Here is a 227,266-nt window from a genome sequence, read left to right as displayed (position 1 = left end):
CATGCGCCTGGAGGACCACCTGGGCAGCGAGGACCACGGCCTGGAACTGGTGGACCAGCGCGAGAGCCTCAAGCCGGCCCTCGCCCGCCTTCCCGAGCGCGACCGCCGGCTCCTGGGCCTGCGCTTCTTCTGCGACCACACCCAGACCGAGATCGCCGACCGGATGGGCTGCTCCCAGATGCACGTCTCCCGGCTCCTGTCCGGGGTGCTGGACCGGCTCCGAGCCGAGATGGGCGAGACGACGTCGCAGGCCCGCGCCTGAGGTCCGTACCGCGGGCAGGTACCGGGGGCGCGCGGGGGCCGTGCCCGGCCCCTGCCCGCGGTTCGGGGCCCGAGGGGCCGCCCCCGCTCGGGGCGGTCCCTCCCGTGCACACGCGGGTCCGGAGGGCCGCCATGGGCACAGTCTCCCCAGGCGTCTCCTCCTCGCGCGCACGCGCGCGCGAGGAGGAGCAAGGGGGGAAGGGGAGCCGCGGGCCTTCGGCCCCGTCCTCCCGGAGAGCCCCGCGGGGCCTACGCCCGGGGGCGGGACAGCACGAAGAAGTACAGCACCGCGGTCGCGGCGACCGTCGTCACGCACATCGGCACGAACGCGATCTGGTAGGACTCCGGCTCGTCCGGAAGCGCCTGGAGGATCGCACCGGCGGCGACCGTGCACAGCACCGCGGTCGTGAAGCCGCTCATGTTGACCAGGCCGGAGGCGACACCGGTGCGGCTGGCGGGAATGCCGTCGCGGGCGAAGTCGAAGGAGATCGTCGGCGCGAGGGTCTGGCCCACCGCGCTCACCGCCATCACTGTCAGCCCGGCCGCGACGGGCGCTCCCCCGGGCCACACGACCAGCAGCACCCAGCCCGCGCTCAGCACCGCCCCCAGGGTCAGGGCCAGCCACCGGCGCGCCCGGGGGTGCCGGCCGACCAGGAGGCCGACGAACGGGGCCACCCACAGGCCTCCCGCCGCCAGACCGGTCAGGGTCAGCGCCGCGGTGCCCTCGGCCAGACCCAGCCCGTTCACGAGATACGGGTAGCCCCACAGCACCATCATCATCGTGAAGGGCGCCATCACGGCCGCGTGGTGCGCCATGCCGATGAGCGGGCCGCGCGCGCGAAGGGCCTCCTTGAGCGCCTCCCACACGGAGATCGGGTCGGCCACGGTGGACCGCCCGGCCGCGTCGGCGGGGCGGTCGCGCACGACCAGCAGCACGAGGAGCGCCATCAGCGCGGTCAGGGCCGTGGTGGAGAGGAAGGCGGCCACCCAGCCGACCTGCCCGAGGGCCCACGCGAGGGGCGCCGCGCTCGCCACCTGGCCGATGCCGCCGACCACGCCGGTGAGGCCGCTGACGAGGGCGTAGCGCGCACGCGGGAACCACAGGGCGGCCAGCCGGATGACGTTGAGGAAGACGAGGGCGTCGCCGAGGCCGATGAGGAACCGTCCGGCGACCGCGGTCTCGATCCCGGGCGCGAGCGCGAACAGGCAGGAACCGACCACCATCGCCACCATGCCCATGGCGAGCGTGTAGCGGGGGCCGAGCCGGTCGGCGAGGAGGCCCGCCGGAACCTGGAGGAGGACGTACACCAGGAGTTGGAGCATCGGCAGCAGGGACAGCAGCGCCGGGCCGACGTCGAACCGGGCCTGGGCCTCCAGGGCCGCGACACCGAGGCCGTTGCGGTGCAGCATCGCCAGGAAGTACCCGGCGACGGCGACCGCCCACACGATCCACGCGCGGGCGCCGCCCGCGGGTTCGGCGGGCACGGTGCTCCCGTCCGGGGTAGTCCGGTCACCGGATGTCTGGGTCTGTGTCACTGGACGACTTCTCTCCGTTTTGTACGACCTCTCCAGTGTCCTCCAGAGACCGGACCATCCCTTACACCGGGGTGACAGGGTGCGCAAAACCGGCCGACGCCCGTGTGCGCCGCCGGACCCGGCATCGGCAAGACCCGCGCTTGACAGAGTCAAGAACGCGTAACCAGCAAGAAGTCACCACGAGTCACCAGAAGCACGCCAGGAGTTGCCAAAACGGGTGAGACTCACGACAGCCAGGACGGGACTCAGAGGCCCTTATTCGACCCGCGCCAATCGAACACAGGTACGGGAAAACCCCTCTGACCAGCAGGTTCTCGGTTTTGCCCAGTCGATACGGTTTCGTTAATTGTGACATTGGTCACTCGCAGAAGCCTCGACTGCAAGGGGTGAGTTGCTGCTAGCATCCGGAGCGCAAAGAATAACTACGAGGTAACGACACCGTTCACACCTCACCAACTTTGTGGAGGGAACCCGCCAAGGTCCCAGGACGGGCGGAAACCCTCGAACCGCGGCGACTGTGGCCGCACCGAGCACACGGTCAGCACCGCGGCAACCGAGACCCACTGGAGACGACCTTGAGTCACTGGCGCCTGAACAACCCCCGGGCCTCCCGGGCGAAGTCGGCTCTCGCCAGACGAATCAAGCACAAGCCCCGCCACGCCTTCTGCGCCGAGCGCGCGATCACGGCGCTCCTGGGCGAACTCGTCTCAGCCACCCAGCGCCAGTTCTACTGGTCGGGCACCACCGACATGGCCGTCATGTCGGTCCAGCGCGACGTCAACGTCTGGTGTCGCGACGGGCGCTTCTTCTGGAACGACCTGTTCCACGGGGGCACGGTCTCCCATCCCGCGAGCGACCCGGTCGGCGCCGCCGAGCTCCTCAACCCCTTCGCCCGGGGCCCCGAGCCCGTCTACAGCCACGGTTTCGGCGCCGCACGCCAGCCGGTCGCCGCCTGACACCGCGCCTCCTCTCCCCGCTCCACCGCCGCCCGGCCCCGGTCAGCCGTGCGCTCCGCACCCGCGGTGCTCTGGAAGACTGGGACGGGGGGACACGACGTGTCCCCCCGCGCAGTGAACCGAGCACAGTGAGGAGACCGGGAACCATGATCCTGATCGTCGTCAAGTACAGGGTCAGGCCGGAGGCCGTCGACCGCTTCCTCGACGAGGTCGCCGACTTCACCGCCGCCACCCGGGCCGAGCCCGGGAACCTGTGGTTCGAGTGGTCCCGCAGCGTCGAGCGCGACGACGAGTTCGTCCTGGTCGAGGCGTTCCGGGACGGCACGGGCGAGGCCCACGTCAACAGCGACCACTTCCGCGAGGGCCTGGCCCGCATGAAGCCGCTGCTCGCCGAGACCCCGCTCATCGTCAGCCGCTCCGTGGAGGGCGAGGGCTGGGACCGCATGGGCGAGCTCACCGTCGACGCCTAGGCGTGTCGGCCCCCCGCCCCCTCGGGCGGACCGCCGGGCGGGTTAGTCTGCCGGTCGGTCATCCGACGAGGGGAAGGCGGTCCGTGGGCACCTACGTGGCGAGCGAGGATCGGTACGAGACGACGGAGTACCGCAGGAGCGGTGACAGCGGGCTGCACCTGCCCCGCCTGTCGCTGGGCCTGTGGCAGAACTTCGGCGCGGACCGCGACCAGGAGAACCAGCGCCGCATCCTGCGCAGGGCGTTCGATCTCGGCGTGTTCCACTTCGACCTCGCGAACAACTACGGACCGCCGCCCGGGGCCGCCGAGGAGAACCTCGGCCGCGCCCTGGCCGAGGACTTCGCCCCCTACCGGGACGAACTGGTCATCACCACGAAGGCCGGGTGGGTCATGGGCCCCGGCCCCCACCAGCGGGGCGGGTCGCGCAAGTACCTGCTCTCGTCGCTGGACCGGTCCCTGGCCAGGATGGGCCTCGACCACGTGGACGTCTTCTACAGCCACCGGCCCGACCCGGACACGCCGCTGGAGGAGACCATGGGTGCCCTCCACCACGCCGTGGTGTCCGGCCGGGCGCTGTACGCCGGCATCTCGTCGTACGGCCCCGCCGCGACCAGGGAGGCCGCCCGCATCATGCGGGAGCTGGGCACCCCGCTGACCGTGCACCAGCCGTCGTACTCGATGCTCAACCGGTGGGTGGAGGGCGGCCTGCTGGAGGCGGCGGCCGACGAGGGCATGGGCGTGGTGGCGTTCTCGCCGCTGGCCCAGGGCGTGCTGACCCCGCGCTACCTCGGCGGCGAGGTGCCACCGGACTCCCGCGCGGGCGTGGGCCGCCCGAGCTGGCGCGACAACATGCTGTCCGAGGAGGTCCTGGAGCGGGCGCGCGCCCTGGACGCCATCGCCTCGGAGCGCGGCCAGACGCTCGCCCAGATGGCGATCTCCTGGGTGCTGCGGGACCAGGGGCCGCGCACGGTGACGACCGCGCTCATCGGGGCGTCGAGCGTGGAGCAGCTCGAACAGAACCTCGCCGCGCTGGACTCCCCCGGGTTCAGCGACGAGGAGCTGCGGCGCATCGACGAGTGGGCCGTGGACTCCGACGTCAACATCTGGTCCGGGGCCACCGCCTCCCGCCCGTAGGGCGTGTGCCGGGGGCCGCGCGGCGCACGCGGCTCCCCGGGGCCGCCCTTTGGGGCCCGTCTGCGGCGGGGTCCCGGGCGGTCCCTTTTCCGGGCGTCGGGGGCGGGCGCGCGCGTTCACCGGGTTTCGCGGCGAAGTCGGGCACAACAGATCTTCGGATCCGAACCACCAAAGGGTGACATAAGGGCACACACCCTCCGTGAACCGGTCGGAAGCGTGCTCTATCAGCGATCTTCTCGGGTTACGGTGACTCCTGAGAAACCTCCGGCAGACGCACCGGGCCGTCCTGGCGGGCCCCGAGGCGTCCTCCGCCCCTGGCCCCCCAGAGGACCCATGCGCCCCCTCAACCCCGACGAGCCCACCCAGCTCGGGGAGTTCCGCCTCATCGCCCACCTCGGCTCCTGCGGCATGGGCCGCGTGTACCTGGGCGCGGACCCGCACGGGCGCCCCGCCGCCGTCACGGTCGTCCGCGCCGCGTACGCCGTCGACCTGGACTTCCGTGCCCGCTTCGCCCGCGAGGCCGCCCTCGCCCCCCGGACCGTCGGCCGCTTCGCCCCGCCCCTCCTCGGCCACGACCTGTCCGCCCCCGTCCCCTGGACCGCCACCGCGTACGTCCCCGGCCCCACACTGCGCGAGCTGGTGGAACGCACCGGGCCCCTCCCCCCGGCGGCGGCGGCCGTCCTCGCCCGGGGGATCGCCGAGGCCCTGGACACGGCCCACGGCGCGGGCGCCGTGCACCGGGGCCTCACACCCTCGACCGTCCTGGTGGACGCGCACGGCCCCCGGCTCATCGACTTCGGCGTCGCCAGGGCCGTGGACGAGGCCCGGCTCACCCGCCCCGGCGAGGGCGTCGGCTCCGCCGCCTACACGGCGCCCGAACTCCTCTCCGGCGGCGGGGCCGCCGCCGCCGGCGACCTGTTCTCCCTCGGCGGAGCCCTGCTGTTCGCGACCACGGGGGCCGACCCCTTCGGGGAGGGGCATCCCTCGACCCTGCTGTACCGGGTCCTGCGCGAGCCGCCCTCCCTGGACGGGGTCCCGGGCCCCCTGCGCCCGCTCGTGGCCGCGTGCCTGGACAAGCTCCCCGAGAACCGGCCGACCGCGCAGGAGGTCCTCGACCACCTCGGCGGGCCGCTCCCCGAGGAGCCCCCGACCGCCCCGTGGCTGCCGCCGCGGGCCCGCGCCGCGGTCGCCGCGGCCGAGGAGTCCTACCGCTCCGCGGTCGGCCCCCGGGCCGGCGGCCCCCCGGCCCCCGATCCCTGGGCCGCGCTCGCTCCGGGCGCCCGGCCGGCGCCCCCCGCACGCACCCCTCCCCGGCGGCGGGGCAGGGCCGTGCTGCGCGTCGCGGCCCTCCTGGGCGTGGCGGTCCTCCTCGCGGGCGCGGGCCTGTTCGCCGTCGCGGCCCCGGCGTGGGAGGCGGCCGGGGGGACCGGCGCCGCCCGCGACTGCTCCGCGTCCGGAAGCCTGGCCGGGAACCTCGCCCTCACCGGCCCGCCGCAGGTCATGTTCCCCCCGGACGTGCCCCTCGAACTCTCGTTCTCCCCCGACGGCACCGTCCTGGCCGTCTCCCAGGTCGACCGCGTGACCCTGTGGGACTGGGAGGGGTCGCGGCCCCTGGCCCGGATCGACAACGAGGAGGCCACGGTGCCCCCCACCCCGGCCGCTTTCAGCCCGGACGGCTGCCTGCTCGCCTACGGCACCCTCCACGGGACCGCCGTCACCGACCTGTCCACGGGCAGGGCGTGGAACGTCGGACCGGAGCAGGCCGTCCGGTCCGTCGCCTTCAGCCCCGACGGCTCCTCGCTGGCCGTGGGCGTGCGGAGCGACCCCGGGGCGCGGTTCCTGCACCTCTACGAGACGGAGCGCTGGAAGCTGACGGCCGCCCTGCCCGGCTCCGGGAGTCTCGGCGCGATCCAGTACTCGCCCGACGGCACCACCGTGGCGGGCGGCGAGGTGGGCGGCGGCGTCGCGGTGTGGCGCACGGGGGCCGGGGGGCTCGACCGGCTGGGCCTGGTCGACGAGCGCGCGCGGGTGGGCGCGGACGCCTTCGACATCCTCCCGGACGGCTCGGGCGTCCTGCTCATCCGCTCGGACCGCGTCCTGCTGGTCGAGCCGCAGAACGAACGGGTCCTGCGCGAGTTCGTGCCCGACGACGAGGACCACTTCCTGGTCGACGTCGCCTACAGCGAGGCGAGCGGCCGGGTCTTCGCCGCCATGCTGGCCCCGGGCGCCGGGTCGGGCAGCACGATGGCGTGGGACTACGGCGACGCGGCCAGCGCCCGGCTCGGCCCGGACCTGCCCCGGCTGTTCCCGCTCGTCCTGTCCCCGGACGGGTCGCGGCTCGCCGGGCTGCGAGCGGACACCGGCGACCTGGCCGTCTACGACACCGACCTGTCGCTGCTCGGGGTGATCGGCGACTGACCCGGGCGGGCCGCAACCGGTCACTCGTCCGGGCGGTCCGCCCACGAACCGCTACATTGGCGGAGGAACCCTCCCGAGCACCGCCCCGACCCCGCGCGACCGCCCCCGCGCCGGTGCCCTGACGCAGTGAGGAACGCGTACCCGCCGTGCAGCCCCTCGCCTCCGACGACCCCCGGCACATCGGCCGCCACAGGCTCCTCTCCCGCATCGGCGCGGGCGGCATGGGCAGGGTGTACCTGGCGCGCACCCCGGACGGCCACCTGCGCGCGCTCAAGGTGGTCAAGGAGGACCTGGCCCACGACACCGGGTTCCGGGACCGGTTCGCGCGGGAGGTCCGCGCCGCCCGGCGGGTGCGCGGCCCCTTCACCCCGGCCGTGACCGACGCCGACACGGACGCCGACGTCCCGTGGATGGCCACCGAGTACGTGCCCGGCCCCACGCTGAAGGAGGCCGTGAGCGCGAACGGCCCCTTCCCCGGCCCCTCGCTGCTGGTTCTGGCCCTCGGGCTCGCCCGGGCCCTGGAGACGGTCCACGAGGCGGGGCTGATGCACCGCGACCTGAAGCCGGGCAACATCCTGCTGTCCCCGCGCGGCCCGCAGGTCATCGACTTCGGCATCGCCCGCGCCGTCGAGGGCACGGTGCTCACCCGCACCGGGCAGACCTTCGGCACACCCGCCTACACCTCGCCCGAGCAGATCACGGGGCACGGCGTCTCCCAGCTCAGCGACCTCTTCTCCCTGGCGGGCGCGGTGGTCTTCGCCGCCTCGGCGGAGCCCCCGTTCGGCTCCGGGCGCCCGGTCGACTCCCTGCGCCGGATCATGGCCGACGAGCCCGCCCTGGGTGCGGTCCCCGAGGGCCCCCTGCGCGACGTGCTGGCCCGCTGCTTCGCCAAGGACCCCGCCGGACGGCCCGACGCCGCGGAGGTCCGGGGAGAACTGTCCGCGCTGCCCCTTCCGTCGGCCGAGCACGGCTGGCTTCCCGCCCCCGTGACGGAGCAGATCGACGCCCGGGAGGGCGAGGTCCGGAGGGCGGAGGAGGCCGGGCGCACCACCGTGGACCTGGGGGGCGGGGCCCCGGCGCCGCCGCGCGGCGGCGCCGGGGCCGACGGCACGGGGCACCCGCCCCCCGGGCGTGAACCACAGGAGGGGGCGCCGCGGGGGGAGCCGCGGTTCCGCCGCCGCGCCGCGGTCCTCGCGGCGGCGTCCGCGCTGGTCGTCGCGGGAGGGGCGGCCCTCGCTCTCACCGCGCTGCCGGGCGGCGGGGTCCCGCGGGATGCGGCCGGGGGCGGTCCCCCGGCCCCGCCCGGCCCCTCCGCCTCCCCCTCGGCGCAGGGCGCGCCGGAGGTCGACCTGGAGGGGTGGATCTACGAGGTCGACTTCTCCGTGGACGGCGAGTCCCTGTACGTGTTCGGCACGTCCCTGTCCAGGTGGGACTGGCAGGCCGGGGAACCCGTCGACGTGTTCGAGCCCGCCCCGTCCGCGGCGGACATCGGGCCCGACGACCACGTCGCCGGCGCCTACGGCGACCAGATCCGCGTGTGGGACGGCGGCAGCGGCGACGAGGTCAACCGGTTCGGCCGGGACAACGGCGGCCGCGGGTTCTACGACATGCCCGCCCTCTCCTCCGACGGGTCCCGGGTGGCGGTGCTCGCCGCCGAGAACGGCGACCCCCGCGAGGAGCGGGTCGTCCAGATCTGGGACGTGGCGGAGGGGACGCCCGGCGTGGAGTTCCCCGCCGGAGGGGTCCTCACCGACCTGAGCTACACCGCCGACGACTCCCTGCTCGTCGGCACGGTCATGGAGGAGGGGTTCGACGCCTACGTCGGGGTGGCCGTGTGGGACCCCGCGACCGGCGAGCGGCTCCACCTGTTCGAGGGCGGGGACCACTACGCGTTCGCCCTCGCGCCCGACGGGCGGACCATGGCCCTCCAGAGCGGCGCGAGGCGGGTCGACATCGTCGACCTCGGCACCGGCGGGGTCGTCCGCCCCCTCGCGGAACCGGACGCGAGCCACGAGTCCGTCACCGGCATCGGCTACTCCTCGGACGGCGAGCGGGTCCTCGCGGGCTCCTTCGGCTGGGACGACGACCGGGGAAGCGTGTGGGACGCCTCGACGGGCCAGCTCCTCCGCGACGCCGACGTGATGGTGTACGCGCCCATGGGGTCGCACCCGGAGGACGAGTACCTGGCCACGGTCGCCGACGGCGGCGGACGCGTCCTCGTCCTCGACGCCGACTACACCGTCGTCAACGAGCTGAGCTGACCGGAGGGCCGCCATGCAGCACCTCGCACCCCGCGATCCGCGCCGGGTCGGACCGTACCGGACCGTCGCCCTGCTGGGCGCCGGCGGCATGGGCCGCGTCTACCTGGGGATCGACCGGGAGGGCCGCACCGCCGCCGTCAAGGTGGTGCGGGCGGAGTACGCGTACGACCCCGACTTCCGGGAGCGGTTCGCGCGCGAACTCGACCTCGCCCGCCGGGTGCACGGCACCCACACGCCCCGGGTGCTGGACGCGGACACGTCCGGCCGGACCCCCTGGATGGCCACCGAGTACGTGCGGGGCCCCTCCCTGCACGACCTGGTCCGGTCCGTGGGGCCGCTGCCCGAGGACAGCGTGCGGTTCGCCGCCCGGGGCGTCGCCCAGGCCCTGGAACGGGTGCACTCCCACGGGCTGGTGCACCGCGACCTCAAACCCGGCAACGTGATGGTCTCGGCCGCGGGACCGCAGGTCATCGACTTCGGCATCGCCGCCGCGCTGGAGGACGCCGGGCCGGACGGGGACGGGCGGCTCGTCGGCACCCCGGGGTACATGGCCCCCGAGAACATCCGCCGGGAGCCGGGCGGCGCCGCCGCCGACGTCTTCGCCCTGGGCGGGATGATCGTGTACGCGCTGACCGGCACCGGGCCGTTCGGCGAGGGCCACCCCTCCGCCGTGATGTACCGCATCACGAACCAGGACCCCGTGCTGACGGGCATCCCCGAGCGGCTGCACGGCCTCGTCTCGGCGTGCCTGGACAAGGACCCCCGGGAACGTCCCTCCGCGTCGCGGGTGCTGCACGCCCTGGGCGGTCCGGCGGCGCCTCCGACGACGGCGTCCGCCTGGCTGCCCCCACCCGCCGTCCACACGCTCGAACGGATCGACGGCGAGTACCGGGACGCCGTCGCCGCCGCAGGCCCCGGGGCCGCGGGCGGCGCCCCCGCCTCCCGGGCCCGGCGGCGACCACTGCTCGTCGGCGCCGCGGGGGCCGCGCTGCTCCTCACCGCCGGGGCGGGGACGTGGGCCCTGGCCGGCCCGTTCGGCGGCGGGACCGCGGAGGAGGACCCCGGCCGCCGCGTCCGGTGCGACCTCACCGAGCACATCGCCCCGGAGCTCGCCGAGGCGGCACGGCCCGTGCCGAGCATCCCGTCGTCGTCCGTCCCTCCCGGCACCGTGTTCTCCGCCGACGGCCGGGTCCTCGTCGTCGCCGGGAGCCAGGGGCTGGCCCTGTGGGACTGGGAGGAGGGGACCGAGATCGCCCGGATCGAGGACGAGGTCCCCGGCCTGTCGCCCACCCCGCTCGTCAGCCCGGACGGCTGCCGCGTCGGCTACAACGGGACGGGCGTGCACGTGTACGTCGCCGGGACGGGCGAGCACACCGTGTACCGGGGGGACGTGGAGGTCGTCGCCTCGGCCTTCGACCCCGACGGCGAGGGCCTGTACCTGGTCGAGGGCACGGGGGAGCCGGAGTCGGCCGTGCTGCGCGTCGACCTGGAGACCGCCGAGGTCACCGACACCTACAGCGGGACCGACGGCGCCCACACGATCGCGGTCTCCCCCGGCGGCGGGTATCTGGCGGCCGTCGACTACACGGGGCAGGTGCGGGTCTGGGACACGGAGAGCGGCGGGACCCTCTTCGAGGCCGGGGGCGCCGAGCCCGGGTACGGGTCCAACCTCGAACTCCCCGACGAGGACGGCGGCCTCCTGTACATGACCGGGGACGGGGTCGTGCACGAGGACTTCCTCGACGGGGGCCCGCCCCGCACGTTCGCCCCGGCCGCGATGCCGGAGAACGGGCTCAGCGAGTTCGTCCTGAGCCCCGGTGCGGACCGGCTGTACGCCCCGTACACGTCCGGCGAGCTGATCGTCGACGAGGACTCGGAGGGGTTCGGGATGAAGGTCTGGGAGTTCTCCACCGGCGAGGAGCTGACCGGGGAGGAGGACGAGGGGTACGTCAGCCGGCTCGGCATGCACCCCGACGGCCACGTGTTCACGGGGGTCCCGCTCCTCGACTCGGACGTCTGGATCGTGGACGCGGAGCGCCTGCGCCTCCACAGCCGTATCGGCTGACCAGCCGCGGCCCCCTCCGAACGGGTCCCGGGACCCGGCTCCGGCGGCCCGGCCGCCCCCGCACGGCGCGGTCCCGCACCGGACACGGGTCCGCTCCACCCGCACCGCACCACACGCCCCGCCCGCACCGCACGCCCCGCCACGACACCGGTAAGGCCCATGCTCCCTCTCCACCCCCACGATCCCCCGGCCGTCGGCCCCTACCGGCTCCACGCCCGCCTGGGCGAGGACGCCTGCGCGCGCGTCTACCTGGGCTCGGTGCCGGGGGAGCGCCCCGTGGCCGTGAGGGTCGTGCGCTCCGGGTACGCCGCCGACCCCGGGTTCCGGTCGGCGTTCACCCGCCTGGTGGAGAGCGCGTACGGACCGGACGGCCGCCACGTGTGCGGCGTGCGCTCCGCCGACCTGGGCGGAGCCGTGCCGTGGGCGGCGGTCGACCGGCCCCCCGGCCCGGCCCTGGCCGACCACGTCCGCGAGCACGGCCCGGTCCCCGCGGACGCCCTCCACGCGCTCGCCCTCGCCCTGGCGCAGGGGCTCGCCGAGCTGCACGCCCGGGGCCGCTCCCACGGTGCGCTGCGGCCCGACGGGGTGGTGCTCACCCGGGAGACCGCGCTCCTCGCCGACGCCGGGCTGGAACGGGCCGCGTCGGACGCCGGTCAGCGCGCTCCCCACCCCTCCTTCTCGGCGCCCGAGGGCGGCGCGGCCCCCGCCGCGGACGTGTTCTCGTGGGCGGCGACCCTGTCCTTCGCCGCGAGCGGGGCCGAGGGGGCTCCCGGCCTGCCGCGCGTCCCGCTCCAGCTCCGGGGGCTGGTCGACGCGTGCCTGCGCCGGGGCCCGGACCTGCGCCCCAGCGCCGCCGACCTGGTGCGGATGCTCGGCGGCCCCGCCGACCCGGGCCCGTGGCCGCCGGGGTTCCTCGCCCGGCTGGAGGAAGCCGCGGCACGGCAGGAGGCGGCGGTGGCCGCCGACGGGCCGGGGCGGGCGGAGCGGCCCTCCGGGACCGGACCGGGGGAGGCGGGCGTGCCGGACGGGAGCACCGGGGCGGACGCCCGGGGGCGCCGGAACGGCCGGAGGGCGGTCGCCGCAGCCGCGGCGGTCCTCGCCCTGGCCGCCGTGGCCGGGGCGGCCGTGTGGGGGCACCGCCTGTCGACCGGGGACGGTGGCGCGGCGGGGGAACCGGACGGGGCGGACACCGCCGGGCTGGTCACCGGGGGCGGCTGCCCGGACGGCGGAGGGTTCCCGCCGCCCGGTGAGGACGTCGACGGCGCGCGGACCACGGTGTGGGAGACCGCCTTCAGCCCGGACGGCGACCGCCTGGCCGTCACCACCGCCGAACACGGGCTGACGGTGTGGGACTGGCGGGTCGGGGAGGAGGTCGCCAGGCCGGCCGGGTCGGTGGGGCTCGCGGTGGGCCCGGTGTTCGCCCCGACCGGGTGCACCCTCGCCGTGACCGTGCCCACGTCCTACGAGGGCCGGGGCGACGAGCAGGTGCGGGTCGCCCGCACCTTCGACCTCGCGGCCGGCACGTCCGCCGAGCACCTGGGGCCGCAGGAGGGGCCCGTCGGGACCGGGGGGACGTGGACGGCCAGGCCGCGCCACGCGGAGGGCCTCGCGTTCAGCCCCGACGGGTCGCGGCTGGCCGTCTCGCTGGAGCGGGCCGACGACAGGCCGAGCGTCGCCGTCATCGACACGGGGACCGGCGCCCGGGTGTCCGAGATCGCGGAGGCCCCGGTCCACGGGACGGCCTTCGCGGACGCCGGGCGCGTCCTCACCAACGACGGGGGGACGATCACCGTGTGGGACGCGGAGAGCGGCGAGGAGCTGCACACCGTCCGGGGGACGTCGCACCGCCTGTTCGCCGCGGTGCCCGGCGCCGACGAGGTGGTCCACCTCGTCGGCGACCGGATCGTGTGGTGGGACTACGCGGCGCGCTCGGAGGTGCGGTCCTTCGAGCTCACGGGCTTCGCCGACGCCGAAGGGCCGATCCTCGTGGACCTGGCGCTCTCCGCGGCGCTCGACCGCGTGTACGTGAGCTGGCTGGCCCCCGGGGACGGCCCCCTGGAGGACGGCGCGTACACGACCCACGCGTTCGACACGGAGACCGGCGAGGACCTCGCGGCCGGCGGCCGTGGAGCTGACGGGCTCCAGGAGGTCTCCGTGCACCCCGGGGGCGAGGTCCTGGCGGGCGTCTCCGCCGAGGGGCGCGTCGTCCTGGTCGACCCCGACACCCTGGAGCCCGCCGAGACGCTGTTCTGACGGGGCTGACGGGGACACCGGGACGGTCGGCACTGCCGGGGGCAGGGGGCGTCGGGGTGCCGGGACCGCGTTCGGCCCGCGCCGTCCGGGGCGCGCCGGAAGGACCCGGCTCCTCACGGCGCCGCCCGGGCGCTATAGCGTGAAAGCCCGTGCCCGTACCCCGAGAGGACCAGAGGCCATGCCGGAAAACGTCAGCAGCCGCATCCGCGAGGCGGCCTCCGGCCGCCGCACCAGCCCCGCGCTGTCCGTCCTGTCCGACCTGGTCCGGAGCACCGGGGCCGCGGCCAGGTCCGCGACAGTCTTCGGCGACCCGGTGGTGTCGGGGGGTTCCACGGTCGTCCCGGTCGCGAGGATCACGTCCCTCACCAGCTTGGGCGGCGGTTCCAGCCGCCTGTTCGCCGCGGGAGGGGACGGCGCGGGCGGCGGCGGGTTCGTGCGCGCACGGCCCGCGGGGTTCATCGTCCTCGACGAGGCCGGGGCGCGCTTCCACGGCATCCGCCAGCCGGTGACCATGCTCGTCCTCCCGCTCGCCGTGGTCGCCGGCCTCACCGCCGCGCGCATCGTCGGGGTCTCGCTGCGCGAGGCGCGCCGGCGCCGCAGCCTCCGCGCGCGCTGCGAGCCCGCCGCCGCGCCCCCGGCCGAGGTCTCCGTCTCCGAGGGCTCCGCGGCCGGGGAGGAGCGGAACGCCTGACCGGTTCCGGCCATCTCCCCGTCCCTCACGGCCGACCCCGCGACCGCCGGGGCCGGGGAAACCGGCCCCCGGCGGACGCCGGCCCGCACCCGGGGGCGCCGGGCACGGGCCCTCGGACGGCGCACCCGGGGCGGCGGCGCCGGTCCGCCGTCCGTATCCCCCGCCCTGCCCCTCGTCAGGAGCCGTTCACCGCGGCGAGCAGTTCCTCCGCCGCCAGGAGCGCGCCGTCGAGCATCGCGTCCGCGTCGCCCGATCCCATGCGCGAGTAGTGCACGTCCACGAAGACCTGCCCCTCGACCGCCGTGACCTGCGCACTCCCCGCGTCGTTCTCGGAACCGGCCACGGCGAGGTCGCCGACTCCGAGGTCCGGGTCCGCCTCCTCCGCCGTGAGGTCCGGCGCGGCGCTGTCGGTGTAGGGCCCCTCGTGGATCTCCATGTCGTACCGGAGGGTGAAGCCGCTCAGCGAGAGCAGCATGCAGTTCATCCTCAGGCGCTGGTCGCTCTCGAGCGTCCCGGGGTCGGGCCGCCCGGTCGTGCTCGGTGAGTCGTCGCGCATGTCCTCCGCGCCGAGGAGCTCCTCCAGGACCTCCTCCGGGAGCACCGTGCACAGGTCGTCGGGGGCCATCTCCATCGGGTCGCGCAGCTCGATCTCCGCCTCGGCGGGCTCTTCCATCACGTCAGCGGGCTCGTCCTGGGCTCCGGCGGCGTCCGGGGCCTGCGGCTCCTCCTCGGCGGCGCTTCCGCAGGCGCCCAACATGAGCGTGAGGACGAGACCTGCTGCGGCGGCCGGGACGCACTTCTTCGGTTCGGGCACGGGAGATCCTCTCGGGACTGTCGGGTCGGCGGACACCCTAGCGTCCGGCGCACACGAACCGTCACGCACCGTCCCCGAGCTCCGGTCCCGGCCGTTGGCCCGCCCCGGGGCGGGGTCCCGCGGACGCCCTCCCCGCCGGGCGGCGGGCGGCGGTCGGCGGTCGGCGTCCGCGGAACGCCGCCTAGCCGGTCATGCGGGCGACGAAGGCGAACAGCCCCATCGCCCACGCGAACACCGCGGACATGCCGATGATGACCAGGACCTCGGTCCAGTTCAGGAGGCGGCGCAGCGAGGCACGGGGCACGTCGGTCAGCCGCACCCAGCTCAGCACCCCGAGCACGATCCCGGCCAGGAGCACGATCAGCGGCAGCCAGGGGCCCATGAACGGGTACTCGCCCACGACCGCGACACCCGTGGCCCCCACGCCCAGCACCCCGGCCAGACGCAGCGGCAGCACGTGGCGGATCCGGTCGAACAGCCGCGAGCGCAGGACCAGCAGGACCGAGAGCAGCCCGCCCAGCAGCAGGTCGGGCAGCCCCTGGGCCAGGACGGCGAGGAGCACGGTGACGGCGCCGCCGCTCACCGCCGCGCCCAGCACGATCCCCAGCAGCAGGCGGTCGGTGTTGCCGTACGTGTCCTCGAACCGCTCCGTGGGCACCTGGCCCGAGCGCCCCACCTCGTAGTCGAGGCCGGACAGGCCGCCCATCACCATGGCGACGCGCGGCAGGGCCCCCACGCACAGCGCCAGGGCGATGCCCATCGAACGCACGCCCTGGACCGGCTCGGTGAAGATCCCCACCACGACGAGGACGGCCGCGGCCACCGCGACGACCCCGAGCCCGGCGATGTACGCCAGACCCGTCTCGTGCATGGCCCAGCCGATCACCGCGACCAGGAGCGCCCCGGAGAGCGCGAAGGCCGCCGTCACCAGCGGGTTCGTGCTCGTCACCAGGGCGGCGGCGAGCACCGCGGTGACCGCGCCCCACACGCAGGCCGCCGCGAACAGCACGTGCGCGACGGCGGGCAGGGGCCTGCGTGCGGCGAGCAGCATGACGGCGACCGTGAACAGGGTCCCCACCGCGGCGACGCCCAGGTGTCCCGCCGAGGGGAGGAGCCGCATCATCAGCCCCAGGAGGACCAGGGGGCCGATACTGGCCACGAGAAGGCCGAAGGACAGCGTCGTCGCGGGGTTCCAGATGCGCGCGGTGTCGTCGACCCTGTCCTCGACGGCGCCGCGGACGTCGTCCACGTGGGAGGGGCGGCTCGGGGCGGTGCGGCGGTCCAGCAGCAGGACGTCGCCGTCGTAGACCCCGGCGCTCTCCAGGGGTTCGTCCGGGTGCACGGGCGACCCGTCCACCGTGGTCAGAGACCAGGCGGCGGGCTCCGTCCGCTCCTCGTCGGGCGCGCAGACCTCGATGATGCGCGGCATCAGGGTCGCCACGGGAACGGTGCCGGGAAGTGCCAGATCGGCCCAGCGCTCCGGTCCGGTGACGGTGACCCGGCAGTATCCACTCACACCAATGGTTCCTTCTGTCGTCGTCGTGGGCGGCATTCGCCGCGAAGGGGGAGGACGGACGCGAATTAGGTGATTCGCGGGGTTCGCGAGATCATTCCTAGCGTAGTCACCCAGACACCAACCCCCGTAGGTGGACGGAAAGAGATCGCTGTGGCGACGAGACCTGTGCCCCGCCCTGCCCGCAGTGTCCCTCCTGCTCCCGGGAACACTCCCCTGGTCATCGCTGCCCCGCCGCAGCTGCCCGAGAACGCGCCGGCGTCCAGCTCGGGGGCGATGATCATCATGCCGATCATCACCGGTTCGGGTTCGCTCCTGATGTCCATCACCATGGGTCACCGCCCCCTGATGGCCGTCGCCGGCGTCATGATCATGATGGCCAGCGTGGTCGTCGGCATCATCATGTTCGTGGCCCAGCACAACGGCCCCCGCAAGCGCATGCGGGAGCAGCGCGAGCGCTACGTCGACTACCTCGACCAGCTCCGCGAGATCGTGCGGGACGTCGCCTCCACCCAGCGCGCGGACAACGCGTTCCGCCACCCCGACCCCTCACTCCTCACCGAGCCCGCCCGCTCGCGGACGAGGAGGTGGGAGCGGCGTCCCGCCGACCCCGACTTCCTCGACGTGCGCGCGGGCACGGGCACGCGTCCCCTCTCCCGGCGGCTCAGGCTCAAGGTCGACACCTCCTCCCCGCTCATCGAGTACGACCCCGTCTGCCAGGGCGCCGCCGACCAGCTCATCGAGCTGTACGCGGACGTCCCCGAGATGCCGCTCGTCGTCCCGCTGCGGGAGCACGGAGTGGTGTCGGTCGTCGGGGACCGCGAGGCGGGACGCGGGCTGGTCCGCAGCATGATCGCCCAGATGGCCGCCTTCCACTCCCCGCACGACCTGCGGATCGGCGTGGTCCGGGACACCAAGCTCCGCGACCGGTGGGAATGGCTCAAGTGGCTGCCCCACAACACGTTCGACGACGCCCAGGACGGGCCGATGCCCGCCAGGTTCGTGTCCGCCAACACCGTGCAGGCCGGCGAACTGCTCGCCGACGAGATCGAGCGGCGCACCGTCGACCTCCAGCGGCGGCGCGGCAAGCCCCCGGGGCCCGGGACGCAGCGGCTCGTCGTGGTCCTCGACGGCGAGCACCAGTCGACCCTGTCCGGCCTGCACGCCGAACCCCCCGTCGCCTCCCTCTCCGACCTGGGCATCCACATCATCGCGCTGGTGGCGGACCGGCGCGAGGAACCGGAGTCGGTGGACCTGCGCCTGAACGTCGACGCCGACGGCACCCTCACCGAGGACACCGAGCTCCCGGGCGCCGGCGACAACCCCGACCGCACGCCGCTCCGGGGGACCGCCGACCGGTCGGACGTCGCCCACCTGACGAGCCTGGCCCGCATCCTGGCCCCGTACGGCATCGCCGCCTCCGACGGCGACGACGCCATGCACGCCACCGTGGGCCTCCCCGAGATCCTGGGCGTGTCCGACGTCGCCCAGCTGGACACCCGCCGCACCTGGCGCAAGCGCAGCACCGGCGACTACCTGCGCGTCCCCATCGGTGTGGGCCCCAACGGCAACGCGGTGCTGCTGGACCTGAAGGAGTCGGCGTTCGGCGGCATGGGGCCGCACGGCCTGGTGGTCGGCGCGACCGGCTCCGGCAAGTCGGAGATGCTGCGGACCATGGTGGCGTCGCTGGTCATCAACCACTCCCCCGAGTCGCTGGCGCTGCTGCTGGTCGACTTCAAGGGCGGCGCGACCTTCGCCGACACCGACCGGCTGCCGCACAGCACGGGGCTGATCACCAACCTGGCCGACGACGACTCCCTGGTGATGCGGTTCCGGGAGGCCACCTTCGGCGAGCTGACACGGCGCCAGCAGATCCTCAAGGACGCGGGCAACCTGCCCAACCTGCACGCCTACGAGGCGGCCCGGGAGGAGGACCCGGGCATGGAGCCGCTGCCGCACCTGCTGATCATCATCGACGAGTTCTCCGAGCTGCTCACCGCCCACCCGGACTTCGCCGAGCTGTTCGTGGCCATCGGCCGGATCGGCCGGTCCATCGGCGTGCACCTGCTCCTGGCCACGCAGCGGCTGGAGTCGGGCAAGCTCAAGGGCCTGGAGTCGCACCTGTCCTACCGGGTGGGCCTGCGCACGTTCTCCGAGGCGGAGAGCCGCGAGGCCATCGGCGTCGGCGACGCCTACCACCTGCCGCCCGAGCCCGGATCGGGCTACCTCAAGGTGGACACCTCCGTCTTCGAGCGGTTCAAGGCCGCCATGGTCTCCCAGCCCTACGAGCCCCCGGCCGAGGAGGAGAAGGAGGAGCACGAGCCCGTCCTCCCCCTGCTGTCCTACAACGGCCTCAGCAAGGTGACCGGCGAGGGCTCGCTGGTGGAGTCGCTCATGGCGTCGGTCCGCGCCAAGGGCGAGGAGTCCAGGCCCAGGAAGGACAAGCGCACCACCCTTCAGGTGACCGTGGACCGGCTGGTGGCGTCGGGAGCGGAGAAGGTGCGGCCGATCTGGCTGGAGCCGCTGCCCGAACTGCTCACCCTGGACACCGTGCTCGCCGACCTGGGCGAGGGCGACGACCTGGAGGGCCCCGGGACCGAGCCCCCCGCCGCGGAGATGCGCGCGGTCCTCGGCCTGACCGACATCCCCCGCGAGCAGCGGGTCGTCCCCGCCGAGATGGACTTCACCGGGGCCGAGGGCAACGTCATCGTCCTGGGCGGCCCCCAGTCCGGCAAGTCCACGATGCTCCGCACCCTCATCGCGAGCCTGGCGTGGCGGTACCCGCCGGGCCGGGTGGGCGTGTACGCCATCGACTTCGGCGGCGGCGCGCTCCAGGCCATGGAGGACCTGCCCCACGTGGCGGGTGTGGCCGGGCGGGCCGACCCCGAGAAGGTGCAGCGGGTCCTGGTGGACGTGCGCGCCCAGCTCGACCGGCGCCAGCGGGTGTTCCGCAAGTACAAGCTGGACTCCCCCGCCGCGCTGCGCCAGGCGCGCGCGGACGGGAAGGTGGCCGGGAACGTGGTCGGCGACCTGTTCCTGATGATCGACGGCTGGTCCTCGGTGCGCGACACCTTCGACGAGGCCGACGAGGTCCTGATGGACATCGCGACCCGGGGCCCCTCCCTCGGCGTGCACACGGTGCTGACCGGCGCGGCGACCTCGCAGGTCCGCTCCCGGCTCCAGGCCCTGTTCGGCGGCCGGTTCGAGCTGCGGCTGAGCGACCCGATGGACTCGGGGATCGGCCGCAAGGTCGCCGACGAGATCCCCAAGGACACCCCCGGGCGCGGCCTGACCTCGGCGGAGCACCACACGCACGTGGCGCTGCCCCGGGTGGACGGGGTCGCCTCGGACGAGGACGTCACCGACGGCATCCGGGACCTGGTCAAGCGGGTCGGCGAGCGGTGGCCGCAGAAGGCCGTCCAGGGCGTCAAGACCCTGCCCGCCAAGGTCGAGCTGGACGACCTGCTCAAGGGGCGCCGCACCCCGCGGGGCCGCCGCGACACCGAACTGGTGCTGGGCATGGCCGAGAGCACGCTCGCCCCCGTGGCCACGAACCTGGACCGGGACCCCCACCTGGTCGTGTACGGGGACCCGCAGACCGGCAAGACCGCCCTGCTGCGCGGACTGGTCAAGCAGATCGTGCGCCGGCCGGCCGACCAGGTCGGCGTGGTCATGGTGGACTTCCGCCGCAGCCACCTGGAGCTGGTCCCCGAGGAGCACCTGCTGGCGTACTGCACGAGCGCGGAGCAGACCAAGGCGGTCGCGGCGAACCTGGCCGGGTCCCTCAAGGAGCGGATGCCGGGACCGGACGTCACCCCGAAGCAGCTGCGAGAGCGCAGCTGGTGGAAGGGCCTGGACCTGTTCATCGTGGTGGACGACATGGACATGCTGGGAGCGCGGTCGAACCCGCTCGCACCGCTGGCCCCGTTCATCCCGCAGGGCGCGGACCTGGGCCTGCACGTCATCGCGGCCCGGCGCACGGGCGGTTCGGCGCGGGCGATGTTCGAGCCGGTGCTCCAGGCGCTGACCGACATGGCCACGCCCGGCATGCTGTTCTCCGGCGACCGGATGGAGGGGCGCCTGGCCAACGGCACGGCGTCCAAGCAGCTCCCGGTCGGCCGCGCCCAGCTGGCGCGTCGGGGGCAGCGCCCCGACCTGGTGCAGGTCGGCTGGAGCGACTCCCCGGCGTAGACCCGGGGGCCCGTGCACCCCCTGAGGTCCCGGGGATGCACGGGCCCGGGGTCCGCCGTGTGCGGCCCGGGCGTGCGTGGCCGGATGCGGCCACCGTCACAGACCCGCCGCCCACCTGCGGGTTCGCCACCCCGGCGTGCCCGGCCGCGCACCTGTCGTGACATTCGTCCGGTTCAATGTCCCTCGTCCCCGGAACCGTGCCGGTACGGGCTCCACCGCTCCGACACGGCGGCGGAAGACCCGAAGGCCGGGCGGGGAGTGTCCCGGCCTGCGATCGTGGCCGCATCCCCCAGGACGGCGAGAAGACACCTGAGAGCGACCTGGTTGACCATGAACAGAAGAACCGGCTGGTCCGCCGCGGCGGCGACCGCCGTGCTCCTCCTCGGGACGCCCGGATGCGGGATCCTCTCCGGCTCCGGACAGCAGGTCCGGGAGCTGGCCGGACACGAGGTCGTCCACGAGATGTCCGGGGACGACCTCGAGGAGCTCGCGGTGCCGACCACGGTCTCCGAGGCGTCGTGGGTCTGGGAGGGCCCTCGGGACGGGGAACTCGTGGGGGTCCACCCCGTGCCCACCGGCGCGGTTCTGCACCTGAACGACGGTGTGGTGGGCCTGGACACCAGGACGGGGAAAGAGGTGTGGAGCTACCGCCTCCTGGGCTCCGAGGCCGAGGCCGCGGTCTCCCCCGACGGGACGTTCGTGGCCGTGAGCGCAAGCGGCTCCCTCGTGCTCCTGGACTCCGGCACCGGGGTGGAGACGCTCGTGCTCGAACACGGCGGCGCCGGGACGGACCGGCTGTCGGTCCAGCACGCCGGCCTCGTGACCGACGACGGCCTGGTGACGGCCGGGCCCGGCGACGGGGGCGGAGTCGCCGTCTCCTTCTCCCCGTGGGACGACGAACCGGGGTGGCGCGGCGAGCGCCTGCGGTGCCCCGGCGGCGCAGGGGACCCGCGGGTCGAGGACGGCTTCCTCACCCCCAGCGGCGTCGTGGTGGTCTACGCGTGCGACGGCTCCGACCTGCGCCTGACGAGCCTCGACACCGCCACCGGGGAGGAGCAGTGGAGCCTGGTGCGGGGGCAGGACTTCGAGGACGCGGCCGAGCACCCCGAACAGCTCGACGAGGAGACGTTCGCCGCCGCGGGCGACGTGGCCGTGCTCCAGAACATGGCGCTCATGCGCGGCACCGTCGTGATCGACACGGTGCGGGGGGAGGTCCTGTCCGAGGCGCTCCCCTCCGAGCCGGAGGACACAGTGCTGCGCGTCCTGCCCCACGGCTACCTGGCGGTCCGCTCGGAGCGCCTGGAGAACGGGCAGTGGGAGGACCGCTTCGAGGTCAGGGACTTCTCGGGCACCGTGAAGGACACCGTCGTCACGGACGAGAACAGCGTGGGAAGCACCGTCTCCGGCCAGCTCCCCCTCAAGGACTCCCTGCTCAAGCCGAGGTGGTCCGAGGAGGAGGACAACATGGAGGTCGCCGTCTTCGGCTGGGACGCGGAAGGCCCCGAGGAGACGATCGCGCTTCCCGTGGAGGTCGACCTCGGCGGGATCGACAGCGTCTGGGAGGTCGAGGAGGCCCTGGGCCCGGGGACCTTCCAGGAGGTCCCCGGCGCCGTGCTCGTGCGCGAGCACGCGCGCGGGGAGCCGGTCCCCCGTGTGGCGGGGCTGACGTGACCGCGCCGGAAGCGCGCGACCGGGCACGTCCGGCGGTCCGCTGCGCGCTGCGCCGCTCCCGGGAGGAGAACGGCATGGACCGCGCCCCCGTGACACCGACCGCAGGGACGGCCGCCTCCCTGACGGGCGCTGCCGCCCCGGTGCCCGTGTCCCGGGCGAACCCGGTCCTGGGTGCGCTGTCGGGGAACGAACCATGACACCCTCGGAGTGATCCCACCCTTCTGTCCCCGCCCCCGTGCACCCTCCCCGGCTCCCGCCACCGACCTTCCCCGAAAGGCAGCTCCATGCGGCGTTCCCCCGCCCTGACCCCGGCCGTGTGCCTGCTCGCCCTCGCCGCCCTCACCGCCTGCACGGACACGTCCGGCGGCTCCGACGGACCCGCCGAGACGGTCGAGGACCTGGCCGAGGAGGGGCTGACCGGGCTGGCCCTGCTGCACCGGGGGTTCGAGGGCGGCGACCCGGAGACCGACCAGGTCCTCGTGTTCCACGACCCCGCGACGGGGCAGCCGACGCACCGGATCGAGCTCCCCGACGGGGCGGTCGACCCCATGGCCCCGTCGGTCCCCGTGCACGCGCAGTTCTCGGAGGACTGGGCGTTCTTCGCGTACGCGACCACGGAGCCCAACGCCGTGAACGTCGCCGTGCTCACCGACCCGGAGGACGCCGGGCAGGCCGACGTGGAGGAGATCTCCTACCAGCCGGTCGAGACCGTCACCCCGGCCGCCGGCGAGGTCCTGTCACAGCCGGTCATCCACGGCGACCGGCTCTGGTTCGTGTCCGACAACGAGCAGGACGGGGCTCCGCCCCAGGTGCTGTCGGTGCCGCTGGACGCCCCCACCGGCACCCCCAACCAGGAGGGGAGCCTCGCCCTGGGCGAGGCCCAGCGGCCCAGCGACTGGACCCTCACCCCCGAGGGGGCGCTGCACATCCGCAACAGCGTGCAGACCCAGCAGATGAACGCCTCCGACGGGGGCAGCCTCGTGGTGCGGCAGACCGACGGCAGCGTGGTGAACGCGACGCTCAACGTCGACGGCGGCCAGTGGCAGACCTTCGACGGGGCCCCGGTGTGGGGCGAGGGCACCGCCCTCCTGCGCCCGGACGCCGTGGGCGGCGCCGACACGCCGCCGGGCGCGTACCTGGTGACGGTCGAGGGCCAGGGCCACCGGGCGACCCGGCTGCTGGAGGACGCCGACGGTCCGGTCGAGCAGTACGCGCCCGCCCCCGGGCGGGAGGCCGTCCTGCTCCAGACCGGGGAGGCCTGGTTCCGGGTGGACCTCGCGGACGGCTCCGTGGAGGAGACAGCCGAGGCCTTCCCGCGCTTCCACGACGCGTCCATGGACGGGTGGCCCCTCGCGGTCCGCTGGGCGACGGAGCCGGCGACCGACGGTCCCAGCGCCGATCCCTCCGGGTCCCCCTCCTCCTGAGGCCCCCGGTGCGGCCGCCCGCACATGGCCGGAAGCGGCCAGCCGCATCCGCCCCCGCTCACGGGCGGACCGGAACGGGACTGCGGGAAACCCCCGTCCGGGGTGGCTCGATGCGGATCCGGGCCGCCGGGCCCCGCGAGAACCCGGTCTTCCTGCACGGCGTCCGAGGTCACGAGACGCGCACCTCCGTTGACCGAGAGGTGGGATCCTTACTATCGTCCGTATCCTCCCCTTCCTCCTGTGGCCACACGCATCCCCGTGCGAACAGGGGCCGGAGGGCGAGCCCCCACCCGACTTTCCGGAAAGGTCCAGATGTCGCACGTCGGTCTTGAAAACGTCAACAGCCTCTCCACCGGCGGTGAGCAGCTCGGGCAGGAGTCCGACGGCCTCCGCACCCAGATGAACCAGCTCATCCAGGACATGGTCAACGACGCCGACTCCCTCCAGGGCCAGGCGCTCACCGACTTCCGCATGGCCCGCGAACAGCTGACCGAGCGCTTCGACGAGCTCATGACCTGGTGCAGCCAGAACGGCATCAAGCTCAACGAGGGCCAGCAGGAGTTCAACGTCACCGACACGGACTCCAGCGCCGAGTACTCGCAGGCCGGGAACGACCTCGGCGGCCTCAGCCGCCCGGTCAACGTCTGAGCCCCCGCACCTCTCCCCGCTCCTCCCTCCAGAAAGGCTTTCCCCCATGGGTTCCCAGTTCGACGTGTACGGCGACGTCGCCGGCCTCCAGGGCCTGGCCGAGGACCAGCAGGCCCACCTGGGCCGCTTCTCCGCGATCATGAGCCAGATCAACGAGCAGTCGGAGTCGACGGTCAGCCAGTGGGAGGGCTCCGGCAGCGCCCAGTTCCAGGCCAAGGCGTCGGAGTTCGACACCCAGTTCTCCGAGGTCAACTCGGCCTTCGCGAAGGTGATCGCGGCCACCAGCAACACCGCGGACAACTACGGTCGGCTGACCAAGTACCTCGACGGTCTGTTCTAGTAGGCTGAGCGGCGATGTCCTCCCCGACCCCGACGTCCCCGCCTGCCTCCTCCGATCCGGACCCGCAGCTCCCCGAGGCGTTCCACTACACGCCCAACGAGGAGAAGTACGTCCTCCAGGCGGACGCCCTGCGGCACCGGCAGCTGCGGTCGGCGCTGCTGTACGGGTCGAGCCGCTACTGGCGCCGCAGGCAGCAGGTGTGGCCCGCGGTGATCGGCGGGCTGATCCTGGTCGCGCTGATCTGCGGGGTCATCGCCCTCATCGGGGCCTTCGGCCGGCAGCAGGAGGTCAACGAGGAACGCGGGTGGGGCAACACCACCCGTCAGCAGATGATCCAGAGCCCCCTCACCGACGTGTCCCCGTTCCCGTAGCACCCGTGACACCGGTGCCTCCGGGGCCCACTCCCCCACCGCCCGAGAGGCGGCGGGGATCCTCCACCACGAACGCCACAAGGGGGTCGCTCTCCCGTGTCCGGCTCCGAGCACGCCCCCTGGGCGCCCGGGTACGACACGTCCGCACTGCTCCACCAGGGGCGGCGCGCCCGGATCATCCGGGCGACGCGCTCCACCAGCGGTGCCGACGTCGTCCTCAAGGTCCTCCCCGAGGCCCTGGGCCGCGCCGAGCTGAACCAGCTCCGCGACCTCGCCGGGGTGCCCGGCGTGGTGCCGCTGCTGGACGCGGGGACCACCGCCGACGGTGACGTGTTCGTGGTCCTGCCGTTCTACGCGGACGGCTCCTTCGGCGACATGCTCGTCCGCAGGGGGCCCGCGCCGGTGCAGGAGGCCGCGGCCGTCGCCCGTGGCGCGGCGGCGGCGCTGGGGTCGATGCACGGGCGGGGCCTGCTGCACAACGACGTCTGCCCGGGGAACGTCCTCCGGGCGGGACGGACGCCGGTCCTGACCGGTTTCGGCTCGGTCCGGAGGTCCGGTGAGGCCCTGCCCCCGCCCGCCCCCGGCACGGAGGCCTTCCTGCACGCGGCGCCGGAAGTGCTGCGCGGCGAGGCCCGCACGCCCGCGACCGACGTCTACCAGCTGGCCTCCACCGTCTGGACGATGCTCGCCGGGCACGCGCCGTTCTCGCCGACGGACGGCGGCCCGTTCGACGCCCGGACGTACGCGGAGCGGGTCCTCTCGGAGGAGCCGAGCCCGGTCCCCCGGCCGGACGTCTCCCGCAAGCTGCGCGGTGTGCTCACCCGGGCCCTGGCCAAGCTCCCCGAGGAGCGCTTCCCGAACGCGTCGGCGTTCGCCGCGGCGTTCGAGCAGGCGCGCACGGCCCGGTCCGCCGCGCCGTCGGCCGGTTCCACCGGCGGCCAGGCCCCCTTCTCGGGTACGCGGGAACCGGTGGGCGGGGCACCCGCTCCGGCGACCGGACCCCAGGCGCCCCTGTCGGGACCGCAGTCCCCGGCCGCGCAGTGGTTCCCCAGCGGTCCCCAGGCCTCGCACGCTCCGGTGGCCCCGTGGGCCACGGGGCCGAACACCCCTCCGCACGCCCCCGCCGACCCGTACACCGGTCCGCAGGGTTCCCACGGCGCGCGGCAGGCGCCCCCCGTCTCCCCCGGGGCGGACCCGGCCCCGCCCACGGGAGCCGAGGCGCCGCCGTCCGGCCCCCCGGCTCCCACCACGGGACCGCGTGCCCCCCTCTCCGCGCCCGGCGGAGCGCAGAACCCCTATTCCGTGCCCTCGGGGCCGTGGACGCCCCCGGCGGCGCCGTCCGGCCCGCAGGTCCCCCACGGTGCGCCCTCCGGACCCCAGGCCACTCCCGGGGCCCCGTGGCCCTCCGGCGAACCGTCGGCCCACCGCGCACCCTCCGGACCCCACGCCCCACCGAACGCCGCGCCCACCGGTCCCCGGGCGCCGCAGGCCGACCCCGGGCGGCCCCCGTACCCCGCGTACGCGCCGTCCGGCCCGCAGGACCCCCACGGTGCGCCCTCCGGGCCCCAGGCCACTCCCGGGGCCCCCTGGTCCCCCGGCGACCCGCCGACCCACCACGCGCCCTCCGGACCCCAGGACCCACCGGCCGCCCAGCACGGACCGGCGGCGCTCCCCGTCGCCCCCTCGCCTGCCGCGGGCCGGCCCGGCACGCCTCCGGGCGGCGCCCACCCCCCGGCCGGTCCCCAAACCCCGCGGGAACGGCGGGCGCCGCTGCGCCGCCCCACCGGCCTGGAGGGCAGCAGGCTTCCGGCCCTCGACGCCGGCGGCACGGCCGAGATCATGATGGCCAAGATGCGCGGCGAGGAGATCTCCCCGCTGCGCGCCTGGTCCCGGCTGGAGGGGTGGACCGGCACCGCCGAGTCCTCCTTCCTCCCCGTGGACCGGACCCCGGACGAGAAGGACGACGTCCCCGTGTGGTCCCCCGCGCAGGACGGGGACCGGGGCCAGGCGCGCTGGCGCCGCCACCTCCACATCGGCGTCACCGTCTGCGGCATCCTGCTCGCCACCAGCGTCTCCGGCGTGTTCGCCGCGACCGGCCCCGAGGAGCCCGTGGTGACGGCCGCGGCCGAGGAGCCCGAGCCGGAGGCCCCGGCCGGGGACCCCGCAGCGGACGAGGTCGTCGCGCCCGAGGCCCCGCCGGAGGTCTCCGCGCCGTCACAGGTGCTGTTGTCCGACAACTACGGCTCCGTCGAGCTGGCCTGGACGGACAACAGCGGGGGCACCGCCTCGTTCTTCGTGTTGGGCGGCCCGCAGGACCACCCCCGGGCCACCCTGGCCAGGACCGGCCCCGGCGTGGTGTCCGCCCAGGTCGTCACGGCCGTCACCGCCGTCGAGTACTGCTTCACCGTGGTCGCCGTGGACGGCGCGTCCGCCCCCTCCGACGAGGTGTGCACGACCCGCGCCGCGGACCGGGCGGAGGCCGAACGCCTGGAGGAGGAAGAGGAGGAGCGGCAGCGCGAGGAGGAGGAGCGGGAGGCGGAGGAGGAGGCCGAACCGTCGCCCTCGCCCAGCCCCGGGGCCGCCGACTGACCCCTCCGTCCCGGCCGGGGCGGCGGGTCCGGCGGCGCCGTGCCGCCCTGTCCGACCGTCCGCCTGTGACGGGGGGCATACCGGGCGAGAACGTCCTCGGATAGCGTTTGCTGACTTCAGCCGCGCGTCTACTCTGGGAGCCGTCCCTTGTCCGGGGTCATCATCGGGTTCGGCGTCATCGCCAGCATCGTCGTCATCGGCTACATGTTGGGACGTCTGCCCATCCTGGGTCCTGGGGCCAAGGAGGTCCTCAGCAAGCTGGCCTTCTTCGTGGCCGGCCCCGCGCTGATGTTCACCATCCTGGCCGACACCGACCTCTCCCTCCTCGCCTCCGGTCCGGTCCTGGTCAGCGCGCTCAGCGTCGCCCTGGTCTCCGTCCTCTTCATCGCCGTGGGCGCGGTGCGGCGCTGGGGCGTCGGTCTGACCACCGTCGGCACCCTGTCCGCCGTCTACGTGAACGCGGGGAACCTGGGCATCCCCATCGCCGCGTACGTCCTCGACGACGCCTCGCTGGTCGCGCCCATCCTGCTCATGCAGCTCCTCTTCCTGGCCCCGGTGGCGCTCACCGTCATGGACCTGAGCCGGGGCGAGGTCCGCGGGTTCGGCCCGGTGCTCCGCCGCGCGCTGGGCACCCCCTTCCGGAACCCGGTGGTGATCGCCTCCCTCGCGGGCGTGCTGCTGTCCCTGTCCGGCTGGGAGCCGCCCGCGCCCCTGCTGGAGCCCTTCGAGCTCCTCGGCGGCATGGCGGTCCCGGCGATGCTGCTGGCGTTCGGCATCTCCCTGCACGGCGGGGGCGTGCCGGGCCGGGGACCCGACAGGGCGAAGGTCCTGTTCGGGGTCGTCCTGAAGTCGGTGGTCCTGCCCCTGACCGCGTGGGCCCTGGGCGCCCTGGCGTTCGGGCTGACCGGGCCGTCGCTCTTCGCCGTGGTGGTGCTGGCGTCCCTGCCCACCGCCCAGAACGTGTTCACGTACTCGGTCCAGTACGGGGTCGGCGAGAACATGGTGCGCGAAGTGGTGCTGCTGTCCACCTTCCTCACCGTCCCCGTCCTGGTCACGGTCGCGTTCCTGCTCGGTTGAGCCTCCTCGGTGGTGCTGGCTGTAGTACGGGGACGCCCGGACGCACCAGTGTTTCCGGGAGCCCGGAAACCTAGGTTCGAGGGGTAGGAAGACCACCTCCCGGGAGCACACATGCAACGAGTCCCCCGCGCCCTCCCCCTTCTGGCCGCGCCCCTGATGATCGCCGCCGCGCTCCTGCCCGGCGCGGCCCCCGCCGCCGCCGCGGTCGGAGCCGTCCCCGCGGCCGAGCCCGTCCCGCTGACCGCCGAGAGCGCCCGGGAGTTCGTCGACACCCGTGTCGCCGAACTCCTGGAGGAGCACGGCGCCCCCGGGGTGGCCGTCACCGTCGTCGGCGGCGGGGAGCAGCTGGCCTCCGCCTCCCACGGCTACTCCGACCTGGCCGAGCGGACCCCGCTCGACCACACCGCCCAGGTCTTCCCCCTCGCCTCGGTCTCCAAGTCCCTGACGGCCGCGGCGGTCCTCACCCTGGTGGACAGCGGGGAGATCGACCTCCACGAGGACGTCAACGCCTACCTGCCCGAGGACGCCCGGCTCGCCACCGACGGCATCACCATGCACCACCTGCTCACCCACACCGCCGGCTTCGCCGAGCTGGTCGACATCCCGTTCGCGAGCGACACCGCCGCGCACCTCACCCTGGACGGGGTCGCCCGCACCAGGGAGCCTGAACAGCTCAACGAGCCCGGCCGGTTCCCCGCGTACTCCAACCACGGGTCGGGGCTGGCCGGGTTCATCGCCCAGGAGGTGAGCGGGATCCCCTTCGACGAGTTCGTGGAGCAGACCGTCTTCGGACCTCTCGGCATGGCGGACAGCGGGTTCGTCCAGGTCCACGAGGCCCGGGGGACCCTCGACCTGCCCGCGTTCCACCTGGCGGACGGCTCGGTCCCCGAGGACCTGCACGTGTCCGCTTCCCCCGCCGGCGCCGCCCTCGCCACGACCGACGACATGGCCCGGTTCATGCTGGCCCTGCTCGGCGGGGGTGAGCTCGACGGCGAACAGGTCCTGCCGGAGAGCGTCCCCGCACTGATGACGGACCGGCAGTTCGAGGTCCACCCCGAGCTGGCATCGATCGGCTACGGCACGTACCAGTGGCGCGGCGGGGACTCCCCCGTCCTCGGCCACGGCGGGGACCTGGTGGGCATGCACACCGGTTACACGCTGGTCCCCGCCATCGGCGCGGGCCTGTTCGTCGCCGTCAACGGCGACGACACCTCGCCGGAGACACAGGCCAACCCGCTGCTGGACCTGCGCATGGCCGTGGCCGCCGCGTTCTCCGAGACGTTCGCCCCGCAGGCCCCTCCGTCCGGCGAGGCCGACCCGGGGGCCGACCTCGGCCCGTACACCGGCAGCTACATCACCAGTCGGCGCGCCGGGAGCGGGCCCGCCCAGCTCACCGTCCTCCTCGACAACATGGTCGTGCGGGACGGCGGGGACGGGACGCTCTCGGTCGGCGGCGGGATGGCCCTCGACGACCGCTGGCTCCCCGCGGGGGAGGGCCGCTTCGTCGCGGAGAACGGCGAGGACGAGCTGGTCTTCCTGGAGGAGGACGGCGAGGTCGTCGCCCTCGCCACCGGCTCCAACCCCACGCAGGTCTACGAGCGGACCTCGTTCCTGGCCAGCCCCCTCACGCACGGCGTCGCCGCGGCGGCCTCCCTGCTGGTCCTGTTCACCGCGTTCGTCCAGTTCCGCCGGGCCCGCGACCGGTTCACCGTCGTCGCCCGGGTGCTGGGGGCGCTGACCGCCCTGGCCTGCTACGCCGGCGTCGGGATCCTCGCGTACGGGCTGTTCGTCGCCCCCCACAAGGTGGAGGAGTGGGTCTTCGGGGGGTCCCTCATGCTGACCGCGCCCCTGGCCGCCGCCGTCCCGCTGGCCCTGGCCACCGCCGCCGTGGCCGCGACCGCATGGGCGCGGGGACGGCTGAGCGCGGCCGGGCGGGTCCACCTCTCCCTGGTCGCGGTGGCCGCCGCCGTGTTCGTCGCGGTGGGCGCCCAGTACGGCTTCGTGTGGGGGCTGTCCTGACCCGTCCGGGGTCTCGGGGCCCCGGGGCCGGGTTCCGGACAACGGAATCCCGCGTGTCGGCGGGGCTCCCGGGGGAATACTGACGGTGCGGGCCCGCCCCCTCCCCCTTGGGGGGCGGGCCCTCCTCGCGGGAAGGGGCCGGTGCGCTCGCGCACCGGCCCCTCACCCCTGCTGTGTGCCCGCGGTCCCTCCCGTCCGTGGCCGGGCGCCCGGCCACGGCTCCCCGGACCCCGGAGGAGCGGCCCTGCCCGCCCGGTCCCGCGGGCGCCCGAGCCGGCCGGGGCCGGGTCGGGCGCCGACCGGGACGGGGCCTACCCCCAGGCCAGAGCGGTCAGCTCGGGGTCCTCCAGCGCGGTGCCGATGTCGCGCAGCACCTTGGAGCCCAGCTCGCCGTCGACCAGGCGGTGGTCGAAGGACAGCGACAGCGTCGTCACCTTGCGGACCTTGAGCTCACCCTTGTGCACCCACGGCATGTCCCGGATCTGGCCGAAGGCGAGGATCGCGGCCTCGCCCGGGTTGAGGATCGGGGTGCCCGCGTCCACGCCGAACACGCCGACGTTGGTGATGGTGATGGTGCCGCCGGACATGTCGGCCGGACTGGTCTTGCCCGCCCGCGCCGTGTCCGTCAGCCGTTTGAGCCCCGCCGCCAACTCGGACAGCGTCATGGCGTCGGCGTCCTTGACGTTGGGCACCACCAGTCCGCGCTCGGTGGCGGCCGCGATCCCCAGGTTGACGTAGTCCTTGACCACGATCTCCTGGTTGTCGCCGTCCCACGTGGCGTTGATCTCCGGGTGGCGGCGGACCGCCATGAGGAGCGCCTTGGCGACCAGCAGCAGCGGCGACACGCGCACGTCGGCGAAGTCGGGCCGCGCCCGCAGGCGCGCGACCGCCTTCATCGTCTTCGTGACGTCCACCTGGAGGAACTCGGTGACGTGCGGCGCCGTGAACGCGCTGCCGACCATCGCCGCGGCCGTGTGCTTGCGCACCCCCTTGACGGGGATGCGCCGCTCGCGGGCCGACCGGTCCGCGGGGGCCGCCGGCGCGGACTCCGGCTGCGGCTCGGCCTGTACCGGGGCCCGGACGGCCTCGGCCGCGGCGCGGACGTCGTCACGGGTGACGATCCCGCCGTCGCCGGTGGGCGCGACCGACCCGAGGTCCACTCCGAGGTCCTTGGCGAGCTTGCGCACCGGGGGCTTGGCCAGCGGACGGCCCGCGGGGCCGGACGCCGGAGCCGGGGCCGCGGGTACCGCGACCACGGCGGGGGCGGGCGCCGGAGGCGCCGCCGACGGCGGGACGGGCGGTGACGACGGTGCGGACGGGGCCGGGCGGCGGCGGGCGCGGCGTTGCGTGGAGGCCGCCTTCTCGCCGTAGCCGACCAGCGGCTTCTCCCGCACCTCCGTGTCCCCGCCGTCCTCCGCACCGGGGTCGGCGCCGGACGCGGAGCCGCCGGTGCCGTCGTCCACGGTGATGATCACCGCGCCGACGTCCACCGTCTGGCCCTCCTCGGCCAGCAGCTCCCGGACCGTGCCCGCGAACGGGCTCGGCAGCTCGACGACCGCCTTGGCCGTCTCGATCTCGCAGATCATCTGGTTGACCTTGATCTCGTCACCCGGCTTGACGTACCAGCTGAGGAGTTCGGCCTCGATCAGGCCCTCGCCGACGTCGGGCAGCCTGAACGACTGCACGCCGTCGACGGCGGGCGCACTCTTCTGAATCGCCATGTGCTTCGGTTTCCCCGATCCCTAGTACGCGAACGCCCGGTCGACCCCGTCCAGAACCCGGTCGAGGTCCGGGAGGTAGTACTCCTCCAGACGCGACTGCGGGTAGGGGGTGTCGAAGGCGGCGACGCGGATGACCGGCGATTCCAGGTGGTAGAAGCACTCCTCGGTGACGCGGGCCGCGATCTCCGCGCCGGGGCCGCCGGTGAGGACCGCCTCGTGGGCGACGACCAGGCGCCCGGTCCGGCGCACCGACTCGACCACGGTCGGGTAGTCCACCGGGGAGAGGGAGCGCAGGTCGACGACCTCGATGGAGTGCTCGGTGTCGGCCTCGGCCGCCTGGAGCGCGGTCTTGACCATCGGGCCGTAGGCGAGCAGGGTCACGTCGGTGCCGGGCCGGGCCACGCGCGCGGCGCCCATGGGGGTGGCCTCGGCGATGGACGCCCCGGTGTCGACCTCGGACTTCTCGTAGTAGCGCCGCTTGGGCTCCAGGAAGATGACCGGGTCGTCGGAGCGGACGGCCTGCTGGATCATCCAGTAGGCGTCCTCGGGGTTGGCCACCGTGACCACGCGCAGGCCGGAGGTGTGCGTGAAGTACGCCTCCGGGGACTCGCTGTGGTGCTCGACGGCGCCGATGCCGCCGCCGTAGGGGATCCGCATGACCACGGGCATGCTGAGCTTGCCCGCCGAGCGCCTGCGCATCTTGGCCAGCTGGGTGAAGGTCTGGTTCGCCGCCGGGAAGAAGAACCCGTCGAACTGGATCTCGACCACGGGGCGGTAGCCGCGCATGGCCATGCCGATCGCGGTGCCGACGATGCCGGACTCGGCGAGCGGGGTGTCGATGACCCGGTCGGCGCCGAAGTCCTTGTACAGGCCGTCGGTGACCCTGAAGACGCCGCCGAGCCTGCCGACGTCCTCGCCCATGACGAGGACCTTGGGGTCGTGCTCCATGGACGCGCGCAGGCCCGCGTTGATGGCCTTGCCGATCGTGAGGCTGGTTCCCATGGCCTAGCGGCCCCCTTCCGCGCCGGCGCTCTCGAAGGAGGCCAGGTAGTCGGCGAACTCGGACCGCTGCCGGTCGATGTGGACGTTGGGCTCGGCGTACACCTCGTGGAAGATGTCGAGCGGTTCCGGGTCGGGAAGCGCACGGCACTCGGTGCGCACCTGCTCGCCGATGGTCTCGGCCTCGGCGTCGACGGAGGCGAAGAACTCCTCGTCCGCGAGGCCGTTGAGCTCGAGGTGGCGGCGGACGCGCAGGATCGGGTCCTTGGCCTTCCACTCGTCGAGTTCGGCGGAGGCCCGGTACCGGCTGGGGTCGTCGTTGGTGGTGTGCGCGCCCATCCGGTAGGTGAACGCCTCGACCAGGGTGGGGCCGTTGCCCTCGCGGGCGTTGTCCAGGGCCGCGCGTGTGACGGCGAGGACCGCGAGGACGTCGTTGCCGTCCACGCGTACGCCCGGGAAGCCGAACCCGGCGGCGCGTCGGTAGATCGGCACGCGGGACTGGCGCTCCAGGGGCTCGGAGATCGCCCACTGGTTGTTCTGGCAGAAGAACACGACCGGGGCGTTGTTCACGGAGGCGAAGTTGAACGCCTCGTTGGTGTCGCCCTGGCTGGTGGCCCCGTCGCCGAAGTAGGAGATGACGGCGGTGCCGTCCTCGCCGAGGGCGCCGTCGCGCTGGACGCCCATGGCGTAGCCGGTGGCGTGCAGCGCCTGGCTGCCGATGACGATCGTGTACAGGTGGAAGCCGTGCTCGTGGGGGTCCCAGCCGCCGTTGGTGACGCCGCGGAACATACCGAGCAGTTCCTTGGGCTCGATGCCGCGGCACCAGGCGACGCCGTGCTCGCGGTAGGAGGGGAACGCCATGTCGTGTTCGCGCAGCGCCCGGCCGGAGCCGATCTGCGCGGCCTCCTGGCCGAGCAGTGAGGCCCACAGGCCCAGTTCTCCCTGGCGCTGGAGGGAGACGGCCTCGCTGTCGACCCTGCGTACGAGGACGAGGTCTCGGTAGAGCGCGCGGATCTCCTCCGCGCCGATGTCCAGGGGGTAGTCGGGGTGCCCCGTGAGCTCCCCTTCCGGTGTCAGGAGCTGGATGAGCTCCGGTTCCTCGTGCGCGGTGGTGTCCGACACGTCGCTCCTCGGGTTCTCGGGGCCGGGTTCGCGTGGGTGAACGCTGATCGGCCGTTTCACGGTCCGCCTCACCCGGGGGTGGTGGGTGAGGGCGGACAGCCCTCCCCATATCGTGACAGACCTCACTATGGAGAGCGCAAGCCCTCGGCGTCACCTTTTACGCTGTGGCCCCCATGATCCACGACGGCCGGCCGACCCGATTACCAGGGCTTCCTAGCATGTACAAGGTCTTCCAACAACTTTGTGGACGCTTGTCGGAGCCGAGCGCACGACGCCCGGACGGTCCCTCGGCCGGGGCCCGTCCGGGCGTGTCGGAAGAGGCGGTACGGACCGGCCGGGACGTGCCGGGCGCGAGCGGCGCCGGGGGCCCGCCGACGGGCGGCCGGCGCGGGCGTCGCCCCCGGTACGCGGGCCGCAGGCGCGTCGGGAGCGGACCGCCGGAGCGCGAGAAGGCGCGCGGGCGGGACGGGCGCGCGGGTCCGCAGGAGCGGTGGTCCAGGGGTCGCCCCGGGAGCCGGGGCCGGTCGGGGCCCGGCTCGCCGGCCGACGGGGAGGACTCGTCGGCGGTCGGGCGGCGGGTCGGCCCGCCGGGCGATGACGGCGCTCCCGGCAGGCGTGTGCGCCGACGGGGCTCGGACCGGGCGGCTCACGGCCGGGACCGGCCACGGGGGACGGGTACGGGGGACCGAAAAGGCCTCGGGGCGGGTTTCCGGCCCGCCCTCGACCGGGCTCGCCGGTGTCGCGCGCGGCCTAGTCGGCGGCCTGCGCCGGAACGCGCATGCCGCGGTCGCGGGCGTAGTCGGAGAGCATCTCGCGGAGCTGGCGGCGGGCCCGGTGCAGACGCGACATCACCGTCCCCAGCGGGGTCCCCATGCGCGCGGCCACCTCCTTGTAGGCGTAGCCCTCGATGTCGACGAGGTAGATGACCTCCTGGAACTCCTCCGGCAGACGGGCGAGCGCCTGCTTGATGGCGGAGTCCGGCAGGTGGTCCAGGACCTCGTTCTCGGCGGACCGCATGCCCGAGGACGTGTGCGCCTCGGCGGCGGCCAGCTGCCAGTCCTTGATCTCGTCGGTCGTGTCCTGGCGCGGTTCGCGCTGCTTCTTGCGGTAGCTGTTGATAAAGGTGTTGGTCAAGATCCGGTACAGCCAGGCACGCAGATTCGTACCCGCACGGAACTGGTGGAAATTGGCGAACGCCTTGGCGAAGGTCTCCTGTACGAGATCCTCGGCGTCCGCCGGGTTGCGGGTCATCCGCAGGGCCGTGGGATAGAGCTGGTCGGCGAACGGTGTGACCTCGGTGGCGAAGTCCAGCGTCTGGTCCTCGCTCCCGGGTCCACCGGTCGTGGAGGCCTGGTCCATTTCGATAGTCGTCAAGATTCCCCCTCCGTGACGACCGGACGATCACTTCCACACTGTTAGACGCCACCACGTGCTCTCAATGATGACATCAATGCACGTGATACGAGTCACGAACGTACCGAAAACGTCCCCGGCACTGTTAAGCGTGCGGTAAAAGCCCGGCGTGCCGCCTGGTCAGAACCTGGTCCCGAGCCATACCCGTTCCCGCGTGCCGTACGCTTGCGTCGCCCCCTCCGGCCGGTCCGGGGAGTGTGGCCCGCCAGCCGCAGGCACATGCGGCACAACCGTTTCCTTGTGGAGGACCCTGTGGCCCGCGTCGTTGTGGACGTCATGCTCAAGCCCGAGATCCTGGACCCCCAGGGCCAGGCCATCGCCGGGGCCTGCCCCCGTCTCGGCTTCGAGGGGATCGGCCAGGTCCGCCAGGGCAAGCGCTTCGAGGTGGAGGTCGAGGGCGAGGTGGACGACGCCAGGCTCGCGGACGTCCGCCGCCTGGCCGAGACCCTCCTCGCGAACACCGTCATCGAGGACTTCGAGGTCCGCGTCGAGGCCTGAGCCCCCGGTCGGCCTCCCGTGAGATCCGGCACACCGGACACCGGTGTCACGCCGGCGACCGGCCCGGACCTCGGAAAACGGGTGGCACCGAGCAGGCCCCGAGTGCCCCGGGTGTCGGAAGTGTCCAGAAACCACCAGTCGCGTCCCCAGGGGGCGCGGCTGTTCGTTTTACTCCGGCCGCCCTCGGGAAGGTTCTTTACCGTGCCGGGCTGCATACGACAACGGAGTACGAGAGGTTTACGGATGGACACCGTTTTCTCGATCTCCCTGCCAAGGCAGGCGTACACGGTCTCCGTGGTACGCGACGTCCTCGGCACCTTGCTCCACAGGGCCGGTCTCTGCCGGAGCTGCGCCGACGACGTCCTGCTGGCCGTCTCCGAGGCCAGCGCCAACGCCATCGACCACGGCGGCCCCGCCCGCGACTACGTGGTCGAGGCGGAGCTGGGGGGACGCTGGTGCGAACTGCGGATATCCCATACCGGTAGGGCGCCGGACCCCGAGGCCGTCGCCGAGCGGTTCACCACGGACAGCATGCCCCTCCCGGGTCTGGACTCAGAATCCGGAAGGGGCATCCTACTGATGCGGTTCCTGATGGACGAGGTCGCCTTCGAGGGGGAGCCCCGCACGACGGTCCTGCTGCGCAAGCGGGTCGCCCTGTGCGACGAGGCGTCGGAGGCGTCGGCCGCGGGCCGCGTCCCGGAGGCGAGATTCGCCCTGCTCTGAACCAGCCGAACCCCGCGCACCGTCCGCGCGGGGTCCGGTGCGTCCGGAGCCGCCTCCCCGATCCGCGACATGTGTCGCACACCACGCGGAGGCCCCGTCCCCCGCGCCCCGCGTCGCGGCCGGGACCGGACGCCCCTGACCGTCCCCGCGCGGGGCCCGGTTCCTGTGGGGTCGCACACGCGGACCCCCGTCCCCGGGGCCCCCACTGGGAGGATCACACAGGAGCGGGCCGCCCGGAGGGGGTGACCGTCGTACCCGAGCACAGGTGAGCGGGTACGCTGCGGAGTGCGGAAGTCCCCGCCCCCGGTTGGCGGGGCCAGGCACCGGCATCTCCTCGCCGAACGCTCCCCGTGCACGCGGGGGGCGGATCCCAACCTCTCGGAGTGTGCTCATGACAGCCCGTGTGGGCGTCGTCACCTTCCCCGGCTCCCTCGACGACAAGGACGCCGCGCGCGCCGTCGCGCTGGCGGGCGCCGAACCCGTGTCGCTCTGGCACGCGGACGCCGACCTCAAGGGCGTGGACGCGGTCGTCCTGCCCGGCGGCTTCTCCTACGGCGACTACCTGCGCTGCGGCGCCATCGCCCGGTTCGCGCCGCTGATGTCCGAACTGGTCCCGGCCGCCCGCTCGGGCGCGCTGCCGGTCCTGGGCATCTGCAACGGCTTCCAGATCCTCTGCGAGAGCCACCTCCTCCCCGGCGCCCTCACCCGCAACGCCTCGCTGCGGTTCGTCAACCGCGACCAGGTGCTCCGGGTCGAGAACGCCGGCACCGCGTGGACCGGCGACTACACCGAGGGCCGCGAGATCCTGGTCGTCCTGAAGAGCGGCGAGGGGAGCTACGTCGCCGACGAGGCCACCCTGGACGAGCTGGAGGCCACCGGCCGCGTCGTGGTCCGCTACGTCGGCGGCAACCCGAACGGGTCCCGCCGGGACATCGCCGGGATCACCAACGAGCACGGGAACGTCGTCGGCCTGATGCCGCACCCCGAGCACGCCGTCGAGGCCCTCACCGGCCCCTCCACCGAGGGACTCGGCTTCTTCACCTCGATCCTCAGCCACATGGCCGCCGGTTCGCCGGTGAACGCCTGACCCGCACACCGAACAGGGGACGGTCCTCGCGATGATGGCGCTGCTGCGCTCCCGAAACACGATGTTCGTCCTCGCCGCCGTGGTCATCGTCGGCCTGGTGGTCTCGGCGGGGCTCGGCCTCTTCAACGCGATCGGCTCGGCCCCCACCGCTCCCGCCGCCCCTCCGCAGGGGCAGGGACAGGAGGGGCAGGGCGGCCAGGGCACCGGCCCCGCCCCCGACGCCCCGCCGGACGTGGACGTGCTCGGACAGGCCCCGGCGGGCCTGTCCTACGTCTCCGACCCCGAGGCCGACGTGTACTGCGAGCAGAACGAGTGCGTCCGCCTCGTGATGGTCCTGACCGAGGGCGGCGAACTGCCCGAGGACTCCCGCGAGTCCGTCGAGACGGTCCTCGCCCACCTCGCCGAACACGGGTGGGAGGAGCAGAGCCCGCAGGGGGCGCCCGAGGGCCGGGCTTTCCTCACCGACGGTGACCACCTGCTGGCCGACACCTCCTCCCACGACACGGCCGACGCCTCCGCGATGCTCATGCTCGGCAACGCCGAACAGGCTCCGGCCACCCCCTGAACACGACCTTCCGCGCCGGTCGGCGGACGCCGCGGCCCGGGCCACATCCGCACATCCCGAACGGAACCACGCATGTCTGAAGTACCTGGTCTCGACACCGTCGCCGTGGCGCACGAGAACCCGGACACCCCGCAGCCGTACGCCGAGCTGGGCATGGCCAAGGACGAGTACGAGCGGGTCAGGGAGATCCTGGGGCGCAGGCCGACCTCCGCCGAGCTGGCCATCTACTCGGTCATGTGGAGCGAGCACTGCTCGTACAAGTCGTCCAAGGTGCACCTGCGCCAGTTCGGCGAGAAGGCCCCCGAGAACGACGCCCTCCTCGTCGGCATGGGCGAGAACGCGGGCGTGGTGGACGTCGGCGACGGCCGCGCGGTCACGTTCAAGATCGAGTCGCACAACCACCCGTCGTACGTGGAGCCCCACCAGGGCGCGGCCACCGGCGTGGGCGGCATCGTCCGCGACATCCTCACCATGGGCGCCCGCCCCGTCGCGGTGATGGACGCGCTGCGGTTCGGTCCCGCCGACGCCGACGACACCAAGCGGGTCCTGCCCGGCGTGGTCTCCGGCATCTCCTTCTACGGCAACTGCCTGGGCCTGCCCAACATCGGCGGGGAGATCGGCTTCGGGGCGGGCTACATCGGCAACCCGCTGGTCAACGCCCTGTGCGTGGGCGTGATGAAGCACGAGGACATCAAGCTGGCGCAGGCGCCGGGCCCGGGCAACAAGGTCGTGCTGTTCGGCTCCACGACCGGTCCCGACGGGATCGGCGGCGCCTCGGTGCTGGCCAGCGCCACGTTCGACGACGAGTCCCACGCCAAGCGGCCCAGCGTCCAGGTCGGCGACCCGTTCATGGAGAAGCTCCTCATCGAGTGCAGCCTGGAGCTGTTCGAGAAGGACATGGTCGTCGGCATCCAGGACCTGGGCGCGGCCGGCGTCTCCTGCGCCACCACCGAGCTCGCCGCGGGCGGCACCGGCGGCATGAACATCCAGTTGGACCGCGTGCCGCTGCGCGACCACCGGCTCACTCCCGAGGAGATCCTCATGAGTGAGTCGCAGGAGCGCATGATGGCGATCGTCGAGCCCTCCAAGATGGAGGAGTTCCTGGCGGTCTGCGACAAGTGGCAGATCCTGGCGACCGAGATCGGCGAGGTCACCGACGTCACGGCCGAGGAGGCCGCGCGCGGCGGCCGCCTCGTGATGACCTGGCACGGCGAGACCGTGGTGGACATGCCGCCCCGGACCGCCTCCGACGAGGGCCCCGTCTACGAGCGCCCGTACGCGCGCCCCGCCTCGCAGGACGCGCTCCAGGCCGACGACGCCGCCGGCCTGGCCCGGCCCGGCACCGACGCCGAGCTGCGCGATCAGCTGCTGCGCGTCCTGGGCGCCCCCGGCGTGGGCGACCCGACATGGGTCACCCAGCAGTACGACAGCTACGTGCGCGGCGACACGGTGGTCTCCACGCCCCACGACGCCGGGATGATCCGCATCGCCGACGACTCGCACCGGGGCGTGGCCCTGTCCACCGACGGCAACGGCCGCTTCACCCGCCTCGACCCGTACGCGGGCACGCAGCTGGCGTACGCGGAGGCGTACCGCAACGTCGCGGCGACGGGTGCCCGTCCGCTGGCCGTGACCAACTGCCTCAACTTCGGCTCGCCGGAGGACCCCGGGGTGATGTGGCAGTTCGCCGAGTCCACCCGGGGCCTGGCCGACGCCTGCCTCCAGCTGGGCACCCCGGTCACCGGCGGCAACGTGAGCTTCTACAACCAGACGGGCGACGTGGCGATCAACCCGACGCCGGTCATCGGCGTGCTCGGCGTGATCGACGACGTGCGCTCCCGGCTGCGGACCGCCTTCGGCTCCGAGGGCGCCAGGGTGTTCCTGCTGGGCGAGACCAGGCCCGAGTTCGGCGGCTCCGCGTGGGCCGACACGATCCACTCCCACCTGGGCGGGCTGCCGCCCCGGGTGGACCTGGCCGCCGAGGCCGCGCTGGGCGAGGTGCTGGCCGCCGCCGCCGAGCGCGGGCTGGCCGACGCCGCGCACGACCTGTCGGACGGCGGCCTCGGGGTCGCCCTCGCCGAGTCGGCGATGCGCGGTGGCCGCGGCGTGCGGGTGACCGTGGACGGCGACGTCTTCACGGCCCTGTTCAGCGAGTCCGGCGCCCGCGCGGTCGTCGCGGTCCGGCCGGGCGAGGAGGAGGCGTTCGTGGCGCTCGCCGGCTCGCACGGCGTCCCGGTCGAGCAGATCGGCGTGGTGGGCGGCGACTCCCTGTCGGTCACCCACCCGGGCGGCGCCGTGGAGGTCCCGCTGGCCGAGCTCCGCGAGGCCTACGAGGCGGCGCTGCCCGCCCTGATGAGCGGCGTGTAGCCACGGTTCCGCGGAGGCGGGGGCGCCTGTCGGGCGCCCCCGCCTCCGCGCCTCAGCCGACCTTCATCTGCTCGTCCCCGAAGTCCGCGATGATGAGCAGCGTCCCGCCGAGCGCGGTCACGTAGCGGTCTAGTACGTCACGGGTGGAGAGGTCCCCGGATTCGATCTGCGACACTCTCGCAACGGACACCCCCATCCTCTGGGCCACCTGCGACTGACTCAGCTCCCGGTGCTTGCGCATCTCGACCAGGCGCCAGGCCCTCGCCCGATCGCGAAGGCGTGTGACCTCCTCCTCGAACTGCTCCTGCCCCCCCGAGGACTCCACGGCCTTCTCCAGATGGCCGCTGTCCCGCCAACGCCGGTATCCGCTCATCGCCCCACCTCTTCCCGCCGCTCCGTCAAGTAGGACTCGTAGAGACACTCCGCCCGAGGTATCGCCTCTCGGTACCAGGTCTTCCATCGCCCCGATTCGTCCCCCGCGACCAGCAGGATCGCGGAGCGCCACGGATCGAAGGCGAACAGGATCCGGACCTCTGTTCCCGAGGAGGAGCCGGGCCGAAGCTCCTTCAGATTGGCGACAACCGACCCCGCCACCGTGTCGACCAGAGGTCTTCCTTAAGCAGGACCACTCTGTTCCAACACGAGAATGGCCTGGTTGACCAACCTGTGGGTCTTCTGATCCGTGGTGTGGAGAACATCCAGGAACTCCTCCACTTCCCCGGTCATGAGAATCTCCCACGAACCCAACGACACTCACCGACCTTCAGATTACCGGCTCTTAAGGAAATCCTAAAGAGATCTGCTCGTGCGTATACGGGCTTCTCGAAAGTCGGCGGCGCGTCCGGAGGGGCCGGGGCGGGTGAGGGGCCGGGCGGTCCTGGGGTAGGACTGGTGGAGGGAGGTGGTGCGGTATGCGACGAGGCAGGTTGAGGGGACCGCTCGGCAGTCCCGAGCGCCCCGCGAGCGCACTGGGGTTCCGACTGGTCCTGGCCGTGTTCGGCGCCCTGGTGATGCTGGTCGGCCTGGTCCTGGCCCTGGCCTGGGACGCCGACGCGTGGCTGGTCGTCCTGCTGGTCGCGGGGTTCGTCGGCACCTGCGTGAACGTGTACTGGGTGGACCGGCGCCTGAGGTACGAGCGGCCGCGCTCCTGACGGTCGGCCCGGGGCGCGCGGCGCCGCCGTGCGGGGCTGCGGGCCGGGAACCGTCCCGGTGACGGCGGACCGCCGGGGCGGGGCCTCCCCCGTCCCGGCGGCGGACCGTGCGGCCGGCAGCCCGCGGTCAGCGGTCCGCGCGGCCCTCCGGGAGCCAGGGCTCCCACACGTCGCGGTTCCCGTCCACCCAGATCTCGGCGGCCTCGGTGGGGTCGAGCCCCTCCTCGGCGATCATCCGGGCGACCTCGTTCTGCTGCTCGTTGGTCCACGTCCAGTTGTCGAGGAACTGGTACGAGGGCTCGTCCGCCTCCACGAACCCGGTCCGGAAGATCTTGTTCATGTCGTAGACCGGGTAGTCGCAGGGCACCCACTCCAGGTCCTCGTCGCACCCGGGCTCCCACGCGGGGAAGTCGACGCGGACCAGTTCCAGCTCCTCCTGGAGCCACTGCGGGTCGTAGAAGTAGAAGAGCACGGGCTCCTCCTCGGCGTAGCGCCGCCGGACCTCGGTGATCTGCGAGGCCTCCGACCCCGCGAAGACGATCTCCAGGTCCAGGTCGAAGGCGTTGACCATCCCCTGGTCCTGGGTGACGAAGCCGGGGGCCCCGCCCAGGAACTCCCCCCGGTCCCCGGTCTCGGCGGTCCGGAAGAGGTCCGTGTGCTCCTTCAGCCCGTCGACGGCGGCGATCTCCGGGTACTCGTCCACCACGTAGCCGGGGACGTACCAGCCGATGCCGCCGACGTTGCCGTTGGGGCCGCCGTCGACCACGGTGCCGTTGCCCTCGGGCCCGTAGAGGTCCATGAGGTCCTCGTGGCCCCAGTTCTCGACGATCACGTCCAGCACGCCCTGGTCCAGGGCCTGCCACGACGGCTGCTCGTCCGTCCGGACCAGCTGGACGTCGTAGCCCATCTCCTCCCGGAGGATGTACGCCAGCACCTCGGCGCTGGCCTCGTAGCCCACCCAGCCGTTGAGGGCCATGCGGACGACGCCCGGGTCCCGGGCGATCTGGTCGGTGCGCACCGCGCACGCACTCACCGCGGCCAGGGCCAGGCCGACCGCGATCCCCCTCACCAGGAGGGAGGCGCGGCGGGGCGCGGGCGCGCCCGGCCCCCGCCGCGCGGACCGGGGCGCGGTGCGGGCCCCCGTCCCGAACAGCGCGCGGACACGGTCGGGGAACGGGCCCCGGGGGTCCTGTCTAGGCACGGGGTGCCCTCCTTCCCTGCGTCAGGCGGTCCAGGAACAAGCCCAGGCAGACGATCGCCAGCCCGGACGCCAGGCCGAGGCCGAGCTGGTTCTGCGCCAGGCCGAACACCACGTCGAAGCCGAGCGAGCCGGCCCCGACGAGGGCGCCCATGACCACCATGGACAGCACCAGGATGATCCCCTGGTTGACGGCGAGCAGCATCGAGCCGCGCGCCATGGGCAGCTCCACCTTCGTGAGGAGCTGCCACTTGGTGGACCCCTGGGAGCGGGCCGCCTCCAGGGTCGGGGCGGGTACGCCCCGGATGCCGTCGTCGACCAGCCGGATCACCGGCGGCAGGGCGAAGACGACCGCCGCCACCAGGGCCGGGACGCGGCCGATCGAGAACAGCGCCACCGCCGGGATCAGGTAGACGAACGGCGGCAGGGTCTGCATGGCGTCGAGGACCGGCTTGAGGATCGCGGCGAGCACGTCGTTGCGGGACATCAGCACGCCGATCACCACGCCGAGCGCGATGGTCAGGGCGGACGCCACCAGCACCTGCGAGAGCGTGTCCATGGCGTTGTCCCACACGCCCAGCAGGCCCGCCCCCACGAACGCCAGCCCGGACACGGCGCCCGCCCCGAAGCCGGAGAAGATCCACGCCAGGGCCGCCGCGGCGAGCGTCACCAGCCACCAGGGCGACCCCGTCAGGAGCGAGCCCAGCGGCCCCAGGACCCAGTCGAGGGTCCATGCGCCCAGCGCGGCCGTGGTCGGACCGATCGCCGCCTGGACGGCCTCGTAGACGGCGTTGACCGGGGCCGCGAGGTCGACCGCGACCTCGCGCGGCCACCCGCGCACGCCCATGAGCCGCGCGACGGCGACCACGGCGACCGTCAGCACGAGCCCGCCGCCGAGGAGCGGCAGCCGGAGCCGCTCGGGGACGTCCGGGGTGCGCGCGCCGTGGCCGACCGCGCCCGTCACACGGTCCAGGGCGATGGCGAGCATGACGATCGCCAGGCCCGCCTGGAACGCCTGGCCGACGTTCACCTTGGAGAGCGCCTGGTAGATCGCGTCGCCCAGCCCGCCGGCGCCGATGACCGACGCGATGACGACCATGGACACGGCGAGCATGATGGTCTGGTTGACGCCGAGCAGGATGGTGCGCCTGGCCAGGGGCAGCTGCACCTTGGTGAGGACCTGCCACGGCGTGGACCCCAGCGACGTGGCCGCCTCGACCGCACCCCCGGGCACCTCGCGGATCGCCAGCGCCGTGATCCGGACCACGGGCGGGAACGCGTACACGGCGGTCACCACGGCCGCGGCCGGGTTGCCGATGCCGAACAGCAGCACGAACGGCAGCAGGTACGCGAACGCGGGCATGATCTGCATGAAGTCCAGCACCGGGCGCACGCCCCGGTGGAACCGGTCGCTGCGGCCCGCGAGGACGCCGAGCGGGATGCCGAACAGCAGGGCGATGAACACCGACGCGATGATCAGCGCCAGGGTGGTCATCGACTCGTTCCACAGCCCGGTCAGCGCGAACACCCCGAAGGCGGCGAGCACCAGGAGCGCCACGCGCCACCCGGCGACCCGCCAGGCGGTGAGCACCCCGAGGACGGTCACGCCCGGCCAGGTGAGGAAGCCGAGGAACTGGTCGATCAGCACGACGGCCGACCCCAGTCCCACGGACACGTAGTTGAAGAAGTACAGGAACAGCGGGCTGTCGTTGCGGTTGACGACGATCCACCCGTACACGCCGTCGAGCCACGCCATGAAGGCGTCCCCGACGGCGGTCGGGAAGGGGCCCGCCCACGCGGGGCCGCCCAGCGCGCGGGTCGCCCAGTACCCGGCCACGAGGACGGCGACGACCGCGGCGGCCTGCACCCACGTGTTCCGCAGGAGGGAGGGGCCTCCTCCCCCGGCGCCGCCCGGGGCGGCCTTCCCGGAGCCGGCGGCGGGTCGGGTCACAGCGGCCATGTCACCCACCGCTCCCGGCCGTGGCGGACCCGCCGGGCCCACCGTCGTCGCCGAGGTCCGCGACGTGGCTCGCCGACGCCGGGTCGGTGGCCCCGTCGGACAGCTCCTCCGACGTCTCCCCCTCGATGGCGGCGGCCGCCGCGGCGTTCTCCAGCTGGTCCTCCGCGATGGCGCGCAGCACGTCGTCCCGGCCCACGTAGCCCAGGAGGGTGCCGCCCTCCACGACCCGGACCGGCGCGGTGCTCGCGGCGAGCATCGGCAGGACCTCCGCCAGGACCGTGCCGGGTTCGGTGGTCGGTCCGTCCGTGCGCTCCCCCGGGAAGGGCTCGCGCACCAGCCACCGGGCGGTCAGCACGGTGGTGCGGGCGACGTCGGAGGTGAAGTCGGCGACGTAGGCGTCGGCGGGGCGCCCCACCACCTCCTCCGGGGTGCCGACCTGGACGAGCTCGCCGTCGCGCATGATGGCGATGCGGTCGCCCAGCTTGAGCGCCTCCTGGAGGTCGTGGGTGATGAACACGGAGGTCTTGTGCAGCTCCCGCTGGAGCCGCACGACCTCGTTCTGCATGTCCCGGCGGATCAGCGGGTCCAGCGCGCTGAAGGGCTCGTCGAACAGCAGGACCTGCGGGTCGACGGCGAGCGCGCGGGCCAGGCCGACCCGCTGCTGCATACCGCCGGAGAGTTCGCCGGGCCGGGAGTTCTCGTAGCCTCCCAGGCCGACCATGTCGATCATCTCGCGGGCCCGCGCGTAGCGGTCGGGGCGCGGCATGCCCCGCACCTCCAGGCCGTAGGCCACGTTGTCGATGATCCTGCGGTTGGGCAGCAGCCCGAAGTGCTGGAAGACCATCGCCATCCTGTGGCGGCGCAGCTCGCGCAGCCTCTGCGGCCCCGCCTCCCCGATGTCCTCGCCGTCGAGGAGCACCTGCCCGGAGGTGGGCTCGATCAGCCGGGTCAGGCACCGGATCAGCGTGGACTTGCCGGAGCCGGACAGGCCCATGACCACGAAGGTCTCCCCGGTCCGCACGTCGAAGGAGACGTCGCGCACCGCCACGGTGCAGCCGGTCTCGTCCTTGATGCGGTCGCGGTCCGCGTGCTCCAGGTCCGTGCCGATGACGCTGTCGGCGTTCCTGCCGAAGATCTTCCACAGGTGGCGCACCGAGAAGGTGGTGTCGGAGGCGCCCTCCTGCGGGACGGCCTCCCCCTCCGCGCGCGTGCTCATCGGCTCTCCCCGTCCACGGCCCGCCCGTCCTGCCGGATCAGGTCGGCGGCCCGCTCCCCGAGCGCCAGGACCATGACCATGGGGTTGGGGGTGGGGAGGGTCGGGAACACCGAGGCGTCGGCGACGCGCAGTCCGCGCAGCCCCCGGACGCGCAGGCGCGGGTCGACCACGGCGGTGTCGTCGGAGGCCGCTCCCATGCGGCACGTTCCCGCGGGGTGGTAGACGGTGTGGGCCGCGCGGCGGCCGTACTCGGACAGCTCCTCGTCGGTCGTGACCGCGGGGCCGGGGGCGACCTCGCGTCTGATCCAGGAGCGGAACGGCTCTGCGGCGGCCACCTCGCGGGCGATCCTCAGGCCGTCCACGACGGTCTTCTCGTCGTACCCCTCGGGGTCGGTGAAGTACCGGAAGTCCAGGGCGGGCGGGACCGAGGGGTCGGCGCTGGTGAGGGAGAGCTTGCCGCGCGAGCGGGAGCGGGGGATGTTCGGCGTCATGCACACCGCCCAGCCGTCGGGCGGCGACTCGTAGCCCAGCCGCTTCGTGTTGTCGTCGAAGGGGATCTGGTAGATGTGGAACATCAGGTCCGGACGCGGGTCGCTGTCGTCGCGCCGCACGAACAGGGCCGCGTCCGAGTGCATCACCGTGTTCTGCGGGACCGGCCGGTCGGTCTCCCACATGATGATCGACTCGGGGTGGTCGAGGAGGTTCTCGCCCACGCCCGGCAGGTCGTGGACGGGTTCGACCCCCACGGCGCGCAGCTCCTCGGCGTTGCCGATCCCGGAGAGCATGAGCAGGCGGGGGGTGTCGACCGCCCCGGCGCACAGGACGACCTCGCGGCGGGCGTTCACGGTGAGGCGCGTGCCGTCCGCGGCGGTGGCGCGGACCCCGGTGGCGCGGTCGCCGTCGAGGAGCAGCCGGTCGACCCAGGTCTCCAGCATGACGGTGAGGTTCTCCCGCACGTCCATGATCGGGTGCAGGTAGGCCACCGACGCCGACGAGCGGTGGCCGGTGTAGGGGTCGTAGGCGATGGACAGGAACCCCGCGCCCTCGGCGAAGCCGCCGCCGTGGGAGGTGAGCGCGTTGAAGTCCTCGACGACCGGGACGTCCGCGGCCTCGGCGGCCGAGGCGACCCAGTCCCGGACCATGGCGTTGCGGTCCTTCTCGGCGATCGGGACGATGTTGCACCTGATGCGGTCGGCGTAGGACTGCACGGTGGCGTTGTCCCAGCCCTCGGCGCCCGCCGCGACCCAGTCGTCCAGGTCCTCGGCGAAGGGCCGGAAGCTGATGAGCGTGTTGTGCGAGGAGCACCCGCCGAGCACGCGGGCCCGGGAGTGCAGGATGTCGGAGTTGCCGCGCGGCTGCTCGACGGTCGTGTACCGCATGTCGAGGTCGCCGCCGAGGACGCTCAGCCAGTCGCGGAGCCGGAGCACGTGCTCCAGGTCGCGGTCGTCGGGGCCGCCCTCGATGAGGCACACGGTGGTGCCGGGATCCTCGGTGAGGCGGTTGGCGATCACCGAGCCCGCTGTGCCTCCGCCGACGATCACGTAGTCGTAGGTGGTCTCTGTGGCCACGGTCCGATTCCTCTCGTTGTCTCTGGCCCGGGGGATGCCGGGGAAACCGACCTGCGCGGGTTCTGCTGTCGTGCGGATGCGGGGCGGGGGTGCTCCGCGGTCGTGGGGGCGGGGCCCGCCGGCGCGGAGGACGGAACGGCGCCGGCGGGCGTCGGACGCCCCGAGGGGCGGGGCAGGGGCCTCAGCCGAACCAGCGCTGCGGTTCGGGCGCCAGGTTGCGGTAGATGTGCTTGGCCTCGCGGTACTCGTCCAGGCCGGCCGGCCCCAGCTCCCGGCCGACGCCGCTGCGGCCGAAACCGCCCCACTCCGCTCCGGGGAAGTAGGGGCCGTAGTCGTTGATCCAGACGGTGCCGTGGCGCAGGGCCGCGGCGACGCGCTCGCCGCGGGCGGTGTCACCGGTCCACACACCCCCGGAGAGCCCGTAGTCGGTGTCGTTGCCGAGCTCGACCGCCTGGGCCTCCGTCTCGAACCGCTCCACGGTGACGACCGGGCCGAACACCTCGTTCTGGACGATGTCCATGGACCGGTCGCAGTCCACGAACACGGTGGGCCGGTAGAAGTAGCCGTCGGCGAGCCCGGGGTCCTCGGGCCGCCTGCCCCCGGCGATGATGCGGGCGCCCTCCTCGACACCGCGCGCGACGGCGGCCTCGACCTTGGCGCGGTGCTCGGCCGACACCAGCGGTCCGCAGCGCACCCCCTCGTCCTGCCCCCGGCCGATGCGGATGGCCTCGGCCCGGCGGGCGAGCTCGGTGGTGAAGGCGTCGTGGATCGCGTTGTGCACGATGAGCCGCGCGCCGGCGGAGCACACCTGCCCGGAGTGGAAGAACGCGGCGCTGAGCGCGTAGTCCACGGCGGTGTCGAGGTCGACGTCCGGGAAGACGATGTTGGGGTTCTTGCCGCCCAGTTCCAGGGCGATCTTCTTGACGGTCCGGGAGGCCGCCGCCATGATCCGCCTGCCGGTGGCCAGACCGCCGGTGAAGGAGACCAGGTCCACGTCGGGGTGCTCGGAGAGCGGTGCGCCCGCGTCGGGGCCGCTCCCCGTGACCAGGTTGACCACACCCGCGGGGATGCCCGCCTCGGTCGTGAGCTCGACCAGCTTGGCGGTGGTGACGGGGGTGATCTCGCTGGGCTTGACCACCATGGTGTTGCCCGCGGCGATGGCGGGGGCCATCTTCCAGGCGAGCTGGAGCAGCGGGTAGTTCCAGGGGGTGATCATGCCGCAGACGCCGACGGGCTCGTGGACGACCTTGCTGTGCACCCCCTCGGGCGCGGAGACGAGGCGGCCCGCGTCCTTGTCCGCGAGTCCGGCGTAGTAGCGGAAGACGTCGGTGACGTCGTCGACGTCGATCCCGCCCTCCTCGATGGTCTTGCCGGTGTCGAGCGACTCCATGACCGCGATCTCCGCGCGGTCGCGCTGGAGGAGGTCGGCGATGCGGTCGAGGACGCGCCCCCGCTCCCCGGCCGTGGTGCGGCGCCACTCCCCCGTGTCGAAGGCGCGCCGCGCGGCGGCGATGGCGTCCTCGGCGTCGGCGCGGCCCGCCTCGCTGACGATGGTCAGGACGGAGGCGTCCGCCGGGTCCAGGATCTCCCGGACACGGCCGTTCCGCGCCGCGCGCCACTCGCCGTCGATGTACAGGCTGGTGGCCGTCGCGGAGCCCGGTTCGGACAGGTACGGCACGGACGGCAAGGTTACGTAGGGTTCGTTCACGGGTCCGGTTTGCCCAAGATGCGTACTCACAAACTGCCTCGTCTCTAAGACGCACACGTCACAGCGCCCCCACAACCCCGACTGGGCTGGAGGAACTCCCCGGCCTTCGGGGACAGCCGTCGGCACGCCTCGCGCCGCACACAGGCAAGTAACTACGCCGAGTGACGGCAGCCCCCGGGACGAACACCCGCACCTGGGGAATACCGGCCACAGTCTTTGACGTACATTGAGGTGTACCTAAGTGGGTTCGTCCGCACTTCGGCGCTCTCACGACACGGCCCGCACCGGAGCCGCGCCCGACCGCGCAACCCGTGAGGAAGCATGCTGCTCGAACAGGAACGCCGCGACGTCTGCCTGACCGCCCGCGCCCTCGCGGACGGTCCCGGCACCGCCCCCGGGGAGGCGGGAACCGTCAGCGTCCGCAGCGGCGACCTCGTCGTGGTCACCCCCCACGGAGTCCCCCTCGACCGGCTCCAGCCCGCCGACTGCCCGGTGATGTCGCTCGACGACCGGGTCCTGGAGGGGCGCCGCGACCCCGCGGCCGAGGCCACCCTGCACATCGCCGTCCACCGCCGCGCCGCCGAGGGCGGGCGCGACGTGACGGCCGTCGTGAACGCGTTCACCGCCGACACCGTCGCCGTGTCCTCCGTGCTCGCCGAACTGCCGCCGATCCACCACCGCGCCGCCGCCCTGGGCGGGGCGGTCACCGTGACCCCCTACACGACCTACGGCAGCGGCGAGATCGGCGACCTCGCGGCCAAGGCCCTCAAGGGCCGCGACGCCGCCCTCCTGGCCGACCACGGCGGGCTCGCCCTGGGCCGCGACCTGGCGCACGCCCTGGAGAACCTCCGCCTCCTCGACTGGCTGTGCGCCGCCTACGTCAGGGCCCGCCGGATCGGTGAGCCCCGCGTGCTCTCCGAGGACGAGCTGGCCCAGGTGCGCCGGCGCGACGCCTACGGGTGGGCCGGCCCCGACGTCTGGTAGCCGCCGCGCCCCTCGGAGTTCCGTGTCGCCGCCGCTCCGGGGCCGGGGTCCCGTGGGCGACGGACCGGATGCGCGCACCGGCCGTCGGAGCGGAGCCGTTCGCCGCCCCGGCGGGGCCGCGCCGTGACCGGGCCCACGCGAACCCGGCGCGGATACCCGGTGACATGCCGCCCGGAAACGCCACAATGGTGGGGACGACCAACCCCGGCCGGTGGGAGGCTCCATGCGCTGCAGCTACATCAGGCTCCTCGTCAACGACTACGAGGCCTGTTTCCACTTCTACTCCGAGGTCCTCAGGCTCCCCGTCCTCCGAGGGGACGAGACGAGCCGCTACGCCGAGTTCGACGTGGAATCGGGGACCCGGCTCGCCATCAACCAGCGTGAGGTGATGGCCGAGGCCCTGGAGACCGACACCGCCGACCCCGCACTCCCCCACCAGGACCGGATCGCGGTGATCTTCGAGGTGGACGACGTCGACGTGACCGCCGCCAAGCTGGTCGCGGACGGCGCCCGCCAGGCGATGGAGCCGCGGGACTGGACGGCCTGGGGCGTCCGCGCGGCGCACTTCCGCGACCCCGACGGCTACCTGCTGGAGATCAACCAGCCGCTCCTGCCCGACCTGGCGCTCTGACCCCGGGCGCCCTGCGCCGGGCGCCGGTCCTCCGGGGACGACGGCCGCCGGAACCGGCGTGCGGCTCCGGGCCGGGAGCCCCGGGGCTCCCGGTTCGCCCCTCAGCGGACGATGTGCTCCAGCAGCAGCTCGTTGACCCGGTCCGCGCGCTCCACCCCCAGCAGGTGCGCGGCCCCGGGGACCACCTCGAACCGGGCGTCGGGGAGCCCGTCGGCGAGCCTGCGCCCGTGGCCCGGGGGCAGCAGCGGGTCGTGGGCGGCCGACGCGACCAGGGTGGGCACCCGCACCTCGGCGGCCAGGTGGCGCTGGTCCAGCTTCGCGACCGCGTCGCACACCGAGGCGAACCCGCCCGGGTCGAGCCGGCCGAAGTCCTCGGTGAACCTGGCCACGACCTCGGGGCGGTCCTCGGCCATGTCGGGCGTGAACCACGGCCGCACGACGTCGGCGGCCACCGACTCCAGGCCGACCTCCCGCACCCGCGAGGCGATCCGGTCCCACCTGTGCACGGCGGGCGTGCGCGGGGCCGCGGCGAGCAGCGCCAGGCGGTCCAGGCTCCGGGGCGAGTTCGCCGCGATCCACACCAGCAGTGCGGACCCCAGCCCCGCGCCGACGGCCGACACCCGTGAGAAGCCCCGGTCCTCGAGGACGCCGAGCAGGTCCAGGGCGAGGTCCGCCACCGTGCAGGGCCCCGCGGGGGCCGGTGAGGAGCCGTGGCCGCGGTGGTTGACCCGCAGGACCTGGAGGTCGCGGGTGAGCTCCGGCATCTGCGGCTCCCAGACCGACATCGTCGTGCCGAAGGGTGGCACGAGCAGGACGACGGGCGCGTGCCTGGGGCCGTCGATTCGGTACTGGAGCGGGATCAGGGCCATGGAACCTCCGGGTCGCCAGAACGCCAGGTTATCCGGTGTCCTCTCGGGGGTTCCAGGAAAGCCCCTGCCTACCGCGCCAAGTGGAGGACAGTACTTGACCTCCATGGTTCCTAGGGTGGTGACCACGAGCTTCGGTGCGACGGAAAGCGGTGGTCATGATGGCGACGACGACGGAGAAGGTCCTGGACGCAGAGCGCGCGTCCCTCCTGCGCGCCCTGGGGGAGCAGCGCGACTTCCTGCGCTTCACCCTCCGGGGGCTGGACGACGAGCAGGCGGCGCGGCGCACCACGGTGAGCGAGCTGACCCTCGGGGGCCTGCTCAAGCACGTGGTGTCGACGGAGCGCAGCTGGGCCGACTTCATCCGGAACGGCCCCGCGCCGACGGAGGTGGACTACGACGACCCGTCCACCTGGCAGGAGCACGCGGACAGCTTCCGGCTGCTGGACGGTGAGACCCTCGCCGGCGTCCTGGAGGACTACGAGCTGGCGGCCGGGGAGACGGAGCGGCTGGTGGCCGAACTGCCCGACCTGGAGGTCTCGCACCCGCTCCCGAGCGCGCCGTGGTTCCCCGAAGGGGGGGCCTGGACGGCCCGCGACGTGCTGCTGCACATCCTCCGCGAGACCGCGCAGCACTGCGGCCACGCCGACATCGTCCGCGAGGGCCTGGACGGCCAGAAGACCATGGGCTGACCCCGGTCCCGGACCGGCCGCGGACACGCGGCAAGCCGTTTCATGGTGATGTCCATGGCATATGCTCAACATGTACATCACCATGAAACGGAGTCCGACATGAGCCTGACCCAGGTCGACATCGACGACGAGGCCCTTCGTGAGGCCATGAGACTCTCCGGCGCCTCGACCAAGAAGGAGACGGTCAACCTCGCCCTCAGGGAATACGCGGCCAGACACCGTCGCATAGCCGCCCTGGAACACTTCTCCGCACTCGCACGGGACTGGGATTACGAGAGCTGGCAGAAGAGGCGCTCCGCCGAGAAGGGGGATGGGGAGTGATCAGGTACCTGATCGACTCGTCCGCGCTGTGGCGGGTTCTGAGGGACCCGAAACACAGGGATGCCTGGCGCGACGTCGTCGTCGAGGGGGCGGTGGGGTCCTGTGCCGTCCAACGTACGGAATTCCGCCGTTCCGCACGCAATCTCGACGAGTACGAGCAGTTCAACGAGATGTTCGAGACCCTGCACCCCGATGTGCCCACGCCGAAGAGCGCCTGGCAGTGGGTGGAGTCCGCGCAGTACCGGCTCCTCCGGGGCGGCGCGCACCGGGCGATGTCCTCGGTGGACCTGCTCATCGCCGCGACGGCGGCACACCACGGTCTTGTCGTCCTGCACGACGACAACGACTTCGCGACGGCGGCACACCACCTCACCGACCTGCGCGAGCGATCCGTCCGGAACACACCCTGAGACCGGCCGCGGGCACGCGACGGGGCGGGCCCACCGACCGGTGGGCCCGCCCCAGAAGAAAGGTGGCGAGGGTCGCTCCCGCATCCCCCCTCAAAGTACGGAAGCAACCCTCGCCTGGGAAGCGGCCGGCGACTCCTCCCCCCGGGAGTCGCGGCCTGTAAGGTCTGCCGCGGATCGACCCTGTCGTTCCGCGTTGATGACGACACTACCCACCCCAACCTCGAAGAACAACCCTCAGTCACGAGAAACTACTTAAAGTGATCGTCATTGCTGGGCAGGCCGCAGCCCAAGGGCTTCGGGACATCGTCAACCAGGGGTCATGACGGCCCGCCCGGAGGCCGCGCATAGCCTGGACCGGTGAGATCTCCGCTCCTCAGCCCCCGCTGGCTCGGCATCCACCTGGTCGCCCTGCTGGTCGTCCTGGTGTGCGCCACCGGCACCTCGTGGCAGTTCGTCCGCGCCTTCGAGCCCGACCGGGAGGTGATCACCAACCCGGTCGAGGACCTGGCCTCCGCCCGCCCCGTCGAGGACCTGCTGGAACCCGGCGCGTACATGCACCCCGACTCCTTCGCGAACCAGGCGGTCGAGGCCACGGGACGCTACGACACCGCCGAGCAGCTCCTGGTGCCCCGGGTCGTGGACGGGGTCCTGGGGCACGACGTCATCCTGCCGCTGGTCACCGCGGACGGCAGCGCCGTCACCGTCAACCGGGGCTGGGCCGAGGAGGGGCAGGACGTCCCCGAGGCCCCCGGCGGCGAGGTCACCGTCACGGGCTGGCTGCTGCCGCCCGTCGGGGCCGAGGGGGTCGTCCCCGTCGAGGTGACCGAGGGACAGGTCGAGCGCATCGCGGCCTCCGTCCTGGTCCAGGAGTGGGACCACCCCCTCTACGAGGGCTACGTCACGCTGCCCGGGCAGGACCCGGCCACGGACTCCCTCGTCCCGGTGCCGCCGCCCGAGCCGCCCACCGAGGTCGAGGTCAACTGGCGCAGCCTCAGCTACACGGTGCAGTGGGCGATGTTCGGCGTCTCCGCGGTGGTCTTCTGGATCATCCTCATGCGCCGGGAACTGGCGGAGGCCCGCTCCCGGCGGGAGCGGGCCTCCGACGGGGAGGAGCAGGAGGGTCAGCCCGCGGTCGCGGGCTCCTGAGCCCGCTCGCCCGCGGCAGCCTCCTTGGCCTGCTCGGACCTGACGATCCGGTGCTCGACGACGAACCCGACCACGGGGACGGTGCCGGCCAGGGCCACGCCGAGGGTGCGGGCGGCGCTCCAGCGCCGGTCCAGCGCGACCCACAGCACCGCGAAGACGTACACCATGTAGATGTAGCCGTGCGGCATGGCGATGAAGAGCATCAGCGGCGACTCGGGGCCGAACCAGTGCTCCAGCCCCTGCGGCGCCGGCATCAGGGAGAAGCGGGCCGTCTCACCGACCAGGTACTTGGCGGGCATGGCCACGAAGGTCAGCCCGATCAGGAAAACGCCGGTCACGTACGCGAGCACCCTGTACAGCCCGAACGACACACGCCTCTTGTCCACCGCTACCTCACACGCTTCGTCAGACTTCCGCCCCGAGGAGGGTCGGGGTCCCTCCTCGAGGCTAAACGCTGCCCGCGGCCACGGCCCCCCGGGGTGGACGAGGCCGGACAATCTCACATCGTCGCAGTTCAGCTCTTGTTGGACGTGCGGTCCGGGCTGCTCCACCGACCGTCGGAGTCGGTGGTCCACGCCTTGGGGACCATACGCAGCGACAGGTAGGCGTCCACCAGCCTGATCGGGAAGAAGAACAGGCCGTACAGCAGGTAGGACGGCCGCCGCCGGACCACGGTCAGCAGGCAGGTGAGCATGTAGTCCGGGATGAACAGGCCGATCGCGATGGCCGTCAGCGGCAGGAGCGCCGACACCGCCGTGAAGGCCCCTCCGAAGAACGGCAGCGTCCCGAAGGGCTCGCCGCCGAGCGTTCCCACGAGCACGAACACCCCGAGCAGCGCGGTGAGCAGCAGGACCAGGGAGACCAGCACGACCTCGACGACGTAGAGCGCGAGGAACGCCCAGAAGACGCTCGGCCAGATCCCGTGCCTGCGGATGGTCTGCCAGAAGCCGAGCGTCCACCGGCCGACCTGCTTGTAGTAGTCCCCGAACGTGAAGGGGTCCTGGCTGTAGGCCTTGGTGTCGGGGTTCATCGAGATGCGCCCGAGGCGCTTGTGGTGCACCTCGAAGGTCATGTTGAAGTCCTCGATCACCAGCCCCGGGGGGTTGACGTCGATCTCCCGCAGGGCCTCGCTGCGGTAGACGCTGGCGAAGCCCGGCACGATGAACGCCGTGTTGGCGTGCCGCCAGGTCTGCCCGAACCGCATGAGGTACTGGAGCATGAAGTACAGGCGGTCCCGGTAGGCGGAGATGGTCCTGCCGACGAGGGTCCGCTCCTGCGGCTTCCACTCCGAGACGACGAAGCCCGCGACGGCGGCGACCGAGGGGTCCTCCAGCTGGCGCCTGGCCCCCTCCACGTACCCCGGGTCGAGTTCGGTGTCGGCGTCCAGGATGAGGACACCGCCGTAGTTCTCGGTCAGGGAGAACTCCTCGATGACCGCCTCGATGGCGCCGGCCTTGCCGCGGTTGGTGAGCAGTTCGAGCACGTTGACGCCGGTCCTGGCGGCGATCTCCGCCGTGGCGTCCTTGGAGGAGTCCGAGACCACGTAGACGTCCCAGCGGTCGAACAGGCTCAGCGCCGATCCGATGGCCGCGTGGATGACGGGCTCCTCGTTGTGCGCGGGGATGACGACCGCCAGGGAGATACCGGGGTCGTCGCCCCGCGCGCCCCCGGGCCGCCCGGAGGCGTGACGCCCCGCCGGTCGGACGGGGCCGCCCGACCCCGGGGGGCCTGCATCGGACGCGCCCACCTCGGAGGCGCCCGCGGCGACCAGGACCCGCTCCGGCGGGGCGGCCCCGACCGCCCGGCCCCGGCGGGCGCGCGGCCGCACCACCGCGCGGATCGAGTCCTCGCCCAGGCGCAGGAGGCCGGCGGCGGTCCACAGGAGGAGGTTGGCGCCGAACGCCAGCCACAGGAACACGTAGCCGAACGCGCCCAGTCCCGCGGCGGCCGCCATGTCCGCGGCGAAGGCGAACCAGTAGACGAAGAGTGCGACAGCAAGGACCAGGGCGATCAACCCGGTCAACAGGCCACCGATGAAACGAGCGATACGCACAGCCCTGGGACCCCTCCGAAAGATATCGGTTTTCGGACCGACATGAACCCGCACATCCAGCGTTAGGTTGACGCCCTACGGCACTGAGTGGTTGCCCCTGGTTCGCGTCCTATGTAGGCCACGCAAATCGTATACACGGGCTTGCGTCAGGTGGTACCCATTAGAAGATATTTGTGAGGAGGACCGGGGTGGCGCGGTACGCACTTCGGTTTATACCGGACTGCCCGAAAACTCGGACAATCCTCACCAAAGGTGCCCCACGGAGAGAAGGAGAACGCTCGGCGTGATCGGCGGCTTACCCTCCCCCTCGCCTGATCCGACCCGCGGCAAGCAGGACAGCAGGCCCATGAGCAACACTGCCACCAGCAATGACATCGGGGAACTCGACTCGGTCATGCGGGTGGCACTCCACCAGCCGCACTACCTGCCCTGGCTGGGCCTCATCGACAAGATCGACCGGGCCGACCTTTTCGTCGTATTGGACACGGTGCAGTTTGAACGGCGTGGTTGGCAGAACCGGAACTACGTCGCGGGGCGTGACAAGCCCGTCCTGCTCACCGTGCCGGTCAACCAGGGCAACCGCGATGATCGCATACTGGACAAGCGCATTGACAACGGGCGCCAATGGCGGATCAAGCACTACAAGGCACTCTCGGAACACTGTTACCGCAGAGCGCCGTACTGGCGCGAATACCGCGATGAGATCGCCCATCTGTACGAAACGGAGTGGGACGGCCTCGCGGAGCTCGCCACGGAGACGACCCGCATGCTGATGCGCTGCTTCGGGATCGACACCCCGGTGCTGCTCGCCAGCGAGATCGGGGACTTCCCGGGGCGCAAGAGCGAACTGCTCGCCCAGATCTGCGCCAAGACCGGCGCGGACATCATGCTCTCGGGGGACGGTGCCAGGGACTACCTGGACACCGGGGCCCTGCGCCGCTACGGGATCGGCGTCGAATGGCAGGACTTCCGGCATCCGGTCTACCCGCAGCACCTGCCCGCCGGAGCCGGCTTCGTGCCGCGCCTGTCGGCGATCGACCTCCTTCTCAACGCCGGGCCGGACGCGCTCCAGGTGCTCCGGCAGGCACAGACCCGGAGCTGACCGCGTGTCGGCACGCGGGTCGGCACCCCGCCCGCGACCGCGGGCACGGGACCGCTCCACGGGTTCGGGACAACCACGATCGCCCCCACCTCGGCAAAGGACGGCACACCGGCATGACGACGGACTGGTCCCAGGAACGGATCCTGGTCTACGCCCCCCACCCGGACGACGAGACGCTCGGCTGCGGCGGCCTCATGAGCAAGGCCAAGAGCGCCGGAGCCGAGGTGTTCGTCCAGTTCCTCACCGTCGGGGACACCGCCGACCAGTCGCCGAAGGGCTTCTCCACCGCAGAGGAGCGCTACGCGGAGATCAAGAAGGTCTCCGACCACTTCCGCTGGGACGACTGGCACATGGCCCTCCCCGGTGACGCCCACCACCTGCGGCTCGACACCGTCGCCCGGGTGGACCTGACCCGGCTGATCGAGCGGGAGAGCCCCCTGTCGGTCGAACGGCTCCGGCCGACCGTGGTGCTCGCGCCGCACCGCACCAGCTACAACCAGGACCACCAGGCCACCGCCGAGGCCGTGCACACCGCCCTGCGCCCCTCCGACACCGCCCTGCGCCACCACCCGCGGCTGGTGCTGGCCTACGAGGAGGCCGCCGACCAGTGGCGGTCGGAGCCGGTGGCGCCGCCGAACCTCGTCGTCGAACTCGACGAGTCCCAACTGGCGGACAAGCTCCACGCCATGGAGCTGTACGGCTCGCAGAGCCACAGGCACCCGCACACGCGCTCCGAACCGACCCTGCGCAGCCTCGCCGTGCTCCGCGGCATGCAGGCCGGGGTCGCGCTCGGGGAGGGGTTCCACGTGCTCCGCTGCCTGGCCTGAACGACCGGGCCCCGCCCCGGTCCACGCACTTCTCCGACACGCGCCCCGCTCGCGCAACGCTGGAAGCACCTCAACGCACACCGCTCGTAGTGGAGGGGAAACCATGAAGGCTGTAGTGACCGGAGGAGCCGGGTTCATCGGCTCTCACCTGTGCGACCACCTGGTCGCGCGGGGACACCGGGTGACGGTCCTGGACGACCTGTCGACCGGTTCCGCCGCGAACCTCTCCCGGGTGGAGGGCTCACCCGGATTCCGCTTCGTGCGCGGGGACGTCCTGGACAGGGAGCTGGTCGACGCGCTGGTCGCGGAGGCGGACACCGTGTTCCACCTCGCCGCGGCCGTCGGCGTCTACAACATCGTCGACAACCCGCTGCGCTCCCTGCGGATCAACCTGCACGGGACGGAGAACGTGGTGGAGGCGGCCGTCGCGCACCGCGTGCCGTACATGATCGCGTCCACCAGCGAGGTCTACGGCAAGAACGACGCCGACGGGCTCAAGGAGGGCGACGACCGGATCTACGGGTCCGCGACCAGGAGCCGGTGGTCCTACGCCGCGGCCAAGGGGCTGGACGAGCTGATCGCCTACGTGCACGGGACCGAGTCCGGCGTCCCGTGCGTCATCGCCCGCTTCTTCAACGTGGTCGGCCCCCGGCAGACCGGCCGCTACGGCATGGTCGTCCCCCGGTTCGTCGACCAGGCGATGGCCGGGGAGCCGATCACCGTGTACGGCACCGGGACGCAGCGCCGCTGCTTCGGCTCGGTGTTCGACGTGGTGCCCGGCCTCCTCAGACTGATGGAGACCCCCGAGGCCTACAACCAGGCCGTCAACCTGGGGGGCCACGAGGAGATCTCGATCAAGGGCCTGGCCGACCGGGTCGTCGAGCTCACCGGTTCCGCGAGCCCGATCACCTACATCGACTACGAGGAGGCGTACGGGGAGGGCTACGAGGACATGCAGCGCCGCTACCCCGACACCTCCCTGGCCGGGCGCCTGGTCGGCTACCGGCCCGAGCGCGACCTCAACGACATCATCCGGTCGATCGTGGAGCACCGGAGCACGGCACCGCCCGTGCCCGCCCCCGCGTAGGAACCCGGCCGGTCCGGCACGGGGCGCCTCCCCGCCCCAGCCGGCTCCGACTCAGGGACCCCGGACACCGCGCCCGGGAGGGGTGGCCGCCCGCTCCGGCGGACCCCCGGCGCGCACCGCGCCCGCGGAGGGACAGGAGTGACGGCGCCGGACCCCCGCCGACCAGCCCGGCCAGGGCATAGGGGCAGGACGCCAGAGGACGCCGGAACCGGCCCCTCAGGAGCCCGCCAGCACCGTCAGCACCAGGACCACGCTCAGCGCGAGCACCGACGAGCACAGGAACGCCATGGCCCACGGCCTGGCGACGGCCGACGGGGGCCCGCCCGTCCCCGGGTCCCGGGTGCCGTAGCCGATCCGGCGCCAGCGCCACCACAGGTGGAAGGCGAGCACGGCGCACACGGCCAGCAGCGCGGCCGCCGTGGCCACGCGCACCGGCGGGGACGCCTGGAGGACGCTGTCGACGTCGTTCGTGAGCGAGCCGCGCATGAACAGCAGGCCCACCACGGCGAGGAGGATGAGCGTCCGCTGCCACGACATCAGGGTGCGTTCGGGCTGCAGCCCGGGGTCGTCGCGGTCGACGGGCGCGTTCACAGGAGGTTGCCCAGCAGGACGAGGGCGCACACCAGCCCCACCGCGAACGTGGTGACCAGGGGGAGCAGGCTCAGCCGCAGGGTCCCGCCCCGGCTCATGATCCTCTGCACGCGGTACCAGCGCAGCGGCGCGTAGACCGTGATGACCCCGGCGAGCGCCGCGAGCAGCAGACCGACCGCGGTGCGGGGCCACTCCGCCCATCCCAGGGGGAGCAGGTGCAGCACCGCGACGGCTCCGGCGAGGAGGGCCAGGGACGTCCTGACCCAGGCGAGGAAGGTGCGCTCGTTCGCGAGGGTGAACCGGTAGTCGACGTCCCGCTCCCGGGCGCCGTCCCCGGGCGCCGCATCGTCCTTCACGGCCACCCCCGTCCACCTGGCGCTCCGCGCGCTCCGTCCCCGTCCGGCCACGGTTCCCCACGAGGGATCCGCGCCCCTCCGACCGACCCTAGCCGCCAAGCTCCTTTCCTCCCAAACAGGTATGCAACACGTGTTGTGTCGGAAACCTCTTGTCCTGGACACGGGTCCGTGGCCCCGGGAACGCATGCGGAACAAACGAGTGGGCACGACCGCTGTAGGACTGAGAGATGGCGGTTGGCCGACGGTCGACACCAACCAACGAAGAGATCAGGAGACCACGTGCCCACGGTCGAGCTCACCAAGGACAACTTCGCGGAGACGCTGAAGGACAACGACTTCGTCCTCATCGACTTCTGGGCGGACTGGTGCGGTCCCTGCCGGCAGTTCGCCCCGGTCTTCGAGAAGTCCGCGGACACCCACACCGACATCGTGCACGCCAAGGTGGACACCGAGGCGCAGCGCGAGCTGGCTTTCGAGTTCAAGATCCAGTCCATCCCGACGCTGATGATCGTGCGCGAGCGCACCGTCATCTACAACGAGCCCGGCGCTCTGCCCTCCGAGGCGTTGGAGAGCCTGATCACCCAGGCCAAAGAGCTGGACATGGACGAGGTGCGCCAGAAGATCACCGAGCAGGGCGGCGACGCCCCGGAGTAACCGGGCGGCGCCGGGAAGACCCCGCGCCCGGCCCTCCCGCGACGACGGGAGGGCCGGGCGTTCGCATGTCCGGGCACGGGACCGCCACGTCCGCCCCCTCCTTCGGTGACGGAAGCGCAACGTTCCGCGTTCGGAACGCCTCCGAGTTCACCGCCCACGTTCACCTTCGCCACGAGGATCGTTCACTCGGCCTTCATGTGGACGGATTTGCATGGTATTCGACCGCGCTCCGCCGGTTCTGCCCCCCATGACCGCGCAAGCACCGTCCGACCCGGAAGTGGACCCATGTCTGTCAGCAACACCGCGTCCCCTCGCGGCACCGAGTCCGGTCGCGGCGTCGCACCCGACACCGTCCGGTACAACCGCGAGGTCCCCGACCTCGGAGACCCCGTCTTCGACGTCTCCGGCCTCTCGATCTACTACGGGTCCAACAAGGCCGTGCGCGACGTGAACCTCAAGGTCGGGCCGCGCCAGATCACCGCGATGATCGGCCCGTCCGGCTGCGGCAAGAGCACCGTCCTGCGGACCCTCAACCGGATGAACGACCTCATCCCCGGCGCCCGCATCGAGGGGCGGGTGACCTACCACGGCGAGGACCTGTACGCCTCGGAGGTCGACCCGATCGAGGTGCGCCGCCGGATCGGCATGGTCTTCCAGAAGCCCAACCCGTTCCCGAAGTCGATCTACGACAACGTGGCCTACGGCCCGCGCATCAACGGCGCCCGCGGCAACATGGACGACCTGGTCGAGGAGACGCTGACCAAGGCCGCCCTGTGGGACGAGGTCAAGGACAAGCTCAAGGAGAGCGCGTTCGCCCTCTCCGGCGGCCAGCAGCAGCGCCTGTGCATCGCGCGCACGATCGCGGTGAACCCCGAGGTGATCCTGATGGACGAGCCGTGCTCCGCGCTCGACCCCATCGCGACCCTCAAGATCGAGGACCTGATGTACCAGCTGGCCAGCGAGTACACCATCGTCATCGTGACCCACAACATGCAGCAGGCCGCGCGCGTGTCCGACCGGACCGCGTTCTTCACCGCCGGGGTGGACGACGCGGGCGACCGCTACGGCAGCCTCGTCGAGTACGACGAGACCACCACGATCTTCAGCAAGCCGTCCGACCAGAGGACCGAGGACTATATCGCTGGTCGCTTCGGCTGATCAGCCCCAACCGTCCCCACCCGGGCGACCAGCGATGGTGGGTCGCTTCGGCTGATCAGCCCTAGCTCTGCGGCCCCACCGGGGCGACCAGCGATGGCGGGCCGCTTCGGCTGATCAGCCCTAGCCCTGCGGCCCCACCGGGGCGACCAGCGATGGCGGGTCGCTTCGGCTGATCAGCCCTAGCTCTGCGGCCCCACCGGGGCGACCAGCGATGGCGGGCCGCCTCGGCCGATCGGCTCTGCGGTCCTGACAGCCCCACCGGGGCGACCGGCGATGGCGGGCCGCCTCGGCCGGTCGGCCCGGGCGGCCGGCGACGGGACGGTCGGCCGGATCGGCCGCGACGGGGCCGCCCCTCTCCCGCACCTTCGACGAAGTGGACCCCCATGCCCGCGCTCACGCCCTCCGCGTCCGTCCCCTCTCCCACCCCGGGCGCCCTGGGCGACGCGGACCCGGTCGAGCGCCCGGAGCGGTGGGAGGGCCCGCTTCGGGTCCTGCTGGTCGAACCGGAGTCGGAGCAGTCCCACCAGCTGGTGCTGTCGCTGAGCGGCCACGACGTGGACATCACGGTGTGCGTGGACGGCGCGGAGGCGCTGCTGCGGGTGGGAATGATGCGTCCGGACACGCTGGTGACCAGCGCGAACCCGCCCGAGGTGGACCTGGAGACGCTGGTGCGGGTCACCCGCCGGGCGACCGAGATCCCGATACTCATCGGGGTGGGGCCGGGCGACTCCCAGCGGGCGATGAGGGCGCTGGCGGCCGGCGCGACGGCGTGCGTGAGCCGCCCCTACCGGATCCCGGAACTGGCGGCCCTGCTGCGCGGTTCGCTCCCCGGCGCGGACGGGGGCGGACCGGACAGCGGGGCGTCGCCGTCCGCGCTCCGTTCGGGGGCGCTGGAGCTCGACGCCCTGGGACACCGGCTGTTCGTGGACGGCAACCCGGTCAACCTGGCTCTGCGTGAGTTCGGGATCATGGACTTCCTGCTGCGCAACAACGGGCGGGTGGTCAGCCGCGAGGAGCTGTGGACCGAGGTGTGGCACAAGCCCCTGCCTCCGGTGAACAACACGATCGCCGTGCACATCCGCCGCCTGAGACACAAGCTGGGCGACTCCGAGGCCCAGCCCCGGTTCATCCACACGGTGCGCGGAATCGGCTACCGTCTCGATACCGCGAATGGTGGCTGACCACATACAAAAAGCTACCGACGAACATCCAGGGTCCTCCAGCAGGCGCCGGAGCGACCCATTGTTCATGTAGGCGTCACTTCGCCGATCGACACACGTGAAGGTGAACCGAAGGGCAACCGGACACGTCACCTTCCTTGCCGGTCGGTCACGGCGAAACCCGCACAGGAGTCGGCATACCCGCAGGTCATCACCGTGAGTCCCGGGCGCATGACAGAAGTCGACAACCACGGAAACGCCCCGCCGTTATTAAACGGTTACCCCCATTCACTTCGCATTCACCCGCCTTCTACCAACCGGCCTCCATTTCGATGTCAGCGCGACTTTCTGCACGCTTACTGTCGTTTTACGTCAGCCCCGACAGCGGTGATTCAACGAGGAGAACTACGACATGCGCAACGGGCGTTCCAAGCTCGCCGTCCTGGCAGCCATCCCCCTGCTCGCCACGGCGTGCGGTGGCGGCGGCGACGCGGCAGGCGACGGTGCAGACGGTGGTGGCGGCGGCGATCTCAGCGCGCAGCTGACCGGCGCCGGTGCCAGCTTCCCCGACCCCCTGTTCCAGGACTGGATCTACGAGTACTCCAACGGCGTGCAGCCCGGGGTCAGCGTCAACTACCAGAGCGTCGGCTCCGGTGCGGGCGTCGAGCAGTTCCTGGAGCAGACCGTCGACTTCGGCTCCTCCGAGGAGTTCCTGGGCGAGGAGGACCTCGCGGCCGCCGCCGAGGCCCGCGGCTGTGAGGCCGTGCAGTTCCCCGTCGTGTTCGGCGCGGTCGTCATCGCCCTGAGCAACCCCGACCTGGACGGCCTCGTCCTGGACGCGGAGACCCTCGCGGGGATCTACTCCACCGAGATCACCACGTTCGACGACCCGGCGATCGCCGAGCTCAACCCGGACATGGACCTGCCGAGCGACGAGATCATCCCGGTCCACCGCTCCGACAGCTCCGGCACCACCTACGTGTTCTCGCACTACCTGACCACCGAGGTCGAGTCGTGGGCGGACGAGTACGGCGAGGGCAAGGAGCTGGACTGGGCCGACGGCCTGGTCGGCGGCCAGCAGAACGACGGCGTCGCGCAGGGCATCACCCAGAACCCGGGCGGCCTGGGCTACGTGAACCAGTCCTTCGCCCAGGAGGCCGACCTGGCCGTCGCCCACATCGTCAACGAGGACGGCACCCCGATCGAGCCGACCCTGGAGTCGACGATCGCCGCCACCGGCGAGGCCGAGATCCCGGACAACTTCCAGTTCTCGATCGACAACATCGGCGGCGAGGGCTACCCGATCGCCGGATCCAACTGGATCTTCACCTACACCTGCGGCTACGACCAGGCCAACGCCGACGCGATCATCGACTTCTGGACCTGGGCCCTGACCGACCAGGGCGCCCAGGACCTGGCCGGCGAGCTGGGCTACGCCCCGCTCAACGAGGAGCTGACCGAGCGCGTCATCACCGAGCTGGAGAAGACCAACTCCGAGAACGGCGGCGGCGACGCCGACGCCGACACCGGCGCCGAAGAGGACGCCGAAGCGACGGAGTAACCCTCCAGCGGGGCCGGGGTACCCGTTACCCCGGCCCCGCCCCCATCCCCTCCGTCCCGAGGCGCCGGGGCGGGCCGCTCTCCACTCCCACGAAAGCCACAGAGGAGAAGCACATGTCCACCGAGGCCCCCGAGGCCCCGCAGGCCCCCGAGGCCCCCCGGCGGGGGACGCTCACGTCCGGCAAGGGGCGCCTGGCAGACCCGATCTTCAAGTGGGTCGTCGCGGCCTGCGGCACCATCGTGCTGGTCATCCTGGCGCTGATGGTCATCCGGACCACGACCGAGGCCTGGCCCGTCTTCGCGAAGGAGGGGTTCTTCGGCTTCCTCATCGGGGAGGAGTGGACGGCCGGCGGCTCCCGCACGGAGATCACCGGCACCTACGGCGCCTGGCCGTTCATCTACGGCACCCTGATCACGTCGGTGATCGCGATCGCCATCGCGCTGCCGCTGTCGATCATGGTCGCCGTCTACCTCACCCACCTGGCGCCGCGCCGCATCGCCAAGCCGCTCTCCTACACGGTCGAGCTGCTCGCCGCGGTGCCCAGCGTCATCTTCGGCCTGTGGGGCCTGCACTGGTTCCTGCCCAACGTCATGCGGCCGTTCTTCGAATGGCTCGAAGGCGCGATGGGCTGGTTCTTCCTCTTCGAGGGCCCGGTGCGCGGCGTCGGCTACCTGCCCGCCGGCATCGTCCTCGCCATCATGATCCTGCCGATCATGACCGCCATCATCCGCGAGGTCGTCGCCGTCCAGCCGCTGGAGCAGCAGATGGCGGCCTACGCGCTGGGGTCGACCCGGTGGGAGGTCATCACCAAGGTGGTCCTGCCCGCCAGCTTCTCGGGCATCGTGGCCGCCGCGATGCTGGGCCTGGGCCGAGCCCTGGGCGAGACCATCGCCGTGCTGATGCTGATCGGCGGGTCCCAGGGATGGGGCGCGAGCCTGTTCGGCACCGGCAGCAGCATGGCGTCGCACATCGCCGCGACCTTCGGCGAGTCCTCGCCGGAGACCAGGACCGGGCTGATGGCGATCGGTGTCGCCCTGTTCCTCGTCACGATGATCGTCAACATCCTGGCCCGCGTCATCGTGTGGCGCCTGGGACAGTTCACGGGAGACGCCGCCGTATGAGCACCACGACCACCACCCCTCCGGCCGCACGGCCCGCCCCGCTGAGCCAGCGTCCCCCCGGCTCCGGGTTCCGCAGGTTCAAGAACCGCTCCGCGACGGTGGTCCTGACCGCCGCGATGGTCCTCGCCATGATCCCGCTGGTCCTCATCATCTTCGAGGTCACCCGGCGCGGCATCGGCGTGGTCAACCTGGACTTCTTCACCCAGACCGAGCCCCCGCCCCGCCGCGAGGGCGGCGGCTACGCGGCCGGTTTCGTCGGCACGCTGTACATCATGGCGCTGGCGGTCCTGATGTCGATCCCGTTCGGCATCGCGACGGCGGTGTACATCGTGGAGTACGGCCCGAACAGGCTGACCTCCTCGATCCGCTTCTTCACCGACGTGATGACGGGCATCCCCTCGATCTTCGTCGGCCTCTTCGTGTACGGCCTTCTGGTGATCGGCTGGGGCGGGATGGGCTTCGGCACGTTCGTGGGCGCCGTGGCGATCGCGGTGATGATGCTGCCGATCGTGACGCGCTCGGCGGAGGAGATGCTCCGCCTGGTGCCCAACGAGCTCCGCAACGCCAGCTACGGCCTCGGCGCGCGCAAGTGGCAGACCATCGTGCACACGGTGCTGCCCGCCGCCGCGCCCGGCCTGACCACCGGCTCGATGCTGGCGATAGCCCGCGGCATCGGCGAGACGGCTCCGCTGCTGCTGACGGCCTTCGGCTCGGGCCTGATCGTCACGGCCATGCAGGGCGCGCCGCAGGGCGCCGTGCCGATGCAGCTGTACCGGGGCGCCGGCCAGCCGTTCGAGGCCGGCATCGACCGCGCCTGGGGCGCGGCGCTGTGCCTGTTCGTCCTGGTCGTGCTGTTCACCATCGTCGCGCGGTGGATCGGCTCGCGGGCGTCCGTGGGCTCCCGGTAGGAAGACGCCGGGGAGCAGGGATCCAGGGGCCGCGCCGGTGTGCGCGGCCCCTTCCCGTGTCCGGGGCGTCCGGCGCTTCCCCGGAGCGCCGGGCCCCCGGTAGCCTTTCGCCGAACACACCCCGACCCCTGGAGCCACAGATGCCCACCACCGAGTACGCGGCCACGTTCGCCCTCGTCGACACCGACGGCGACGGGCGCATCTCCGCCCAGGAACTGGCGTCGCTCATGCACAACCTCGGCGACGAGTGCACCGAGGAGCAGGCCGCCGAGGTGGTCCGCTCCATGGACGGCGACGGCGACTCCCGCATCTCCCTGGAGGAGTTCGCCCGCTACATGGCGCGGAACAGGGCCTGAACCCGCCCACCGCCGGGGGCCGGCGCGGCCGGGCCGGCCCCCGGCGGACCGGTCACGGGGCCTTGGGCCCGCTGACCAGGTAGACCACGTCCGGCACGCTGTGCGAGACCGTCACCTCCATGACCTCGACCTCCGCGAAGTGCCCGCGCAGCAGGACCTCGAAGCTCTCCACCTCGTTGGCGCTCCAGAAGGCCAGGACCCCGCCGGGCGCCATCAGGCGGGCGAGCTGCTCCAGTCCCGCCGCCTCGTAGAGGCGGTTGTTGTTCTCGACCACTGTCCAGTCGGGTCCGTTGTCGGTGTCCAGGCAGATCACGTCGTAGCGGGGAGGCTTCTCCTTCGCCGACGCCGCCCCCAGCCACGCCACGATGTCGGCGTTGTGCACACGGCACCGCGGGTCCCGGTGGACGTACTCGGCGGCCTCCCCCAGTTCGCCGTCGTGCCAGGCGATCACCTGGGGTTCGAGTTCGACGACGTCCACGAGAGACACCTTGGGGTTCTCCAGGGCCTCCCTCGCCGAGAAGCCCACGCCCAGCCCCCCGATGAGGACGCGGGCACGGGAGCGGCCGTCCGGGAGGGCCGCCAGGCCGGCGCGCACCATCTCCCTCTCGGAGGTGCCGTCGCGGGTGTCCATGAGGAACACCCCGTTGCTGTAGATCTCGTAGTGGGCCCCCACGCGGCGGAGCACGAGGTCGCCCCCGGTCTCGCCGGTCACCCTCGCGAGGGTGACGGCACCGTCTTCCAGTGCGGAGAAGTCCGTGGAGGGGGCGGTGTCCGGGATTCGCTGGTTCATCTCCACATTGTGCCCGTGCCGCCCCGCACCGCCGTACTCCTCCGCACCGGCGAAGGCCCCGGACACCCGGAAACACGTGTTACGGGAAAGTTCCCCGGGTGTTGAATCCGTGATCCAATCGGTGTCTTTGTGACGCCGGCTACAACGCCTCTCCTGGGCACGATGGTCGCTACCAGACCACCGGATCCTCCCTGGTGGTTGCCAGCGAGAAGAGGAGAATGATCGGATGTCCTCTGTTCCGATCAGTAGGCAGGCGGCGCAGCCGCCCAAGCCGAAATGGACACCCCGGAGCATCGCCCTCTGGATCGCCGTCGCCCTGGTGGGAGCACTCGCGTGGGGCGTCATCGCGATCAACCGCGGCGAGGAGATCTCGGCCGCCTGGCTGATCTTCGCCGCGCTCTCGTCCTACGCGATCGGGTACCGGTTCTACGCGCGGTTCATCCAGTACAAGGTGCTGCTGACCGACGACACCCGGGCCACCCCCGCGGAGCGCCTCAACAACGGGGCGGACTTCCACCCGACCGACCGCCGGGTCCTGTTCGGCCACCACTTCGCGGCCATCGCGGGCGCCGGTCCCCTGGTCGGACCCGTCCTGGCCGCCCAGATGGGCTACCTGCCGGGCACGATCTGGATCATCCTCGGCGTCATCTTCGCCGGCGCCGTGCAGGACATGGTGGTGCTGTTCTTCTCCACCCGGCGCAACGGCCGCTCGCTCGGCCAGATGGCCCGCGAGGAGATCGGCCCGGTCGGCGGCATCGCCGCGCTGGTCGCCGTCATGGCGATCATGGTCATCCTGCTCGCCGTGCTCGCCATGGTCGTGGTCAACGCGCTCGCGGACTCCCCGTGGGGCTCGTTCTCCTTGATCATGACGATCCCGATCGCCCTGTTCATGGGGGTGTACCTCCGCTATCTGCGGCCGGGCAAGGTCATGGAGACCTCCGCCATCGGCGTGGTGCTGCTCCTGCTCGCCATCGTCGGCGGCGGCTGGGTGGCCGAGCACGCGGTGCTGCGCGAGGTCTTCCTGTTCACGCCGAACGAGCTGACCTTCGGCCTGATCGTCTACGGCTTCGTCGCCTCGGTCCTGCCGGTGTGGCTGCTGCTGGCCCCGCGCGACTACCTGTCGACCTTCATGAAGGTCGGCGTGGTCGTGCTGCTCGCGGTGTCGATCCTCGTGGCGATGCCGAAGCTCCAGCTCCCGCAGTTCACCGAGTTCGCGTTCAACGGCCAGGGCCCGGTGTTCGCCGGTTCGCTGTTCCCGTTCGTGTTCATCACCATCGCCTGCGGCGCCCTGTCCGGCTTCCACGCCCTCATCTCGTCGGGGACCACCCCGAAGCTCATCGAGAAGGAGGGCCAGGTCAGGATGATCGGCTACGGCTCGATGCTGACCGAGTCGTTCGTGGCGATCATGGCCCTGATCGCGGCCTGCATCATCGACCCGGGCGTGTACTTCTCGATGAACATGCCCGCGACCGCCCTGGGCGACAGCGTGGAGAGCGCCGCGCAGGCGGTGAGCCAGCTCGGCTTCTCCATCGACGCCGCGACGCTCCAGCACACGGCCGACCTGATCGAGGAGGACTCGATCCTCGCGCGCACCGGCGGTGCGCCGACGTTCGCCCTCGGCGCCGCCTACATCTTCTCGGAGGTGTTCGGCGGGGACGCCATGATGGCGTTCTGGTACCACTTCGCGGTCATGTTCGAGGCGCTGTTCATCCTCACCACCGTGGACGCCGGCACCCGGGTGGGCCGCTTCATGCTCCAGGACACCCTGGGCAACGTGTACAAGCCCATGCGCGACCCGAGCTGGAAGCCCGGGGCGTGGTTCTGCAGCGCGGTGATCGTGGCCGCGTGGGGCTACTTCCTGTGGGCGGGCGTCAACGACCCGCTCGGCGGCATCAACCAGCTGTTCCCGCTGTTCGGCATCGCCAACCAGCTGCTGGCGGCGGTCGCCCTGGCGGTGTGCACGACGCTGCTGATCAAGTCGGGCCGCGCCAAGTACGCGTGGGTGACGCTGGTGCCGCTGGCGTGGGACGCGGTGGTCACGCTGACCGCCAGCTACCAGAAGGTGTTCTCGGCCGACCCGAAGATCGGCTTCTTCGCCCAGCGCCAGCAGTTCTCCGACGCCCTCGCCAACGGGGAGACGAGCGTCGGCGCCATCCAGGGGGAGGAGGCGATGCGCCAGGTCGTGGTGAACACGACCGTGGACGGCGTCCTGTCGGCCCTGTTCGCGCTGCTGATCGTCATCATCCTGGTCGACTCGGTCCGGGTGTGGATCAAGGCGCTGCGGGCCCCCGACGGTACGCTGCCCCTCACCGAGGCCCCCTACGAGGAGTCGAAGATCTGGGCGCCGTCCGGTCTCGTCCCCACCAGGGCGGAGAAGGAGTTCTCCGAGCGGCTCGCCGCCGTGGGCGCCGAGGGCGCGCGGGGGACGGACGGGGAAGCCGGGGGCGGGTCCCCGGAAGCGAAGAAGGAGTAGGGCATGCGGGCACGCCCGGAGTTCGGGGCGAACCTGGCGCGCGGTCTCCGGGAGGCGTGGCAGATCGCCCGGGGCGTCGTGGGCGCGAGGGCCTACGAGATCTACCTGGAGCACCACGCCCGGGAGCACCCGGGCGAGGAGCCGATGACCGAGCGCGTCTTCTGGCGCCACCACACGGACAAGGGCGACACCGACCCCGGTGCGCGCTGCTGCTGAGGCGCCGGTCCGTGAGGGCCCCGGAACCCCCTTCGGGTTCCGGGGCCCTCGGCGTCGGGGGAGGTCCCGCACCGGCGCGGCCGGGATCCGGGCGGTGGGGCGGAGCGGACCCCGCCGGTCGCACGCGGACCCGGGGCGGAGCGGGCCCCGGAGGCTACCAGCGAGTAGTTTGAGGCTGACCGGCGCGGACCCCCAGCCCAGAAGGAGAGACCATGACCCCCTCGAAGCGGACCGGCGGCCTGCTGTCCAAGGTGCGCGGAGTCGCCCCGTACGCGCTCGGCGGCCTGTTCGTGGCGTCGGGCGTACTGCACTTCGCCGCGCCCGGGCCCTTCCGGGCGATCATGCCCCGCAGCCTGCCGAAGCCGGAGGCGTGGGTGTACGGCAGCGGCACCGCCGAGCTGGTCTGCGGGGCGGGCCTGCTCACGCGCAGGCGGTGGGCCGGTCCGGCGAGCGCCGCGCTGCTGCTCGCCGTGTGGCCCGCCAACGTGCGCATGGCCCTGGACTCGGGGTCGGGCAGGCTGCCCGGTCCCGCCGACGGCAAGCTGGTCGCCTGGGGGCGGGTGCCGCTCCAGATCCCGTTGATCTGGGCCGCGCTCCAGTCACGGCCGGCCCCTCACCGGGCCGACGGCCCGCGGGACTGAGGGCCCGCGGGCGCCGGGGATGCTCCTATGGATGTCAAGCAGCTTGAGCGAGGCCGCTGTCGATGGGACTTCGGTTGGTGGCCGTGTCACGCACCGACCGCGTCAGCACGCGGTAGACCTCCCGGGCCACATGGCGTTTGAGACAGCGCATGATGTCCTTCTTCGACAGGCCCTGCCCGGTGCGCCGCTCGACGTAGGCGCGGGTGCGCCCGTCCCAGCGCATCCGTACCAGCACGATGGTGTGCAGGGCGTGGTTGGCGGCCCGGTCACCGCCCCGGTTGAGCCGGTGCCGGTCCCGCCGCCCGGACGAGGCCGGCACCGGCGCGACCCCGCACAGGTGCGCGAACGCCGCTTCCGAGGCCAACCGGCCGGGGTTGTCCCCGGCCGTGGCCAACAGCTGCCCGGCCACGTCCGGCCCCACCCCCTTCAACTCCAGCAGCTCCGGGGCCGCCCGACGGGTCAGGGCCCCGAGCTCGGCGTCCAGACCGGCGAGCTCCTCCTCCAGAGCGATGATCCGCCTGCCCAGACGGCGCAGCGCGAACTTGACCGCCTGGGCGGGGTCGGCCAGATCCGCACCGGGCCGCAGTCGCGCGCACGTGGTGGCCAGCACCTTGGCCGAGAGCCCGCGCAGCCCCGCGCGCACCTGTTCAGGGGAGGTGATGACCAGTTGGCGGGCCTGGTTGATCGCCTGGGTGCGGGCCTTGACCGCCGAGCGGCGCACCACCCGCAGGGAGCGGACGGCCTCGACGACGCCGTCACGGGTCTTGGGGGTGCCGCAGGCCCGACCGGAGGCCACCGCGGTGGCGGCGGCGTAGGCGTCGATGGGGTCGGACTTGCCCTTCATCCGCCGCGTTTTGCGGTCGGGGCGGTCCACCTCCACCACTCTCAGGCCCTGGCGGGCCAGGTGACGGGAGAGCTCGGCGCCGTAGGCGCCGGTGCCCTCGACCCCGACCGCGGCCACGGTGCCGTGGGAGGACAGCCAGGACGACAGGTGGCGGTAGCCGGTGCCGGTGGCGGGGAACTCACGGTCGGCCAGGTGGCGGCCCAAGGGGTCGATCACGGCGGCGTGGTGGGTGTGGCCGTGGGTGTCCACGCCCGCTGTGACAACGAGGGGCTGATCGGTCATGCTGGTACCTGCCGTCCTGTCGCTGATCCCGGTGGGTGGCACGCGCCGGCCGGGCGGGCGGACAAGACTGTGGCGGGGCTTTTCGACCAAGCTCCTATGAGGTCACGGTCGCCCGTCCGGTCGCGTGCGGTGGCTTCCCCGGGCAGGCCGACGAATCCCCTGAAGGACAACCTGTCGGTGTCGGTCAGTCCGTGAGTCAGACCTACCGGAGAAGCCACCACACATCTTCACAGTCAGTCCTTCCAGGAGGGACCCCAGCCGGAGCTGTCCGAGACGCCCTCGGGGAGCGGGTCCATGTGGACGGCGCCCGGGGGCGTGGTCGCCGCGTGCGCGGGGACCGGACGGGCGCTCCGGTCCCCGGGTCCCGCGCCCGGCGGAGGCGGCGGAACGGACTCCGGGGGTTCCCCCGCGAAGTCCTCACCGGGCCCCCGGGGGTCCCCCCAGGACCCGTGCGGGGCGGGAACCGTGCGCTCGTCCGCCGGCGCGTCCCAGGTCTCCGACGGCACAGGCGCGTCCCACGGCTCCGGCGCCCCCGCCCGGTGACCGGACGCGGCGCCGGGGGCCCCGTGCCCCGGGGCGCCCCCGCTGTCGGTCGGCGGCTCCCCCCAGGACCCGTGCGGGGCGGGGACCGTGCGCTCGTCCGCCGGCGCGGCCTCCCCCCGCCCGTCGTCCCGCGAGTGCCGCGCGACGCGGGCCGGGGCAGCCGTGTCCGGGGACCCGGTCCCCGGTGCGCGGTCGGACCCCCCGTGGTCCGGGAGGGGCGGGGGCACGAAGTCGTGCCGGTACGCCTGGGGCACGCCCCACGGCTCCGCCGGGGCCGGCGGGGCCCCCGGACCCGGTTCGGGCGCGGGCGGCGGGGCGGGGAGCATCGGGTGCACCACGCCGCCGGGCGGGTGGGCCCGTTTCCACCACTGCGCCCCCTCCTCCGGGGACAGCTCCTCCTCGACCCGCAGCCAGCCGTCGATGTGCGGGTGGCGGCGACCGGTCCGCCAGCTGTGCGGGAGCGAGATCGGCTCCAGCACCACGGCGCGCTCGCCGTCCACGACGGGGACCGCGCCCGGGGCCGCCTCGCGGTCGACCCAGGTGCCGCCGACACCGACCAGGTCCCACTGGCCCTCGACGATCGACGTGCGCGGGTCGTCACGGAGGTCGGTGGCGGAGGCCACCCACTCCGGGAGCGGGCGGCGTCCGGGGACGGCGAGCCCCTGGTCCCCGATCAGCGCGTCCTCGAGCAGGGTGTGCAGCTGGAAGTTGTCCGAGACCCCGTCGAACCGGACCCGGAAGACGCGGGCGGACTGCCGGTGGAGGACCACCATGCGGTCGGCCTCGGCCATGCGCAGCAGTTCGGCGATCTCGCCGTACTCCTCGACGTGCGGACCCAGCTGCCCGGCGATGACGACCAGTTCCCCCAGCGTCCGGGGGTCCTCGCGCAGGGCGGCGCGCACGCCGGGGTCGCACAGCATCGTCTTGGCGGCCAGGCCGTAGCGGTGCGACACCCACCAGCCGGTGGTGGCGAGGGGCGCCAGCTGTTCGAGCTCGGGCGTGACGCGCTCCTCCGAGGCCTCGCCGACCTCGCTGGGATGGGGCGGGGCGTCGTCCCCGGTCTTCTGCCACACGTGCAGGAAGACCCCTGCCAGCTTGCCGTACTCGGCGAGCTGGCGCATGACCTCGACCCCGGCGGGCCCGGCGGGGACGCCGCTCTCCACCAGCGCCCCGCAGAGCAGGGCGATGTCGGCGGCGACGCCCGCCGACCACTGGTGGGCGCGCAGGGTCTCGGTCAGCACGGCTAGGCCCTCGACCCGGGCGTCGGCGGGAACCCGGTCGGCCAGTCGGAAGACCGCGCTGACGGCGGCGCGCAGCTGGGAGGGCTGGTTCTCGGCGGCTTCGGCCACGGCGCTGACGGCACCGCGGAAGTCTTCGATCATTCGGGCATCCTGACACAGACCACCGTCAAGCAGACTCGGCGGCCTCCACCGTCGCGCCCGCGCGGCGCCCCGCCCACGCTCAGGGGTCCGGCCCGCGCAACGGGCCCCGCGACGGTCGTCGCGGGGCCCGTGTCAGGCGTGTGCCGCCGAAGGGGTCAGAGCCGGCAGGCGTATATGTCGGTGACCAGGATGGCGCGGGCCCCGAGCGTCCACAGGTCGTCCATGATCTGCTGGGCGCCCTTGCGCGGCACCATCGACCGGACGGCGACCCAGCCCTCCCGGTGCAGCGGGGAGACCGTCGGCCCCTCCATGCCCGGGGTGAGCGCGACCGCGGCCTCCAGGTGCTCGGCGTGCACGTCGTAGTCCATCATCACGTAGTCGCGGGCGACCAGGACGCCCTTCAGCCGGCGGATCAGCGTCTCGATCTTGGGGTCGTCCCCGGCGCCGGTCGGCCGGATGACGACCGCCTCGGACACCAGGATCGGCTCGCCGAAGGTCTCCATGCCGGCCTGGCGCAGGGTGGTCCCGGTGGAGACCACGTCCGCGACGGCGTCCGCCACGCCCAGCTGGACGGAGCTCTCGACCGCGCCGTCCAGGTGGATGACGCGGGCGTCGACGCCCTTCTTCGCGAGGTGGGCGCGCAGCAGCTCGTCGAAGGAGGTCGCGATGCGCTTGCCGTTGAGGTCGGCCAGCGTCATGCCCGCGCCGTTGGGGGCGGCGAACCGGAACGTGGAGCCGCCGAAGCCCAGCGCCAGGACCTCGTCCACGGGCGCGCCGGAGTCCAGCAGCATGTCGCGGCCGGTGATCCCGGCCTGGAGGATGCCCTCGCCGACGTAGACGGCGATGTCCTTGGGGCGCAGGAAGAAGAACTCGGTGTCGTTCTCCGGGTCGACCATGACCAGGTCGCGGCTGCTCTTGCGCTGCCGGTACCCGGCCTCGCGGAGCATCTCGACGGCGGGTTCGGAGAGCTGGCCCTTGTTGGGCACGGCGATTCTCAACATGTCGGGCATGTTCATGGCTTTCTGTGGGCTGTGCGTACGGGTGCGGAGACGTCCGGGCCGGTACGCGCCGCGGCGGGCGCGAGGACCGACCTACAGATGCTTGTAGACGTCCTCGAGCCGCAGGCCACGGGCCAGCATCAGAACCTGGAGGTGGTAGAGGAGCTGGGAGATCTCTTCGGCGGCCTGCTCGTCCGATTCGTACTCGGCGGCCATCCAGACCTCTGCGGCCTCCTCGACGACCTTCTTGCCGATGGCATGGACGCCGGCGTCGAGCTGGGCGACGGTCCCGGACCCCTCGGGGCGGGAGCGCGCCTTCTCGGACAGCTCGGCGAACAGCTCTTCGAAGGTCTTCATGGTGTCTTTCCTCGACCGACAGATGCGGTACCAGGGTAGGCGCTCCGGAGGCCCGGCGCCGCACCGGCCCGGGGATGTCTCAGCATGTGGGCGGCGGTTTTCGCCACACCGCCCTCCGCCCGCCCCGCCGCCCCCTCACCAGACGCGGCGGGCGGTGGCGCGTACGAGCGTTCTGGGCAGGAGCCGGAGGATGCCGCTCGCGGCCTTGTACTGCCCGCCGGGGACCACGCTGGGACGGCCCGCCGCCCAGGCGACGAGCGACTCGCGGACGACCTGGTCCTTGGGGACGAACGCGAACGCGGGCAGACCGCTCTTCTGGACGCCCAGGGTCATGTCGGTGCGGACGAAGCCCGGCAGGACGACGGTGACGTGCACGTCGTGCCGTGAGACCTCGGCCGCGACGCTCTCGCTCCACAGGGTGACGAACTTCTTGCCCGCGCCGTAGACGGAGCCGCCGGGGTTCGCGGCGATCTCGCCCGCGAGGGAGGACACGTTGATGACGCCGAGCCTGGTCCGGGTGTCGCCGGCCTCGCGGCGGGCGATCTGCACCGGCAGGACCGCGCGGGCCAGGTGGAGGACGGCGCGCACGTTGAGGTCGAGCATGGAGTCGATCTCGTCGGGCTCCTGCTCGGCGAAGGTCCCGCCGTCCCCGCGCCCGGCGTTGTTGACCAGCAGGTCGACGGGGGGCTCGGCCCCGCTGCCGTCGGCCCGGAGCCGCTCGACGACGGGGGCGAGCCCCTCGTCGGTGCCGAGGTCGGCGGCGAGCGGCCGGACGTCCACGCCGTAGCGGTCGGCGATCTCCCCGGCGAGCGCGTCGAGGACGTCCCCGCGCCTGGCCACCAGGACGAGGGAGTAGCCGCGTTCGGCCAGCCTGCGGGCGTACTCCTCCCCGATACCGGTGGAGGCTCCGGTCACCAGGGCGGTCCGGGTGCGGGCGGGGGGCTCGGGGGACTTCGCCGGTTCGCTCATATCCCCAGGGTAGGGCGTTGCCGCGCGGGGGGCCGGGGCGCGGTCCGGGTCGCGCGCGCACGTGCGGGACGAGAGGCCGGGGGTTCCCGATTTCCCGGTGTGGTTCTGCACACCCTGCCCTGACCTGGTATTCCGCCGGAAGGCGGTCGCGTCGCCTCCCCCTCCGGGGGCCGGAGGCGTTAGCGTTCGGGTATGTCCGAGATCCAGAGCCCCGCCGGACCACTTTCCTCTCTCAGGCTGGAGGAGCGCCTGCGCGACACCAGGCTGTTCTTCAGCCAAGCGCTACGCACGTTCCACGCGACCGGTTCCATCCTTCCCAGCAGTGCCGCGCTGGCGCACTCGATGGCGGAGTACGTCCGCAGCCGCCCCGTCCCCGACAAGCCCGTGCGCATCCTGGAGGCGGGCGCCGGGACCGGCGCGATCAGCCGGGGCATCGCGGCCGCGATGATCCCCGGCGACACCCTGGACCTGGTCGAGTCCAACCCCGAGTTCGCCGCCCATGTCGAGGAGCTGCTGAGGAGCGACCCGGCCATGTCGCCGGTCGCCGACTCCGCGACGGTGCACGCCAAGCTCGTCAACGACATGGGGAGGGACCGCAGGTACGACGTGATCGTGTCGGGCCTGCCCTTCGCCAACTTCACGGCGGACGCGGTCCGGGACATCCTCGACTACTACTTCGAGGTCCTCGAACCGGGCGGCACCCTCTCCTTCTACGGCTACCTGTACACGAAGGAGGTCAAGGCGGTCATCGCCCGGCGCGAGGACTACCTCCGCCAGGCCCGCACGAGCTGGCTGGTCCAGGACTGGATCGACCGGTACGGCATCCGTTCCGACAAGGTGTTCGCGAACGTCCCGCCCGCGTGGGTGCACCACCTGCGCAAGCCCGGGAAGACCGGCTGACCCCTCCCCGACCGCTCCGTCCACCGGGCCCGCCGCAGCCGCGGCGGGCCCGCTCACGTGTCCGGGTCCACCGCGCGCCCCCGGCGGGGCCGCACGGGGATCCGGGGGTGCGGCGGGGCGGTCCCGCCGCGTCCCCGCGCCGGTCACCCGGCCCCGATCCGCCCGATCGCCTCCCGCACGTCGTCCACGAGCCGCCGGTCCCTCAGGGCGTCGCGCCAGCCCGCGTCGGTCCAGCTCGGCAGCGCACTGCGCCCGGAGTCCCGGAGCGCGCGCAGCGGTGGCAGGGCCTCGGCCGCGTCCGGCCCGATCCGGCCCAGCAGCCGCACCGCCGGAGGGCCGACGCGGGTGGCCGCCCACGTGGTCAGGACACGGTTGCGCGGGGAGAGCAGGCACCGGAGGACGAGCGGGGTGTCCCCGGTGGTGCTCCACAGTGCGCTCAGGGCGCGCGTCTCCCTCAGGCAGCCCGATGCCAGGTGGTCCTCCAGGTGTTCGCGCAGGTGGGGGGCGAAGCGGTCCGCCGGAGGGCCGATCCCGTCCAGGAGCACCTGGACCCGCTCGTCCCGCACGAGCTGCCGGCTCGGGGGCCCGAGAAGGTCGAGGGCGGTTCCCGCGTCGCCCGTGATCCGGTGGTGGGCGTGCGCCGCCTCCACCCCGCCCGAGGCCCGGACCCGGTCGGCGTGGGCGGCGGCGGCCGGACCGATCCCGGCCAGCACCCGCAGGGCCGCGCCGGCGAGCGCGCGGTCGTCGAGGAGGGCGGCCACGTCGTCGGCCAGCGGCGCCGCGGCCGGCCCCCACCCCGCCAGGGAGCGGAGCAGGACCTCCGTGTCCGCGTCCCCGCCGCGGAGCCGCTCGCGCAGGTGCGGCAGCAGGACGTCCGCGTGCGCCGGGAGCCGGCCGAGGACGTCCTCCGGGCCGGGCCCGGAGGTGTGGTGGGGTCCGCCCCGGCCGAACCCGAAGCGGGGCCGGTCGGCGCGCGCCAGGAGCAGCGTGGCGGCGCGGGCGTCGCCGACGAGCGCGAGGGTGAGCAGCGCCGTGTCGGAGCCCTCCCCGTCCGCCTCGGCGATCGCGGCCAGGCGGTCCGCGCAGGGTCCGGCCGCACCACCGGCCACGGCCAGGAGCTGGAGGCTCCAGGTGCGGACGCCGGGGTCGGGATCGTCGAGCAGCGCGCCCGCCGGCCCCGCCCACCGCTCCCCGGCCGAGCGGTACTCGGCGACGAGGTCGCGTGCGAGCCGCACGGCGCCGAGTCGCACCGGGGCGCGCGGGTGGTCGATCAGGGCGTCGACGATCCGCTCCCTGCCCTCCCGGTCCCCGGCGAGGGCCCGTGCGACGAGGCGGAGCCCGTGCCTGACCCGGAGGGCGTCGCCCGCCGGGGCGAGGGCGGCGACCTCCAGCCACAGCGGCCTCCCGGCGGCGGGGCCGGCACCCTCCCCGGCGATCCCCTCCAGGACCAGGGGCAGTGGGTCCTCCGGGACGAGGGCCGGGGACGCGAACGCCACCACCATGCGCTCGTCCAGGTCCCCGCGCTTTCCGCGGTCGAGGAGCCAGGACCTGACGTCCGGCGGGGTCGGCCCGGGGACGGAGTCCAGCAGCCGGACGGCGCGGGTCAGCAGCCGGAGGCGGGTCCGCCGGTCGGCCGCCTCCCCCGCCCCGGTACCCGCGCGGTCGCGCCGCGGGGGCGCTCCGGCGCCCCCGGAGGCGTCCTGTGCGCCGTCCCCGCCGTCCCCGCCGTCCCCGCCGTCCCCGCCGTCCCCGACAGCCTCCCAGCGGTCGCGCAGCACCCGGAGCAGGCGGGGCGCCGTCCGGGGCTCGCGGGCGAGCGCGTCCACGGCGAGCAGGAGCACGGACGGGTGGGGGTCGCCGAGGAGGGCTTCGACACGCGGCCCCTGGTCGGCCCACGCCCCCGGCCACGCGGCGTCCAGGTGCTCCGGCCGGACCCTGTGGGCGAGGTCGGCCAGGTCGGCCACCAGGTTCAGCGCGGCCACACGGGCCTCGTCCGGGCGGTCGCGGTCGGAGGCGATCCGGACGAGGAAGGGCAGCAGCGCGGGGACGGACGAGGTGAGCACGTCGGGTTCGGGGACGGGGACCCACAGCCGCACCGTGGTGTCGACGCGGTCCGCGATCTCCTCGACCGCGTCGACGGCCTCCTGCGGGGAGGGGTCGAACGCCTGGACCAGCAGGCCCGGGATCCCGGTCGCGGGCCCGTCCAGGTCCTCCAACGTGTCCCATGGCACGTCGTGCACGTCGGCGGCCCAGGTGAGGGGGTCGGTCATGGCGGATTCCTCCGTGGCGGCGGCTGATCGGGGGAGCGCGCGACCCGGTCGCGCGGTGTCCCGCACGACAGAGTGACACATTTGTGACCTGCCCCACTTAATCGTCATGCGCGCAGACCCTTGGGGCGCAGGTAGTCTCGCGTTGACTTCCCAAGGGGCGGATCTTTGCGACTGGCATGACCAGATTGCCCGCACACAGGCTGAAAGTTCCTGAAATCCGGCTGAAGACCCTTGAAGTTCATCCCGCGCCACAAGCCCCGGATCTACCTTCATCACACCAGTCACGTGTGAACCGGAAGCATGCTCGCGGAACACTACATTTCACCCATTTCCCCAGGTCATCGTGGACCGACGGAGGAGGCAGCGTGACGCTCACCCAGGCGGTGGAGACGGCCCAGGAGACGCCGGAGGGCGGCATCGTCCCCGAAGGCATGTCCGTGGACGTCCGGCAACGCGTCTCAGCCCTGGCCAGAACCTCACGCCTCCTGGTCGCCTGCGACTACGACGGCGCCCTGGCCCCGTTCGACCCCTCCGACGGCGCGGGCGCCGCCAGGCGCCGCCCCGTCCCCGAGGCCGTCCGCGCGCTGCGCGACCTCGCCGACCTGCCCGGCACGGTGTGCGCGGTCATCTCCGCCCGCCCCCTGCGCGACCTCGCCGCCCTGTCCCGGCTGCCCGCCGAGATCCGCCTGGTGGGCGCCTACGGCACCGAGTTCGACACCGACCTCACCATCGAGCCCGACAGCCTGGAGACCGGCCCCGGCGCCCCTCCGGCCGACAAGGCCGCCGCCCTCGGCCTGCTCCGCGAGCAGGTCGAGGCCACCGCCACCCTGTACATCGGGGGCGGCGAGGGCGAGGAGCCCGTGTTCATGCAGCTGACCGGCGCCGACGCGGGCGTGCGGGTCGGCGCGGAGCCCACCGTGGCCTCCCACCGGGTGGCCGACACCCCGGCCGCAGCGTCCCTGCTGTCCGCGCTCGCGGCCGAGCGCCGCTCCTGGGTGTTCGGCGAGCGGCCCACGCCCATCGAGCGCATGTCGATGCTGTCCAACCAGGCCTCCGTCGCCCTGGTCGGCCCGGACGCGCGCCTGCTGTGGTTCTGCCACCCCGAGCCCGACTCCAACGCCCTGTTCGCCGAGGTCCTGGGCGGACGGTCCGCGGGTGTGTTCGCCATCGCGCCCGCCCACGGCGGACGCCCGCTCGGCCAGCGCTACCTGCCCGGAACCATGACGGTGCGCACCCGCTGGTCGCGGATGGACGTCACCGACTACCTCGCGCACGGCACCCCCCGGGGCCGCACCGACCTGGTCCGGGTGATCAGCGGCGTCACCCCGGCCACCGTGGAGTTCGCGCCCCGCCCCGACTTCGGCAGGGCGCCGGTGAGCATGTCCGTCCAGGAGAACGGCCTCCTCGTGGAGGGCGCCGACTTCCCGATGGCGCTGTACTCCCCCGGCGTCGAGTGGGAGATCGACCAGGACGACGCGGGCGACATCGCCCGGGCGGTCGTGCACCCCCGCTCGGAGAGCCCCGTGGTGCTGGAACTGCGCTGCGGCACCGACTCGCTCGTGCCGGGCACGCTGCCCGAGTCCGAGCTCCAGCGCACGTCCGGCGAGCACTGGTCCGCGTGGCTCGACGGCCTCAGCCTCCCCGAGACCGCCCGGCAGCTGTCGGCGCGCTCCGCCCTGACGCTGCGCGGCCTGTGCACGCCCTCCGGCGGCGTGATGGCCGCGGCGACCACGTCGCTGCCGGAGGAGATCGGCGGCGTCCGCAACTGGGACTACCGGTACTGCTGGCTGCGCGACGGCGCGCTGACCGTGCAGGCGCTGGTGTCCCTGGGCTCGACCGCCGAGGCGGAGGGCTTCCTGGACTGGGTGCACGGGGTCGTGGACTCGCTGCCCAGCCCCGAACTGCTCGCGCCCCTGTACTCGCTGCGCGGCACCTCGCTGGGGCCGGAAGAGGTCATCGAGTCGCTGTCCGGCTACGCGGGATCGCGGCCGGTCCGGATCGGCAACCTCGCCGACCGGCAGGTGCAGCTGGACGTGTTCGGCCCCGTCGTGGAGCTCATCACGCGGCTGTCGGCGGTGCGCGGCACCCTCGCGGACCGGGACTGGAACCTGGTGCGGGCGATGGCCGAGGCGGTGGCCCGGCGCTGGTTCGAGCCCGACCACGGCATCTGGGAGGAGCGGGACGAGCCCCGCCAGCGCGTGTACTCCAAGGTGATGTGCTGGGTGACGCTGGACCGCGCCGTCTCCCTGGCCGGTTCGTACGGCCGCGAGGCGGACCCCTCCTGGCGCGGGCTGCGCGACGAGATCGCGGCCGAGGTGCTGGAGAAGGGCTGGAACGAGGAGGCGGAGTCCTTCACGACCGCCTACGACGGCACCGACCTCGACGCGGCGTCGCTGCACATCGGCCTGTCGGGGCTGATCGACCCGGCCGACGAGCGGTTCCAGGCGACCGTGACGGCGATCGAGGCGGAGCTGCGCAGCGGCCCGACCGTGTACCGGTACCACCGCGAGGACGGCCTGCCCGGCGGCGAGGGCGGCTTCCACCTGTGCACCACGTGGCTCATCGAGGCCTACCTGCTGACCGGGCGGCGCGCCGAGGCCGAGGAGCTGTTCAAGCACCTCGTGGACGCCGCCGGTCCGACCGGGCTGATCCCGGAGGAGTTCGACCCGGTCACCGAGAGGGCCCTGGGGAACCACCCTCAGGCGTACTCGCACCTGGGCCTGATCCGCTGTGCCCAGCTGCTCGACCGCCTGTAGGCGGACGACGCGCGTACGAGGGGGCCCGACGTCCGACTGTCGGGCCCCCTCGCTATGTTCCGGCCATGGCGGAATTCGTGTTGGCGGCAGGGGCGTGGCCGGGCTCGCGGGCATGGGACGGGCTCTTCCCGGAGTTGCGCCCGGCCGGGCACGGTGTGCCCCCGACGGCCCCGGCCGGACCCCCTGGGAGCCGCGGCGGGAGGGCCGGACGGAGCGTCCGCGCCCAGGACGTCGTGGGCGGGGTCGAACGCCCGGACCTGCGCCACGCGGTCCCGGTCGGCGCGGCTCCCGGCGCCTGAGAGGCGTCCGCTCCCGCCCGCCCCGGGGCCGAGCGCCGTACGGGTCGCACCCGCGCACCCGCCCCCGGGGAACGCGGTGGAGCGGCGGGGCCCGCCCGGCATGAGCGCCCCCGGCCCCGCGCGCCGCATGCGCGGACGCGCCCGTGGGAGCCGCCCGGTCCGCACGCGGACCCCGCCGCGCCCCGCCCCGATCCCACCCCGGCTCCGCGCGCACCCGTCGCGCGGACGGAGAACCTGGAGGACGACGATGTACGCGATTTCCCTGGACGACAAGGGCTCGGAACTGCGCCCGCTGGAGCCGTGGCGGGCCGAGGAGTTCCTGGAGCACATGGACCGGGGCCGGAAGTTCATCGGCCGCTTCGTCGGGCTGGCGGACGCCGTCACGGACCTGGATTCGAGCCGGAGGTTCCTCCAGGGATACGCCCACAAGGCCGCCAACGACACCGGGCGCCTCTACGGCATCTGGACCGGCGGCGAGCTGGTCGGCGGGGTGCTCTTCCGGACGTTCGACACGAGATCCGGCGTGGCCGAGGCCGGCTGCTGGCTGGAGCCGTCGGCGGCGGGCCGTGGGCTGGTGACCCGCGCCTGCCGCGTGATCATCGACTGGGCGATCGAGGAGCGCGGCATCCACCGCGTGGAGTGGCACGCCGCCTCGGGGAACGCGGCAAGCATCGCCGTGGCCCGCCGGCTCGGGATGTCGAGGGACGGCGTACTCCGGGAGAGCTACCCGTACAGGGGCGAGCGGCACGACATGGAGGTGTGGTCCGTGCTCGCCCCGGAGTGGCGGGCGGCCGACCGGACCCCCTGAGCGGCGCACGGCGTGGTCCGGGCCGCGGCGGAGCCTCCGTCGGGAGGCGCGACGCGGCCGGGGGCCGGCCGGCTCCCCACCGGCGCCGGGACCGGGGCGGGCGCGGTCAGACGAGGAGCACCGCGAGCAGGGCCACGGCCAGGAGCACGACGTAGGCCACCGCGTGGACGCGGTCGGGGATGCGGCCCACGACCCGCCGCGCGAGGGCGATGGTCGGCAGCGACCCGGCCAGGAGCGCTGCGACGGCCACCGCGTCCACGTAGCCGACCTGCCCGGACGCGCCCCCCGCCGCGTCCGCGCCGCCCGCCAGGGCGTACACGGCCGTGCCGACGACGGCGACCGGGAGGCTGAGCGGGTTGGCCATCGCGGTGGCGTGGGCCATGGGCAGCCCCCGGCGGCGCAGGAGCGGGACCGTCAGCACGCTGCCGCCCACGCCCAGACAGCCGGCCGCGGCGCCGATGCCGACCCCGCCGACCGTGGTGGTGACCGGCCCCAAGCCGCGCGGCTCGGTGCCCGGTCCCGTGAGGAAGCCCTTCCGGACCACGCTGTCCACGATCGTCACGGCGAGGTAGGCGGCGAAGAGGAACCGCTGCACGGTGTCGCCGACGGCGAGGGCCCCGGCCGCGCCGAGGAGCGCCCCGAGGCCCACGTAGAGCACCAGCGGCCACAGGTACTCGCGTCTGAGGCGGCCCGCCCGGTACTGGGCCACGGTCGCGCCGAGGGAGTTCACGACCATGACCGCGGTCGAGGTGGCGACGGCGACGTGCATGGGGTCGCCGCCCGGCCCGCTCTGCGCCTGGGCGAACGCGTACACGACCGGCACGGTGACGAAGCCGCCGCCGAACCCGAAGAGCACGGTGGTCAGGCCGGTCAGGACGCCGAACGCGAGGAGGGGGAGGACGTGGTCGATCACCCGCTCCACGCTAGGGGCGCGGGCGCTGTCCGGCATTCGACGGAACGACGTGTTCCTTCGCGGAACGGACAGCGCGGGTAGACTCGCCCGCGTGCGGAACACCCCTGTGGACGAGGTGGACGGGATCGACCGCCCCGTCCTGGCCCTGGGCACCGACTACCCCACCGGCCACGTGCTGGAGTTCCACCGGCACCGCCGTGTCCAGTTCCTGTACGGGGCGACGGGGGTGATGCGGGTGGAGACGGCGGACGGTTCCTGGACGGTTCCGCCCCACCGCGCCGTCCTCATCCCCGCGGGGACCGGGCACCGGGTCTCCATGACGGGGGTCAGCACCCGGAGCCTGTACGTGGAGCCGGAGGCCGTGCCGTGGTTCCCCCGGACGTGCCAGGTCGTGGACGTCTCGCCACTGCTCCGGGCACTGCTCCTGTCGGCGGTGGACATGCCGCCGAGGTACGACCCGCACGGCCGCGACGGCGCCCTGGCGGCGCTGCTGCTGCACGAGATCAGGGGTCTCGTGCCGCTTCCGCTGGACCTGCCGCTCCCGGAGCACGCGGGGCTCAGGTCGCTCTGCGAGCGGTTCGCGGCGGCTCCGGTGGTCCACGAGCCGCCCGCCCGCTGGGCGGAACTGCTGCACGTGAGCGAGCGCACCCTGCACCGGATGTTCCTCGCCGGGACGGGGATGGGGTTCGCGCGGTGGCGGCAGCGCGCCTGCGTGCTGCACGCCCTGCCGCTCCTGGCACGGGGCGTGCCGGTCGCCAGGGTCGCCTCCGACCTGGGATACGCGAGCCCGGCGGCGTTCGCGACGATGTTCTCGCGCGTTCTCGGTGCGCCTCCGCGGGACTTCCGCCCCGCCCCCGGGTGAGCGGGACGCTCCACACCTCCCGGACCGGCGCGCGGCGGGCCCCGCCCCGGCGAGGGCCCGCCGCCCGGCTCCGAAGCCCTGCTCCGGTGCCGCCCTTCGGTACCGGAAGGCTCGGGCCCGCTCGCCGGCCCCGCGGGGCCGGCGCTCCCGCAGGGAAGAAACCTGGTCGGCCAGGTGCGGAAATGCGGAGGCACGAGGGTTCCGGGGCGTCCGGAGAGGAAACATCCTAGGCGGCCACGTCGAGTGATGACCGTGGCACTCACGGTCCCCCACTCCTCGGAAGGAAGCCCCCCATGCCCCCTCCGCTCCGCGGCACGTGGCGTCGGCGGTCGCCGCCGTCCTCTCGGGCACGCTGCTCGCCCCCGCAACGGCGTCCGACGCGGCGCCCGGCTGCGACACGTACACACACGCGAACGCCCCGGACCTGGGGATGGCCGCCTGTGGCGACCCCATCGGCCAGGGGCAGACCTTCCGCGCCGCCGTCACCTGCGGCCGGGCCCCGGACGTGAAGGGCGCGTGGGCCACGGTGGGCCGGGGCGGCCACGAGGTGTCCCGGGGCAGGTGCGCCCGGTTCGGCAGCGGCGTCGGCGCGAACGGTGTGGACGAGCGCCCGGTATGAGAGACAGGGCCGCGCCACCCGACGGGGCAGCCTGGCCGACCACCTGACCAGTGAGGTGCCGGCCGCCCGGAGGACGTTCGGAGTGCGGTCCGGCGGGTCGGCCCCTACTGGGGCGGGGGCCGACCCGCCACCCCGGTGCCGCCCGTGCCCGACCGTCCCCGGTCGCGCGCCGGTGGGGCACGGGTAACCGCCCGGCCGTGGCCGGGAGGGCCCCGCGCAGGCGGTGCGCGGCAGGGTGTGGGGGCGGTGCGGGGTCGGCACGGAGCCGACGCGAGGCCGATGGAACATCACCGGACAAGGCCGCATATAGGGTGCGGCCATGCATCAATGGTCCCCTCATCACCAGTACCAACACGGCTACCACCAGGGGCCGCCGCCCCCGGCCGGACTCGCCGGGACCCCGGTCTGGTTCGACACCCGCCCGTTCCAGCAGGTCAAGGAGAACGTGTGGGTCGACGCCGCAGGTGACGCCGTCGTCCTCGACCGCTTCGACATGGCGCCGAACCTCCCCGCGCCCCTGGAGGACGTGGCGGCCCTGCGCGCCCGGACGAGCGCCAACACGGCGCAGGCGGGGATGGGCCTGGTGGACCTCGACGTGATCGGGCTGGACGGGATGGCCGCCATCCGGCAGATGGTCAAGGGCGACCACCCCCACCAGGAGCGGGGCACGGCCTACCTCGGGACGTACACGATCCCGAGGGTGGGCTCCAGTGTCGTCGTGAAGGTCCAGTGCCTGGAGGGGCAGCCCACGGGCGTGCGGGAGGCGTCCGTGCTGCCGGGGTTCCTCCAGCAGTACAGGGGCGGCCAGGCCTCGCCGGAGGAGGCGATGGCGGCCTGGGCCCAGCACCCCTACGCCTACGGGATCACGGGCGGAGTCCCGCGCAACCACGCCGACGACCCCGCGTGGGACCCCCACTTCCCGGACCACCCGCTCTCGCGCGCCCGGAGGCTCCTGGGGTCGCTGGCGTACTCGATCAGGATCGACGCGGCCTTCAAGGCCCAGCCCGCGTTCTGGCCCCGGTACTGACGGACGTCCGACCGGCGCGGGGCACGGGGACGGCCCGTCGCACGACGGCACGAAGGCACGAAGACACCGACAGATGATCACCCAACGGAATCCCATGGACACACCGGGTGGTCTACAGTGCTGTGTGCCCCCTGCCGCGGTGGCGCGTCCGGTGGCCTGCCCCCGCACGCCCCCGGCGTCGCGCCCGGCACACGGGCGGCCCGTCCCCCGTGCCGGACCGGCGCGCCCGCGGGAGCCCGGCGCGCGGAACGCGCCCGGCCCGCGGGATGGCCGGGACCTCCCCGTCCGGCCGCCGGGGCCGCGGAACGAACGAGGAGGACGAGGATGCACGTGATCGGGGCGGGTCTCCCGCGCACCGGGACGACGTCGATGAAGGCCGCACTGGAGCAGCTCGGCCTCGGCCCCTGCCACCACATGTTCGAGGTACTGGCCTCACCGGACCTGGCCCGGCGCTGGGCCGGCACCGTGCCGCCGGTTCCGGGGGGCATCGACTGGGGGCACGTGCTGGAGGGGTGGCCGTCCGGGGTGGACTGGCCGCTGTCGTTCTTCTGGCGCGAACTGGCGGAGGCCTACCCCGACGCGAAGTTCGTGCTCACGGTCCGCGACCCGCACCGGTGGTACACGAGCATGCTCACCACCATCTTCGAGCTGACGCGCAAGGCCTGCGCGGAGGACGCCGACGCCCGAGTCCCCGTGGAGTTCCGGCGGATCCGGCCCCTGCTGGACCACATGTGGCAGGCGTCCTTCGGCGTTCCCTGCGGTGCGGTGCCCTCGGAGGAGGTCGCCGTCGCGGCCTTCGAGCGGCACGCGGAACAGGTGAGGGCCGAACTCCCGGCCGACCGGCTCCTGGTGCACCGGGCCGGGGAGGGGTGGGAGCGGTTGTGCGCATTCCTCGGGACAGAGGTCCCGGACGGGCCGTTCCCCCACCTCAACGACACCGAGGCGATGCTCAGGCAGCATGAGACGTGGTTCGGCGGCACCACCGCCCTCTGAGCCCGGACGGGCAGGGGCGGGGCGGCGACCCCCGGCGGAAGCCGCCCCGCGTTCGGGGCCGGGCTACGCGGAAGGCTCGGCGATGGCCGCGACGAGTCCGCCGTCGATGATGAGGTCCTGGCCGTTGACGTAGGCCGCGTCCTCGGAGGCGAGGAACGCGACCGTCTTCGCGACGTCCTCCGAGGTGCCCAGGCGGCCCGCCGACACGGCGGCCACGACGTCGTCCTGCTCCTCCTCGGGGATGGCCTCGTGGAACATCGGGGTGTCGATGTAGCCGGGGCTCACGGAGTTGACCCGGATGCCCTTCGGGCCCAGCTCCGCGGCGAGGGTGTGCGAGAGGTTGTGCACCGCCGCCTTGGTCGCCGCGTACAGGGAGGCCCCGGCCATGCCCCGGTGCAGCGTCCACGACGCGTTGATGACGATCGCCCCTCCCTCCGCGAGCAGGGGCAGGGTCTTCTGGACGGTGAAGAACACGCCCTTGAAGTTGATGTCCGCGACCCGGTCGAACTCGGCCTCGGTGATGTCGCCGATCGGCAGGAACGAGCCGACGCCCGCGTTGGCGAAGACCACGTCCAGGCGCCCGAACCGGACCTTGACGGCGGCGGTCAGCGTGTCGAGGTCGTCGAGGTTCGCCGCGTCGCCGCGCACCGCGAGCACGCGGTCGCCGCCGTCGAGGTCCTTCACCGCGGCGTCGAGGCGGCCCTGGTCGCGCCCGGTGATGACCACCCGCGCCCCCTCGTCCAGGAACCTGCGCGCCGCCGCCTGGCCCATGCCGCTCGTGCCGCCGGTGATGAGTACGGTCTTGCCGTCGAATCGTGCAGTGTGGTTCGTCATGGGTACGAGCGTTCCAGCACCCGTGCGAAGCGAACAGGGCTCGTTTATCAGGGGTGTGCGACCACCAGGCTCGGGCCCCGGCCCGGCCCCGCGTCCCGGGGCGGGGTGGCGCGTATGGGCGCCCCCGTGCTGTCACCCTTGCGGCCTTCTGTTTCCATCGACAGAAAGGCTACGTTGCATACACATATAGAGAAACACCATCGTCGCGACACACGGGCGTTTGCACAGTCTAATTCCACGGGTCCGTTGCATTTGACCAACGGTCAGCGCAACACCGCCATCACGCACGTTGCAACGAATGAGCGCTGGACGCTAGGGTGGGCACCCCCACGGACCACGGAGGAGCCCGCGATGCCGGGAGGCAGACTCACCCAGCAGGAACGCCGGCAGATCGCCCTGGGGCTGGCCGAGAACCTGGCCTACGCGGAGATCGCCAGGGGCCTGGACCGCCCGACCTCGACCGTCACGCGCGAGGTGATGCGCAACGGCGGCCCCACCGCCTACCGCGCCGACCTGGCCCAGCGCGCCACCGAGCAACGCACCCACCGGCGCAGGAGGACCGCGTCCCCGGGGACGCAGGCGCCCCCGCAGCCCCACGGGCGCGACGCCGAGGCGGTGCGCGAGTACGAGGAGGCGTTCGCCACCGTCTTCATGGAGGCGGGCCTGCCCAAGATGACGGCCCGGGTGCTGGTCAGCCTCCACACCGCCGACTCGGGCAGCCTCACCGCCGCCGAACTCGTCCAGCGCCTCCAGATCAGCCCGGCCTCGGTCTCCAAGGCGGTCACGTACCTGGAGGGCCAGGGCCTGCTCCGCCGTGAACGCGAAGAGCGCCGCGAGCGCTACGTCGTCGACGCCGACGTCTGGTACCAGTCGATGATCGCCACAGCCCAGGCGCACACACACCTCATCGAGGTCGCGCGCCAGGGCGTCGGCCTCCTGGGTCCCGGAACTCCGGCCGCCGCACGCCTGGAGAACATCGCCCGCTTCGTCGACTTCGTCCGCGAGAACATCATCCGCGCCGCGGAGCAGGCCCGCGAGGTCCTGCACACGAAACCCGGAACGGACACGCCCGACGGCACCGCCGAACCGGGCCCGGACCGCAGCTAGGGCGTGTTCCCGGCGGGCGGCGGTGCCGAAGGTCAGGCCGAGGTGGCGGCGGGAGCGTGCGCCAGCAGGGCGAGGCGGTCCTCCGTCCCGGTGCCCGGACGCGGGTTGTACAGCTCAAGGGTCCAGTCCGGGCGGTCGGCCACCGTCAGGGTCGTCTTGTCGAAGACCAGGTCGCCGGCCTCGGGGTGCAGCACCGCCTTCACCGTCTGGACGTGGTCGCCGACGTCGTGGCGCGCCCACAGTTCGGCGAAGTCGGGGCTCACGGTGCTGAGGTCGTCCACGAGCCGGCCGAACTCCGTGTCGTCGGGGAACCGGGCCGCGTCGGCGCGGAAGGCGGCGACGACGTCCGGTGCGACCGACGCCCAGTGGACGCGCATGGCGCGGTACCGGGCGTTGGTGAAGAACGTGACGAGGCAGTTGTGGTCGGTGTCGCCGTAGCCGAACACCGTCCGGGCCGTGCCGTTGAGGACGAGCAGGTTCCAGTAGCGGTCCCGCAGCATCGCCGGGCGCGGCATCCACGCCTCGATGAGGTTGCGCAACTCGGGGGTGACGGAGGTGGCCCGGGGCCCGCCGTCGCGCGGCGGGTTGACCCCGGCGAGCGTGTACAGGTGGATGCGCTCGGGGCCGTTCAGGCGCAGCGCCCCGCTGATCGCGTCGAGCACCTCGACGGAGACGTTGATGTCGCGGCCCTGTTCGAGCCACGTGTACCAGGAGACCCCGACCCCGGCGAGGACGGCGACCTCCTCGCGCCGCAGGCCGGGTGTCCGGCGTCGACCCCCGGCCGCCATGCCGACGTCCTCGGGGGTGAGCCTGGCCCTGCGGGTACGCAGAAAGTCGCGGAGCTGGTCGCGGCGGGTCCGGGCCGCTGCGGGGGTTTCGCTGGCCATGCGTCATGGTAACCGGGCGGTGCCGGGCAGCCGGTGACCGGGAAGCGGCGCGGGGCGGCCGTGGGCACGGACCCACGGCCGGTGCGGGTGACCCGACCGTCAGTCGAAGAGCTGCCCGGGGCTCTGGACGCTGACGGCCTTGGTCACCCAACTCTCCAGGACGTCCAGATCGGAGCAGGACTCGATCCGCTCCCGGACTTCGTCGGAAACCGTGAAACCGCGCGCGACCAGGACCGCGATCACGCTGCGAACCACACCCTCCTCGCGACCTTCCTCACGGCCCTCCTCACGGCCTTCCTCGCGGCCGAGACCGACGTACTTACGGGCGAAGTCGCTCTGCCATTCGTAGGTGTCCACGGACATCAAGCCCTCCAGGTCCTGACGGGCGGCCTCGTTGAGACCGGCCAGTACGTAGTCATAGTAGAACGCGCGGTGTTCGGGAGCGGTGGATTCCAGCGCCTCCACCACGGCTTTCAGGGTTCCCGGCTGGGTGTTGCCGTGCGCGTAGGCGGAGAGCACGGCGAGCTCGGGCAGTGCGCGGGCCTGTTCCAGGTCGGTGACCACGGGGGTGGTGCCGGGGCCGATGACCAGAGGGGTCAGCACGAACCCGGGGTGCCCGACCTCGATGGGTGTGGCGCACCAGCGCACCATGGCCTCGTCGGGGCACAGGACCACGAGTACGGCCGGGCACTTGAGGCGAAGGTTGAGGGTGGTCAGGTAGGCGGGCCAGCTCGCCCGCTTGCCGGAGTCGCGCCCGTGCTGGCGCTCCACCACCACGGCGAGGACGTGTCGGGTGCCGTCACGGAGCAGGGTGGCGCCGTCGCTGTTGAGTTCCTTGGGGTCGCAGTTGGTCAGGACCGAACTGGTGGAGACGGCCTCCGTGTGGTGGGGGACGTCGATGCCCAGGGACTCCCTGAGGAGCACGGGGACCATCGCGGGCTGGTTCTGGATGATCCGCAGGGGGATCTCGTGGGCTCGGCTCGGCATGTGGTTCCTTCGCCATCGGAGGAGCTTGGAGGGGTGGAGGGCCGGGGAGGGTCTCCCCGGCCCGGCGGGCGGGTCAGGCGGTGAAGGTGGCTTGGACGAGGGTTCCGAGACCCGACCGGGGCGGCCAGGAGTAGTGGCCCCAGGTGGCGGCCAGACGGGTGATGAGGAGGAGGCCGCGCTGGCCCTCGGCCCCGGTCCCACTCGGTGGTGGTGCGCTCCACGGGCACCCTGGGCACGGGCGGGGCGGCGCCGGGGGCGTGCCTGTTGTGGACGGTCAGGGTCAGCGTCCCGTCGTGGGCGCGGAACAGGTGGCGGACGACGGGCGCGTGCGGGTGGCCGTACTTGCAGGCGTTGGCGTGGAGTTCGTGCAGGCACAGGCGCAGGGTGTCGACCAGGTCGGGGTCCAGGCCGGGGGCCAGGGCGTCGAGGTCGAGGGTCAGGTCGCGGCGGGCGGTGGACAGGTCGGCGAGCGCGCGGGTGTAGGTGCGGGTGAGCATGCGGGTGGTCAGGGAGATCACGCGGCCACCCCCGTGCTCCGGTGCGGCGCCTCGCCCCGGGGCCGGGCCCGGCGGTGGTGTTCCCGCTGGGCGAGCCAGGTGCGGGTCAGACGGGTGAAGGTGCGCCAGTCGTCGGGGTCCTCACAGTCGGGGTGCGGCGCCCGCGGGGCGGGGACCGCCACGGGTGTCGGGTCGGGGGCCAGGAGGTCGCCGCAGGGCGGGACCTCGCGGTGGGCCCAGTCGCAGAGACGGGCGGTGGCGGCGGCCCGGACGCGGTCGAGTTCGCGTTCGCGGGCACGCTCACGTGCGGTGGCGCCCCGGTGCTCCCACGCGGAGTAGTAGGGCCTGACCAGGACGGGGTCGTCGGCCGGAGGCGGTGCGGGAGCGGGAGCCAGGCGGGGCGCCGGGACCCGGACGGGGTCGGGCGCGGGGGGAGGGGACGCGTTCTCGCGCGTCACGGCCTGGGGGAGCGGGGCGTAGCGGCGCACCCGGGTCGAGCGGTGGCGGCGGGCGTGGCGACCACGGGGTGCGAGGAAGAGGGCCTTCACGACGCCCAGGGCAGGGCCGAGGAAGGCAGCGCTATACTGGCGCATGCTGGCAATTCCTTTGGTTAAAGGTGTGAAGTTGCTGGCCACGGCCCCGAACGGATCTAACCGTTGCGGGGCCATCGTGTGGATTGAGTTGTGTGAGTGGGATAAATGCTAGGGCATGGGTGGGGTGGGTGTGTGCATTACCGGGAGGTAATGTGTTCGGATTTTCGAGTTGCCGCGTTCCACCAGGTCGAACATGCGGAGTCCACCCTTTTCACTTCGGTGGAATTAGTGACTTTCGCCCGAATTAACAGCTTTTTCCGGACTCACTGAACGGCGGTAAACGGCCGCTCTGTTTCCGCACTCCACTCCGGCCCAGAACCCCCGCCCGGGGCGGAAACCCGGCCGCCCGTCCACCGGGACGGCGGACCGGCCGATGGACCTTGCGCGCCGCCGCCGGACCTGCCTAGCCTGGGAGGCCGCGCGCGGGCGGTCCCCGTGCGTGCCCCGCCCCCGGGCCTCGGGGACGGCCCGGAGCCGGACCGACCCCGGCGCGACGCCCCCGCCGGAGACCGGCGGACGACCTGAGGAGAGTGACGTGATGGGCCTGCCAACCTAGCCGCCCGCCCGGAGAGACCGGGAGCACGGGCGGCGGTTCGGGTGAGGAAACCATGTCCCGTACGGACAAGACGAAGCCGGTGTGGGTCCGCTGTGCCGAGCACGACCCCAGGCCCGTCCACGATCACCGCCACGGCGGCTGCGACCTGCCTCCCGCTCCGGCCCGGGAGGACGCCGGCACGCGCTGCCGGTGGGAGCACAGCGCCGGCATCACCTGCTGCCTGGGCCCCAACGGCCGTGCAGCCAAGAGGGAGATGGGCGAGATGAACCGGGCCGAGAACCGCAGGAACCGCCAGGCGGCCCGTCGCGAGGCCCGCCGCCGCGCCGCGGACGAGAACGGCGGCTGATCCTCCGGCCGCGTTCCGGAAGGCGGCGTCCCGCGACCCCGCCGGGACCGCGGGCCGCCGCCTCCGGGCGGCGGCCCCGCCCGTCCGTGCGAAGGGCCCCGGGAAGGTCCGCGCAGGCCCGCGGCCCGGCGCGCGAAAGACGCCCGCGATCCGCGAACCCCCGGCCGGTAGCCTGGCCCCATGCCGGAACCACCTCCCTTCAGCCCCACCGTCGCCCTGCTCACGGTCGGCCGCGTGTGGGAGGCCTCCTTCAACCAGGCCCTGAAGCCCCTCGGACTGACCACCCGCAAGTACGGGCTCCTGGGACACGTCCGCGGGACCCCGGGCATCTCCTTCAGCGAGCTGGCCCGGCGCTCGCGGATCACCGTGCAGAGCGCCCACTCCGCCGTCGCCGCGTTCGTCCGAGCCGGTCTCGTCGACGACGGGACCGCGCACGCCGGCTCCGCGTCGAGCCTGCGGGTCACGGCCGAGGGGGAGGCCCTGCTCGCCCGCGCCGCCGAGGTGGTGTCACGGCTCGACGCGGAGTTCGCCGAGCGGCACCCCGAACTGACCGAGGCGCTGCGCGTCCAGATGGCACGGGTGGTGTCGGGCCCCGACTGACCTTCAGGTAGCCTGAAGGTTATGGAAGCCTTCTTGCTGTCCGTCCATGTCGTGGCGGGCATTCTCTTCGTCGGCCCCGTGGCCGTGACCACCAGCCTGTTCCCCCGGTACGCGCCTGTGACCGCCGCACCCGCGGGAGCGGACCGGGCGGAGCGGAGCACCGACACCGCCCGGCTGCTGCACCGCATCACCCGCGTCTACGGCGTCCTGGCGCTCACGGTCCCGGTCGTCGGCCTCGTCCTCGCCTTCGTCCAGGGCCGCACGACCGAGATCTGGATCGTCGTCGCGATGGTGCTCACCGCCGTCGCCGGCGCGCTGCTCGCCCTACGGATCGCGCCGCTCCAGCGGGAGGCGCTCGGCTCCCCCGACGACGGCGCCCGCCTGCGACGCCTGGGCATGCTGACCGGCCTGTTCAACCTGTTGTGGGTGGTCGTCGTGGTGCTCATGATCGTGCGCCCCGGATCGAGCTACTCGTGACCCCGCTGCTGCGCACGCTCTCCGTGCTCTCGGCACTCGAACTCGTCAGCGTCCTCGGGCTCCTGCTGAACCTCGCCACCGTGCACCACGACGCGGTCGCGAGCGTCCTCGGCCCGACCCACGGCGCGCTCTACCTGGCCACCGCCGTCACGGCGCTCCTCGGCGGCGGCCTGGCGACGCGGACCCGCCTCGGCGCGCTCGTGCCGGTGCTGAGCGGCCCGCTCACCATGGTCAACGTGCGACGGGAGGCCCGGAACCCGTGAGCCTGCGACACTACCTGCGCCGTCCCCCGGCCGTCACCGCCGCCGAAGCGGTCCGCCTCGTCGCGGAGGGCGCGCTCGTCGTGGACGTGCGCCGCGAGTTCGAGTGGAGGCGGACGCACATCCCGGGGGCCGTGCACATGCCGCTGGAGCAGCTGCCCGAACGCTCCGTGGAACTCCCCGAGGACCGCCTGCTCATCACCTTCTGCACCGGAGGCATCCGGTCGGCCGGAGCGGCGAACCTGCTGGTGGAGTACGGTTTCGACGCTGTCAACATGAGCCGCGGCCTCGTGGACTGGCGCGCTGCCGGCGGACCGCTCACCGACCGGTGAGCGATCGTGTCCCCGGGGTCGACCCCTCCCCCGCGAGGACACAGAAGAATACCGAAGCGCTTCGCGACGGAACCGGCGCCGCTTTCACCCGGTCTGTTCCCCCGTCAGGTCCCACAACCTTCAGGAGGCCGCGATGCGGCAGACCAGACGTCAGCGAGTCGTCACCGGAGCGGTTCTGGGCGCCCTGCCCCTGCTCATGGCCACCGGCTGCTCCTTCAGCTTCGGCGGCCCCGGCGCCGTCGACGCCGAAGAGGTCGCCCAGAGGTCCGGCGAGATGCTGGCCGAAGAGGTCGGCCAGACCCCCGACGACCTCACCTGCTCCGACGACCTCCCCGCCGAGGTGGGGGCCGAGATCCGCTGCGAGCTGACCAACGGCGGCGAGACCATCGGCGTGACCGTCACGACGACGGCGGTGGACGGCTCCGACGTCCAGTGGGAGGTCCAGGTCGACGAGCAGACGGCCGACGACGCCTCCGTCGAGGACGAGGCCGCGGAGGAGACCCCGGCCGCCGGGGCGAGCGGTGGCGCCGTCGACGCCGCCCAGGTCGCCCAGAGGTCCAGCGAGATGCTGGCCGAGCAGGTCGGCCACGCCCCCGAGGACTTCAGCTGCTCCCAGGACCTCCCCGCCGAGGTGGGCGCCGAGATCCGCTGCAACCTCGTGGACGGGGGCACGAACTACGGGGTGACCGTCACGACGACCGCGGTCGAGGGCACCGACGTCCAGTGGGACATCCAGGTGGACGACGCGCCCCTGTAGGGAGGCGGGAGGCCGGTCCCCGGGCGGCTCCGCCCGGGGACCGGCCTCCCGACGACCACCGCGGTTGACCGCCTCGCCGGTCGGCCGCGGTGATCCAGGCCTAGGAGGCCCCGCTCTTCACACCTCGGAGGAAGTCGGACCAGGCGCCGGCGGTGTACTCGACGTGGCCGAGAGGGCGGTTCCGGGTGTCACGCACCAGCACCCGCTCCCCCTCCGCCACCTCCACACAGCTTCCCTGTCCCGAGCTGTGGCTGCTCTTGTGCCACACGTGCCTGTCGAGGCCATGCTCAATCATCAATGCCCTTCCTGACCTTCCTGACCAGTTCGACGGAGGCCGCCATCGGCAGCGCCTCGGCTTGCAGGAAACCGAAGATGGTCATGCACTTCTGCACGGTATCCAGGTCATCGATCAACACCTCGCCGGCCGTGTACTCGGCTGAGGCCAGGGCCGGCCTGTCGGGGAAGGTGTAGATCCGGAACGGGCCGGCCGTCCCGTAGTGGTTCCGAACATCCGTCGGCACGACCTGGAAGCGGATCTTTCCCCTCTCCGCAAGCTCGAGCACGCGATCCAGCTGGGCAGCCTGAATACTTTCGTCCCCTATCGCACGACTCAGGACGAACTCCTCGACCACGATGGTCACCAGTGGGGAGCCGTCCTTCGCCAGGAGGGACCGGCGGCCCGTGCGGGATGTGACCATCTGCTTGACCTCGGTGTCGGAGGCCCACGGCAGAGCGTCCCTGATGGCCGCCCGGGCATAGGCGTCCGTCTGGATCAGCCCCGGGACGAGCTGGCACTGGTACTCCCTCAGCTCAGAAACCCGCTGTTCGATTTCAGGAACCTGCTCGTACCACTTTGGGAGATTTTCAGGCGTTTCCGTATTCTCGTACACCCGGACGAGGCGGCCGTTCGCATTGAGCGCGCGATCGAGGGCGAGCGCCTGCGCCGCGCTCATCCCCCGAATGCCGTTCTCCCACGCCGACACCTGGGCGGGAACGACCCCGGCGTGGGGCGCCACGTCCTTCTGCCGCAGGTTCGCACCCGTGCGCAGGGCCCGCAGCTCACCGCCCACCTTGCGCCATTTGGCCTTGCCGCGCTTCTTCTCCATGTCCGCCCGATCGCCCGAGGGGAAAACCAGTGGGACCACACTGCCGTAGACCTGCAACCGGCAACAACCGATTCCCTGATCGCGCACCAACCTGGTTGTTTCCCTTTCCCTCCCGGCCGGGACGGTCCATTGTGTTTCCTATGGGCCGGACCCCATCCGCACCGCCGACGTCAGGGCAGCTCACAACCGGCCCTCCACCAGTCGGGAACTCTCGGGCCCCGCATTTCGGAGGCCCCGAAACGGGGATTCAAGTGGGATCAGTGATCCGTATGGAGCAACGGCGGGACAACCAGGTGGAGAGCGGCGCCCCTCCGCGCCTCCCCCGGAGGACCACCGATCCCCGCGACCGCGCGGCCATCCTGGTGGAACCGGATCCCGTGGGCATCGGCCACTCCCTCACCCTCGCGGGGGTCCCGGAGACGGCCTCGATCCTGCGCCGGCGGCTCGCCTCGCTCGCCTCGCTGCCGCCCCGGTCCACCGAACTGCTCCAGTGCCTCGCCTCGGAGCTGTTCAACAACGCGATCACCCACTCGCTGAGCGGCGCCGAGGGCGGCGAGGTCGTCGTCACCCTGCACCGGCTCCGGGGCCGGGTCCAGGTCAGGGTCACCGACCAGGGACCGCGCACCGAGGGCGCCGCCTCCCCGCACGTGCGCCCCCTGGCCCCGGACCGGGTCGGCGGCCGGGGCCTGCGCCTGGTCGCGTTGCAGTCCGATCGGTGGGGCACGCTGCACGAGGACGGACGGACCACCGTGTGGTTCGAGCTGGACCGCCCCGGAGCCCCCACAGCGCGCCACCCCTCCGCCCCCGGGGCCGCGGAGGCACGCGGGACCATCAGGGGCGCCGGGACCTCCGAGGCCACGAGGACCGCCGGGCCCGTGGGAGCCGCGCCTCCCGGGCCGGCGTCCCCCGCCTCCGACAGCGGTGGCGGCCGGTGAGGGCGGGCAACGGCCGCACCCCCGGAACGGACGCCCAGGGAGGCAGGACGACGGGAGGCGGGGAGGCGGGCTGGGGCTGACGCGGGCGCCGCCCCGGCGAGGCCCCGCCCCGACCGGGACGCCGCCGCGCCCCCGGGCCACACCCGCGACCGGTGGGCGCCGACCGGGGCGAACAAAAAAACCACTGTGTCCAAAACGACCAAAAGTCATCCTTCCAGGCAATCCGTAGGACATGCTCACGCAACCGAAGCGAAATGCGACCGGCGACACGTAGACGTGTAACGGCCGCCACTGCCCGCCTCGGGAGGTCCGCCGGCCCGCGAGCGCCCGCACGCGCCGCGGACCGGTAGCAACGGAGAGAGCCAACCCATGAGCATGCAGCGCATCCTGCGCGTCGGCGGCGCGGTCGCGGCGGCCGTCGTCATCGGCGCCGCGGCGGTCAACGCCTCGTCGACCGGCGGCGACGGCGGCGAGGCCGTGCGCAGCCGCCTCACCACCATCGTGCCCGCCGCTCCCGGCGGCGGCTGGGACCTGGTCGGACGCGAGGGGCAGAACGCCCTCCGCGAGGGCGGCATCGTCGCCAACAACCAGGTCGTCAACGTCCCCGGCGCGGGCGGCACCATCGGGCTCGCGCAGGCGGTCCGCCAGGAGGGCCGCGCCAACACGCTGATGGTGACCGGCACGGTCATGATCGGCAGCATCATCGTCAACAACTCCTCGCACGACCTCCGGGACGTCACCCCCATCGCCCGGCTGGCCGACGACTACGAGGTGATCGTGGTCCCCGCCGACTCCCCCTACCAGGACATGGGCGACCTGGCCGAGGCCTGGCGCGAGGACCCGGGCGGCATGGCGGTCGGCGGCGGCTCCCTGGGCGGCACCGACCACCTGCTGGCCGGACTCGTCGCCTCCGAGGTCGACGTCGATCCCCGCGACGTCAACTACATCGCCTTCTCCGGCGGCGGCGAGGCGCTGACCTCGCTGCTGTCGGGCAGCGTCGACGTCGGCATCAGCGGCTTCAACGAGTTCAGCGACCAGATCGAGGCGGGCAACGTGCGCGCCCTGGGCGTCTCCGCGCACGAGCGCGTCGAGGGCATCGACGTCCCGACGCTGGCCGAGCAGGACATCGACGCGGTCCTGCCCAACTGGCGCGGCCTCGTGGCCCCTCCCGGCATCACCGAGGCCGAGCGGGCCGAGCTGACCGAGATCGTCACCGAGATGCACGACACCCCGGAGTGGGCGCAGACCCTGGAGCGCAACCGCTGGGACGACACCTTCCAGACCGGCGCGGAGTTCGAGGAGTTCCTCGCCCTGGAGACCGAGCGCATCAACACCATCACCGAAGAACTGGGCCTGTCTTGAGTACCGACGCCACCACCCCCGCACGGGCCACGGAGCCCGACGCCCCGCCCCGGCCGCCCTGGTGGCAGGGCAGGTCCGAACTGCTGGTCGCCGCCCTGGTGCTGGGCATCGCCGGGTTCATCGCCGTGCAGACCGCCGCCATCCCCGTGCCGACCGGCACCGAGCCTCCCGGCCCGCGCTTCTTCCCGACCCTGGTCGCGGTCTTCATGGGCGCCGTCGGCCTCGCCCTGGCCGTGCAGGTCGTCCTGCGGCCGGCCCGCCCCGCGCAGGCCGCCGAGCAGGCCCCGGGCGCCGACGCCGCCGAGGACGCGCCCGTGCGCATCGACTGGCGCTGCCTGGGCATCGTCGTCGCCACGATGACGGTGTTCATCGCCATCCTCCAGCCGGTGGGCTGGCTCCTGTCCGCGGCGCTGCTGTTCTTCGGGATCGCCTACGCCCTGGGCAGCCGCCGCCTCCTGTTCGACGCGGTGCTGTCCCTGACGTTCTCCTCCCTCATCCAGCTCGCCTTCGTCGCCGGCCTCGGCCTGAACCTGCCGGCCGGAATCCTCGGAGGCATCTTCTAGATGGACGTCGTCGACAACCTCATGGCGGGGTTCGCCAACGCGCTGAGCCCCGAGTACCTCTTCCTGGCCCTGGTGGGCGTCGTCCTCGGCACCGCCGTGGGCGTGGTGCCCGGCCTGGGCTCCTCCATGGCCGTCGCGCTGCTGCTCCCGGTCACCTTCCACCTCGACCCCACCGGCGCGTTCATCATGTTCGCCGGCGTCTACTACGGCGGGCTGTTCGGCGACTCGACCGCCGCCATCCTCATGAACACGCCCGGGCAGGCCTCGGCCATCGCCACCGCCATCGAGGGGCACAAGATGGCGAGGCGCGGGCGGGCGCCGCAGGCGCTGGCCACGGCGGCGATCGGAGCCTTCATCGGCGCGATCGTGTCCACGGCGCTGGTGGCGTTCTTCTCCCCGGTCATCGTGGAGCTGGCGCTCCGATTCGGTCCGGCCGAGTACTTCGCGCTCACGGTCTTCGCGTTCGTCGCCACGTCCGCCGTGGTCTCGAACTCGGCCGTACGCGGCCTGATCGCCCTGGGCATCGGCCTGGCCATCTCGATGGTGGGCATCGACAGCCTCAGCGGGGCCGAGCGCTTCACCCTGGGCGTCCCCCAGCTCTTCGAGGGCTTCAGCATCATCACCGTGACCGTGGCGCTGCTGGCCGTCGGCGAGGTGTTCCACGTGGCCGCCACCGCCCACGCGGGCGGCGGGGTCGGCGGCTCGCTCCGACGGGCCGGCACTCCGTGGCTGGGCCGCGCCGACCTGCGGCGCACCTTCCCGGCCTGGATGCGCGGCACCCTGTTCGGCCTGCCGTTCGGGTCGATCCCGGCGGGCGGCTCGGAGATCCCGACCTTCCTGGCCTTCGGCGCCGAGCGCAAGCTCGCCGCGCGGCGCGCCCGGCGCGGCACCGGCGAGGACGAGTTCGGCAACGGGGCGATCGAGGGCGTGGCCGCCCCGGAGGCCGCCGCGAGCGCGACCGCCGGAACCGCCATGGGCACCCTGCTGGGGCTGGGGCTGCCCACCTCGGCCACGGCGGCGATCATGCTCGCCGCCTTCCAGCAGTACGGCATGCAGCCCGGGCCGCTGCTCTTCGAGCGCAACGCCGACCTGGTGTGGGCGCTCCTGGCCAGCCTGTTCATCGGCAGCGTCATGCTGCTCATCCTGAACCTGCCCTTCGCACCGCTGTGGGCGAAGCTGCTGCTGGTCCCCAAGCCGTACATGTACGCCGGTATCGCCGTGTTCTCGTCCCTGGGCGTGTACGCGGCCGCCTCCTCCATGGTGGATCTGTGGCTGATGCTGATCCTGGGTCTGGTGGCGCTGATGATGCGCCGCTTCGACATCCCGCTGGCCCCGGTGCTGATCGCGGTCGTCCTGGGACCGGTGGCCGAGACCGAGCTGCGCCGCGCACTGGCCGTGGGCCAGGGTGACGTGTCGGTGCTCGTGGACGGCGGAATCACCCTGGGGATCTACGGGCTGCTCCTGGCGATCGGCCTGGTCGTGGCCGTCGGCCGGCTCCGCGCCCGGCGGGCCGCGGGCAGGGCCGCCCCACCGGTGGAGGCCGGCCGCGGCTGACCCCTCCCCGACCCCTCGCAAGGCGGCGGCGCGGACCCCGGTCCGCGCCGCCGCCGCGTGCGCGGGGTCGGCGGGAGCCGCGGGCCGCAGGGCCTACCGGGTGCGCGGTCCCCCCTCCAGGCGGGCCCGCACGTCCGGCCACTCGGCGCGCAGCACCGAGTAGTACACGGCGTCGCGGCGCCGCCCGCCCGGCATGACGTTGTACGAGCGCAGCACGCCCTCCTCCGTCGCGCCGACCGCGCGCAGGCCCCGGCGGGCCCGCTCGTTGAGCACGTCGGTCTTGAACTCCACCCGCTCCGCGCCCATCCCCTCGAACGCGTGCCGCATGAGCAGGAACTTCGCCCAGTGGTTCACGCCCCGGCCGCGGAAGTCGCGGCCCAGCCACGAACTGCCGACCTCCAGGCGCAGGTCCTTCTCCGCGAGGTTGCCGTAGCTCATGCTGCCCGCCACGCGTCCGCTCGCCAGGTCGGTGACCGTGAACGTCGTACGCCTGCCGGCGTCGCTCGCGGCCAGGTAGGAGTCGAAGAACTCCTCGAAGCCCGCCTCGTCGTCCACCCTGGTCACGAAGTACGTCCAGATGTCGGGGTCGAGCGCCTGCGCGCGCCACCCCGCCCTGTCGGCCTCCACGACCGGCGTGAGCGACACGTGCCCGTTCTCCAGCCGCACCCTCGACCTCTCGGTCCACGACATGCGCCCTCCCCTGCTCCGACCGGTGTGTCCGTGCCGGATTGTAGTGTTCGACCACCAACCGGATCCCGGAGGAGCCGAGCGATGGCCACCACCCGCACCGTCATCTCCCGGCGGGCGCTCAACCGCGCCACCCTGGACCGCCAGCTCCTCCTGCGGCGGGTGGACCTGCCGGTCACCGACGTGGTCACCCGCCTCGCCGGGCTCCAGGCGCAGACCACCCACACCTGGTACGCCGGGCTGGAGAACCGGATCGAGGGCCTGGCCCCCGAGACGGTCGGCCGCCTCCTCACCGACGGCGCGCTCGTCCGCGTCACGCTCATGCGCGGCACCCTCCACCTGGTCACCCCCGAGGACTGCCGGTTCCTCCGCCCGACCGTCCAACCCGGCGTCGACCGGGTGCTCGCGCACAGCACGCACGGCCGGGCCGCACGGGGGCTGGACCCCGACGAGGTCGCGGCGGCCGGGTACGAGATCCTCACCCGCGCCCCGCTCGACCTGCGCGCGCTCGGCGCCCGGCTCAACGAGCGGTGGCCGGATGTGGAGGGCGCCCACCTGGCACAGGTCGTCAAGGCCCGCCTGCCCGTGCTCCAGATCCCGCCGCGCGGCGTGTGGGGCGCCTCCGGCCCGGCCGTGCTCGCACCCGCCGACACCTGGACGGGGCTGCCCATGGACGCCGCGCCGGACCCGGAGGGGATGGTGCTGCGCTACCTGGCCGCGTTCGGACCCGCCGGGGTGATGGACGCGCAGGCGTGGTCCGGGCTGACCCGGCTGGGCGAGGTGTTCGACCGCCTGCGCGACAGGCTCGTGGTCCTGCGGGGGGAGGACGGCAAGGAGCTGTTCGACCTCCCCGACGCCCCGCGCCCCGACGGGGACACCTCCGCGCCGGTCCGCCTGCTGTACGACTTCGACAACCTGCTGCGCGGGCACGCCGACCGCAGCCGGGTCGTCTCCGACGAGGACCTCGGGCGGCTCACCTCCCGCAACGGGATGCCGCCCGCGACCGTGCTGGTCGACGGGGAGGTGCGCGCCTCCTGGAAGGTCGTGCGGACCGGTCGGAACGCCGCCGTCGAGGTGGTCCCGTTCGCCCCGATCAGCGGGGCCGACCGCGACGAGGTGGAGGCGGAGGGGCTGCGGATGCTGCGGTTCCTCGCCGCGGACCGGGGCGGGCACGAGGTGCGGTTCGCCCCGACGGCCTGAGTGCCTCCGAACACCCTCCGCGCGACCCCCCTGCGGCCTCCGAACGGACCCGGCCGGGGAGCCCCGCCTCCGATCCGGGCGGACACCGCGCGACCGCCGCACGAACCAGCGGGGACGGGCCGGGAAGTCCGCTATCAACGCACGTGGGCGACCACGGACACAACGTGCGGGTATGGAAGGATTCACGGGTGACTGATGAGTTCCGCGCCGCGTTCCAACGGGTGCTCGACACCGCCGCCAGCCAGGCACCCGGGTTCCCGGCAGCCGTGCACGACGTGTTCCGGCTGTCCTCGCAGGTGTCCAAGGAAGAACTCGCGATCGCACTGGAGGCGCTCGCCCCCGTGCTCGGCGACTCCGAACGGGTCGCGGGCATCGCCGCCGACCTCTCCGTCCTGGCGGGGGCCCTGGTCGAGTCCGGCGCCCCCGCGGGAGAGGTGGGACTGGAGGTACTCCGACAGCTCGGAAGTTACGGTCAGGCCGCGGTGGCGTTCATGCACGCCTGGGACAAGACCGGCGGCGGCCCCCTCCCCGCCCCCGCCGACGTGTCCGAACCCGAGGAGCAGCGCGTCGAGGAGGTCCTCGGCGACAACGCGCCCCTGGCCACCGTCGGCTGGTGGACCTCCCTCCGCTACGGCCTGGCGGCCAAGGCCATGCTCGGCGACCCCGGGGTGCGCGCCGCCGTGCGCGCCGACACCAGCGCCCTGGACGGGCTCAGCCAGATCACCCGGGCCCTCTCCACCCAGCTCACCGAGTTCGCCGAGGTGAGCGAACTCCTGCGGATGGCCGAGGCCGACACCGTGCTCGTGCTCGACCGCGCCTCGTGGCGCGGCTTCCGGGTGCGCTTCGACGGCATCGGCGACAACTTCCAGCTGCACACCCTCCTCGCGGACGCGCTCATCGGCAAGGAGGGCCGCCTCGTCCCCGGCACCCGGCCCGACCCGCGGTGGACCTCCGCGTGCCTGGACACCCCCGCCGACCCCCTCGCGGACGTCGTGCGCGGCGAGTGGGACCTGGTCGGCGGCAACGGCGAGTGGGTCGGCAACGAGGCCCTGCCCGGCGACATCCCGGTGGTCGACGGCGAACGCGTGCTGGTCCTGGAGCCCCAGACGCTCACGCACTCGTGGAGGGCGGGGCGCAGGCACCCGCACATCCCCGGCTCGCTGGAGGTCGTGGCGGAGCTGCGCCACGACGAGGCGGCGGCCTGGTGGGCGCGGATGCACCCCGCGGGGTCGGTGCGCCACCCGCTGGCGCCGCCGATCGAGAACGAGGACACCGGCACGCACCGCAGGCCCCCGCGCCATTTCGGGGTGGCCGCTCACTACGCCGAGGTGGACTCCGGACCGATGTCGGCGGCGTTCGCCGCCCTGGACCCGGAGAGCCTGCGGGAGGACCCCTTCGCCACGGGCGCCGCCGACCCCGCCGGAACCGCGGGCGGGGACGCCGACGACCGCCCGGCGCGGGCGGACGTCCCTGCCGGGGACGCGGCCCCCTTCGGAGGCGGGGAGCCGCTCCGGCCCGGGGACCCGTCGTCCGCGTCCGCTCCCCCTTCGGAGGACCGGTGGGAGCTGCCGCCGGAGTTCCGCGACGACTACGGCCGCGCGTCCTCCCCGGAACCCGACCACGGGGGGGACGACGACCCGCTGTTCGGTTCGCCGCCGAGCACGCCGACCTCGTCCGACCCGTGGGAGGCGCCGCAGGGGCGCACGGGCGGTTTCGGCGGCGGCGTGCCCGTAGACCCGCCCGGGGCCCGTGACGAACTGGGGCTGCGCGACGAGTCCGCCGACCGGTTCGAGCCGGGCGAGGGCGACCGCTTCGGGTTCCGCAACGGCTCCTCGTACGACGGCGCCCCCGACGGCCCGGAACCGGCCGGGGCCCGCGACGGATCCGAGCCGTTCGGGTGGGCCGCCGACCCGCCGCCGCCCGCCCCGGACCCTGTCGGGGACGGGGACGGGGCCCCGTCCGAGCAGGACGGCTCCCGCCGCCCGCCGGGCGCGCACCTGCTGCCGCCGATGCCCCCGGGCGTCTCGGACAGCTGGTCGTGGGCTCCCGGCTGGAAGTGGCCCACGCCGCCCGAGCGCTGAGGGCGACCGCCACGGGCCCGAGGGCCGCGACCCGTGGCCGGCCCGGGTCCCCGGCGCTCGCCGGCGCCGATCCCGTCGGCCGGGGCGTCGAAGTTCTGGACCCTCAGCAACTGCGGCATGTGCTCCTCCTGCTGTCGTCGACACCGCTGGTACGGACCCGCCGGACGGGCGAAACTCATCGCGGTGTCCGCGACCGCCGGCGGGACCCGGTACCGCACATGACACTTGTCATCGGCGACCGGTTGCAGCTCTCACACGGACGCCGTGACTCCTACGACTTCCGGGCCGACCGTCCGGCAGGGGATCCTTGGTCCATGGCGACCACGCAGAAGCACACCTCCGGGAACCCGGACCGCCCCGCCCCCGGCACGGCGGCGGGAGCCCCTGACGCGACCCCCGGCGCGGGTTCCGACGAGGCCGACGGCAGAACCGCCGAGCAGATCGAGAAGGAGCGCAAGCAGGAGGAGGCGATGGAGGTCCTGCGGGCCATGAAGCCCTGGAAGGGCAAGGCGACCCGCCAGGACAAGGCCCTGCTGTTCACGGTCGTCGCGATCCCCCTGTTCTTCATGGCGCTGACCCCGCTGAAGCCCTTCCTGATCGCCGAACACCCCGTCGGCCTCGCGTTCGTGACCGGCAGCAACGCGGCGATCGGCGCGGCCTCGGCCTTCGCCCGCATCGGGGAGATCCCCCTGTGGCTCGTGGTGCTCGCGGGCGTCGTCGGCAAGGTCAAGGTCGACTGGCTCTTCTGGTGGGTGGGCAGGCGCTGGGGCCGGGGCTTCGTCGACCTCATCGCCCAGGGCGACAAGGCGCAGCGGTTCGCGGACCGCGCCGAGGACATGAACCCCTGGATCATCCGGGCCGCGATGCCGCTCTCCTACCTCCCGGGCGTGCCCGCCCTCTTCGTCTACGTCGTCGCGGGCTGGACCGGCATGCGCCTGCGGACCTTCCTGCTGCTGGACGCCCTCGGCGCGCTGCTCCTGACGGCCACGGTCGCCGGCGTCGGCTACGCGGCGGGGCAGACCGGGGTGGACATCGTCCTGGCGGTGGACAGGTACGCCCTGTGGGTCACGCTCGCGATCGTCTTCGTGATGGCGTTCGTCCCGGTCGTCAAGCAGATGCGCCTGGCCAGGGCCGAGGAGGCCGCGAGGGCGGCCGAGGCCGCCGGGACCGCCGGGGAGCGGTCCGGGAAATCCGCCGCCACCGGCGCCGAGGACGGCTCCGCCGCGACCCCCGCGGGCGGGGAGCTCGCCGGCGCCGAAGGCCCCGCACCCCGCGCCTGACGGGCGGAAACCCCCGGGGCACCCCTGTGACCAGCCGCGACGCCCGAACGCCCGACCGGTCCCGACCTGGTCACACACCCGGTGGCCTCACGCGACTAGGCTGGCGTTCGGCAATCGGACACCCCGGGCAAGCCGTCTGCGCTGGGTGCGTCACAAACACACTCAAGGAGATCCCGTCATGGGACAACGACACTTCGATCTGGTGGTCCTCGGCGCGGGGCCGGGTGGTTACGTGGCGGCCATCCGCGCCGCCCAGCTCGGCCTCAAGACCGCCGTCATCGAGGAGAAGTACTGGGGCGGCGTCTGCCTCAACGTGGGCTGCATCCCCTCCAAGGCGCTCCTGCGCAACGCCGAACTGGCCCACCTCTTCAACAACGAGGCCGACTTCTTCGGCATCAAGGTCGACGGCAAGGTCGAGTTCGACTACGGCAAGGCGCACAGCCGCAGCCGTGAGGTGGCCGACGGGCGCGTCAAGGGCGTCCACTTCCTCATGAAGAAGAACAAGATCACCGAGATCGACGGCCGCGGCACCTTCACCGACGACCACACGGTCGAGGTGCGCGGCGAAGACGGCTCCACCGAGACCGTCACCTTCGACCACGCCGTGATCGCGTCGGGCTCCTCCACCAAGCTGCTGCCCGGCACGGAGCTGTCCGAGCGGGTCGTCACCTACGAGCAGCAGATCCTCGACGAGAACCTGCCCGGGAGCATCGTCATCGCGGGCGCGGGCGCCATCGGCGTCGAGTTCGCGTACGTCCTGGCCAACTACGGCGTGGACGTCACGATCGTGGAGTTCCTGGACCGCCTCGTCCCCCTGGAGGACGAGGAGGTCTCCAAGGAGCTCGCCCGCGCGTACAAGAAGCTCGGCGTGAAGGTCATGACCTCCACCCGCGTGGAGTCGGTCGAGGACACCGGCGAGGGAGTCCGCGTCCACGTCACCGGCACCGACGACAAGAAGCAGACCCTGGAGGCCGACAAGCTCCTCCAGGCCATCGGCTTCGCCCCCAACGTCGAGGGATTCGGCCTCGACAAGACCGGCGTGGAGCTCACCGAGCGCGGCGCCGTCGCCATCGACGGCCGGGGCCGCACCAGCGTCCCGCACATCTTCGCGATCGGCGACGTCACCGCCAAGCTCATGCTGGCCCACACCGCCGAGGCCATGGGCATCGTCGCCGTCGAGACCATCGCGGGCGCGGAGACGCAGGAGATCGACTACAAGTTCATCCCCCGCGCCACCTACTGCCAGCCGCAGATCGCCAGCTTCGGCTACACCGAGAACGAGGCGCGCGAGGCCGGGTACGACGTCCAGGTCGCCAAGTTCCCGTTCATGGCCAACGGCAAGTCGCACGGGCTCGGCGACACCCGCGGCTTCGTCAAGGTGCTCTCCGACGCCAAGTACGGGGAGATCATCGGCGCCCACATGGTGGGTCCGGACGTCACCGAGCTGCTGCCCGAGCTGACCCTGGCCCAGCAGTGGGACCTGACCGTCCACGAGGTGTCGCGCAACATCCACGCGCACCCGACGCTCGGCGAGGCCGTCAAGGAGGCCGTGCACGGCCTCTCCGGGCACATGATCAACCTGTAGCCCCGCCCGCGGAGGTCCCCCGCCGCGCCCCCGGGCGGCGGCGGGGGGCCCTGCCGCGCGGTCAGCGGATCAGGTCGTCGACGACGTTGCCCAGTCCCACGCTCTCGTAGTGCGCGCGGGCCATCTCGATCTTGGTGAACACGTCCTCGTAGCCGGTCTGGACGCCGTCGTCGTCCACGTAGACCATGGCCCCGCTGATGTTGAAGAACGTGACCATGTGGTCGCAGTCCTCGGGGACCGCGAGCGTGTGGATCTCGCCCGGCGGCTCGTACACGAAGTGCCCGGCCTCGGCCACCCAGGGGTGCTCGTGGTAGTGCCACTTGCCCTCGATGACGTAGCCGAACACGGCCCCGGGGTGCCGGTGCCGGGACACGATCCCGGACGCGGTGACCTTGAGCAGGTTGCACCACTGGCCCGTGACGGTGTTGAGCATCAGCGGACGGAACCAGACGTTCGGCGCCTGCGGGACCCACATGCGCGGGTCCTCGGGGACCGCGGGGATCGCGATCTCGGCGGGGATGCCCGGCGACGGTGCGATGCGCACGGGCTCGTTGGCGGATGCGGCGTTCGGTGACACGGTGTCCTCCCTGCTGTGCCGTCCGGCCCTGGGGCCGGCGCGGCTCGGTGTGGCCGGTCCTGCTCTGCTGCGCCTGGTCGCGGCGCCTGCCGTTCTTCCTTCGTGGAAGGCACCTGAGGAGCTGTCCGCCCCGCCCCACCGGGTGACCGGTGACGGTGGGAGCTCCCCAGGGCGTCTGTGGGGCGCGGTCGCGGGGCCGCGCCGCCCCGTGGGGCGCGGGCGCGTGCGCCCGCGATCCGGTGGGTGGTCTTGTGGGGCCTGTGTGACCTGTGCGGCCGGTAGGGGCGGTGGGCCGTGGCCCGGTGGGCGCCCGTTCCCGGTCAGGCCGCCAGGTACCCCCCGTCCACGGGCACGACCGCGCCCGTCACGAACCCGGCGTCGGGTCCGCACAGGAAGTCCACGGCGCCCGCGACCTCGCTCGGACGCCCCCAGCGGCCCATCGGCGTCCGGTCGAGGATGCGCGCCTGGGCCTCGTCGTTCTCGCGGATCCCGGCGGTCAGGTCGGTGCTGATCCACCCCGGCGCGACCGCGTTGACGCGGATGCCCTCCGGCGCCCACGCGACGGCGAGCGACCGCGTGAGCTGCGAGATGCCGCCCTTGCTCGCGCTGTAGCCGGGCACCAGCGGTCCGCCGAAGTAGCTCAGCATCGACGCGATGTTGACCACGCACCCGCCCGAGGCGGCCAGCGCCGGGCGGGCCGCCACGCACGAGCGCATCACGGACGTCAGGTTGACCTCCACGACGCGCGCGAACACGGCCGGGTCGAACTCGTCGCCGCGCCGGATGATCCCGACCGCGTTGACCAGCGCGTCGATCTCCGGGAACCCGCCCAGGTAGTCCTCCAGGGCGTCGCCGCCGGTCACGTCGACCTCGGTGACCGCGGCACCCCCCCGGAGCGCCGGCGGGGCGTCGCCGGCCCGCAGTCCGCCGACGGCGACCCGGTCGCCGCGCTCGACGAACCGCTCCGCTATCGCCGCGCCGATACCGCTCGTGCCGCCGACGACGACGACCGTGCGGGGGCGGTGCGCGTCGCCCCGGCTCCCTGCGGGGCCCGGCTGCTGGCCTTCCATGGCTCCTCCGACTCTGCGGCCGGCGGGTGGCCGCCGGCGTGGGGTGTGGACTCGGTCTCTGGTTCTGGACGGGTGGTCCCCGGGGCACCGCCGAGGGGGGAGCCCCCGCGACAGCGGTCCACTGGGAGCCCGGTACCGCCGCGGGTGCCGGGTGTCTCTCGACGTCGATGTGGTTGTGGTCGGGGCGGGCCGGGGCCGCCGGTCCCCGCCCGCCGGAGCCGCCGGCGTGGACGGCGCCGGCGGTTCGCGGGGGCCTACTCGGGCTCGGGGGCGACCAGGGCTTCGATCCAGTACTCGCGCGCCAGGGCGTCCACCCCCGCGGGCGAGACGCCGCGCAGGTGGACGACGGTGTCGTCGGTGCCCGCGATGCGCCCGTGGTTCTGGAGCTGGAGGATGTGGTACCGCTCGGGCACGAACCCGAGGACCACGTCCACGTCGAACCTGCCGCGCTCGTCGGGGGCGTCCCCCAGCCCCGGCTCGGCCTTGCCGATCGCCTGGAACCCGAGCCACCCCTGGTAGAGGAGCACCGCCAGGACCACCACGGCGATCCTGCGCAGGGTCGCGCTCCTGAGGGCCCTAGACCACGTCGACGGGGCTGTCCGAGTCGACACGGGCCCCACCCCCCGTCCCGGCCCCGCCGGAGAGCAGGTCGTTGATCCGGGCGACCTTGTCCCGGAACTCCGGGAGGTCCACCGCCTCGCGCCAGGTGCGCGGACGGGGGAGGTCCACCGTGACGATCTCCTGGACCGTGCTCGGCCTTCCGGAGAGGACCACCACCCGGTCGGAGAGGAACACCGCCTCGTCGATGTCGTGTGTCACGAAGAACACCGTCGGCCTCCGCTCCTCGAAGATCCGGGTCAGGTCCTCCTGGAGCCTGCGCCGGGTCTGCGCGTCGATGCTCGCGAACGGCTCGTCCATGAGCATCACCGCGGGCTCGTTCGCGAGGACCCGGGCGACGCCGAGCCGCTGCTGCATGCCGCCGGACAGCTCGTGCGGGTACTTGCGCTCGAACCCGCCCAGCCCGACCAGCTCCAGGTACTCCCGGCCCCGGCGCTCGCGCTCGGCGCGCGGCACGCCCTTCATGCGCAGGCCGAACACGGCGTTGCCGAGCACGGTCTTCCACGGGAAGAGGGCGTGGCTCTGGAACACCACCCCCCGGTCGGGCCCCGGGGCGGAGACCGGGCTCCCGTCCACCTCGACCACGCCGCCGGTGGGCTCGACGAAGCCCGCGACGGTGTTCAGGACCGTGGTCTTGCCACAGCCGCTGGGGCCGAGGACGGAGACGAACTCACCGCGCTCCACGGTGAAGGACACGTCGCCGATCGCGGTGACCTCCTCCCCCGAGTAGGCGTCGGTGTAGACCTTGTTCAGGTTCTCGATCACCAGTGCGGTCATCCGTCACCCTCCATGCTTCGCACCATCCCCCACCGTTCGACGGTGGCCTTCTCGAACGGCGCCAGGATGAGCGCGTCGAGCATGTACCAGAGGACCCCGAGCACGATCATGCCGAGGAAGACCTGGCTGACGTCGCCGACCCTGCGGGCGTCGAACATCATGAATCCGATACCGCTGGTGCCCACGATGATCTCCGCGGCCACGAGCGCGCGCCATCCGTAGCCGAGCCCGGTGCGGACACCGCTCGCGACCGCGGGCAGCGCCCCGGGGAGGATGACCTCCACGAACACCCGGACACGGCCGGCGCCCAGGCTGCGGGCCGCGCGGACCAGCTCGCCCGGCACCTGCTCGACCCCCGCCACCACGCTGAGCATGAGCGGGAAGACGATCGTGTACACGATGACGAAGGTGACGGAGGTCAGGCTGAAGCCGAACCACACGATCACGATCGGCAGCCAGGCGATGTCCGCGATGGCCTGGAAGAACAGCAGGATCGGCCAGACGGCCTTGCGGACCCTCAGGGACATCGCGGTCAGGAACCCCATCGGCAGGCCGATGAGGAGGCCGAACCCGACGCCGTAGCCGAGCCGGGTCAGGGAGTCGGACAGGTAGCCGGGCAGGATGCCCTTGCGGAGCAGGTCGCCGACCTCGGCGACGACCCTGTCGGGGCCGACGAAGAAGGCGTCCGGGAAGACGCCGGCCTCGGCGACCAGCCACCACAGGGCCACGACGGGCACGAACGGCCCGAGGGTGCGGAACGCGCTGTTGCGGGACAGCCTGGCCCAGAACCGCCTGGCCAGGGGTGCGCGGCGGGGCCGCGGCCGGGCGCCCGGGGACGCGTTCCTCTCGCGGGTCGCGGTCATCGCGCACCTCCCGTCATGCCCCAGCGCTCGATGGTGCGCCTCTCCAGCGGTGCCAGGAGGAGCCGGTCCATGATCAGCCACAGGACGCCGATGACGACCATCGAGGCGATGATGACGTCCGTGGAGAAGGTCTTCTGGGCCAGGAAGAGCGCGTAACCGAGACCGGCGCTGCTCGCGATGATCTCGGCGGCCACCAGGCCGCGCCATCCGTAGCCGAGCCCGATCCTCAGGCCGCTGACGACGCTGGGCAGCGCCCCGGGCAGGAGCACCTCCCAGAACATCCGCCACCGGCTCGCGCCCATGGACCGGGCGGAGCGCAGCAGGGTCGCGGGGATGCGCCGGACCCCCAGCATCGTGTTGTAGGCCAGCGCGAAGAACATGGCGTTCCACACGATGAAGATGACGGCGCCGTCGCCGTAGCCCAGCCACAGGGTGGCGATGGGGATCCACGCGATCCCCGCCAGCGCCACGGAGAACCGCAGCAGCGGGGAGAAGAACGCGGACAGGGCCGGGCTGGCGCCGAGGGCGATGCCGAACGGGAGCCCGGTCGCCACGGCGATGGCGCTTCCCATGAGCACCCGGTACAGGCTCGCGCCGAGGTGCCTGGCGAGCTCACCGCTCGCCGCCATGTCGGCCAGGGCCGCGGCGACGTCGTCCACCTGCGGGAAGATCCGCCTGGGGACGCCGGTGAGCTCGACGGTCACGGCCCAGACGGCGACCAGGACCACGAACGGGAGTGTGAACCAGAGCGTCGCTCCGACGAACCCGGGCCCGGAGCCGCGTCGGGCCCTCCGGGCCGCCCGGCCGCCGGGCGCGGTGCGCCCGGCGGCCGGCACAGGGTCGGGGGTCATACCGCGCACGACTCCTGGGCGATCTCACGCACGAAGTTGTAGTCGGCGTCGATGGCCGCGGCGTCGGGGATGTCCTGGAGGTCCTCGAACAGCTCGGGGTTCTCCTCCATGACCGACACGATCGGGCCGGGCTCGAAGTAGTCGTTGATGTCGAAGTCGAAGTCGATCTCGCCCTGGTTGGCGAGCAGCTGCCCGACCGTGTCCAGCGCCAGGTAGTTGCAGGCGGAGAAGCGGGGGTCGAGCTGCGCCACGTTGTACTGCATGGCCTCCTGGGCGACCTCGGGGTCGGTGCCGGTGAGCCACTGGACGGCCGAGGAGGCGGCCTCCTCGGGGTTCTCGCGGATCCACTGGTCGGAGGCGGCCCGTGCGGCGAGGAACTCCTCGACGGCCTCGGGGTTCTCCTCCAGGAAGGTCGGCGTGGTGACGATGTAGCCGATGAAGGGGATGTAGCCGCCGCCCCTCAGGACGATCTCCGAGCCCTCGACCTGCTCGGTGATGGTGATCGGCCACGGGTCCCAGATGACGGCCGCGTCGATGCCGCCGGTCTCCAGGGCCACCGCCATGTCCGGCGGGGCGGTGTTGACGAGCTCCACGTCGTCCGTGTCGATGCGGAGGTCCTCCAGCAGCCCGAGCAGGTAGAGGTGGTTGATGGAGCCGATCGAGACGCCGATCGACTTGCCCTCCAGCGTGGACAGGTCCTCGCCGTCGATCTCGGAGCCCTCGGCCGCGACGATGGCCGCGGTCTCGTCGATGCTGCGCTGGGTGGCCGAGCCGGTGTAGTTGCCGACCAGGCTCAGCTCGGCGCCCTCCTGCGCGGCCGCGATGGCCGGGGTGCCGACCTGGATGATGTCGACGTCGCCCGCCTCCAGGGCGTTGATCGCGTCGACGCCCGTGGGGAAGGGCTCGGCGAGGGTGACGTCGAGGTCGCGCTCCTCGAAGAGGCCCCGCTCGGTGCCGATCGGCAGGCCGATCTGGTCGATCGCGGAGACGTAGCCGGCGTTGATGCTCGTCAGCGAGCCCGAGCCCGCGTCGGCGCCCTCGACGTCGTCGTCGACGGTCGAGCCCCCGGTACAGGCGGTGAGCAGAAGCACCGACGAACATGTCGCGGCGAGGGACAGCTGGGAAAGTCGAGGCATGGACTTCTTCCGATCACACAGGGTGGCACCCCCGCGAACCCCGGCTCACCCCGACCCACCAGGGGAGATCGGGGAATGGCTGTCGCCTGTCACGAACGGGGGTAGCGGAGAGTGAAAAAGGGGGAGCTCGGAAGGGGATGACGGTTCGCGCCGGTCTGAATCCCCTCCGCCGTTTCGCGTGGTTGACGCTACTATCCGCGCCACCCTGGCGTTAAGTCCTATTCCCTGATGACGGTATTCGAGAAGTGAATACTGTGTCGGATGAACGCTTCCGTGGCGAGATGACTCTGACGGTGCCTGTGGGACTCGGCTGTTCGGTGATGGTCCGCAGGACGCTGCGGGCGGCCGGGGTGAGGGGGCGCGTCGAGTCCCAGCACACGGCGACCCGCCGCTCGGGGGGCCCTTCGAGCCGCCTGATCCGGACCCCGCTGGTGTCCGCGATCGACGCCGCCAGCCAGTTCGTGACGCCGACGCCGATGCCCTCGGCGACCATCGACACGAGCGTCTGCGGCTGGTTGGTGGCCTGGATCGGGTCGATCTGCAGCCCCCGCTCCTGGAACACCCGGTAGGACTCGAACTCCGAGGTCTCCGGGGCGTCGAGACGTCCGATGGACACGATGGGGTGTTCCGCGACGGCGTCGACGGGCACGGGGTCGGGCACGTCCCCGAGGGGGTGGCCCTCCGCGTGCAGGACCACGAGCGGCTCGGACCACAGGGGCAGGCTGGTGACCGAGGGGGACGTGGGCCGGGGCGACATCGGCCGCAGGTAGAGGTCGATCCCCCCGGACGCGAGGGCCTCGTCGAGTTCGAGGGTGGAGCGCTCCACGAGGACGACCTTGACGTCGGGGTCCTCGGCGATGAGGTTCTTGAGGAGGCCGGGGACGAACGCTGCGCTGGCGCTCGGGTAGGAGCCGAGGGAGACGATGCCGCGCGTGCCTCCGCGCCAGGGGGCCATGGCGGACTCGGCCGCCTCCAGCGCGCGGAGCACGTTGCGGGCCTGGACGGCGAGGGCGTCACCCGCCTCCGTGAGGCGGACCGGGCGCTTCTTGCGGTCGAAGAGGGGCTGGCCGATCTCGCGTTCGAGCGCGGCCACGTGCTGGCTCACGCGCGGCTGGGACCTGCGGGTGGACTCGGCCGCGGCGACGAAGCTCCCGGTGTCGATGACGGCCAGGAAGGAGACGAACCACTCCAGGCGGATGTCCGCGTCGAGCATGGACGGGTCTCACTCTCGAAGATGTTCGGACGGGCGGGGGAACCCGCCCCGGACCGGGTCGGCGGGCGTCGCGTCCGGGAGGTCCGGACCGGGGAAAGGAACGGCGGGAAAACGGATACGTCGAGATCAGGGGCTTGGAAAAGGGGGGTGGGGGAGTTCTGGAAGGGGGGTCGGGGTGCGGGGGAAAACCGGCTCGGGGAGTTCGGGGGCCAGGGCCTCCGAGAGGTTTCGCATGGAACGGGCGTGACACACGTTATAACCACCGGAACCAGAAAGAGTTCACCGTTTCGCCACATAAGTACATAAAACGGACCCAACGGTGCCGACTATCCAGGATCCTGATCCCGGTATGCCGAAAACACACGCGGAATCCGCCGCCGGGGACCCGCGCCGGACCGTCCGCCGCCCCCGCTCCGGGGACCGGGCGGGGCGGGGCGCCAGGGGTCCCGGGGACGGGCCGCCGCCGTGTGCGGCCGGCGCCCGGGAAGGACGGGGCGCGGGCGGGACGGGGGCCGGGCGGGACGGGGGCCGGGACGGGGCGCGGCGGTGTCCGATCGATGGGGGGACGCGGAACTTGCTAGGTTTCCGTGTGTCCCCCGTCGGCGCCACTCCCGTCCGCCCGGCGCTCCCCGAACCGAAAGCCACCCATGCGACTGATCCCGTCCTCCCCCCTGTCGTGCCTGGGCACGGCCGCCGTCGCCGTCGTCGTCGGCGGATTCGTCCTCGTCGGCTGTGACGTGGTCGACACCGACGAGTTCGACATGGACTTCAGCTTCTTCTCCGCAGACGGCGAGGAGTCACCGGACGAGGACCCGAGCGCCGAGCCCGGCGCCGAGGAGGGGGAGGAAGAGGAGACGGAGCAGGAGGCCTCGTCCTACGGGCTCCCCGATTCCTGCGCCGCGGCCGGGGCCGCCGAGGTCGTCGGCGACCTGGCCCCGGGACCCGTCCTCGCCGAGGACGCCGGCCCGGTGGAGGGGATCGACGGCGCCGAGCAGGTGGTGTGCTCCTTCAGCGACGGGAGCGGCACCGCGGGCGCCCCCTCCCTCACCCTGGTCTTCACGTCCGGCGCCGACCCCAGCGCCAACCCGGACGTCGTCCAGGTGCCCGGCGCCGAGGAGGAGATGAACTGGGAGGTGGACATCGACGTGGACGTGGACACCTACCACACCGACGAGTCCGACTCCCTGGGCGGCGACCTGGAGTACGTGGGGACCGTGGACGGTTCGAGCCGCAACCTGTACCTGTCCCTGCCGGGCGACCTGTACGTGACCGTGATCGCCTACGGCGAGGAGGTCCCCCGCGAGGACCTGGAGCGGATCGTCATGCAGGCCGCCGAGCGCGTCCGCGGCTGACCGCGCGCGGGGCCGGGCTCCGGACGCCGCACACACGACGAGGGGCCGTCAGCGTCGCGCTGACGGCCCCTCGCGGCTTCTGCGACCCCGGCCCAGCCCCCGCGGCCGTCCCGGACCCTCCGGGGCTCCAGGGGCTCCAGGGGCCCCGGAGGCCCCGCGCCGGGGGCCCCGGAGGCCCCGCGCCGGGGGCGGGGTCCGGCGGGTCCGGGTCTCCGCCGCGGCCCGCCGGGCCCCACCGCACCTACCGGAGCACCGGGGGGCGGGGCCTCCGGCCGGCTAGTACTCGACCGGGACCTCCTCGAACTCACCGAACGGCCCGGCCCGCAGGGTCAGCTCCTCCACGTCCACCGGAGGCGCCGGGAACACGGCGACCAGGTTGTAGGTGTTGCCGGGCTGGAGCATGTGGACCTCCTCGGCGAAGCTGCTGTAGCGGCCCTCGCCGAAGTCCATCTGCGCCACGTAGCGCACCAGCCCGCTCTCCGGCTCCAGCAGCTGGAAGCCGCCGAGCGTGCCCTTGTTGAACTGCTCCGGGCCGCCGGCCTGCACGGCCTCCTGGCCGCCCAGATCGGGGATGGTCGGCTCGCCGGTGGTGTTGGTCAGCGCGACCGTGCCGATCACGTACGCGCCGTCGCGGCGCAGGGGGTAGACCTCCAGGCGCACCCCGTCCAGCTCGCCCTCGGCCACCACGGACCCCGGGTCCGCGTCGTAGGGCGCCGGCCAGGTGACGTTGCGCTGCGCGACGCCCAGCCCGTCGTCGTCGTACTCCTCTTCCTCCGTCGCCTCGACCGTCGTGTTGAACACGTAGGAGAACTCGACGCGGCGGTTGCGGGCGCGGGCCTCGTCGTCGTCGGGCCCGCCCTCGCGGGCGACCGGCTCGCGCTTGCCCCGGCCCTCGACCTCCAGGGTGAAGTCGGTGCCCAGCTCCTCGGCGAGCAGGTCGCGGACGCTCTCCGCCCGCTCGACCGAGAGGTTGTCGTTGTAGGAGTCGTCGCCGATGCCGTCGGTGTGCCCGATGACGGTGATGGCCGGCTCGTCCGGATCGACGTTCGCGGCCAGCGTGGTGGCGGCCCGGCGCACCACGTCCTCGGCGTCCGCCGTCAGGTCGGAGCGGTCGAACTCGAACATGACGTCGGAGTGCAGGGAGATGATCTCGCGGTCGCCGTCCCGCGTGGTGGAGGCGATCTCGGAGTCCACGAAGCTCTGCACCCAACCCTCGTCCGCCACCGCGTCCTCGTCGGGGCGGCGGTTCACGAAGGTGAGGTTCTCGCCGCGGGGCGGCGGAGCGTCCAGGGTGAGGTGGTCGGGACCGTTGGGGCTCTCCGGGTCCGGCCGCTCCTCCTCCACGTCCTGGACGGGGATGCCCGTCATCGCTCCGAGGCCGCTTCCGACGAAGGTCACCTGCCGCACCTCGTCGGGGATGCGGGGGAAGTAGCGCACGTACTCGTTGGTGACGCCGTCGTGGACCGGGTACAGGCCGTCCTGGTTCGGGCTCTCCGACCCGTACTTGAGCCCCTCCCCGTCCAGGAACTGGCGGTAGACCCGGCCGCTGAGCGGGTCCACGAGGGTGTGGGCCATGCTCAGGTTGCGGTTGGGCCCGGAGAACTCGTCGGGGTAGGTCACCTCGTAGTACATGACGGTGTAGTCGTCGGTGCGCTCCAGGCCGGTGACGGCGAAGTGCATCTCCGTGTCCTGCCCGGTGTCCTGGAAGATGCGCCCCTCGCGGACGTAGGGGAACTCCTCCCTGACCGTCGGCGGCCCCGACGCGTCTCCGAACGTCTCGGACCACCAGTCGGATATGTCCGCGGTGACCGTGCAGCCGCTGAGCAGGAGACTGCCCGAGACCATCAGCGCGACCACGGTGATGGGCGTCTTCCGCGCCATGTGGGGGAACTCCGATCGTTGAGGGAGGCGTACCGGCAACATCCTCCAGCACTCGGAGGGCCGAACCGACCGCCACGTCCCCGGTTGGCGGGATACCGGCCGCTCGGAGGGGGGATGTCCGGGAATCGGGAGGGCGGGACCGGCACAGGAGCCGACAGGCGCCGTCGGGCCGCCCGGCCCCGCTCTCCGCGGCCCCGCCGCCGGAGGCCGGGACGGCCGACGGCCGGAGGTCCCCCCGCGCCTCCTGGAAACCTTCTCCCGGAAAGCTCAGAAAACTACAGTGGCTGGAGTAGACATGCCCCTTCAGTGCTGCTAGATTTCCTGTCGTAGCCACAGAGATACACGGCTGGACCACCGGATACGCCGGTGGAACGCAGGACGGCCCGACGGTGTGCACGTGCTTCAAGACACCGGGAGCCGGTAGGACAGCAGCACCGCAGTACGCAGGACCGGCATCCCGCTCATCCAGGGGACGCCGCAGCAGGACGAAGAACGCGGTAGGGCTCGACCGGCGCGCTCAGCGGCACGGCGCCGGGAGCCGGTAGCACCGCAGTACCGGTGTCCCGCCCGTACCGGGGAACACCGCGCAGGAGGTAACGCAGGACGGCTCGACGGTGTGCACGTGCTTCAAGACACCGGGAGCCGGTAGGACAGCAGCACCGCTGTACAAGCAGTACGAGCAGCACCGCAGTACGCAGGACCGGCATCCCGCCCGTCCAGGGGACGCCGCAGCAGGACGAAGAACGCGGTAGGGCTCGACCGGCGCGCTCAGCGGCACGGCGCCGGGAGCCGGTAGCACCGCAGTGGAAGACAGTGCACGCAGTGAGATCGAGAGGAGTAGGTGCCATCAGGACCGCCCGGCGCGGAACGTTCGCCCGGGCACCGCAAGGCCCGGTTCGGAAGAAGGTGGTCCACGGTCACACAACCGCGATCCCCGCGATCCCGTCCCAGCTCGACTTCGGGCAGCGGAAGACCGGCAGCGGCCGGTAGGTGGTATTGAACTCTCGGGCCCCAGCGCCGTTCGGCGCTGGGGCCCTCGACGTGCGTCCAGGAGGCGCCCGGCCCCGCCGTGGACGGCGACGGCTCTGGCGGTGAACCCCCGGGTGGGGGATTCTTGGTGGCATGTCCGCGAAGAGGTCCCCCCGGTCCGCCGATCCCGCCTCCGGCCCGAGCACCGCCGGAACGGGAGAGGGCACAGCGCGCGCGAGGCCGTTCCCCGGCCGGTGGACGGGACCGGTCGTCGGCCTGCTCGTCGTCGGCGCGGCACTGGGCGCCGCACAGCTGGCCGCCGCCGCGGTCCGGTCCTCCCCGCCGGTGGTGGCGGTGGGCGACGCCGTCGTGGAACTGAGCCCCACGTGGCTGGTGGAGACGGCGATCACGCTGTTCGGGACCGCCGACAAGGCCGTACTCCTCGCGGGGATCGTGGCCGTCCTGGCGGTGTCCGGGGGCACGCTCGGGGCGGTGGCGCTGCGCCGCCCCTCCGTCGGCTTCGCCGGGTTGGCCGCGTTCGCCGCCGCGGGGCTGGCCGCGACGTGGCTGCGCGGGGCCGACGACCCCGGTGCGGCGCTGTCCGTGGTGTGCGCCGCCCTCGCCGGGGCCGCCGCGCTCGCGGTGCTGCTGAGGAGCGCGGGCGGGACAGGGGGAGCCGCCCCGCCGGCCGGGGCGGACGGGCGCGACGCCTCCGGGAGGGGGCCCGGCGGAACCGGGGACGCGGCTCCCGGCACGGCCCCGGGCCCGGTCACCGACGCGGACACGAGAACCCCCGGGGCCGATGAGGGCCGAGGCGCCCGCCGGCCCGCAGGGGACGACGGGTCCGGCGGCCCGTCCGCGCCCGCCGGGGGAGACGGGTCGGCGCCGACCGGCGCGGGGCGGCGGTTCGTCCTCACCGCCGCCGGGGTCCTCGCCGCCTCGGGCGCGGCGGGCACGCTCGGCCTCCGGCTCCCGGCCCTCCTCGGCGGTCCCCCCGGGCGACCCGCCCCGGCCCTGCCGGCCGCCGCCGTCCCGCTGCCCGCGCTGCCCGCCGGAACCGACCTCGGCATCCCCGGCCTGACCCCGTTCAGCACCCCCGCCGACGAGTTCTACCGCATCGACACCGCCCTCACCGTCCCCCGGCTCGACGCCTCCCGGTGGGTGCTGAGGGTCCACGGGAGGGTGGAGCGGCCGTTCGAGATCGACATGGAAGAACTCCTCGGCCTGCCCCTCGTCGAGGCCGACATCACCCTGTCCTGCGTGTCCAACCCGGTCGGCGGCGACCTCGTCGGCAACACCCGCTGGCTCGGGTACCCCCTCGCGGACCTCCTGCGCCGCGCCGGAGTCCGCGCCGGTGCCGACCAGATCCTCAGCACCTCCCACGACGGGTGGACCTGCGGCACCCCCACCGAGACCGTCATGGACGGGCGCGACGCCCTCCTCGCCGTCGGCATGGGCGGCCGTCCGCTCACTCACGAGCACGGGTTCCCGGCGCGCATGGTCGTGCCCGGCCTCTTCGGCTACGTGAGCGCCACCAAGTGGGTCACCGACATCGAGCTCACCCGGTTCGCCGACAGGCAGGCCTACTGGTCCGACCGCGGGTGGGCGGAGCGGGGACCGGTCAAGACCATGTCGCGGGTGGACGTGCCCGGCGACTTCACGCGGACCGCCGCCGGGGACGTCGTCCTGGCCGGTGTGGCCTGGTCGCAGCACACCGGGATCGACGCGGTCGAGGTCCGCGTGGACGACGGCGAGTGGTGGCCGGCCGAACTGGCCCGGACGCCGGGCGCCGACACCTGGGTCCAGTGGGTCGCGGAGACGCGGGTCGGCCCGGGGATGCACGCGGTGGAGGTGCGCGCCACCGACTCCTCCGGGTACACCCAGTCCTCCGACGAGGTGGAGACGATCCCGGACGGGGCCGAGGGGCGGCACCGCATCCGCTTCACCGCGGAGTAGTCCCAGCTCAGGACCCTCCTCGAAAAACCTCGGAAAAAGTTCCCGGCCGACCCATCCGCCCGGCCTCCGGGTCCGAATACCCCATGTGACCACCGAGACACGCGGGACGAGAAACCCGCCACGCGACAGGCGACGGACCGTCGTCGGGACGGTCGTGGGGCTCCTCTCGGTCGGCGCCTCACTGGGCTCCGCCGAGCTGGCCTCCGCGCTGGCCCGGACCGCGCCACCGGTGATCGCTGTCGGCGACGCCGTCGTCGACAACACACCGCCGGCCCTGATGGAGCTGGCGATCTCGCTGTTCGGAACAGCCGACAAAGTCGTACTGCTCTCCGGAATCGCGGTCGTCCTCCTCGGTGTCGGGGCCGTGCTCGGCGTCGTGGCGCTCCGGCGCCCGGCAGTCGGGTACGCAGGGCTGGCGGTGTTCGCGGCGGCGGGGATCGCCGCCGTGCTCCTGCGCCGCGCCGACGAGCCGGGGGCCGCGATCCCCGTACTCGTCGGCGCGGCGGCAGGGGCCTCGGCCCTCGCCCTTCTCCTCCGGAGCGCGCGCGGGTACCTCCGCCCGGCGGCGGAGGCCGCAGCCGGGGCGGACGGGCCGACAGGCGCAGGCCCGCAGGCGCCGGCGGACGCGCAGGACGTCCCGGACGCGCAGGGCTCGCAGGACGCCCCGGACGCACACGGCACCGGGGGCGCGCAGACGGCGCACGCTCCCGAGCCGGGACCCGCCCAGGGGCCCGGGAGGCGCGGCTTCGTCCTGACCGCGGCGGGGGTCCTGGCCGCCTCCGGGACGGCCGGCGCCCTGGGCCGCCTGCTGCCGTCCGCCCTCGGCGGCACGGGCGGGCGGTCCGCGATCGCCCTCCCCGCCGCCGCCGAACCCCTCGCCCCGCTGCCCTCCGGCACCGACCTCGGTGTGCCGGGCCTGTCCCCCTTCAGCACCCCCGCGGAGGACTTCTACCGGATCGACACAGCCCTCACCGTCCCGCGGGTGGACGCCTCCCGGTGGACCCTGCGTGTGCACGGCATGGTCGACCGGCCGTTCGAGATCGACATGGAAGAACTCCTCGGCCTGCCCCTCGTCGAGGCCGACATCACCCTGGCCTGCGTGTCCAACCAGGTCGGCGGGGACCTCGCGGGCAACACCCGCTGGCTCGGCCACCCCCTCGCGGACCTCCTGCGCCGCGCCGGAGTCCACGCGGACGCCGACCAGATCCTCAGCACCTCCCACGACGGATGGACCTGCGGCACCCCCACGGAGGTCGTCATGGACGGACGCGACGCCCTCCTCGCCGTCGGCATGGGCGGCGAGGCCCTGACCCCCGTCCACGGGCACCCGGCCCGCATGGTCGTCCCCGGCCTGTACGGGTTCGTCAGCGCCACCAAGTGGGTCACCGACATCGAGCTCACCCGGTTCGCCGACGAGCAGGCCTACTGGGCACAGCGCGGCTGGGCCGTGCGGGCGCCGATCAAGACCATGTCGCGGGTGGACGTGCCCGCCCCCCTGGGGCGCGTCGGCTCCGGGGAGGTCGTCCTCGCCGGGGTGGCCTGGGCCCAGCACCGGGGGGTCGACGCCGTCGAGGTCCGCGTGGACGACGGCGCGTGGCAGACCGCCGAGCTGGCCCGGGTTCCGGGCATCGACACCTGGGTCCAGTGGGTCGCGGAGACCGTCGTCGACCCCGGGCGGCACACCGTCGAGGTCCGCGCCACCGACTCCGCCGGCCGCACCCAGCCCCCGGAGCGGGTCGACCCGGTCCCGAACGGCGCCACCGGGTGGCACCGCGTCCGTTTCACCGCCGAGTGACCACGCTTCCGCTGCCCCCGGGCAGCGGTTCGAGACAACCGAAGTTCACCCAGTTGAAGGAGAGAACCATGATCCGCAAGAACGCTCTCACTGCCACCGCAGCCGCCGCCGTCCTCGCCTTCGGCCTGTCGGCCTGTGGCGGGATGGAAGGGGACACGGAGGCCGAGACCCCGGCCGCGGGCGGCGCCGAGGAGAGCCCCGCCACGGAGGAGAACGAGGGCTCCGGCGGGATGCAGGAGGCCGGGGAGAACTTCGGCCCCGGCTGTGCCGACGTGCCGGCGGACGGCGACGGCAGCTTCGAGGGCATGGCCCAGGACCCGGTCGCGACGGCCGCGTCCAACAACCCGCTGCTGTCCACCCTCGTGACAGCCGTGAGCGAGGCCGACCTCGTCGACACCCTGAACTCGGCCGAGGACATCACCGTCTTCGCGCCCAGCAACGACGCCTTCGAGAAGATCCCGCAGGAGGACCTGGACGCCCTCCTGGCCGACCAGGAGCAGCTCACCGAGGTCCTGACCTACCACGTGGTCGAGGGACGCCACGCGCCCGCCGACCTGGAGGAGGGCACGTTCACGTCGCTCCAGGGCGGGGACGTCACGACCGCCGGGTCCGGCGAGGACTACACGGTCGACGACGACTCCGCCGTGGTCTGCGGCAACGTCCAGACCTCGAACGCGACCGTCTACATCGTCGACACCGTGCTCATGCCCTCCTAGGGGGTGCTCTCCGGATGCCTTCGCCGGTGTCGGCGAATCCGACACCGGCGCGGGCGGCCGACCGGGCGGTCTCCCGCAGGACGATCTGCGAGGTCCAGACTGGTCGTGCTCCACGGGCGCGGAGGCGCCGCGTGAGGAGGCCCGGTGGACGCGAGCGCGGAATGATCCGGAAAACACGACCCAGGCTCCGAGCACGACGCACCCGGGCGGCCCGCGCGATGGCGCCGGGCCGCCCGGGCCCGTGCGTCACACGGCCACCGGGCAGGAGCCGTAGGAGCACGACCGCGTACCGACCAGGAACGAGGAGCGGATGAACGAGGAAGCCACGGCGCCCCGTGGTCCCCGCCGCGTGGAGGGGGCGGCGGCCCCCGCCCCGTCCGACCAGGGGCTCACGCGGCTGCTCCGCGAGGTGGCCCGTGGCGACGAGGGCGCGTTCGGCGAGGTGTACGACCTGGTCAGTCCGGCCGTCTACGGTCTGGTGCGACGGGTCCTGAGGGACCCGGCCCAGTCCGAGGAGGTCGCGCAGGAGGTCATGGTGGAGGTGTGGCGCACCGCGTGCCGCTACGACGAGCGTCGGGGGAGCCCTCGCGCGTGGGTGATGACGCTCGCCCACCGGAGGGCCGTGGACCGGGTGCGGTCCGAGCAGGCGGCCACGGACCGGGAGGCACGCGCGGTGGCGGCCGACACGCACCGCCCCTACGACGAGGTGGCCGAGGAGGCCACCGACCGCCTCGAACGGGAGCGGGTGCGCCGGTGCCTGGACACCCTGACCGAGCTCCAGAGCCAGTCCGTGCGCCTGGCCTACTACGGCGGGTACACCTATCGTGAGGTCGCCCGTCTGCTGTCCACGCCGTTGGGCACCGTGAAGACGCGGATGCGCGACGGGCTGATCCGGCTGCGCGACTGCCTGGGGGTGGAGTGGTGAGCAGGAGACTGGGCCAGGACCTGCACACGCTCTCGGGCGCCTACGCACTCGGCGCGCTGTCGCCGGGTGAGAGCGTCCGGTTCGAGGACCACCTGGCCGACTGCGACTCGTGCGTGCAGGAGGTGCGGGGCTTCGCCGAGACGACGGCCCTGCTGGGTTCCGCCGCGGCACTCACGCCCCCGGCGGAGCTGCGCCGGCTCGTGCTGGAGGAGGTGGCGAGGACCCGCCAGCTCGCGCCGCCGCCCGAGCCACTGCCCGAGCCCCGCCGCAAGCGGTGGAACTGGGGCACGGGGCTGGTACTCGCGGCGTGCCTGGTGCTCGTGGTCGCCCTGGGAGCGGTGGCCGTCGACCAGATCCGCGAGGTGGAGCGCCTGCGCCAGAACGAGCGGCAGATCGCCGCCGTGCTGTCGGACCCGGGCGCCGACCACACCACGGCCGAGCCCATGGAGGGCGTGTCCGTGACCGTCGTGCACTCGGAGGCCAGCGGGCAGCTGGTGTTCAGCGCGCACGGGCTGGAGCGGCTGGAGGACGAGGACTACCAGCTCTGGCTGACCCGCCCCGACGGCACCGTCTCGTCGGCGGGGGTCCTGTCGGTGGACGAGGCCGGGTTCGTGCTGCCGGTGCTGGCGACCCCGGAGGACGAGGACACCGACGGCGTGGCGGTCACGGTCGAGCCGGAGGGCGGCTCCGAACAGCCGACCTCGGACCCGCTGATGGCGATGCCCTTCGAGGGCTGACCCGGGGCCGGACGAGTCCAGGGGACTGTTCCGGTGGGCGGCGGGCGCGCGAAGGGATCGGACGGGGCTCCCGCGGGGGCGGGGCCCCGCCGTCCTCCGCTCGAACCCGGGCCCCGGCCCCCGTGCACGACGTGCCCGGGGGCCGGGGCCGTCTCACGGGACGTGGACGCTGAAGGTGGAGAGGCTGTTGTCGAACCGTTCGGTCGCCTGCGGCCCGACCTGCCCGACCACCTCCCCCGAGCAGTCGCGTTCGTAGTGGACGGTGACCGTCTCGTCCGTCAGGTTGGTGACGGTCTTGGCCTCGAACGGCCGGAAGTTGTAGCACCCGCTCGGGTTCTCGAAACTCCTCGGGCCCAGTTCGAGCGTGCCCTGGGCTGCGTGGGCCGGGGCGGCGGCGGTCAGTGCGAGTCCGGCGGCGGCGAGGACGGCGGCGATACGTTTCACAGTTACCCCATCACGGAGAGTCACGAATACCTGAGGGTGTAGTACCCCCCGTCCTCGGAGCACATAACACCCTGAACTCCATATATGGGAAAAACGTGGCCTCGTGCCGACATCCGGCCCGGTCGGTCGGCGGCCTCCGACCCCGGGGCGGGTGGGGTCCGGCCTCCGCTCTCAGGTCCCGGCCAGCTCCTCCGGGCGCGGCAGGTCCCGCATCACCGGCGAGAGGGTGAACAGCGCTGCGAGCGCCGACAGGCCCGCCATCGCCAGGAACACCCAGGTCGGCCCCGCACGGTCGAAGACGATCCCGATCCCGAGGATGCCGACCGGCTGGGAGACCAGCGCCATGAACATGACCGCCCCCAGCACCCTGCCCTGGTAGCCGTCGCCGACCGACGCGGCCACGTAGCCGTAGAACAGGGCGTTCACGCACGGAACGACGGCGAACACGAGACCCAGCAACACACCGAGCGACACCGCGTTCGGCGCGACCGCCAGTCCGAGGGCGCACAGCGGAGCCGACCAGGCCGCGGCGAGGAACGCGGAGGAGGGACGTACCCACCTGAGGACCGCGCCGGCGGCGAGGGCGCCGACCAGTCCGCCCGATCCCGCCAGGGACACGGTCAGGCCGATCTGCACATGGCCCGCGCCCTGCGCCTCCGCTGTCGCGATGAGCGCGAGGAACGCCCCCGACTGCGAGAAGGCCAGGTTGAACCCGACGATCCACAGGATCATCGGTCGCAGGATCGGGTCCGCCGCCAGCAGGGAGAACCCGCCGACCGTGCCGCGCAGGGTCCAGCGCTCGCGCGCCGGAGCGCGGCAGGCCTGCATCGGGCGGCGGATGAACAGCACCAGTGCCGCCGACACCAGGTAGGCGAGGGCCTCCGTCACGAAGGGCAGGGCGCGGCCCAGGCTGAACAGCGACCCGGCGATGGGCGCGCCCAGGGCCGTGGTGGTGGAGAAGCGGATCTGGTTCTGGGCGGCGGCCCCGGACACCTGCGAGGCCGGGACCAGCTGCTTGACGGAGGCCATGGCGACCGGGTTGGAGACGCCCATCATCGCCGACGAGCCGACCGCGACCGCCACGATGACGGGGAACGTCACCTTCCCCGTGAACAGCAGGAGCGCGAAAAGGGCGAGCAGCGCCAGGCGTCCGAGGTCGCAGAACAGCAGGACGGTCCTGCGGTCGGCCCGGTCTGCGAGCACTCCCCCGGCCACGGCGGCGACCATGGCGGTGGCCGCCTGGGCCGACCCGATGGCGCCCGCCTGCGTGGCCGAGCCGGCGAGGAAGAGGACGAGGAGCGGGTAGGCGACCTCTCCGCTCTCCTTGCCGAGCCCGGCGAAGAACCGGCTGACCCAGAGCGTCTGGAAGTCGTGGTTGCGGATGAGCGGTCGGACCTCCTCCGCGCCGTTCACCGGGGGGACCGGGCCGGGGGGCGGGGGTCGGCGATCCCGATCCGCTGTCATCGCGGTCGGGGGACCCGATCACGGGCCGCTGGGGACGGCCTGTCGAGGGGTGGGCTTGTCATGACGTCATTATGCGCGTCTTGCCCGTATTAGTGAGGTTTGGTGTTTCTGCCCCGCACACCGGCGGACCGACCGGAAACCCCCTCCGCCGACGGCGCACTCGCGGCTCTCCGGGCCTGCGCAAAGGCCTGGCGGGGACCACCCCGGACCGCCTCCCACGCCTCTGACCAGGACCGATCATCTGGGCCACCCGGTTGCGCCCCTCCGGGGACGCGGCCCGGCCGGGATCGGCGGGCGGCCGGGGCCCCGGCCGCGCTCGGGGGAGACAGCGACCGGACCCGGCCACCCGGTGCACGTGCACCGGGTGGCCGGGTCCGGCCACCCGGGCCTTCCCCGGCCCGGGGCCGCCCACCGGCACGCCGCCCGCGGGGGCGCCGGTCAGCCGGGACGGCCCCCGGCCGCGGCCGCGGCCGCCTCGATGGTCCACGGCGTGCGCTCGACGTGGGCGACGACGAACGCCACCGCCAGCGACCCGCCGGCGACCAGTGCGTACGAGGCGGTCCAGCCCCCGGTCAGCTCACGCAGCAGCCCGAACAGCAGAGGGCCTCCCAGGGCGATCCCGCTGCCCGCGCCCTGCACGAACCCGGACAGGGCCGCCGAGCCCCGCGCGGTGGTGCTGCGCGCGTTGATCATCGTCATGGTCACCACGAACAGGCTGGTGCCCAGGCCCAGGCAGACCACCCACAGCGGCGCCAGCTGCGGTGCCGCCGCCACCCCCAGGTAGCCGACCGCGTAGCCGGTGAGGCCGAGTGCCACGATCGGGAAGGTGTTCACGGCACGCAGGGTCAGGGTCGGCGCGACCAGCCCGAACAGCAGGCTGGAGCCCACCATCAGGGACACCATGGCACCGGCAGCGGCCGGGGAGTGGCCCGCGCCGGTCAGCAGCGCGGGCAGCCAGGTGAACAGGGTGAAGACGTTCCAGGTGACCATGCCGAACAGCAGGGCCATCCGCCAGGCCGTGCCGACCCGCCAGATCGGGCGGGCCGGTCCGGCGCCGGCGGCGTCCTCCGGCCCCGCGCCGTCGGCCGGGACGGCGCCCGACCGGCGCCCGGAGGCGGCGACGGCCGGGGCGTCCCGGCGCACCCGGCGCCCCTGGAGCGCCCACAGCAGGGCGGCCGCCAGGGCGAGCACCGACCAGGCGCCCAGGGCGAAGCGCCAGCCCATCGTCTCGGCCAGGGGGACGGCGACCAGCGGGGGGAACAGGGCTCCCGCGTGGATGGCGACCATCTGGACCGTGCTCAGGGCCGCCAGGCGGTCGGGGAAGTACTGCTTGATCAGCGGCGGGAGCACGACGTTGCCCAGCGCCGCGCCGGTGAGGGCGATGCCGGTGAGGACCAGCAGGGTCCCGGTGTCGGGGGCGAAGGAGCGCACGACCTGTCCCGCCCCGGTCAGGAGCATGCTCAGAGCGGCGGTGGCCTCCGGCCCCAGCCGGCGCATGATCGCGGGCGTGACCAGACCGAACACCGCGAAGGCGATCAGGGGCAGGGTGCCGAACACGCCGACGACGACGGCGGTGAACCCGAACTCCTCCCCCACCGTGGCGAGCAGGGGGGACAGCGAGGTGACCACCAGGCGCAGGTTGAGCGCCGCGCAGACGATCGCGATGAGGGCCAGGGTGCGGCCACGGGTCCGCGGGCGGGCCGACGGTCGGTCGGCGGCTGCCGGGACAGAGGAAGGTCTCACGGTACGGACGTCCCTTGTGTTCTGCGGTGGCGCGTCCTCGCGCCAGAGCTGGGCCGAACGGCGGGGCGACGGTGCCTGCTCCGGAAGGATTACTTCCTCGGCGAGCCAAATACGACCTTTTCTCTTAAATGTTAATCATAGAGCGGGTGTATACACAACATTCCGTATTTAATACGGCTACAATGCACCCATGCCTGATCTTGACGAACTTGATACGGCGATTCTGGCCGAACTCCAGTCAGACGCACGAAAAACCAACCGGGACGTGGCCGCCGCGGTCGGCGCATCGCCCACGACGACCCTCGACCGGACCCGCGCGCTGCGGGAGAAGGGTGTGATTCGCGGCTCGATCCTGGACGTGGACCTGGAGAAGATCGGCCGCCCGGTGCAGGCGCTCATCACCGTGAGCGTCGTGAAGCCCTCACGCCACAACATCGAGGCCTTCCGGGACTGGGTCCGCTCCCTGCCGGACACCCTGTCCGTGTTCGTCACCTCGGGCAGCGAGGACTTCCTGGTCCACGTGGCCCTGCCGGACAACAACAGCCTGTACGCGTTCGTCGTCGACAAGCTGACGGAGAGACCCGAGGTCGCGGACGTGCGCGCCTCGATCGTCTACGAGCACCTGCGCAACGACCGCATCGCGCCGACCACGGCGCGCACCCGGCGGCGCTGACCCGGACGCACCGGCCGGGCCCTCCGCCTTCCCGGGAGGGCTCCGCCGGAACGGCGCGCCGAGGGTTCACGGCCCGGGGCGGCTCCGCGGCGACCGAGGTCCCGGCATCCCCCGACCCCGCCCCCTCGGCCCCCGTCTTCCGCGAGCGGCCCGGAGTTCCCCGCAGGGCCAGCACGAACAGCGGGGGAACGCCCACGTATCGTGTCAGGTGTGACACGAGTCTCATCCGACCCCGCGTCCGGGTCCGCCGACGTCCACACGGTCTGGCGGGACCTGGGCCTCCCGGGGCTCATCGACGTCCACACGCACTTCATGCCGCACAACGTGCTGCGCAAGGTGCGGAACCACTTCGACGCCCTCGGAGACCAGTGGCCCCTCGCCTACCGGGGGGACGAGCACGAGTGCCTCGACCTGCTCAGGGGGTTCGGCGTCCGCCACTTCACGGCGCTCTCGTACCCGCACCGGCCGGACATGGCCGTGTGGCTCAACGACTGGGCGGGCGGCTTCGCCGACGACAACCCCGACTGCCTGCGCAGCGCCACCTTCTACCCCGAGCCCGGCGCCGGCGACTACGTGGCCGCCGCCGTCGAGGCCGGCGTCCTCGTGTTCAAGGCCCACCTCCAGGTCGGCGGCTACGACCCGCGCGACCCCCTGCTCTCCGACGTCTGGGGGAACCTCGCCGACGCCGGGACGCCCGTGGTGGTCCACTGCGGTTCCGGCCCCGAGCCGGGCCGCTTCACCGGTCCGGGCCCCTTCTCCGAGGTCCTGAGCGCACACCCCCGGCTGACCGCCGTCATCGCGCACGCCGGGGCGCCGGAGTACGTCGAGTTCCTGGGCCTCGCCGAGAAGTACGGCCGCGTCCACCTCGACACCACGATGGTGTTCACCGACTTCGCCGAGGCCCGGGCGCCGTTCCCCGCCGACGCCCTCCCCCGCCTGGCGGACCTGGGCGAGCGCGTCCTGCTGGGCACCGACTTCCCGAACATCCCCTACCCCTACGCCGAGCAGCTCCACGCCCTGACCCGCCTCGGCCTGGGCCCGGACTGGCTGCGGGCCGTCCTCCACGGCAACGCGGCACGGCTGTTCGGACTGTGACCGCCCCCAGCCGGGAACCGCCGCGGACACGGGCCCGCCGCGGACACGGACCGGCCCAGCACAGAAGGAAGGCACCATGGAACTCGCACTGACCCCCCTGGAGTTCGCGCGCCGGACGCGCAGACTGCACCCGGACCGCGAGGCGGTCGTCGACCGGGGCCTCCGGCTGACCTACGAGGAGTTCTTCGACCGGTGCGACCGGTGGTCCTCGGTCCTCCAGGGCATGGGGGTGGCCAAGGGCGACCGGGTCGCGTACATCTCCCCCAACACCCACGCGCAGCTGGAGTCCTTCTACGCGGTGCCGCAGCTCGGCGCGGTCCTGGTACCGGTGAACTTCCGCCTGTCCGCCGACGACTTCGCCTACATCGTCAACCACTCCGGGGCGAAGGTCCTGTGCGTGCACGCCGACCAGCTCGACACCGTCGACGCCGTCCGCGACCGGCTTCCGGACGTGGAGCGGTTCGTGGCGCTGGAGGGGGCCCGGTCCGGCTGGGAGGACTACGAGGCCCTGGTCGCGGAGGCCTCCCCCGAGTTCGTGCGCCCGGTCGTCGAGGAGACCGACCTCCTGACCGTCAACTACACGAGCGGGACCACCGCGCGCCCCAAGGGCGTGATGATCACCCACCGCAACGCGTACATGAACTCGGTGGGCACCCTGCTCCACCTGCGGATGGACGTCGGCGACCGGTACCTGTGGACCCTGCCGATGTTCCACGCGAACGGCTGGACCTACACGTGGACGGTGACGGCCGCGTCCGCCGCCCACGTGTGCCTGCCCGCGATGGACCCGGCCACCGTGTACGACCTGATCCGCGACGAGGGCGTCACCTGGCTGTGCGCGGCGCCCACCGTGCTGATCATGCTGGCCAACACCCCGGAGGGGGTGCGCGGCGAGGTCCCGCCCGGCGTGCGCGTGGTCACCGCCGGGGCCTCCCCGGCCGCCGACACGATCGAGCGCCTGGAAGACGGTTTCGACTGGACCGTCACCCACGTCTACGGGCTGACGGAGACCGCTCCGTTCATCACCGTGTGCGAGCCCCGGCCGGAGCACGGAGGGCTGTCCGGCCGCGACCGCGCCGCCGTCAAGGCCCGGCAGGGGGTCGAGCTGCTCACCTCCGGCGAGCTGCGCGTGGTGGACACCGCCGGCCGGGAGGTCCCCTGGGACGGTACGACCGTCGGGGAGATCACCGTGCGCGGGAACGTGGTCATGAAGGGCTACTACGACGACCCCGAGGCCACCGAGGCGGCCATGGGCGACGGCTGGTTCCACACCGGGGACGCCGCGGTGACCCACCCGGACGGGTACGTGGAGATCCAGGACCGGATCAAGGACGTCATCATCTCCGGCGGCGAGAACATCTCGTCCGTCGAGGTGGAAGGGGTCCTCCTGCGGCACCCGGCGGTGCTGGAGGCCGCGGTGGTCGGGGTGCCGCACGAGCGCTGGGGCGAGACGCCGAGGGCGTCCGTGGTGCTGCGCGAGGGTGCCGAGGCCACGGAGAAGGAGCTGATCGGCTTCGCCCGCGACAACCTGGCCCACTTCAAGGCGCCCACGCAGGTGGAGTTCCTCGACCAGCTCCCCAAGACCGCCACCGGCAAGATCCGGAAGTTCGTCCTGCGCGGCGGAGCGTCCGCCGTGTCACGGCAGTAGGCGGCGGAGCGGGCCCGGCGTCCCCCGACCGGGCCCGCGCGGGGCCGGTCGGCGGGCCGGTCCGGCCCGCGGGGGCGGCTCACACCGACGGGCCGAGGACCATGAACCCGGCGCCGAAGGGGTCCGCGCAGTTCGCGACCCGCCCCACGCCCGGCGTGTCCTCCGGCTCCGTGTACACCTGTCCGCCCGCGTCGGCCGCCCGTTCCGCGGCGGCGTCGCAGTCGTCCACACGGAACACGGGGATCCAGAGCGCGGTGCCCGCGTCGTCGGACAGCCGGGACCTGTCGACGGGCAGGATCCCGCCGTGGGCGGCCTCCTCCCCCGTCCCCTCCGGTCCGACGAGCGTGTACTCATGGGCCCCGGCCAGGGCGAAGGAGTGGAAGGACCATCCGAAGAGCCCGCCGTAGAAGGAGCGCGCCCCCGCCCCGTCCGGCGACCACAGTTCGAGCCAGCACAGGGTGCCCGGGCGGTCCGCGACGTCGAACCCGGCGAACCTCCCCTCCTGCCAAACGGCGAAGTGCCCGCCCCGTGGATCCAGGAAGTGGGCCATCCACCCGAGTCCCATGACGTCCAGCGGCTCGACGAGTACGGTGCCGCCCAGTCCGCGCACCGCCTTGGCGGCGGCCCCCGCGTCCGGGACGGAGAAGTAGGCGGTCCACGCGGGCTGCTCGCCCTCCTCCATCAGCGGGCCGAGCCCGCCGACGTCCTTCCCGTCCAGGCGGGCGAACCGGTAACCGCCCGTGTGCGGTCCCGCCGAGGTGTCGGTCCACCCGAACATCCGCCGGTAGAAGGCGGCGGCCGCGTCGACGTCCGGTGTGCCCAGCTCCAGCCAACAGGGGGCGCCCGGTGTGAAGTCGGTGGTGATCATGGCAGTGGCCTCCGTGTTCCTTGCGGCCGCGGTCCCCGCCGGGGCCCGGCCCCGAACGGGCGCGGTTTCACATCGGCGAGGGCGCGAGCAGGACGAACCCCGCGCCGAACACGTCGGCGCACAGGGCGAGCCGCCCCACCCCCGGTGTGCTCTCCGGACCCGTGTACACCCGGCCGCCCGCCGATCGGACCCTCTCCACGGCCGCGTCGCAGTTCTCGACCGCGAACACCGGGTGCCAGTCCGCCGCGCCCCCGGTGGCGGCCAGCTGAGCGGGATCGACCGGCATGATCCCGCCGTGCGCCCGGTCCCGCCCCTGCCCGGCGGGGGTGACGATCGTGTACGTCCCGGCCTCCCCCGGCAGGGAGAAGCCGGTGTAGGACCACTTGAAGAGCTCGGCGTAGAAATCCCGCGCACCGTCGCCGTCGGGGGTCCACAGCTCGACCCAGCACAGCGTCCCGGGGCGGTCGGCGGCCTCCATCCCCCGGAAGGCCCTCGCCTGCCAGAGCCCGGCGTAGCCGCCCTGAGGGTCGGTGAACTCCGCCATGCGCCCGCGGTGGAGGACGTCGAACGGCTCCACCACGAGGGTTCCGCCGAGGTGCTCCACCGTGAGGACCGTGTCGTCCACGTCGGGGTCGGAGAAGTAGACCGTCCAGGCGGGCCTCTCACTCTCGCCCATGAACGGCACGAGCCCGGCCACGGCGGCGCCGTCCAGGAGCAGGTACCGGTACCCGGCGCTGTCGGGGCCTCCCTCGACCGCCTGCCAGCCGAACAGCTCCCGGTAGAACGCGGCCGAGGCCTCGACGTCGGGCGACGACAGATCGGTCCAACAGGGTGAACCGGGCAGGAAGTCGGTGGTGATCATCAGAACCCCTTCTCCATCGGACGCACACCACTTCCGAGTGTGACCCGGCCGACCGGCCCGTCGGGGATCGGGGCGGCAAAGACTCTCACAACTCACCTTGGCCGGCCCGGCCGCTCCGGAACGCGGTCGGGGAGGCGCTCAGCGCCGCACCTCCAGCGGGAGCTCCGCCAGGACACGCGTCCCTCCGCTCAGACGTCTGGTCACCGTCAGACGCCCTCCGACGGATTCGACCCGTTCGCGCATCCCGGCGATCCCCGAGCCCGCGCTCCCGCCGGCCCGGATCCCGACGCCGTCGTCGTCGACCCGGACGACGAGCTCGCCCCCGACCGGCGCCAGCATGAGCTCGCACCGTTCGGCCGCCGCGTGCCGAACGATGTTGCTCAGCGCCTCCTGGACGACACGGGTGGCGACGAAGGCGGCTTCCCCTCCGTGTTCCGGGAGGTCGATGTGGGCATCCACCTCCAGGCCGCTCACCGTCGCCGCCGCGACCAGCTCACGAAGCGCGGCGGCGTGGTTCCCGCCGCCGCCGAGCGGAGCACGGTCACGTCGGCGCAGCGCCCGCACCAGGTCCTGCACCTGGACCAGGGCCGAACGCGACCGGTGCTCGATGTCCTCCAGCGCCTCGAGGAGCTCCTCCCGCTCCGAGGACGACACGGCCCGCGCGACGGCGGCTTCGGCGCTGATGGTGCTCAGCGCGTGGCCCACGACGTCGTGGACCTCGCGGGCCATGGCGGCCTCCCTCCGGACGTGCTCGAACTCGGCCTGCTGGCGTTCGGCACGACGCACCGCACCGAGCCGCTCCGCCTCGGCTCGTCCGAGGAGCCAGGCCACACCGATCGCGCCGAGGCCGAACACGACCCCCTGCATCGCGTCCTGTGCCGATGAGCTGACCCCCAGCACGAGGGACACCAGGACGAGGACCCCCAGGACGACGGAGCCGGCGTCGCGTTCCCGGGACCCGCCCCGCAGCGCCAGGGGGTACAGGCACCAGGCCGCCCCCACCATGGGATCGGTGGTGGCGGAGAGCAGCCATCCCACCGCCGTGGAGGCCAGCGCCACGGACACCGCGGCAGCCGGGAACCTCCACCGGAGCAGCACGGCGCCGCCCACGAGCAGCGCGAGGCAGGAGCCGAGCAGCCGGTCCCCTCCCGGGGCTAGGCCGAGCACCGGGGGGATCCAGAAGACCAGCACGACGGCCGCGGACACGGCGGCGTCCACCAGCCGTGAGGCGGCGGAGCGCCGACCCGACGCCTCCCGAGCATCTCTCAACATGCGTCGATCCCACCACAGCGGCCCGCACCGCCGGCCACGGCGCCCCACCCTCCGCACCCGTCCTCGGCGAGCGCCTTTCCAACCGCCACCGTACGGAGGCCCGTATCAGGGTGGTGCGGGCCCACCCGGGCTCTGATGGAGGAGTACCCGTCCACGAAATCCCTCCTTCACCCCCCTGCTCGGAAAACTTTGGTTCACAAATTTCTCAATTTCACCTTGAACAACATGCGTCCATTCACGCATGCATAGACATGCGATTCAGCAGCAGGCGGCCCGACGACGAGGCGAATAGGATTGATGACGCAACGGAAACGATTCATTGCAGAACGTACCCGCCTCCAATACAAGATCATTTGTTCATGATTATCGAACCTGTTTCCTCATGTCTGTTCCAGTAACCCCAGTTCAATAAGGGTAGAACGATTACCGCAGAGCGCCCACGAAGCCCCGGAGGGCGCCTCATCCCTGATTCCTTCGAAGATTTCTGCAAGAACACTCCCCCACCAGGGGTTTCTTTCCCCGAGTGAAGCCCGGGGCGAACGTTCACAACGCCGTGACCTGCACTTCCAGAAGGAAAGACATCCACCGTGGCGGCGGAGGTTCATTGACTTGGGCGGGAGAACTCACTTAGATTCCCTACGGACGGACAAACGTTCGTCCGCATACCGGGGCCGGCGGATCAGCAGGCCTGCCTACAGCCCTTTCCGACCAAACAGCCACGGTCATTGGGGAAGCCATTGCCCCTTCGGGGGCATCCTACGACCTGTATTGGCGCCCGTGGAAGACTGAAGGAAGCTGCCCCGCCGGATCCGCCAGTTCTCCAAGAAAGGAAAGACCATGAAGAAGTACACCTCCCCCTCTCTTACCCACATCGGTTCGTTCAAGAAGCTTACGAAGTCGCTGGGTCGCCTGAGCTGCAATGACATCCTCGGCTTCCGCGCCCTGTGGACGACCAGCCCCGCCTGCTGAACGACCTGAACAAGTACGGGGCAGCACTCCTGGAGTGCTGCCCCGTACTCCCATGCGAGATCGGAGAATACCGCTCTACAGAAATTCAGGACGAGCCCCGAGACGCAAAATGAAACCACCGGCACGAGAGGAGTGATCGTGGCGCTATTCATCCTCCCCGACACCGATATTCATGAGCGCACCCTGTCGCTGTTCCAGGACACAGTGGGTCCTGTGCTCTGTCATCATCGCTCCGGACGCCCCTGGATACTGGGCAGTCCAGCCAGCGGCGTGTTCTTGACATCGCACAACAGGAATTTAAACTTCGTCGTCACCGGCCACGCCTGCCTAAAAGGCGGGGATCTCACACAGAAAACGGACAGGATCTCCTCCCTTTCACAGACGAAGGACCTCGCCGACGAGCTCGTGGACTTCGATGTCCTCCTCTTCGCCCACAACGGCGAGGAACTCCACGCCTATGCTCCAGTCTTTCAGTCGAGGTCTCTTTTCTGGACGCGGTTCGACGGGCTTGTGGTAGTGAGCGACGAACAGTATCCACTCGCCGCTCTCAACGGTTTCGAGTTAGATCACAGCGTACTCGCCACGCGCCTCGCCAACGCCGAGGTGTCCCACCCCTTCATGCGGCGGCCGATATGGCTCAACGTCGACGCCTTGGGGACTGCAGAATACCTACACATCGCCAAAGATTCCGAACCCCGAAGAAGTCTGTGGTGGCGCCCACCGAAGGCTGACCAGCCGCTGGATGAACTGAAACACAAGCTCTCCACAGGGATCGAGACAGCACTGAGGTCACGCACAGAAGGCCGTCCTGCAGTCAGCGCCGACCTTTCAGGGGGCTTGGACTCCACAACGCTGGGCTTTTTCTTGTCCAGCATCGGACTGAATCTCCACACCTTCTTCATGGAGTCGAGGGATAAATCAAACAACGACTGGTCGTGGTCGGACCGCGCAGCGCGTGAGATTTCCTCCCATCATTTAAAGGTGCCCTACCAGTCGGTTCTGGACCACATCACGGGGGAGATCCCGGCCTCACCCTCTATCTTTCCGGAGGGGCCTGGAGCACTGTCGACAGCCATAGCATCGGCTTCCACCATTGAGAAGCATATCGGGGGTACCGGAAGCACCCTACATCTGAACGGACACGCAGGGGACGCCCTTTTCGGGCAGGTATCAAGCATGATCTGGTCCTACTTCAGGTCGGGTGGGCGGGGCAGGTACGCCTGGATCTGGCGGTACCGGACGATGAACCGCATCCCTGTACCAGCGTTGATCAGAATGCTCTTGGATCGGAGGACCTTCTCCTATGAGCTCGGCCGGATCGCCTCGGGGAACTTCTCGTATCCAGCTCACGATGCATCTGATTACTCGAGCTGGATCCAGGTGCCACGGTTCCCCAGCTTCTTCACCGAAGCAACCAGGGAGCAGGTGAGCAACCTCGCCCTGTCCGAGCTCCGGAAAGGAGTCGCCGAACTGTCCCCGGACCGGACAGCCCATCAAATACTCTCCTATCTCACCGTCCATGGGGCAGTGAACAGGAGGATGAACTACGTGTCGGACAAGGTCCAGTTCGACAGCCCGTATCTCGACAGAAGAGTCGTCGAAGCAGCACTTTCCCTCAATCACAGGGATCGAACGCGACAGTATCCGGCCAAGCCATTGCTTGCAGCAGCGAGACCGAAAGAGATGGGCCTCGACTACTTTCTGCGCCGCGACAAGGGGGACTACACACCTGAGGTGTTCGACCACCACCGGACGATACTCGACCGCGCACACGACACCTTCTCCGGCGGGTCGCTACTCGGTGACATGGGGCTCGTGAAGAACGAAGAGGTGGTGAGAGCATCTGATTCCTACTCGGCAGACGGGATCGCATATTCGGAAGTCGTTGACCTCGAATTCGCCGAGAGATGGCTTCGGAACGTCCGCGAAGAAAAGATCAGAATCGCCGCGGGAGGAACACAGGCATGGTAAAGCTCAAATCCACGGTCAAGATCAGCGCAAACGAGGAAGGCGCTCTGCTGCTGGACACGAAGAGAGGAACCTACTGGCATCTGAACGCGGTTGGCATACGACTTGCCGAGGCCCTCGACGTAGAACGGTCGGTCGATGAACTCGTCCTGACCGTCACCACTGATTTCGACGTGCCCCCGGACGTCGCGCGACGCGACGTCCGCAAGCTTCTCCGGGACATGAAAAAGGCGCGTCTCGTCGAGGGGAGGATAGCGTGAGCAGCCCCGTCCTACCGGAACCGGCAGCGGAGTCCGCCTCCCGCGGAGCGCTGCTCCGTTCTCGCGCCTGTGTGGGGTTGGCGCTCGTCGTCAGCCAGCTCAAGCCGCATCGGATCAAGCAGCTCATGAGCCTGGTCGTGCGCAACGGCGGGAGACCAGCGGTGGAGGACGTGGAACACCACCGGGGACTGGTCGTCTCCGTCAGCACGCTGTGCGCCGGTGAGGGCTGTCTGCCGCGGTCGATAGCCACCGCGCTCCTGGCGAGGTGGCACGGCTACGGCGTCACCTGGTGCACCGGCGTCCAGGACAGGCCCTTCGCCGCACATGCCTGGGTCGAGATCGACGGTCGCCCCGTGGGTGAGTCCGCCGATCTGGGCGGGTTCCGCAAGATGCTCGTGTGCACCCCGGAGTACGCCTCCTCAGGCGGTGAGAAGAATTGACCGTCTCGGACACGGACACAGACCCCCGAGACCCGCTCCGTTCCGGGGACGGGGGCGCGCCTGGCCCCTCGAACGGCCCGGTCGCCGGTTTTCGTGACGTCCTGCCGCTCCTGAGGCCGTACCGCGTTCCGCTCGGCATCGCCTTCTTCCTCGGCACCCTCGGCACCGCCGCCGGCGCGGTCCAGCCTCTCGTGGTGTCCAGGATGGTCGACACCTTCCAGAGCGGCCTCCCTCTGGGTGAGGCGGCTCTGCTGGTCGTGCTCCTGCTCGTCAGCGCAGTGCTGACCGGGGTTCGCGAACTCGTGATCGAACGAACGGGGGAGAGGTTCGCCTATGATTCCCGCGAACGGCTGGTGAAGCACCTCTACTCGCTGCCGATGGCCAGGCTTGACTTCCGGGACCGGGCAGACCTGGTCACGCGGGTGACGACAGACGTCTCCGAGACACGGACCTTCCTGACATCTGGCCTGATCGACCTTGCCATCAGCACGATCACCGTATTGATATCGCTTGTCATGATGGCGTTGATCGACCCCGTACTGCTCGGCCTTTCCTTCGTGGCGGTTCTGGTCGTGTTCGTCGTCGTCCTGGCTCTCGGCAGGAAGACCCGGCCGGTCGGGCTCCAGATGCAGAACGCGCTGGGTGCTCTCGCGGAGAGCGTCTCGCGCTCGCTGGGGTCCATGAAGACTGTGCGAGCCGCCCGGGCGGTCGGCCGGGAATCCGACAAGGCCATGGCGATGGCCTCGGAGGTCCGCCGAGCCGGCCTCAGGGCAGCAGGTCTGCGCGCGCTGCTGCAGACGGTGTCCGGTGTGGCCGTGCAGGTTCTCCTGATCGTGATCGTCGGCTTCGGCGCCCTGAGGGTCGCGTCGGGGGAGCTCACCACCGGTGAACTGAGCGCATTCATCATGTACTTGATGCTCATGGTGACCCCGATCGCGATGGTGGGGAATGTCGTGGCCTCCCTCGGTGAAGCTTTCGGCGCCTTGGCGCGCATATTAGAGATAAAGTCCGAGCCCACAGAACCGGACATCCAGACTGCAAACAGCAGTATCCTCGCCGGGCATGCGGACGAAGTCTTCCGATTCGAAGGCGTATCGTTCCGGTATGACCGACCGACGTCGAGCGTCCCCGACACCACAGAATTGACGCTCTCCAGCGTCTCGTTCTCCGTCGCACGGGGGGAAACCGTTGCCCTCGTAGGGCCGTCCGGCGCTGGCAAATCAACCCTGTTCTCACTTCTTGAGCGATTCTACGAACCGACCGATGGTCGGATACTCTTCCATGGACAAGACGTCATGGAATTATCACGCGATAAACTCCGGAAGCAGCTAGCATATGTCGATCAAGACGCCGTTGTACTTTCCGGGAACGTGAGAGAGAACCTGATGCTGGCTGACACAGAAGCGACGGACACCGAGTGCATCGACGCTCTGAGACAAGTCGGGCTCGTGCAGGACCGCGAGGAAGGACGCCGTTATCTCGAAAAGCAGATCGGCGAAATGGGCATGCGCCTCAGTGGTGGACAGCGCCAGCGTCTGGCAATCGCCAGGGCTCTGCTCTCCGGGAACCCCGTGCTGCTGCTGGACGAGGCGACATCAAATTTGGACAGCCGCAACGAGGCCCTGATCCGGGATGCCCTGGACCTCTCGGCAATCGACCGGACAACGCTGGTGATCGCCCATCGTTTCTCAACCGTGGTCTCGGCGGACAAGATCATTGTCCTCGACATGGGACGCGTCATCGCCCAGGGAACCCACCACGAACTGATCCAGAGCTGCGAGTTGTACAATGAGCTCGCAAAGCACCAGTTCCTCTCGGGGCACGCGGAGAAGACATGAGCTCGCAGGTGTATGAACCCTCTCCTCCCGCCAGGGAGGACATCGCCGTCGTCGACGCGGCCGGGGCCGGAGGACCGACGCACCCCGGGTCCTCCATCAGGGTCTTCATGGCGGACGACGACGACGGATTCCTGCGCGCCTACAAGAAATTCTTCGCGAAGGTTCCCGATATCGACCTGGTCGGCACAGCCGACACGGGAGAGGGAATGGTGAAGCGGCTGGCCGCCTCGGAGCCGGACGTCCTGCTGCTCGACATCGAGATGCCGGGGCCGAGCGGCATCGACGTCGTCCGCGATTTGCGACGGAATTCGCTTTCGACGAGAACCGTGATGCTCACTTCGTTCGACCACGACGAATACGTTCACGAGGCCCTGCGATTCGGCGCTTCCGGCTTCCTCCTGAAGAGCGCTTCGCCCGTCCGGATACTGAGCGCGATCAGAGCCGTCCACGCGGGACACGCGTCCTTGGCGCTGGACGTGACGTCGCGGTTGTTCGGTCGCCTCTCCGCCAGGGGCGGCGCCGCCCCGGCCGGACCGCCTGACGGCGGACACCCGTCCTTCACCGAGCAGCAGATCAAGATCTGCCGTCTCCTGGCAGCCGGCCACAGGAGCCAGGACATCGCAGCAGAACTCCATCTGAGCAACGAGACCGTGCGTACCTACCTTCGGCGCATGTTCGAGAAGTTCGGCGCCAAGAACCGGACCCACCTCGTCGTCCTGGCCTACGAGGCGGGCGTCCTCGGCTGAGGCCGGCCCCGCCCGGACGGACCGGGGCCGCCAGGTGTCCACTTTCGGGTGTCAGCGCGGCGGGGCCCGGCGTGTGAAGCTCGATGCGCACGGAGGAGGCGGTCGACACAAGGGGTCTGGTGCCGGTGATCGAAGTCAAGGACGTTTCGAAGAAGTACGGTCCCAAGGTGGCCGTCGACCGGGTGAGCTTCAGCGCCGCCCCCGGACGGGTCACCGGTTTCCTCGGCCCGAACGGGGCCGGGAAGTCGAGTACGCTCCGCGTTCTCCTCGGGATCGACCGGGCCACCTCCGGTACGGCGCTCATCGAGGGCCGGCCGTACACATCGCTACGGCAGCCCCTGAGGACAGTCGGTGCGATGCTCGACGGCGCCTCGGCCGTGCCGGAACGCCGGGGAGTCGACCACCTTCGCTGGATCGCCCAGTCCAACCGCATACCGTCCCGGCGGATCTCCGAGGTCCTGGAGACGGTCGGCCTCTCCGAAGCGGCGAAGGTGCGGGTGGGCAAGTACTCCCTGGGCATGAAACAGAGGCTGGGGCTGGCCGCGGCCCTGCTCGGAGAGCCGCGGATCCTCGTCCTCGACGAGCCGGTCAACGGCCTCGACCCCGAAGGCATCCGGACCATCCGTACCTTCCTGCGACGGTATGCCGACCAGGGCAACACCGTGTTGCTGTCCAGCCACCTCATGGGCGAGACCGCGGAGACGGTCGACGACATCGTGATCATCGACAAGGGCCGCATCATCGCGAACGGCTCCCTGAGCGAGATCACCGAGGGGCACGCCTCCCTCGAAGACGCGTTCTTCTCGTTGACGGGCAGCCAGCCCGGGCAGAGTTGGTGATCGGCGTGCTGAGCATCGTCCGATCCGAGTTGACGAAGGTCCTGACCCTCCCGAGCGTCTGGGTGATCACGGGCGTCATCCTCGCCCTCAACGTCTTCTTCCAGTACCAGACTCTCGGATTCAACATCGACACCGTCGCGAACGTGCGGCCCGACGGTATGTCCGAGGTCGATGGAAGGGCCGTTCACGCCGAGACGGAACTCCGGCAGACGCTCGGTGTCAGCGTCTTCAATCCGGGCCTCCTCTTCCCGATCCTCGGCGCGGTGCTCGCGGGTACGGAGTTCCGGGCGGGGCAGCTCGGCCTGAGCTTGGTCGCCGTTCCCCACCGCCTCCGCCTGGTCCTGGGCAAGCTCTCGGCCATGACGGCCTACGCGCTCGTGCTCGGGCTCGTGTGCATCGCCATGGCCAACGCCTTCATGTACATCGCTGTCCGGAACTGGAACCCCGGCATGCTGTGGAGCACGGACATGCTGGCGGCCGAGGCCGCCCTGCTCCTCTTCACCGTGACGTTCACCCTGATCGGCGCCGGGATCACCCTCATCACCCGGCGCACTCTGACCGGGATCATCGCGACGGTGATCCTGATCATGCTGACCATGGCCCAGGTGGTCGCGATGGTTTCGCCCGCCGTGGACGCGTTCCTGCCCCTGAGCGCGGCGCGCAACCTTCTGCTGCAGGGACGGGACGCGGGCGCGCCGCTGACCGGCAGCGCCGGGCACGGCGCGGCAGTCCTGGCCGGCTGGGCGCTCGTCACCTCTGTCGTCGCGACGCTCGCCGTCAAGCGGAGGGACGCAAGGTGAACACGAGGACCGAGCCGCCCGTGATCCGTCGACGCGACGTCACCGCCGCAGAGATCACCAAGATCATCACGAACCCGGTCGGCATCACCATGCTCGCCGTCACCCTGGCCGCGAACACGCTCCTGGCGGTGATCGAGGCGTCGGGGGTCACCTTCTACACCGGAGGCTCCCAAGGGCCCTCGACGCTGTCCTCCTTCGGCACTCTCATGCTCGCCCCGGTGTACGCGTTCCTGGTCCTGCCCGTGCACGCCGCGGCGAGCGAATACCGCGGAGGCCAGCTTCGCATGAGCCTCACCGCGACCCCGGACCGCCGCGCCCTGGTGCTCGGGAAGCTGGGAGCGATGGTCACCACCGTGCTCACCGCGGCGGTCGTCGTGCTCGCCCCCGCGCGACTGCTCATCGGGGTCTCGGCCGGGTCGGGGGCGGGAGAGCTTCTCCTCGACCTCGGACGGTGGATCGCGGTGTACGCGTTCATGTCGGTGATCGCCTTCGGCCTCGCCGGCCTCCTCCGCAGCACGATCACGCCCCTGGGGATCCTGATCACCCTCCCCCTGGTCGTCGCCACCGGCGTCCTGCAGTGGCCGGAAGCGCTCAGGCTCCTGCCCGACCAGGCCGGCCTGAGCCTGATCGGAGCCCCCGCCTACGACGTGCATGAGCTTCCACCCGGAATCGCCGCGCTGACCCTCGCGGTCTGGGCTCTCGTGGCCCTCGCCGTGTACGCGGTCTTCCTGGTGCGCCGCGACGCCTGAACCGTTCGGACGAGAACTCCCCGGCACCCCCGCGCCGGGAGGCACCTTAACAAACACGAGGAGAGGTATACCGAATGAAGCAGGGAACGAAGACCGTTGTCTGGTCGATTGCGGGCGTCATCGCCCTGGCCCTGATCATCACGTTTCTCACCCTTGGCGGTTGATCGCCGGGAAAGCACCCCGGTGAAAACCCGTCGGACCGACCGGGCGTCCCGCCAGGAGTAATCGGTACCGACCCCGGGGCCCTCGGAACCGCCCGGCCCCGAACGGGGCAGGGCCGCCCCGCCGAACGGACGACTCGGTGGAAACGGGCGCCTTGCCGGGAGCACCGGCAGAACCGCCCCGCTCCGAAGTGAGGCTGCACGGCGGACCGGACTCCGGGAGCCCCTGGCACACGGGGCACCACTGCCCCGCCACCCTGTATCGGACAGTCAAGGCCGCACGGAACACCAGGAAGGGATTTTTCTGTTGGCAAACTATTTATTGTTCGACAGCAGCTGTGCAAGGTGCGGAAACCTGGCTCGAACTGTCGAGAAGATCGGAGGCGGATGGCTGGAGAGCCGAAGCCTCGAAGATCCGCATATACAGGAGATGCTCTCCCAGGCCAGACCCGGCTGGGACTGGAAGCCGATGTTGGTGACGGTCCGCCGAGAACGGGTCCGCGTCTACTCCGGGATATGGATGGTGCTGCGCCTGGGTGTCGGTCTCGGTCCGCGGAAGTCGTTCCGGATTCTGACCAGCGCCGCCTGAGCCCGGAGCGCCTTTCGACGTGGCGCCCCTGGTCGAACGACGGCCACGCCCCCGGGAAACCGGCATGCAGACCCCCACCCTCCGGGACACTCCGCCCTGCCGGGGAACGGCGGGGCAACCCACTGTGTCCTCCCTCGTCACGGGCCCTCAAGACTCCCGGTGGCCCGTAGCAGCCCGCTCACGGCACGGGGCATCGCACGGAGCGGCCGTGCTCGGACCGCCCCGGGTCAGCGCTTGAAGTGGATGAAGAGACGGCCGAAGTTCTTGGAGTCCTTCTCGACCCGGTGGTAGCGGGCCTTGACGTCCTTGCGGTCGAGGTAGCGCAGCACCCGCTTCTTCAGCTGCCCCGACCCCTTGCCGGGGATGATCTCCACGGTCCTGGCCCCGGTGCGCTCGGCCTCGTCCATGATGTCGGCGAGGGCCCTGTCGATATCGCGGCCCTTGTTGAAGATGTCGTGCAGGTCGAGTTTGAGCCGCACCGTGCCTCCTCCGCGTCCGGTCACACGGATGATACGGGCCGACCGGCCGCGGAGGCCGCTCAGGCCCGCCCGGTCGCCCGGTTCCGTTCGCGGCCGCTCCCGCCCCCGCGTCTGCGCAGCGCCCACCACAGGCCCGCCGCGGTCGCCGCGGCCAGCAGTGCTGCGGCCAGGAGGGTGACGGCGTCCGGGCGCACGACCGACTGGCCCCGCAGCGCCTGCCAGGCGGTCAGGACCAGGAGCGCCGCGTGGGCCGATCCGACCACGGCGACCACGCGCAGCCGCACGGCGTCCGGCTCCAGCCGCGGGTGGCGGCGGCCCAGCGCCACCAGGAGCAGGGCGAGCAGGACGAGCGCCTGGAGCCCGTGGATGCCGACGAAGTGGGCGACCCGCAGGTCCCCGGCGACCGTGCTCCAGCCCACGACCGGCAGCCCCGGCCCGCCGTCCGCCACGCCGACGGTGTGCGCCCCGATCACGTCCCCCGGTCCGCCGTTCTCCAGGGCGACCATCTGCTGGTCGGACGGGACGGTCATGAAGAAGGCCGCGGCCATTCCGGCGAGGGCGATCCCCGTGCCGATCCGCACCGCCCAGGTGGTGGAGCGCTCGCCGACGCGCTGCACGAGCAGCAGGACGCCGATCCCGAGGTTGGCGGTCCACGCGGTGACGATCATGGCGGCCATGGCGTTGTAGACGGCCGCGTCGAACGGGGTCGCGTAGTTGTAGTGGCTGAGCTCGCCCCGCCAGGCCTGGAGCCCGATCGCGGCCAGCTCGCCGAGGACCATGGCGGAGAAGAGCGTCCCGAGCCACCACCCGGTGCGCCGCCACCGCACGAGCAGCGAGAGCAGCCACGCCAGGGTGACGTTGTAGACCGCGATCGACAGGGCGAACTTGGCCGGCTTGAGCCAGATCGGGCGGCCGACGAGGGTGCGGTCGTCCACCGCGAGGCCGACGAGGGCCGCCGCCAGGACGACCGCGCACAGGGCGGCGGTCGCCATGAGGGGGCGGTGCCAGTCCGGCGCGGTCCGCAGGAACGCGCCGGGGGCGGGGCGGGGGGTGGTCGGGACGTTCACGCTTCTCCTTTTTGGATACTTCCACTATCCATTACGGATACCTTTACTATCCATGAAGCACCGGGACGTGGCAAGGGAAAGAAGCGAGGATGGGCCCATGCGTATCGGCGAGCTGAGTGAGCGGTCCGGGACCCCGGTGCCGACGATCAAGTACTACCTCCGCGAAGGGCTCCTGCCCCGGGGCGAGCGCACCGGCCCCAACCAGGCGAGCTACGGGGAGGGGCACCTCCACCGGCTGCGCCTGGTCCGCGCCCTGACCGACGTGGGCGGCCTGCCCATCGCCACCACCCGCGAGATCCTCGCCCGCGTCGACTCCCCCGACCCTCCGATCACCCACGAACTCCTCGGCCACGCCATGCACGTGCTCCCGCCCGCCACGAAGGGCGTCGCCACCGCCGAAGAGGAGGACCACGGCCGGGTGCGGGCCCTGTTCGAGCGGCGCGGCTGGCACGTCCACCCCCAGAGCCGCGCCGCCGCCGACCTGGCCGAGGTGGTCGCCACCTACCGCCGCGCAGGGCGCCCCCTCGACGACGAGGCCCTCGACGGCTACGCCGCCACCATGGAGCAGGCGGCCCGGGTGGACCTCGACGTCATCGGCCGGGTCACCGGCACCGACGAGATCCTGGAGAGCGCCGTCGTGTACTCGGTGCTCGGCGACACCCTCATGGCGGTCCTGCGCAGGCTCGCACAGGCCGACGAGTCCGCCCGGCGGGCCGGCGTGGTGCCCGGGGACTGACGCGGACCCGCGCCGGGCGCGGGGTCACAGCGCCCCCGCGAAGGCCTCGCGCACCGTGTCGTCGCGGTCCAGGATCGCGAACACCACGTGCTCGAACATCCCGGCGAACCCGCCGCCCGGCCTCAGGTGCCCCGCGAAGGCCGCCGCCACCTCCGACGGGTGGTTGCCGAACACGCCGCACCCCCACGCCCCGAGCACCAGCCGGTCGACCCCCTGCTCGGCCGCGACGGCGAGCACGCCGCGCGCCCGCGCGGCCAGGACGCCGGGGACGGGGTCGGCGGGTTCGACCCGGTTGCGCTCGATCATCCGCCGGTTCGGCGCCGCGCAGGTGAGGAAGGAGACCAGCAGGGGCTCCGGCAGCCACCCGCCCCCGTCGTCGCGGTACACCGGCACGCCGGGCGACCAGATCACCCTGTCCGTGTAGAGCAGGCTCCCGTGCTCCCGGTGGTGGTCGTAGTACTCCGGGCACAGCACCAGGGAGGCGTACAGGGCGCTCGACCTGGCCAGGCTCTCCTCCTGCGCACGCGCGCCGTTGGCGACGCCGCCGCCGGGCCTGCGGGCGGACGCGAAGTTCAGCGCCGCCACATGGGTCCGCCCCGGCCCGGACGCCAGTCGCCCGGCCGCGGCGAGCGTGCTCTCCCGGGTGACCTCGAAACGGGTCGTGCGCCGCATCCCCGGCCCGGAGGGGGCCGCCGGCTCACCCGGCAGGTAGAGCCGCGTGCCCGCCCGCATCGCGGCCAGGTCCCCCGACAGGTCCACCAGCCGCTCCCCGACCCGGTAGTGCCCCTGCTCGAAGGCGTCGCGGGTCTCCCGCCACACGGCACGCAACCTCTGGGACACGGGGCCCTCCTCCTGTGGTCCACGGCGCGGGCCCGGCCCGCGGTCCCTGGAGGCGGACGGTCGTCGGCCGAATACCGGTCGAACTACGCAAACTACTCCCCCGGACCCGAGCCTCCAAGAAGATTTCCGCATCCGGACAGCCCGAAAACCCCTGGCACGCGACGGCGGGCGCACGGGATCATCCCTATGTGGAAAGACCGGCGAACACACGCATGAACACCAAGGAGAGGGTCCGCGCCTCCAAGTTCCTGGCGCGCGTCCTGCGCCACGACCCCGGCCTCGCGGGGCTGCGTCTGGATGCCCAGGGGTGGGCCGGGGTGGAGGACCTCCTCACGGGCTGCCGCGACGCCGGGATCCGCCTCTCCCGGGAAACCCTCGCCGAGGTGGTCGGGAACAACGACAAGAAGCGGTTCGCCCTCAGCCCGGACGGCACCCGCATCCGCGCACAGCAGGGCCACTCCGTCGATGTCGACCTCGGTTGGGAGCCGAGCGTCCCCCCGGAACTGCTCCACCACGGAACCGTGGGCCGGTTCCTGCCCGCCATCGCCGCCGAGGGCCTGCGTCCGATGAACCGCCACGACGTCCACCTGTCCCCCGACACGGAGACCGCCCGCCGGGTGGGGGCCCGCCGGGGCACTCCCGTGGTGCTCTCCGTCGCCGCCGGGCGCATGCACGCCGACGGCCACGTCTTCCGTGTGACCGGGAACGGGGTCTGGCTCGTCGCCGCCGTGCCCCCGGAATACCTGGGCGGGTCCGCCGCGCCCGGCCTCTGAGGCGGGGCGTCCCGGCCGGCCCTCAGCCCTTCGGCCTGACCGCGGAGAAGATCGCGGTGCCGGGGATCATCCGGCCCCGCACCGGCCCCCAGCCTCCCCACACGCGGTCGAGCCCCTCCGGCCACTCCGGTTCGACCAGGTCCTTCAGCGTCAGCCCCGCGCGGGCGATCCCCCGGACCCAGTCGCCCACCGTGTGGTGGTGCTCCACGTAGACCGCGTTGCCCTCGTCGTCCTCCTCCACGTAGGCGCGGCGGTCGAAGTAGGACTGGTGGACGGTGAACCCCTCCTCGCCGGGGTCGTCCGGGAAGCTCCACCGGACCGGGTGCGTCACCGAGAAGACCAGGCGCCCGCCGGGGCGCAGGACCCGTGCCGCCTCACCGAGGGCGTCGTCGGCCGAGGGCACGAACGGGAACGCGCCGAACGACGAGAACACCGCGTCGAAGGAGGCGTCGGCGAAAGGCAGCCTCTGGGCGTCGGCCTGCACGGTCGGCAGGCTGTGTCCCGTCTCGGTGTCGATCCGCCGCGAGTGCTGCAGCTGCCGGAACGACAGGTCGAACGCGACCACCTCCCGCACACCCCTCGCGCGCAGCCACCGGCCGCACTGGCCCGCACCGCAGCCGACCTCCAGGACCCGTGCCCCCCGCAGCTCCGCGGGCTCGCCGAGCAGCCTCGCCCGCTCCTCGGTCAGCCCCTCCGGGCACCACACGAAATCGGCGTCGCCCAGGAAGCCGCCGTGTTCGGCCTGGTAGGCGTCGGCGGCGCCGTCCCACCACAGGCGTCCGGCGCGGGCGCTCTCCCCCGCGTCGACGTCGCGGCGCTCCACGTGTCCGGGCGCCGGGTAGTCGGTCTCGTCGTGCATGGGGCTGGCTCCTCGTGCCGTGGACGGGGACTCAACGGTCGGTACCGCCACCGGTCCCGGCGGCGGCCTCCGACGGCTCCTGCCCGGGCGGCCCCGCGGGGGCCGCCTCCCCCGGACGCCCGTCCTCGCGGGCCTCTCGGGCCTCGCGCAGTTCGCGGCGGACGAGGAAGATCCAGCCCGCGACGGCGACGACGGCGAACACCCACCACTGCACGGCGTAGGAGGCGCTCATGCCGGAGTCCACCTCGCGCAGCTCGACCGGCTCGGGGGCCGGATCGGGCGCCGGGTCCTGCCGGGTGAGCTCGACGAATCCACCGTAGACCGGGTAGGGCAGTCCGTCCGCGATCATGTCGACGTCGACCATCATGAGCTGCCCCTCGGGCAGGTCGTCGCGATTGCGCAGGCCGCTGTTCTCCTCCGTCTCGGAGAAGTGCAGCCGACCGGTCACGTCCACGGTCCCGCCGGGGGCCGCCGGGGGCTCGGGGGCGTCCAGCGCGGTCTCACCGCGCTGGATCCATCCGCGGTTGACCAGGACGGCCGTACCGTCCTCCCCGACCAGGGGGGTCAGGACGTGGTACCCGACGCCGCCGGATCCGTCGCGGTTGCGCAGGAGGATCTCGTGGGAGGTGTCCCAGGTGCCGGAGGCCTCGACGGTGCGCCACCGGTCGCCGGGGGCGACGTCCTCCCCGACGGCGGCCAGCTCCGAGACGGGAACGGGTTCGGCGGCGAGGTTGTCCTGCTGGAGGTTGACGGACGCGCTGCGCAGCTCCCAGCGGTCCAGCTGCCAGAAGCCCAGCCAGACGAAGCTGGGCACGATCACCAGGACGAGCGCGTGGAACGCCAGCATGCGTTGCGACAACAGGACCTTGAGCACGTCTTCGAGGTTATGAGACGCTCCGGGCCGCGCCGCACCGCCCCTCGCGAACGGCCGCGGGGCCGCCGGCTCCGGCGGCCCCGCGTGGGCGCCCGGGGCGCGGGGAGCCTCCCCTCCCCGCGCCCCGACCCCGGTCCGGACCTGCCGGACCCGGGCCTCCTACTCCTCGTGGCCGGCGGCCGCGGACGCCTTGCGCTTGCGGGCGAAGTACAGGCCCGCGCCGCCCGCGCCGATCGCGGCGACCGCGGCGGCGACGAGGCCGCCCAGAGCGGTACCGGTCACGGCGAGCTGCTCGTCGGCCTGCGGCTCGGGGGTGGCGGGCCGGTCGCCGCTGACGCTGGAGTCGTCCTCGCCCCTGTCCTCCTCACGGGGCGCCTCCGGAACGGTGGGCTCCTCCTCGGGGGCCTCGGGCTCCTCGGGGGTCTCGCCACCCGGCTCCTCGGGCTCCTCGGGGGTCTCGGGGTCGGGGTCCCCGCCCTCGGAGATGGTCTCCATGCAGGCGGACTGGGCGAGGCCGAGCACGGAGACGGCGTTGCCGCAGATGTCGACGGCGGCGTCGACGGGGACGAGCACCTGGTTGCCGCTGGCCACACCGCCCGCGCCGCTGGTGGAGGGTCCGCCCTCGTTCTCGGGGGAGGCCTGGATGATGTTGATGATGGTGGTGCACTTGGCACTGGAGCCGCCCAGGACGGCCACCGAGTTGCCGCAGACGTTGATGGCCGCGTCGACGGGGACGATGATCTGGTTTCCGCTGGCCACCCCGCCGGAGCCGTCCGTGAGGGCACGGGGCGCGTCGGCGCTCTCCTGCTCCAGGACCTCGACGACCTCCAGGCACTCGGCCTCGGAGATGCCGCCGACGGCGACGGAGTTCCCGCACGCGTCGACGGCGGCGTCGACGGGGACGATGATCTGGTTGCCGCTGGCGATGCCGCCGGCGCCGCTGGTGGCGGCCCCGCCCTGGCCGCTGACCTCGTAGAGGACCTCCGAGACCCGGGTGCACTTGGCCGAGGAGATGCCGAGCACCGCGAGCGAGTTGCCGCACAGATCGGCCTCGATGTCCACGGGGACGACGATCTGGTTGCCGCTGCCGATGCCGCCGGAGCCGTCGGTGGTGGTGTCGGCGAAGGCCGCCGTGACGGGGGCGATGACCAGCCCGGCGGTCATCACGGTGGCGAAGGAGTAACGGAGTGTGTTGCGCATGTGCGGCTAGGACCTTTCACGGAGACAGCCTGGGTTGCGCCGGTCGTGGCGCTGGTGGTCGTGGGCGGACCGGGTGTCCGCGTCGCGGCGGAGCACTCGTGCGGTCCCGCTGCCACGACCGTGCGGGTCCGTCACCGGCGAGCGGTGGAACGGCGGGGTGACCCGCGCACGTGGGAGTCGTGGTCCGGCGTTCTCCGAAGTGGTTTTCCGGGGACGAACCGCCGACGGACCGAAACGTTAGCAAGCCACTGCGGGCTCGCACGCGTTTTCAGGCAATGTCCGCCATCGCCATAAATACCCTCCGCTCACAGTATGTCACTCTGAGAGATATCAGCTGCTCGCAGGCGTGGGGACGACTACTCAGGGTACACACAAAACAACAGAGAGCCATGAAAGATGATGAATTTTTTTCAGGTAAACCCCCGTACGTAATCCACTAAGCACCTTCGTTGATTAGTTTGACCGGTCTTCGAGTACGCCTTATACCCCAAGGCACCCCCTTGCGCCCCATGAGAACAATGCGGCGTTGGAGAGAAAAGAGCGGATAGACGTGCGCGACGCACGGAACTCCCGGAGACGGAAGGACCCTTCGCACGACACCCCCACCCCCTCCGATGCCGGCGCCAAGGAAAGAGAAAAAGGAACTCACAGCAGCCGAAATGATGCTTTCGCTGTCCCAATACGACCTCTACCGCAACTCAGGAAACTCTCACCCCACTCACGGCGGCCTCGACCGAACCCGCTGGCCATGAGCGTGCGATCGACGGCGGGCGGCCGAAAACCGACCGGAATACAGCCGATGTCGTACCGACGAAAAAGGGACCGCCGGCCCTACTCTGAGCACTGCCGGTGATCACCGGTGACGGGTCGGCACGCCCATGTCCGCCAATCCGTTCATGAAGGCCAACTGGAAACGCATGATGTGCGTCCTCTTTTCAGGACATGCCCTCCGTTTCCCCCGCCCCCACTGGAGCATGCAATGCAGTCCGTACCCCCGTGCCCCCGCACGCGCACGCGCACGCGCACGCGCACGACACTGTCGGCCGGCGCCGCGACACTCGCCCTCCTCCTGGCCGCGACCGCCTGCTCCTCGGGGGGTGACGGGCAGACGCAAGAGGTGGAGGGCGCGGTCGCCCCCGGGGCGGAGGCCTCCGCCCCGCCCTCCCCCGACACGGAGTCCGAGTCCTCCCACGAGCCGTTCACCATCGCCTTCGGCGGCGACGTCATGTTCGAGGGGATGCTCGAACCCCGCCTGGCCGACCCCGCCACCGCGCTCGGCCCCGTCTCCGCGCAGCTCTCCGCCGCCGACCTGGCCATGGTCAACCTGGAGACCGCCGTCACCGAGGGCGGCACCCCCGCCCCCGACAAGGAGTTCCTGTTCCGCTCGCCCCCGAGCGCCCTGGAGGCCCTGGCCGCCGGAGGCGTGGACGTGGCCACCGTCGCCAACAACCACGGCATGGACTACGGCACGGACGGACTGATCGACACGCTGGAGAACGGCGAGGCCTCCGGTGTCACGCTGGTCGGCGCGGGCCGCGACGCCGACGAGGCGTACACACCCCATGTGGCCGAGGTCAACGGCCAGAGCGTGGCCCTGTTCGGCGCCACCGACGTCATGGACGACCACCTCGTGGCGGAGTGGACCGCGGGTGAGGGCAAGCCCGGCATGGCCTCCACCAAGAACGAGATGCGGGAGCGGATGCTCGACGCGGTCTCCGGGGCCGCGGCCGAGCACGACAACGTCGTGGTCTTCCTCCACTGGGGCCTGGAGGGCGCGCACTGCCCGCTGCCGCACGCGCCCTCCCTCGCCGAGGAGCTGGTCTCGGCCGGGGCGACCGCCGTGGTCGGCGGCCACGCGCACGTCCTGTCCCCGGGCGGGTTCACCGGCGACTCCTACGTGCACTACGGGCTGGGCAACTTCGTGTTCTACAACGTCGAGGGGCCCACCGCCGAGACGGGGGTGCTCACCCTCACCTTCGACCGGGGCAGTGTGACCGGGGCGGACTGGGCGCCGGCGCGGATCCAGGGCGGCGTGCCCGTCCCCTACGAGGACGAGGCCGCGGGTCAGGCCGCCCAGACGTGGCTCGACATGCGCGCCGGGTGCGGGCTGCCCCTGACCGACTCCCCCGCCTAGGGCGTGTTCCGCGGACACTCGCCCTGCTGCGCGTCGCCCCGGCACGCCCCTCGCGGCGTTCTCATCTGTCGACAGGACCCCACCCTGACTCCTTCTTCGGCCTTGCGATGAACGCACCGGATGTGCCGCTCGCGACGGACAGCATCCACGGAACACGCCCTAGCGGACCGGACGGGCGTCCGCCCCCCTCCGGCGGGGCGGGCGCCCGTCGGCGGGCCCCGGTCCGGACGTTCGGCCGGCCGGGGCCGCCGCCCGGGAGGAGTGACCCGCGCGCGGACCGGGGACGGGGGCCGACCGCAGCCCCGCACCTCAGCTGACGTGGACGACCGGGCGCCGTTTGGGGTCCTCCTCGGCCTCGCGGAGGATCTCCCGGGTGAACGACGCGGTCTCCCCCTCCCCCAGCACGCCGAACCTGAACAGCAGCCGGATCGGCGACCCCTCCGACCAGGCGAAGTAGCAGTGCGGAACGGCCCCGGTCCGGTCACGGAGGCACAGGAGGACCGCCGCGAGCGCGTTGGGGGCCGCCGGGCTGCGCACCCGCAGGACCCGGTGGCCGTCCACCTCCACCCCGCGCACCCGCAGGACGCTCGCGAACTCCGACGGGTGGTGCACCTCGACCTCCACGAACAGCGGCGGCGTCCGGAGCGGGATCGGGTGCAGGAGCATCTGCTCGCGCTCGATCTCCCCGTACCCGGCCGCCCCGCCGGACCCCGGCCGGTTGGCGAACAGGTGCAGCCGGCCCCGGAGCACCGCCTCCAGGGCGAACCTGACCGCCGTCTCGTCCAGGTGGACGCTGCTGGTCCGGAGTTCCGTGCTCCTCAGCGCCCGTGAGACCAGCGACACCAGGACGGTGCCGGCCACGAACGCCAGCGCTATGAGCAGCCCGTCCGGCCTGGCCGCGACGTTGTCGGCGAGCGCGTAGCCGAACACCGCCGTCAGGAACCCGAACCCGGCCACCGCCCGCCGCCGCCCCGAGCGGTGGGCGAGGATCGTCACCGCCAGGGCCGAGGTGACGAGCATGGCGAGGATCCCGGTGGCGTACGCACCCGACTGGGCGGTGACCCCCGCGTCGAAGGCCACGGTGATGGCCATCGCGACGGCCGTGTACACCAGCACCACGGGCCGCACGGCCAGTCCCCACGCGGGCGCCATCCCGTAGCGCGGCAGGTAGCGCGGCACGATGTTGATCAGGCCCGCCATGGCCGAGGCCCCGGCGAACCACAGGATGAGGACCGTGCTCACGTCGTAGAACACGCCGAACCCGTTGCCGAGCAGGTCGTACGCGAGGTAGGCGAGCACGCGGTCGGCGGCGGGCCCGCCGGGCTCCACCGCCTCCCGGGGGACCAGGACCCCGGAGACGAACGTCGTGGACAGCAGGTAGACGCTCATGACCACGGCGGCCGTGGTCAGCATGGTCCGTGTGTCGGCGATCCGCGACCGCAGGCGCTCCTGCCCGGTCCCTCCCCCCGTCCGGATCAGGGGCATCATGCTGACGCCCGTCTCGAACCCCGACAGGCCGAGGACCAGGAGGGGGAAGGCCACCAGGACGGTGGCCGCCATCGACGGGAGCCCCCGGCCGCTCCCGAGGAGCGCGCCCTCCCAGTCGGCGAGGGTCGACGGGTCCACCGCGATGCGCACCAGCGCGGCGACCACCACCACCGCGTTGAGCAGCAGGAACACCAGCACCAGGGGGACGGCGATCCGGACCGCCTCGCGGAACCCGGCCAGGAACACCGCGCCCAGGAGGGCGAGGAGGACGAGGGTGACCGGCACCGGGTGGTCGGCCACGGCGGCGGGGGTGTACGGGTTGGCGGCCAGGTGCGCGGTGGCGTCGGCGGTGGACAGGGTGATGGTGACGATCCACGACGTCGCCACGAAGCCCAGCAGGCACAGGACGAGGAACTTGCCCCTCCACTCGGGGAGCAGGTGTTCCAGCATCGCCACCGACCCCTGGCCGTGCGGGCTGCGCTCGGCCACCCTCCGGTACACGGGCAGCATCCCGCCCAGGGTGAGGACGACGATCAGCAGCGTCGCCACGGGTGAGAGGGCGCCCGCGGTGAGGATCGCGATCGCCGGGAGGTAGCTGAGGGTGGAGAAGTAGTCGACGCCGGTCAGGCACATGACCCGCCACCAGGAGTGCTGGCGCTCGGCGTGCGGCGCCGACCCCGGGCCGCCCACCTCGTCCACCCGCCTGGCCAGGAGCCACCGCGCCAGGGCGCCGCGCGCGCGGGAGCCGTCCGAGGGAGGGACCTCCCACACGTAGGGGCCGGTGTCCCCGCCGCCGGCGCGGGCGGCGCCCGTGTCCGCACCGGCGCCGCCCGCGGCCGCCCGGCCGGGCTCCCCGGCGCCCCCGCCGTGGCCGGAGCCCCCCTCGGCGTTCCCGCCGGAGTCCCGTCGCATCGCGTCTCCCCCCGGGGCCGGGCACGGGCACTGCCGTGCCCGGCGCACCCCCAAGTCTCCTGCTCGGGGGCGCTTCCGGGGGTCAGCCCGGCGACCGCGTGTCGGCCGGAGCACGGCCGGATCCCCGCGCCCGGGTGCCCGCGGGTTCTGGAGGCGCCGCGGACGGGTTCGCGGGGGACGGGCCGATCCGGCGGGGGCTCCGAAGGTCCTCGCGCTCACAGGCGGCCGCGGTGCCCCCACGACACCGGGGCCGCAGCGGAGCGGAGGTCCGGGAGGAGCAGGGTCCCTAGAGGCTCCCGACCCCCACCCCGTGGCGGGCGGCGACCTCCTCCATCTCGGCCAGCAGGGCGCGGCGGTGGGCCGCCCCCAGGTAGGAGGCGTGCACGGCGTTCGCCGCGAGGCGGACCAGGTCCCCGGCACCCAGTCCCAGCCGGTGGGCGGTGGCGTACTCGCGGTTGAGGTCGGTGCCGAACATGGTCGGGTCGTCGGTGTTGAGCGTGACCAGCAGCCCGGCGTCGAGCATGCGGGGCAGCGGGTGGTCACCGATCGCCTCCACGGCGCGGGTGCACACGTTGGAGGTGGGGCTGACGTCCACCGGGACCTGCTCCTCCACCAGCCGGGCCACCAGCTCCGCGTCGCGCATGGAGTCGATGCCGTGCCCGATGCGCTCGGCGCGGAGCGCGTCCAGGGCCTCCCGCACGCGCTCGGGTCCACCGTGCTCACCGGCGTGCGGGAGGCTGGCGAGCCCGGCGGCGCGCGCCCTGCCGAACACCCCCGCGTACTGCTCCAGGGGTGTCTCCACACCGCCCACCCCGAAGCCCACCACGCTGGGCGGGCCCTCCGCCAGGACGGCCTCCAGCGTGGCCTCGGCGCTCTCCAGACCGAAGTCGGCGGGGAAGTCGGGGATCCACCGGAGCCTGATGCCGTGCTCGCGCTCGGCCTCGCGGCGCGCGTGCTCGATCCCGTCGAACACCACCCGCGCGGGCACACCGCGCATCAGGTGCGTGTAGAGGCTGACGTGCACCTCCGCGTAGCGGACGTTCTGCGCGGCCAGCCGCCCGGCGACCGCCGAGGCGAGGACGGCGAAGTCCTCCTCGTCCCTGAGGGTCGTCACCGACGCCAGGTAGACCTCGATGAAGTGGGGGAAGTCGGTGAAGGCGTACCAGTCCCGGAGCTTCTCCAGGGTGTCGGGGACGCCCTCGGCCGCGTGTTTGCGGGCCAGGTCGAAGAGGGTCTCGGCGGGCATCGAGCCTTCGAGGTGGACGTGCAGCTCGACCTTGGGAAGGTCCCGGACGAGCGCGTCGACGCCGGTCCCGGCGGGGGCGGTGTGGTTCTCCATGGCGCGAGGTTACGCGCGGTCACGCGCCCGCCCAACCCCTTCCGGACGAACCTGACGACGGCCTGTCAGCCTCTCCCCCCTGCGGCCCGTCCGCCGTCGTGGTGCGCCGGGCCCCCGGTCGGGGCGACCGCGACCGGTCGGCGAACCACAGAGGGGTACATTGCGGACATGATCCCCCAGGGCGCCCCCCACCCCTCCGTCCCCCGTCCGCCGCGCCCCCGCTGGGCCGCCCGGCTCCGGACCTACCGCGCCGACCACCCGGGCGCGTTCGCCCTCCGCGCCTCGGCCGCACTGCTGTTCGTGATCGCTGCGGCCGGAATCCTGGGCTTCTCCACGGCGACCGGCGCCTGGCTGTTCGGTGCCCTCCTCACGATGGGCCTGCTGTTGGTGACCGGAACCCTCGCGATGGCCGCGGTGGTTTCGGGGGCCATATCCCCCGAGGCCAAGCGGGCCGGGCGCGCACTTGAGGCCGCCAAACTGAAGAACCTCCCCCTGGGCACCGACCCCGCCAAGCTCGCGGAGGCCTGGCGACTCGTCCGGAAGGGGAGACTCGGCCCGGACCCGGAGACCAACCGGCTGGGGCGAATCGTCGTCGAGGGGCAGCTGTCCAGCGGAACGCCGGTCGCCTTGGCCGTCGTGTTCGCGACGATGGCCCTTCTCAACGTGTTCCAGGTCGTCATCCGCATCCTGGAGAGCGGGGTCTCCGGCTTCCCCATCCTGCTCCTGGGACTGTCCGCCCTCCTACTGGTGCTGGCGTGCATGACCCCCTCCATGATGAAGCGCCGGCGGCTCCGCGTGGAGGCGTTCCGCGACGCCTACGACGCCGCCCACGGCGACGGCGCGGACGAGGGTTCCGACACCGCGGCGTGAACGCGGCCCGGGCCCCCGGGCACGACGTGACCGGGAGCGCCGTCCCGGCGGGCTCTCACTCACGGAACCGGTACCGGGGCCGTGAGTACGGGCCCCGCGCATCGGGCTTCACGCCCCGCGCCGGGCCGGGGCCCCGCCCACGCGCCCGGCCGAGCGGCCGGACGCCCAGGGCCCGGGCACGGGGACGCGGTGCCGGGGGCGGGGCCGGGCGCACCCATCGGAGCGCGCCCGGCCCCGGCCCGGACGGCATCAGACGGTGGGCGCGGCCCCGTTCACGCGGCGGGGCACGCCCAGCGGGTTGTCGTCGCGCAGCTCGCGGGGGAGCAGCGACTGCGGCACCGACTGGAAGGACACCGGGCGCAGGAAGCGCCGGATCGCCGTGGTGCCCACCGACGTGTGCAGGGGCGCGGTGGTCGCCGGGTAGGGGCCGCCGTGGGTCATGGCGTACGTGACGGCCACCCCCGTCGGCCATCCGTTCCAGACCACCCGCCCCGCGACGGACGCCCCCAGCGCCAGCAGCGCGGGCGCCACCGGGTCGTCCTCCTCACCGTGCACGGTGACGGTGAGCTGGCCGCGGAGCACCCCCGCCGCCTCCAGGAGGCGGCGCTCGTCGGCGTACGCGACCACGAGGGTCGCCGGCCCGAAGCACTCCTCCAGGAGGGTGTCGGCGTGCTCCAGCAGGGAGTCCAGGTCGGTCCGCAGCAGGCTCGGGGACCAGTCGTCGCCGGTGTGCCTGCCCTGGACGAGCACCTCGGTGGCGGGGTGGCCGCTGAGCGCGTCCAGGCCCCGCTCGAACCCCTCCGCCACGCGGTCGTTGAGGAGCGGGCCCGCCGCCCTGTCGGCGAAGTCGGCGACCAGGGCGCCGAGGTCGGCGTCCTCCGGCAGGAACACCACGCCCGGCTTCGTGCAGAACTGCCCCGACCCCATGGCCGCCGAGTCGGCGTAGCCGCCGAGGATCTGCTCTCCGCGCGCCGCCATGGCGGCGCGGGTGACGAACACCGGGTTCACGCTGCCGAGCTCGCCGTAGAAGGGGATCGGCTCGGGCCGGGCCGCGGCCAGGTCGAACAGGGCGCGCCCGCCCGGGATCGACCCGGTGAACCCGACGGCGCGGGTGAGCGGGTGGGTGACCGCCAGCCTGCCCGCCTCCATGCCCTCCACCAGCGCGAAGGAGCCCTCGGGCGCCCCGGCCCCGGTGAGCGCGTCGACGACGACACCGGCGGTGGCGCGGGCCAGCTCCGGGTGGCCGGGGTGGGCCTTGACGACCACCGGGCACCCGGCGGCCAGCGCCGAGGCGCTGTCCCCGCCGGCCGTGGCGAAGGCGAAGGGGAAGTTGCTGGCCCCGAACACGACGACGGGGCCGAGCGGGACGAGGATGCGGCGCACGTCCGGGCGCGGCGTCCCCCACTCGGGGTCGGCGGGGTCGACGGCGGCCTCCAGGTAGGAGCCGTCCTCCAGGGTCTGCGCGAACAGCCTGAGCTGGAAGGTGGTGCGGCCCAGCTCTCCCTTGCAGCGCGCCTCGGGGTAGTGGGCCTCCTCCGCGGCGAGGGGCACGAGCCGGTCGGCGGCGCCGTCGAGGGCGTCGGCGACGGCGCGCAGCAGGCCGGCGCGCTCGCCCGGGGTGAGGGCGGCCAGGAGCGGGGCCGCGGCGGCGGCCCGTTCGAGGACGGCGTCGAGTTCCTCCGGTGTGGTGTCCGGGGCGGTGGTCATGGCTCAGCCTCCAGGAGGGGTGCGTGCACTGCGTCGGGCACTGATCCAACCATGCCACGCCCTCCGTTGGAAAGCGCTATCCTGAGCGGCCCAGGCGACCGGGTCCCCCTGCGGCCCCGGGCCGCGAAACAGACACGGACCGACGAACACGACGAACGGCGCCGGCGCCCCCGTCCGCACCGCCCCGGACCCGGGCGACGCCTCCGGCACAGGTGGACCGGACACCACGGGAAGGGGTCGGGGAACGAAACTGGAATTTCCCCGGAACCAGGTGATTCCGGAAAGGCATCATAGGAGCCGTGACGACAAATTCCCGAAGCTCAACGCCCCCGCGGTCGCGACGCTCCCCCGGTCCAGCCGGGAGCGCCTACGCGCCGCGCGAGAGCCGTGGACCGGCCGGCGTCGCCCACGACGAACTCGCGTTCGCGCAGGCCCCCCTCCGGAGACTTCCGGCCCAGCAGCGCAGCATGCTCAGAGTGCAGCGCATGCTCGACTGCTGCGCCGAGCTCCTCGACGAGGTCGGCTACGACAACCTCTCCACCACACGGATCGCCGAACGGGCCGGGGTCGCCATCGGTTCCGTCTACCAGTTCTTCCCGGACAAGAAGGCCATCACCCAGGCGCTGGGCCTGCGCTTCCTCGACCAGTTCGGCGCCCGGGTGACCGAGCGGATCGCCGACACGTCGTTCAGCCACTGGACCGCCGCCGTCGACGCCGTCGTCGACGAGTACATCGACATGCACCGCCACGTGCCCGGCTTCCGCAGCCTGCACTTCGGCGACATCGTCGACACCCGCCTCCTCAACGGCGGGGCCGACAACAACCGCGTCATCTCCATCCGCCTGCGCCGGATCATCGTCTCCGTCACCGGCATCCCCGACGACGACGCACTCGACCGGGCCGTCCACGTGGCCGTCGAGGCCGCCGACGCCGTCCTCAAGCTCGCCTTCCGCGACGACGCCGACGGCGACACCAGGCTCATCGGCGAGGCCAAGCGGCTGGTCAGCAGCTACCTGTCCGACTTCTCCGAGCGCAGCGGGGGCGACCACCCGTGGTAGCCGACGCCGGAACCCTCACCGGCCCCGTCACCGGAACCGCCGCGGGGGTGCCCTTCCTCGCCCTGCCGCCCGCGACGGGCGACCTCCCGGCCCCGCTCGTCGTCGGCCTGCACGCCTTCGAGCCGCCCCGCGCCGAGGCCTCCCTCGCAGGCACCCTGCCCATGGCGGCGCTCCCGGCCTGGCGGATCCACCTCGGGCTGCCGCTGTTCGGCGCCCGGCTGCCCGAGGGCGGCGTCCCCGAGGTCAACCGCCGCGGCGAGCGCGACCACCTCGTCGACCTGTTCGCCCCGGTGGTGGAGCAGGCCGCCGCCGAGCTCCGCGCCGCCGTCTCCGAGCTGCGCTCGGCCTTCCCCGTCACCGACGCCCCCGTCGGCCTGGCCGGGGTGGGGGCCGGGGCCGCCGCGGTCCTGCTCGCCCTTGCCGAGGGCCGCATGCCCGTCGGCGCCGCCGCCGTCGTCAACCCGGTCGTGGACCCGGCCCTGGTCGTCACCGCCCGCGCGCGACGCGACGGAACGCCCTACAGGTGGACCGACCGGGCCCTCCAGGCCCGCGCACGGCTGGACTTCGTCGGCCGGGCCGACGAGATCTCCCGGGGACGCGTCCCCCTGCTGGTCGTCAACGGCGGGCTCGACGACGTCGTGGCCCCCGAACAGGGCGGGGCGCTGTGCGACGCCCTGGCCGGGCACGCCCCCGAGCATGCGCTCCGTCACATCGTGGTGCCCGATCTGGCACACGCCATCGGACCCGAGCCCGGACTCGAACCCGGGCGGCCCACCCCGGCGGGAGTACTCGCCGACAGGGCCCTCACCGAGTGGTTCCACCGCCACCTCACGTCTTCCACGCAGGTCCGGGCATCCGCGGAGGCCTAGTCACGGCCCCCGGGGCGCCACGCCCCCGGCAGGGGCCGCGGGCACGCCGACCGTTCACCGCGTACACTCCGCCGCCTCGCCGCGCGTCCCCTCGACGTACGCCGACGCGACAGTTGGTACGCGTTCCATGGGATCATCCAGTGGCGACCGCACCGAGCGGTCCACCTGACCGTTTCGACTCATCCTTCAGGAGGGCGAACCACGTGACGGAACCGGCACCGGTCTTTGCCAGCGGGGTCGACAACGAGCGGTTGAACGCACAGCTCCGCTTCCTCCTGGAAGTCGACAAGCTCAAGCGCATCCTGCGGCAGAACCTGCTGGTGGACGGATCACGGCGGGAGAACTCGGCCGAGCACTCCTGGCACCTGGCCCTCTCCGCCCGCACCTTCGCCGAGTACGCCCCCGAGGGCACCGACATCGACCGCGTCGTCGAGATGCTCGTGCTCCACGACATCGTCGAGATCGACGCCGGGGACACCTTCCTCTTCGACAAGGTGAACTCCGAGACGCAGGAGGCGCGCGAGCGGGCCGCGGCGGCCCGCATCTTCCCCCTCCTCCCCGAGGACCAGGCCGAGCGCGCCCGCGAGCTCTGGGAGGAGTTCGAGGCACGCGTCTCCGCCGAGGCCCGCTTCGCCCGCGCCGTGGACAGGCTGTCCCCGATGCTCGCCAACTGGCACAACGAGGGCGGGACCTGGGTCCGGTTCGGCATCACCCGGGCACAGGTCATGGAGAAGGTCAAGCTGATCCAGGAGGGCTCCGAGGCCCTGGGAGCCTACGCGGCGGCCCTGATCGACGACGCCGACCGGCGCGGCTACTTCCGCACCTGAGCGCCCCGCGGGGCAGCCCCCGCCGCGCATCCGTGCCCGGACGGCGGGCCGGCCGGGCACGGGGAGCGGTCAGATCCGGCCCATGACCAGCTGGACCGCCGCCGTCAGCCCGACGACGACCAGGCACACGCGCAGGGCCGCCGGGCTGAGCCTGCGGCCGAAGTTGGCCCCCAGGTAGCCGCCCATGACGGTCCCGGCCGCGATGAGGCCGACCACCGGCCACGACGGCGAGGCCAGCACGATGTAGAACACGGCGGCGGTGCCGTTGGCGATCGTGGTCAGCGCGTTCTTCAGCGCGTTGAGCCGCTGGAGGTCGTCGTCCAGGGACGCGCCGAGGATGCTGATGAGGATGATCCCCTGGGCCGCGGCGAAGTAGCCGCCGTAGGTGCCGGTCGCGTAGGCGCCCAGCGGCAGCAGAGGTCCCCCGTTCTTGGAGGCCGGTCGGCGGGAGCGCGCCCACTTGGTGATCCGCGGCTGGAGCAGGATCAGCACGCACGCGCCGCCGATCATGAACGGCACGACGAACTCGAACACGCCCGCGGGCAGGTAGATGAGCAGGAGCGCGCCGGTCATCGCGCCGAGGAACGACATCCCGCCGAGGCGGAGGATCCGGCCGCGCTGGCCGGCGAGCTCGCGCCGGTAGGCGATGGTGCCGCTGAGCGTGCCGGGGGCGAGCCCGATGCTGTTGGACACGGTCGCGGTGACGGGCGGGAAGCCGAGGGCGAGGAGCACGGGGAACGTGAACAGGGTCCCCGAGCCCGCGATCGCGTTGACCCCGCCGGCCGCCACACCGGCCAGCAGGATGACCGCCGCCTCCCAGAGTTCCATGCGACCAGCTTTCCGGATCCCGCTCCCCGACCGTCGAGGGCGTCAACAGACTACGAGAGCCGGTCATCGGCGCCCCACGCCGGGGATACGTGATCCAGGGCATAGCCGGACCCCGCCGAACGGTGCGCGACGGGCCCCGGAACGCGCCCCGCCCCGCAGGTCGGGCGCCGTGAGCGCCGTCCTGCGGGGCGGGGAGGAGGGCCGGGTCCGGGCGGCCCCGGGTCAGGGAGCCCGCACGACCTCGTCGCGGAGCCGGTCGAAGGCCGTGCCGACGCCCTGGAGGGCCCTGCCCATCTCGGACGGGACGATCCAGACCTTGTTGGCGTCGCCCTTGGCGATCTCGGGCAGCTTCTGGAGGTACTGGTAGGCCAGCACGTCCGGGTCGACCCGGCTCGTGTGCAGCGCCTTGAACACCATGTGGATGGCGTCGGCCTCACCGCGCGCCCGCAGCGTCTGGGCGTCGGCGTCGGCCTTGGCGGTGAGCATCTGGGCCTCGGCCGAACCCTTGGCCCGCAGCACCGCCGCCGCACGCTCGCCCTCGGCGCGCAGCACGGCGGACTGCTTCTCGCCCTCGGCGCTGAGCAGCTGCGCGCGCTTCTCGCGGTCGGCGCGCATCTGCATCTCCATCGCCTCCTGCACGGAGGACGGCGGCTCGATGCCCTTGAGCTCGATGCGGCTGATCTCGATGCCCCAGTCGCGGGTGGCCTCGTCCAGCACCGCCTTGAGCTCGCGGTTGATCTCGTCGCGGGAGGTGAGCGTGCCCTCCAGGTTCATCCCGCCGATGACGTTGCGGAGGGTGGCCAGGGTGAGCTGCTCGACGGCCTGGATGAAGTTCGCGACCTCGTAGGTGGCCTTGTAGGCGTCCCGGACGCGGATGTAGACGGCCGAGTCGACCTCCACCGCGAGGTTGTCCTCGGTGATCGCCGACTGCGGGGGGAAGCTCACGACCTGGACGCGGCGGTCGATCCGCTCGCGCACCTGGTCGACCCCGGGAATGACGACGTTGAAACCCGAGCTCAGGGTCCGGTGGAACTTACCGAACCGCTCGACGACGTCCTCCATCGAGTGCGGAACGATACGCACGCTCCGCCAGAAGATGAGCAACAGGACCGCGACGAAAAGCGCCACGATGATGATCATGGTCATCGGCGCACCCCGGTCTCCGAACAAGGGGCGGCGTTCAGTATCGACATCTGGGCAGCTCCGGATCTCCTGACGGGGGTGGCAGGCGGTGCGGACGGACCGCGTCCACCGGCGGACCCGCCCACCCGAAGATCTCCAAGCGCGCCGAAATGGAGCGATCCGCTCACCGACCGTTGACGCTACCCCATATACGTCGGGGCGACCACATCTGGACAGGAATACTGTTTATGGTCAATCGATTTGTGTTATTACCGCAATCCCTATCGGCGACTTCCCGCTCGGAATGCCCTGGTCAGACCGCGCGCGCGTTCCAGCGGTCGCCGTCGCGCTCCACCTTGAGCGGCAGGCCGAAGGTCTCCGACAGGTGCTCGGCGGTCAGGACCTCCTCGATCGGCCCCGCCTGGACGACGCCGCCGCCACGGAGCAGCAGCACGTGCGTGAACCCCGCCGGGATCTCCTCCACGTGGTGGGAGACCACGACCAGGGCGGGCGCGGACTCGTTGCGGGCCAGCCCGCCCAGGCGGCGCACCAGGTCCTCCCGGCCCCCCAGGTCCAGACCCGCGGCGGGCTCGTCCAGGAGCAGCAGCTCCGGGTCGGCCATCAGCGCGCGGGCGATCAGGACGCGCTTGCGCTCGCCCTCGGACAGGGTGTGGAAGTCCCGGTCGGCCAGGTCGGCGACCCCCCAGTGGCCCAGCAGCGCGCGGGCGCGGCCGTAGTCCGGGCTGCCGTACTCCTCGCGGAACCGGCCCACGTACCCGTAGGCGGCGCTCAGCACGATGTCGAGGACGGGGGTGCCCGCCTCGATCCGCGAGGCCACCGAGGCGCCCGCATAGCCGATCAGGGGCCGCAGCTCGAAGACGTCCACCCGTCCCAGGCGCTCGCCGAGGATCTCCACGTCGCCCGCGGTCGGGTACAGCTGGCTGAACGCCACGTTGAGGAGCGTCGTCTTGCCCGCGCCGTTCGGCCCGAGGACCGCCCACCGCTCACCCTCCAGCACCGACCAGTCCACGCCGTCGACCAGGGTGGCGCCACCCCGTCGGACCGTGACCCCGCTCAGGCCCAGAACCCGCCCGTCCATCGTCCTCCCTCACATCACGCCCCACGCCGGTGCACGGGCCGACCTACCCTGAAGCAATGCAACTCACGTCCGCACCACTCGTCGCCTGGGGCAACGCCTGGCTGTCAGGCCACGTCGGGCTCGACGACGCCGTCGACGCGGTCGAACGGCGCGGCGGCCCCAACCTGATCGGGACAGTACCTGTCGCGGACCTGCCCTTCGACAGCGGCGTACCGCTGCGGTCGGCACTGGTACGACTTCGTGGCCTGGGACTGTCCGCGTTCCGGCTGTCCCTGCCGACCTGGGGCGACCCCCTCGGGCTCGTGGGCCCGAAGGAGCTCAACCAGGCCGCCATCGAGGCCCAGGAGGGGGTGCTGGTGCAGCTCGCCGGCCAGCAGATGGGCATGGTGCCCTCCCCCGACCGGCGTGGTTCATCCTATGTGGGCGTTTCGTGGGCGCCGTATCGGGCCGACCCGGCGCCCCCGCAGGTTCCCGGTCTGGCCGAGGCGGAGCAGACCCTGAAGCTCACCCTGATCGAGGTCGCCAGGACCCTGGAGGGCGTGGACGACATCGCGGCGTTCGCCCCGGGCGTGCACCGGGAGCTGGGCGACCTGGGGGGCCGCGAGGCGCCGCCGCTGGCGCACGGCTACCCGCCCCGTGCCCACCGGGTGGCGGCCCAGGCGGAACGGCTCGCGAAGGTGGTGAGGCTGGCCGAGCCGGCGTCGGGCCGGGGGATGGACGCCCGTCAGGCGGCGGCGCGGTCCGACGCGCTGCGGAAGCTGGACGCCGCGGTGCGGCGGGCCAGGGTGGCCGCCCACGCGGCCATCGCCCTCCCCGGGCACGCGCCGAACGGCCGCTGAGCCGGACGGGGCGGGCACGGCGAACACCGGGCCGGGCTCCGGGTTCGGGCTCCGCCGGCGCCGCTCCGACCCCGTGGTCGGGGCGGAGGGCCCCGCAGCGGCCCCTGTCGGAGCGGTCGGACGGATCTTCCCCGGGACCGCGCCCCCTCGGCGTCCCCGGGCCGTCTCACCCGGCGGACGCGGCCTCCCCTTCCCCCCGCCCGGCCCCGGCGGCGCGACCGCCCCGTGTCCGGCGGCGCAGCGCCGCGAGGCGGACCGCCCGCGCCGAGACGACGGCCGCGCAGGCCAGGGCGACCACGGCGAGCGCCGACCAGAACGACGTGAAGAGATAGGGCACCTGGAACCACGCCACGTCCCTCCCCCGGAACAGCCACCCGACCACCTCGTGCAGGACCACCAGGAGCAGCGGCGGCCCCGCGTAGGGCAGCAGGCGCGCCGCCACCGCCCACCGGGGGCCGCCCTCGCGCGCGAGGGCCCAGTCGCGCGACCGCCGCACACCGCGCCAGGCGAGCGGGACGGCGGCGGCTCCCGCGGCCAGGAGGACCGCGTCGACGGCCACCGGCCCGGCGCCCGTCGGCGGCCCGGGTGCGGAGCCCGCGTCGACCAGCTCGACGAGCGCGGAGGCCAGGGGGTGGGCCCCGCCCCACGAGGACCCCGTGTTGGCCATGACGGCCACGCCGTACCCGCTGTCGGGCAGCAGTGCCTGGTGCGCCGTCGCGGTGAGCAGGTCTCCCCCGTGCTCGACGACCCGCGAACCCGACGCGGTCTCCCCCAGCGACCACCCCAGGGCGTAGGACCCGGAGGCCGCGGAGGGGGTGTGCAGCGCCCGGACGCCCTCCTCCGACAGGATCCGGACACCGTCCGGCCCCAGCCCGCCGCCGGTGTGGGCGACGAGCCACGCGCCCATGTCGGCCGCGGTGCTGACCACGCCGCCGGAGCCGTTGCCGAACCCGGGGGGCTCGTCCGCGGGGAACGCGCGTCCGAGCACGGAGACGTGCCCCCGCGCGCCGGACGGCAGGTCCAGGTCCGTGTCGACGGTGGTGCTGTCGTCCATCCCCAGCGGGGAGAACACCCGCGCCTCCAGGTGATCGGCGAAGGGCCTGCCGCCGACCACCTCGACGAGGCGGGCGGCGACCTGGAAGTTCGGGTTGTGGTACTCCCAGCGCGTGCCGGGCTCGGCGGCCAGGCGCGCGCCGCGCAGGTCCGCCACGGACTCGCGCAGGGTGAGGGTGTCCCTGCCGCGGCTGTAGGACGCGAACTCGGTGTCGGACATGCCGGAGGTCTGGTCGAGCAGCTGGCGCACGGTGATCCGCTCCGCCCGGGGGTCGGCCATCGTGAACTCGGGCAGGTGCTCCCGCACCGGGTCGTCCAGGTCGAGCTCCCCCTCCTCGGCCAGCTGGAGGACCGCCAGCGCGGTGACCGACTTGCTGAGCGAGGCCACCGCCATGGGCGTGTGCTCGGTGACGGCGGCGCCGCCCGGGGTGGTCCCGTACCCGCGGGCGTGCACGACCTCCGTGCCGCGGGTGATCACCACGGCGGCGCCGGGAAGACCGGTGGCGCGGCGGTACTCCTCCACGACCGCGTCCACCTCCCCGGGGGACGGGGCCGGAGGAGCGGCCCCCGGGGTGAGCGGGGCCGTCCCGGCGGAGCCGGGCGCGGCGGGGAGGACCAGCAGCGCGGCGGCGCCGAGGAGGCAGAGGAGCGCGGGGACGGAGCGCCCGCGCGGGGGGACGGGTGCACCGCGGAGGGTGGAGAAGGCCATGGCCCAACGCTAGGAGCGCTCCCCCCGCCGGACCACCGTGCGCGCCTCCGACCGCACCTGGGGTTCTCCGCAGGGCGCCCCTGCGGCCACCACCACGCCGCGCCGCGCGCTCCGGGCCCGAGAGGGGCGGGGGCGGGGGCGGAGGCCCGGGACGCGGAACCGTCCCGGCCGGGCCCCGCCAGGGTCGGCCGCAGGGTGTTCGACTCCGATGTCCTCGACTGTGCGGGTTCGCCGAACCGGGCGCCCTGTCGACCGCCTTCCTGCGCCGCACCGGTGTCCGCCCCTCGGCCTACCGCGGTTCCCGACGGGCCCCGGAGGACCGGGCCGGGACCGGGGACGGAGGCGCGAACGCCCGGCGCTCCGACGCACCCTGGTAAGGGGCGCGGGAATTCTCGGGGTAGGTCCAGGGGATATACCTGATCCATCGTGACGGGAGAGTGCCGATACTGGGTGTGTGGCGCCGGGCCCCGGCCCCACCGAGTCGACGAGGAGAACCAGTCATCATGCAGCCCGAGCACATCCGAGCCTCCGACGCGGACCGGGACAAGGTTGCCGAGCGGCTGCGGGAGGCCGTGGCTGAAGGTCGCCTCACCCCGGTGGAGCACGAGGAGCGCCTGGACACCCTGTACAGGGCCAAGACCGTCGGGGAGCTCGCCCCGATCGTCTCGGACCTGCCCGTCACCGGCCAGGGGTACGACTACGCGGCCATGGACCGCCGGTCGTCCGAGCCCCCTAACGGGATGGAGATCCTGGGGAGCGAGGCCCGCGACCTCGCCGGCCAGAGCAAGGGCTCCGAGAACCTGGTCGCGGTGTTCGGCGGCTGCGAGCGCAAGGGCCGCTGGCTGGTCGAGCCCCGGACCAACGTGTCCGTGCTCTGCGGCGGGGTCGAACTGGACCTCCGCGAGGCCGTCCTCAGCCAGCACGAGGTGACCATCCAGGTCGCCGTCATCATGGGCGGGGTGGACATCACCGTGCCGCACGGGGTGAGAGTGATCAACAACACCTCGGCGATTCTGGGCGGCGCGGACATGCACGGGACGGACCAGGTCACGGACCCGAACGCCCCGATCATCCGGTTGACGGGCACGTGCATGCTCGGCGGAGTGGACATCAAGGCCAAGGGTCCGCGCCGCAAGAAGAAGAACCGGGGCAACCGGTAGGCGCCGGAGTGACCTACACCTCTCCTCCAGCCGTCCACATGGTGAACTAGCTGGGCGAAGAGCCCTCCCGGCTCGACCGGCCCCTCCCCCGGCCGAGTACCGTGGAAGACGCCATGAATGATGATTCCACGTTGTTGGTGACAGTGACCGGGCACGACCGGCCCGGCATCAGCGCGCGTCTCCTGAGCACCCTCTCCGTCTTCCCGGTGACCATCGTCGACCTCGAACAGGTCGTTCTGGCGGGACGCCTGGTGCTGGGGACGGTTCTCGGGGTCGACGAGCGCGTGGCCCCCGGCGTGAGCCGCCAGCGGGTCTTCGAGGAGGTGCGCAGCGCCCTCGACAAGACCGCGATCGACCTCGACATGGAGGTCGAGTACGGGGACGGGGACGGCAACGGCCGCGTCAACGACTTCGCCTCCGGCCGCCTGCACGTGACCGTCCTGGCCGACCCCCTGCGCCCCGGCGCCCTCGGCGCGATCACGTCGTGCGTGGCGAGGGCCGGAGCGAACATCGACCGGATAGAGCGGCTGTCGAGCTACCCGGTGACCTCCGTGGAGATGGAGATCTCCGGGGGCAGCGCCGAGCAGCTGAGGGCCGAGCTCGCCATGGAGGCCTCCACCCAGGGCGTCGACGTCGCGGTGCAGCCCAGCGGCCTGCACCGCCGCGCCAAGCACCTCATCGTCATGGACGTCGACTCCACCCTGATCCAGGGCGAGGTGATCGAGCTCCTGGCGGCCCACGCCGGCTGCGAGCAGGAGGTCGCCCGGGTCACCGAGGAGGCCATGCGCGGCGAACTCGACTTCGAGGAGTCCCTCCGGCGCAGGGTGTCCCTGCTGAAGGGCCTCGACGCCTCCGCCATCGACGCGGTGCGCGAGGAGATCCAGCTGACCCCCGGGGCCCGGACCCTGGTCCGCACCCTGAAGCGCCTGGGCTACGAGTGCGGGATCGTGAGCGGCGGCTTCACCCAGATCACGGACGTGCTCGTGGAACGCCTCGGGCTGGACTACTCCGCGGCGAACACCCTGGAGGTCGTGGACGGGACGCTGACCGGCGAACTGGTCGGCCCGATCATCGACCGGAAGGGCAAGGCCACCACCCTGAAGCGGTTCGCCGCCGAGGCCGGCGTGCCCCTGGAGCAGACGGTCGCCGTCGGCGACGGCGCGAACGACCTGGACATGCTCCAGGTGGCGGGACTGGGCGTCGCGTTCAACGCGAAGCCGGTGGTCCGCCAGCAGGCCGACACCTCCGTGAACGTGCCCTACCTGGACACGATCGCGTTCATCCTCGGCATCACCCGCGAGGAGATCGAGGCCGCCGACCTCCACGGGCTGGCCACCGAACCGGCCTCCCCCTCCTCACCCGCCACCGCAGGCGTCTGACACACCGACGGGGCCCGCGGACGCGCTACGGGGCGTCTGCGGGCCCCGTGTCGTCCACAGGCGGCATCCTCCCCTGGCGCGGCACACCCCCACTCCGCTTTCCTGGAAACAAGGGGGACCACCCCACCCCCCGCCACCACTCCTGCCCACCACCCGATTCACAAACGCACAAGCATGCGCGCAAAAAAGGAGGGGGCCGCCCACAAAGCAACCCCCTCCCCTACAAAAAACCGTGGCAGCGACCTACTCTCCCACCCCACCACAGGGCAGTACCATCAGCGCAAGGAGACTTAACGACCGGGTTCGGAAAGAGACCGGGTGTGACCCTCCAGCAATAACCACCACGGAAACCAACAACCCACCAGACCCACACCCCACACCACAACCCAGTGCAAGGGGATCACAGCGAGCCGAAACTCCGTGAAAAGTGTGCGCGAACATCCAATTATCTGCAGCGGACAAGCCCTCGGCCTATTAGTACCGGTCAGCTCCACCCCTCACAGGGCTTCCACACCCGGCCTATCAACCCCGTCGTCTACAGGGAGCCTTACCCTCTCAAAGGAGGCAGGAGACCTCATCTCGAAGCAAGCTTCCCGCTTAGATGCTTTCAGCGGTTATCCCTCCCGAACGTAGCCAACCAGCCATGCCCTTGGCAGGACAACTGGCACACCAGAGGTTCGTCCGTCCCGGTCCTCTCGTACTAGGGACAGCCCTTCTCAAGTCTCCAACGCGCACAGCGGATAGGGACCGAACTGTCTCACGACGTTCTAAACCCAGCTCGCGTGCCGCTTTAATGGGCGAACAGCCCAACCCTTGGGACCAACTCCAGCCCCAGGATGCGACGAGCCGACATCGAGGTGCCAAACCATCCCGTCGATATGGACTCTTGGGGAAGATCAGCCTGTTATCCCCGGGGTACCTTTTAGCCGTTGAGCGACACCGCTTCCACACGCCGGTGCCGGATCACTAGTCCCAGCTTTCGCTCCTGCTCGACACGTCCGTCTCACAGTCAAGCTCCCTTGTGCACTTACACTCAACACCTGATTACCAACCAGGCTGAGGGAACCTTTGGGCGCCTCCGTTACTCTTTGGGAGGCAACCGCCCCAGTTAAACTACCCACCAGACACTGTCCCCGAACCGGATCACGGTCCAAGGTTAGATGCCCGAAACAGTCAGAGTGGTATTTCACCAACGCCTCCACCGCCACTAGCGTGACAGCTTCACCGGCTCCCACCTATCCTACACAAACCATCCCAAACACCAATGTCAAGCTATAGTGAAGGTCCCGGGGTCTTTCCGTCCTGCTGCGCGAAACGAGCATCTTTACTCGTAGTGCAATTTCACCGGGCCCATGGTTGAGACAGTGGGGAAGTCGTTACGCCATTCGTGCAGGTCGGAACTTACCCGACAAGGAATTTCGCTACCTTAGGATGGTTATAGTTACCACCGCCGTTTACTGGCGCTTAGATTCCCAGCTTCGCAGGAGCGAACTCCCACTAACCGGTCCTCTTAACGTTCCAGCACCGGGCAGGCGTCAGTCCGTATACAGCGTCTTACGACTTCGCACGGACCTGTGTTTTTAATAAACAGTCGCTTCCCCCCGCTATCTGCGACCCCACCCAGCTCAGACCGCAAAGGCCATCACCAGACAGGGCTCCCCTTCTCCCGAAGTTACGGGGACAATTTGCCGAGTTCCTTAACCATGGTTCACCCGAACGCCTCGGTATTCTCTACCTGACCACCTGCGTCGGTTTAGGGTACTGGCCACACACGAACTCGCTAGAGGCTTTTCTCGACAGCATGGGATCACTCACTTCACCGAAAACGGCTCGGCATCACGTCTCAGCCTCAACAGGGGGCGGATTTGCCAACCCCCCAGCCTACACGCTTACCCCCGGACAACCACCGCCGGGTAGAGCTACCCTCCTGCGTCACCCCATCACTTACCTACTACAAGCTCGGATCCCAGACCAGCCACAAACAGAACCCGAAGGTCCCATAAGGAGCCGGCGTGGTTAGCATCACCTGATTCGATACTGGGCGCTCGTGCACGGGTACGGGAATATCAACCCGTTATCCATCGACTACGCCTGTCGGCCTCGCCTTAGGTCCAGACTCACCCTGGGCGGATTAACCTGCCCCAGGAACCCTTAGTCAATCGGCGGCAACGTTTCTCACGTTGCTTTCGCTACTCATGCCTGCATTCTCACTCGCACACCCTCCACCACACGATCACTCGGCAGCTTCACCGGATGCACGACGCTCCCCTACCACACCAACACAAGGTTGGCATCCACAGCTTCGGCGGTGTGCTTAAGCCCCGCTACATTATCGGCGCAGAACCACTTGACCAGTGAGCTATTACGCACTCTTTAAAGGATGGCTGCTTCTAAGCCAACCTCCTGGTTGTCTCAGCAACTCCACAACCTTTCCCACTTAGCACACGCTTAGGGGCCTTAGCTGATGATCTGGGCTGTTTCCCTCTCGACTACGAAGCTTATCCCCCGCAGTCTCACTGCCGCGCTTCACTTAACCGGCATTCGGAGTTTGTCTGACGTCAGTAACCTTGTAGGGCCCATCAGCCAAACAGTAGCTCTACCTCCAGCAAGAAACACGCGACGCTGCACCTAAATGCATTTCGGGGAGAACCAGCTATCACGGAGTTTGATTGGCCTTTCACCCCTACCCACACCTCATCCCCCAGGTTTTCAACCCTGGTGGGTTCGGGCCTCCACGAGGTCTTACCCCCGCTTCACCCTGGACATGGGTAGATCACTCCGCTTCGGGTCCACAGCATGCGACTCAAACGCCCTATTCAGACTCGGTTTCCCTACGGCTACCCCACCCGGGTTAACCTCGCCACACACCATGACTCGCAGGCTCATTCTTCAAAAGGCACGCCATCACCAAAGACAAGCTTCAGCTCTGACGGCTTGACAGCACACGGTTTCAGGTACTATTTCACGACCCCTCACCGGGGCACTTTTCACCTTTCCCTCACGGTACTAGTGCACTATCGGTCATCAGGACGTATTTTGGCTTAGCAGGTGGTCCTGCCAGATTCACACGGAATTTCTCGGGCTCCGCGCTACTCGGGAGAACACCAACGCCTAGACTCTTCCTTCACCTACGGGACTCTCACCCACTACGGTTCCGCTTCCCAACGGATTCAGCTAAAAGAATCACTCAGCGCTCCACGTCGGCAGACCTGGAAAGGTGCATCCCACAACCCCGCACACGCAACGACTGCCGTCTATCACACGCGCACGGTTTAGCCTCTTCCCCGTTCGCTCACCACTACTAGGGGAATCACTGTTGTTTACTCTTCCTACGGGTACTGAGATGTTTCACTTCCCCGCGTCACCACCAACTACCCTATACATTCAGGTAGCGGCAACCCGACACAACTCGGGCTAGGTTTCCCCATTCGGACACCCACGGATCAAAGCTCGGTTGACAGCTCCCCGTGGCCTATCGCGGCCTCCCGCGTCCTTCATCGGCGCCTGATGCCAAGGCATCCACCGTGTGCCACTATCACTTGGCCACTACAGATAACAAGATGCTCGCGCACACTATTCACAAGTCAAAACACCAACCACAATCCCCACTACCTCACACCGGGAAACAAAACCCGAGAGTTCGCAGAGGTGGTCCGCGGGAAACAAACCGACCACCCGCCCCCACAAGGAGAGCCAGATGGTCGAGGTTGCTTCCTCAGACACCCAACAGCGCGCCCCCCGACGCTTCTAGTCGCCGGAGGCAAAGCCTGATTCCCTTACAGCCACTCCCGAAAACAGGCGATCCGAAGACCGACCCGAACGGGTCCACTTACGAGTCCGACCAGCCATAGGAAGAGCTGGTCTTCAAAGACTCCTTAGAAAGGAGGTGATCCAGCCGCACCTTCCGGTACGGCTACCTTGTTACGACTTCGTCCCAATCGCCAGCCCCACCTTCACTCATTCCCTCCCCGAAGGGTTAGGCCACAAGTTTCGGGTGTTGCCGACTTTCATGACGTGACGGGCGGTGTGTACAAGGCCCGGGAACGTATTCACCGCGGCGTTGCTGATCCGCGATTACTAGCGACTCCACCTTCATGGGGTCGAGTTGCAGACCCCAATCCGAACTGAGACCGGCTTTTAGGGATTCGCTCCACCTTGCGGTCTCGCACGCCCATTGTACCGGCCATTGTAGCATGTTTGCAGCCCAAGACATAAGGGGCATGATGACTTGACGTCGTCCCCACCTTCCTCCGAGTTGACCCCGGCAGTCTCCTATGAGTCCCCACCATGACGTGCTGGCAACATAGAATAGGGGTTGCGCTCGTTGCGGGACTTAACCCAACATCTCACGACACGAGCTGACGACAGCCATGCACCACCTGTCACCCACCAACTAAATGACCCTGTATCTCTACAGGTCCACGGGCGATGTCAAACCTTGGTAAGGTTCTTCGCGTTGCGTCGAATTAAGCAACATGCTCCGCCGCTTGTGCGGGCCCCCGTCAATTCCTTTGAGTTTTAGCCTTGCGGCCGTACTCCCCAGGCGGGGCGCTTAATGCGTTAGCTGCGGCGCGGAAACCGTGGAAAGTCCCCACACCTAGCGCCCAACGTTTACGGCATGGACTACCAGGGTATCTAATCCTGTTCGCTCCCCATGCTTTCGCTCCTCAGCGTCAGGTAAGGCCCAGAGACCCGCCTTCGCCACCGGTGTTCCTCCTGATATCTGCGCATTTCACCGCTACACCAGGAATTCCAGTCTCCCCTACCTACCTCTAGCATGCCCGTATCCACTGCAGAACCGGAGTTAAGCCCCGGTCTTTCACAGCAGACGCGACACGCCGCCTACGAGCTCTTTACGCCCAATAATTCCGGACAACGCTCGGACCCTACGTATTACCGCGGCTGCTGGCACGTAGTTAGCCGGTCCTTATTCCCCACCTACCGTCAACCCCCAGAGAACTGGGAGCCTGCGTTGGTGGTAAAAGAGGTTTACAACCCGAAGGCCGTCATCCCCCACGCGGCGTCGCTGCGTCAGGCTTTCGCCCATTGCGCAATATTCCCCACTGCTGCCTCCCGCAGGAGTCTGGGCCGTGTCTCAGTCCCAGTGTGGCCGGTCGCCCTCTCAGGCCGGCTACCCGTAATCGCCTTGGTAGGCCGTTACCCCACCAACAAGCTGATAGGCCGCGAGCCCATCCCCGACCGAAAAACTTTCCACACACCGCCATGAGGCGGTGTGTCGTATCCGGTATTAGACGGCGTTTCCACCGCTTATCCCGGAGTCGGGGGCAGGTTGCTCACGTGTTACTCACCCGTTCGCCGCTCGTGTACCCCGAAGGGCCTTACCGCTCGACTTGCATGTGTTAAGCACGCCGCCAGCGTTCGTCCTGAGCCAGGATCAAACTCTCCATAAAGGTCATACCATCCGTCCCGGCGACCGTGAGGTCGGCCTGGGGCGGATAAACCTAGAAGTAATCCTGACCAACCAGGTTGCCCTGGTTAATCAAAGGAACCCTTCACACCGAACCACTGTTCGGGTGACGGGGCCAAAACAAACATGGCTTAAAGAAAATCAAACACGCGCTGTTGAGTTCTCAAGAAACAACCGCTCTTCCCGTACAAGCGCCAGCCGTTCCGGCCGTCTGCTCTTCCGTGGAAGGCGTCTGCGTTTCCGCTTTGTTGTGTCTTTACTTTATCAGGTGTTCCGCGCCCCGCCAAATCGGCGGTTTGTGGTGGTTCTGATCGGGGTAAAGCCCGTTTGCTTCGTCTGCTTTTGTCCGAATGGACTGGGCTTTTGAAGCGACTCCCTGAGTTTACATGGCCCGAACAGTGCTCGAACCGCGAGGCTCGAAAGTTCGTTCTGGTGAAAACCGAGGTTCCGGCACGGCCGCGAGTGCGTCCGTTTCGCCGGAGGGGAGTGCCGCCGCTCCTCGTGGCCTTGGGCCGGTCGGAGGCGACTCGGAGAACATTACCCCCGGACGAGGGGGCTGGCAACCTGACGGGGGCGTGTCCTGGGTCACATCAGTTGAGCAGGATGCCCGCGCCCGTTCCGGGCGCCGCGTAGAGCCACTCGACCTCCAGGTCCACGGCCGCGATCGTGCCGGGAGCGTAGGACACGAGGGCCTCGTTCCCCACGAAGCCGGCGGCCACCTGGGCCACGGTGGGGTTGTGCGCCACAACCAGCAGGGTGCGCACTCCGGCGTCGACCCGGTTCACGAGTTCCAGGAGCGTGTCCACACCGGCCGAGTACGCCTCCTCCGAGTAGTCGACCTCGGGCCGGGGCCCCGGCTCCATCGCGCCGAGAACGCCGTCCAGGGTCTGCCTGGTGCGCCTGGCGCCGGAGCAGATGACATGGTCCGGCGCGTATCCCCGCCGGGAGAGCATCCGCCCGACCGCGTCCGCCTGAGCCCTGCCCAGATCGGTCAGGCCCCGCTCGTAGTCGGCGCCGTGCCCGTTCTCCGCCTCCGCGTGCCGCATCAGCAGCAGTGTGCGCGCCCCGCTCACGGCATCAGGCTGGTCGCGACGACGGCGAGAACGCCGATGAACCCCACCATGACCGCCAGGATGGCGAGCAGGCCCTTCAGCCCTGACATCACAGAACCCCTTTTCTGCCTCGTCCGCGCGGGCAGCACACCCGCGGAACCAGGTTAGGCGCCCTCCCGCACACGGCGGCGGCCGCCCGGGTTCCCGGGCGGCCGCCATCTGGGGATCGCGCTACTTGCCGTCTCCGGCGTGCGCCTCCTCCCTGCGGTCGGACTCCTTCTGGTCCGTCCCCTCGTCCTGTGCGGCTCCCTCCGTCGCCGGGGCCCCCTCTCCCGGAGCCGGGGCGCCGCCCCCGGCCTCGGGGGCATCCTTGGGGGCGGACTGCCCGCCCAGCTCCGCGAGCTGCGTCTCGGTCCCGGAGCCGCGGCTCTTGGACCAGAGGATCGCGCCGACGAGCACGCCCACGGCGAGCACGGTCACCACGGTCCGGAGGACCACGTTGTCCGCGTAGATCACCACGCTGGGCGCCACGATCAGCGCGACGAGGTTCATGACCTTGAGCAGGGGGTTGATGGCCGGCCCCGCGGTGTCCTTGAACGGGTCGCCGACGGTGTCCCCGATGATCGTGGCCTCGTGGGCGGCCGAGCCCTTGCCGCCGTGGTGGCCGTCCTCGACGAGCTTCTTGGCGTTGTCCCAGGCCCCGCCGGAGTTGGACAGGAAGACGGCCATGAGCACGCCCGCGGCGATGGCGCCGCCGAGGAACGCGCCCAGGGGGGCGTAGCCGAAGGCGAACCCGACCGCGATCGGCGCCAGGACCGCGAGGAGGCCAGGGGTGACCAGTTCGCGCAGGGAGTCCTTGGTGCAGATGTCGACCACCCGCGCGTACTCCGGCAGCTCGGTGCCGTCCATGATCCCGGGGCGCGTGCGGAACTGGTCGCGCACCTCCATGACGACGCGGCCGGCGGCGCGGCCGACCGCCATGATGGCCAGGCCGGAGAAGAAGAACACCACGCTGGCGCCGATGATGACGCCGACGAGCACGTCCGGCTGGTCGATGGAGAGCGAGAACGCCTGCTCGCCTTCGCCGAGCTGCTCCTGGACGGAGGTGCGGAAGGCGCCGAACAGGGCGGTGGCGGCCAGCACGGCCGTCGCGATCGCGATGCCCTTGGTGATCGCCTTGGTCGTGTTGCCGACGGCGTCGAGCCCGGTGAGGATCTCGGCGCCCCTGCCCTCCACGTCGCCGGACATCTCGGCTATGCCCTGGGCGTTGTCGGAGACCGGGCCGAAGGTGTCCATCGCGACGATGATGCCGACGGTGGTGAGGAGCCCGGTGCCGGCGAGGGCGACGGCGAACAGGCTCAGCGTGATGGAGCCGCCGCCGAGGAGGAACGCCGCGTACACGGCCCCGGCGATGAGCAGGGCGGAGTAGACGGCGGACTCCAGGCCGACGGAGATGCCGGAGAGGATGACGGTGGCCGCGCCGGTCTCGGAGCTCGCACCGATGTCCCGGACGGGGCGCTTGTCGGTCTCGGTGAAGTAGCCGGTGAGCAGCTGGATGGCTGCGGCGAGCACCAGGCCGATGAGGACCGCGGCGATCGCGACGAACCTCGGGTCGGGGGCGGTGCCCGCGGCCTCGATCTCGGCGAGGACCTGCGGACTGACCCCGGACAGCTCCTCGAAGCTGCCGGGCAGGTACCAGAGGGAGGTGCCGACGACGAGCAGGGCGGAGATGCCCGCGGAGATGAAGAAGCCGCGGTTGATCGCGGTCATCGCCGACCGGTCCCGCGCTCGGGGGGCGACCAGGAAGATGCCGATGATCGCCGTGATGACGCCGATCATGGGAACGAGGAGCGGGAACACCAGGCCCTCGGTGCCGAACGCCACCCGGCCGAGGATCAGCGAGGCGACGAGCACGACGGCGTAGGACTCGAAGAGGTCGGCGGCCATGCCGGCGCAGTCGCCGACGTTGTCGCCCACGTTGTCGGCGATGGTGGCGGCGTTGCGGGGGTCGTCCTCGGGGATGCCCTGCTCGACCTTGCCGACGAGGTCGGCGCCGACGTCGGCGGCCTTGGTGAAGATCCCGCCGCCGACACGCATGAACATGGCCAGGAGGGCGGCGCCGAAGCCGAAGCCCTCCAGGACGATGGGGGCGTCGCCCCGGTAGAGCACGACGACGAGGGCCGCGCCGAACAGGCCGAGGCCGACGGTGATCATGCCGGCCACGCCGCCGGTGCGGAAGGCGATCCGCATGGCCCTGTGGTTGGACGCCTCGTCGCCGCCGCGGGCCGCCGCCGCGACCCGTACGTTGCCGCGCACGGCCAGCCACATGCCGATGAAGCCGGTGGCGGACGACAGCACGGCGCCCAGGGCGAAGAAGACCGACCGGCCGATCCGGATGTCCCACGAGTCGGCGGGCAGCAGGAGGAGCAGCAGCGGGATGACGACGACGAAGACCGCGAGGGTGCGGAACTGTCGTGTCAGGTACGCGCTCGCGCCCTCCTGCACTGCGAGCGCGATGTTGCGCATCCGCTCGGTGCCCTGTTCCGCGGCGAGGACCTCACGTACCAGCATCCCCGCGACGGCGAGGGCCAGAAGCGCCACCACCATGACGATGATGACGAGTGTGAAGTCGGTGCCTGCCAGCGATAGGGCCGTGCCGCTTGGCGCGGCGAGGTTGAGCCCAGACAATCCGTCCTCCTTGAGACGGGCACGACCTTTTCGGCCCCGTCCATGGGAAACGCGGGGGAACGGTTCGCCGCGTGGACGCCGGACCAGCGCGCCGCCGTGGACGTACCGCCGTCCGGAAGGAGCCTGAGCTGGCCCGACAGCACGCTTGGCGGGGTCGAAGCGGTGCCACCTTTGGTTGTGGTGCACACCGTCCGCGCTGCTCGCTCACGGGCGGTGATCCGGGGATTCTACGCACGATCCCGAATAAAGGTGAGTGTCGTTTCGCGATTTCCCCAAGACAAACCAAAGATGTGATCTTACGGTGATCCCAGAAGCGGGATAATTTTCCTTATCGGGGATTTTCGTCTTGAATAACATCGCATAATGCATTAATGCTATGTTAACGCTAAAACACACATAAAGGAATGAAACGGGAATCAGCCTCATCAGCCACACTGGTATCCCCAGCCACGAGAGAACATGGTTCTCCCCTGGAGGGCCTCCGTGCCGTCGTGCGCTGTCCGGGGCGGCGCGGTCCCGGGCCGCAGCCTCCGGCGCCGCCCGCCTACTCCCCGAGCAGGCGCATCCCCGCCGGGTCGATCGCGTCGCCCCGCTCCGCCCGGCCGGCGTCCAGGTCGTCCGCCAGCCCCCGGGCGAAGGCCGCCACGCCGGCCGTGTCCACCCCGTGCGGGGCGTCCGGACCGAACCCCTCCACCCGGTCCGCGCCCCGCCTCAGCAGGCGCGCGGCGCCGACGCCGTTCCCGCGCTGGGCGTGGGTGACGCCCACGGCCACCTGGGCGAGGCCCCGCCACAGCTCCCTCTCGGGCTCGGGCGAGGACTTCCACACGGCTTCGAGAACCTCGTGGGCGGTGAAGGCGTACCCTCCGTCGAGCAGCCGCTGGGCCTCCGACAGGCCTTCGGCCGCGGAGAACACGGCGTCGTCGGGCACCCGGTCGACCTCGCCCGCGCTCCCGTGCGGCAGCGGCCGCCCGTAGCGGTCGCGGGGACGCTGGTTCTGCGCGCGCCCGGTCTCGTCGCGGTCCCGGCCGGACCTCTCCCGGCCCTCCGACGCGGATTCCGTCGCCATCACTGCCTCACCGCCGTTCCCCGTCGCCCTTCCGGGCTCCGTCGACCTGTCCGCCGCCGAGCCGCCCCAGCCACCCCACGAGCTCGCGGGAGACCTCCTCCGGGCGTTCCTCGTGCGGGAAGTGTCCCGCACCCGGGATCGGCGCCCAGCGGTGGGCCCCCGCGACGGCGCGACGGGAGGCGCGGGCCGCCTCGGGCGGGCACACCGGGTCGAGCTCGCCGTGGAGCTGGAGGACGGGGACGCGGACGGGCGACCGCATGCGCGCGTTGTAGCGGAGCCCGTCCGGGCGCCACCGCGAGCGGAAGATCCAGCGGTGGTACTCCAGGGAGCAGTGGGAGACCTTCGGGATGGCGAAGGCCTGCCGGTAGGCCTCCTCGGCCTCGGCGCCGGGCCAACCGGGGGCCGACCACTCGCGCAGGAGGTCGCCCACGCGGACGCACCCGTCGGCCAGGAGCCTGTGCTCCGGAAGGATCGGCACCTGCGCCCGGAGCATGTGCCGGACACCGGGTCCGCCCGAGGCGACGATCCGCGCGGTGCGCAGCGGGTGCGGGGCGGAGACCGCCGCCAGGGCGCGTACCGCGCCGGGGTGGTAGGCCGTCATCGTCCAGCCGACGAGCCCGCCCACCCCGTGTCCCACCACCGCGGCGTCCTCGTACCCCAGGGCCCGCACCAGGCCGGCGGCGTCCTGGGCGAGGGTCACGAGGTCGTAGCCGCGGGGGGTCTTGTCACTGGCCCCGTAGCCGCGCATGTCGACGGCGACGGCGCGGAACCCGGCCTCGGCGAGCGGTCCCAGCTGGTGCCGCCACGCCCACCAGAACTGGGGGAAGCCGTGCAGGAGGAGCACGAGGGGGCCCTCACCGGCCTCCGCCACGTGGAAGCGCGCGCCCGCGGCCTTGACGGTCCGGTGCGTCCACGGGCCGTCGAGGTAGGCGGCGGAGTCGTCCAACACCGTGTGCGGCTAGCGCGGCGCCGCCGCGGTGGCCCCGGCCGTGTCGGCGCCCCCGGCGGTGTCGAGGTCGTCACCGGTCCTGGGCGGCCGGATCTCGCCGCGCAGGATGCCGGCGAGGCGGGAGGTGGTCAGCGCGGTGCGCTGGAGGCCCTGGCGCTTGCGGAAGTTGACGAGGCCGTACAGCCCGAAGACCACCGCGAGGAGCAGGTAGAACAGCGTGACGATGCCGAGGCACGCCCAGGCCGGGAGCGCGAACAGCTCGTAGAGCGCGAAGGCGATGGTCACCGAGAGCAGGATGACGAAGATGTGGGCCAGGACCGCGACGACCGCGAACCCGGCGACGCCCTTGCCGATCCTGGCCGCGTCGGCCTTGGCCTCCAGCTTGGCGAGCTGGATCTCCAGCCGCACCAGCCGGGAGAGGTTGTCGGTGGCGTCGGAGACCAGCGCGCCGATGGAACGGTCGGTGCCGGCGGCGTCGGGCTCGCCGGTACCCGGCTTGTCCACCATCGTGGGGGTTCCCTTCTCTCGGTCCGAACACGCGGATGATCCTCCGCATCCTCGCACATGCCCCGCCACCCATGTCCCTCACGGCACGCACAACGGCAGAGGTCCGTTTCGTCACGGGGGTGAGTGCGCGCCCGGCCGCGCGGCCGGGCAGTGCGACCGGAAGGCGGCGGCGCCCCGGCCCTCGTCCGGGCCGGGGCGCCGCGTCCGCCGGAGCGCCTCGCCGCAGGTCCTGTGACGGGCCTGCGGCACGTGTCCTAGTCGTCCCCGCGGGCGGACGGCAGCTGCTTGGCGATCACGTCCATGATGGAGGAGTCGGTCAGCGTCGAGGTGTCGCCGACCGCCCGCTCCTCGGCGATGTCGCGCAGGAGCCGCCGCATGATCTTGCCGGAGCGCGTCTTGGGCAGCTCCGGCACCGCCAGGAGCCGGGCGGGCTTGGCGATCGGGCCGAGCGAGGTGCCGACGTGGTTGCGGAGTTCCTTGACCAGCTCCTCCGGAACCTCCTCGCCCCCGTCGCGGAGGATCACGAAGCCCACGATCGCCTGGCCGGTGACCTTGTCCGCGGCGCCGACGACGGCGGCCTCGGCCACCCTCGGGTGGGAGACGAGCGCCGACTCGACCTCGGTGGTGGAGATGTTGTGGCCGGAGACGAGCATGACGTCGTCCACGCGGCCCAGCAGCCACAGGTCGCCGTCCTCGTCCTTCTTCGCACCGTCGCCGGGGAAGTACAGGCCCTCGAAGCGCGACCAGTAGGTGTCCTCGTAGCGCTGGGGGTCGCCCCAGATGCCGCGGAGCATCGCCGGCCACGGCTCACGGATGACGATGAAGCCGCCGTCACCGTCGGGAACGGACCGGCCCGCCTCGTCCACCACGTCGGCCACGATGCCGGGAAGGGCGCGCATGGCCGCGCCGGGCTTGCCGGAGGTCACGCCGGGCAGGGGGCTGACCATGATGGCGCCGGTCTCGGTCTGCCACCAGGTGTCCACGACCGGGGTGCGGTTGCCCCCGATGTTCTCCCGGTACCAGATGTAGGCCTCGGGGTTGATGGGCTCGCCCACCGAGCCGATGACGCGCAGGCTGGACAGGTCGAATTCGGCGGGGATGTCGTCGCCCCACTTCATGAAGGTGCGGATCGCCGTGGGCGCCATGTAGGCGATGGTGACCCCGTACTTCTGGATGATCTCCCAGAAGCGGCCCCGGTGCGGCGTGTCGGGGGTGCCCTCGTACAGCACGGTGGTCGCGGCGTTGGCGAGCGGCCCGTACACGATGTAGGAGTGGCCGGTCACCCACCCGATGTCGGCGGCGCACCAGTAGACGTCGGTCTCGGCCTTGAGGTCGAACACCGCCCAGTGGGTGTAGGCCGCCTGGGTGAGGTAGCCGCCCGTGGTGTGGAGGATGCCCTTCGGCTTCGCCGTGGTGCCGCTGGTGTACATGATGTACAGCGGGTCCTCGGCGTCGTGCGCCTCCGGGGTGTGCTCGGTGCTCTGGGACTCCACGGCGTCGTGCCACCACACGTCGCGGTCGGTCCACTCGACGTCCTGGCCGGTGCGGCGGACGACGAGGACGTTCTCCACGGCGGGCCGGTCGGCGACCGCGGCGTCCACGGCGGGCTTGAGGGCGCTGGCCTTGCCGCGCCGGTAGCCGCCGTCCGCGGTCACGACCAGCTTGGCCCGGCTGTCGTCCAGCCGCTGGCCGAGCGCGTCCACGGAGAAGCCGCCGAAGACGACCATGTGGACGGCCCCGATGCGGGCGCAGGCGAGCATCGCGACGACGGTCTCGGGGATCATCGGCATGTAGATGGCGACGCGGTCGCCCTTGCCGACCCCGAGGCCGGTCATCGCGTTGGCCGCCTGGGAGACCATGTCCTTCAGCTCCGCGTAGGTGATGCTGCGGGTGTCGCCCGGCTCGCCCTCCCAGTGGTAGGCGACCCGCTCGCCCAGCCCGTTGGCGACATGGCGGTCCACGCAGTTGACGGAGGCGTTGAGCTTGCCCCCGACGAACCACTTGGCGTAGGGCGGGTCCCAGTCCAGGACGGTGTCCCAGGGGTGTTCCCACTGCAACCGGCGGGCCTGCTCCTCCCAGAAGCCGAGACGGTCCTCGGCGGCCCGCTCGTAGGCCTCGGCCTTCACGTTGGCCTCGGCCGCGAGTTCGGGCGGCGGGGGGAAGCTGCGCGTCTCGTGGAGAAGGTTGGACAGTGTCTCCTGGCTCGGGGGAGTGCTGTCGGCCACTGTGATTCTCCTTACGTCGACTGGTTCACACCCAATTAATCATGCGGTCCATACCGCGTGAACAGCCGGGGTGCAGCGCGTCGCCGGGGACCGGCGGGCGAGCGGCGAACGGCCGGTGAACGGTCGCCGGTCAGCGACGAGCGGTCGGTGCGCTCCTACCCGCCGGGGAGGGGGCGGCCGGTGTTACCGGCGCGTAGTGTTGTTCTCCGTGAGCGAATCGACTTCTGCCTCCCCTTCCGACCCCCTGGCCCGCGTCGCGGCCCTGCCCGGTGTGAGCGACGCGGTCGCCGAGACGCGGACCCTGGTCGACCGGCTGCTGGGGCACCGCATCCTGCGACGTCGCAGCAGCGACGTGTCCATGGAGTCCGCACTGCGCGGCGCGTGCGCGTCGGCGGCGCTGGAGGGCGCCGAGGTCTCGATGGAGGAGATCCGCGAGGGGCACGTGTACGACACGCGCATCAAGGGGGCCCTGCGGGTGTCCGGCGAACTGGGGTCCCTCGTCGACACCTGGCCGAAGGCGCCGCGCCAGGCCCTCGCCCGTCTGCACACGCTCGCCGCGACCGAGGCGGTCTCCGAGGACGCCCTGGGGCGGCCCCGGCTGGCGGGGGAGCGCGTCGAGGACCCGCTCTCACTCGGTCCCGCCCCCGCGCCGGAGGCGGCGCTCGCCCGGCTGGAGGGCCTGTACGCGCTTCTGGGCGCGCGCACGTCCGTCCCGGCCCTGGTGACGTCGGCGCTGGTCCACGGCGAACTGATGGCGATCCGGCCGTTCGGGTGGGGCGACGGCCTGGTGGCGCGCGCGGCCGAGCGGCTGACCCTGGTCGAACGGGGCCTGGACCCGAAGTCGCTGGTGCCGTCCGAGCTGGGCCACCAGACCTTGCGGGACGAGTACGGACCGGCCCTGCGCGGCTACATGGGCGGCACCCCCGAGGGCGTCGCGGAATGGGTCGTCTACTGCTGCCGGGCGGTGCGGGCGGGGGCCCAGGACTCACTGGCGACCTGCGAGGCCCTCAAACGCGGGTGAGCCCCCGAAAAGGTTGAATCGTCGACCATTCCTTTATCAACCAACAGTGACACAATCGTTGTTGGCCACGGGCGATCCGGCCGGGCGCGCATTTCCGCGGGTCGCCCGGCGCGTCCGGACGAGCACGTGGAACGGCGCCCCGCGTGACTCTCGGGGCGCCGTCTGCGACACGTTCCACCGGGTTAGCAAGCGACCATTTCCATAGTCTGGCCAGGCAGTACATCCGGTTGTCCGACCTAGACGGGCCACACGCGGCCGGGTGGTGCGTGGGTTCCCGGGTGCCGTGTCGGGGTGGTTCTCAGCCACCGTCTGCTTTCTTTGTACTCCCGCCACCCCTCTGGGAAAAGGTGGTTGACCCGACTTTTCCGCCTGGATTCCCGAACCAATACGCGGCACCGCGTGGTAGCGTCTGTTCCGTCGTCGACCAGGGGTCCCGCCGTACCGGAAGAACCCCGCCGCGAAACCCGTCCCGGTTCCCCGGTGCCCGGTTTCCGGGAGGCGCCGACGACAAAGGTCTTTCGGCGGTCGTGGGAGCACGTCTCTCCACAGGCCCTTCCGGAGGACGGGCCCGGTCCTCCCCCCAGGGCCGGAACTCGCGTGGCGGCCTTCGCTCCCCCTGCGGAGGCGGACCCCGCGCCCGCTCCTCACCGCCTGCCGGGCGGGCATGCGTATTCGCCCCCGTGTACGCACCCCGCCCGCCAGGTGGGCCTCCTCCGCCCCGCCGTGGCACCCCCGCACGCCCCGCTCGGGGCTTCTGCGCTCCGCGCGCCGCCGACGGCGTTGTCCACAGCTCCGGACCGGGGCTTCTCACGAGCGCTCCGGTCGGGGAGGGTCGAAGAAAGACCCCACCCCCCCGGAGAGTCCGATGGACACCCGTCCCCTGCCGCTGATCGCGACCGCCGACCCCCTCCTCCTCGACGACCTGCTCAGGCTGGCCACCGCCGCCGCCACCGAGGTCGCCGTCGCCCGCACCCCCGACCGGGCGCTGAGCCTGTGGCGGCACGCCCCGCTCGTGGTGGTGGGCGCCGAACTGCGCGCCTCCCTGCGCACCGCCGACCCTCCCCCGGGGCGCCACGTGTTCGTGTCGCGCACCGACGGGGGCGGGGACCCGCACGGCCGGGAGGGCCGCCCGTACGGTCAGGACCCGGCCCACGGAGGCGCAACGGCCACCGAAGGACCCGGCACGCTCCTCCTGCCCAGGGACGAGCCCGTGCTGGTGGACCTCCTCACCCGAGCGGCGTCGCCCACCTCCGCCCCGGCCCCCACCGTGTCGGTGATCGGAGGGCGCGGCGGAGCCGGTACCAGCCTCCTCGCGGTCGCCCTCGCCCTCGCGGGCGCCCGCGCCGACCGGGACACCGCCCTCCTCGACGCCGACCCCCTCGGATGCGGATCCGACCTCTACCTCGGCTGCGACGGCGCTCCGCCGCGCACGCCCGAGCGGCGCACCGGCTGGGGCGACCTCGTCCGGCGCCGCGGCCGCGTCCGCTGGCAGGACCTGCGGGCGGGGCTGCCCGGCACGCCCGGGGTCTCGGTGCTGACCTGGTCCCGCGAGCCGGGACCCGCCGCCCCTCTGCCCGTCGGCGCGGCCCGCTCCGCCCTGTCCAGCGCGCGGGACGGCGCCGACCTGGTGGTGGCCGACCTGCCGCGCTCGTTCGACCCCGCCACCGTCGTGTTCCTCAACCGCTCCGACCTCGTGCTCGTCGTGGTCCCGGCCGACGTGCCCTCGGTCGTGGCGGCGACCCGGGTGGTCTCCCGGCTGCGGGAGGAGGCCGCGGCCGTCCGGGTCGTGGTGCGCGGTGCCCGCGGCGACCTGAGCGCCGACGTGGTGGCGTCCACCCTCGGCCTCGACCTCGGCGCGGACCTGCCGCAGGAACCCAGGCTCGACCGGATCCTGGCGGCCGGAGACGTCCCCGCGCGCCACCCCAGGTCCCCCCTGGCCCGGTTCGCCGACCTCGTGGTGGCGTCCCTCCCGTTCCCGGAGCCCGTCCCGTGAGCCCGCTCGTGGAGGCGGTGCGCAACCGCCTCGTGGCTTCCGGGGCGCCGGTGAGCCCGGCCAACGTCGCGGCGGCACTGAGGGCCGAAGGAGGCCTGCTGGGCGACACCGAGGTGCTGTCCATGACCCGGCGGCTGGCGGCCGACCTGTCCGGGGCGGGGCCGCTGGAGGAGCTCATGTCCTCCTCCGGGGTCACCGACATCCTCGTCAACGGGCCCGACGAGGTGTGGGTGGACGACGGCGGCGGCCTGCGGCGGGCCGGGGTGCGGTTCGAGTCGGCGGACGCGGTCCGACGGCTGGCCCAGCGGCTGGCCGCGCAGGCGGGTCGGCGGCTGGACGCCGCCGTCCCCTACGTGGACGCCAGGCTCCCGAGCGGTGCCCGCCTGCACGCGGTGCTGCCCCCGGTGTCCCCCGCCGGCGCCTGCGTGTCCCTGCGCCTGCCGCCCCGGCGGGTGTTCTCCCTGGAACGCCTCACCGAACACGGCACTGTCACCGGTCGCGGCGCGGCCCTGCTGCGGGCGCTCGTGGCGTCCCGTGCGGCCTTCCTCGTGAGCGGCGGAACGGGTACCGGCAAGACCACGCTGCTGTCGAGCCTCCTGTCCCTCGTGGACCCGGGTGAGCGCCTCGTGCTCGCCGAGGACTCCCCCGAGCTCCGCCCCGACCACCCGCACGTGGTGCGGCTCCAGACCCGCCCGGCCAACATCGAGGGGAGCGGAGAGGTGTCCCTGGAGGTCCTGGTGCGGCAGGCCCTGCGGATGCGGCCCGACCGGCTGGTGGTGGGCGAGGCGCGCGGGCCGGAGATCGTGTCCCTGCTGGGAGCCCTCAACACCGGTCACGAAGGCGGCGCCGGCACCCTCCACGCCAACGGCGCCGGGGACGTCCCCGCCCGGGTGGAGGCGCTCGGCTGCGGTGCCGGGCTCGACCGGGCCGCGGTGCACAGCCAGCTGGCCGCCACCAGGGTCATGGTCGTGCACCTGGTCCGGGACGCCGGAACCCGTCGCCTCGCCGAACTCCGGGTGCTGCGCCGCGACCCGGCCGGGCTCGTGCACGCCGTGCCCGCGGTGTCGTTCGGCCGGGACGGCTCCTGCCGGGAGCACCCCGGGGCCGAGGAGGTGGCGGCCCGGCTGGGCGACGGGTGGCGACAGCGGTGACCGCGCTGGCGGTGTGCGCGGCGTGCGCGGGGCTCCTGGTCCTGCTGTTCGCGGTCCCGGCGCCTCAGCGCATCCGCCTGGGCGCCGTACTGGACCGACCGCGGCGCCCTGTGCGCGGGGAGTGCCCGCGGTCCCTGGTGCCCCGTCCCGGGAAGGCCTCCGAACGCCGGCGGGCCGTGGTCGTGCTGTGCCGGGTCCTGGCCGCCGAACTGCGTGCCGGGCAGCCCCCGCAGGAGGCGCTGCGGATCGCCGCCGCCGAGGCCGGACCGCTGGTGGGCGCGGTGGACGACGCGGAATCGCTGCGCCGCGAGGCCGCCCGTGATCCGGACCTGCGCGCGCTGGCCTACCTGGCCGTGTGCTGGGAGGTGGCGGCCGACACCGGCGCCGGGCCGGCCGAGGTGGTCGACGCACTGGCCGCCAACCTCACCGAACAGGAGGAGCAGCGGGCCGAGGCGGAGGCGCGGACGAGCGGTCCGCGCACGACCGCGATCGTCCTGACGTGCCTCCCGGTGGCCGGGGTGCTGATGTCCTCCGGCCTCGGCGGGTCGCCGTTGGAGTTCCTGTTCACGACACCGCTGGGGGTGGCCTGCCTGGTGTGCGGCGTGTTCCTCGACCTCCTGGGTTTCTGGTGGGCGCTGCGCATGCTGCGCTCCGCGACAGCTCCACCGTGACCGGGCGCGGAGAGGGGGAGGACGACCGCGACCGCCGGGGGCAGAGGCGGTGTGGGGGCCGGCTGAGGGGCGGGGCGGCCACGGCCCCGTACGGGAAACGGTGTGGAAGGGGAGTGGACGTGATGACGGTGGTGACCGCGGCGCTGTTCGGCGCCGCCGCCGCGTGGGTGGCGACGGGCCGGGGAGGCGCCCCGGGGACACGGCTGGCGGGCGCCGGGACGGAGGGCGGGCCGCCCCTCCGTACCGGTCTGCCTCTGCGGGCCCTGGCCCTGACGCTGGCGGGCGTGCTCGCGGTGGCCGCGTCGGCCACCCTGTTCGGCCCGGTCGGCGGCGTCGTCGCGGTCGGGGGGTGCGCCGTGCTGTGGGTGCGGGCCCGCCGTGCCGGGGAACGACCCGACCGGCTCCCGGTGACCTCCGACCTGCCCGTGGTGATCGGGCTCATCTCCTCGGGGATCCGCGCCGGGGCGACCCTGCCCGTCTGCCTCACGGCGGTCTCCGGGGCGGCGGGCGGAAGGCTGGGCGGGGAGCTGTCAGCGGTCGCCGAGCAGCTGCGGCTGGGGGCCGATCCGGCGTCGGCCTGGAGCCGCTCCTCCCTTCCCGCCCCGCTGACCGCGGCGGGAAGGGACCTGGCCCGGGCCGCCGACACCGGCGCGCCGGTCGCCGATCTCCTGGACCGCCACGTGGTCGACCTGCGGCGGGCCCTGCGCACCCGCGCGACAGCGCGGGTGGAGCGGTTGGGGGTGCTGGTGGTCGCTCCTCTGGGCCTGTGCTTCCTTCCCGCCTTCGTGCTGATCGGCATCGTCCCGATGGCCGCCGAGCTGCTCTCCCGGGCGCTGGGGGGCTGACTCTCCCCCGAGCGCGCTGCCGCCCCGGCAGGAGGCTCCCCCGGAAGCCCGGGACGGGCCCCCGGGACCGCGCGTCCGAGGACGGCGGCCGCACCGGCCCCCGCTCGGGTCACCCGGCCCGGCCCCTCGTCCGGCGCCCCGCCGGGCCCCGTGACGGTCCGCGGGCCCCACCTCAGGCCTCGTCCTCGCAGAGGCCGTCGATGATGTCGTCCAGGACGGACGCGCGGTCGGCCGTGGACATCAGCCGGAGTTCGCGGAGCGCGGGCACGGTGTCCACACTGCTCCCCCGTGCTCCCGCGACCGTGCACACCCTCATGCAGTGCTGGGTGGGCTCCCGCCAGAAGTCCCGTTCGTCGACGGGCGCGAGGCGGTACACCGTGGCCGGGTACCGGGGGGATCGGCCGGGCACACGCCACTGCTGCACACGCGCGAGCACGAAACCGGTGAGCAGCGAGTCGAAGACGCCCTCCGAGGCCAGGTCGGCCAGCGCCTCCCGGTCGCCCTCCCCGCGGCACTCCTCGCACCCGGCAAGCTCGGCCCGCAGGAGCCAGCGGGCGCGCGCGTGGCCCACCTCGGAGTTCTTGAGCCTGCTCGGGTGTCGGTGTCCCATACACCGGAGGGTACGAGGGTTCCGCACCCGCTGTGCGGGGGGTGTGCGCAGGTCGTCCGGGCGGGGGCGGCGGTGCGGGGCACACGCCCGGGCGGGACCCGAACCCAGGACCCGTCCGCGGGGTCCCGCCCGGGGCCGACCCGGACGGGACCCCGCGGTGTCAGTACTCCTCCCGGTCGAAGCGCCGCTGGCCGAGGTACGGGGTGGGGAAGCGGGGCCAGCCGACGGACAGGCGCATCGCCAGCACCGCGATGCCCAGCAGAACCAGGACCACGGTGGAGGTGTGTCCCACGGCACGCGCGAAGGTCGTGGCAGGGGGTGCGGCCTCCGCCGTGTAGTGGACGACGGGTTCGTGCACGGGCGGCGGAGCGGCCGCCGCCCGGCGGGCGGAACCGACCGAGGCCTCCGCCGGGCGGGCCCCGGCGGCGGGCGAGGGCGTGGGGCTCGCCGATGGGGAGGCGCAGGGGTCGGGGTCCTCGGCACCGCCGTCGCGCACGGCGGGTTCGGCTGGTTCGGCGGAGGCCGCGCAGGGCGGAGGGACGTGGTCGTCGGACTGGGGAGGAGCTCCCAGCAGGAGGGCGCACAGCAGTACGGAGACGGGGGCGGGGCTCATTCCACTTCCTCGCTGGAGACGGCTTCGTGGACCGGCCCGGCGCGGGCGCGCGCCAGGACGTCGCGGTCCGCCAGTGACGACGGAACCGAGACCACCACCTCTGCGGTGGAGCCGGTGATGACGCAGGATTCGAGGGAGGCCTCGTTGGCCTCTGCGGTGTCCCGGGCCTCCGCGCAGGCTCGTTCCGTGCCGTGGACGAGTCGGGCGGCGGCCGCGAGTGCGGCGAGATCGGCGGCGGTGGTGGCGCGGTCCCGGTCGAGTCGTGCCGCCGCCGTCACGAGGACGGCGAGGGTGACGAACCAGAGCAGGGCCCCCAGGCTCGCCCACCAGACGGTGGCTGAGCCGGAGTCGGAGTGCACGTGGTCAGCTCCCCGGTTCGAGGAGGACGGCGGCGCTGCCGTCCACCCCCAGGGGAGGCGCCAGTGGGCCGAGCCGCAGCTCGACCCGTACGGTGACGCGGGCTGTGTGCCCGTCATCGGCCAGGCCGACGTCCGCGCCCCGGGGCGCGGCGGTCAGCGCCAGGCTCCGGGCCCGGTCGTCGGGTTCGCCCCGGGCGAGGGCCCGCGCCCCCACCCGCGCGGCGTCCGCGCAGGCGAGCTGGGCCGAGGCGGCCTGGACGGCCCCGAAGGACACGGCCAGGACGAGCAGCAGGGAGGGCAGCGTGAGCGCCGCCTCCACGGTGACCGATCCGCGGTCAGAACCCCGAGCTGAGCGCATCGACCACGAGCGCGGTGAGGGCCTCCCTGACCTCACCGCTGGTGATGATGACGTAGAGGACGCCGGCGAACGCGGCGCCGATGACCGCGCACAGCGCGTACTCGGCGGTGGCCATCCCGTCGTCGCCTCCGGGCTGCGCGCTGCGAGCGGGTGGCGGGCCGGTGAGAGCGAACATGGAACCTCCCTGGTGAGGGGCGGACGGGGTGTCGGCGCCCGATTCCAGGTTCCGGTGGCGGAGTGCGGTCCCGAAAGCCCCTTTCCCAGCCTGTGGAAAACCCCGGGTGCCCCGCACCGGTTGCGGGAGCCCCATTCCCCGGCGCCCGGCCGCCCGTGGCCCCGCACCGGCTGCGGAAGCCCCGCTCCCCGCGGCCCGTGGCCCCGCACCGGCGGGCGGCGCACGGCCCCCCGCCTGTGGCGTGCCCCTCGCCCCGGCACGCGGGATCCGCGGGCTGTCGGCACGGCGCTCCCCGGTCCCGTCTCGGACGGGCCGGTCCTGCGACCCGGTCCCCGGACGGCACCGCGGAGAACCCGGCGCCCGCAGCCCGCGGACGGCCCGCACCTCCTCCGGAAGGCGGCTCTCAGGCGCCCTCCGCGCCCGTGCCGCCGTCCCCTCCGAGGACCTCGTCGAGAAGCCTCAGCGCACCGGACTTGCTCAGGGGCTCGTTGCCGTTGCCGCACTTGGGCGACTGGATGCACGAGGGGCACCCGTGGTCGCACTCGCAGTCGGCGATCGCGGCCCGGGTCGCGGTGAGCCACTCGCGCGCCGCGGAGAAGCCCCGCTCGGCGAAGCCCGCGCCGCCCTCGTACCCGTCGTAGACGAACACCGTCAGCCTGCCCGTGTCGCCGTGGACGGCGGTGGACACCCCGCCGATGTCCGAGCGGTCGCAGGTCGCCAGCAGCGGGAGCATGCCGATCGCGGCGTGCTCGGCCGCGTGGGCGGCGCCCAGCAGGCCCACGTCCTCCTTGCGCAGCCGGGCCTCCCCCTCCGCGGGCAGGGTCCACCACACCGCGCGGGTGTGGAGCGTGCGCTCGGGGAGTTCGAGCGGCTGCTCCCCGAGAACGGAGCCGGTGCGCACGTCCCGCTTGAGGAAGCCCACCACCTGGCGGACCACCTCCACCTCGCCGAAGTACGCGGTCGCGCCGCTCGGCCACTCCTCCTGGCGCCGCACCGAGCGCACGGTGATGTCCGTGGTGTCGCGCGCCCAGGTGCTGTACGGCGGTTCGGCGCCGTGGACCAGTGCGACCCCCTCGTCCAGGTCGAGGTCGTCCACCAGGTACGTGGAGCCCTGGTGGAGGTACACCGCGCCCGGGTGCACGGTGCCGTGGGACGCGGCCTCGTCGATCTCGCCGAGGAGCTGCCCGCTCCCGGTGTCCACGATCTGCACGGGGGGACCGCCCGCCCCGCGGATATCGGCCAGGTCGCTGGCCCGTTCATTACTGGTCCAGAACCAGCCCCGTGGGCGCCTCCGCAAGAGTTTCCGCTCCACGAGATCGGCCAGGCGCTCCTCGGTGGTTTCTCCGAAGAGGGCGAAGTCGTCCTTCGTGATCGGTAGCTCCTGGGCGGCCGCACACAGGTGCGGACCCAGAATGTGGGGGTTTTCCGGGTCAAGGACGGTGGTCTCCACAGAGCGACCGAAAATCGCCTCCGGGTGGTGCGCGAGGTACGTGTCCAACGGGTCGTCCCGGGCGATGAACACCGCCAGGGCGTCGTCGCCGCGCCGCCCCGCCCGTCCCGCCTGCTGCCACAGGGACGCCAGGGTCCCCGGCCATCCGGCGATGAGGACGGCGTCGAGCCCGCTGATGTCCACGCCCAGTTCCAGGGCGTTGGTGCTCGCCAGCCCCAGGAGCTCCCCCGTCCTCAGGGCCTCCTCCAGCTCCCTCCGCTCCGAGGGCAGGTAGCCGCCCCGGTAGGCGGCAACCCGGGCGGCCAGGTCGTGGTCGCCCCGCTCCGACAGGAGCCGCTGAGCTGTCAGCGCGACCACCTCCGCGCCCTGCCGCGAACGCACGAACACGAGGGTCCGCACCCGGTCCCGCACCAGGTCGGCGAGCATCTCAGCGGCCTGGGACGGCGCCGTCCGCCTGATGGGCGCCCCCTGCTCCCCGGTCAGGTCGGTGAGCTCCGGCTCCACGAGGGCGACGGACAGCCCCGGACGCGGGGACCCGTCCTCGCTGACCGCGGTGACGGGCACGCCGGTCAGCCGGGTCGCGCTCTGCGCGGGGCTGCCGGAAGTGGCCGAGGCCAGCACGAACACCGGTTCCGACCGGTAGCGGGCGCAGATCCTGCGCAGCCGCCGCAGGATCTGGGCGACGTGCGAGCCGAAGACACCGCGGTACCGGTGTGCCTCGTCGACCACCACGTAGCGCAGCCTGCGCAGGAAGCGCGACCACGCCCCGTGGCGGGGGAGGATCCCGTGGTGCAGCATGTCCGGGTTGGTGAGCACGTAGTTGCCGTGCTCGCGTACCCAGGACCGCTCCTCGACGCTCGTGTCGCCGTCGTATACGGCCGCACGCATGCCCGCGAGACCCAGGTCCGATATCCACCGCAACTGGTCCTGGGCGAGCGCCTTGGTCGGGGAGAGGTAGAGCACGGTCCCGCCCGCGTCGACGGCGTCCACAGCGGGTATGAGGAAGCCGAGTGACTTCCCCGAGGCGGTACCCGTGGCTATGATCACATCACGGCCCGAGCGTGCGAGGTCGGCGGCTTCAACCTGGTGGGACCACGGTCGTGTGATCCCCAGCTCGGAGAGCCGTCCGACCAGGTGGGGCGCGGCCCATTCCGGCCACTCCCCGCCCACTCCCTCGTTGCGGGCCACATGCTCGATGTGGGTCACCTGCGGGTACCGGGTATCGTCACGCCACACACCGGGGAGCACGGGCTCCGATCGCCTCATCCGAGACCCCTCCTCACAGGCGCGTGTTCGGTAGTCATGACGCCCTCAGACGAAGGGTGTCGCACTGGGACATCGGTTTCAGTGTGACATCCGGGGGAAGAGTGGCGCGGTGTCACGGTTTTTCTGTGCATCACAGGAAGACGCACTCGACACCCGTGGTTGAATGCGTGCTGGTGGGGTAACGCCCGGCAGAGATCATTCGCGATTTTTTCGCGGTTCGGCGCTGGAGGACTAGTGGACTTGAAGCTTGATCATTACACCGAGGGCGACACCGAGATCGTCGTCGTTGAGGGTGAGATCGATGTCTATACCGCGCCCCGGCTCCGCGAGCTGCTGATCGACCTGGTCAACAAGGGCAACTTCCACCTCGTGGTCAACATGGAGAAGGTGGAGTTCCTGGACTCGACAGGCCTCGGTGTGCTTGTGGGCGGGCTCAAGCGCGTCCGGGCCCACGACGGGACCCTCGACCTGGTCTGCACCCAGGAGCGCATCCTGAAGATCTTCCGGATCACCGGTCTGACCAAGGTCTTCGGTATCCACGGCTCTGTTCAGGAAGCCATCGACAAGCGTTCCGCGAAGTAGCCCAGAGCGAGCGATGGCAACCATCACGCTCACGATCAGCGCGCTTCCCGCCCACGTGCGCACGGCGCGGCTCATGGCCGCGACCGTGGCACGGCGGGCGGGTATCGCCGCCTCAGCGATCGACGAGATCAGGCTGGCGGTCGGTGAGGCGTGTTCCCGGGCGGTGGCCGCACACAAGCTGCACTGCCCCACACAGCCGATCCTGCTCCAGCTGATCGACGGCAACGGGCCTGACCCGGGGTCGGACTCCCGCACCGACGCCACGAGCCCCGCCTTGCGCGCCAACGGGAGCGCGACACAACGTTTCGAGGTCGTCGTCTCCGACCGTGCCCCCGCGAAGGACACGGTGGAGACCGTCAACCCGTCCATGCTGGACGGGCTCTTCCTCGACGGTGAGGACACCCCTCCCGGCGGAATCTCCGGGTTCTCCCCCGGCCTCGGCCTGGCGGTCATCACCGGTCTCGCCGACGAGGTGAAGATCGACCCCAGCGACAGGGGCACCGTCGTGCGCATGAGCTGGCCGTTGACGAACGAGCACACGCCGGACCCCAGCTCCAACTAGGGCCGGTCCACAGACGTCCGAACGGGCGCCCTCCCCGCGGGGAGGGCGCCCGTTCGCGTGCGGGGGCGCGGGCGCCGGAGCGCGTGACGGGTCGGGGCCCGGGGTCGCCCGCCCCGCGTGGCGCCTCCGCCGCGCGGGGCGGGCGGCCCCGCGGACGGCCCTGTGGGCGTCCCGCGGACCCCGGGCAGCACCGTGCCGGCCGCCGCGGCGGTCCCCCTGTACATCCAGTGAACCGTGGGGGACGGGTCCTGTGAAGGCCCGGCGTCCGCCTGTGGACGGGGGTCAGTCGCAGGTCTGGGAGGAGACCTCCGCCGCGGACTCCAGCCCCGAACCCGCGTTCTCCGCCACCTCGTCGGCGGTGAGCACGTAGCCCGTCTCCGGCTCGTTCGTGGCCGCGGCGAACACGACCCCGTAGACGGTGCCGTCCGGGGCGAGGAGCGGGCCTCCGGAGTTGCCGGGGCGCACCACCGCGCGCACCTGGTAGATCTCCCGGCTCACCTGCTGCGAGTGGTAGAAGTCCGGCCCCTGCGCCGTCTGGCGGGCCCGTACGCGCGCGGGGACGGCCGTGAAGCCGCTGTTGCGGGGGAACCCGGCCACCACCGCGTCCCCGCCCTGCGGGGCCTCGTGCGTGAACTCCAGCGGCTCCAGGTCCAGCCCCGGGACGTGGAGGACCGCCAGGTCCTGCTGCGCGTCGAACAGCACCAGGGTGGCGTCGAGCTGGTAGCCCTCCCGGGTGACGATCCGCAGGTCGTCGGTCACCCCGGCGACGACGTGCGCGTTGGTCATGATCCGGTCGTCGGCGTAGGCGAAGCCGGTCCCCTCCACACGGCGCTGGCAGGACGGGGCGGTCCCCAGGACCTTGACCACGCTGCGGCTCGACTCGATCAGCTCCGGGGTGGTGAGAACGTCCGGGTCCGGCGGCTCGACCTCGGCCAGCTCACCGGTCCCGAGGCCGCTGAAGACCTGTGGGAACGCGCTCTGGTCCACGACCCTGCGGAACGTGGAGAAGCCGCTGTGGGCCGACTCCGGCATGAGCGCGTCCACCGACTGGAGGATGCGCGAGTCCTTGACCTGCCCGGCCACCAACGGCAGCGCCGAGTTCGCGACCGTGCTGCCGATGAACCAGGCGACGAGCAGTACCGAGAGCCCGCTGACCAGGGCTCCGCCCACGGCGTCCACGACGCGGGCGGAGTCCCACGTGACCCTGTTGCGGACGAGGGTGCCCAGGTAGGAGCACAGGAACTGGCCGAGCGCGGCGGCCAGGAAGACCACGGCGATGGCCAGGAGCGCCTGTCGGCCGGGATCCTCCACCCACGCCTGGATCAGGTCCGGGGCGGCCAGGGCGGCGAGGACGCCCCCGCCGATGAAGCCCACGAAACTGAAGACACCGACGATGAAACCCTGGCGGTACCCGGTCACCGCGAACAGCAGCAGCAGGACGATCAGGACCACGTCGAGCACAATGCCCTCCAAGAATGAGCGCTACCCGACCGGCCGCAGGCCCTGCGGGGTGGCTTCGAACACGTCGGTGAGACCCTCGTGGCGCCAAGGAAGTTCCCAGCCGCCCATGGTGAGCAGGCTGTCGATGATCGCACCGGTGAAACCCCACACGAGCATGCCGTCGACCCGGAAGCCCGGCCCCCACCGGGTCCCGCCCCCGTAGCGCACCATGACCCGGTTGGCCGGTTCGGCGAGGTCGGCGACCGGGACCCTGGAGACCGCGGCGACCTCGCCGAGGTCGGTGGGGCGCACCTCGGAGGGCTCGCGCCACCAGCCCAGGACGGGGGCCACCCGGAAGTCGCTGAAGCTCAGGTACAGCTCGGGGAGGCGTCCCACGACGTCGACGCCCGCGGGGACCACCCCGGTCTCCTCCTCCGCCTCCCGGAGGGCCGCGGCCTCGACGGAGGCGTCCGTGGGCTCGATCCGGCCACCGGGGAAGGCCGGCTGCCCGGCGTGGCGGCGCAGTCCGGCGTTGCGCTGGATGAGGAGCAGGTCCGGCCCCTTGTGTCCGACGCCGAAGAGGATGAGGACGGCCGACTCGCGGCCGCCGTTCGCGGGGGGCCGCATGGGGCCCGGCACGGTCATCGTCTCGGCGGCGTCCGCGAGCGCGGCGAGCCAGAGCGGGATCGGGTTCATACGTGAAGCCTGTTCCGGGGGTTGTCGCGCCGTCGGTGGACCGGTGCGGCCGCTGGCGCGGGCCGCACCGGGATGTTCCCGGGATTTCCTGGGCGGGCCGGGAGCGCGGGGCCCGGGGCCCGCACCGCTCCCTCGGGTCGTCATGCGGTGGAACCGTGTCCGGCGGTCCCGTGCGGGGACTCCCTCGCGGGAACCGCTCCCGGGGGCGCCGCGTCCCCCGCGGGGCCCCGGTCTCCGGGTCCGCCGGCCGGCACGGCGTCCCCGGAGGCGGTGGGACCGCCGGGGTCGTCCCGGCAGGGGGCCGCCGCCGCGTCGCGGCGGTACCGCGGAGCGGCGCGGCGGAGGCGTCCGCGCGGACGCGGCGGCCGTGTCGGGACGCCGGTGTCAACGATCACACCATCAGAGTACAAAGCGCCGCAGGCGCCCCCGCCGTCCGCCGCCTCCGGGCCGGCCGCCGCAGGGGCGGGGTCAGGCGAAGGAGCGCATCCGCAGCAGCCCGGCGGCCGTGTCCGGATCCGTCGGGCCCTCCCCGAACGAGGGGCACCAGCGGGCCAGGTCGCAGGCGCCGCAGGCGGGCTTGCGGGCGTGGCAGACCCGCCGCCCGTGCCAGACCACCCGGTGGGAGAGCATCGTCCAGTCCCTCGGGGGGAACAGGTCGCCCACCGCGTGCTCGACCTTCACCGGGTCGACCTCGTCCGTCCACTTGAAACGGCGGACCAACCGCCCGAAATGGGTGTCCACGGTGATCCCGGGCACATCGAAGGCATTACCAAGCAGTACATTTGCGGTTTTTCGTCCTACACCGGGTAGTTTGACCAGGTCGGAGAGGTTCCCCGGAACCTCTCCGCCATGCTGTTCGCACAGCGCCTGACCGAGCCCGATGAGACTGTTCGTCTTGGCGCGGAAGAAGCCGAGCGGACGGATGACCTCCTCCATCTCCTCCCGCCGGGCCGAGGCGTAGGCCTCGGCGTCGGGGTAGCGGGCGAAGAGCGCCGGAGTGACCTGGTTGACCCGTTTGTCCGTGCACTGCGCGGACAGGATGGTGGCGACCAGCAGTTCCAGCGGGGTCGTGAAGTTCAGTTCGCAGTGGGCGTCCGGGTAGAGCTCGACGAGTTCCCGGTACATCCTGCGCGCGCGGCGGACCAGCGCGAGTCGGCTCTCGCCGGTGGGCGTGGGGTTCTCCGCGGGCGCGGACGGCGCGTCTGGCGTGTCACGGGGCATCGTCACAGGGTAGGCGTCCCGACGGGGCGGGCCTCCGTGTTCACCGAAAGTTCGGCATGCTTCCGGGAGCCGGCCGTCGTTTCGGCCGGTGACCGGGATTATGTAACCAATGTCCGATGGCGCGGCGCGGACAGCCCTTGATACAGGCTGATTACGACTAAGATCGCATGGGCTGACGTCGGCTGTTGTGGGCACGTGGTCTCCCGGCGGCAAGCCGCGGTAACGACCTGGTTTCACACCCGGGTGCGATATACGTCACACTGTTGACGGTCAGGTTCTGAGGAGGACGTGTGGTGGACGAGATCAACGAGGTGCTGCGGAAGGCCCCTCTGTTCGAGGCTCTCGACGAGGAGGACACGGCGGCGCTCCGCTCATCGGTGAGCGAGGTACGCCTCGGACGCGGGCAGACCCTGTTCAGCGAGGGCGACGAGGGCGACCGCCTGTACGTGATCCTCAGCGGGAAGGTCAAGCTGACCCGCACGGCCGTGGACGGCCGCGAGAACCTGCTCGGGGTGCTCGGCCCCAGTGAGATGTTCGGTGAACTGTCGCTGTTCGACCCGCGCCCGCGCACCGCGAGCGCCGTCGCCGTGACCGACTCGGTGCTCGCCGGGCTGGGCCACGACGACCTGCGCCCGTTCCTGTCGAGCCGTCCGCACGTCTCGCTCCAGCTGCTCAAGGCACTGGCGGCCAGGCTGCGCCGGACCAACGACGTGATGGCGGACCTCGTCTTCACCGACGTGCCGGGCCGTGTGGCCAAGGCGCTCCTGGAGCTCGCCGACAAGTTCGGCAAGGAGGGCGAGGACGGCCTGCACGTCCACCACGACCTCACCCAGGAGGAGCTCGCCCAGCTGGTCGGCGCCTCGCGCGAGACGGTCAACAAGGCGCTCGCCGAGTTCGCGCTGCGCGGCTGGCTGCGCATCGAGGCCAAGGCCGTCGTCCTGCTCGACGTCGAGCGGATGCGCCGCCGGGCCCGTTAGAACCTCCGGCGCCCGGACGGGCGCCCGGCGGACACGCTGTGTGGCCGCTCTCCCCCCGGGGTGGGCGGCCACAGCGCTGTCCGGACCCCGCGGCGCGCCGCCCCTCTGCGGCGGCTCGGAAGGCCCCGTGCGCGCGCCTGCCGGGCGGTGCCCGTCCGCCCGGGGCTACGGCTCGTTGCCGACCGGGAGCTCACCGAGCGAGGCCAGGTAGCGCAGCTGGGCGCGCACCGACGACTCCGCGGCGAACCGGATCTGCTCGTCGACGTCGGGGTAGACACGGTCCACGACGGCGCCGACCCCGGTCGCGCCGGCGTTCACGGCCTCCCGGACCTGCTCCAGGCGCGACTCCCGGTGCGCGATGTAGGAGGACAGCGCCTCCGCGGGCGCGGTCAGGATCGGTCCGTGCCCGGGCAGGAGGGTGCGCACACCCTGCTCCCGCACGAGGTCCCGCAGCCTGTACAGCGAGTCCATGTAGGGACCGAGGCCGTCGTCGCCGTCGATCACGGTCGTGCCGTGCCCCAGGACCGTGTCCCCGGTCAGGACGGCGTTGTCCGCGCCGACCAGGAGGCACACCGAGTCGTCGGTGTGCCCGGGGGTGGCGACGACCGTCAGTACCAGGCCGTCGGCCTCCAGGGTGTCGCCGTCGGACAGGCCGTGGCCGCCGACCCGCACCTCCGGGTCGACCGCGTGCACGGGGGCCCCGGTCAGCTCGGCGAAGTAGCGGGCGCCCTCGGCGTGGTCGGGGTGCCGGTGGGTGACCACCGCCATCTGTACCTGCGCGCCCTGCTCCTGCACGGTCCGCGCCACCCTCTCCAGGTGGCGCTCGTCGTGGGGGCCGGGGTCCACGACCACGACCCCGCGGGCGCCGGGCTCGCGCAGGATCCAGGTGTTGGTCCCCTCCAACGTCATCGGGCCAGGATTGGGGCACAGCACACAACTGGCGCGCAGCGTCCCGGAACCGTCGATCCTCATCGCACCTCGCTTCGATCGCCGAGACCGGACCGGTCCGGAGGACCGCGGGCGGCGAACCCCGGAACCCGTCCCGCGGCCACGCGGTCCGCACGGTGACGTGCGCACCCTCACGGGGCCGCACCGGGATTCGGCAGGGGGTACTCCACCCCGTCGGGGGCGACGACGCGGATCCGACCGTTGACTTCCCGAACTTCCGGTTCAAAGGGGACGATATCCCGTCGCGCCTTCCGTACACCCTCCAGGGTCCGGCACTCGGCGAGCTCGGCGCACGTGACCACCGTGGGCGGCAGCATGGGCATGCGGCCCGCCGCCCATTCCGGGGCGACCAGGGACGGATCGGTCCAGGCCGTGAGGTCGGCCTCGCCGCCGACGTCGCGCGAGGCCTGGCCCGGCGGAAGCTCCGCGGCGAAGAACCAGGTGTCGTAGCGGCGCGGCTGGGCGCGGGGCGTGATCCAGCGCGACCACGCCCGGAGCCACTCCGACCTGAGCACCAGCCCGCGCCGGGAGAGCACCCCCGTGAAGGAGCGGGAGCGGTCGATCAGCCCCAGCCGGTCCCTCTCCCACTCCTCGGACGCCGTGTCGAGGGTGATGGCCGGCTCCCCGGCGCGCTCCGGCGCACTCGCCAGCAGCACGCCGGTCTCCTCGAAGGTCTCGCGGACGGCGGCGCACACCAGCGCACGCGCCATCCGCACGTCGGTGCCGAGTGTCCGCGCCCACTCCAGCGGGGACGGACCGGTCCAGGGAAGGTCCCCGTCGGCGTCCCTCTCGTCCACTCCTCCGCCCGGGAAGACGTAGGCGCCCGGCGCGAAGCCCATGGAGCGGACCCTGCGCATGAGCAGGACCTCCATCGGCCCCTCCCCGCGCCCGCCCCGGGCCTGGCCGCCCCGCGCGGGGCGCAGCAGCATCACCGTGGCGGCCGGCCTGGGCCGGGCGGCCCCTCCCTGCTCCGGCATCGGCATACCCTCCCGGGTCTCGGGGCCGGAGGCCGCGCCGCCGACCGGCGCGGCCTGCCCGGCCTCACGGGGAACCGCTCAGCGGACCTCGACGATCATGTCGACCTCGACCGGGGAGTCGAGCGGCAGGGCCGCCACCCCGACCGCCGCGCGGGCGTGCACCCCGGCGTCGCCGAAGACCCGGGCGAGCAGGTCGCTGGCGCCGTTGATCACACCGGGCTGGCCGGTGAAGTCGGGGGTGCTGGCCACGAAGCCGCCCACCTTGACGATCCTGACCACGTCGGACAGCTCGCCGACCTCGGCGCGCACCGCGGCGATGGCGTTGAGCGCGCAGAGCGCGGCCAGATCGCGGGCGGCCTCCGGGGTGACCTCCGCGCCGACCTTGCCCGTGGCGGGCAGCTCGCCCTCCACGAACGGCAGCTGACCGGACACGTACACGTGGGCCCCGCTGCGCACCGTCGGCGTGTAGGAGGCCACCGGGGCCGCCACCTCCGGCAGGGTCAGGCCCAGCTCCGCGATCCGCTCCTCGGGGGTGGCCATCAGAGCTGGCGCTTCATGTAGGCGACGTACTGCTGGTTGCGCGGGTCGGTGCCCTCCGGGAGCGGGGCGGGCACGACGGAGACGAGCTCCCACCCGTCGGAACCCCAGTTGTCGAGGATCTGCTTGGTGGCGTGCGACAGCAGCGCCACCGTCTGGTACTCCCACTTGCTCATGCGTCCAACCCCTATCGGTCACCGGCGTCCCGCCACCGAGGCGGGGCGCCGCACGTCAACGCCGCCACACTACTCACCCGTGCTCCTCCCCGCCCACACAGACGCCTCTCCCCACCCGTCCCCGGAGGCCCACATAGACTCCCTGGGGTGAGTGATCGTGAGCACGGACCACAGCATCCGGGGGATGCGTGCGCGGGAGCGCGACTGCACATCGTCACCGGGAAGGGCGGGACCGGCAAGACCACGATCGCCGCGGCGCTGGCCCAGGCGCTGGCCGCGGACGGTGGCCGCGTGCTCCTGGTCGAGGTGGAGGGGCGCCAGGGCGTCGCTACCCTCCTCGGCAGCCCGCCGCTCCCCTACGAGGAGCGCGAGATGCTCTCCGTCCCCGGCGGCGGGAGCGTGTCCGTCCTGGCGGCCGACGCCGAGGCGGCGCTCCTGGAGTACCTGGAGATGTTCTACGGCATGCGCCGGGCCGGGCAGGCGCTGAACAGGCTCGGGGCCGTGGACTTCGCCACCACCATCGCCCCCGGGCTGCGCGACGTCCTGCTCACCGGCAAGGCGACCGAGGCGGTGCGGCGCCGCCGGGGCGCGCGCCGCAGGCCCTCCGCCGCCGATCCGTCCGCGCCCTTCCACTACGACGCCGTGGTGATGGACGCCCCGCCGACGGGGCGGATCTCCCAGTTCCTCAACGTGAACTCCGAGGTGGCGGGGCTGGCCCGGGTGGGCCCGATCCGCAACCACGCCGACAAGGTCATGGAGGTCATCCGCTCCGACCGGACCCTGGTGCACTTCGTGACGCTCCTGGAGGAGATGCCCGCCCAGGAGACCCGGGACGGGATCGCGGAGATCTCCGAGCTGGGGCTCGCGGCGGGGATGGTGCTGGTGAACATGGCACGCCCCCCGCTCCTCGACGACGCGTCCCTGGAGGCCGCCGCGAGCGGCGGCCCGGACCTCGACGCACTCGCCGCCGGGTTCGGGGAGGCACGTGTGGAGAACCCGCGGGAGCTCGCCGCCTCCCTGGCCGGCGAGGTGCGCGGGCACGCCCTGCGGGTCCGGTTGGAGCGACGCGTGCGGTCGGACCTGGAGGACCTGGGCCGCCCCCTCCTCGAGCTCCCCCTCCTCGCGGGGGGCGTGGACCGGGCGGCCCTGGACGAACTCACACGGCGGCTGGCCGAGCAGGGGGTGCGCCGGTGAACCCGGGACCGGAGGACGACGGCCGCGCGAACCGCGGGGGGACCGGTGCCAAGGCACTCGACACCGACGCGCTCCTGGACGACCCGGGGACGCGGATCATCGTGTGCTGCGGGGCCGGCGGGGTCGGCAAGACCACCACCGCCGCCGCACTGGGGCTGCGCGCCGCGGAGCGCGGGCGCCACCCCGTCGTGATCACCGTGGACCCGGCGCGGCGCCTGGCCCAGTCCATGGGAGTGGAGGCGCTGGACAACACCCCGCGCCCCGTCCCCCTGCCCGAGGGCGCCCGGGGCAGCATGCACGCGATGATGCTCGACATGAAGCGGACCTTCGACGAGGTCGTGGAGGAGCACGCGGACCCGGAGCGGGCCCGGCAGATCCTCGCCAACCCCTTCTACCAGACCCTCTCCACCAGCTTCTCCGGCACACAGGAGTACATGGCCATGGAGAAGCTGGGACAGCTGCGGCAGTCGGGGGACTGGGACCTGATCGTGGTGGACACCCCGCCCAGCAGGTCCGCGCTGGACTTCCTCGACGCGCCCGAGCGGCTGGGCCGGTTCCTGGACGGCAGGCTCATCAGGTTCCTGAGCGCCCCGGCGAGCACCGGCGCCTTCCGGCTGCTGGGGGCCGGGTTCAACCTGGTGACCTCGACGATCGGCAGGATCGTGGGGAAGCAGTTCCTCGACGACCTGCGGTCGTTCGTGTCCGCCTTCGACACGGTGTTCGGCGGGTTCCAGAAACGGGCGGAGCGCACCTACCGCCTGCTCCGGACACCGGGGACGGCGTTCGTGGTGGTCGCCGTCCCCGACACGGACGCGATGCGCGAGGCCTCCTACTTCGTGGACCGGCTGGCCGGCGACGCCATGCCGCTGGCCGGGGTCGTCGTCAACCGCACCCACCCCCTGCCGGAGGGCGCGGGCTCGTCGCTGGGCGCGGCGGACGCCGAGTCCGCCGCCGCCTCGCTGGAGGAGGGGGGCGTCCACCCGCTGGCGTCCGCCGCACTGCGCCTGCACGCGGAACGGGTCCGTGTGCGCGGGCGCGAGGTCGGGCTGCGCGACGCCCTGCTGTCCTCCCACCCGGACCTGCGCGTGGCCGAGGTGGCCGCCCTGCCGGAGGACGTGCACGATCTGGAGGGGCTGCGCCGGATCGGCGGCGCCCTCGCCGCCGCGGCAGGAGGACGCTAGCGCCGGGGTTCAGGCGGAGGGCTCGCCGACGCCCGCGCCGAGGGTGTCCGCGTAGTGGGAGAGGTCTCCCCCGCCCTCACGTCGGGCCTCCTCCAGGAGCGGCCCCCAGTCGGGGACGCCGGGGTGCTTGCGCAACAGGGCCCGCCGCTCGCGTTCGGTCATCCCGCCCCAGACACCGAACTCCACCCGGTTGTCGAGGGCGTCGGCCAGGCACTCGGTGCGCACCGGGCACTCCTGACAGATGAGCTTGGCCCGGTGCTGCGCCGCCCCCTGGACGAACAGAGCGTCCGGGTCGACCTCTCGGCAACGTGCCATCGTCGTCCACTGGTTGGTCCACATGTGCCCTACTCCCCTGTGTGCGCACCCGAATCGTGCGTCAGCGGGGTTCCCGGGGTTCCAGACACTCGCGTGCTCTGGTTGGGTGGGAAGAACACGGTACGCTCCCGCTGCCGCGTGGGGTGCGGTGGTTCCACGCCCACCCCTGCCGTCTAGAAATTACGGATCCGGACGCCGCACCAACAGAACCCACTCGACCCACTTCCCATCCCACTGAAGATGGCCCGCTCGGGCCATTGCGTAAGGACGCGGTAGCGCTCCGCGTCGGATGGGCGGCATCCCCTGCTGCGTCGAACCGCGCAACGAGTGGTCAGCGATAACCGTGAAAAGATGGCATGGGGGCACCGCTCGCGCGACAGTGCGGGCATCTCAGCGCGCTCGCGCACAAACCGGTTCAGATCGCACCACTGTGCGCGTCCGTGGTCACTTAGTCTGATGGGGTGGGTCAGGGGACATTGCTTCAAAGAATCAGCCAACTGGTCGTCGTAGGCGTCATCGCGGGCCTCCTCGTCGCCGCGCTCGCCCTTCCTGCCGTCGGTGGTCTGGGCATCACCGCGCGCAACGTCGCCAGCGGCTTCCTGGACATGCCCAGCAACCTCGAGACTCCGCCGCCCCCTCAGCGGTCCACGATCTACGACAGCGAGGGCGGCGTCATCGCGGAGATCTTCGACCAGAACCGGGAGCTCGTCGAACTCGACGACGTCTCACCGCTCATGGTCGACGCCATCCTCGCCATCGAGGACGCCCGCTTCTACGAGCACGGCGGCCTCGACGTGTCCGGCACCCTGCGCGCGGCAGTGCGCACCATGGGCGGCAACACCGAGGGCGCGTCCTCCATCACACAGCAGTACGTCAAGAACGTGCAGATCGAGGCGGCCACCTCCCAGGAGGAGCTCGACCACGCGCGTGAGGAGTCCATCGCCCGCAAGATCCGGGAGCTGCGCTACGCCGTGGCCCTGGAGCAGAGGATGTCCAAGGACGAGATCCTCGAGGGCTACCTGAACATCGCCTACTTCAGCGACGGCGCGTACGGGGTCGAGTCCGCCGCCCAGCACTTCTTCCAGGTGCCCGCCAGCGACCTGGAGCTGCACCAGGCGGCGACCATCGCCGGCCTGGTCCGCTACCCCTACCTGTACAACCCCCGCTTCTTCCCCGACCAGACCATCGAGCGCCGCAACGTGGTCCTGGACCGCATGGTGGCGACCGGCGCCGTCACCGAGGCCGAGGCCGAGGAGGCCAAGTCCGAGGGCATGGACCTGGACCTGGACACCCCGCCCAACGGGTGCGTGCCCAGCGACCAGCCCTTCTTCTGCGACTACGTCGTCCAGGAGATCGAGCAGGACGAGCGCTTCGGCCCCAACGAGACCGAGCGGGCGCGCTGGCTGCGCACCGCGGGCCTGGAGATCCACACCACCCTGGACCCGCAGACCCAGGAGGCCGGGCAGGCCGCCGTCGACAAGTGGGTCCCCCGCGAGAACGAGTCGCGCAAGGTGGCCGCCGAGGTGGTCATCGAGCCCGGCACCGGACACATCCTCGGCATGGTCCAGAGCCGCAACTACGGGCCGGACGAGAGCAAGCTCGGCGAGACGTCCATCAACTTCGCGACCGACGCCGACCGGGGCGGCAGCAGCGGCTTCCAGGCCGGGTCGACCTTCAAGGCGATCACCCTCGCCGCGGCACTGGACGAGGGGCTCCCCTTCAGCACCTCGTTCAACTCGCCCACCAGCGTGTCCGTCTCCGGCCAGCGCAGCTGCAACGGCGGCACCCTGGCCACGTGGACACCGAGCAACTCGGGCGACACCAGGTCCAACACCACGCACAACATGGTCTCCGGGACCAAGGCGTCGTCCAACACCTACTTCGCCCAGCTCCAGAGGCAGGTGGGGATCTGCGACGTGATGGAGATGGCCGAGACGCTCGGACTCCAGCGCGCCGACGGCACCAAGTTCACGGAGAACGAGAACTCGCTCGCCAACAGCAGCTTCACGCTGGGCAGCGAGGAGGTCTCCCCGCTCCGGGTGTCCAACGCCTACGCGACCTTCGCCTCCGGCGGGATGTACTGCGAGCCGCAGGCCATCTCCCAGATCGAGGACCGCCAGTCGGGCACCACGATCGACATCGAGCCGGAGTGCTCGCGGGCGATCGACGAGGATGTCGCCGACGGCGTGGCCTACCTGCTGTCGCAGACCTTCAACGGCGGCACGGCGAGCTCGCTCGGCATCGGCCGTCCCACGGCGGGCAAGACCGGTACCACCGACGGTTCGGCGGCGGCCTGGTTCGCCGGGTTCACCCCGCAGATGGCCGGCGCCGTCTTCGTCGGCGACCCGCGCGGCCCGCAGCAGCACCCGCTGCGCAACGTCACCATCGGCGACCGGCACTTCGGCGTGGTGTACGGCGCCACGATCCCCGGGCCGATCTGGCAGGAGACCATGCGCGGCGCCCACGAGGGCGTCGAGGTGGAGCAGCTGCCCTCGGCTCCCGGCAGGTTCGGATCGACCTCCGGACCCAGGGCTCCCGAGCCGGACGACGAGGCCAGCCCCGCCAGCGACGACGGCGGGGTGCCCAACGTGGTCGGCCAGCCGGAGAACGACGCGGTGGCCGCCCTCCAGGCCGCGGGCTACTCGGTCAACGTGTCCCAGACCCGGGTCCGGTCCGGCGAGCCCGAGGGCTCGGTGGCCGCGGTCAACCCCGACCCGGGCACGCGGCTCCCGGAGGGGGCCACGGTCAACGTGTTCCTGAGCAACGGCGGCGGTACCGCCAGCGGCACGGGCCCCGACGAGGACTGGCTCCCCGTGCAGCCCGCGCACCTGCCCCACGGCAGGGACGGGGACTGACCCGGGCCTGTGACGGAACGAGGGGGCGGCGGTGGAGACACCGCCGCCCCCTCGCGCGTCCACGGGGCGGACCCGGCCGCGGGGGCCCGCCCGCGTCGAGCGGGCCGCACCCCCGGCGGGGAACCGGTCAGCCGGCGAGCCGGCGCTTGACCTCGGCCGCCACGCGGGAGCCCTCGGCCCGGCCGGCGATCCTCGGGTTGAGGACCTTCATCACCTGGCCCATCGCACGGGGGTTGTCCGCGCCGGTCTCGGCGACGGCGTCCGCCACCAGCGCGGCGAGCTCGTCGTCCGTCAGCTGGCGGGGCAGGTACTCGGAGATGACCGCGCTCTCGACTCGCTCGGCCTCGGCCTGGTCGGGCCGACCGCCGGTGTCGAACGCCTCGGCCGCCTCCCGGCGCTTCTTCGCCTCGCGGGTCAGCAGCTTTATGATCTCGTCGTCGCCGAGGGAGCGCTGCGAGGAACCCGCGGCCTCCTCGGTCGAGATGGCCGCCAGGACCATGCGGAGGGTGCCGGTGCGCACCTTGTCACGCGCCTTCATGGCGGTGGTCAGGTCGTTCTTGAGGCGGTCTTTGAGTTCGGACATGCACCGATCCTACGGCGGTATCCGGCGGCGCCACCAACGGTTTGCGCGCGGGGGCGCCCCGGGTCTGCGACGATCGGTCCTACAACGAAGGAGGGCCGGATGGGCGTCGACAACAGACAACTCCTGCGCCGCGTGGGGCGCGCGGCGGCGATCACTGGCGCGGTGGGGGTCGCCGGCTTGACCTATGCCTCGGTGATCGAGCGCAACTGGTTCCGGCTGCGCCGCTACGAACTGCCCCTGCTCCCCCCGGGGAGCCCGCGCCTGCGCATCCTGCACCTGTCCGACGCGCACCTGACGCCGGGCCGCAGGATGCTCATCGACTGGATCCGCGGGCTGGACGCCTACGAGCCGGACCTGGTCGTCAACACGGGCGACTCACTGGCCCACCCGGACGCGGTGGGGCCGTTCATCGACGCCCTGGGGCCGCTGCTGGACCGGCCCGGGGCATTCGTGTACGGGTCCAACGACCTGTTCTCCCCCCAGCTGAAGAACCCGGCCCGCTACCTCTGGCGGACCAGCAAGACCGACTACAACAAGCGCCGCGTGCCGGACCTGCCCTGGCGCGAGCTCGGCGCGGCCATGTCCGCGTCCGGCTGGCTGGACCTGAACAACCGCAAGGGCTCGCTGAAGGCGGGCGAACTCGACGTCGCCCTCGCCGGCGTGCACGACTCGCACATCAAGCTCGACCGCTACGAGAAGGTCGCCGGGGCGGCCGACCCGACGGCGCACCTGCGCCTGGGCGTGCTCCACTCCCCCGAACCGTCCAACCTCGACCGGTTCGCCGCCGACGGCTACCAGCTGCTCCTGGCCGGGCACACCCACGGCGGCCAGCTGTGCCTGCCGTTCTACGGGACGCTCGTCACCAACTGCGGGATCGACCGGCGGCGGGCGTGGGGCCTCCACGAGTACGCGGACGCGTGGCTGCACGTGTCCGGCGGCCTGGGCACCTCCCCGTACGCCCCCGTGCGGTTCTGCTGCCGCCCGGAGGCCTCCCTGCTGGACATCGTGGCCCCCTCCTGACCCACGGCGGGCCCCTCCCCCGTCCCGACCGCAACCCGTTCGCGCGCACTCCGTACGTCCGCTAGACTTGGGCTCGTTGCTTCGGGGTGTAGCGCAGCTTGGCAGCGCGCTTCGTTCGGGACGAAGAGGTCGTGGGTTCAAATCCCGCCACCCCGACAAGTGACCAGGGAGTGTTATACCTGGTCAAAGGTGGTCACCTAGTAGATATCAGCTACTGGGTGGCCACTCTTTTTTTGTCCCGCGTGCACTGTTGTGCACTGTCGCGCCGTGGTTGCCATGAGTCGACGTTTCAGCCGGCCGCTCGTCGGCGCGCCCGCGCCCCGGACCACCCGGGCCCGGACACGGGGCGGGCCCCGGTCCGGCCGTGGGCCGGGCCCGAGGCCCCGGTGCAGCCGCTCGGGCTAGCTGCGGATGTTGACGTCGACGCAGGAGTAGAAGGCCATGGGGGTGTCGGCGACGTTCCACACGGCGAGGACCTTCTGGCGTCCGTTGTAGCCGGACAGGTCCACGTTGTGGCGGACGGTCGACGGCGGGCGGGCGCCGTTGTCGTTGAAGCTGGCGACGCGCTGGCCGCCGACGAAGTACTCCCACGTGGCGGTGGAGTGCATGGCGGTGAGGGTCCAGGTGAAGGTCAGGTTGGTACCGACCTCGGTGACGTTCCAGCCGAGGCTGTCGTCCCTGAGCTCGGCGAACCTGCTGTTGCCGCCCGCACAGTCGGTGAGGCCCTTGGGGCCCTCGACGCTCTGCGGCTCCCACTGGATGTCACCGCACTCGACGACGCCGGCGGCGCACTGCGCCTGGCGGCTGGCGGGGGCGGAGACGTAGCCGTGTGCGCTGGCGGTGCCAGCGGGCATGAGGGTGAAGATCATCGCGGTGGCGGCGGCGACGGCCGAGGCGGAGCGGATTCTGTTGCGGGTCTTCATGGGGGCCCTTCTGTTCGGGTCACGATCCCCTGCCGGCCCTGCGGCCCGGTCGGGTCTCGTAGCGGGGGTGACCCGGACCGTCTCCGGTCCAGGGGGGCGGAGGGCGTCCACGAGGGCTCGGATATTCCCTGCGAACGTCGGACAGCTCTGTCCTGGAGACTCCGGGCGTCCCCGGAATGTCCTCTCCAACCGTTGCGGAAGACGGTAAGCACCCCGTAACCGGACGTCAAGACTCCTGTTACGAGGGGGTACCGCGTCCCACCCGTACCGCTGGGACCGCCCATTCGGCCCGGTCGCGGGCTGGTCCTGCCGTCGCCTCCACGGCACCAGAGCCATGAACTGGAAAGATACTTAACAGAATGGGGCCGCGGTCTGCCGCGTCACTGCTATACCAATGTCCCCAGGTGGGACGTTCAGCACCAGACCTGTCCTTGAAGACATAATTTTCTTACCCCGCCCCACGGGCCCCTCTCGCCCCGCACCGGGACGGGACCGCGTCGGCCTGCGGGCGGTGGACCCGGTCGAACCCCGTCGCCCTCACGGCAGCGCCCGTCTAGGCTCACCGGCATGCCGCCAGACTTCCTTCCCGGCCTCGACCTGTCCCGCGCCCTGTACTCGGAGGCGGTCGCCCCGCTCCTCCGGGCCGAGCACCCGGACCTCCCGTACGCCGCCGCGCTGGTGGGTCCCGGCTCGGAGGTCCTCGGACTGGACACCGCGCGCTCCACCGACCACGGCTGGGGACCGCGCCTCCAGCTCTTCGTCTCCGACCCCGGCGCCAGGTCCCGGGTGCTGGAGCTGCTCGAGGAGCGCCTCCCCGAGCGGGTGCGCGGCTGGCCCGTCCGGTTCGCCCCCGGCGACGGCCCTCCGCAGACATGGCTCCCGGACGCCGACCACCCCGGCGGGCACCACCGGGTGGAGGTCGTCGACCCCGGCGCCTGGTTCGGCGCCCACCTGGGCTTCGACCCCCGGTGCGGGGTGTCCGTCAGCGACTGGCTCGCCACCCCCACGCAGCGGTTGGCGGAGGCGGTGGGCGGCGCCGTCTTCCACGACTCGGCGGGCGACCTCACACGGTCCCGGCAGGCCCTGGACTGGTATCCGGACGACGTGTGGAGGTACGTGCTGGCCTGCCAGTGGCAGCGGATCGCCCAGGAGGAGGCGTTCGTCGGCCGCTGCGCCGAGGTGGGCGACGTGCTCGGCGCGCGGGTGGTGGCCGCACGCCTGGTCCGCGACCTCATGCGTCTGGCCCTGCTGCTCGCCCGGCACTACCCGCCGTACCCGAAGTGGCTGGGCAGCGCCTTCTCCCGGCTTCCCGACACGGCCGAACTCACCCCGCTCCTGACCCGGGGGCTGGACGCGGACCCCGCGGCGCTCGCCGACGCCTGCGCCCTGGTCGGCGAGAGGCAGAACCGGACAGGTCTCGCCGCGCGCCTGGACACCCGCCCCCGCCCCTTCCACGACCGCCCCTGGCCCGTGCTCGACGCCGCCCGGTTCGCCACCGCGCTGTCGGAAAGGGTGGCGGACCCGGAGCTCGCGGATCGGCCGCCGGTGGGCGCGGTCGACCAGCTCGTGGACAACACCGACGCCCTGACCAGCCCCGGGGTGTTCCGCTCGCTCGGCCCTTGAACAGCGTGCGCCCGCCCTGCCACCCCGGCCGCGGACCGGGCGTACCGCCGGGCGGACGGACGCGCGTCCCGCACAGGGCACGGCCCGTTGTCGTACCATCCCAGGCATGGGCCGATCATCCGATGAGACACCCCTGCGCCGGGCCGGCGGGGAGGCGTGCGCCCTCGGCGGCGCGGGCTACGCCGTGCTGCTCCAGATCGCCCACCCCAGCGTCGCCCGGGGGGTCCACGACCACAGCTCCTTCGCGTCCCGGCCGTTCGCCCGCCTGCTCGGCACGCTCTACTTCGTGTACGGCACGATCTACGGCACCGAGGAGGAGAAGCGGCGCCTGCACGCCATCGTGCGAGCCATGCACCAGAAGGTGACCGGCCCCGGCTACCGGGCTCTCGACCACGACCTGCTGCTGTGGGTGGCCGCCACCCTGTTCCACTCCTCGTCCCGGCTGAACGCGATGGTGTTCGGGGAACTCGGTGCGGAGGAGTACGCCGCCTTCCTCCGCGAGGCGTCGGCGTTCGCCACCGCGCTGGGCCTGCCGGAGGAGGAGTGGCCCGCCACCCCGGCGGAGTTCGACGCCTACTGGGAGGCGGGCATGCGCGCTCTCCGCGTGGGAGAGGAGGCACGGAGCATCACCCGGGAGCTCTTCCACCCCGCCTCCGCGCCCCTGCGCCCGCTGATGAGGGCCCAGCTGCTGCTGGCCGGCGGGCTGCTCCCCCCGGACCTGCGCGAGCAGTTCCGCATCCCGTGGTCGGACGCACGGCAGCGCCGCTTCGACCGGGTCGTGCGGGTGGCCCGGGCGGTGTACCCCCGGGTGCCCCGGCCCGTGCGCTTCCTGCCCGTCACCCTGTCCCTGTGGTCCATGCGCCGCAGCGGCGGGTGGCTGGGACCGCGCCGTGCGCGGAGGCTCCGGAGGATCGTCAGCTGAGGGTCTCGGAGAGGGCCGCGAGGGTCTCCCGCGCCTGCTCCGCCTCGGGCAGGCCCAGCTGCGTGAAGATCTCCTCGGCCTCCCGGAGGAGCGTGTGGGCCCGGTCCGGGGCCACCGCGGGTGCGGGCAGCCCGCCCAGGGCGAGCGCGGCGCAGGCGATCGTGTGCGTCTCGTTCCTGTCGACGGCGACGGCCCGCGACCTCTCCAGCTCGACGGCCGCCTCCTCCGGCCGGCCCGCGACCGCGTAGGTGACACCGAGGTCGTGGAGGATCTCGGCGTCGCCGCTGTGGTCGCCGGACTTCTCCGCGAGGGCCAGGGCCTCCGTGTGGGACGCGATCGCCTCGTCCCAGCACTCCGCCGCCCGGTACGCCCGTCCGAGGGAGTTGCGGACGAAGATCTGGTGGGCGACCAGGCGCAGCCGCAGGGAGAGTTCGAGCGCCTCGTTGAGGTCCCGGAAGGCGAGCTCCAGTTCGCCCAGGCCGGTCCTGGCCTCCCCGATCACGCGCTTGGCCACCACCCGCGTCTCGGCCTGGTCCTCCTCCACCGACTTGAGGATCGCCTGCTCGGCGCAGCGGATCGCCTCCCGGTGGTCCCCGAGCGTCTGGCGCAGTACGGCCAGGTTTCCCCACTGGAGGGCCTCGATCCGGTCGTTGCCGAGCTCCGAGGCGTAGTCCAGGACCCCCTGGATGGCCGCGGCCGAGTCCGCGAAGCGGCCCATCCTCTCGTAGACCATGCCGAGGTTTCCCAGGGCGCGGATGATGCCCCTCCGGTCCCCCACCGACTCCAGCAGGCCGTGCGCCTCGGTGAGGTAGGCCATGGCCTCCTCGAAGCGACCGGAGATGTAGTGGGCGATCCCCAGGCCGATGAGGGTCACGGCACGGCCGCGCTGGTTGCCCTGCTTGCTGTTGATCTGGAGAGCGCGCTCGTGCGAGCTGACCAGCAGGCCCATCTCACCGTGGAGGGCGTAGAAGCGCCACACGGCCTCGGCCATCTTCCAGGCGCGGTCCTCGTTGTCCTTGGAGGCGAAGTACTCGATGGTGTCGGCGAGGTTCTCCTGGTGGAGGGAGAACCAGCCCTCCGCGTCCTCCCTGCCGCCGAGGTCCGTGCGGTATCCGGGGCGCTCGTCCTCGGCCGCGTCCCGCACGCGCGGACCCAGGAGGGAGGCCGCGTGCTGCGCCGTCACCAGGTAGTACTCGGCCAGGCGGGCCCTGGACCGGTCCGCCGTGGCCCCGTCGAACTCCGACGTCGCCCTGTCCAGGGCGAACTCCCTGATCAGGTCGTGCATCCGGTAGACGTCGCCCTGGGGCTCGTCGAGCAGGCACATCCCGACGAGTTCCTGGAGGATGTCGTCGGCGTCCTCCACCGTCATGTCCAGGAGCGCGGAGGCCCCGGCCAGGTCGATGGTGCTCCCGATCATCAGGCCCAGGGTGAGGAAGGCGTGGCGCTGCCCGGGGTTGAGGCTCTGGTAGGAGAGGTCGATGGCGGCCTCGACGCTCTGGCCCTCGACCTGGAGCTCACGGAACTTGCGGTTCTGCTCGCCCAGCCTCCTGGCCACGTGCAAGAAGGACCACTTCGGCCGGCTGAGCATCCGGCCGGCGATGACCCTGAGCGCCAGGGGCAGGCCCCCGCAGATGCGGACGATCTCCCGGGCCTGCTCCGGCTCGCGCCGGACGCGCTCCTCGCCCAGGATGCGGCCGAAGAGTTCCAGCGACGACTCCTCGTCGAACATGCCGAGGGAGAGGAACCGGGCGCCGCTGAGACCGGAGAGCTCGTTGCGGGTGGTGATCAGCGTGAGGGCCCCCGGCGAGGACAGCAGCAGGGGGCTGACCTGCGCGTAGCTCGCCGCGTTGTCCAGGATGAGCAGCGCCTTGCGGCCCATGAGGGTCGCCCGCCAGAGGGCCGACCGCTCGTCGAGCGACTCGGGCACCGCCTCGGGCTCGACGCCGACCGCGCGCAGGAGGGCCCCGAGGGCCGAGGAGGGGTCCAGGGGCTCCTTGTTCGAGGTGTAGCCGTACAGGTCGAGGAACAGCTGGCCGTCGGTATAACGTTTCGCGGCTTCGTAACCGAAACGGACCGCGGTGGTGGTCTTCCCCTCGCCGCCGGCTCCGGTGATGACGCAGACCTTGGCCCTTCCGTCGCCGGTGACGGCCATCTCCTCGAGCTGGCGCAGGGGACCCTGCCGCCCGGTGAAGTCGGGGAGGTCGCGGGGGAGGTCGTTGCGGACCAGGTAACGAAACCCTGATTCCGTTGGCGCTCCGGCCGCCGGCTCCTCCCGGTCGGCGTCCTCCTGGAGGATCCGGGCGTGGAGGGCGGTGAGCTCGGGGCCCGGGTCGACCCCCAGTTCGTCGGCGAGCCGGGAGCGGAACTCCTCGTAGACGGCGAGCGCCCTGGCCCGCTCGTTGTCCCGCCACAGGGCGGTGATGAGCAGGTGGTGCAGGCGCTCGCGGAACGGCTCCTCGCTGACCAGGGGGGTCAGGCGGGAGGCCACCTCCGCGTGGCGGCCGAGCTCCAGGGAGCAGGTGGCCCAGCCGACGACGGCCGACCACCGCTCCTCGCGCAGGGGGGCGACCACGGAGTAGTCGAGGTATTCGGAACCGACCCCGGAGAAGGGCACCCCGCGCCAGCACGAGAGCGCGCGGTCGAGCAGGTCGGCCCTCTCCTGCGGCTCGGCCTTGGCCGCGGCGTCCCGGAGGCCCCGGAACCGGTGCAGGTCGACCGTGTCGGGGGCCACGTCCAGGGCGTAACCGCCCGAGGTGGTGGCGATGCTGTCGGGGAGGATGCGGCGGAGGTGGGAGATCTGGACCTGGATGACCGAACGCGCGGTACGCGGCGGGTCGTCGCTCCACAAGTAGCCGATCAGCTGGTCGACGGTGACCTCACGCCCGAGGTGGACCAGCAGGGCGCCCAGTACACAGCGCTGGCGCGGACCGCCGACCGGTATCGGTCGGCCTCCGGACCAGACGGTGATGGGGCCAAGCACGCCGAATTCCACAAGCAGCAACCCTAGCAAGCGACATTGCGGAAAAACGGGATGCGGACATGCCAACGGCTCCGAGTACCCCCCTCCACCCAGGTACTCGGAGTGACCGCTGGACCACCCTGCCGGACGCTACTCGTCCTGGCTGGGCTTTTCCTGCTCGGGAGCACTCTCGACAGGCTTCTGCTCGGCCGGGGGCCTCTGCTCGGGGTCCGGCTCGCGCAGCGGATTCATCCTCGCCACAGGAGTCGCGTCGGCGATGATCGCCTCGAACCGCTCATCCACGGTCAACATCTCCGGCACACGAACTCCTCTTCTCACCGCACTCGTGTAGAGCCGCAATGTGGCCCTACGTCGCCTGTGAAGCATCAAACGGACTCACCGCCCTCCGGCGGACCGGCCACCCGCGGCGAGTCCCGCCTCAGAACACACCACGGGTGGCATGTGTCCAACGAACGTCGCGCTGGTAGGCGACCATGAGCCGTCCTCTCATGGAGGCCTTCGCGTCGAACGAGTTCCACACTAGAGAGATCTTCTTCCACCACGCTTTCAGTCTTCTTTCAGCGCCGGAATCGGTGTGGCGTCGGCCGTTGTTCGCATGCCGTTCACTCTTACCCCGTCCCACCGGCTCCTCACCACCGCTTGGCCGGTTGCGGACCGCCGACGCAGGGCGAAGACCCCCACACCGTGGCGTCATGGAAGGTGGGAGCCCCTCGACCCGGGACCGGAAGGGGCTCGCCTTCCCACGGGAAACCCCGCGACTTCCGCGACGCGCCCGCGTCCCCGCACCCGTGCCGAAAAGCACGAAAAAGCAAAAATCCCCACGGGGAAGGCGATACCGCTTCCGTATATGCTCCCGGTATCCCGATAACGGCACCGCCTCCATTCGTCTCCTCCGGGTCCAGCGCCGGCCTTCGCGCCCGCGCCTCGCGGTCCGCCGCGGCCGTGCCCCCGGGACCCCCGGCTCCCCTCCCCCGCACGAGCCGCCCGTCCGGGCGGCGGCACGCGGTATCCGCCCCGTACAACGGAGAAGTGCTGCGGAGGCCTCCGGGCGGGCCATAGGTTCGGAGGAGCACGGGCATGATCGCCCGTGTCCGATCGTTGTGCACGGGAGGACGGACGTCACCCGTGGTCCGGAAGGGAAGCCGATGTGGAGGACGTGATGCTGGAGGGCGACGGAAACGGCTGGGTCAGTCTGCCCGACGGTTCCCGGCGGTGGGGGGTGTACGGCGCGGCCGGCCTGCTGCTGTACACCACCGACGTGGCCGGAACCGGCCACGTGCTGCTCCAGCACCGGGCCGGGTGGACGCACATGGGCGGGACCTGGGGCATCCCCGGAGGCGCCAGGAACAGGGACGAGACGCCGCTGGAGGCCGCCGTCCGGGAATTCCGGGAGGAGATCGCCGGCGACCTGGGCGAGTACACCCTCGTGGGCGTCCACGAACAGGACCTCCAGGTGTGGCGCTACGACACGTTCCTGGCCAGGGTCGCGGAGATGACGCCGTTCCGGCCGGGCAACACCGAGAGCAAGGAGGTCCGGTGGGTCCCGGTGGACCGCCTGGAGGCGCTGCCCCTGCTGCCCGCGTTCCGCACCGCCTGGCCCCGTTTGTCCGCGGACCTGTCGGCGTCCTCCGACGGGAACCCCGGTGGTCCGGGCACTTCCGCGACCGGCTGATCGTTGCCCCTCCGAGGGCTCCCGTCACCCGGTGCCCTCGCTGCCGCGGATCCGGCGATGTGCCGGGGCGCGGACTCGGGGGTAAGTCAGGGACGGGCCCTGATGCGCGTGGAGCCCCGAGACTGCATGCTGGAGCGGACGGCCCGTCGAAGAGCGGTCGTCACGCGATTCGACTGGAGCAGTGGACATGACGCTGGAGCGCGGTAACGCATTCACTCCCGTCGCCTCGGCGACGATGATCTGGCCCTGGACCACCTCGGTCCTGGGGGGCGCGGCCGGTGGTGCCCTCTTCTTCCTGCTGAACCTGGGCGCCGGCGCCCTCTCGTCCGGGCTGACCGCCGCGGTGATCTTCTTCGCACTGATCGGCGGCGTCGGCGGTGTGATGCGCCAGAAGGCCGACCGCCGGGGCAGGCGCTACGCGGCCACCTACCCCTTCCGTTACGCCGCCGTGCCCGCCGCGGTCGGCGGTGCGGGCTACGCGATCGTCAGCTACGCGACCTCGATCCTGGCCGCCCCGATCGCCGGGCTGTTCGGCGCCCTGTTCGGCGGGTTGCTCGTCGCGGCGGCGATCTGGGTCACCGTCGGGCTCATCGCGATGGTGGTCGGGAACAAGAACGCCTAGGCTCGGTGTTTCCCGCCGGTGGCGGGAACTGGACACTCACCGACGGGAGACAACCGGGCGCCGATGACTGAAGCTGCTCGTCAGAAAATGGTCGAGCGGGTCCGAGGGCTCCTCCGCATGGCGGAGGACCCCTCGGTGACTGACGCCGAGAGCCAGGCGTTCACCGCCAAGGCCGCCGAGCTGATGACCCGCCACGCGATCGCGGAGGCCGAGGCCCGCGCCGAGAGGGGCGAGGAACCGGACGCGATCAGCCGCATGGACTACACCGTCGCAGGGGTGGGCGGCCACGGAAAGGCCCGGGTCCGGGCACTGGCCGACATCGCCGCCGCCTACGGCTGCCAGTCGGCGGTCAGAGGCAACAACTCCGAGAACACCGACCGCGTCATCATCCTGGTGGGGACGGTGAGCGCGCTGGACGCGCTGCGGATGCTGATGCCGTCGATCTCCATGCAGATGGAGTCGTCGGCCAAGTTCATGAGTTCGTCGCACGTGGCGGACATCCGCGAACTGCGCAACTACACCAGGTCGGAGCTGGAGACCGAACGCAAGCGCTACTACCGGTCGTTCGTGCGCGCCTACGGGCGTGCGGTCGCGGAACGCATTCGGGAGTTCCGGGCGCGGTTGCAGGAAATGGCCGCTCCGGGGGGTTCCGACGGGTCCAGTGAGAGCGTCGACGCGGCCCGCGGAGCGGAACTGGTCCTGCTCAACGACGTGAACCGCGTGCGTGAGGAGTTCCAGAAGCAGTTCCCCCAGTTGCGCAAGCACCGGCCGGAGCGTACGCACAGCGCGGCGGGCTACCGCGCGGGGTACAGACGGGGACGCCAGGCCGAACTCGGGCTGGACACCCCGGTGAGCCGCGGGGGGACGTCCACCCTGGCAGAGGGTGAATAGGGCTCACCGCCCCACGTTGTCCACAGGCTGTGCACAGAACCGCCCCTCGTGATGTTTTCGCATGTCAAAGCAGAAATGCGAGAGTCCACCAGGGGTGGTTCGGGTGTTCTCTGCAGACGATTACCCCGGGTTATCCACAGGAAGTCCGCCTTCCTGTGGATAACTCTGTGGATAAGGCGCGGCCGACGTGGGAAAAGGCCTCAATCCCTGTTCAGGACACCCGCAACGGTTGAACCAGATAGCGGAAGGACGGGTTCTCCCCCTCCTCGGCGGGAACGTCGGTGAACACGGCGGGTTTCGTCTGCTCGGTGAAGTTGAGGTACGCGGTGTCGGTCTCCACCGCCGTCAGACCGTCCATCAGGTAGTCGGGCCGGAAGGCCATGCGCAGCGGCTCCCCCTCGTAGGAGACCTCGATCGCCTCCACCGCCTGGGCGTCGTCCCCCGAACCCGCCTCCAGGAGGACCTCCCCCTCGGTGAACGCCAGCCTCAGCGGGGTGTTGCGGTCCGCGACCAGCGCCACCCGCTTGACCGCCTCCGCCAGAGGGCCGACCGCCACCTCGGCGCGGGCCGAGAACTCCTGCGGGAACCACGAGGCGTACTTGACGAACTCGCTGTCGATCAGCCGGGTGGTGGTGCGGCGCTCACCGTTCCCGAAGCCGATCATCCCCTCCCCCGGCGACAGGCCCGCACCCCCGCCCGGCGTCCCCGAGGACAGGGCGATGTCCACGTCGGAGCGGTTGACCAGTCCGCGCACGGTGTCGTACAGGGTGCGCGCCGGCACCAGGGCCGCGGTGTCCACGCCCTGGTCGGAGGGGTTCCACCGCAGGTCGCGCACGGCGATGCGGTAGCGGTCGGTCGCGACCACGCTGAGGGAGTCGCCCGTGAAGTCGAGGTAGGCGCCCGTGAGCATGGGAAGCGTGTCGTCCCGGCTCGCGGCCGGGGCCACCTGGCGCACGGCTGTGGTGAAGGCGTCCGCGGACACGGAGCCGATCAGGCCGGGCATGCCGGGCAGGGAGGGGTAGTCCTCCAGCGGCATGGTGATGAGGGTGAAGCGGGCGGCGCCGCCGACGACCCGCAGTTTGGCGCCGTCGGTGTCGATGTGCACCGAGCCCGGGGGGAGGTTGCGCACGATCTCGGCCAGGAGGCGGCCCGGGACGAGGGCGGCTCCGGACTCCTCGGAGAGGACGTCCACGGACGCGCGCGTGGAGACCTCGTAGTCGAACCCGGACAGGTGCAGCGCCGAGCCGTCCCCGGAGACCTCCATCCGGATCCCCGCGAGCACGGGCACCGCGGGACGGGTGGGCAGTGCCCTCGCGGTCCAGGCGACCGCCTCGGCGAACGCGTCGCGATCCACTCGCAGTTTCACGGGTCGGCCTCCTCGTAGGTGTCGTACAGCGTCAACCTACCCAGGGGCTCCGACAAGCGACCGGCCCCGTCGCCGGGGTCGGACCTGTGGAGACCCCGGTCGGACCGTGCGGAAGGGGTGGTGCGACCGGGACCGGACCGGGGCGCCTCCGCCGTAACGGCGTTCGTGTCCGCCATGCCCCCGCAGTCGCTGCCGGGCGGCCCCCGGGCCCCGCCCTCCCGTGCCGCCGACCACCCCGGAACCGGAGCGGGAGATCCCCGCGAAGCCGCCCGTCCCCGTGGGCTACCATGACTGGCGGAGAGTCACTCTCCCGGGAGGGTTCGCATAGCGGCCGAGTGCAGTGCTCTTGAAAAGCACCAAGTCCTTGACGGGGCTTCATGGGTTCAAATCCCATACCCTCCGCAGAACCCGCAGGTCAGCAGCTTGTGGGAGAGGCAGAGAAGGCCGGTCGCCCGCGTCCATCGCACATTTATCGCACATGGACCGAGCCACCGGCCTTCGTCCTTCCCGGGGTCAGGCAGCAAGGACCCTCTGCCGAGCCGCGTCCATCGCGTCGGCGACCTCGTCCAGGCGGTCGGGGAACAGGTGCCCGTACCGGTCCAGGGTCATGGTCGCGGTCTTGTGGCCGAGCATCGCTTGCACGACCTTGACGTCCGCGCCGGCGGCGATGGCGAGTGACGCGGCCGTGTGCCGGAGCTTGTGGGGGGTCAGTCCCATGTCTCCCAGTTCCGCCGCCTGCACGGCCAAGGCGAACTCACGGTTGCGCCAGTTCCGGATGCGCAGTGGGGCGCCCCGCCTGGTCGTGAAGAGCAGAGCGTCCACCGGTCGCCCCTCCACGAAGGGACGCAGCTCGGAGACGAGCGACCGGGGCACCGGCACGGTCCGGAACTTACCGTTCTTCGGAGCCTGCTCGACGAGCTTCCCGTCAACCTCGGCGAAGGTGACCACGACCCGCACACGCCTCCTGTCGAGATCGACCCTGCCCACGCGCAGCGCGGCTGCCTCACTCCACCGCATACCCGTGTAGGCCAGGAGCAGGATGAGCGTGCGACTCACCCGTGCCGAGGCGAGTTCCTGCCCGTACTTCGTGCGCAGCGTCAGGGAGGCGTTGGCCAGCTCTTCCACCTGGGCGTGGTTGAGATAGACGTGTTCGGCCTCGGATGGCCTGGGCAGCGGTACGCCCTTGGCCGGGTTGAAGGGGATGCGGCGAGGCACGCACCATCCCAGGACCATGGACAGCACGACGTGAGCGTGCCGAGTCTGGGAGGCCCCGAGGTTGCTACCGCCTTCGTCCCGCGGCTTCTGGAGTTGCGCCACCCACACGGCGATGTCCTCGGAGTGGACTGCGGAGAGGGAGAGCGCGCCCCATCGCGGCAGGACGTGGTTGTCCAGGACGGCCCGGTACTGCCACCAGGTCGAGCGCTTGATGTCGGTGCGCGTGACCAACCACTTCTCCGCCATCTCGCCCACGGTGACCTTGGCTTCCCGAGGGTTCCGGTACGTGCCCTCGTGAAAGCTGTTCTCGATCTCGGTCTGTTTCTTCTCCGCGTCCGGCTTCTTGCGGAAGACCCCACCGCTCTTGACCATGCCGGAGGGATCGTAGTACCGGACCCACCATCGACCGGGAGGCGTGCGTTTGGAGGCCTTGGCCTTCTTCACCGCCTCCACGAACGCCTTGTCCTTGTTGCGGTCGTACACCCACGCGCGAGCCATCGGGGGTTGTCTCCTTTCGTGGGTTACTGGTCGCAGACCCAGGTGTGGACCTCGGAGGGCACGTAGCGCACGTAGCGGCCCACGCGGTGGGACGGCGGTCCGTCGCCCTTGTAGCGCCACTCGTAGAGCGTCTTGGCGGGCACACGGAGATAGGCGGAGGTTTCAGCGACCGACCACAGGACAGCGTCGGACCAGGAGCGGGAGTCCGTTGGTGAAGTAGGCATGGAGGTCATGCGGCCCTCGTCTCGTCGGTTGCCGAAAGAGCGTTCTGGCGTACGGCGTCGAGTTGTGCGCGGCGTCGGAGGGCTTCGCCGACGGCCCGGAGCAGTCGGCGTTCGCGCGGGGCGACGTCGGGGTCGGTGGGTCGGGCGAGTTCCCACTCGAAGGAGCCGGAGGCTACCGAGGAGAGCGCCGGAGGGCGCGGGTTGTCCTCGTCGCCCTGGCCGTCGTCGGTGGGGTCGATGCCGAGGGTGTTGAGGACCCAGGTGAGGCGGTCGGCTTTGTGGTCGGCGAGGGTCTTGCCGGACCACTTGCGCGAGACCAGGACGCGGCGCCCGGCGTAGCCCAGGTGTTCGCGGCGGTGGGCCTTGGATCGGCAGAAACCGGGACGCATCCCCGCTTTGGCCTGGTCGGGTTGGATGCCGTAGCGCAGCCAGTTGGCGCACCGGGGCGAGCACGGTTCGAAGCGCAGTGTTTCCATGAGCCGGTCCACGTGCTGTTCCTGCCGAGCGGTCTCGGCCGCGTGGCAGTCGGCGATGTCCTTGGTCAGGTACTTGGCGAGGTAGCGCACGCACCGGGCGGCGTCCTCGGTCCCGGCCACGACACCCTTGGCGTCCACCTGCTTCCCGAACCGGACCACGTGGAAGGGTTCGGCGTCCGGGTCCTCATCGAGGGCGTCCAACGCCTCGTCCCACGTGGGCAGGACTTCCCCGGTGCCGGGGTCGAGGTAGGTTCCCACGTCCGTGTCCCAGAGGGGGACGTGGTCGCCCTCGAAGACGACGCGGTCGGCGGCCGGCCACCAGACCTGGTGGTAGGTCGCGGCGGCGATCTGGCGCAGTTCGGCCCGGGGCAGTGTGCCGCGTGTGGCCATGTGCAGGTGCGGTGCCAACCTGCGTTGGGGTTCGACGGCGGCGAAGTACTGGACCTCGAACCCGGCGACCCGGCGCAGGTTCTGCACGAACCGGTCCACGAGCTTGGAGAAGTGCAGGGTGTCCCGGGCGGCACGACGGTAGTCGTAGGTGGAGAAGTCGACGGGTGTGCCGTCCGAGCGGACCCGACCGTAGGAGTCCAGGGTCAGGGTGAGGAACAGGGAGGGTCGGAACACCTTCCCGGAGTCGGGATCGGTGAAGGCCCGCCCGACCGTCTTCCTGGTCATGGGCCGCTTGGGAAGGTCCGGGGCGTCCTGACGCCTTTTGGTGGAACGCACCCGGCGCGTCCCGGAGGAGGTCGGGGAGTCGGCGGAGCGGGTGACCGAGCCCCGCAGGCCGGAGGCGGTGATGTCCTCGTCCAGCCCGGCGATGGCCGCGTCCAGGGCTGCGAGCTGTTCGGGGTCAGCGTTGCCTGTGGAGGCAATCCGGTCCCGTTTAGCGGTCACCATCGCACGCTGTTCCACCCAGGCCCGTTGCTGTTCAGTCGGAGGGTCGGGTTCCACGACGGGTTCAACAGCGAGGTGCCAGCCCTCTTCGCACTGGGTCCGCCGAAGCGACCTCTTGCGCTTCGCGCAGGCCGGGCACCGGGATTCCAGGGTGGACCCGCAGGGGACGTCGATCACCTCGGTGGCACCGGTGGCGATGTTCGTGCGTCGGAGAGAGACGGGGCGGATGCATACGCCGTGGTCGGCGGCGACCTGTTCGGCCACCTCACGGGCCAGGGGTTGCGCGAGGCGTTCGGCCCGGGTGGACTTACCGGTAGGCGTCGGCATCAGCCCACCCCCACAACCACAAAGCGGGAGTCCCCCACCCCATGCAGCCCGAACGTCCTAAGTCGTGGCCCCTGGTGGTCTTGACCGCCCTTTTCGTGATGAACGTCGTCTTCGTCTTGACGCCACCGATCATCGGCGGCAAGCCGTACTGGATGGTTGTCGTGTTGGCCCTCATCTTGGGGTTCGCGGTCAAGGTGCACCGTGCGATGTGGGCCCAGTACCGCGCGTATCAAGAGGATTCACCACCCGAGAAGGAAGCCGAGCCGTAGGCGTTGGTCATCGCGGTGATGTCGTCGTCGGAGACGTAAGCGGCGCGGACCCGCACCGGGGCCGGTGAGGTCTCCATGC

204 protein-coding genes, 2 tRNA genes and 3 rRNA genes (2 of these 209 only partly in view) are annotated in these 227,266 nt (G+C 72.2%); 114 read left to right on the top strand and 95 right to left on the bottom strand.

What is annotated here, in order from left to right:
* Positions 1–262 carry the 3' end of a SigB/SigF/SigG family RNA polymerase sigma factor gene (locus tag OUQ99_RS01575; protein ID WP_267947626.1) on the top strand. The gene continues 602 nt to the left of window position 1, outside the view, so 262 of the gene's 864 nt are visible here — the last part of the coding sequence; the start codon falls outside the window, past its left edge; the stop codon is at positions 260–262.
* 248 nt (positions 263–510) lie between these two features.
* On the opposite strand, the gene OUQ99_RS01570 is transcribed toward OUQ99_RS01575, so the two are convergent.
* Complete coding sequence (locus OUQ99_RS01570; protein WP_267947625.1) at positions 511–1,746, bottom strand: MFS transporter; 1,236 nt, start codon at positions 1,744–1,746, stop codon at positions 511–513.
* Positions 1,747–2,372: 626 nt separating this feature from the next.
* On the opposite strand from OUQ99_RS01570, the gene OUQ99_RS01565 reads away from it, so the two are divergent.
* The 8 genes from OUQ99_RS01565 (at position 2,373) to OUQ99_RS01530 (ending at position 14,044) form a co-directional block, all read left to right on the top strand.
* Positions 2,373–2,753, top strand: coding sequence for a hypothetical protein (locus OUQ99_RS01565; RefSeq protein ID WP_267947624.1), 381 nt, complete (start codon positions 2,373–2,375; stop codon positions 2,751–2,753).
* A gap of 146 nt (positions 2,754–2,899) precedes the next feature.
* Complete coding sequence (locus tag OUQ99_RS01560; RefSeq protein WP_267947623.1) at positions 2,900–3,223, top strand: putative quinol monooxygenase; 324 nt, start codon at positions 2,900–2,902, stop codon at positions 3,221–3,223.
* A gap of 83 nt (positions 3,224–3,306) precedes the next feature.
* Positions 3,307–4,356: an aldo/keto reductase gene (locus OUQ99_RS01555; protein ID WP_267947622.1), complete on the top strand. Its 1,050-nt coding sequence runs from the start codon at positions 3,307–3,309 to the stop codon at positions 4,354–4,356.
* Between the two features lie 333 nt (positions 4,357–4,689).
* Positions 4,690–6,774 carry a WD40 repeat domain-containing serine/threonine protein kinase gene (locus OUQ99_RS01550; RefSeq protein ID WP_267947621.1) on the top strand — a complete coding sequence of 695 codons (2,085 nt, stop codon included), beginning with the start codon at positions 4,690–4,692 and terminating at the stop codon, positions 6,772–6,774.
* Positions 6,775–6,920: 146 nt separating this feature from the next.
* Positions 6,921–9,035, top strand: coding sequence for a WD40 repeat domain-containing serine/threonine protein kinase (locus tag OUQ99_RS01545; RefSeq protein WP_267947620.1), 2,115 nt, complete (start codon positions 6,921–6,923; stop codon positions 9,033–9,035).
* A 13-nt stretch (positions 9,036–9,048) separates the two neighbouring features.
* Complete coding sequence (locus OUQ99_RS01540) at positions 9,049–11,100, top strand: serine/threonine-protein kinase (RefSeq protein ID WP_267947619.1); 2,052 nt, start codon at positions 9,049–9,051, stop codon at positions 11,098–11,100.
* A 159-nt stretch (positions 11,101–11,259) separates the two neighbouring features.
* Positions 11,260–13,353, top strand: coding sequence for an acyl-ACP thioesterase (locus OUQ99_RS01535; RefSeq protein WP_267947618.1), 2,094 nt, complete (start codon positions 11,260–11,262; stop codon positions 13,351–13,353).
* Between the two features lie 178 nt (positions 13,354–13,531).
* Complete coding sequence (locus tag OUQ99_RS01530) at positions 13,532–14,044, top strand: hypothetical protein (protein WP_267947617.1); 513 nt, start codon at positions 13,532–13,534, stop codon at positions 14,042–14,044.
* A 175-nt stretch (positions 14,045–14,219) separates the two neighbouring features.
* Here OUQ99_RS01530 and OUQ99_RS01525 read toward each other — a convergent pair whose 3' ends face one another.
* Positions 14,220–14,858, bottom strand: coding sequence for a hypothetical protein (locus tag OUQ99_RS01525; protein ID WP_267947616.1), 639 nt, complete (start codon positions 14,856–14,858; stop codon positions 14,220–14,222).
* A 181-nt stretch (positions 14,859–15,039) separates the two neighbouring features.
* A complete protein-coding gene (eccD, locus tag OUQ99_RS01520; protein ID WP_267947615.1) occupies positions 15,040–16,374 on the bottom strand; it encodes a type VII secretion integral membrane protein EccD in 1,335 nt (444 codons plus the stop codon).
* A gap of 219 nt (positions 16,375–16,593) precedes the next feature.
* On the opposite strand from eccD, the gene eccCa reads away from it, so the two are divergent.
* The 9 genes from eccCa to OUQ99_RS01475 all read left to right on the top strand — a co-directional run bounded on the left by eccCa (position 16,594) and on the right by OUQ99_RS01475 (position 30,701).
* Positions 16,594–20,562: a type VII secretion protein EccCa gene (gene eccCa / locus OUQ99_RS01515; protein ID WP_378554907.1), complete on the top strand. Its 3,969-nt coding sequence runs from the start codon at positions 16,594–16,596 to the stop codon at positions 20,560–20,562.
* Positions 20,563–20,892: 330 nt separating this feature from the next.
* Entirely contained in the window at positions 20,893–22,233 is a 1,341-nt protein-coding gene (locus OUQ99_RS01510; protein WP_267947614.1) for a PQQ-binding-like beta-propeller repeat protein, read from the top strand.
* 284 nt (positions 22,234–22,517) lie between these two features.
* Positions 22,518–23,657: a hypothetical protein gene (locus OUQ99_RS01505; RefSeq protein ID WP_267947613.1), complete on the top strand. Its 1,140-nt coding sequence runs from the start codon at positions 22,518–22,520 to the stop codon at positions 23,655–23,657.
* A 312-nt stretch (positions 23,658–23,969) separates the two neighbouring features.
* Complete coding sequence (locus OUQ99_RS01500; protein WP_267947612.1) at positions 23,970–24,305, top strand: hypothetical protein; 336 nt, start codon at positions 23,970–23,972, stop codon at positions 24,303–24,305.
* Positions 24,306–24,351: 46 nt separating this feature from the next.
* The gene (locus tag OUQ99_RS01495) at positions 24,352–24,645 is read left to right on the top strand and encodes a WXG100 family type VII secretion target (protein WP_267947611.1); all 294 of its coding nucleotides are present in this window, start codon (positions 24,352–24,354) and stop codon (positions 24,643–24,645) included.
* Positions 24,646–24,659: 14 nt separating this feature from the next.
* On the top strand, positions 24,660–25,016 hold the full coding sequence (locus OUQ99_RS01490) for a hypothetical protein (RefSeq protein ID WP_267947610.1): 357 nt from the start codon (positions 24,660–24,662) through the stop codon (positions 25,014–25,016).
* Positions 25,017–25,112: 96 nt separating this feature from the next.
* Entirely contained in the window at positions 25,113–27,605 is a 2,493-nt protein-coding gene (locus tag OUQ99_RS01485; RefSeq protein ID WP_267947609.1) for a protein kinase domain-containing protein, read from the top strand.
* 147 nt (positions 27,606–27,752) lie between these two features.
* Entirely contained in the window at positions 27,753–28,682 is a 930-nt protein-coding gene (locus OUQ99_RS01480) for an AEC family transporter (RefSeq protein ID WP_267947608.1), read from the top strand.
* 111 nt (positions 28,683–28,793) lie between these two features.
* Positions 28,794–30,701 (top strand): serine hydrolase domain-containing protein, encoded by a 1,908-nt coding sequence (locus OUQ99_RS01475; RefSeq protein ID WP_267947607.1) that lies wholly within the window; start codon positions 28,794–28,796, stop codon positions 30,699–30,701.
* 311 nt (positions 30,702–31,012) lie between these two features.
* Here OUQ99_RS01475 and OUQ99_RS01470 read toward each other — a convergent pair whose 3' ends face one another.
* From OUQ99_RS01470 to OUQ99_RS01455, 4 genes are all read right to left on the bottom strand, one after another.
* A complete protein-coding gene (locus OUQ99_RS01470) occupies positions 31,013–32,422 on the bottom strand; it encodes a dihydrolipoamide acetyltransferase family protein (protein WP_267947606.1) in 1,410 nt (469 codons plus the stop codon).
* Between the two features lie 21 nt (positions 32,423–32,443).
* Positions 32,444–33,424 (bottom strand): alpha-ketoacid dehydrogenase subunit beta, encoded by a 981-nt coding sequence (locus tag OUQ99_RS01465; RefSeq protein ID WP_267947605.1) that lies wholly within the window; start codon positions 33,422–33,424, stop codon positions 32,444–32,446.
* Between the two features lie 3 nt (positions 33,425–33,427).
* The gene (gene pdhA / locus OUQ99_RS01460) at positions 33,428–34,543 is read right to left on the bottom strand and encodes a pyruvate dehydrogenase (acetyl-transferring) E1 component subunit alpha (RefSeq protein ID WP_267947604.1); all 1,116 of its coding nucleotides are present in this window, start codon (positions 34,541–34,543) and stop codon (positions 33,428–33,430) included.
* 750 nt (positions 34,544–35,293) lie between these two features.
* Positions 35,294–35,917, bottom strand: a complete 624-nt coding sequence (locus tag OUQ99_RS01455; protein ID WP_267947603.1) for a sigma-70 family RNA polymerase sigma factor — start codon at positions 35,915–35,917, stop codon at positions 35,294–35,296.
* Between the two features lie 291 nt (positions 35,918–36,208).
* Here OUQ99_RS01455 and purS point away from each other — a divergent pair, with 291 nt between their 5' ends.
* The 5 genes from purS (at position 36,209) to purL (ending at position 41,196) form a co-directional block, all read left to right on the top strand.
* A complete protein-coding gene (gene purS / locus OUQ99_RS01450) occupies positions 36,209–36,454 on the top strand; it encodes a phosphoribosylformylglycinamidine synthase subunit PurS (RefSeq protein ID WP_267947602.1) in 246 nt (81 codons plus the stop codon).
* A 243-nt stretch (positions 36,455–36,697) separates the two neighbouring features.
* A complete protein-coding gene (locus OUQ99_RS01445; protein WP_267947601.1) occupies positions 36,698–37,177 on the top strand; it encodes an ATP-binding protein in 480 nt (159 codons plus the stop codon).
* 391 nt (positions 37,178–37,568) lie between these two features.
* Complete coding sequence (purQ, locus tag OUQ99_RS01440; protein ID WP_267947600.1) at positions 37,569–38,264, top strand: phosphoribosylformylglycinamidine synthase subunit PurQ; 696 nt, start codon at positions 37,569–37,571, stop codon at positions 38,262–38,264.
* A gap of 31 nt (positions 38,265–38,295) precedes the next feature.
* The gene (locus tag OUQ99_RS01435; protein ID WP_267947599.1) at positions 38,296–38,829 is read left to right on the top strand and encodes a hypothetical protein; all 534 of its coding nucleotides are present in this window, start codon (positions 38,296–38,298) and stop codon (positions 38,827–38,829) included.
* A gap of 72 nt (positions 38,830–38,901) precedes the next feature.
* On the top strand, positions 38,902–41,196 hold the full coding sequence (gene purL, locus OUQ99_RS01430) for a phosphoribosylformylglycinamidine synthase subunit PurL (RefSeq protein WP_267947598.1): 2,295 nt from the start codon (positions 38,902–38,904) through the stop codon (positions 41,194–41,196).
* A 52-nt stretch (positions 41,197–41,248) separates the two neighbouring features.
* Here purL and OUQ99_RS01425 read toward each other — a convergent pair whose 3' ends face one another.
* Entirely contained in the window at positions 41,249–41,569 is a 321-nt protein-coding gene (locus tag OUQ99_RS01425) for a helix-turn-helix domain-containing protein (RefSeq protein ID WP_267947597.1), read from the bottom strand.
* Complete coding sequence (locus OUQ99_RS01420) at positions 41,566–41,802, bottom strand: type II toxin-antitoxin system RelE/ParE family toxin (protein ID WP_267950213.1); 237 nt, start codon at positions 41,800–41,802, stop codon at positions 41,566–41,568. The genes OUQ99_RS01425 and OUQ99_RS01420 overlap by 4 nt, the downstream gene beginning before the upstream one ends.
* 305 nt (positions 41,803–42,107) lie before the next feature.
* Between OUQ99_RS01420 and OUQ99_RS01415 the strand changes: the two genes are divergently transcribed.
* Entirely contained in the window at positions 42,108–42,347 is a 240-nt protein-coding gene (locus OUQ99_RS01415) for a hypothetical protein (RefSeq protein WP_267947596.1), read from the top strand.
* A gap of 127 nt (positions 42,348–42,474) precedes the next feature.
* On the opposite strand, the gene OUQ99_RS01410 is transcribed toward OUQ99_RS01415, so the two are convergent.
* The 5 genes from OUQ99_RS01410 to OUQ99_RS01390 all read right to left on the bottom strand — a co-directional run bounded on the left by OUQ99_RS01410 (position 42,475) and on the right by OUQ99_RS01390 (position 49,997).
* Entirely contained in the window at positions 42,475–43,416 is a 942-nt protein-coding gene (locus OUQ99_RS01410; protein ID WP_267950212.1) for a glycine betaine ABC transporter substrate-binding protein, read from the bottom strand.
* Positions 43,417–43,540: 124 nt separating this feature from the next.
* Entirely contained in the window at positions 43,541–45,505 is a 1,965-nt protein-coding gene (locus OUQ99_RS01405) for an ABC transporter permease (RefSeq protein WP_267947595.1), read from the bottom strand.
* A gap of 1 nt (position 45,506) precedes the next feature.
* On the bottom strand, positions 45,507–46,721 hold the full coding sequence (locus OUQ99_RS01400; RefSeq protein ID WP_267947594.1) for a quaternary amine ABC transporter ATP-binding protein: 1,215 nt from the start codon (positions 46,719–46,721) through the stop codon (positions 45,507–45,509).
* The gene (locus OUQ99_RS01395) at positions 46,718–48,289 is read right to left on the bottom strand and encodes a GMC family oxidoreductase (RefSeq protein ID WP_267947593.1); all 1,572 of its coding nucleotides are present in this window, start codon (positions 48,287–48,289) and stop codon (positions 46,718–46,720) included. The genes OUQ99_RS01400 and OUQ99_RS01395 overlap by 4 nt, the downstream gene beginning before the upstream one ends.
* Positions 48,290–48,470: 181 nt before the next feature.
* A complete protein-coding gene (locus tag OUQ99_RS01390) occupies positions 48,471–49,997 on the bottom strand; it encodes an aldehyde dehydrogenase family protein (protein ID WP_267947592.1) in 1,527 nt (508 codons plus the stop codon).
* Positions 49,998–50,318: 321 nt separating this feature from the next.
* Here OUQ99_RS01390 and OUQ99_RS01385 point away from each other — a divergent pair, with 321 nt between their 5' ends.
* Together OUQ99_RS01385 and OUQ99_RS01380 are read left to right on the top strand one after the other, a co-directional pair.
* Entirely contained in the window at positions 50,319–50,981 is a 663-nt protein-coding gene (locus OUQ99_RS01385) for a class II aldolase/adducin family protein (RefSeq protein WP_267947591.1), read from the top strand.
* 223 nt (positions 50,982–51,204) lie between these two features.
* On the top strand, positions 51,205–51,612 hold the full coding sequence (locus OUQ99_RS01380) for a VOC family protein (protein ID WP_267947590.1): 408 nt from the start codon (positions 51,205–51,207) through the stop codon (positions 51,610–51,612).
* A gap of 101 nt (positions 51,613–51,713) precedes the next feature.
* On the opposite strand, the gene OUQ99_RS01375 is transcribed toward OUQ99_RS01380, so the two are convergent.
* A complete protein-coding gene (locus tag OUQ99_RS01375; RefSeq protein WP_267947589.1) occupies positions 51,714–52,481 on the bottom strand; it encodes an alpha/beta fold hydrolase in 768 nt (255 codons plus the stop codon).
* A gap of 155 nt (positions 52,482–52,636) precedes the next feature.
* On the opposite strand from OUQ99_RS01375, the gene OUQ99_RS01370 reads away from it, so the two are divergent.
* The 4 genes from OUQ99_RS01370 to OUQ99_RS01355 all read left to right on the top strand — a co-directional run bounded on the left by OUQ99_RS01370 (position 52,637) and on the right by OUQ99_RS01355 (position 55,047).
* Complete coding sequence (locus OUQ99_RS01370; RefSeq protein WP_267947588.1) at positions 52,637–53,170, top strand: DinB family protein; 534 nt, start codon at positions 52,637–52,639, stop codon at positions 53,168–53,170.
* Between the two features lie 99 nt (positions 53,171–53,269).
* Entirely contained in the window at positions 53,270–53,491 is a 222-nt protein-coding gene (locus tag OUQ99_RS01365) for a type II toxin-antitoxin system VapB family antitoxin (RefSeq protein WP_267947587.1), read from the top strand.
* A complete protein-coding gene (locus tag OUQ99_RS01360) occupies positions 53,488–53,901 on the top strand; it encodes a PIN domain-containing protein (RefSeq protein WP_267947586.1) in 414 nt (137 codons plus the stop codon). Before OUQ99_RS01365 ends, OUQ99_RS01360 begins: the two co-directional genes overlap by 4 nt.
* 357 nt (positions 53,902–54,258) lie before the next feature.
* On the top strand, positions 54,259–55,047 hold the full coding sequence (locus OUQ99_RS01355) for an SURF1 family protein (RefSeq protein ID WP_267947585.1): 789 nt from the start codon (positions 54,259–54,261) through the stop codon (positions 55,045–55,047).
* On the opposite strand, the gene OUQ99_RS01350 is transcribed toward OUQ99_RS01355, so the two are convergent.
* Both OUQ99_RS01350 and OUQ99_RS01345 read right to left on the bottom strand, forming a co-directional pair.
* Positions 55,023–55,433: a DUF3817 domain-containing protein gene (locus OUQ99_RS01350; protein WP_267947584.1), complete on the bottom strand. Its 411-nt coding sequence runs from the start codon at positions 55,431–55,433 to the stop codon at positions 55,023–55,025. The two genes, OUQ99_RS01355 and OUQ99_RS01350, sit on opposite strands and share 25 nt — an antisense overlap.
* Positions 55,434–55,561: 128 nt before the next feature.
* Positions 55,562–57,100 carry a glycosyltransferase family 2 protein gene (locus OUQ99_RS01345; protein WP_267947583.1) on the bottom strand — a complete coding sequence of 513 codons (1,539 nt, stop codon included), beginning with the start codon at positions 57,098–57,100 and terminating at the stop codon, positions 55,562–55,564.
* A gap of 394 nt (positions 57,101–57,494) precedes the next feature.
* On the opposite strand from OUQ99_RS01345, the gene OUQ99_RS01340 reads away from it, so the two are divergent.
* The 3 genes from OUQ99_RS01340 to OUQ99_RS01330 all read left to right on the top strand — a co-directional run bounded on the left by OUQ99_RS01340 (position 57,495) and on the right by OUQ99_RS01330 (position 60,116).
* Positions 57,495–58,202 (top strand): WbqC family protein, encoded by a 708-nt coding sequence (locus OUQ99_RS01340; protein ID WP_267950211.1) that lies wholly within the window; start codon positions 57,495–57,497, stop codon positions 58,200–58,202.
* A 113-nt stretch (positions 58,203–58,315) separates the two neighbouring features.
* A complete protein-coding gene (locus OUQ99_RS01335; RefSeq protein WP_267947582.1) occupies positions 58,316–59,029 on the top strand; it encodes a PIG-L deacetylase family protein in 714 nt (237 codons plus the stop codon).
* A 103-nt stretch (positions 59,030–59,132) separates the two neighbouring features.
* The gene (locus tag OUQ99_RS01330; protein WP_267947581.1) at positions 59,133–60,116 is read left to right on the top strand and encodes an NAD-dependent epimerase/dehydratase family protein; all 984 of its coding nucleotides are present in this window, start codon (positions 59,133–59,135) and stop codon (positions 60,114–60,116) included.
* A 216-nt stretch (positions 60,117–60,332) separates the two neighbouring features.
* On the opposite strand, the gene OUQ99_RS01325 is transcribed toward OUQ99_RS01330, so the two are convergent.
* Together OUQ99_RS01325 and OUQ99_RS01320 are read right to left on the bottom strand one after the other, a co-directional pair.
* Positions 60,333–60,707 carry a DUF202 domain-containing protein gene (locus tag OUQ99_RS01325; RefSeq protein ID WP_267947580.1) on the bottom strand — a complete coding sequence of 125 codons (375 nt, stop codon included), beginning with the start codon at positions 60,705–60,707 and terminating at the stop codon, positions 60,333–60,335.
* Entirely contained in the window at positions 60,704–61,063 is a 360-nt protein-coding gene (locus OUQ99_RS01320; protein WP_267947579.1) for a YidH family protein, read from the bottom strand. The genes OUQ99_RS01325 and OUQ99_RS01320 overlap by 4 nt, the downstream gene beginning before the upstream one ends.
* A 279-nt stretch (positions 61,064–61,342) precedes the next feature.
* Here OUQ99_RS01320 and trxA point away from each other — a divergent pair, with 279 nt between their 5' ends.
* The 7 genes from trxA to OUQ99_RS01285 all read left to right on the top strand — a co-directional run bounded on the left by trxA (position 61,343) and on the right by OUQ99_RS01285 (position 67,981).
* The gene (gene trxA / locus OUQ99_RS01315) at positions 61,343–61,717 is read left to right on the top strand and encodes a thioredoxin (protein WP_267947578.1); all 375 of its coding nucleotides are present in this window, start codon (positions 61,343–61,345) and stop codon (positions 61,715–61,717) included.
* Between the two features lie 285 nt (positions 61,718–62,002).
* Positions 62,003–62,875: a phosphate ABC transporter ATP-binding protein PstB gene (gene pstB / locus OUQ99_RS01310; protein WP_267947577.1), complete on the top strand. Its 873-nt coding sequence runs from the start codon at positions 62,003–62,005 to the stop codon at positions 62,873–62,875.
* Positions 62,876–63,258: 383 nt separating this feature from the next.
* Complete coding sequence (locus OUQ99_RS01305) at positions 63,259–64,056, top strand: response regulator transcription factor (protein WP_267947576.1); 798 nt, start codon at positions 63,259–63,261, stop codon at positions 64,054–64,056.
* A 391-nt stretch (positions 64,057–64,447) separates the two neighbouring features.
* Positions 64,448–65,596, top strand: coding sequence for a phosphate ABC transporter substrate-binding protein PstS (gene pstS, locus OUQ99_RS01300; protein WP_267947575.1), 1,149 nt, complete (start codon positions 64,448–64,450; stop codon positions 65,594–65,596).
* A 113-nt stretch (positions 65,597–65,709) separates the two neighbouring features.
* Entirely contained in the window at positions 65,710–66,717 is a 1,008-nt protein-coding gene (gene pstC / locus OUQ99_RS01295; protein ID WP_267947574.1) for a phosphate ABC transporter permease subunit PstC, read from the top strand.
* Positions 66,714–67,625: a phosphate ABC transporter permease PstA gene (gene pstA, locus OUQ99_RS01290; protein WP_267947573.1), complete on the top strand. Its 912-nt coding sequence runs from the start codon at positions 66,714–66,716 to the stop codon at positions 67,623–67,625. The genes pstC and pstA overlap by 4 nt, the downstream gene beginning before the upstream one ends.
* 140 nt (positions 67,626–67,765) lie before the next feature.
* A complete protein-coding gene (locus OUQ99_RS01285) occupies positions 67,766–67,981 on the top strand; it encodes an EF-hand domain-containing protein (RefSeq protein ID WP_267947572.1) in 216 nt (71 codons plus the stop codon).
* 52 nt (positions 67,982–68,033) lie between these two features.
* Here the strand turns inward: OUQ99_RS01285 and OUQ99_RS01280 are convergent, their stop codons facing one another.
* Positions 68,034–68,771, bottom strand: a complete 738-nt coding sequence (locus OUQ99_RS01280; RefSeq protein WP_267947571.1) for a spermidine synthase — start codon at positions 68,769–68,771, stop codon at positions 68,034–68,036.
* A gap of 226 nt (positions 68,772–68,997) precedes the next feature.
* Here OUQ99_RS01280 and OUQ99_RS01275 point away from each other — a divergent pair, with 226 nt between their 5' ends.
* From OUQ99_RS01275 to OUQ99_RS01265, 3 genes are all read left to right on the top strand, one after another.
* On the top strand, positions 68,998–71,244 hold the full coding sequence (locus OUQ99_RS01275; RefSeq protein WP_267947570.1) for a carbon starvation CstA family protein: 2,247 nt from the start codon (positions 68,998–69,000) through the stop codon (positions 71,242–71,244).
* Positions 71,245–71,247: 3 nt separating this feature from the next.
* Positions 71,248–71,460 (top strand): YbdD/YjiX family protein, encoded by a 213-nt coding sequence (locus tag OUQ99_RS01270; RefSeq protein WP_267947569.1) that lies wholly within the window; start codon positions 71,248–71,250, stop codon positions 71,458–71,460.
* Between the two features lie 212 nt (positions 71,461–71,672).
* The gene (locus tag OUQ99_RS01265; protein ID WP_267947568.1) at positions 71,673–72,101 is read left to right on the top strand and encodes a DoxX family protein; all 429 of its coding nucleotides are present in this window, start codon (positions 71,673–71,675) and stop codon (positions 72,099–72,101) included.
* Positions 72,102–72,135: 34 nt separating this feature from the next.
* Here the strand turns inward: OUQ99_RS01265 and OUQ99_RS01260 are convergent, their stop codons facing one another.
* The 5 genes from OUQ99_RS01260 to OUQ99_RS01240 all read right to left on the bottom strand — a co-directional run bounded on the left by OUQ99_RS01260 (position 72,136) and on the right by OUQ99_RS01240 (position 77,476).
* Positions 72,136–73,227, bottom strand: a complete 1,092-nt coding sequence (locus OUQ99_RS01260) for an IS110 family transposase (RefSeq protein WP_267946180.1) — start codon at positions 73,225–73,227, stop codon at positions 72,136–72,138.
* Positions 73,228–73,460: 233 nt separating this feature from the next.
* Entirely contained in the window at positions 73,461–75,152 is a 1,692-nt protein-coding gene (locus tag OUQ99_RS01255) for a hypothetical protein (protein WP_267947567.1), read from the bottom strand.
* A gap of 155 nt (positions 75,153–75,307) precedes the next feature.
* On the bottom strand, positions 75,308–76,162 hold the full coding sequence (gene hisG, locus OUQ99_RS01250; RefSeq protein ID WP_267947566.1) for an ATP phosphoribosyltransferase: 855 nt from the start codon (positions 76,160–76,162) through the stop codon (positions 75,308–75,310).
* A gap of 81 nt (positions 76,163–76,243) precedes the next feature.
* The gene (locus OUQ99_RS01245) at positions 76,244–76,507 is read right to left on the bottom strand and encodes a phosphoribosyl-ATP diphosphatase (protein ID WP_014913038.1); all 264 of its coding nucleotides are present in this window, start codon (positions 76,505–76,507) and stop codon (positions 76,244–76,246) included.
* Between the two features lie 135 nt (positions 76,508–76,642).
* Complete coding sequence (locus OUQ99_RS01240) at positions 76,643–77,476, bottom strand: SDR family NAD(P)-dependent oxidoreductase (protein ID WP_267947565.1); 834 nt, start codon at positions 77,474–77,476, stop codon at positions 76,643–76,645.
* A 192-nt stretch (positions 77,477–77,668) separates the two neighbouring features.
* Between OUQ99_RS01240 and OUQ99_RS01235 the strand changes: the two genes are divergently transcribed.
* Positions 77,669–78,376: a class I SAM-dependent methyltransferase gene (locus tag OUQ99_RS01235; RefSeq protein ID WP_267947564.1), complete on the top strand. Its 708-nt coding sequence runs from the start codon at positions 77,669–77,671 to the stop codon at positions 78,374–78,376.
* A gap of 143 nt (positions 78,377–78,519) precedes the next feature.
* Here the strand turns inward: OUQ99_RS01235 and OUQ99_RS01230 are convergent, their stop codons facing one another.
* The gene (locus tag OUQ99_RS01230) at positions 78,520–80,646 is read right to left on the bottom strand and encodes a hypothetical protein (RefSeq protein ID WP_267947563.1); all 2,127 of its coding nucleotides are present in this window, start codon (positions 80,644–80,646) and stop codon (positions 78,520–78,522) included.
* 365 nt (positions 80,647–81,011) lie between these two features.
* Here OUQ99_RS01230 and OUQ99_RS01225 point away from each other — a divergent pair, with 365 nt between their 5' ends.
* The 3 genes from OUQ99_RS01225 (at position 81,012) to OUQ99_RS01215 (ending at position 84,509) form a co-directional block, all read left to right on the top strand.
* Positions 81,012–83,402, top strand: coding sequence for a trehalase-like domain-containing protein (locus tag OUQ99_RS01225; protein WP_267947562.1), 2,391 nt, complete (start codon positions 81,012–81,014; stop codon positions 83,400–83,402).
* Positions 83,403–83,467: 65 nt separating this feature from the next.
* Positions 83,468–83,701 (top strand): hypothetical protein, encoded by a 234-nt coding sequence (locus OUQ99_RS01220; RefSeq protein ID WP_267947561.1) that lies wholly within the window; start codon positions 83,468–83,470, stop codon positions 83,699–83,701.
* 247 nt (positions 83,702–83,948) lie between these two features.
* Positions 83,949–84,509, top strand: a complete 561-nt coding sequence (locus tag OUQ99_RS01215) for a GNAT family N-acetyltransferase (RefSeq protein WP_267947560.1) — start codon at positions 83,949–83,951, stop codon at positions 84,507–84,509.
* 106 nt (positions 84,510–84,615) lie between these two features.
* Here the strand turns inward: OUQ99_RS01215 and OUQ99_RS01210 are convergent, their stop codons facing one another.
* Complete coding sequence (locus OUQ99_RS01210; RefSeq protein WP_267947559.1) at positions 84,616–85,422, bottom strand: sulfite exporter TauE/SafE family protein; 807 nt, start codon at positions 85,420–85,422, stop codon at positions 84,616–84,618.
* A 91-nt stretch (positions 85,423–85,513) separates the two neighbouring features.
* Between OUQ99_RS01210 and OUQ99_RS01205 the strand changes: the two genes are divergently transcribed.
* From OUQ99_RS01205 to OUQ99_RS01190, 4 genes are all read left to right on the top strand, one after another.
* A complete protein-coding gene (locus OUQ99_RS01205) occupies positions 85,514–86,284 on the top strand; it encodes an AraC family transcriptional regulator (protein WP_267947558.1) in 771 nt (256 codons plus the stop codon).
* A gap of 316 nt (positions 86,285–86,600) precedes the next feature.
* The gene (locus OUQ99_RS01200; RefSeq protein ID WP_267947557.1) at positions 86,601–86,903 is read left to right on the top strand and encodes a hypothetical protein; all 303 of its coding nucleotides are present in this window, start codon (positions 86,601–86,603) and stop codon (positions 86,901–86,903) included.
* Between the two features lie 319 nt (positions 86,904–87,222).
* Complete coding sequence (locus OUQ99_RS01195; RefSeq protein ID WP_267947556.1) at positions 87,223–87,930, top strand: hypothetical protein; 708 nt, start codon at positions 87,223–87,225, stop codon at positions 87,928–87,930.
* Positions 87,931–88,254: 324 nt separating this feature from the next.
* Positions 88,255–88,923 (top strand): sulfotransferase family protein, encoded by a 669-nt coding sequence (locus OUQ99_RS01190; protein ID WP_267947555.1) that lies wholly within the window; start codon positions 88,255–88,257, stop codon positions 88,921–88,923.
* Positions 88,924–88,986: 63 nt separating this feature from the next.
* Here the strand turns inward: OUQ99_RS01190 and OUQ99_RS01185 are convergent, their stop codons facing one another.
* On the bottom strand, positions 88,987–89,757 hold the full coding sequence (locus tag OUQ99_RS01185) for a glucose 1-dehydrogenase (protein WP_267947554.1): 771 nt from the start codon (positions 89,755–89,757) through the stop codon (positions 88,987–88,989).
* Between the two features lie 351 nt (positions 89,758–90,108).
* On the opposite strand from OUQ99_RS01185, the gene OUQ99_RS01180 reads away from it, so the two are divergent.
* Complete coding sequence (locus OUQ99_RS01180) at positions 90,109–90,864, top strand: GbsR/MarR family transcriptional regulator (RefSeq protein ID WP_267947553.1); 756 nt, start codon at positions 90,109–90,111, stop codon at positions 90,862–90,864.
* 32 nt (positions 90,865–90,896) lie between these two features.
* Here OUQ99_RS01180 and OUQ99_RS01175 read toward each other — a convergent pair whose 3' ends face one another.
* The 4 genes from OUQ99_RS01175 to OUQ99_RS01165 all read right to left on the bottom strand — a co-directional run bounded on the left by OUQ99_RS01175 (position 90,897) and on the right by OUQ99_RS01165 (position 93,828).
* Positions 90,897–91,751 carry a helix-turn-helix transcriptional regulator gene (locus OUQ99_RS01175; protein ID WP_267947552.1) on the bottom strand — a complete coding sequence of 285 codons (855 nt, stop codon included), beginning with the start codon at positions 91,749–91,751 and terminating at the stop codon, positions 90,897–90,899.
* A gap of 99 nt (positions 91,752–91,850) precedes the next feature.
* Positions 91,851–92,684, bottom strand: a complete 834-nt coding sequence (locus OUQ99_RS01170) for a hypothetical protein (RefSeq protein ID WP_431061514.1) — start codon at positions 92,682–92,684, stop codon at positions 91,851–91,853.
* Complete coding sequence (locus tag OUQ99_RS31625) at positions 92,603–93,235, bottom strand: ATP-binding protein (protein WP_431061513.1); 633 nt, start codon at positions 93,233–93,235, stop codon at positions 92,603–92,605. The genes OUQ99_RS01170 and OUQ99_RS31625 overlap by 82 nt, the downstream gene beginning before the upstream one ends.
* Before the next feature lie 17 nt (positions 93,236–93,252).
* Positions 93,253–93,828, bottom strand: coding sequence for a hypothetical protein (locus tag OUQ99_RS01165; protein WP_267947550.1), 576 nt, complete (start codon positions 93,826–93,828; stop codon positions 93,253–93,255).
* 608 nt (positions 93,829–94,436) lie between these two features.
* Between OUQ99_RS01165 and OUQ99_RS01160 the strand changes: the two genes are divergently transcribed.
* The 6 genes from OUQ99_RS01160 (at position 94,437) to OUQ99_RS01135 (ending at position 97,156) form a co-directional block, all read left to right on the top strand.
* Entirely contained in the window at positions 94,437–94,730 is a 294-nt protein-coding gene (locus OUQ99_RS01160) for a hypothetical protein (protein ID WP_267947549.1), read from the top strand.
* Positions 94,731–94,910: 180 nt separating this feature from the next.
* Complete coding sequence (locus tag OUQ99_RS01155) at positions 94,911–95,330, top strand: MarR family winged helix-turn-helix transcriptional regulator (RefSeq protein WP_267947548.1); 420 nt, start codon at positions 94,911–94,913, stop codon at positions 95,328–95,330.
* A gap of 21 nt (positions 95,331–95,351) precedes the next feature.
* Entirely contained in the window at positions 95,352–95,807 is a 456-nt protein-coding gene (locus OUQ99_RS01150) for a hypothetical protein (RefSeq protein WP_267947547.1), read from the top strand.
* Positions 95,804–96,070, top strand: coding sequence for a hypothetical protein (locus tag OUQ99_RS01145; protein WP_267947546.1), 267 nt, complete (start codon positions 95,804–95,806; stop codon positions 96,068–96,070). Before OUQ99_RS01150 ends, OUQ99_RS01145 begins: the two co-directional genes overlap by 4 nt.
* The gene (locus tag OUQ99_RS01140; protein ID WP_267947545.1) at positions 96,067–96,399 is read left to right on the top strand and encodes a rhodanese-like domain-containing protein; all 333 of its coding nucleotides are present in this window, start codon (positions 96,067–96,069) and stop codon (positions 96,397–96,399) included. Before OUQ99_RS01145 ends, OUQ99_RS01140 begins: the two co-directional genes overlap by 4 nt.
* A 133-nt stretch (positions 96,400–96,532) precedes the next feature.
* Positions 96,533–97,156, top strand: a complete 624-nt coding sequence (locus tag OUQ99_RS01135) for a DUF4333 domain-containing protein (RefSeq protein WP_267947544.1) — start codon at positions 96,533–96,535, stop codon at positions 97,154–97,156.
* A 100-nt stretch (positions 97,157–97,256) separates the two neighbouring features.
* On the opposite strand, the gene OUQ99_RS01130 is transcribed toward OUQ99_RS01135, so the two are convergent.
* Both OUQ99_RS01130 and OUQ99_RS01125 read right to left on the bottom strand, forming a co-directional pair.
* The gene (locus OUQ99_RS01130) at positions 97,257–97,451 is read right to left on the bottom strand and encodes a DUF397 domain-containing protein (protein WP_267947543.1); all 195 of its coding nucleotides are present in this window, start codon (positions 97,449–97,451) and stop codon (positions 97,257–97,259) included.
* Positions 97,444–98,349, bottom strand: a complete 906-nt coding sequence (locus OUQ99_RS01125; RefSeq protein ID WP_267947542.1) for a helix-turn-helix domain-containing protein — start codon at positions 98,347–98,349, stop codon at positions 97,444–97,446. Before OUQ99_RS01125 ends, OUQ99_RS01130 begins: the two co-directional genes overlap by 8 nt.
* Positions 98,350–98,531: 182 nt before the next feature.
* Here OUQ99_RS01125 and OUQ99_RS01120 point away from each other — a divergent pair, with 182 nt between their 5' ends.
* The 4 genes from OUQ99_RS01120 (at position 98,532) to OUQ99_RS01105 (ending at position 102,676) form a co-directional block, all read left to right on the top strand.
* Positions 98,532–99,197 (top strand): ATP-binding protein, encoded by a 666-nt coding sequence (locus OUQ99_RS01120; RefSeq protein ID WP_267947541.1) that lies wholly within the window; start codon positions 98,532–98,534, stop codon positions 99,195–99,197.
* Positions 99,198–99,566: 369 nt separating this feature from the next.
* Positions 99,567–100,559 (top strand): Bug family tripartite tricarboxylate transporter substrate binding protein, encoded by a 993-nt coding sequence (locus OUQ99_RS01115; RefSeq protein WP_267947540.1) that lies wholly within the window; start codon positions 99,567–99,569, stop codon positions 100,557–100,559.
* On the top strand, positions 100,556–101,122 hold the full coding sequence (locus OUQ99_RS01110) for a tripartite tricarboxylate transporter TctB family protein (RefSeq protein ID WP_267947539.1): 567 nt from the start codon (positions 100,556–100,558) through the stop codon (positions 101,120–101,122). The genes OUQ99_RS01115 and OUQ99_RS01110 overlap by 4 nt, the downstream gene beginning before the upstream one ends.
* Entirely contained in the window at positions 101,123–102,676 is a 1,554-nt protein-coding gene (locus OUQ99_RS01105) for a tripartite tricarboxylate transporter permease (protein WP_267947538.1), read from the top strand.
* A 93-nt stretch (positions 102,677–102,769) separates the two neighbouring features.
* Here OUQ99_RS01105 and OUQ99_RS01100 read toward each other — a convergent pair whose 3' ends face one another.
* On the bottom strand, positions 102,770–103,366 hold the full coding sequence (locus tag OUQ99_RS01100) for a GNAT family N-acetyltransferase (protein ID WP_267947537.1): 597 nt from the start codon (positions 103,364–103,366) through the stop codon (positions 102,770–102,772).
* Between the two features lie 81 nt (positions 103,367–103,447).
* Here OUQ99_RS01100 and OUQ99_RS01095 point away from each other — a divergent pair, with 81 nt between their 5' ends.
* The 4 genes from OUQ99_RS01095 (at position 103,448) to lpdA (ending at position 109,509) form a co-directional block, all read left to right on the top strand.
* Positions 103,448–104,563: a winged helix DNA-binding domain-containing protein gene (locus tag OUQ99_RS01095; protein ID WP_267947536.1), complete on the top strand. Its 1,116-nt coding sequence runs from the start codon at positions 103,448–103,450 to the stop codon at positions 104,561–104,563.
* Positions 104,564–104,751: 188 nt separating this feature from the next.
* A complete protein-coding gene (locus OUQ99_RS01090) occupies positions 104,752–106,644 on the top strand; it encodes a hypothetical protein (protein ID WP_267947535.1) in 1,893 nt (630 codons plus the stop codon).
* A gap of 314 nt (positions 106,645–106,958) precedes the next feature.
* Complete coding sequence (locus OUQ99_RS01085; RefSeq protein ID WP_267947534.1) at positions 106,959–107,924, top strand: DedA family protein; 966 nt, start codon at positions 106,959–106,961, stop codon at positions 107,922–107,924.
* Between the two features lie 178 nt (positions 107,925–108,102).
* Complete coding sequence (gene lpdA / locus OUQ99_RS01080; protein WP_267947533.1) at positions 108,103–109,509, top strand: dihydrolipoyl dehydrogenase; 1,407 nt, start codon at positions 108,103–108,105, stop codon at positions 109,507–109,509.
* 61 nt (positions 109,510–109,570) lie between these two features.
* Here lpdA and OUQ99_RS01075 read toward each other — a convergent pair whose 3' ends face one another.
* The 8 genes from OUQ99_RS01075 to OUQ99_RS01040 form a co-directional block, all read right to left on the bottom strand.
* Positions 109,571–110,086, bottom strand: coding sequence for a 2,4'-dihydroxyacetophenone dioxygenase family protein (locus tag OUQ99_RS01075; protein ID WP_267947532.1), 516 nt, complete (start codon positions 110,084–110,086; stop codon positions 109,571–109,573).
* Between the two features lie 320 nt (positions 110,087–110,406).
* A complete protein-coding gene (locus tag OUQ99_RS01070) occupies positions 110,407–111,156 on the bottom strand; it encodes an SDR family NAD(P)-dependent oxidoreductase (protein WP_267947531.1) in 750 nt (249 codons plus the stop codon).
* Between the two features lie 254 nt (positions 111,157–111,410).
* Positions 111,411–111,698: a hypothetical protein gene (locus OUQ99_RS01065; RefSeq protein WP_267947530.1), complete on the bottom strand. Its 288-nt coding sequence runs from the start codon at positions 111,696–111,698 to the stop codon at positions 111,411–111,413.
* A 34-nt stretch (positions 111,699–111,732) separates the two neighbouring features.
* Positions 111,733–112,551 (bottom strand): ABC transporter ATP-binding protein, encoded by an 819-nt coding sequence (locus OUQ99_RS01060; RefSeq protein ID WP_267947529.1) that lies wholly within the window; start codon positions 112,549–112,551, stop codon positions 111,733–111,735.
* Positions 112,548–113,414 (bottom strand): ABC transporter permease, encoded by an 867-nt coding sequence (locus OUQ99_RS01055; protein ID WP_267947528.1) that lies wholly within the window; start codon positions 113,412–113,414, stop codon positions 112,548–112,550. Before OUQ99_RS01055 ends, OUQ99_RS01060 begins: the two co-directional genes overlap by 4 nt.
* Complete coding sequence (locus OUQ99_RS01050; RefSeq protein WP_267947527.1) at positions 113,411–114,265, bottom strand: ABC transporter permease; 855 nt, start codon at positions 114,263–114,265, stop codon at positions 113,411–113,413. Before OUQ99_RS01050 ends, OUQ99_RS01055 begins: the two co-directional genes overlap by 4 nt.
* Positions 114,262–115,401, bottom strand: a complete 1,140-nt coding sequence (locus tag OUQ99_RS01045; RefSeq protein WP_267947526.1) for an ABC transporter substrate-binding protein — start codon at positions 115,399–115,401, stop codon at positions 114,262–114,264. The genes OUQ99_RS01050 and OUQ99_RS01045 overlap by 4 nt, the downstream gene beginning before the upstream one ends.
* Positions 115,402–115,612: 211 nt before the next feature.
* The gene (locus OUQ99_RS01040) at positions 115,613–116,614 is read right to left on the bottom strand and encodes a LysR family transcriptional regulator (protein WP_267947525.1); all 1,002 of its coding nucleotides are present in this window, start codon (positions 116,612–116,614) and stop codon (positions 115,613–115,615) included.
* Positions 116,615–117,261: 647 nt separating this feature from the next.
* On the opposite strand from OUQ99_RS01040, the gene OUQ99_RS01035 reads away from it, so the two are divergent.
* Positions 117,262–117,966, top strand: a complete 705-nt coding sequence (locus OUQ99_RS01035; protein WP_267947524.1) for a hypothetical protein — start codon at positions 117,262–117,264, stop codon at positions 117,964–117,966.
* A 276-nt stretch (positions 117,967–118,242) separates the two neighbouring features.
* Here the strand turns inward: OUQ99_RS01035 and OUQ99_RS01030 are convergent, their stop codons facing one another.
* Positions 118,243–119,847, bottom strand: a complete 1,605-nt coding sequence (locus OUQ99_RS01030) for an OmpA family protein (protein WP_267947523.1) — start codon at positions 119,845–119,847, stop codon at positions 118,243–118,245.
* Between the two features lie 1,122 nt (positions 119,848–120,969).
* Between OUQ99_RS01030 and OUQ99_RS01025 the strand changes: the two genes are divergently transcribed.
* From OUQ99_RS01025 to OUQ99_RS01005, 5 genes are all read left to right on the top strand, one after another.
* The gene (locus OUQ99_RS01025) at positions 120,970–122,772 is read left to right on the top strand and encodes a molybdopterin-dependent oxidoreductase (protein ID WP_267947522.1); all 1,803 of its coding nucleotides are present in this window, start codon (positions 120,970–120,972) and stop codon (positions 122,770–122,772) included.
* 76 nt (positions 122,773–122,848) lie between these two features.
* The gene (locus tag OUQ99_RS01020; protein ID WP_267950210.1) at positions 122,849–124,567 is read left to right on the top strand and encodes a molybdopterin-dependent oxidoreductase; all 1,719 of its coding nucleotides are present in this window, start codon (positions 122,849–122,851) and stop codon (positions 124,565–124,567) included.
* 68 nt (positions 124,568–124,635) lie between these two features.
* Entirely contained in the window at positions 124,636–125,283 is a 648-nt protein-coding gene (locus tag OUQ99_RS01015) for a fasciclin domain-containing protein (protein ID WP_267947521.1), read from the top strand.
* Positions 125,284–125,593: 310 nt separating this feature from the next.
* The gene (gene sigK / locus OUQ99_RS01010) at positions 125,594–126,208 is read left to right on the top strand and encodes an ECF RNA polymerase sigma factor SigK (RefSeq protein WP_267947520.1); all 615 of its coding nucleotides are present in this window, start codon (positions 125,594–125,596) and stop codon (positions 126,206–126,208) included.
* A complete protein-coding gene (locus tag OUQ99_RS01005) occupies positions 126,205–126,945 on the top strand; it encodes an anti-sigma factor (protein ID WP_267947519.1) in 741 nt (246 codons plus the stop codon). The genes sigK and OUQ99_RS01005 overlap by 4 nt, the downstream gene beginning before the upstream one ends.
* Positions 126,946–127,098: 153 nt before the next feature.
* Here the strand turns inward: OUQ99_RS01005 and OUQ99_RS01000 are convergent, their stop codons facing one another.
* From OUQ99_RS01000 to OUQ99_RS00990, 3 genes are all read right to left on the bottom strand, one after another.
* A complete protein-coding gene (locus OUQ99_RS01000) occupies positions 127,099–127,389 on the bottom strand; it encodes a hypothetical protein (protein WP_267947518.1) in 291 nt (96 codons plus the stop codon).
* Between the two features lie 171 nt (positions 127,390–127,560).
* Positions 127,561–128,853, bottom strand: coding sequence for an MFS transporter (locus OUQ99_RS00995; RefSeq protein ID WP_267947517.1), 1,293 nt, complete (start codon positions 128,851–128,853; stop codon positions 127,561–127,563).
* Between the two features lie 438 nt (positions 128,854–129,291).
* Positions 129,292–130,596: a CynX/NimT family MFS transporter gene (locus OUQ99_RS00990; RefSeq protein WP_267947516.1), complete on the bottom strand. Its 1,305-nt coding sequence runs from the start codon at positions 130,594–130,596 to the stop codon at positions 129,292–129,294.
* Between the two features lie 190 nt (positions 130,597–130,786).
* On the opposite strand from OUQ99_RS00990, the gene OUQ99_RS00985 reads away from it, so the two are divergent.
* The 3 genes from OUQ99_RS00985 (at position 130,787) to OUQ99_RS00975 (ending at position 134,012) form a co-directional block, all read left to right on the top strand.
* Positions 130,787–131,269, top strand: a complete 483-nt coding sequence (locus OUQ99_RS00985; RefSeq protein WP_267947515.1) for an Lrp/AsnC family transcriptional regulator — start codon at positions 130,787–130,789, stop codon at positions 131,267–131,269.
* A 210-nt stretch (positions 131,270–131,479) separates the two neighbouring features.
* Positions 131,480–132,364: an amidohydrolase family protein gene (locus tag OUQ99_RS00980; protein ID WP_267947514.1), complete on the top strand. Its 885-nt coding sequence runs from the start codon at positions 131,480–131,482 to the stop codon at positions 132,362–132,364.
* Positions 132,365–132,440: 76 nt separating this feature from the next.
* Complete coding sequence (locus tag OUQ99_RS00975) at positions 132,441–134,012, top strand: long-chain-fatty-acid--CoA ligase (protein ID WP_267947513.1); 1,572 nt, start codon at positions 132,441–132,443, stop codon at positions 134,010–134,012.
* A 79-nt stretch (positions 134,013–134,091) separates the two neighbouring features.
* Here the strand turns inward: OUQ99_RS00975 and OUQ99_RS00970 are convergent, their stop codons facing one another.
* The 3 genes from OUQ99_RS00970 to OUQ99_RS00960 form a co-directional block, all read right to left on the bottom strand.
* Positions 134,092–134,880, bottom strand: coding sequence for a VOC family protein (locus OUQ99_RS00970; RefSeq protein ID WP_267947512.1), 789 nt, complete (start codon positions 134,878–134,880; stop codon positions 134,092–134,094).
* Positions 134,881–134,947: 67 nt separating this feature from the next.
* Positions 134,948–135,742 carry a VOC family protein gene (locus OUQ99_RS00965; protein WP_267947511.1) on the bottom strand — a complete coding sequence of 265 codons (795 nt, stop codon included), beginning with the start codon at positions 135,740–135,742 and terminating at the stop codon, positions 134,948–134,950.
* Positions 135,743–135,880: 138 nt separating this feature from the next.
* Complete coding sequence (locus OUQ99_RS00960) at positions 135,881–137,014, bottom strand: sensor histidine kinase (RefSeq protein ID WP_267947510.1); 1,134 nt, start codon at positions 137,012–137,014, stop codon at positions 135,881–135,883.
* 837 nt (positions 137,015–137,851) lie between these two features.
* On the opposite strand from OUQ99_RS00960, the gene OUQ99_RS00955 reads away from it, so the two are divergent.
* From OUQ99_RS00955 to OUQ99_RS00915, 9 genes are all read left to right on the top strand, one after another.
* On the top strand, positions 137,852–137,983 hold the full coding sequence (locus OUQ99_RS00955) for a putative RiPP precursor (protein WP_267947509.1): 132 nt from the start codon (positions 137,852–137,854) through the stop codon (positions 137,981–137,983).
* A gap of 138 nt (positions 137,984–138,121) precedes the next feature.
* Positions 138,122–139,954: an asparagine synthase-related protein gene (locus tag OUQ99_RS00950; RefSeq protein WP_267947508.1), complete on the top strand. Its 1,833-nt coding sequence runs from the start codon at positions 138,122–138,124 to the stop codon at positions 139,952–139,954.
* A complete protein-coding gene (locus tag OUQ99_RS00945) occupies positions 139,948–140,211 on the top strand; it encodes a PqqD family protein (RefSeq protein ID WP_267947507.1) in 264 nt (87 codons plus the stop codon). The genes OUQ99_RS00950 and OUQ99_RS00945 overlap by 7 nt, the downstream gene beginning before the upstream one ends.
* On the top strand, positions 140,208–140,651 hold the full coding sequence (locus tag OUQ99_RS00940) for a lasso peptide biosynthesis B2 protein (protein ID WP_267947506.1): 444 nt from the start codon (positions 140,208–140,210) through the stop codon (positions 140,649–140,651). Before OUQ99_RS00945 ends, OUQ99_RS00940 begins: the two co-directional genes overlap by 4 nt.
* A complete protein-coding gene (locus tag OUQ99_RS00935) occupies positions 140,648–142,489 on the top strand; it encodes an ABC transporter ATP-binding protein (protein WP_267947505.1) in 1,842 nt (613 codons plus the stop codon). Before OUQ99_RS00940 ends, OUQ99_RS00935 begins: the two co-directional genes overlap by 4 nt.
* Complete coding sequence (locus OUQ99_RS00930) at positions 142,486–143,235, top strand: response regulator transcription factor (protein ID WP_267947504.1); 750 nt, start codon at positions 142,486–142,488, stop codon at positions 143,233–143,235. Before OUQ99_RS00935 ends, OUQ99_RS00930 begins: the two co-directional genes overlap by 4 nt.
* 125 nt (positions 143,236–143,360) lie before the next feature.
* Entirely contained in the window at positions 143,361–144,074 is a 714-nt protein-coding gene (locus OUQ99_RS00925; protein WP_267950209.1) for an ABC transporter ATP-binding protein, read from the top strand.
* 5 nt (positions 144,075–144,079) lie between these two features.
* Complete coding sequence (locus OUQ99_RS00920) at positions 144,080–144,874, top strand: ABC transporter permease (protein WP_267947503.1); 795 nt, start codon at positions 144,080–144,082, stop codon at positions 144,872–144,874.
* 20 nt (positions 144,875–144,894) lie between these two features.
* A complete protein-coding gene (locus tag OUQ99_RS00915) occupies positions 144,895–145,623 on the top strand; it encodes an ABC transporter (RefSeq protein ID WP_267947502.1) in 729 nt (242 codons plus the stop codon).
* 977 nt (positions 145,624–146,600) lie between these two features.
* Here the strand turns inward: OUQ99_RS00915 and OUQ99_RS00910 are convergent.
* Both OUQ99_RS00910 and OUQ99_RS00905 read right to left on the bottom strand, forming a co-directional pair.
* Positions 146,601–146,852 carry a Smr/MutS family protein gene (locus OUQ99_RS00910; protein WP_267950208.1) on the bottom strand — a complete coding sequence of 84 codons (252 nt, stop codon included), beginning with the start codon at positions 146,850–146,852 and terminating at the stop codon, positions 146,601–146,603.
* Between the two features lie 59 nt (positions 146,853–146,911).
* The gene (locus OUQ99_RS00905; protein ID WP_267947501.1) at positions 146,912–147,919 is read right to left on the bottom strand and encodes a hypothetical protein; all 1,008 of its coding nucleotides are present in this window, start codon (positions 147,917–147,919) and stop codon (positions 146,912–146,914) included.
* A 97-nt stretch (positions 147,920–148,016) separates the two neighbouring features.
* On the opposite strand from OUQ99_RS00905, the gene OUQ99_RS00900 reads away from it, so the two are divergent.
* On the top strand, positions 148,017–148,655 hold the full coding sequence (locus OUQ99_RS00900) for a MerR family transcriptional regulator (RefSeq protein ID WP_267947500.1): 639 nt from the start codon (positions 148,017–148,019) through the stop codon (positions 148,653–148,655).
* Positions 148,656–148,679: 24 nt separating this feature from the next.
* Here the strand turns inward: OUQ99_RS00900 and OUQ99_RS00895 are convergent, their stop codons facing one another.
* Positions 148,680–149,495, bottom strand: coding sequence for a TIGR02452 family protein (locus tag OUQ99_RS00895; RefSeq protein WP_267947499.1), 816 nt, complete (start codon positions 149,493–149,495; stop codon positions 148,680–148,682).
* Between the two features lie 212 nt (positions 149,496–149,707).
* Between OUQ99_RS00895 and OUQ99_RS00890 the strand changes: the two genes are divergently transcribed.
* Positions 149,708–150,268 (top strand): RNA 2'-phosphotransferase, encoded by a 561-nt coding sequence (locus tag OUQ99_RS00890; protein ID WP_267947498.1) that lies wholly within the window; start codon positions 149,708–149,710, stop codon positions 150,266–150,268.
* A gap of 22 nt (positions 150,269–150,290) precedes the next feature.
* Here the strand turns inward: OUQ99_RS00890 and OUQ99_RS00885 are convergent, their stop codons facing one another.
* From OUQ99_RS00885 to OUQ99_RS00875, 3 genes are all read right to left on the bottom strand, one after another.
* Positions 150,291–151,127, bottom strand: coding sequence for a class I SAM-dependent methyltransferase (locus OUQ99_RS00885; RefSeq protein WP_267947497.1), 837 nt, complete (start codon positions 151,125–151,127; stop codon positions 150,291–150,293).
* A 31-nt stretch (positions 151,128–151,158) separates the two neighbouring features.
* On the bottom strand, positions 151,159–152,001 hold the full coding sequence (locus tag OUQ99_RS00880) for an SURF1 family cytochrome oxidase biogenesis protein (protein WP_267947496.1): 843 nt from the start codon (positions 151,999–152,001) through the stop codon (positions 151,159–151,161).
* Positions 152,002–152,160: 159 nt separating this feature from the next.
* The gene (locus tag OUQ99_RS00875) at positions 152,161–153,201 is read right to left on the bottom strand and encodes a chaplin family protein (protein ID WP_267947495.1); all 1,041 of its coding nucleotides are present in this window, start codon (positions 153,199–153,201) and stop codon (positions 152,161–152,163) included.
* A 979-nt stretch (positions 153,202–154,180) separates the two neighbouring features.
* Between OUQ99_RS00875 and OUQ99_RS00870 the strand changes: the two genes are divergently transcribed.
* Positions 154,181–155,335 (top strand): CapA family protein, encoded by a 1,155-nt coding sequence (locus tag OUQ99_RS00870; protein ID WP_267947494.1) that lies wholly within the window; start codon positions 154,181–154,183, stop codon positions 155,333–155,335.
* Positions 155,336–155,644: 309 nt separating this feature from the next.
* Here the strand turns inward: OUQ99_RS00870 and OUQ99_RS00865 are convergent, their stop codons facing one another.
* On the bottom strand, positions 155,645–157,735 hold the full coding sequence (locus OUQ99_RS00865; RefSeq protein ID WP_267947493.1) for an amino acid transporter: 2,091 nt from the start codon (positions 157,733–157,735) through the stop codon (positions 155,645–155,647).
* Between the two features lie 286 nt (positions 157,736–158,021).
* On the bottom strand, positions 158,022–159,074 hold the full coding sequence (add, locus tag OUQ99_RS00860; protein WP_267947492.1) for an adenosine deaminase: 1,053 nt from the start codon (positions 159,072–159,074) through the stop codon (positions 158,022–158,024).
* A 168-nt stretch (positions 159,075–159,242) separates the two neighbouring features.
* Between add and OUQ99_RS00855 the strand changes: the two genes are divergently transcribed.
* Positions 159,243–159,944, top strand: coding sequence for a hypothetical protein (locus OUQ99_RS00855; protein ID WP_267947491.1), 702 nt, complete (start codon positions 159,243–159,245; stop codon positions 159,942–159,944).
* A 249-nt stretch (positions 159,945–160,193) separates the two neighbouring features.
* On the opposite strand, the gene OUQ99_RS00850 is transcribed toward OUQ99_RS00855, so the two are convergent.
* The gene (locus OUQ99_RS00850; protein WP_267947490.1) at positions 160,194–161,651 is read right to left on the bottom strand and encodes an aldehyde dehydrogenase (NADP(+)); all 1,458 of its coding nucleotides are present in this window, start codon (positions 161,649–161,651) and stop codon (positions 160,194–160,196) included.
* A gap of 467 nt (positions 161,652–162,118) precedes the next feature.
* Between OUQ99_RS00850 and OUQ99_RS00845 the strand changes: the two genes are divergently transcribed.
* From OUQ99_RS00845 to OUQ99_RS00835, 3 genes are all read left to right on the top strand, one after another.
* On the top strand, positions 162,119–162,709 hold the full coding sequence (locus tag OUQ99_RS00845) for a TetR/AcrR family transcriptional regulator (RefSeq protein ID WP_267947489.1): 591 nt from the start codon (positions 162,119–162,121) through the stop codon (positions 162,707–162,709).
* Positions 162,703–163,578, top strand: a complete 876-nt coding sequence (locus OUQ99_RS00840) for an alpha/beta hydrolase family protein (protein ID WP_267947488.1) — start codon at positions 162,703–162,705, stop codon at positions 163,576–163,578. Before OUQ99_RS00845 ends, OUQ99_RS00840 begins: the two co-directional genes overlap by 7 nt.
* A gap of 203 nt (positions 163,579–163,781) precedes the next feature.
* The gene (locus tag OUQ99_RS00835; RefSeq protein WP_267947487.1) at positions 163,782–164,405 is read left to right on the top strand and encodes an HD domain-containing protein; all 624 of its coding nucleotides are present in this window, start codon (positions 163,782–163,784) and stop codon (positions 164,403–164,405) included.
* 69 nt (positions 164,406–164,474) lie between these two features.
* Here OUQ99_RS00835 and OUQ99_RS00830 read toward each other — a convergent pair whose 3' ends face one another.
* From OUQ99_RS00830 to OUQ99_RS00820, 3 genes are all read right to left on the bottom strand, one after another.
* Positions 164,475–165,233 carry a sulfite exporter TauE/SafE family protein gene (locus OUQ99_RS00830; protein WP_267947486.1) on the bottom strand — a complete coding sequence of 253 codons (759 nt, stop codon included), beginning with the start codon at positions 165,231–165,233 and terminating at the stop codon, positions 164,475–164,477.
* A gap of 222 nt (positions 165,234–165,455) precedes the next feature.
* Positions 165,456–166,379, bottom strand: a complete 924-nt coding sequence (locus OUQ99_RS00825; RefSeq protein WP_267947485.1) for an SPFH domain-containing protein — start codon at positions 166,377–166,379, stop codon at positions 165,456–165,458.
* A 289-nt stretch (positions 166,380–166,668) separates the two neighbouring features.
* Positions 166,669–167,454, bottom strand: coding sequence for an ABC transporter ATP-binding protein (locus OUQ99_RS00820; protein WP_267947484.1), 786 nt, complete (start codon positions 167,452–167,454; stop codon positions 166,669–166,671).
* Between the two features lie 56 nt (positions 167,455–167,510).
* On the opposite strand from OUQ99_RS00820, the gene OUQ99_RS00815 reads away from it, so the two are divergent.
* Complete coding sequence (locus OUQ99_RS00815) at positions 167,511–168,293, top strand: hypothetical protein (RefSeq protein WP_267947483.1); 783 nt, start codon at positions 167,511–167,513, stop codon at positions 168,291–168,293.
* A gap of 166 nt (positions 168,294–168,459) precedes the next feature.
* On the opposite strand, the gene OUQ99_RS00810 is transcribed toward OUQ99_RS00815, so the two are convergent.
* A complete protein-coding gene (locus tag OUQ99_RS00810) occupies positions 168,460–170,055 on the bottom strand; it encodes a serine hydrolase domain-containing protein (protein WP_267947482.1) in 1,596 nt (531 codons plus the stop codon).
* Positions 170,056–170,558: 503 nt separating this feature from the next.
* Here OUQ99_RS00810 and OUQ99_RS00805 point away from each other — a divergent pair.
* Positions 170,559–171,215: a DUF1707 SHOCT-like domain-containing protein gene (locus OUQ99_RS00805; RefSeq protein WP_267947481.1), complete on the top strand. Its 657-nt coding sequence runs from the start codon at positions 170,559–170,561 to the stop codon at positions 171,213–171,215.
* A 113-nt stretch (positions 171,216–171,328) separates the two neighbouring features.
* Positions 171,329–172,594, top strand: a complete 1,266-nt coding sequence (serB, locus tag OUQ99_RS00800; RefSeq protein WP_267947480.1) for a phosphoserine phosphatase SerB — start codon at positions 171,329–171,331, stop codon at positions 172,592–172,594.
* A 230-nt stretch (positions 172,595–172,824) separates the two neighbouring features.
* On the opposite strand, the gene rrf is transcribed toward serB, so the two are convergent.
* From rrf to acs, 9 genes are all read right to left on the bottom strand, one after another.
* Positions 172,825–172,940, bottom strand: a 5S ribosomal RNA gene (gene rrf, locus OUQ99_RS00795).
* A gap of 107 nt (positions 172,941–173,047) precedes the next feature.
* Positions 173,048–176,140: ribosomal RNA gene (locus tag OUQ99_RS00790) — 23S ribosomal RNA — on the bottom strand.
* A 333-nt stretch (positions 176,141–176,473) separates the two neighbouring features.
* Positions 176,474–178,005: ribosomal RNA gene (locus tag OUQ99_RS00785) — 16S ribosomal RNA — on the bottom strand.
* The 16S, 23S and 5S rRNA genes sit together here, the layout of an rRNA operon.
* A gap of 607 nt (positions 178,006–178,612) precedes the next feature.
* A complete protein-coding gene (locus tag OUQ99_RS00780; RefSeq protein WP_267947479.1) occupies positions 178,613–179,095 on the bottom strand; it encodes a SixA phosphatase family protein in 483 nt (160 codons plus the stop codon).
* A 210-nt stretch (positions 179,096–179,305) separates the two neighbouring features.
* A complete protein-coding gene (locus OUQ99_RS00775) occupies positions 179,306–181,762 on the bottom strand; it encodes a sodium-translocating pyrophosphatase (protein WP_267947478.1) in 2,457 nt (818 codons plus the stop codon).
* 544 nt (positions 181,763–182,306) lie between these two features.
* A complete protein-coding gene (locus OUQ99_RS00770; protein ID WP_267947477.1) occupies positions 182,307–182,828 on the bottom strand; it encodes a DUF309 domain-containing protein in 522 nt (173 codons plus the stop codon).
* Positions 182,829–182,835: 7 nt separating this feature from the next.
* Positions 182,836–183,777, bottom strand: coding sequence for an alpha/beta fold hydrolase (locus OUQ99_RS00765; RefSeq protein WP_267947476.1), 942 nt, complete (start codon positions 183,775–183,777; stop codon positions 182,836–182,838).
* A gap of 9 nt (positions 183,778–183,786) precedes the next feature.
* Positions 183,787–184,284, bottom strand: a complete 498-nt coding sequence (locus OUQ99_RS00760) for a phage holin family protein (protein WP_267947475.1) — start codon at positions 184,282–184,284, stop codon at positions 183,787–183,789.
* A 254-nt stretch (positions 184,285–184,538) separates the two neighbouring features.
* The gene (gene acs, locus OUQ99_RS00755; protein ID WP_267947474.1) at positions 184,539–186,509 is read right to left on the bottom strand and encodes an acetate--CoA ligase; all 1,971 of its coding nucleotides are present in this window, start codon (positions 186,507–186,509) and stop codon (positions 184,539–184,541) included.
* A 208-nt stretch (positions 186,510–186,717) separates the two neighbouring features.
* On the opposite strand from acs, the gene OUQ99_RS00750 reads away from it, so the two are divergent.
* From OUQ99_RS00750 to OUQ99_RS00730, 5 genes are all read left to right on the top strand, one after another.
* The gene (locus OUQ99_RS00750; RefSeq protein WP_267947473.1) at positions 186,718–187,530 is read left to right on the top strand and encodes an oxidoreductase; all 813 of its coding nucleotides are present in this window, start codon (positions 186,718–186,720) and stop codon (positions 187,528–187,530) included.
* An 865-nt stretch (positions 187,531–188,395) separates the two neighbouring features.
* The gene (gene ssd / locus OUQ99_RS00745) at positions 188,396–189,523 is read left to right on the top strand and encodes a septum site-determining protein Ssd (RefSeq protein ID WP_267947472.1); all 1,128 of its coding nucleotides are present in this window, start codon (positions 188,396–188,398) and stop codon (positions 189,521–189,523) included.
* The gene (locus OUQ99_RS00740; RefSeq protein ID WP_267947471.1) at positions 189,520–190,674 is read left to right on the top strand and encodes a TadA family conjugal transfer-associated ATPase; all 1,155 of its coding nucleotides are present in this window, start codon (positions 189,520–189,522) and stop codon (positions 190,672–190,674) included. Before ssd ends, OUQ99_RS00740 begins: the two co-directional genes overlap by 4 nt.
* Entirely contained in the window at positions 190,659–191,345 is a 687-nt protein-coding gene (locus OUQ99_RS00735; RefSeq protein WP_267947470.1) for a type II secretion system F family protein, read from the top strand. The genes OUQ99_RS00740 and OUQ99_RS00735 overlap by 16 nt, the downstream gene beginning before the upstream one ends.
* Before the next feature lie 122 nt (positions 191,346–191,467).
* Complete coding sequence (locus tag OUQ99_RS00730; RefSeq protein WP_267950207.1) at positions 191,468–192,190, top strand: type II secretion system F family protein; 723 nt, start codon at positions 191,468–191,470, stop codon at positions 192,188–192,190.
* A gap of 172 nt (positions 192,191–192,362) precedes the next feature.
* Here the strand turns inward: OUQ99_RS00730 and OUQ99_RS00725 are convergent, their stop codons facing one another.
* The 6 genes from OUQ99_RS00725 to OUQ99_RS00700 form a co-directional block, all read right to left on the bottom strand.
* A complete protein-coding gene (locus tag OUQ99_RS00725) occupies positions 192,363–192,800 on the bottom strand; it encodes a hypothetical protein (RefSeq protein ID WP_267947469.1) in 438 nt (145 codons plus the stop codon).
* 160 nt (positions 192,801–192,960) lie between these two features.
* Positions 192,961–193,413, bottom strand: a complete 453-nt coding sequence (locus OUQ99_RS00720) for a hypothetical protein (protein WP_267947468.1) — start codon at positions 193,411–193,413, stop codon at positions 192,961–192,963.
* Positions 193,410–193,772, bottom strand: a complete 363-nt coding sequence (locus OUQ99_RS00715; protein ID WP_267947467.1) for an Rv3654c family TadE-like protein — start codon at positions 193,770–193,772, stop codon at positions 193,410–193,412. The genes OUQ99_RS00720 and OUQ99_RS00715 overlap by 4 nt, the downstream gene beginning before the upstream one ends.
* 4 nt (positions 193,773–193,776) lie before the next feature.
* Positions 193,777–194,130 carry a TadE family type IV pilus minor pilin gene (locus tag OUQ99_RS00710; RefSeq protein WP_267947466.1) on the bottom strand — a complete coding sequence of 118 codons (354 nt, stop codon included), beginning with the start codon at positions 194,128–194,130 and terminating at the stop codon, positions 193,777–193,779.
* Complete coding sequence (locus OUQ99_RS00705; protein WP_267947465.1) at positions 194,108–194,305, bottom strand: DUF4244 domain-containing protein; 198 nt, start codon at positions 194,303–194,305, stop codon at positions 194,108–194,110. Before OUQ99_RS00705 ends, OUQ99_RS00710 begins: the two co-directional genes overlap by 23 nt.
* Before the next feature lie 403 nt (positions 194,306–194,708).
* A complete protein-coding gene (locus OUQ99_RS00700; protein WP_267947464.1) occupies positions 194,709–197,021 on the bottom strand; it encodes a DEAD/DEAH box helicase in 2,313 nt (770 codons plus the stop codon).
* 234 nt (positions 197,022–197,255) lie between these two features.
* On the opposite strand from OUQ99_RS00700, the gene OUQ99_RS00695 reads away from it, so the two are divergent.
* Complete coding sequence (locus tag OUQ99_RS00695; protein ID WP_159944311.1) at positions 197,256–197,603, top strand: STAS domain-containing protein; 348 nt, start codon at positions 197,256–197,258, stop codon at positions 197,601–197,603.
* A 13-nt stretch (positions 197,604–197,616) separates the two neighbouring features.
* Positions 197,617–198,165 carry an ATP-binding protein gene (locus tag OUQ99_RS00690; RefSeq protein ID WP_267947463.1) on the top strand — a complete coding sequence of 183 codons (549 nt, stop codon included), beginning with the start codon at positions 197,617–197,619 and terminating at the stop codon, positions 198,163–198,165.
* 282 nt (positions 198,166–198,447) lie between these two features.
* On the opposite strand, the gene OUQ99_RS00685 is transcribed toward OUQ99_RS00690, so the two are convergent.
* From OUQ99_RS00685 to nth, 3 genes are all read right to left on the bottom strand, one after another.
* Positions 198,448–199,626 carry a MarP family serine protease gene (locus OUQ99_RS00685; protein WP_267950206.1) on the bottom strand — a complete coding sequence of 393 codons (1,179 nt, stop codon included), beginning with the start codon at positions 199,624–199,626 and terminating at the stop codon, positions 198,448–198,450.
* Positions 199,627–199,647: 21 nt separating this feature from the next.
* Positions 199,648–200,301 carry an NUDIX hydrolase gene (locus OUQ99_RS00680; RefSeq protein WP_267947462.1) on the bottom strand — a complete coding sequence of 218 codons (654 nt, stop codon included), beginning with the start codon at positions 200,299–200,301 and terminating at the stop codon, positions 199,648–199,650.
* Positions 200,302–200,769: 468 nt separating this feature from the next.
* Positions 200,770–201,522, bottom strand: a complete 753-nt coding sequence (gene nth / locus OUQ99_RS00675) for an endonuclease III (protein WP_267947461.1) — start codon at positions 201,520–201,522, stop codon at positions 200,770–200,772.
* 290 nt (positions 201,523–201,812) lie between these two features.
* Here nth and OUQ99_RS00670 point away from each other — a divergent pair, with 290 nt between their 5' ends.
* Positions 201,813–202,499: a Crp/Fnr family transcriptional regulator gene (locus OUQ99_RS00670; protein WP_267947460.1), complete on the top strand. Its 687-nt coding sequence runs from the start codon at positions 201,813–201,815 to the stop codon at positions 202,497–202,499.
* Between the two features lie 165 nt (positions 202,500–202,664).
* Here the strand turns inward: OUQ99_RS00670 and OUQ99_RS00665 are convergent, their stop codons facing one another.
* The 4 genes from OUQ99_RS00665 to OUQ99_RS00650 all read right to left on the bottom strand — a co-directional run bounded on the left by OUQ99_RS00665 (position 202,665) and on the right by OUQ99_RS00650 (position 205,137).
* A complete protein-coding gene (locus OUQ99_RS00665; protein WP_267947459.1) occupies positions 202,665–203,471 on the bottom strand; it encodes an MBL fold metallo-hydrolase in 807 nt (268 codons plus the stop codon).
* 107 nt (positions 203,472–203,578) lie between these two features.
* Complete coding sequence (locus tag OUQ99_RS00660; RefSeq protein ID WP_267947458.1) at positions 203,579–204,424, bottom strand: NUDIX hydrolase; 846 nt, start codon at positions 204,422–204,424, stop codon at positions 203,579–203,581.
* 78 nt (positions 204,425–204,502) lie between these two features.
* On the bottom strand, positions 204,503–204,964 hold the full coding sequence (locus tag OUQ99_RS00655) for a RidA family protein (RefSeq protein WP_267947457.1): 462 nt from the start codon (positions 204,962–204,964) through the stop codon (positions 204,503–204,505).
* Positions 204,964–205,137, bottom strand: coding sequence for a DUF4177 domain-containing protein (locus OUQ99_RS00650; RefSeq protein ID WP_267947456.1), 174 nt, complete (start codon positions 205,135–205,137; stop codon positions 204,964–204,966). The genes OUQ99_RS00655 and OUQ99_RS00650 overlap by 1 nt, the downstream gene beginning before the upstream one ends.
* 147 nt (positions 205,138–205,284) lie before the next feature.
* Here OUQ99_RS00650 and OUQ99_RS00645 point away from each other — a divergent pair, with 147 nt between their 5' ends.
* Both OUQ99_RS00645 and OUQ99_RS00640 read left to right on the top strand, forming a co-directional pair.
* Positions 205,285–206,331 carry an ArsA-related P-loop ATPase gene (locus tag OUQ99_RS00645; RefSeq protein ID WP_267947455.1) on the top strand — a complete coding sequence of 349 codons (1,047 nt, stop codon included), beginning with the start codon at positions 205,285–205,287 and terminating at the stop codon, positions 206,329–206,331.
* The gene (locus OUQ99_RS00640; RefSeq protein WP_267947454.1) at positions 206,328–207,512 is read left to right on the top strand and encodes an ArsA family ATPase; all 1,185 of its coding nucleotides are present in this window, start codon (positions 206,328–206,330) and stop codon (positions 207,510–207,512) included. The genes OUQ99_RS00645 and OUQ99_RS00640 overlap by 4 nt, the downstream gene beginning before the upstream one ends.
* Before the next feature lie 9 nt (positions 207,513–207,521).
* Here the strand turns inward: OUQ99_RS00640 and OUQ99_RS00635 are convergent, their stop codons facing one another.
* Complete coding sequence (locus OUQ99_RS00635) at positions 207,522–207,851, bottom strand: WhiB family transcriptional regulator (RefSeq protein WP_267947453.1); 330 nt, start codon at positions 207,849–207,851, stop codon at positions 207,522–207,524.
* A 452-nt stretch (positions 207,852–208,303) separates the two neighbouring features.
* Here OUQ99_RS00635 and OUQ99_RS00630 point away from each other — a divergent pair, with 452 nt between their 5' ends.
* Positions 208,304–210,682, top strand: a complete 2,379-nt coding sequence (locus OUQ99_RS00630) for a penicillin-binding protein (protein WP_267950205.1) — start codon at positions 208,304–208,306, stop codon at positions 210,680–210,682.
* Positions 210,683–210,809: 127 nt separating this feature from the next.
* On the opposite strand, the gene OUQ99_RS00625 is transcribed toward OUQ99_RS00630, so the two are convergent.
* Complete coding sequence (locus OUQ99_RS00625; RefSeq protein ID WP_267947452.1) at positions 210,810–211,265, bottom strand: GatB/YqeY domain-containing protein; 456 nt, start codon at positions 211,263–211,265, stop codon at positions 210,810–210,812.
* A gap of 99 nt (positions 211,266–211,364) precedes the next feature.
* Between OUQ99_RS00625 and OUQ99_RS00620 the strand changes: the two genes are divergently transcribed.
* Together OUQ99_RS00620 and OUQ99_RS00615 are read left to right on the top strand one after the other, a co-directional pair.
* A complete protein-coding gene (locus OUQ99_RS00620; RefSeq protein ID WP_267947451.1) occupies positions 211,365–212,285 on the top strand; it encodes a metallophosphoesterase in 921 nt (306 codons plus the stop codon).
* 82 nt (positions 212,286–212,367) lie between these two features.
* Positions 212,368–212,441, top strand: a tRNA-Pro gene (locus OUQ99_RS00615).
* A gap of 245 nt (positions 212,442–212,686) precedes the next feature.
* Here OUQ99_RS00615 and OUQ99_RS00610 read toward each other — a convergent pair.
* Positions 212,687–213,208 carry a lytic polysaccharide monooxygenase auxiliary activity family 9 protein gene (locus tag OUQ99_RS00610; protein WP_267947450.1) on the bottom strand — a complete coding sequence of 174 codons (522 nt, stop codon included), beginning with the start codon at positions 213,206–213,208 and terminating at the stop codon, positions 212,687–212,689.
* Between the two features lie 567 nt (positions 213,209–213,775).
* Here OUQ99_RS00610 and OUQ99_RS00605 point away from each other — a divergent pair.
* Positions 213,776–214,831 (top strand): DUF4037 domain-containing protein, encoded by a 1,056-nt coding sequence (locus tag OUQ99_RS00605; protein ID WP_267947449.1) that lies wholly within the window; start codon positions 213,776–213,778, stop codon positions 214,829–214,831.
* Positions 214,832–214,937: 106 nt separating this feature from the next.
* The gene (locus OUQ99_RS00600) at positions 214,938–215,753 is read left to right on the top strand and encodes an oxygenase MpaB family protein (RefSeq protein ID WP_267947448.1); all 816 of its coding nucleotides are present in this window, start codon (positions 214,938–214,940) and stop codon (positions 215,751–215,753) included.
* On the opposite strand, the gene OUQ99_RS00595 is transcribed toward OUQ99_RS00600, so the two are convergent.
* Together OUQ99_RS00595 and OUQ99_RS00590 are read right to left on the bottom strand one after the other, a co-directional pair.
* On the bottom strand, positions 215,746–218,733 hold the full coding sequence (locus OUQ99_RS00595; RefSeq protein WP_267947447.1) for an AfsR/SARP family transcriptional regulator: 2,988 nt from the start codon (positions 218,731–218,733) through the stop codon (positions 215,746–215,748). The two genes, OUQ99_RS00600 and OUQ99_RS00595, sit on opposite strands and share 8 nt — an antisense overlap.
* 129 nt (positions 218,734–218,862) lie before the next feature.
* The gene (locus tag OUQ99_RS00590) at positions 218,863–219,024 is read right to left on the bottom strand and encodes a hypothetical protein (RefSeq protein ID WP_267950590.1); all 162 of its coding nucleotides are present in this window, start codon (positions 219,022–219,024) and stop codon (positions 218,863–218,865) included.
* Positions 219,025–219,892: 868 nt separating this feature from the next.
* Here OUQ99_RS00590 and OUQ99_RS00585 point away from each other — a divergent pair.
* The 3 genes from OUQ99_RS00585 (at position 219,893) to OUQ99_RS00575 (ending at position 221,918) form a co-directional block, all read left to right on the top strand.
* A complete protein-coding gene (locus OUQ99_RS00585) occupies positions 219,893–220,405 on the top strand; it encodes an NUDIX hydrolase (protein ID WP_267950204.1) in 513 nt (170 codons plus the stop codon).
* 187 nt (positions 220,406–220,592) lie between these two features.
* On the top strand, positions 220,593–221,027 hold the full coding sequence (locus OUQ99_RS00580; RefSeq protein ID WP_267950203.1) for a hypothetical protein: 435 nt from the start codon (positions 220,593–220,595) through the stop codon (positions 221,025–221,027).
* 87 nt (positions 221,028–221,114) lie between these two features.
* A complete protein-coding gene (locus OUQ99_RS00575; RefSeq protein ID WP_267950202.1) occupies positions 221,115–221,918 on the top strand; it encodes a DUF2786 domain-containing protein in 804 nt (267 codons plus the stop codon).
* Positions 221,919–222,129: 211 nt separating this feature from the next.
* On the opposite strand, the gene dnaN is transcribed toward OUQ99_RS00575, so the two are convergent.
* Entirely contained in the window at positions 222,130–223,272 is a 1,143-nt protein-coding gene (gene dnaN / locus OUQ99_RS00570) for a DNA polymerase III subunit beta (protein WP_267950201.1), read from the bottom strand.
* Positions 223,273–223,597: 325 nt separating this feature from the next.
* Between dnaN and OUQ99_RS00565 the strand changes: the two genes are divergently transcribed.
* A tRNA-Ser gene (locus OUQ99_RS00565) sits at positions 223,598–223,686 on the top strand.
* A 111-nt stretch (positions 223,687–223,797) separates the two neighbouring features.
* Here OUQ99_RS00565 and OUQ99_RS00560 read toward each other — a convergent pair.
* The 3 genes from OUQ99_RS00560 to OUQ99_RS00550 are packed head-to-tail and all read right to left on the bottom strand — an operon-like array spanning position 223,798 to position 226,918.
* Complete coding sequence (locus OUQ99_RS00560) at positions 223,798–224,997, bottom strand: tyrosine-type recombinase/integrase (RefSeq protein WP_267947446.1); 1,200 nt, start codon at positions 224,995–224,997, stop codon at positions 223,798–223,800.
* Between the two features lie 23 nt (positions 224,998–225,020).
* Positions 225,021–225,221, bottom strand: coding sequence for a helix-turn-helix domain-containing protein (locus OUQ99_RS00555; RefSeq protein WP_267947445.1), 201 nt, complete (start codon positions 225,219–225,221; stop codon positions 225,021–225,023).
* Positions 225,222–225,226: 5 nt separating this feature from the next.
* Complete coding sequence (locus tag OUQ99_RS00550) at positions 225,227–226,918, bottom strand: replication initiator (RefSeq protein ID WP_267947444.1); 1,692 nt, start codon at positions 226,916–226,918, stop codon at positions 225,227–225,229.
* 41 nt (positions 226,919–226,959) lie between these two features.
* On the opposite strand from OUQ99_RS00550, the gene OUQ99_RS00545 reads away from it, so the two are divergent.
* The gene (locus OUQ99_RS00545) at positions 226,960–227,187 is read left to right on the top strand and encodes a hypothetical protein (RefSeq protein WP_267947443.1); all 228 of its coding nucleotides are present in this window, start codon (positions 226,960–226,962) and stop codon (positions 227,185–227,187) included.
* On the opposite strand, the gene OUQ99_RS00540 is transcribed toward OUQ99_RS00545, so the two are convergent.
* Positions 227,148–227,266, bottom strand: partial view of an FtsK/SpoIIIE domain-containing protein gene (locus OUQ99_RS00540; RefSeq protein WP_267947442.1) — the 3' end only. 1,309 nt of this gene lie beyond the right edge of the window; the window shows 119 of its 1,428 coding nt (coding positions 1,310–1,428); the start codon falls outside the window, past its right edge; the stop codon is at positions 227,148–227,150. The genes OUQ99_RS00545 and OUQ99_RS00540 overlap by 40 nt on opposite strands.

Source organism: Streptomonospora nanhaiensis, from assembly GCF_026642255.1.
In the GTDB taxonomy this organism is placed as follows: Bacteria; Actinomycetota; Actinomycetes; order Streptosporangiales; family Streptosporangiaceae; genus Nocardiopsis; species Nocardiopsis tropica.
Note: the sequence above shows the minus strand (reverse complement) of the source record. Positions and strands in the feature narration are given on the sequence as shown.

Bases quoted from the DNA above. Each gene is read 5' to 3' on its own strand.
- OUQ99_RS01560 (WP_267947623.1), top strand. From the start codon at position 2,900: ATGATCCTGATCGTCGTCAAGTACAGGGTCAGGCCGGAGGCCGTCGAC.
- OUQ99_RS01550 (WP_267947621.1), top strand. From the start codon at position 4,690: ATGCGCCCCCTCAACCCCGACGAGCCCACCCAGCTCGGGGAGTTCCGC.
- OUQ99_RS01540 (WP_267947619.1), top strand. From the start codon at position 9,049: ATGCAGCACCTCGCACCCCGCGATCCGCGCCGGGTCGGACCGTACCGG.
- OUQ99_RS01535 (WP_267947618.1), top strand. From the start codon at position 11,260: ATGCTCCCTCTCCACCCCCACGATCCCCCGGCCGTCGGCCCCTACCGG.
- OUQ99_RS01530 (WP_267947617.1), top strand. From the start codon at position 13,532: ATGCCGGAAAACGTCAGCAGCCGCATCCGCGAGGCGGCCTCCGGCCGC.
- OUQ99_RS01510 (WP_267947614.1), top strand. From the start codon at position 20,893: ATGAACAGAAGAACCGGCTGGTCCGCCGCGGCGGCGACCGCCGTGCTC.
- OUQ99_RS01505 (WP_267947613.1), top strand. From the start codon at position 22,518: ATGCGGCGTTCCCCCGCCCTGACCCCGGCCGTGTGCCTGCTCGCCCTC.
- OUQ99_RS01500 (WP_267947612.1), top strand. From the start codon at position 23,970: ATGTCGCACGTCGGTCTTGAAAACGTCAACAGCCTCTCCACCGGCGGT.
- OUQ99_RS01495 (WP_267947611.1), top strand. From the start codon at position 24,352: ATGGGTTCCCAGTTCGACGTGTACGGCGACGTCGCCGGCCTCCAGGGC.
- OUQ99_RS01490 (WP_267947610.1), top strand. From the start codon at position 24,660: ATGTCCTCCCCGACCCCGACGTCCCCGCCTGCCTCCTCCGATCCGGAC.
- OUQ99_RS01475 (WP_267947607.1), top strand. From the start codon at position 28,794: ATGCAACGAGTCCCCCGCGCCCTCCCCCTTCTGGCCGCGCCCCTGATG.
- OUQ99_RS01470 (WP_267947606.1), bottom strand. From the start codon at position 32,422: ATGGCGATTCAGAAGAGTGCGCCCGCCGTCGACGGCGTGCAGTCGTTC.
- OUQ99_RS01465 (WP_267947605.1), bottom strand. From the start codon at position 33,424: ATGGGAACCAGCCTCACGATCGGCAAGGCCATCAACGCGGGCCTGCGC.
- OUQ99_RS01445 (WP_267947601.1), top strand. From the start codon at position 36,698: ATGGACACCGTTTTCTCGATCTCCCTGCCAAGGCAGGCGTACACGGTC.
- purQ (WP_267947600.1), top strand. From the start codon at position 37,569: ATGACAGCCCGTGTGGGCGTCGTCACCTTCCCCGGCTCCCTCGACGAC.
- OUQ99_RS01435 (WP_267947599.1), top strand. From the start codon at position 38,296: ATGATGGCGCTGCTGCGCTCCCGAAACACGATGTTCGTCCTCGCCGCC.
- purL (WP_267947598.1), top strand. From the start codon at position 38,902: ATGTCTGAAGTACCTGGTCTCGACACCGTCGCCGTGGCGCACGAGAAC.
- OUQ99_RS01425 (WP_267947597.1), bottom strand. From the start codon at position 41,569: ATGAGCGGATACCGGCGTTGGCGGGACAGCGGCCATCTGGAGAAGGCC.
- OUQ99_RS01415 (WP_267947596.1), top strand. From the start codon at position 42,108: ATGCGACGAGGCAGGTTGAGGGGACCGCTCGGCAGTCCCGAGCGCCCC.
- OUQ99_RS01405 (WP_267947595.1), bottom strand. From the start codon at position 45,505: ATGGCCGCTGTGACCCGACCCGCCGCCGGCTCCGGGAAGGCCGCCCCG.
- OUQ99_RS01400 (WP_267947594.1), bottom strand. From the start codon at position 46,721: ATGAGCACGCGCGCGGAGGGGGAGGCCGTCCCGCAGGAGGGCGCCTCC.
- OUQ99_RS01385 (WP_267947591.1), top strand. From the start codon at position 50,319: ATGCTGCTCGAACAGGAACGCCGCGACGTCTGCCTGACCGCCCGCGCC.
- OUQ99_RS01380 (WP_267947590.1), top strand. From the start codon at position 51,205: ATGCGCTGCAGCTACATCAGGCTCCTCGTCAACGACTACGAGGCCTGT.
- OUQ99_RS01375 (WP_267947589.1), bottom strand. From the start codon at position 52,481: ATGGCCCTGATCCCGCTCCAGTACCGAATCGACGGCCCCAGGCACGCG.
- OUQ99_RS01370 (WP_267947588.1), top strand. From the start codon at position 52,637: ATGATGGCGACGACGACGGAGAAGGTCCTGGACGCAGAGCGCGCGTCC.
- OUQ99_RS01365 (WP_267947587.1), top strand. From the start codon at position 53,270: ATGAGCCTGACCCAGGTCGACATCGACGACGAGGCCCTTCGTGAGGCC.
- OUQ99_RS01340 (WP_267950211.1), top strand. From the start codon at position 57,495: ATGCGGGTGGCACTCCACCAGCCGCACTACCTGCCCTGGCTGGGCCTC.
- OUQ99_RS01335 (WP_267947582.1), top strand. From the start codon at position 58,316: ATGACGACGGACTGGTCCCAGGAACGGATCCTGGTCTACGCCCCCCAC.
- OUQ99_RS01330 (WP_267947581.1), top strand. From the start codon at position 59,133: ATGAAGGCTGTAGTGACCGGAGGAGCCGGGTTCATCGGCTCTCACCTG.
- pstB (WP_267947577.1), top strand. From the start codon at position 62,003: ATGTCTGTCAGCAACACCGCGTCCCCTCGCGGCACCGAGTCCGGTCGC.
- OUQ99_RS01305 (WP_267947576.1), top strand. From the start codon at position 63,259: ATGCCCGCGCTCACGCCCTCCGCGTCCGTCCCCTCTCCCACCCCGGGC.
- pstS (WP_267947575.1), top strand. From the start codon at position 64,448: ATGCGCAACGGGCGTTCCAAGCTCGCCGTCCTGGCAGCCATCCCCCTG.
- pstC (WP_267947574.1), top strand. From the start codon at position 65,710: ATGTCCACCGAGGCCCCCGAGGCCCCGCAGGCCCCCGAGGCCCCCCGG.
- pstA (WP_267947573.1), top strand. From the start codon at position 66,714: ATGAGCACCACGACCACCACCCCTCCGGCCGCACGGCCCGCCCCGCTG.
- OUQ99_RS01285 (WP_267947572.1), top strand. From the start codon at position 67,766: ATGCCCACCACCGAGTACGCGGCCACGTTCGCCCTCGTCGACACCGAC.
- OUQ99_RS01280 (WP_267947571.1), bottom strand. From the start codon at position 68,771: ATGAACCAGCGAATCCCGGACACCGCCCCCTCCACGGACTTCTCCGCA.
- OUQ99_RS01275 (WP_267947570.1), top strand. From the start codon at position 68,998: ATGTCCTCTGTTCCGATCAGTAGGCAGGCGGCGCAGCCGCCCAAGCCG.
- OUQ99_RS01270 (WP_267947569.1), top strand. From the start codon at position 71,248: ATGCGGGCACGCCCGGAGTTCGGGGCGAACCTGGCGCGCGGTCTCCGG.
- OUQ99_RS01265 (WP_267947568.1), top strand. From the start codon at position 71,673: ATGACCCCCTCGAAGCGGACCGGCGGCCTGCTGTCCAAGGTGCGCGGA.
- OUQ99_RS01260 (WP_267946180.1), bottom strand. From the start codon at position 73,227: ATGACCGATCAGCCCCTCGTTGTCACAGCGGGCGTGGACACCCACGGC.
- OUQ99_RS01255 (WP_267947567.1), bottom strand. From the start codon at position 75,152: ATGATCGAAGACTTCCGCGGTGCCGTCAGCGCCGTGGCCGAAGCCGCC.
- hisG (WP_267947566.1), bottom strand. From the start codon at position 76,162: ATGCCCGACATGTTGAGAATCGCCGTGCCCAACAAGGGCCAGCTCTCC.
- OUQ99_RS01245 (WP_014913038.1), bottom strand. From the start codon at position 76,507: ATGAAGACCTTCGAAGAGCTGTTCGCCGAGCTGTCCGAGAAGGCGCGC.
- OUQ99_RS01240 (WP_267947565.1), bottom strand. From the start codon at position 77,476: ATGAGCGAACCGGCGAAGTCCCCCGAGCCCCCCGCCCGCACCCGGACC.
- OUQ99_RS01235 (WP_267947564.1), top strand. From the start codon at position 77,669: ATGTCCGAGATCCAGAGCCCCGCCGGACCACTTTCCTCTCTCAGGCTG.
- OUQ99_RS01230 (WP_267947563.1), bottom strand. From the start codon at position 80,646: ATGACCGACCCCCTCACCTGGGCCGCCGACGTGCACGACGTGCCATGG.
- OUQ99_RS01220 (WP_267947561.1), top strand. From the start codon at position 83,468: ATGGCGGAATTCGTGTTGGCGGCAGGGGCGTGGCCGGGCTCGCGGGCA.
- OUQ99_RS01215 (WP_267947560.1), top strand. From the start codon at position 83,949: ATGTACGCGATTTCCCTGGACGACAAGGGCTCGGAACTGCGCCCGCTG.
- OUQ99_RS01195 (WP_267947556.1), top strand. From the start codon at position 87,223: ATGCATCAATGGTCCCCTCATCACCAGTACCAACACGGCTACCACCAG.
- OUQ99_RS01190 (WP_267947555.1), top strand. From the start codon at position 88,255: ATGCACGTGATCGGGGCGGGTCTCCCGCGCACCGGGACGACGTCGATG.
- OUQ99_RS01185 (WP_267947554.1), bottom strand. From the start codon at position 89,757: ATGACGAACCACACTGCACGATTCGACGGCAAGACCGTACTCATCACC.
- OUQ99_RS01180 (WP_267947553.1), top strand. From the start codon at position 90,109: ATGCCGGGAGGCAGACTCACCCAGCAGGAACGCCGGCAGATCGCCCTG.
- OUQ99_RS01175 (WP_267947552.1), bottom strand. From the start codon at position 91,751: ATGGCCAGCGAAACCCCCGCAGCGGCCCGGACCCGCCGCGACCAGCTC.
- OUQ99_RS01170 (WP_431061514.1), bottom strand. From the start codon at position 92,684: ATGGTCCCCGTGCTCCTCAGGGAGTCCCTGGGCATCGACGTCCCCCAC.
- OUQ99_RS31625 (WP_431061513.1), bottom strand. From the start codon at position 93,235: ATGCTCACCCGCACCTACACCCGCGCGCTCGCCGACCTGTCCACCGCC.
- OUQ99_RS01165 (WP_267947550.1), bottom strand. From the start codon at position 93,828: ATGCGCCAGTATAGCGCTGCCTTCCTCGGCCCTGCCCTGGGCGTCGTG.
- OUQ99_RS01160 (WP_267947549.1), top strand. From the start codon at position 94,437: ATGTCCCGTACGGACAAGACGAAGCCGGTGTGGGTCCGCTGTGCCGAG.
- OUQ99_RS01155 (WP_267947548.1), top strand. From the start codon at position 94,911: ATGCCGGAACCACCTCCCTTCAGCCCCACCGTCGCCCTGCTCACGGTC.
- OUQ99_RS01150 (WP_267947547.1), top strand. From the start codon at position 95,352: ATGGAAGCCTTCTTGCTGTCCGTCCATGTCGTGGCGGGCATTCTCTTC.
- OUQ99_RS01135 (WP_267947544.1), top strand. From the start codon at position 96,533: ATGCGGCAGACCAGACGTCAGCGAGTCGTCACCGGAGCGGTTCTGGGC.
- OUQ99_RS01130 (WP_267947543.1), bottom strand. From the start codon at position 97,451: ATGATTGAGCATGGCCTCGACAGGCACGTGTGGCACAAGAGCAGCCAC.
- OUQ99_RS01120 (WP_267947541.1), top strand. From the start codon at position 98,532: ATGGAGCAACGGCGGGACAACCAGGTGGAGAGCGGCGCCCCTCCGCGC.
- OUQ99_RS01115 (WP_267947540.1), top strand. From the start codon at position 99,567: ATGAGCATGCAGCGCATCCTGCGCGTCGGCGGCGCGGTCGCGGCGGCC.
- OUQ99_RS01105 (WP_267947538.1), top strand. From the start codon at position 101,123: ATGGACGTCGTCGACAACCTCATGGCGGGGTTCGCCAACGCGCTGAGC.
- OUQ99_RS01100 (WP_267947537.1), bottom strand. From the start codon at position 103,366: ATGTCGTGGACCGAGAGGTCGAGGGTGCGGCTGGAGAACGGGCACGTG.
- OUQ99_RS01095 (WP_267947536.1), top strand. From the start codon at position 103,448: ATGGCCACCACCCGCACCGTCATCTCCCGGCGGGCGCTCAACCGCGCC.
- OUQ99_RS01085 (WP_267947534.1), top strand. From the start codon at position 106,959: ATGGCGACCACGCAGAAGCACACCTCCGGGAACCCGGACCGCCCCGCC.
- lpdA (WP_267947533.1), top strand. From the start codon at position 108,103: ATGGGACAACGACACTTCGATCTGGTGGTCCTCGGCGCGGGGCCGGGT.
- OUQ99_RS01070 (WP_267947531.1), bottom strand. From the start codon at position 111,156: ATGGAAGGCCAGCAGCCGGGCCCCGCAGGGAGCCGGGGCGACGCGCAC.
- OUQ99_RS01060 (WP_267947529.1), bottom strand. From the start codon at position 112,551: ATGACCGCACTGGTGATCGAGAACCTGAACAAGGTCTACACCGACGCC.
- OUQ99_RS01055 (WP_267947528.1), bottom strand. From the start codon at position 113,414: ATGACCGCGACCCGCGAGAGGAACGCGTCCCCGGGCGCCCGGCCGCGG.
- OUQ99_RS01050 (WP_267947527.1), bottom strand. From the start codon at position 114,265: ATGACCCCCGACCCTGTGCCGGCCGCCGGGCGCACCGCGCCCGGCGGC.
- OUQ99_RS01045 (WP_267947526.1), bottom strand. From the start codon at position 115,401: ATGCCTCGACTTTCCCAGCTGTCCCTCGCCGCGACATGTTCGTCGGTG.
- OUQ99_RS01040 (WP_267947525.1), bottom strand. From the start codon at position 116,614: ATGCTCGACGCGGACATCCGCCTGGAGTGGTTCGTCTCCTTCCTGGCC.
- OUQ99_RS01035 (WP_267947524.1), top strand. From the start codon at position 117,262: ATGCGACTGATCCCGTCCTCCCCCCTGTCGTGCCTGGGCACGGCCGCC.
- OUQ99_RS01030 (WP_267947523.1), bottom strand. From the start codon at position 119,847: ATGGCGCGGAAGACGCCCATCACCGTGGTCGCGCTGATGGTCTCGGGC.
- OUQ99_RS01025 (WP_267947522.1), top strand. From the start codon at position 120,970: ATGTCCGCGAAGAGGTCCCCCCGGTCCGCCGATCCCGCCTCCGGCCCG.
- OUQ99_RS01015 (WP_267947521.1), top strand. From the start codon at position 124,636: ATGATCCGCAAGAACGCTCTCACTGCCACCGCAGCCGCCGCCGTCCTC.
- sigK (WP_267947520.1), top strand. From the start codon at position 125,594: ATGAACGAGGAAGCCACGGCGCCCCGTGGTCCCCGCCGCGTGGAGGGG.
- OUQ99_RS00995 (WP_267947517.1), bottom strand. From the start codon at position 128,853: ATGACAGCGGATCGGGATCGCCGACCCCCGCCCCCCGGCCCGGTCCCC.
- OUQ99_RS00985 (WP_267947515.1), top strand. From the start codon at position 130,787: ATGCCTGATCTTGACGAACTTGATACGGCGATTCTGGCCGAACTCCAG.
- OUQ99_RS00975 (WP_267947513.1), top strand. From the start codon at position 132,441: ATGGAACTCGCACTGACCCCCCTGGAGTTCGCGCGCCGGACGCGCAGA.
- OUQ99_RS00970 (WP_267947512.1), bottom strand. From the start codon at position 134,880: ATGATCACCACCGACTTCACACCGGGCGCCCCCTGTTGGCTGGAGCTG.
- OUQ99_RS00965 (WP_267947511.1), bottom strand. From the start codon at position 135,742: ATGATCACCACCGACTTCCTGCCCGGTTCACCCTGTTGGACCGATCTG.
- OUQ99_RS00960 (WP_267947510.1), bottom strand. From the start codon at position 137,014: ATGTTGAGAGATGCTCGGGAGGCGTCGGGTCGGCGCTCCGCCGCCTCA.
- OUQ99_RS00955 (WP_267947509.1), top strand. From the start codon at position 137,852: ATGAAGAAGTACACCTCCCCCTCTCTTACCCACATCGGTTCGTTCAAG.
- OUQ99_RS00945 (WP_267947507.1), top strand. From the start codon at position 139,948: ATGGTAAAGCTCAAATCCACGGTCAAGATCAGCGCAAACGAGGAAGGC.
- OUQ99_RS00930 (WP_267947504.1), top strand. From the start codon at position 142,486: ATGAGCTCGCAGGTGTATGAACCCTCTCCTCCCGCCAGGGAGGACATC.
- OUQ99_RS00900 (WP_267947500.1), top strand. From the start codon at position 148,017: ATGCGTATCGGCGAGCTGAGTGAGCGGTCCGGGACCCCGGTGCCGACG.
- OUQ99_RS00890 (WP_267947498.1), top strand. From the start codon at position 149,708: ATGAACACCAAGGAGAGGGTCCGCGCCTCCAAGTTCCTGGCGCGCGTC.
- OUQ99_RS00885 (WP_267947497.1), bottom strand. From the start codon at position 151,127: ATGCACGACGAGACCGACTACCCGGCGCCCGGACACGTGGAGCGCCGC.
- OUQ99_RS00875 (WP_267947495.1), bottom strand. From the start codon at position 153,201: ATGCGCAACACACTCCGTTACTCCTTCGCCACCGTGATGACCGCCGGG.
- OUQ99_RS00870 (WP_267947494.1), top strand. From the start codon at position 154,181: ATGCAGTCCGTACCCCCGTGCCCCCGCACGCGCACGCGCACGCGCACG.
- OUQ99_RS00865 (WP_267947493.1), bottom strand. From the start codon at position 157,735: ATGCGACGGGACTCCGGCGGGAACGCCGAGGGGGGCTCCGGCCACGGC.
- add (WP_267947492.1), bottom strand. From the start codon at position 159,074: ATGGAGAACCACACCGCCCCCGCCGGGACCGGCGTCGACGCGCTCGTC.
- OUQ99_RS00855 (WP_267947491.1), top strand. From the start codon at position 159,243: ATGATCCCCCAGGGCGCCCCCCACCCCTCCGTCCCCCGTCCGCCGCGC.
- OUQ99_RS00850 (WP_267947490.1), bottom strand. From the start codon at position 161,651: ATGACCACCGCCCCGGACACCACACCGGAGGAACTCGACGCCGTCCTC.
- OUQ99_RS00845 (WP_267947489.1), top strand. From the start codon at position 162,119: ATGCTCAGAGTGCAGCGCATGCTCGACTGCTGCGCCGAGCTCCTCGAC.
- OUQ99_RS00830 (WP_267947486.1), bottom strand. From the start codon at position 165,233: ATGGAACTCTGGGAGGCGGCGGTCATCCTGCTGGCCGGTGTGGCGGCC.
- OUQ99_RS00825 (WP_267947485.1), bottom strand. From the start codon at position 166,379: ATGACCATGATCATCATCGTGGCGCTTTTCGTCGCGGTCCTGTTGCTC.
- OUQ99_RS00820 (WP_267947484.1), bottom strand. From the start codon at position 167,454: ATGGACGGGCGGGTTCTGGGCCTGAGCGGGGTCACGGTCCGACGGGGT.
- OUQ99_RS00815 (WP_267947483.1), top strand. From the start codon at position 167,511: ATGCAACTCACGTCCGCACCACTCGTCGCCTGGGGCAACGCCTGGCTG.
- OUQ99_RS00810 (WP_267947482.1), bottom strand. From the start codon at position 170,055: ATGGCCTTCTCCACCCTCCGCGGTGCACCCGTCCCCCCGCGCGGGCGC.
- OUQ99_RS00805 (WP_267947481.1), top strand. From the start codon at position 170,559: ATGCAGCCCGAGCACATCCGAGCCTCCGACGCGGACCGGGACAAGGTT.
- serB (WP_267947480.1), top strand. From the start codon at position 171,329: ATGAATGATGATTCCACGTTGTTGGTGACAGTGACCGGGCACGACCGG.
- OUQ99_RS00770 (WP_267947477.1), bottom strand. From the start codon at position 182,828: ATGGCGACGGAATCCGCGTCGGAGGGCCGGGAGAGGTCCGGCCGGGAC.
- OUQ99_RS00760 (WP_267947475.1), bottom strand. From the start codon at position 184,284: ATGGTGGACAAGCCGGGTACCGGCGAGCCCGACGCCGCCGGCACCGAC.
- ssd (WP_267947472.1), top strand. From the start codon at position 188,396: ATGGACACCCGTCCCCTGCCGCTGATCGCGACCGCCGACCCCCTCCTC.
- OUQ99_RS00730 (WP_267950207.1), top strand. From the start codon at position 191,468: ATGACGGTGGTGACCGCGGCGCTGTTCGGCGCCGCCGCCGCGTGGGTG.
- OUQ99_RS00725 (WP_267947469.1), bottom strand. From the start codon at position 192,800: ATGGGACACCGACACCCGAGCAGGCTCAAGAACTCCGAGGTGGGCCAC.
- OUQ99_RS00720 (WP_267947468.1), bottom strand. From the start codon at position 193,413: ATGAGCCCCGCCCCCGTCTCCGTACTGCTGTGCGCCCTCCTGCTGGGA.
- OUQ99_RS00710 (WP_267947466.1), bottom strand. From the start codon at position 194,130: ATGCGCTCAGCTCGGGGTTCTGACCGCGGATCGGTCACCGTGGAGGCG.
- OUQ99_RS00705 (WP_267947465.1), bottom strand. From the start codon at position 194,305: ATGTTCGCTCTCACCGGCCCGCCACCCGCTCGCAGCGCGCAGCCCGGA.
- OUQ99_RS00700 (WP_267947464.1), bottom strand. From the start codon at position 197,021: ATGAGGCGATCGGAGCCCGTGCTCCCCGGTGTGTGGCGTGACGATACC.
- OUQ99_RS00690 (WP_267947463.1), top strand. From the start codon at position 197,617: ATGGCAACCATCACGCTCACGATCAGCGCGCTTCCCGCCCACGTGCGC.
- OUQ99_RS00680 (WP_267947462.1), bottom strand. From the start codon at position 200,301: ATGAACCCGATCCCGCTCTGGCTCGCCGCGCTCGCGGACGCCGCCGAG.
- nth (WP_267947461.1), bottom strand. From the start codon at position 201,522: ATGCCCCGTGACACGCCAGACGCGCCGTCCGCGCCCGCGGAGAACCCC.
- OUQ99_RS00665 (WP_267947459.1), bottom strand. From the start codon at position 203,471: ATGAGGATCGACGGTTCCGGGACGCTGCGCGCCAGTTGTGTGCTGTGC.
- OUQ99_RS00660 (WP_267947458.1), bottom strand. From the start codon at position 204,424: ATGCCGGAGCAGGGAGGGGCCGCCCGGCCCAGGCCGGCCGCCACGGTG.
- OUQ99_RS00655 (WP_267947457.1), bottom strand. From the start codon at position 204,964: ATGGCCACCCCCGAGGAGCGGATCGCGGAGCTGGGCCTGACCCTGCCG.
- OUQ99_RS00650 (WP_267947456.1), bottom strand. From the start codon at position 205,137: ATGAGCAAGTGGGAGTACCAGACGGTGGCGCTGCTGTCGCACGCCACC.
- OUQ99_RS00635 (WP_267947453.1), bottom strand. From the start codon at position 207,851: ATGTGGACCAACCAGTGGACGACGATGGCACGTTGCCGAGAGGTCGAC.
- OUQ99_RS00625 (WP_267947452.1), bottom strand. From the start codon at position 211,265: ATGTCCGAACTCAAAGACCGCCTCAAGAACGACCTGACCACCGCCATG.
- OUQ99_RS00620 (WP_267947451.1), top strand. From the start codon at position 211,365: ATGGGCGTCGACAACAGACAACTCCTGCGCCGCGTGGGGCGCGCGGCG.
- OUQ99_RS00610 (WP_267947450.1), bottom strand. From the start codon at position 213,208: ATGAAGACCCGCAACAGAATCCGCTCCGCCTCGGCCGTCGCCGCCGCC.
- OUQ99_RS00605 (WP_267947449.1), top strand. From the start codon at position 213,776: ATGCCGCCAGACTTCCTTCCCGGCCTCGACCTGTCCCGCGCCCTGTAC.
- OUQ99_RS00600 (WP_267947448.1), top strand. From the start codon at position 214,938: ATGGGCCGATCATCCGATGAGACACCCCTGCGCCGGGCCGGCGGGGAG.
- OUQ99_RS00590 (WP_267950590.1), bottom strand. From the start codon at position 219,024: ATGTTGACCGTGGATGAGCGGTTCGAGGCGATCATCGCCGACGCGACT.
- OUQ99_RS00585 (WP_267950204.1), top strand. From the start codon at position 219,893: ATGCTGGAGGGCGACGGAAACGGCTGGGTCAGTCTGCCCGACGGTTCC.
- OUQ99_RS00580 (WP_267950203.1), top strand. From the start codon at position 220,593: ATGACGCTGGAGCGCGGTAACGCATTCACTCCCGTCGCCTCGGCGACG.
- OUQ99_RS00575 (WP_267950202.1), top strand. From the start codon at position 221,115: ATGGTCGAGCGGGTCCGAGGGCTCCTCCGCATGGCGGAGGACCCCTCG.
- OUQ99_RS00560 (WP_267947446.1), bottom strand. From the start codon at position 224,997: ATGGCTCGCGCGTGGGTGTACGACCGCAACAAGGACAAGGCGTTCGTG.
- OUQ99_RS00555 (WP_267947445.1), bottom strand. From the start codon at position 225,221: ATGCCTACTTCACCAACGGACTCCCGCTCCTGGTCCGACGCTGTCCTG.
- OUQ99_RS00550 (WP_267947444.1), bottom strand. From the start codon at position 226,918: ATGCCGACGCCTACCGGTAAGTCCACCCGGGCCGAACGCCTCGCGCAA.
- OUQ99_RS00545 (WP_267947443.1), top strand. From the start codon at position 226,960: ATGCAGCCCGAACGTCCTAAGTCGTGGCCCCTGGTGGTCTTGACCGCC.